Source organism: Geotalea daltonii FRC-32 (genome assembly GCF_000022265.1).
Taxonomy (GTDB): Bacteria; Desulfobacterota; Desulfuromonadia; order Geobacterales; family Geobacteraceae; genus Geotalea; species Geotalea daltonii.
In genome coordinates, this window is record NC_011979.1 from 519,043 (window position 1) to 745,831 (window position 226,789).

Sequence of the window (226,789 nt, forward strand, 5' to 3'; positions counted from 1 at the left end):
TGAAGCAGGATTGATCCCAGCGAACCCTCTTTGACAAGTTTATCCATACACTACCTCCCTGGTCACAATGCTTATCGACATTGGCAGCAGATTTATTAGGAATGAAATGCAGACCCTTTACTTTCTTCCTTCGCCTGTGTTAGCCTTTCCGGTCTGCAGGAAGAAAGCTTCTTGCCAAAAATCAGGCTCCGTGGCACGCGAGGCTGTTGCGACCATGGGACCACAGGAGATAGCATGCAAAAAAAAGCACTAGCCCTTCTTTCCGGCGGCCTTGATTCCACACTGGCCGTCAAGGTCATGCTCGATCAGGGCATAGCCGTGGAAGCCCTCAATTTCACCTCCCCTTTCTGCACCTGTACCAGTAAGAATGCCGGTTGCAAATCAGAGGCCGTTCGGGTTGCCGAGGAGTTCGGCATTCCCATCAAGGTAATGCACAAGGGGCTCGATTACCTGGAGATCGTCGGCAACCCCCGGCACGGCTACGGTAAGGGGATGAATCCCTGCATCGATTGTCGCATTTTCCTTCTCACCAAGGCCAGGGAATATATGCAGGCAAGCGGAGCCCATTTCGTCATCACCGGTGAGGTGCTGGGCCAGCGTCCCATGAGTCAGCGCCGCGACACTCTCCGTGTGATAGAAAGGGAGAGCGGTCTCGAAGGACTTCTGCTTCGCCCCCTGTCAGCAAAACACTTTGCTCCGACCATTCCGGAACAGGAAGGCTGGGTGGACAGGGACCGGCTTCTGGCGATCCAGGGCCGTTCGCGAAAGGAGCAGATGCAGCTGGCTGAGGATCTGGATGTGAAAAACTATCCCTGCCCGGCCGGTGGCTGTCTGCTCACGGAAGTTTCCTTTGTTCCCAAGGTTAAGGATGTCTTTGATCATTCCGATTCCCTCAACCTGAGAGATTTTCGATTGATCAAACTGGGGCGGCATTTCCGCATTGGCGACAGGACCAAAGTGATTGTCGGTCGTGACGAGGCGGAAAACAATCTGCTCGAATCGGCCGTGCAGGCGGGGGAAGCAACACTGCGTTGGGAAGAAGGGAGCAGCCCGTTAACCGTGGTCACGGGCAAGCAGGATGAAGCGCTGCTTGAAAAAGCGGCCAAGATCCTTCTGCGTTACACCAAGGCGGAACCGGACACGGAATGTATCATAAAAGCGATCGTTGACGGAAGTGAAAAGCAGCTGAAGGTAAAGAAGGACTACTCCGAAGCGATTGTCGAAGGGTTAAGGATCGGCTAGTTCTGTCCTCTTGCGCTTTTGTTCGAACATCATTTCTGTTCTGCCTGGGTGTCTGCTTCAGGCTGAGCTTGTTCTTCTGTAGCCGGCGGAACATTCTGCCGGCTATCTTCTTCCATGTCCGGCTGAGCTCCGTTGACGGCACCCTCCCCGTCAGTCGTGGGTTCGGCCTTACTCTCCTCTTCATTTTTAGCGCTGCTGATGTTGGGCAGCAGCACCTCTTCCTTCTTTATACTCTCATCGACCTTTTTCTGCAGTCGGCCGATATTGGGCGATTCTGCCAGAGCCTGCCGGTATTCAGCTTGTGATAGTACTCCTTTGTTCAGCAACAGACGCAGGATCATGTTGGAACGTTTCAGCACCTTACCCATGTTCCGGTAAGGGTTGTAAGCCACCCGTGGTCCCGGCAGCATTGCCGCGAATATGGCACATTCACGTGGTGTCAAGGCTGACGCGGGCTTGCCGAAGTAATAGTGTGCCCCATGACCAATGCCATAGACCATCGGTCCAAGTTCGACCAGGTTCAGATAAAGCTCAATGATTCTCCCCTTGGTCAACTCCTGCTCCATGCGCCTGGCGAGCACCACTTCCTTGACTTTTCTGGAAATGGTTTTCTCCCGGGAGAGGAACAGATTTTTAGCCACTTGCTGGGTTATGGTGGAGGCACCCCTGGCGAAAGTCTTTTTCTCCAGGTCATATTTGATGGCATTCTTGATTGCCTTGACGTCGATACCTTCATGCTTGTAAAAATTGGCATCTTCAGCCAAAATCACCGCCCACTTCATTTCCGGCGGGATGCTGGCACCGGAGGTCCAGTACCTGTTCTTCGGGCCCACGACAAAAGGATGATACTTGCCGTGCCAGTCTCTGACCTGGATGGTCATGCTCGCCCTGCGCTTCTGCAGATCGGAAACGGAAGGCAGAAGCATCAGGGATACGCCGATATAGGCGGCGTAAAGAATGGCCAGTCCTGCCAGGATCACAAATATTTTTTTCATGCTTTTCTCGTCTGCCTGACAACTGCCATTTCTGCAGCCATTTTTATTGCGGCAACCATACTCTCTTCCGAGGCAATCCCTTTACCGGCGAGGTTGTAGGCCGTGCCGTGATCGACCGAGGTCCGGATGATGGGGAGCCCAAGGGTCACATTGACACCGTCATCGAAGTGGAGCAGCTTCAGCGGAATCAGCCCCTGGTCGTGATACATGCAGATGACGGCGTCATAATCGCCTTTCACGGCCAGATGGAAGAGGGTATCTGCCGACAGGGGGCCTGTTGCGTCGATGCCTTCTGACCTGGCTGCCTCCACTGCAGGTCGTATGATGTCTTGGTCTTCATTGCCGAACATGCCACCTTCACCGCAATGGGGGTTGAGGGCCAGCACGGCCAGACGGGGCCGCGGGGTAAAGTAGCGTGCCAGGTCCCCATTTGTGGTGCGGATGGTGGCGAGGACCTTGTCGAAAGTTACCAAGCGCGGCACATCAGCCAAGGCTTCATGTATAGTCACCAAAGTTACCCTCAATCGGCTGCCTGCCAGCATCATGACGAAATTGTCGGTTCCGGTCAATTCCGCCAGCAGTTCCGTGTGGCCGGGGTAATGATGACCGGCGGCGTTCATGGCTTCTTTGTTGATGGGAGCGGTTGCCATGGCGTCCACCTCACCCTTGAGACAGAGCCTGGCGGCTTCGGTGATATAACGGAAAACAGCATCGCCACCGGCTGCTGTTGGCTTGCCGTACTCCATATCTTGTGGGGCAAGATCCGATAGTGGCTTCAGGTATAGCTCGCCCGATGCCGGATCGCGATCCGGCATCTCTTCGACGGTTGTAATTCTAAGATCCGCTGCCAGTAGATCAATGGCTCGTTGAAGCACAGACCGGTCGCCAATGATCACCGGCCTGCAGCTGGCGAGTATCTCCCGTCTGGCCATGGACTTGACGATGATCTCCGGTCCAATGCCGGCCGGATCTCCCATGGTAACGGCTATAGCAGGTCTGATATCAAACCCCATCATTATCTCCTGTTAAAGGTATTTTCTTGTACCAAGGAAAACATTCAGCTTTTAACTTCTGGTCGCATTGAGAAGCTGATAGCCAGCAGATGAGGTGAGGAGGCATGATGGGCTTAAACCATCGCAGGACAGGCCAGTATTAGCAAAAGTTGGCCAAAATCACTCCACTGCCTGTAAACCTGTCTCTCATATTGACATCAGGCCCAATTGTCAATGGGTTATTTTGGACCTATCGGAACCTGGAGGTGAATTGAGCGCTGTCTTGGCATTTTCTATAGCTTCCATTTCCTTGAGCTTCTCTCCCAGCCAGAAATGAATTTCTTTCGCTGTCTGATGGCTGAGCACCACCCCCGAAGAAATGAACCTGACGAAACTGCGCTGCAGATCAGCGGGTTCAACTGCCGATTCCCGGCCAATGCTGCCGTTGGCTGCGAGCTCATGGCTGATGGAGTTTGGCAGCGGCTGCCGCTCAAGATAGAAATTGACGACCAGTTCTCCTCTGGGGGTGACTCCGCCATGGGCCCCATTCACATATACTGGGTTGTAGGAGTCATCGAAGATATATTTGAATTTCAGTTCATTCTTCTTGTCGGACATCTGCGTATTCTCCTTGGGAAATATGATTATGCTCAGGTTTTAGCAGAATATGCCTGATTTTGAAAACAAAAACAGTGCCTGCATGTCCCGCTTGACCATGATTGGCCGGTGAGGTTATTATTTATGCCGGGAGAGGAGCGATAATGAAAAGTTTAGGCAACTACCGTGCCCTGCTGGCCAAAGTCGACGAAATGACCGCAGGCATAAGCACTGCACATGCTGCGCATATCACTTGTCACAGGGGGTGCGACAGCTGTTGTCGTCATCTGTCCCTTTCCTTGGTGGAGGGGGTAGCCTTGGCTGAAGCCCTGAGTTCACTGCCGGAGGATAAGGCATGCTTTCTGCGGGAAAAGGCAAAAGCCGCAACAGCAGATGGACCTTGCCCGCTTCTTGATAATGGTGAATGTGCACTCTACGTCCATCGTCCCATTATCTGCCGGACCCACGGGCTGCCGATCCTGGTGTCCGAGGGTGATGGGCAACGCATTGATTTTTGTCCCCTGAATTTCAGGAATGTGCAGACACTTCCCGGCGATGCGGTCGTTGCTCTCGAACGGCTCAATACCATTCTTGCTGCGGTCAACAAGTTCTTTGTCACCGAGTATCATGCTGCCGGTACTTCCGGCAAGGACCGCCTCTCCATTGCCGAGGCATTGCTACTGGAAGTTTGAAGGGATGGTGGCTTTGAATAACAGAAAAGGCATGTGAAGCACATGCCTTTTTGTCATCATGATGAAAAAGAGCGGCAAAGCCGCTCTTTTTGTGTATCTACCGTCTGCCGCTTTTGCCGGCAACCTGAACCCTGATCAGGGCACGTTCAAGGGCTGCCTCATAAACCCTGAAGCTTTTGTCTTCAGGATTGAGCTTTTTCAAGGCTTCTTCAGCGCGGCCCAGTGCTGATTTCGCCCGCTCCAGGTCAATTTCATCGGCCTTTTCGGCGGTTTCCACAAGCACGGTCACCTTGTCGTTTTCAACTTCAAAGTAGCCCCAGTTAAGGGCCAGATGAGAAATGACGCCGTCCTTTTTGTAGGAGAGCTCGCCGATCTTGAGGGAGGTGAGGAAAGGAGCGTGACCGGGCAGTACGCCAAATTCGCCAAGCGCGCCGGTGGCCGTAATTTCGTCTACCTCTTCGGTGAGTACCTTTTTGTAAGGTGTTACCAGTTCTACTTTCAATTTTTCAGCCATCTATCGTTATCCTTTTTTCAGGAGTCGTTACGGCAAAACAATTAAACTGCCAGCTTCTTTGCCTTCTCAATTGCTTCTTCAATAGTGCCGACCATATAGAAAGCTTGTTCGGGGATATCGTCGTGTTTGCCGTCTACGATCTCCTTGAAGCCTTTGATGGTATCTTTCAATTCGACATATTTGCCGGGGGAGCCGGTAAAGGCTTCTGCTACGTGGAACGGCTGGGAGAGAAAACGCTGGATCTTCCTGGCACGTGCAACGACCAGCTTGTCTTCTTCGGAAAGTTCATCCATACCGAGAATGGCGATAATATCCTGGAGATCCTTATATTTCTGCAGTACGTACTGGACCTGACGAGCAATGGCGTAATGCTCCTCGCCAATGACCTGCGGATCAAGAATCCTGGAGGTGGAGTCGAGGGGGTCAACAGCGGGGTAGATGCCAAGCTCTGCGATCTGGCGGGACAAGACGGTCGTAGCATCCAAGTGTGCAAAGGCAGTGGCCGGAGCAGGGTCGGTCAAGTCATCGGCAGGAACGTAGATAGCCTGAACGGAAGTGATGGATCCTTTGTTGGTTGAGGTAATGCGCTCCTGCAGCTCACCCATCTCGGTGGCCAAGGTCGGCTGGTAACCAACGGCTGAAGGAATACGGCCGAGAAGAGCGGAAACTTCGGAGCCTGCCTGGGTGAAACGGAAGATGTTGTCAATGAAGAGGAGCACGTTCTGACCTTCTTCGTCACGGAAGTACTCTGCGATGGAAAGGGCGGAGAGAGCAACACGGGCACGGGCTCCCGGCGGTTCGTTCATCTGGCCGTAAACCAGGGCCGCTTTGTCAAGAACGCCTGATTCCTTCATTTCCATCCACAGGTCATTTCCTTCACGGGTACGCTCGCCGACGCCGGCGAAGACCGAGAAGCCGCCGTGCTGCTTGGCGATGTTGTTGATGAGCTCCATGATGAGAACGGTCTTGCCGACCCCTGCGCCACCGAACAGACCAATCTTACCACCTCTTGCATATGGAGCGAGAAGGTCAACAACCTTGATGCCTGTGGTGAAGGCTTCTACCTTTGTTGACTGATCAACGAATTCAGGGGCCTCACGATGGATACCGTACTCCTTGTCGGCATTTACCGGACCCATTTCGTCAACAGGCTCACCGATAACATTGAGAATGCGACCGAGGGTCTTGCGACCAACAGGCACTGATATCTGCTTTCCTGTATCCAGAACAGCCTGACCGCGAACCAGACCATCGGTCGAGTCCATGGCGATGGTTCTGACCGAGTTCTCGCCCAGATGCTGGGCAACTTCCAGCACCAGATTGTTCTCATTGTCGTCGATCGCCGGATTGGTTACCCGGAGAGCATTGTAGATAGGAGGCAATTTGCCCGGCTCGAACTCAACGTCGATAACCGCGCCGATGACCTGCGATATTTTTCCGATGTTCTGACTCATGTAACCTCTTCCTCCTGCGGCCTGTGCAGGCCTCTATTTTGTATGCGTTAAGCTTTATCCTTTTATTGATTCAGCGCCGGAAATGATCTCCATCAGTTCGGTAGTAATAGCGGCCTGACGGGCACGGTTATACTGGAGTGTCAGTTTCCCGATCATTTCGTTGGCGTTTTTCGATGCACTGTCCATGGCTGTCATTCTGGCCCCATGCTCGGAGGCCACTGACTCAAGGAGAGACTTGAATATCTGGACTTCAATGTGTTTCGGCAGCAACTCACCGAGGAGTTCGGACTTGGAGGGCTCGTAAATATATTCGGGTGCGTACTCTTCGTCTGCTGCTTCAGGGGGTGTAACAGGCAGTAGCTGTTCCAGGGTTATATCCTGGGACATGACGCTACGGAAGGCATTATAAATGATAAAGACTTCGTCGAATTCCTCGTCCAGATAACCCTGGATTACTTCCTGGGCCAGCAGGGCAGCTGTCTGATAGTTGAGGTTGGAGAAAACTGTGCCGAAATTCTTACGAATCTTCTGCCGGTTTTTCAGGAATTCATAACCCTTGCGACCGATGGTCATGATGGAGAGATCGGTGAATTCAGCACCCCGTTCCTTGACGAAACGCTCTGCAGCTTTGCAGAGGTTTGCATTGAAGCCGCCGCACAGCCCACGATCGGATGTGACGACGATCAGCAATGCTTTTCCGGTGGTACGTTTAATCATCAGCGGACTGGAGTCCGCGTCCTGATTCCTGGACAGCCTGCCCAGCACTTCGCCAAGCTTCGCCGCGTAGGGACGGGCAGCTACGACATTTTCCTGGGCGCGGCGCAGCTTTGCAGCGGAGACCATTTTCATGGCCTTTGTTATTTGCCCCGTATTTTTGACCGAGACAATGCGCTTTTTTATACTTTTAAGACTCGCCATGCGAAGATACCGTCCTTATTACGCAGTAAATTCCTTCTTGAATTCTTCCAGTGCAGACACGATTTTAGCCTTGATATCATCGTCAATGGCTTTTTTGTCGCGCAGTTCAGCCAGGAGGTCGCTCTTTCTGGCATCGAAGAAGCTGTAGAGTTCGGATTCATAACGGCCTAGTGAGGCAACTGGATACTCGTCAATATAACCGTTGTTAGCAGCAAAGATGATCAGAACCTGCTTCTCATTCGGGATAGGACGGTATTGTGGCTGCTTGAGTACTTCAACGAGGCGCTCACCACGGGCCAGCTGCATCTGGGTCGCCTTGTCAAGGTCGGAACCGAATTGGGCAAAGGCTGCCATCTCACGATACTGGGCCAGGCTGAGACGGAGGGTACCGGCAACCTGTTTCATTGCTTTGACCTGGGCAGAACCACCGACTCGGGAAACGGAAAGACCGACGTTGATGGCGGGGCGAACGCCCGAGTAGAAGAGGTCGGATTCAAGGTAGATCTGACCATCGGTGATTGAGATAACGTTGGTCGGGATGTAAGCGGAAACGTCACCGGCCTGGGTTTCGATGATCGGCAGTGCAGTAAGCGAGCCGGCGCCGCATGCATCGGAAACCTTGCAGGCACGCTCCAGCAGACGGCTGTGGAGGTAAAATACGTCACCGGGATATGCTTCACGTCCGGGAGGACGACGAAGGAGCAAGGAAAGCTGTCGATATGCAACGGCCTGCTTGGAAAGGTCATCGTAGATGATCAGGGCATGTTTGCCATTGTCGCGGAAGTACTCACCCATGGTCACACCAGTGTATGGGGAGATGAACTGAAGCGGGGCGGGTTCGGAAGCGGTAGCTGCCACGATGATGGTATAATCCATGGCGCCGTGCTCCTGTAGCTTGCTTACAACCTGAGCAACCGTGGAGCGCTTCTGGCCGATAGCGACATAAATACAGACAACGTCGCCACCCTTCTGGTTAATGATGGTGTCTATGGCTACCGCGGTTTTGCCGGTCTGACGGTCGCCGATGATCAGCTCACGCTGACCGCGTCCGATGGGAACCATTGCGTCGATAGCTTTGAGACCGGTCTGCATTGGCTGATGAACCGATTTACGTTTAACAATACCGGGGGCCTTGACTTCAACCTTACCGAATTTATCGGTATTGATCGGGCCTTTACCGTCGATGGGCTGGCCGATAGCGTTGACGACGCGACCGATGAGGGCTTCACCGACCGGAACCTCCACGATGCGGTTGGTTCTCTTTACGGTGTCCCCTTCTTTAATCTCGCTGAATTCACCAAGAATGGCGGCGCCGACGTTGTCTTCCTCAAGGTTGAGGGCCATGCCTGAAATACCGCCTGGGAATTCGAGAAGCTCGCCTGCCATGGCCTTATCAAGACCATGGATACGCGCAATACCGTCACCGATGGAGATGATGGTACCGGTTTCTGCGACCTCAACTTCGGAACCGTATTCCTTGATCTGCTTTCTGATAATCTCGCTGATTTCTTCCGCTCTGATTTCCATAGAAACGTCTCACCCCTTCTGTAATATATCCTGAATTTTCGCTAACTGCGTTTTTATGCTTCCGTCAAATACCTTGTCACCGATCTTTGTCACAACTCCGCCAATCAAAGAAGGATCGACCTCTACTTTGAGCACAACCTTTTTCCCCGTGGCCTTGGTCAGGGAGTTCTTGATTTCGTCGATCTGGCTCTGCTCGAGCGGCAAGCCCGAAGTCAACGTGGGCCGGATAACGCCGGAAAGGTCATCGGCAAAGCTGTTGAAGCTCTCAACAATCTGCGGCAGGAAAGGAAGTCTGTTCCTGTCAAGCAGTAGTTGGAGAAAATTGGCGACATTATTGGAAAGCCCGAGCTTGGTCATGATCTCTTTGAGGATTTCCTTTTTTGCTTCGATGCCGTAAGCAGGGTTACTGAAAACAGCAGTCAGGCTTGTGCTCCCGGCCAACACTCCGGTGAACTGGCTCAACTCGCCACTGAACTTATCGACATTGCCTTCTTCGGCGCCAATTTGAACCAGTGCCTTGGCATAACGTTTTGCAATCGCATTAGTACTCAATGTAGCGTCACCACCTTGGAGATATAGTTACCAACCAGCTTGTCCTGGTCACCTTTGTTGATATTTTCCTTGAGTTTCTTCTCGGCAATCTCAACAGCCAGACGTGCAGCTTCTTCCCTGAGCTCGGCCTTGGCCTTCAGGACTTCCTGCTGTGCCGTCTGCTCGGCCTGCTCCTTGATCTTCTGGGCAGCGGCCTTGGCTTCGGCAATAATGCGTGCCTTTTCCAGCTCCCCCTCCTGCTTCATTGCTGCGGAAATATCTTCAATTTCCCTGTTAGCCTTTTCCAGTTTCTCACTGTACTCGGCAAACTTTTTTTCGGCCTGTTCTTTCGCCTCGACTGCCTCCTTCAGCATCTTTTCAATGCCGGTACGGCGGTCTGCCAGGGCTCCTTTTACGTTCGCCTTCTTCAGTGCCCAGGCCAACAGTGCAAAGAGGGCGGCAAAGTCGAGGCAGCGCCAGGCGAAGTCTTTCATCTGTTTGCCGGTGTCCACTTGGTGTGCACCTTCGCCTCCTTCCGAGGCGAAGCCTAAGGCAGCAAGGGCGACCAACAAGACACAAATCGCCAGGGTAACTTTTGCAGGTGTAGGTGTTATGTATTTGCGCATGCTTCTCATCTAAATACTCCTTCCAAGAACTTTTTCGCAGATTTCAGAAGAAAGGGACAGCGCTTGCTCTTTAAGGAGTTGTCTGGCATCGGCTGATTCTTTTGCTACCTTGCTTTTGATTGCGGAAAGGGTGTCGGCCGCATCCTTTCTTGCTTTATCGATAATAGCAGCCTCTTCAACCTGAGCTTCCTTGCGCAGGCCGGACCGCTCGTCCGTGGCGCGGGCCTTGATCTCACGCATGCGGTTCTCATAGAGGGCGTGTTTTTCCTGGACTTCTTTGTCAACGGACGCTGACTTCTCTTTTGCGCCGCTGATTTCGGCATTTCTTTGGGCAAGCACCTTCCTGATCGGCTTGAAGAGGAAGATGTTGAGAACAAGCATCAGGAGCAGAAAATTGACAAGCTGGAAAACGAAGGAAAAGTCTAGATTAATCACCCAACCACCTCTTGCTATGTTGTGAATTTAAGTTAAGTTATTTTTATTTACGATATGTTGGAGTACTCAGGAGGTAAAGCACGTGATAGCTATCATACCACCTGCGAGAAGTCAAGTTATTTGTCTGAAAAAACCTTGTAGTTTTTCTGAATCAGGATGGTACTAGAGGTTAAGCAGTTCGATGAGGCGGATCAGCTCCTTCTGGTCATGGTAACTGATCTCGATTTTCCCCCCCTTGCCGCTTGGACGGAGGTTGATTTTGGTTTTGAAGTGGCGCTGCATCCGCTCGGTGAGATCAACCAGGTGTGGATCTGCTTGCTTTTTAGGTTTGGCCTGCTTGTTGGCCTTCATATCCTTGACCAACGATTCGGTGGCTCGCACAGTTAATTTTTTTCTTACTACCGTCTCGCGAGCTTCTTTCATCTGTTCTGCAGTATCGAGTGTCAGCAGCGCCCGGGCATGGCCCATGGAAAGTCGATCTTCAATGACATCGAGCTTTATTTCGGCGGGTAATTTCAGAAGCCTGATTGCATTAGCTACGGTGGAGCGGTCTTTTCCAACCCTTTTCGCGAGTTCCTCCTGGGAAAGATTGAATCGTTCCAGCAGAGAGTGGTATGCCTCAGCTTCTTCGACGGCATTGAGGTCTTCACGCTGGATATTTTCTATCAGAGCCATTTCAAGGGCAGTATCCTCGGAGACATCCTGAATGACCACCGGAACCTCGTGAAGTCCGGCTTTCTGCGCGGCGCGCCAACGTCTTTCACCAGCAATCAGCTCGTAATGACTTCCTTTGGCTACAACGACCAGCGGCTGAATAATTCCCTTTTCGCGGATGGATGCAGCCAATTCCTCAAGCTTGTCATGGGCGAAAGATTTGCGAGGCTGGTCTTTGTTGGGGCGGATTTCTTCTATGGGGCAGCTGAAAAAGCGCCGTCCCTCTTCCTCGACTACGGGAAGAAGTGCGGCCATTCCTTTGCCCAGGCCGGTTTTTTTAACCATGCTGTACCTCCCGGCTGATTATTTCCTTGGCAAGATCCATATAGCTGGTTGCTCCACGGGATGTTATATCGTAAAGAATGATCGGCTTGCCATGGCTGGGAGCTTCGGAAAGCCTGACGTTGCGTGGGACAACGGTTGTGAATGTTTCTTTCTTGAAGTGATTCCTTATTTCCTCGCTTACCTGGTGAGAAAGATTGTTTCTGGCATCAAACATGGTAAGTAGAATTCCTTCAATTCTGAGAGAAGGGTTTAGCCCCTTCTGAACCAGGGTTATGGTTTTCAGTATGTGAGATAGCCCTTCCATAGCGTAAAACTCACACTGCAGAGGTATCAGCACCGATTCGGCCGCGGTCATCGAGTTGACGGTCAGTAATCCCAGCGAAGGGGGGCAGTCGATAAGTATGTAGTCATAGGCTTGGACAAGGGGGGCAAGGGCGTGTTTCAGCTTCAATTCCCTGCCAATGATAGAGACAAGTTCCAGTTCGGCTCCGGCAAGCTCGCCGTTTGCCGGGAGTATGTCCAGGAATGGGAAACTGGTTTTGAGGATGGCTTTGTCCGGCTCCACATCATCAATAAGCACATCGTAAACTGTTGCTTCCAGATTGCTTTTGTCGATGCCTACACCACTTCCGGCGTTTCCCTGGGGGTCCATGTCTACGAGCAGAGTCCGTTTTTCAGCCACCGCCAGTGAAGCGGCGAGATTGACAGACGTTGTCGTTTTGCCCACGCCACCTTTTTGATTGGCTATGCAGATTATCTTTCCCATATGGTATTGTTCCAATAATTGTTAGGTAGACTGGTCGACTCATTCAAGGAGGAGGATTCCGCTCGGAGCGGAAGAAAACTAACACATCAGCGCCTATATGGAAAGTTTTTTTTAAAGATCGGCGGGTTGCCTACCCCATAGCCGTGTTGCTTCCCTTAATGTGCACGGTATACTTGCTGGAAATATTGCGCGGGGGGACACCATGTCTCGCTTTGGTTCTCTGAGTATCAATACGAAATTCAATCTGATCATGTCCTGCCTGCTGATCGTGTTGTTCCTGTCAGCGTCCCTCCTCATCTATCAGCGGCAACGGTCACTGATTCTGAAAGTGGCCGTTGACAATGCACGCAGCATCGCCAAGCAGATCATCGAGACAAGGGATTACATCTCGTCCGTGGAGCATGGTGAACCTGAGCAAAATTATGCCTTGGTGCCCCAGGTAGTCGCTACGCAGATCGCCGCAAGGATGACCAGGGACACCAAGTTCTATGTCCGCCAGGTGTCATTGCGTTACCGCAACCCTGGAAATCGGCCGGATGACTATGAGACCGAACAGCTGCAGAAATTCTCAGGCAAGGTCGTCAGGGAGAATTATCGGGTTGTCAGGGCTGGCGGGGAGGAGTCGTTTCGCTACATGCAATCAATGATCGCCGAGAAATCCTGCCTGACCTGTCACGGTAGTTATGAAACCGCCCCTCAATTTATCCGGGAACGTTTTCCTCGCGGTCATTATTCGTACAACTATAAACTGGGGGAGGTTATAGGCGCAGTTTCAGTAACCATTCCCATGTCCGAACTTTACCGCGATATCGGCACCAACCTTAAGTTGGACCTCATATACCGGGCGATCGTTTTCTTTATCATCATTGTGATTATGGCTGCCCTGCTCAAACGCATCATCATTCGTCCCATCAGAATGCTCTCTGAAAGCATAACTACTGTTACCAGAACCGATACGTTTACGCCGCTGCCAAAGACCTCAAATGATGAAATCGGTGATTTGATTGGGGCCTTTAATGACATGATGGATGAATTGGGCCGTAAAACTGCCCAGAGCCGTGAGTCTGAACAGCGGTACAGAGAATTTATCGAAGTAGCCAGGTCTGCCGTCATAACATTCATGACCGATGGCAAGATTATAATTACCAATCAGAAGGCCGAGGAACTATTGGGTTCAAGCAGGTTGGAACTCCTCGGAGAGAACTTATTCAACTTCTTCCTGGAAGGTGAGCGGCTGAAACAGGAGGTTAATCTTTATCTGGAGGAGATCAGGAAAGGCAAGCGATCGGCCGCTACAATTTTTCATGTGGTGCGCAGTGTTGCAGGAGGCGAGCACAGGGTGGAGGTGGCTCTCTCTGCAACTCAGACGGATTCACAACCTATGATCACTGCAATTCTGCGGGATGGGGAGGGGCGGTAAGGGGTGTCGCAGGGCTCAAAGCAGATGAAGAAAACTGAGAAGTCTGGCCATTGATGAGTTTACTACCTGCGTCTCGGTAATGCCTGCTTTGGCCAATAGGAGGAGGGCATCATCGAAAATACCTACTCCCTGGGCGATATGGGCATCGCTACCGACGACGAGGGATGCACCATAGCGGGCGATAAGTTCCACAAGTCTTTCGCAGTTGGGCCGGCTTCCTTCACGGCTGATTCCCAGGGAGGCGTTGTTGATTTCCAGAGCTGTCCCCGTATCCAAGGCTGCCTTTACAATTTTTTCGTAATCGAGTGGAAACAACGGGTTTCCCGGATGGGAAATGGCATGTATCCGCGGGTTGGCCATGGCATTTATGACAGCCTCGGTATTGTGCTCGATCCCTTGGCCATCGAATCCGCAGCCTTCGTGCAGCCCCGCCATCACAAAATCAAGGCGCTCCTGGTAACGGTCAGGCAGGTCGATATCTCCGTGTTCATTGAGGATGTTGGCTTCAGTGCCGCAGAGAATGCGAACTCCTGCTATTTCCCGGGGAATGAAACGTATGGCGCCGAAATGGTAAAGATGGGGGCCACCGGGCATTGCCGGGCCGTGATCAGTCAGGGCGATAGCCTTCAAACCTTTGCGTGCTGCAGCCTCTGCCAGCTCGTTCACTGTAGAATATGCGTGACCTGAAGCTATGGTATGGGTATGCATGTCGGCTATCAGTTCCATGGTTGAGACTATTTCATACTCCCCTGGGAAAGTCAAGTAAGACTAATAATTTTGAGCTGTTACAGAATCCTTGAGCCCTAAGCTGAGAGCATAATGAATACATAAAAAAAGGGCGCACCTGTTGGTGCACCCTTTTTTTAATTCTGCTGAAACGAAATTATTTCGCGACAGTTTTTGCCAGTTCGAGAGCGATATCCTTGTAGGGGTTGGCGAAGAGGATGATCAGACAGACAACAAGGGCGTAGATGGCAAGAGATTCGATCATGGCCAGACCGATCATCATGGTGGTGAGGATCTTACCGGAAGCGCCGGGGTTTCTGGAAACGCCCTCAACAGCACTCTTGACTGCCAGACCCTGACCGATACCGGTTCCGAGGGTTCCAAGTGCCATACCGATACCTGCTGCGAGAACACACATTGTAAAAAAACTCATTTTTCCTTCTCCTTTGTTTTGAATATTTCCTAAATAGTATAGGAAAAAGCTTGATGGTTGGTAACAAGTATAATTAATGACCTTCTTCGAGGGATCCCTGGATATAGATCATTGCCAGCAGCATGAAGACGAAAGCCTGGATGAAAGACACCAGCACGCCCATCAGCATCATCGGCAAGGGGACCAGAAATGGAGCGAGGCCGAAGAAGATCATCAGTACGAGCTCGTGGCCATTCATATTGCCAAACAGACGAAGGGTGAGCGAGATTACTCGGCTGAAGTGTCCGATGACCTCGATGAAAAACATCATTGGCGCCAGCCAGAGAATCGGTCCGAGGAAGTGTTTGATGTACTTCACACCATGTTCCTTGATACCAACGATGTGTGTGGTGACGAAGACAATAACGGCGCATGCCGCAGTGGTGTTGATGTTTGCTGTCGGCGGAAAGAATCCCGGGATGAGGCCGATGAGGTTGGACACCAGAATAAACAGGGCGAGTGTTGCAATCAACGGGAAGAAGGGTTTACCATGCTCTCCCATTGTCTCAACAACCATGTTTTCGATTCCACCGATGATTACTTCCATGAAATTCTGCATCTTGCCAGGTACAGATTTCAGGCCTTTTGTCGCCAGTATGGAAACGATCAGCAGAAGGGCTATGATCAGCCAGGTGTAGGCAATAGCATCGGCGCCCCCTTCGGATATGCCCAGAGGAGTCAGAAGATGTCTGAAAAACTGCAAAAAAAGAAACGGATGAACCATTGATGCTAGCCTCCTTTGAGGGACAGATATATGGATAATGCAATTATATTGACGACAAGTACCGACAGGCCTATCAGAAGGCCGAAGATATCGACTTTTGCATATATAACCAGAAGCAATAATGCGACCGCCAGAAGAGCCAGTCTCACAACATAGCGCAATATGGCAAAACGGGGCGCATCCTCAACCTGCAGCAGCAGAGCCCTCTGCAGAATGTTGCGCAACCAGTAAAAATTGGCGACTGCCAGCAGGCCGCCTGCCAAGATGCCTGCGGAAAAACGTGGTGAGGTAAATGAAGATGCGATCAGCGCCAGCAGGATGGTCAAGGCGATGCTGGCGCGGGAAAGAAGGGTAAAGAAATTATTTTCGCTTATCTTCACCCTCGTCATCTTTTTTTATTTCTCTTCCGGCTATTATAAATATATTACGGAACCCTGCGACAATGCCGAAAAACAGAAAAATGAAGAAGAACCAGGGCCTCGTTTCAAGCCATTTGTCAAGTGTCCAGCCTATGTAGACGCCAAGAGCGATTGCAACCGCCATGGAAATTCCCATGGTGGATATCATTCCTAGGGTCTTGATCAGCCTTTTTTTTTCCTCATCCATATATGCAGACGCCATTTTTCAGGGCTACTTCAAAACAAGGCTTGATAGCACATTAAAGACGAGCTTGTCAACCATATTGCAACATGTTGTCATCAGTGGACGTGTTTTATTAGATTCTACAATGCCCTGAATGATTTTTCAGCGGCCGCAATGGTTCGATCCAGGTCTTCGGTGGCATGGGCTATGGAGACGAAGGCAGTTTCATACTGTGACGGAGCCAGGTATATACCCTCCCCAAGCATGAGACGGAAATATTTGGCAAAAGCTTCGGTGTCGCATTTGGCTGCAGTTGTCCAGTCATAGACAGGGTCTTTGGAGAAAAAAGCGCAGAACATGCTGCCTACTCTGGCTGAATAAATGGGAAAGCCGGCTTTCTCAGCTGCTCTGGCAATACCCGCGGCAACGTAGGAACTTTTTTCTTCAAGATTTCGGTAAAAGCCTTCTGCCTGCAGAAGCTTTAGCGTTTCAATTCCTGCTGTCATTGCCAAAGGATTTCCCGAGAGTGTTCCCGCTTGATAGACCCCTCCTGAGGGGGAAAGCAGTGTCATGATTTCCTTCTTGCCTCCGAAAGCGCCGACCGGCAACCCGCCACCAATGATTTTGCCCAGTGTCGTCATGTCCGGCGTAACACCGTAGACTTCTTGCGCTCCACCGTAAGCAACCCTGAACCCGGACATTACTTCATCAAAGATGAGGACGATTCCTTCCTGGGTACACAGGGTGCGCAGACCTTCAAGGAAACCTTCCCGGGGGGGTACTGTACCCATATTGCCTGCAACAGGCTCGACGATGATACATGCGACTTGGCCTTTGTTCTCTGCAATAAGAGTCCTCACCGATTCCAGGCTGTTATAGTCAGCGGTGAGGGTGTGCCGAGCAAAGTCCTGTGGAACGCCAGGAGAATCAGGCACCCCGAAAGTTGCGGCGCCGGAGCCTGCCTTGACCAGGAGTGAGTCGGAATGGCCATGGTAACATCCTGAGAATTTGAGGATCTTGTCCCGACCGGTGTATCCTCGGGCCAGTCGTATTGCGCTCATAGTGGCTTCGGTGCCGGAACTGACCATCCTCACCATTTCAATTGAAGGAACAGCATTAATCACCATTTCTGCGAGAGTGATCTCAAGTTCGGTAGGGGCGCCAAAGCTGCAGCCGCTATCTACTGCTGCTTTGACAGCGGAGGCTACTTGAGGATGACAGTGTCCGAGAATCATTGGCCCCCAGGAGCCTACAAAGTCGATGAACTGGTTGCCATCCACATCTTCTATTTTGCAGCCGGAAGCCTTTTTAATGAACAAGGGATCTCTGCCAACAGACTTGAAAGCTCGAACAGGGCTGTTTACCCCGCCGGGAATGGAGTTCTGCGCTTGTTTAAAAAGGTCGGCCGATCGGCTGAAATTCATGAATTGATCCCCTAACATATTAATTTTAATGCCTTATCGCTGTGGTTCGTATCATGAAAAACTGCGTGATGTCAAGGGAATTAATCATCTGTTTCAGCGGCCTTGTGGAGCAAAAAAGGATGTTTACAGTCCCATTTTTTTCCTTGACAAAGAATGTTAAATGACTTAAATTCCGCGTGCTGTATACAGTATACTATTTAAAGCCGTGTACAGCTAAGCATGAAGCCAGTCCGCAGTATATATGGCGCTGATAGGCTAATGAAAAAAACATCAGTTCAGGAGGATGAATAAAAATGCTTGGTGCCTATCTACCGATTATTCTATTGGTCGCTGTTGCAGTGGCTTTTGGTCTGGGTTCAATCATCTTTTCATCGCTTATCGGACCCAAAAAGCCATCTGAAGTCAAGTTGTCACCGTATGAATGTGGTGTGGAGCCGGTCGGCAGTGCCAGGGAGCGGTTCTCCATCAAATTCTACATTATTGCGATGCTGTTTATCCTTTTCGATATAGAGGCTGTTTTCCTTTATCCATGGGCAGTTCTCTTTAAAAGACTCGGAATGTTCGGCCTTATGGAAATGGGCGTATTCATAGTCATTCTTTTTGTCGGTTATATTTATGTCTGGAAAAAAGGAGCCTTGGAATGGGAGTAGAACAACCATTGGGAGATAATATTGTAACAGCTTCCTTGGACGGACTTGTCAACTGGGCAAGAAAAACCTCCATTTGGCCGATGACCTTTGGTCTTGCTTGTTGTGCAATCGAAATGATGGCTACAGGTGCGGCAAAGCATGACCTTGACCGCTTTGGTATTATATTTCGCGCATCACCGAGGCAGGCCGACTGCATTATTATAGCGGGTACGGTGACCAAGAAGATGTTGCCTGTCATCAAAACTGTATATGAGCAGATGCCCGAGCCGAAATGGGTCATTGCTATGGGTGCCTGCGCCTGTTCCGGTGGGGTATTCGATACATATAGCGTCGTGCAAGGTATTGATGAGGCTTTGCCGGTAGATGTCTATGTTCCTGGCTGTCCTCCACGCCCTGAAGCACTCCTTTACGGTATTATGAAGCTTCAGGACAAGATCGGCAAAGAGCGGAATTCTTTTGGCTCTGCGATCGGGCTTGGTGACAGGCTAGAGCCGGCCGCTTAGTGTAATTATCATAATACCAAAGGAAAAGGTATGGCTGATATGGCAGAAAATAATCGTGCAGTAATCAAGCTAAAAGAAAAATTTGCTTCCTCAATAATCGACATCAAGGAATTCAGGGGTGAAGTGACAGTCACGGTAAAGAAAGAAGATATCGTGTCCATCTGTTCTTTTCTTAAAGAGCAGCAGCGTTACAACCTGCTCACTGACATCACTGCAGTTGATTATCTTGGTAGTGATCCAAGGTTCATGGTTGTTTACAATCTTTATTCTATTCCCAATAAGGATAGAATCCGCATCAAGGCTCCCGTCTCCGATAGTGACTGTACAATAGACACCGTGTATGGCGTCTGGAAAACAGCTAATTGGCTTGAGAGGGAGGTATACGACCTGATGGGTATCCTCTTTAATAATCATCCTGATCTTCGCCGAATTCTGATGACTGACGACTGGGTCGGACATCCGCTACGCAAGGACTACCCTCTGCAGGGACCTGACCGGGAACCCTATAAAGGTCGGTTGTCCTAATTGGAATAAAATCAGTATCTATCTCAAAATAGAGGCGAACAATGGCTAGTAAAGAGATAATGACGGTAAATATGGGTCCGCAGCATCCAAGTACGCACGGGGTGTTGCAGCTGGTTATCGAGCTGGACGGGGAAATCGTAGAAAAGGTCACCCCTCATATAGGCTATCTCCATCGCGGTGTTGAAAAACTCTCTGAGCACCGCACATATCACCAGACGATTCCTCTAACTGACAGGCTGGATTATCTGGCACCGTTGAGCAATAACCTCGGCTATGTCCTTGCCGTTGAGAAATTGCTCGGCATAGAAGTTCCGGAGAGAGCGCAAACCATCAGGGTTATTCTGGCCGAACTGACCAGGCTCAAGTCTCACCTGGTCTGGATTGCAACACATGCTTTGGATATAGGCGCCATGACTGTGTTTATCTATGCCTTCCGCGAACGTGAAAAGGTCATGGATCTTTATGAGAAAATATCCGGTGCCCGGATGACAGCCAGCTACTTCCGCGTTGGTGGCCTGTCCAGAGAAGTATATGAAGGCTTCGAAAAAGACGTCCAGGAAATCGTTGATACCTTTCCCGGGCATTTCGACACCTATGAGGGGCTGCTTACAAAGAACACCATCTGGTTGCAGAGAACTGTGGGTAACGGAGTCATTTCGGCCGAAGATGCAATTGATTATGGAATCACTGGGCCTGCTTTAAGGGGTTCGGGTGTTGATTGGGATCTGCGTAGGGATAATCCGTACAGCGGCTATGAAAAATACAAGTTTGAGGTGCCTGTCGGTCAAAACTGTGACACCTTTGACCGGTACAAAGTTCGCCTGGTGGAAATGAGAGAGGCGGTTAAGATAGTCAAGCAGGCTCTGGACTCCCTTAAGCCCGGCCCTATCCTGGCTGACGCACCTCAGGTCTGCTACCCCCCCAAGGAAGACGTTTATAACACCATTGAGGGCCTCATTCATCACTTCAAAATCGCCAGCGAGGGGTTTCCGGTTCCTGAAGGTGAGGTATATCAATCGGTTGAAGCGCCAAAAGGTGAGCTTGGATACTACATTGTCAGTGACGGTGGGACAAAACCTTACCGAATGAGGATTCGTCCGCCTTCATTCGTCAACCTGCAGGCTATCGAGAAAATGGCAAAGGGCGCAATGATTGCTGACCTTGTCGCAGTCATCGGAACCCTTGATATAGTCCTTGGTGAAATTGACAGGTAACTCCAACTAATAAAGGAGATGGAGTACATGAGTAACGCTCCAGCCGAAGAACTACAAGCAGAAGAAATAGACCTGAGTGCAGCAAACCAGGTGATCGATAAATTCCTGACCCTGCCGGGCAATCTGATGCCGGTTTTGCAAGGCATTCAGGAAGAATATGGATATGTGCCGAAGCCGACTATAGATCTTGTGGCTGAAAGGCTGAATGTCTATCCGAGTCAGATCTATGGCGTTCTCACCTTCTACGCGCAGTTTCATCTGAAGCCGCGCGGCAAATTCATCATCAGGGTCTGTGTGGGAACTGCCTGCCATGTCCAGGGTGCTGAGCGAATAGTCGATACCTTCTTCGATAAACTCCATATCGGTCATGCAGAGACGACCCCTGATCTTCGCTTCACTTTTGAGAAGGTCGCCTGCTTGGGTGCATGCGGCATGGCGCCTTTGGCAATGGTCAATGACGATACTTTTGGCAAGATGACTGTTCAAAAAGTCGAAGAGATCATCGCGGACTACAGCCAGAGGCCGATGAAATAGTAGCTCTATAATTTCCAGTAGGGGATCATTTTTTATGAGCGAAAATGAAGCAATAAAGATTCTGATCTGTCAAGGTACTGGTGGTATTTCAGCCGGCGCAAAAAAGGTAGAGCAGGAATTTACAAAGCTGATAGAGGAAAAGGGGATCAATGCCGTCATTGGCAAGCGTTGCGATGTCATCAAGACAGGATGTCGTGGCCTCTGCGCCAATGATGTTCTCGTTGACATCATAACCCCCGAGCTGGGCCGGGTTACATATGACTTCGTCGTTCCCGAGGATGTCGCAGCCATTCTTGATGAGCATATTGTCAAGAGTACCCCGATCGAAAAGAAGAAAGCGAAGCCATATTACAATACATTCGTCGATCAGCAGATGCGAGTCGTCATGTCCGGGTGCGGCCAGATCGACCCAGACAGCCTGCAGGCGTATCTTGAAGAAGATGGTTTTAAAGCCATCGAGAAGTGCATCAAGACCATGAAGCCAGCTGAGGTGATTGACGAGGTAAAAAAATCCGGTCTCCGTGGCCGTGGGGGTGGTGGTTTTCCTACTGGCATGAAATGGTCTTTCTGCGCAGCGTCCCCAGGCGACAAGAAATATCTCATCTGCAACGCTGACGAAGGTGACCCAGGTGCCTTCATGGACCGCTCCGTGCTGGAAGGTGATCCATTCTGTATCATCGAAGGCATGATGGTTGCCGCCTATGCCATTGGCTGCTACTACGGCTATGTTTATGTTCGAGCAGAATATCCACTGGCTATACAGCGCCTTCAGCATGCCATCGATATTTGCTATGAGAAGGGCTGGCTCGGCAAGAACATTCAAGGTTGGGGCTTCGACTTCGACATGCGCATCAAAATGGGAGCAGGTGCTTTTGTTTGTGGTGAAGAAACTGCCCTGATGGCCTCCATTGAAGGCGAGCGCGGCATGCCCCGGCCACGTCCACCGTTCCCAGCCGTTAAAGGCCTCTGGGGCAAGCCGACCAACATCAACAACGTCGAGACGTTTGCCAACGTCCGTCATATCATCAATAAAGGCGCCGATTGGTATGCCTCCTTGGGCACCGATACCACTAAAGGCACCAAGATCTTTGCCGTAACCGGCAAAGTGAAACATACCGGCCTCGTGGAAGTTCCTGCAGGCATGTCGGTGCGCCAGGTTATTTATGACGTCTGCGGCGGCATAGCCAACAACAGGAAATTCAAAGCCGTCCAGGCCGGTGGTCCTTCCGGTGGCTGTATTCCTGCTGAAGTACTGGATACACCCGTCGACTACGATTCGCTTATCAAGGCAGGCGCCATGATGGGGTCCGGTGGTCTGGTCGTCATGGACGAAACCACCTGCATGGTGGACGTGGCCCGCTTCTTCCTCAGCTTCACCAGGATGGAGTCATGCGGTAAATGCGTTCCCTGCCGAATCGGTCTGAAGGCCATGCTTGACGTCCTGGAGCGTATCACTGAGGGTCGTGGCCAGGCGTCAGATATCGACACGCTTTTGGAGATGGGAGCCACCATCAAGAAGGCCTCGCTGTGTGGCCTGGGGCAGACTGCACCCAATCCGATTCTGTCCACGATCAAGTATTTCCGCCATGAGTACGAGGCCCATATCAATGACAAGCGGTGCCCCTCCAACTGCTGCAAGGAATTGCTCCTTTGGCAGGTTGTCGAGGAAAAATGCGTCAAGTGTGGTGCTTGTCTCAAAGCCTGTCCTTCCAATGCAATCATCTGGGAGAAAGGTCAAATTGCCTACCTGGATAAGGAAAAGTGCACCAAATGCAAGTCCTGCTATGACGCATGCCGTTTCATGGCCATTGAGTAGCTGATCATCAAGTATACATCCGAGGGAGAACAGAGGGTCGAGATGGTTAATCTTACAATCGATGATAAAAAGGTAACTGTACCTAAAGACGCTACCATTTATGATGCGGCCAAGGCAGCCGGTATAAGAATTCCCATTCTTTGTCACGATAAGAAACTGCATCCGTTTGGCGGCTGTCGGATGTGTCTTGTCGAAGTAGAGCAGATGAAAGGTCGTCTCATACCTGCTTGTACCACACCGGTTACCGAAGGTATGACTGTCAGGACGACGAATCCTGAGATCGTCAACGCCAGAAAACTTGTATTGGAGCTCCTCCTCCTCAAACATCCTGTTGACTGCCCGGTTTGCGATGCAGCCGGTGATTGCGATCTGCAGAACCTGACCTATGAATACCAAGTAAATACCAATCAATTCACTGACGAAAAATTCAATCACAAGATAGACTACGAGAATCCGCTCATCGAGCGGGATATGAACCGTTGCATACATTGCGGTAAATGTGCACGTATCTGTGACGAAATAGTTTCTTTCGGTGCCTATACATTTATAAACCGCGGAATAGAGGCCAAAATGGGCACCGAATTCGACGGCCCTCTTAACTGCGAGTTTTGCGGATCATGCGTGTCCGTTTGTCCGGTAGGGGCTCTCGTCTCTCGTCCCTTCAAATTCAAGGCTCGCTGGTGGTCCTTGAACAAGGTCAAATCTGTCTGCTCATACTGCGGCACCGGCTGTCAGCTCACATTGGGAGTGAAGGATGATAAGGTCCTAACAACTGTCTATGATGAAAACCAGGGGTTCCATAACGGCCAGCTCTGTACCAGAGGGCGCTTCGGTTATCAGTTTGTCAACAGTGAGAAGCGTCTTGCTACTCCGCTGATCAGAAGAAACGGCAAACTTGAGCCGGCAAGTTGGGGCGAGGCATTGACTGCCGTTGCCGAGGGGCTGAAATCAGCAGAGGCTTCAGGAAGCGATGCTGTGGCAGGTTTGATCACGCCGCGCCTTACCAACGAGGAACTTTATCTGGTAAGGAAGCTCTATAAAGATGTTCTTGGTTCAGATAATCTCGACCATTCTGCAGGCTATGCCCATAGCGCCCTGAGTGCCGGAGCATTCGAAAGTCTCGGCTTTGCTGCTTCTCCTTCAACGGTTACCGATATCCAGAAGAGCGACCTTATTCTGGTCGTCAAGACCGATGCTTATGAAACCCATCCTGTGCTCGGTTTTGAGATCAATCTCGGCGTCAAGCGGAACGGCGTTGATCTGCGCATCATCTCGGACAAGAAGGGTAAACTTTCCAGGCTCCCCAAGGCAAAGACCTATGTGTACAAGCCTGGCAACGAGGTATTTCTTGTAAACGCACTGGCTAAGGCGATAGTCGATAATAATCTGATTGACGCCGCAGCATCAGGCATTGCTGGTCTTGAAGATTTCAAAAAGTCATTGGAATCCTATACCCCCCTTCAGGCTGCCGAAGTGTGCGGCATACCCGCCGAGGAAATTGTCGCCCTTGCCACAGATTATGCCAAGGCTGACAAGGCGCTGATTATTCTTCCTCTTGGCCTTGGCTATCCGGGACATGACAAGACACTTGCACAGGCACTCATAAATCTCGCACTCGTTGCTGGAAAGATTGGCAAGGAAGGTTCGGGCGTCCTGATAATGGGTGAGAAAAACAACAGCCAGGGTGCTGTTGACATGGGTATCTATCCCGCAGGCAAGGGAAAAGGTGCATCCGCCATCATCGATGCCTGCTCTGCTGGTACTATCAAGGCACTTTATGTAATAGGTGAAAACCCTGTCGTCTCTTATCCGAACCGGAAGAAAATAACCGATGCACTCGACAAAGTCGGATTTCTCGTGGTGCAGGACCTTTTTCTAACTGAAACCGCCGAGAAAGCCAATGTTGTTCTGCCCGCCTGTTCCTTTGCCGAAAAGCAGGGAACCTTCACCAGCGTCGGCAGAATTGTTCAGCATGTTCAAAAAGCCATCAAGCCGGTAGGCCAGAGCCGCAGCGACTTTGATATCCTGAATGGCTTGAGCGGCCTGTTGGGAGGCGCTACTTTCAGTGACCCCGGGAAGGTCTTTGCTGAAATCGCCAGGGAAGTTAACGGCTACGCCGGTCTGTCATACGAAAAGCTTGGCCAGGAGGGTGCACTTATTCCTGTTACCACCAGGCCCAAATTTGTGCCGGCTCCAGCACGGCAGAGCATAGCGGAGGCTGGCAAGTATGCGCTGGTTACAGGAAGCGCTCTTTACCATTGCGGTACGATGTCCCGTTTTGGCGAGGGCCCAATGCATGTCTGCCCCGAGGGTTACGCAGAACTCAGTAGAGAGGACGCTGCTGCACTGAAAATTGAAGAGAACGACCTGGTAAAGGTCGCCTCTGCAGGGGCTGAAATCCAGCTGAAGGCAAAGATCAGCATGCGGATGCCGAAAGGGGTGGTCTTTGCTCCCTACCACTTCAATGAACAGTCCATCAATACCATAACCGATGGCAATCCAGTTACCTGGGTAGCTATCCGCAAATAATTCTGTAACTTAAAAAGCTAATTTTACTAAAGAGGGGAAGACAATCAGATGGATACGCTAATCTTAGGACTGCCAGTTGCGTACTACATAGCAATGATTGCCAAAGTGCTCGTAGCCTTTGTCTTTGTGTTATTGACGGTTGCATATGCCACTTACGCGGAAAGAAAAATCATCGGCCATATGCAGGTGCGTCTCGGTCCCATGAGGACAGGCTGGCACGGATTGCTCCAGCCTATTGCCGATGGGTTGAAGCTTTTCTTCAAGGAAGAGGTCATTCCGGCGCAATCGAGCAAGTTTGCCTTCCTTTTGGCTCCTCTTGTAGCTCTTATCCCGGCATTTATCGCATTTGCAGTTATTCCTTTCGGGGAGACGATCGAGGTTGCCGGTTATAAAGTTCCCCTGCAGATTGCTGCCGTCTATGACCCTGCTGGTGACAGGATTCTCGATGTCAATGTGGGTGTGCTCTATATCCTTGGTATGGCTTCCCTGGGTGTTTACGGGGTCGTTCTGGCAGGATGGTCGTCAAACAGCAAATACTCTCTGCTGGGAGGACTCAGGGCTTCAGCGCAAATGGTGTCTTATGAACTGGCTGCAGGACTGGCAATCGTTGCCGTCTTCATGCTCTCCGAGTCACTTTCTCTGCAGAAGATAGTTGCAGATCAAGCAGGTTTTGCCTGGTATGCTTTCAAGCAACCGCTTGCCTTCGTCATCTTTTTTATCTGCTCTCTTGCTGAAATCAACCGTACCCCATTCGACCTCCCCGAGGCTGAAACAGAGCTTGTCTCCGGATTTATCACCGAATATTCAAGCATGAAATACGCGATGTTCTTTATGGCTGAATATGCAAACATGGTAACTGTCTGTGCCGTTACGACCACCCTGTTTTTGGGCGGCTGGCACGGTCCTGCATTCCTTCCGGGCTGGGTCTGGTTCATTGCCAAGGTTTATTTCCTGATTTTCGTCTGCATGTGGATCAGGGCAACCTACCCCAGATATCGTTATGACCAGCTTATGAGACTCGGCTGGAAGGTGTTCCTGCCCTTGACTCTGCTCAATGTAGTGGTTACAGGAATTGTCGTTACGCTTTTAAAATAGAATCAAATTTACAGGCGAGGTATCACCCATGATAATGCCGTTGCTTAAAGGTTTAGGGATCACACTAAGTCATCTTTTCAAGAAGCCGGTTACTCTTCAATATCCGGACGAGAGGCCGGAGGTAGCTCCTACATTCAGAGGCCTTCATGCCCTTAATATTTCTCATGACAAGGCGAAATGTGTTGCCTGCTACCTTTGTCCCACTGTCTGCCCGGCTAAGTGCATCAAAGTCGAAGCGGGTGAAGATGAAAATCACAACAAGTACGCTGCTGAGTATGAGATTGACATGCTGCGTTGCATATTCTGTGGCTTCTGTGTTGAGGCATGTCCTGTGGATGCAGTGCGCATGACAGAGGCTTTTGAACTTGCCAACTATACACGGGCTGATTTTGTTTTTTCAAAAGAAAGACTTTTAGAAAAGAAATAAAGGAGCAGTCAATGCTAGAGTCGTTATTCTTCCTCATAGTGGCAGCGGTGGCTGTCATATCCAGCATTCTGGTGATTACCTGCAGAAACCCGATAAACAGTGCTCTATCACTGGTAATGACTTTTTTCTGTCTTGCCACCTTCTATGTGATGCTTGATGCTCCCTTTATGGCGGCCATACAGGTTATTGTCTACGCCGGTGCCATCATGGTTCTGATTGTCTTTGTCATAATGCTTCTCAATATCAGAACTGAAACTGGCAGGAAAACCACTCATGCAGTCTTGGCTGGCAGTATAGTAGGCCTGCTTATTCTGTTCCAGACCTGCTACTTCCTCACGAAAGGTTCCATGACCGGCTTAACAGGTGCGATGGATACAGCACTGATCGAGAAAGTAGGACATGTTGAATTAATCGGCAAGGCACTTTACACGGACTTCCTGCTGCCTTTTGAGATAACTTCTCTGCTTCTGCTTGTTGCTATTATCGGGGCAGTCATCCTATCTAAAAGAAAAATCTAAAATTATCGGGGTGAAGACAATGCTGGCCTTAAACAACTATCTCATCATAAGCGCAATTCTGTTCTCAATAGGCACCATAGGGGTACTTGTCAGGAGAAACGCCATCGTTATTTTCATGTGCGTGGAGATGATGCTGAATGCAGTGAATCTTACCTTTATTGCCTTCTCCAAATACCTTGGCAACATTGACGGCCAGATTTTCGTCTTTTTCGTCATGACTGTTGCCGCTGCCGAGGCGGCAGTCGGTCTTGCTCTGATGATAGCCTTCTTTAAAAACAGGGAATCCATCGACGTTGAAGATGTCAACATCATGAAATGGTAATAACTTCGACAAATTTCAGGAATTTATCAGATAAAGGAGTCAGGAATGTTTGAATACGTATGGTTGATCCCACTGTTCCCACTCATCGGGGTGGTAATCAACGGCCTATTCGGCAAATCAATAAAGAATGAGAAGATTATAGGCGGGATCGGATCGGCAATGGTCTTTGGTTCTTTCCTGGTTTCCTGCAGCATACTGTTCAAACTGCTGTCTCTACCCAGTGAAGAGCGCCTTTATGAGCTAAACGTCTTTACCTGGATGCAATCGGGTAATTTCAAAGCAGATATCGGCTTCCTGATCGACCCCCTGTCAGCTCTGATGATCATGGTCGTCACCGGCGTCGGCTTTCTCATCCATTTATATTCCATCGGCTACATGCATGGTGAGGAAGGCTTTTACCGTTACTTCACCTATCTCAATCTCTTCACCTTTTCAATGCTTCTTCTTGTCCTCGGCAACAACCTGCTGCTGATGTTCGTAGGTTGGGAAGGGGTTGGTCTTTGCTCTTACCTGCTCATTGGGTACTATTTCCACAAAAAATCCGCTGGGGATGCAGGGAAAAAAGCTTTTGTGATGAACAGGGTTGGGGACTTCGGCTTCCTGCTGGGGGTGTTCACATTGTTCTGGTTTTTAGGCCAGAACCATAATATCTGGACCATCAACTTCGTGGAGTTGGGTAAGGCATCCCACCTGCTGCCGGTTGGCGGCATTGTTACCATCATTACTCTCTGCTTTTTCCTTGGCGCCACAGGTAAATCGGCCCAAATACCTCTTTACACCTGGCTGCCTGATGCCATGGAAGGCCCTACGCCGGTATCGGCCCTCATTCATGCTGCTACAATGGTTACCGCCGGTGTTTATATGATCGGCCGCATGAACTTCATCTTCATCAAAGCTCCTGAAACAATGCTGGTAATTGCCTGTATCGGTGCAGCCACCGCGATTTTCGCTGCAACGATCGGCACTGCCCAGAACGACATCAAACGGGTTCTTGCATATTCTACAGTTTCTCAGCTGGGCTTCATGTTTCTGGCAATGGGGGTTGGTGCCTTCGCAGCCGGTGTATTCCACCTCATGACCCATGCATTCTTCAAGGCCTGTCTGTTCCTTGGTTCAGGCTCGGTTATTCACTCCATGCATCACGCTTTACATCATGCACATTCCCACGATGACGCCCAGGACATGCGCAATATGGGCGGGCTGAAATCAAAAATGCCGATTACTTTTATCACCTTTCTTGTTTCGACCATTGCCATAGCTGGTATCCCCGGCTTCTCAGGCTTTTTCTCGAAAGACGAGATTCTTTGGCAGGCATTCGCTAACCCGTTTCATGGCAGCCTCAACTATGTTCTTTGGGGAACGGGGGCAATAGCCGCAGGCTTCACTGCATTTTATATGTTCCGACTGGTTTTTATGACCTTCTTCGGTGAGTGTCGCATTACTGCCAAGGCAAAAGATCATCTCCACGAGTCGCCTTTTGTTATCACGCTTCCTCTGATGGTTTTGGGCACGCTTGCTGTGATTGGCGGCTATGTGGGTATCCCGAAACTGATCGGCGACGTTCTTGGAGGCATACCCAATTACTTCGAGCACTACCTTGAGCCGGTCTTCAAAATTTCGGAAGAGTTTGCCAAGGAGCATGTACACGCTGCAGCCCATCACAGCCACGCCCTGGAGTGGGGTCTAATGGGCACCTCGGTATTGATTGCCGTTATTGGTATCAGCATAGCTTACGCTCTCTATATAATCTCGCCGTCAATACCGGCCAAATTTACGGCTGCCTTTCCCGGTCTGCACAAGGCAGTTTATAACAAATGGTACATAGACGAGCTTTATGACTTCCTTTTTGTCAATCCCTGCAAGGCCCTCGGCCACTTTCTCTGGAAAGGATTCGATGTGCTGGTGGTAGACGGGATTGTCAATGGCGTGGCCAAGGTGACCATGGGGTTCAGCGGTGTTCTCAGACATGTTCAGTCAGGCTTTGTGCACAATTACGCTTTGACCATGGCACTGGGTATGGTTGTGATCGTCGGTTTCTACCTATTCCGTTAAGAATTAATTCAGATAATTTTTGCCAGATTTAAAGGAGCAGAGTAAATGAACCAGATGCCTGCGTTACTGAGCATAATAACTTTCCTGCCGCTGTTGGGGGTTTTACTCCTGCTGTTCGTCAACAAGAACAGCCATGCAGTCGCGAGAGGTATCGCCCTTGGCGTTTCTCTGATAGTTTTCCTAGTTTCTATTCCGTTGATTACCGGTTTTCAGAACACCGCCGAGTTCCAGTTTGTTGAAAAAGTGCCCTGGATATCAGCCGGACCGTTCCAGATGAGCTACCACATAGGCATCGACGGTATCAGCCTGTGGCTTGTCATTCTTACCACCTTCATTATGCCTATCGCCATTCTTTCGACATGGACCGCAGTCGAAGAAAAGGTGAAAGAGTATATGATCTGTCTGCTTCTTCTTGAAGTCGGCATGCTTGGTGCCTTCATCGCCATCGACCTCTTCCTCTTCTATATCTTCTGGGAAGTAATGCTGATCCCAATGTATTTCATCATCGGTATCTGGGGTGGCAAGAACAAGATATATGCCGCTGTGAAGTTCTTCATTTATACCATGGTTGGTTCACTGCTCATGCTGGTGGCATTGATAGCCCTTTACTTCAAGGCCGGTGGCGGAGATTTCAATCTTCTCAAGTTTTACCAGCTTTCATTGGATCCGGTAACCCAGACCTGGATGTTTCTGGCTTTTGCCCTGGCCTTTGCTATCAAGGTACCGATGTTTCCGCTCCATACCTGGCTGCCTGATGCCCATACCGAAGCCCCAACGGCTGGTTCGGTAATACTGGCGGCTGTGCTTTTGAAGATGGGTACCTACGGTTTCGTTCGTTTCGCTATTCCGCTCTTTCCTCTGGCAACCGATCAGTTTACACCGCTTATCGCGACCCTGTCGGTTATTGGTATAATTTATGCCGCTCTGGTGGCGATGGTACAAGAGGACGTCAAGAAGCTGGTCGCTTATTCATCTGTTGCCCATCTTGGCTTCGTCATGCTCGGTGTCTTTGCATTAAATGAGCAGGGCATTGCCGGTGGTATGCTGCAGATGCTCAATCATGGCGTTTCCACCGGCGCATTGTTCCTTATTGTTGGTTTCATTTATGAACGCCGGCATACCAGGCTTATTACAGATTTCGGCGGTCTCTCCAAACAGATGCCGGTATTCGCTACCATCTTCATGATTGTTACTCTCTCTTCCATCGGCCTCCCGGGGACCAACGGCTTTGTCGGCGAATTCCTGGTTCTGATCGGATCTTTCGAGAGCAGTATCAGATGGTACTCGGTGATTGCTACCAGCGGAGTCATACTCTCCGCCGTGTACATGCTGTGGATGTTCCAACGCGTAATGTTCGGAGAACTCAACAATCCGAAAAACCAGGTTCTCAAGGACCTGAATGCACGGGAAATTGCAATCATGCTCCCACTACTGGTACTTATCTTCTTCATGGGAGTTTACCCACGCCCGTTCCTCGACAAAATGAGCCCTTCCATTGTGAACCTGGTTCAGCATGTCAAGACGAAGCAGGCTGCTGCAAATCCACAACTAACTGTTTCCCAACCGGTGCAGGCAATTCCTGCCGTCCCGATTGCAGATCCACACGCAGCAACCCCAGCAGAAGTGAAATAGACACAGTTTAGAATAGTTACCGGAGGAAATTAGATGGAAACAATCCCTATGCCAGCCATAAACTTCGCTGCGGTGATGCCAGAGACAATACTTTCGGTATTTGCCATGGTGCTTCTGCTGGTCAATGTCTTTGTCCCTGGCAAACAGAAGGCTTATCTTGCTTACCTGAGTCTCATAGGTATTATCGTTGCCGGAGTCAGCGTATTCAATGCTTGGGATGCACCGCTCTCACTCCAGGAGGGCTTTAACGGTTCAGTATTACAGGATAACTTCTCTCTGTTTTTCAAAGCCATTTTCCTTGTGTCCGCAGCCTTGACGTTGCTTATCAGTGACCAGTATCTTGAGCGGGAAAACTGCAACCATGGGGAAATTTACCCCCTCATACTGCTGGCAACGGCAGGTATGATGCTGATGGCATCGGGAACTGATCTCATGACCATCTTCCTGGGCCTCGAAGTTTTATCTGTCGCCCTTTATGTTCTTGCTGGATTCAACAGGGAGAATTTAAAATCAAATGAAGCAGGTTTGAAGTACTTCCTGCTCGGCGCCTTTTCTACCGGTTTCCTTCTTTACGGAATGGCTCTTACTTATGGTGCCACCGGGTCAACCAAGATTGCAAATATTGCCTCATACGTGAGCCAGAATGGTGCGGTTACAGCTAACCCGCTGTTCCTCGTTGGCATGCTGCTGATTGCTGTCGGGTTTTCCTTCAAAATTGCTGCTGCGCCCTTCCATATGTGGACCCCGGACGTTTATGAAGGTGCTCCCACACCGATTACAGCATTTATGTCCGCAGGCCCCAAGGCTGCAGGTTTCGCAGCATTCATCCGTGTAATGGTGTTTGCTTTCCCGACTCTGAAAGCGGATTGGTCGGATCTGCTATGGATCCTTGCTGTGCTGACTATGACTATCGGTAACATCATTGCTCTTAAGCAGGACAATATAAAAAGGGTTCTTGCCTATTCCTCGATCGCCCATGCCGGATATGCCCTGGTCGGTTTTGCTGCCGGTAGCGCAGAGGGTGCTGCAGGTATTTTGTTCTACATGCTTTCATACGCATTTATGAATATCGGGGCATTTGCCATCATCATCCTCATAGGGAAAAAAGGCGAGGCAAACAGCAATGTTACAGATTTCGCAGGTCTTGGTTTCAGAAGACCAGTGCTTGCCGTTCTGATGGCCATTTTCCTCTTTTCCCTTGCCGGCATTCCCCCCATGGTTGGATTTGTCGGTAAATTCTACCTCTTCTCCGCTGCCATCAAGTCCGGTTATATCTGGCTTGCCATCATAGGCGTCCTTAACAGTGCCGCCTCCGTATACTATTATCTGCGGGTGATGGTCTACATGTACATGAAAGATCCCGTTGAGGAATTCGACTGGGTTAAGGTAACGCCTGCTATTGCCTTGTGTCTTGTTATCTCGGTGGCCGGGGTTATGATACCGGGTGTTGTTCCCGGTTATTTGCTGCAGCTGGCCCAGAAGGCAGTCCTCTTTTAAAAAGCTAGTTTCACCGTATTATGAAGCCCCGCCAGGAATCTGGAGGGGCTTTTTTATTATGGTCTCCCTTTACCCCATCACCAGTTTCGCAGCCGATTCATTCTAAGTCCGACAGACTCCTAGCCAGCTTGTCTGGTCACCTGGACAAAACAGTAAATTCAATCCACTTTTGCTATTGGAATTTCGAAGGCTATAATTAGCTTGACAATACTGTGACGGTAATATATATAAAAAATGCTATATATTGTTGTAACAATTTTACTGGGAGGCTCCCTTGCAAATAATATATTTTGCACTTTGCCTGCTACTGTCATTTCCCATGATGTGTTTTGCCGAACCCAAAATCTCTCCGCGACAAGCCATTTTAATAGCTTTGGAGAAGAACCATCAGCTGCAGGCAACTGCCCATGAAGTAACTGCAGCTGAAGAAGATGTCAATATCAACCGCAGCAGGTATTTACCAAGGGTTTCATTTGAGGAAAGTGCGGCGGTTTCAAATTCTCCTACTCGTGTTTTCATGATGAAGCTGGACCAGGGGAAATTTGCCTCCAGTGACTTTGATACAGCCAATCTCAACAAACCCGACTCCTATCATGATTTTAAGACGGCGCTGACCCTTGAACAGCCATTGTTCGATTTATCCCTGTTAAAATCCACGTCAATTGCTAAAACGGCAGTAGAAAGTCAAAAATTTGCCGCCGATCAGAAGCGACAGGATGTGGCGGTGCAGGTTTATTCGGCGTGGCTGGCGGTCCGACGTGCAAAGGCCTATGTCAGCATAGCTGAACAAGCCATGGCAGAAGCAAAGGAACACCTGCGGCTGGCGGGGGCAAGGGTTGGCGTAGGGACAGGTCTTAAGTCAGAGGGATTAAGGGCAAAAACATTTCTTTTTGATGTGGAACAGCAACTGGTCACGGCAAGCAACGATTTGAAGCTGGCAAAGATGCAGCTAGCAATGGTTATCGGGGGTACTCCAGGGGAAGAGGTGGATATTGTCGATGATCTATCGGTTGTCGAGATGACCTCGACCATGAAGGAACTGCAACTATTGGCTGTCGAGAATCGTAAAGACCTGCAGGCAGTGAATAAAGAAACCCAAAAAGCAGCAACTGCGATTGAACTGGCGCGCGCAGCCTACCTTCCCACTTTATACGCCAGCGCCTCTTATCAATTAAATGATTACAGCGTCCCGTTTGGTCGGGATAACGATTCATGGCAGGCGGGGGTGACTTTGCGCTGGGAATTTTTCTCAGGGCTGAAAACCCGTAATGAAGTCAATAAATTCAAGTCGCTTGAGCGAGCCGCCCAGGAATATCAAAAGGATTATGCCAATTCCATCGCCTATCAGGTAAGCGAAAATGTTCTTCGCCATGGGGAAGCCGGGAAAAGGCTTGAATTGGCGCGGCAGGCAGTGATTGATGCGGAGGAAAGTGTTCGCCTGATCAGCAAGCGATTTCAAAATTCCCTGTCTCCCATGGTCGAGTTGCTGGATGCGCAGACGTCTCTGAACAGGGCTCGCGCGGTACAGGTTGAAATGGAAAATGGGCAGGCACTTGCTTTGGCGCGGATCTGGCAATCAGCGGGAATTTTCCTCAAGGAGGTTCTTAAATGAGGTTATGGAAAACAGGTCGGCTTGCAGTATATGTCGTACTGGTGTTGCTGGTGAATTCAGCATGCAGCAAGTCGAAAGAAGGGACAAAAGAAGGTCCGGGTCCGATTGTCTCCGGAATAATTGTCGAAAAAATGGTTACAGAGATGGTTCCCGAGCAGGTTGAGGCTGTGGGCTCCATCCGCTCGATAAACTCTGCCCAGATCGCAGCACGCATAGCAGGGACTGTGACCTCAATGAAGGTGAGGGAAGGGGACAGTGTCGGCAAGGGTGCGCTACTTATGACTCTGGCATCTGCTGAAACTACCGCAGGGGCAGCCGGTGCCAGGGCTGCTGTTGAACAGGCGAGCCATGGGGTGGAAGAAGCCCGATCGAGAAAGCAATTTGCCGATGTGACGTTTGAGAGGTACCAGAAATTGTTGCAAGAAGAGGCGGTAACCCGCCAGGAGTATGACGGCAGGCTGTCGGAAAAGGAGGTGGCAGCGAGGTCTTTGGCAAAGGCTGAAGCTGCACTTGCCGCAGCCAGGGAAGGGGCACGGGGGGCATCCAGCTTGGCCGGATACGGGAAAATATATGCGCCGATCAGCGGTATTATTGTAACCAGACTGGTTGATGTGGGGATGACGGTGTTTCCAGGTACACAACTTTTTACCTTGGAAGAGCAAGGCGCCTATCGACTTGAGGTCGCTGCCCCGGAATCGCTGCTGGGTAAGGTAAAGGTCGGTGGCCGGGTCCCTGTAAGTCTGGATGGGGTGCCGGCTGCAAAAACAGGGGTAGTGGAAGAAGTTGTCCCAGCAGTGGATAGGGCAACGCGGACATTCATCGTCAAAATTGCTTTAACCGATAAAGGGCTGCGTTCCGGTTCATACGGGAGTGCCAATTTCCAGATGGGAACTCGCCAGGGACTTTTGCTGGTGAAAAAAGCCGTGGTAACCCAAGGCGCGCTGACGTCGGTCTGGGTTGTGGGACAGGATGGTATCGTTCGCATGAGGATAGTAAAGACAGGAAAAACAGTGGGAGACAAGGTGGAGATCTTGGCTGGACTGGCAATCGGTGAGGCGGTTGTCACGGCAGGGATGGAGAAAGTTGTGGAGGGGGCAAGGGTTGAAGAGAAATCCCGTCAGCAATAAATTGCAAACGTTCAATAGTGGAGCGGATTTCCAGGTTGTAAAGGGAGCTTATTAATGAGCGGACTTGGCTTTGCCGGCAGAATTGCCCGCGCCTTTATCGACTCGAAGCTGACGCCTTTGATTGTCGGTGCATCTTTGCTGCTGGGGCTTTATGCGGTTCTGGTTACCCCACGGGAGGAAGAGCCACAGATCGTCGTGCCGATGATTGACATTTACCTGCCCATGCCCGGTGCAACACCGCGGGAGGTGGAAGAGCGGGTCGTCAAGCCGATGGAAGCCAAGATGTGGGAAATCAAAGGGGTGGAATACATATACTCCGCCAGCAGGCCGGGCTTGGGTATTGTCACCGTCAGGTACAAAGTCGGCGAGGATATGGAAAACTCCCTGGTGAAGCTTTATAACAAGGTTATGAGCAGCAAAGCTGCACTACCGCCTGGCGCAGGAGAGCCGCAGGTGGCGCCGAAATCCATCGATGACGTGCCAATACTTACTCTGACTCTTTGGTCAGAACGCTACGACCATTACACCTTGCGCCGGGTCGCAAGAGAATTGTGCGATGAACTGAAAAAGTCGGAGAACGTGGCGGAAAGCGACATAAAAGGGGGACAGGCCCGGCAGATAAAGGTGCGGCTTGACCCGGGCAAGCTGGCCGGCCTCGGGTTGTCGCCGCTGCAGGTGATGGGGGCACTGCAGAAAGAGAACAGTGCCGTGCGCTCGGGCTCATTTTCAGGTATGAGCAAGGATTACCTGGTGGAGACAGGCACTTTCCTCGCTGGAGCAGATACGGTAAGGCGGATCGTTGTTGCCGCCAAAGCCGGCAGACCGGTCTATGTGGAAGATGTGGCAACGGTGGAGGATGGTCCGGAAGAGGCAAAGGATTATGTCTTCCATGGCCTGGGGCGATCAGCAGAGGGTGTAGAGAAGGCCAGCAGAGCTGCCAGTTATCCGGCGGTCACTCTTTCCTTTGCCAAGCGAAAGGGGGCCAATGCCACCTGGGTTGCCGAAGACCTTGTGAAGAAGACGGAGCTTCTCAAGGGTAAACTGATTCCTTCGGATGTGCATGTAACTGTAACGCGGAATTATGGCGAGACGGCCAGGGAAAAGAATAATGAGCTGCTGTTCCATATGTTCCTGGCAGCATTTTCGGTAACCATTCTCATTGCGGTCTTCATGGGCTGGCGTGCAGGCGCCGTGGCAGCGATAGCCATACCTGTGACGCTGGCGCTGACCATGCTCATCTTCAACCAAATCGGTTATACACTCAATCGCATCACCCTCTTTGCCTTGATATTTTCCATTGGTATTCTGGTGGATGACGCCATCGTTGTGGTGGAAAATATCCACCGCTACTTCACCACCACCAGGTTTGCCCCGTTGGAAGCATCCATCAAGGCGGTTGACGAGATCGGCAATCCGACCATACTGGCGACTTTTGCAGTCATTGCCTCCATTTTGCCCATGGGCTTTGTCGGGGGGCTCATGGGGCCGTACATGCGCCCGATACCTGTCGGGGCAAGCATGGCCATGTTGTTTTCGCTGCTCATCGCCTTCATCGTTACCCCATATTTTGCCTACCGATTCATGAAGGGAGAATCCCACTTCGGCAGGGAGGAAGTGGTAAAGGAATCGCGTCTTACCCTTTTCTATCGACGGTTCATGGGAAATCTTCTCCATAAGAAAAGGGTGCGCTACGTTTTTCTGACTGGCGTAGTAGTGCTGCTGCTTGCTTCCTGTTCGCTGATCTATTTCAAGCTGGTTACCGTCAAGATGCTGCCCTTCGACAACAAGAATGAGCTGCAGGTGATCGTTGATGCTCCCGACGGCACGGCACTTGAAGAAACCGCCCGCATGCTGGCAGAGATGGGGGATGCTTTACGCAATGTGCCGGAAGTGGTGGATTTTCAGACCTATGTCGGGGTCAGTTCCCCTTTCAACTTCAATGGCCTGGTTCGCCATTATTACCTGCGCAAAGGTTCCAATGTGGGGGATATTCAGGTCAACCTGGTGCATAAATCCAAGCGAAGCGAGCAGTCCCATGATATTGCCAAAAAGATCAGGCCGGTTCTGAAAACAATAGCCGACCGCTATTCGGCAAGGTTGAAGGTGGCCGAAATCCCGCCGGGGCCGCCGGTTCTCTCAACATTGGTGGCAGAGGTATACGGACCGGATCAGGAGACGCGGCTGACGATTGCAGCCCAGGTGAAGGAGATATTCCGGAAAACTGCTGGCGTGGTTGATACCGACTGGTACGTGGAGGATGACCAGGCGAAGATAAGTTTCCAGGTTGACAAGGAGAAAGCAGCATTATCGGGCATTGCCACCGAAGACGTGGCAAAGACCCTGCAGATTGCACTGGATGGCATGAATGCGGGCATCGCTCACCTGCCGAACGAAAAGGAGCCGGTGGGGATCAACCTGAGGCTGCCAGTGGAGCGGCGCAGTTCCATTGCCGACCTGTCGTTCATCCATATTGCAGGCACACATGGCAATGTGCCCCTGACTGAGCTGATCCGGGTGAAGAACGGGGCGGAGGACAAATCCCTCTACCGGAAGAACCTGAAGAATGTGGTCTATGTTACCGGTGACGTGGCAGGGGTGGTGGAGGCGCCGGTATATGCCATCTTGAAGATGCAGAAGGAAATAGATAAGATAGCTCTTCCGGGAGGGTACAAGATAGAGCAGCGGGCGGCAAGCCAGCCCTGGAGCGAGATCCGTCCAGGCCTCAAGTGGGACGGGGAGTGGCACATCACCTATGAAGTTTTCCGCGACCTTGGGTTGGCCTTTGCCGCGGTGATGGTCCTGATCTATGTGCTGGTCGTTGCCTGGTTCAAGGATTTTACCACCCCTCTGGTTATCATGGCCCCCATTCCGCTGACCCTGATCGGCATTTTGCCGGGTCATGCCATCATGGGTGCCTTCTTTACTGCTACCAGCATGATCGGCTTCATTGCCCTGGCAGGAATCATCGTCAGGAACTCGATCATTCTCATCGATTTCGCCGAACTGAGACGGCGCGAGGGCATGGCCCTCGATGAGGCAATTATAGATGCGGGAGCCGTCCGCTTCCGGCCGATGCTGCTCACCGCAGCAGCTGTTGTTATCGGCAGCTTCGTCATTGTTTTCGATCCGATTTTCCAAGGGCTGGCCCTGGCCATGATGTGCGGCGAAATTGCATCCACCGCCTTGTCCCGGGTGACCATACCTGTCCTGTATTTCCTGGTTCAGTCCTGGAAGGAGAAACGGCAGCAGAAAATTGCAGCCTGAAATAATCACAAAAAGATCTGGAGGAATTGATGTTCTGGTCAAAGCAAAAAAAAGATGAGATCGAGGTTGAAGGGGTGGTGGGCAATGTGGCTGCAGAAGCTGAAGGTCTGTTCCGTTCCGGGAAAATGCATTGCGCCGAAGCTGTACTGGCGGCAATCCGAAGCAACTTCGCTCCGCAAATTCCTGAGGCGGTGGTGCGGATGGCCTCAGGTTTTGGTGGTGGTTCCGGCTCCGGCTGCGTCTGCGGAGCCGTTGCCGGGGGAACCATTGCCCTTGCCCTTGTTCTTCAGGAGGATAAGAAGCAGATAGGCTCCCTGACAAAAGAGCTGCACAAGTGGTTCAAGGAACAGTACGGAGCGACCTGCTGCAAGGTTATAACACAAAAGGACAAAGGGGGCTGCCCTCTTCTTACCGGCAATGTGGCCGGCAAAGTGGCGGAAATGCTAAAGGTCACACAGGAAAAATAATATGCGGCAATTAAAAGAAGAAAAAGGAGTATAGAGATGCATATCGACAGAATGCTCAGGCTGATTGCCGGATTTTTCGTCATGCTGTCAGTGGCACTGGCTCATCTTCATAGTATAAACTGGCTCTGGTTCACTGCCTTTATCGGCCTCAATCTTTTTCAATCGGCCTTTACCAATTGGTGCCCGATGATGACTATTCTGGCGAAGGCCGGGGTGCCCAAGCTGCCACCCAACTGTGGCTGTAAATGAAAGGGCGAATCACCGTTCTCTGCGACAACGGCGTCGGTCCACTGGCAGGTACTCTCGGGGAACACGGCTTTGCTGCCCTGATCGAAACGGCTTCCGGCTCGTTGCTTTTCGATACCGGGCAGGGAGCGACACTGCTCCATAACGCCCAGCGCATGCAGCGGGATCTGAGGAGAGTGGATAAGGTTGCCATATCCCATGGCCATTATGATCATACGGGCGGTCTTTGGCCATTGCTCCAGTGGTGCGGACCGAAAAGGGTCTACGGTCATGAGGGTATCTTTGCCGGCCGCTATACGCTGCGGGACGGGGAAAAGGGACGCTCCATCGGCATGCCTTACAGCAGGGAGTTTCTGGAAGGACAGGGTGCCTCTTTTGACCTTGACGCTTCATTCAGGGAGATTGCGCCGGATATCTTTCTCAGCGGAGAAGTCCCGCGAAAGCAGGCCTTTGAGCAGGGTGACACGGGACTGTTCTGCGATGCCGCAGGTTGCATCCCTGATCAGGTCCCGGACGACCAGTCACTGGTGCTGAAAACGGGCAAGGGGCTGGTGCTGGTGTTGGGCTGCTGCCATTCCGGAATGATAAACACCCTGGAACTGGTCAGGGAACGAACAGGCGAGACCCGAATATATGCGGTGATCGGCGGCAATCACCTGGGGTTCTCTTCACAGGCCCAGCTCAATGGGACGGTGAAAATGCTCGGGACCTACGGGATCGAGAAGATATGCGGCAGCCATTGTGCCGGTTTTGCTGCATCAGCCCGGCTGATGAAGGAATTTCCCGGAAAATTCCATCCGGCACAGGTGGGATATACACTGGAAATGTAATGAAAAACGAGGAGCTATCGGCATGAGATTAACAGCAGTTGCATGTGCAACCGTCATCGTGTGGGCAACACTGGCCTTTGCCGCAGGAGAAAAGAACATCAGCTCGCGGGAGGCTAAAGGGCTGCTGAGTAAAGGGAAAAATGTTTTTCTCCTGGATGTGCGGACTCCGGACGAGTATCGCCAGGCCCATCTCAGGGGTGCGGTACTGATTCCGGTCAATGAGATAGAGCGGCGCCTTCGCGAGGTGCCGAAGAACAGGCCGGTGGTAGTTTATTGCGCTGTCGGTTCACGTTCGGGCATGGTTGCAGGATATCTGGCCGGCAAGGGGTACAGTGAGGTCTACAACATGAGCGACGGTATCGTCGGCTGGTATCGGAGCGGATTTTCCATCGAGCGTTGAAAATGGAGCTTCAAATCTTGAGGATGCGATGACCGTAGAAGAACAGGCACTGTTGATCAGAATACTTGGTCATCCGGTACGGCTCAGGATCGTGACTGAACTGGGGGACCGGTGCGTCTGCGTCAAGGAAATGTGGCAGCATCTCTGTTTGCCCCAGGCAGTCGTGTCCCAGCATCTGAAGGTTCTGAAGGAGAGCGGAATAGTCACTGCCCGAAGGGAAGGAACAAGGGTCTGCTACTCATTGCAGGCTGAACTGATGGCGGAGCTGGTTACTGTCCTTTCACCACGAAAGGTGCCAGCTCCCTGTGCATCCGATCCGTCAGGGCGGCAATGACTTTTATCTTTTTCATCATGTCCTCGGCCAGCATGCTGTTTGCTTCATTGAGCAGTCCGGCCTCTGTCACGTAATTCAACAGGACATCCCCCATCATGATCTGCTGTACAGCCGTTTCCTTGAGCTGCTTTACCCGGTCGTTATCTTCCATGACGCTTTTCAGATAAAGGCGGTTGCCCCGTGACTGTTCCTGAGTCGAGTTGGAGATAAGAGCGGAGAAGGAGCGCATCTTATCAAGGGCCTTGACGATCAGCCCGATTCCCCGTTTTTGCTCATGGATGGCACCGGTAAATTGTTTGACCCGGTCCAGATTTTTTTCAGCTTCTTCCGTAATCATTTTGCTGGCGGCAGCCTGCTCGACGGTGGACGTGGCAATTTTCTGCACCATCTGCGATGCTTCTGCTGTCCCCTGGGCAATCTTTTCCAAGGCAGTGTTGGCAATGGCAGAAATCTTCACCCCATCCCTGATCCTGTCTTTCTCTTGGGAAATGGTTCTCTGTACCTCAGCAGTTTCCTTCTGAATACTGGCTACCAATTCCTGGATTTCCTTTGCCGAAAGGGAGGTTCTCTTGGCCAAGGACCTTACCTCTTCGGCGACCACACTGAAAGATTTGCCCTGTTCCCCGGCCTGGGCAGCAATTATGGATGCATTGAGGGAGAGGAGATTAGTCTGATCAACCACTTCCTTGATGACGTTGAGAAATTCGCCGACCCTTGCTGAATGCACCGAAAGCCGGTTGATGGCGGCAAATGAGTCGGCGTTGGTCTTTTCTATCTCCCTCATGGCTTTGAGGGTGGCGGTCATGGATTGCATGCCTTCCGTGGCTTTTTTCCGCATGTCTTCAGCGCACTCACTGGTCCTTTGTGCATTGTCCCGAACATTGTTGTTAACGGCGCTTATCTCACTGATGGAACTGGAGGTCTGCTCGGTGGAAAGGGCCAGTGCCTCTACGTTGGTAGCCGTTTCATTTATGCTTGAGGCCATCTCCTCGATGGAGGCGGAAGTCTCCAGCACCGATGCCGTAAAGTCCTTGATATTGCCGGCGATCATATCGGTTGTTGCACTCATTTCGGCAGTGATGGAAGCCCGATCGTCCGTCCTCCGGGAAATATCCTCGATCTCCAGCAACAGGTCATTAAAGAAGCCGTTCATGTCACGGACGGCCTGCAGGGTCTCCTTTTCCTTGGCGACCTGCTTTTCACCGCTTTGAACAATCTCCTTCGACTGGTCGCCTATCCCAAGGTGATAGGAATTGATGTCCAGGGAAAGCGCGGCAACATTTTCCACCATCTTCAGTACCTTGCCGAGAAGGAGGTCATGGCACTCCAGGAGCAATTTCAGCTCGTCTCCCCCTTTACCGATTCTTTCCATTTCCTCTTGCCCGGCAATGGCACTAAGCGTGCGCCACTGGTTCTCCACATGGATCTTCATCACCTGCTTGATAATGTAATAGCAGAACGTCCCCACGGCAATACCGGCCAACATGCAGCCGATGACGTACATGGGGGTGAATGCCCCTTTGCCGAAGAAAAGCCAGGAATAAAACGGAAAAACGATCCCCATGAACAGGCCGAAGCAGAGCATGAAGATGCAGGTGCTTTTCATCGAGGAAAGGTATTTTTTAAAGAACATAAATGCCCACCATGTAAGGGTTTTTTTATATCAAAAGCAAGAATGATACCTATCATGGGGAGGAATAGCTGTCAAACGAAATAGCGTTCTTTGCCATTGGAGAATGACAGGTCTAGAACTGGCGGCAGTCCGCTATTAATTTATTCAAGCTCTCCTCTCAAATCCCGATAAGCATAATCATGAAAAAGACGGCAGCGCACCAAAAAACGGCACCGGATATGGCCTCGGTCGCAGAAAGCATCATCGCCAGCCAGAGCACCGGCATCATCTATCTGGACGGCGACGGCAGGATAGCCCTGATCAATGCCAGGGCAGAGTCAATGTTGCATACTTCTGCCGGTGATGTCACAGGCAAAAGGGTGGACATGTTGCCTCTACGGACACCTGTCTACAGGGTACTGAGCGAAAATTGCCGTGAGATGCCGGTGGAGGTGAGTGTCAACGGTGCCGTATTGACCGCCAGATCAGCGGAGGTGCGAATTCCCTCCGGAGAGTCGTCGGGAGAAATATACGAACTGCTTGATGTGACAGAAGAAAAGAAGGAAAAGAGGCATCGGGAAGAAATCGTTGCCATGATGACCCATGACCTGAAATCTCCTTTGACCGTACTGATGGGCTATGTACAGGCCTTGAGAAACGAAGATGGGACAAAGGTGCATGTCTCGCTTCTGCCGTGTCTGGATGAAATGGACCGAAGCGCACTGAAACTATTGGCCATGATCGAGGACGTGCTGGATGCATACCGTCTGGAAGTGGGGCTGCTGCAGACTACGTGTAGCTGGTGCGATCTTTCCGCCATACTGGAGGCGTGCTGCCATGATATGGCCCGTGAGGCTTCGTCACGGGGGGTACGATTAAACCACAATATCGAAAGTGGTATTCCTGCGATGAATGTGGATGGTAATCAGCTTTCCCGTGTCTTCGCAAATATCATCGGCAATGCGGTCAAATTTACCCCCCGCAAGGGTCAGGTGACGGTCAATGCATGGCTGGGGGATGAAAAGCTGCATGTAGCGGTAACGGACACAGGGATAGGCATTCCCCAGAAAGACCTGCCCCGCATCTTCAACAAGTACTTTCGTTCCAAAGGCGCCAATGGCTTCAGGGGGACAGGTCTTGGCCTGACCATCAGCAAGGCCATCGTCGAGGCCCATGGCGGGGCCATCGCCGTTGAGAGTGCCGTTGGCGAGGGGAGCTGCTTTACCATCGTCATTCCTTGCAGCGCTGCCTAAAGTTTTTCACTGTGGGCGCCGAATATAAGAATCATCGACTACTATTTTGGAGGAAAAATGTCTCTCATCACCTGGAATCAAAGCCTCAGTGTCAATGTAAAGCAGTTCGACGAGCAGCACAAAAAATTGATCGACCTCATCAACAAGCTTCATGACGCCATGAAAGCGGGCAAGGGAAAGGATGTGCTGGGGGAGATCCTGCAATCACTGGTGGATTACACAAAACAACATTTTGCTGCAGAGGAGGCATTGCTGCAGAAGCACGGCTACGGTGACTACGAAAAACACAAAAAAGAGCACAACCTGCTGGTAATGCAGGTGGCTGACATCCAGAAAAAGCTTAAGGAAGGAAGCCCGGTGTTGACCCAGACGGTGATGACATTCCTCAAGGACTGGCTTTCCAACCACATCCAGAGAGAGGACCAAAAATACGGTCCCTTCCTTAATGACAAAGGGCTTTCCTGACGGTAATCGGGGCAGACTTTAAATATTTCAAAAAATTGACAGGCACCCTGAGGGGTATCAGGCAGAGGAGGATGGGTTATGGCAAATGTATTGATTGTGGACGATTCTTCAACAATGAGAAAGATAATCTCCCGCTCGTTGCGGCAGGCAGGTCTGGTCGTCGATGACATTTTCGAGGCGGGCGACGGCATCGAAGGGCTCAGCGTGCTGGGAGAGAAAAAGGTCGATCTGATTCTCTCCGACATCAACATGCCCAACATGGATGGCCTCGAGTTCATCAAACAGGTGCGGGCAAGCGGCAAGCAAATACCGATTGTCATGATCACCACCGAGGGGGGAGAGGATGTGCTGAAAGATGCCATGTCCAGCGGCGCCAGCGACAGCATCAAGAAGCCGTTCACTCCGGAACAGCTCAACGAAAAGTTGGGAGGTCTGCTGTGATGACACTCAATAGCGCTGTTTCAAAGGCAGTCAACATGCAGGAAGAAGATCTGGCCGGATATGTCATCCATGCCACCAAGGAAGTGTTCAATACCATGGTCATGCTTGACCTGGAGGATTCTTACCCTCTGCGGGAGCCGGTTACCACCTTCCATTGCAGCGTAACCGGCATGGTCGGCCTGGCCGGCACCTATACCGGCATCCTTTCCATCCATTGCCCGAAGACCTTTGCCTTGCGCATCACCTCCAACATGCTGGGGATGGATGTGGCGGATGTGGGAGAGGATGTGAACGATGCCCTGGGAGAGATTGCCAATATGCTGGGGGGGTATGTGAAGCAGATCCTATCCAAGGGTGGGCTTGATATCAATCTTTCCATTCCGACCGTGATTTCAGGCGAAGAATATACCGTCAATTCCATGTCCGATGATAATTGTGTCATCATTCCCTTCACCAATGAAGGGGAGCGGTTTCTGGTGGCGTTGAAGCTGCGCAAGGAAGGTTAAGGCACAGGGATTTACTATGGCAGGATTCGAAAAATTGCAGGAGATGCTCGATGCCGCGCTGAAACAGGCGGGGGAAGAGAGCAGCATGCTCCTTGGGGTGACCCTCTCCTCTGGCGATTCCGACATCATAAACACCAACCGCAAAAGTTACTTCGCCGATATGGACGATGCGGTTTTTGTTGTTGCGGTCGAATCCAAGGAGGAATATCAGGGTTACTTTTACCTGCTCTTTTCCCTTGGCGATGCCATCGTCATGAGCAGCATCCTTTTAGGCATTCCGGCTCCACGCATTGCGGAAAAACGCAGGCTGCGCATCATGGAGGCAGACGACATCGATGCTTTCGGTGAAATTGCCAATCAGATCATCGGCTCGTTCAACTCTGTTTTTCAGCCGAAATTGCCCCAGAAGGTGCACCTGAAACTGCTGCCCCCGCCAAAAAAATATATTCCGGAGATAGATCAGCTCACGGATGCCGAGCCGCTGCCCGAAGGTGACTATCTTATGTATCGGGCGCCCCTTGAGATAGAAGGACAGGAGATGCACTATCTGGATATCATGGTGCCTCCAGAACTGGCCAATCTCTTTGATCCGCAACAGGAAGAAAAAGCGGCGGCAGCTTCGCCGGAGGCCGCCACCAAGGCAGAAGCCGGCGATGCCGATACCGAAAGTGCCCCCCGTACCCAGTCCATCCTTATTCTTTGTGAGGATGTCGACGAGCGGCAGACGGTCAGGGAGTACCTGGCCGCCACCGGCTTTGATCTGGTGGATGCCCCTCTGGGTGCCGATCTCCATGAGCTGCTCAAGGAAACCGAGGTCAGGGTGGCGGTAATCGAGGTGAATGAAACGGGAGAACGTGACCTGGCGGTATGCAACAGGGTGTGTGCCCAGAGCAGCAAGGCTTCCCTTCCCATCATCATGTGTGCCGGACAATGGACCAGGACAGCGGTGCTCAAGGCACTTACCTACGGGGCCAGCGACATCCTCATGAAGCCTTTCGATGCCGATGAACTGATGGCCAAGGTACAGAAGTACCTGCATGCCGCGTGAAACGCGTCAATAAATATTCAGCAATCATTGTTTTTTTTGACCCCTTGTCTCTGCCATTTACCTTAAGCCCCTCCAGGCCTGCTGCCAGCAAGCATTTCGCTGACGGCACGCCTTTTGCCATAGTTGGCTGTCGATCATTCTCCAATACCGGATAACCACTACCGATGAAATTTGCCGGTCCCTTCAAGCATACAGGGCTGCCCCTTGCCCTTTTTTTCTGCCGCTGCCTGGCCGGGGCGGGCCTGCTCATCCTTTGCCTCTTGGATGCAGCCGAGGCAACGGCCCAAGAACTTGCCCGCCTGCAACGGGTGGAGGTCGGTCAACAGGCTTCGTCGACCCGTCTTGACCTGAAGCTCGATCAAGCAACAACTTACACTGTGGCGGAGTCGGCGAACAGGATCCGCCTTACCCTCAAGGACACCGACGGACCTCTCTTCAGAAAATTAAATACCTATACCGATTCCCATATCTCCGGCATCCGCTTCTCCCAGAGGGGCAAAGACCTGCAGATAACCATCGGCACCAGGGACGCCGTCCCCTGCTTGCGCATCATGGATCTGGCTGAAGGAATTCTGACTGTCAATGTGGGCAAGGAGAATGGACAGCCGGCTGTACCGGCCATCGTTCCGGGGAGGGAACTGATACTGCAAGGGACGGCCAGGCTTGTGACCGACTTCGATCCACCGCTCAAGGCCGAGATACCCTTTGTTCCCACCGACCCGGATCAGCTGCAGAAGGTGGCTGTCGATGCGGAGGTAAAACTATTCCAGCGCGGGGAGAGTTTTCTCTATAAGGAGATGGGGGCTGAGGCCGCAGAGATCTTCGCCTGGTTTACCGGCAGGGACACTCCCCTGCGGCCGCTGGCCTGCTATCGCCTGGGGGAGTCCCTTTACCTGCTCGGCAAATATGACGCAGCCCTCAATGCTTTCAGGGAGGGAGAGCAGCGCTGGCCCGCCTATATGGCTTTCAATCCTGCCACGACCTTTTACTTTGCCGACAGCATCGCCAGGATGGGAAATCTTGCCGATGGGCGAAAGATGCTGGCCCGCCTCATCGCCCAACTGGCGGAAAAGACTTACGCGCCGCTTCTGCTTGATCGACTGGCGGACATTCTGGCCCGGAACGGCCGGGATAAAGAGGCTGTTGCCATATTCGGAACGATTGCCGAAGGTTTTCCGGAAACCGAGGCCGCTTATCACGCTCTGTTGAAACTTGCCGACAGACGCCTGTTTTCCGTAAGCGCCGATACCTACCAGCCGCTGGCAGAGCAATACCGGTCCATCCACAGAGCTGCCGGCGCTGTTTCCCTCAGGGATGACGCCAATTTCAAGGCGGCATTGATGGAATCCCTGTACGGCCAGGCAGATAAGGCTCTGGCAGCGGTCATTCAATATGAAAAGCAATATCCGCAGGGAACTTTTGTGACCATTGCCCATAGCATGCGCCAGGAACTGCTGCTGCAGGTATATCTGGAAATGTACAGGGCCAAGAACTATCCGGGATTGATCGACCTGGCCCAGCAGAATCGTGACTATCTTGCCCGCTGTTTCAGCGATGAAATGTTCATCCACCGCCTTGCCGAAGCCTTTTCCCATTTGCAGAGGCCGGCGGGAAAGGTGGAGCTGTTCAATCATCTTGCCGAGCGTGATTGGACGGAAAGGGCGGCCCCCTTTATTTACGGGCAGATTGTCGATACGTCCATGGCCATGGGCAATCTTGCCATGGCAGACCTGACGGCCGCCAATTTCCTGCGCAGGTTTCCAAACCACCCGGATTACCGGCACATGCTGGAGCATCGGGGAGAAATCGCCTTTCTGAAGAAAAACCTGCCGGGGGTGGTGGCGGAACTTTTCTGGCTGGCAAAGCCGAAAGAAAAGGCTGCCCAGCTGAACAGTTATTATTACCTGGGCAAGGCACTTACGGCGCAGAAGGATTACAAAAGGGGGGAGAAGGTGCTGGGACAATTTGTCGATGGCCTGTCCCAATCGAAAGCCTCTTCCACATTTGCCGGTGATGCCTATTTCACCCTCGGCACCGCCCGCAGAGGGAGGGGGGACCATCGGGGGGCGATGGCCGCCTATGTTGCCGGTCTTGAAGTAGCTGGCGGCGGAATGAAGGAACAGTTCCTGTTTGCCATGGGAGAGATGGAGCTGCAGATGAAAAACTACGGGGAGGCCAAGGGCCACTGGAACAGGATACTCAAGGAAGGAACGGACCCGGTCTGGCGCCGCATGGCCGAGCAGGGACTGGGCGACCTGCAATGGAAGGAAAAAATGGAGACATTAACCCGATAAGTCAAATTAATGACATTGGTCAAAATAGAAGTGCTGCTTTTGGGGGCCAGGGGTTACGGTGTGGACAAACTTATCGTAATTATTGGATAAAATGTCTGGTATGGGTTTTGCTCAGTCAGCTGTTGGGAAAGGAGTCTGTTATGCCTGTAGATGGAATATTTGGTTCCACCGTGGATATTTTGGGTAAATCCCTCGATTTGAGGGCGAAAAATCATAATCACATTTCGGCCAATGTTGCCAATGCCGAAACCCCCGGTTACATGCCGACCCGGCTCTCCTTCGAATCGGAACTGAAGGACGCGGTCAAGGGTAAGGGGATTGGCAAGGGTGCCGTCACCCACCCGCGTCACATACCCCTCAAAGGCAAGGGGGGATCTGTCGAGGAAGTGGCCGGGACGGTGGTCGAGACCCCGGCCAAATCGGTGGGGATGGACAATAACGCCGTCGAGCTGGAAAACGAGATGGGCAAAATGGCGGAGAACCAGATCATGTACAACGCCAGCGTACAACTCCTGGGTAAAAAGTTCGAAGGACTCAAGTACGCGATAAAAGGGGGTAACTGATGGATTTTTTCACCTCGATGGACATAAGTGCCTCGGCCCTTACCGCCGAAAGAACACGCATGAATCTCATCTCCAGCAACCTGGCCAATGCCGGGTCCACCAGGACTGCCGAGGGGGGACCCTACAAGCGCAAGGATGCCGTTTTTGCTGCTGAACCAGTTGTCGAACCGTTCAGCTCGATACTGAAGAAAGCGGGAGGGAGTATGGAGCCGAAGCAGGTGGGGGTGGTGCAGATCACCGAGGACCAGACGCCGCCACGCCTGCAGTACGACCCGACCCATCCCGATGCCGATGCCAAGGGTTATGTGGCCCTGCCCAATGTCAACGTGGTGGAAGAAATGGCAGATATGATTGCCGCCACCCGCACCTATGAAGCAAACGTCACCGCAGCCCAGGCAGCGAAGAGCATGGCGTTGAAAACCCTGGAGCTCGGCCGATGATTTACGCTGAAAATCATTCATCTGCGGCGTTGCCTTCATTACTTCGCTGCTCGCCCCTTGACGCCTTGCACCTGGATATTTTTGAGCATAAATAATTTTACGGAGGAAAAGATGGTCATTAAAGCGATCGAGAGTGGTACCGGGATTGAGCATGCCTTTCCCTCGCCGGTGGCAAAGGAAACAGCCGGCGCGGCGCCTGCCGAGAGCTTCAGCAAGTACCTGGGGGAAATGGTCGGCAAGGTAAACGACATGCAGCTGTCGGCCGATAAATCCATCCAAAGCTTGGCCACAGGCGAAGCCACAGGTCTGCACGAGGTCATGCTGGCCGTGGAAAAGGCGAGCATTTCTTTCCAGTTTCTCAATCAGGTGCGCAACAAGGCAGTAGAAGCCTATCAGGAAATCATGAGGATGCCGGTTTAACAGCCTGATATTCGTCGTAGATGCATTGTCAGTTGATACGGAGTTCCTATGCCGGAAGGTTTGAAAAAACTGCTTGATCCTTTCCTGTCTTTGCCCACGTCCAAACGCCTGATTGTAGCCGGGGTGGCGGCTTGTTCGCTCTTGGCCTTTGCTGCTCTTATTTTTGTCGCCAACAGGACTGATTACCGCCCGCTGTTTGCCAACCTTACAACCGAAGATGCCGGTGAGATCGTCAAGAAACTGAAGGATCAGAAGGTTGCCTATCAGATTTCGGCGGACGGCAAAGCCATTCTCGTCCCATCTGACAAGGTGTATGAACTGCGTCTTTCCCTGGCCGGCGAAGGGCTGCCCCAAGGGGGAGGAATAGGTTTCGAGATCTTCGACCGGAAGAATTTCGGCATGACCGAATTTGTCCAGAAGCTCAATTATCAGCGCGCCCTGCAGGGTGAACTCTCCCGGACCATTGCCCAGTTGGCCGGTGTGGAGCAGGCAAGGGTCCACCTGGTTATTCCGGAAAAATCCCTGTTCAAGGACAGCGAAAAGCCCCCCACTGCCTCTGTGGTTCTGAAGATGAAATCAAACCGCACCCTGCGTGAAAATGAAGTACAGGGGGTGGTGCACCTGGTTTCTTCCGCCATCGAGGGGATGGATACGGAGAATGTCACCGTCCTTGACAGCCGCGGCAAGGTCCTGAGCAGGACCGGCCCTTCCGATGCTACCGGCAAACTGACCAGCACCATGCAGGAGACCCAGCGCAATTACGAAAAAAACCTGGAAGAGCGTCTGCAATCGCTTCTGGACAAAGTGGTGGGGAGCGGCAGATCCGTGGCCCGGGTCTCGGCTACCTTCGATTTCAAGCAGGTGGAGAAATACGAAGAGAAGTACGATCCGGAAACGGCAGCGGTACGCAGCGAACAACGGAGCGAGGAAAAGGCGGGAGCCACCAACATTGCTGCCGGTGTTCCGGGGGTACAAACAAATATGGGCAGGACCGCTCCGGGGGCAGGCACCACTGGTGGCGGTTCCAAGAGTGACGAAACCCTCAATTACGAAGTCAGCCGTACCACCGCCCGCATCATCGAACCGGTCGGCAGCCTGACCAAGGTGTCGGTGGCCATTCTTGTGGACGGCAAGTACGAAGCCCCGGCAGCTGCTAAAGCGGGTGCTGCCAAGGCCAAGTACCAGCCGCGCACTCCCGATGAATTGCAGAAAATCGAGTCACTGGTTAAAAGCTCCGTCGGCTTCAATGCCGAACGGGGCGATCAGGTGACGGTTGCCAATATTCCGTTTCAGGAAACCGGCGATATGGGAAGTGCCGAGGATGCCTGGTGGAATGCGCCGATCGTCATGACCCTGCTGAAGAACCTGCTCATTGCCGGCGGTTTCTTCGCCATCATTTTCTTTGTCATCAAACCGTTGATGCGGATGTTGCCCCATAGACCCCCTTCCTTCCAGCCTGTACAGGAAGATTTGGAAATGATTCAGCTGAACGAGGCCCACAAGCAGGAACTGGCCCTGCAGACACTGAACCAGCTAGAGCTGATCGAAAAGGTGAAGCAGGACCCTTATCAGGTGGCCCAGATTCTCCAGAACTGGCTGGTACACAAAGAACAGTAGTTGAGGATGTTTCATGACCGGATCGGATAAAGCCGCCATCCTGCTCCTCTACCTTGGCCCGGACGCAACGAGCAAGGTATTCGAGCACATGGATGATGTGGACATAAAGAAGATAAGCCAGAGCATGGCCCGTCTCGGTCACGTGCCGCGCGACGTCATTCAGGGCGTGGTGACGGAATTCACGGATATCACCAATCCCGAAACCGGTTTTTTCTCCCAGGGGGAGGAATTCGTCAAAAAGATCCTGGAAAAGGCCCTCGGCGTACAAAAGGCCGAAAGCCTCCTTCAGGAGCTGCGCACCTCAAGCATCGGCGATATGGTGGACATTCTCGCCACCATGGATTCGAAGACCATCGCCAACTTTTTTTCCCAGGAGCACCCACAGACCATTGCCGTTATCCTGGCCAAGCTCAAGCCGAAACAAACCAGTGAAATTGTCGGGCTCCTGCCCCAGGAGCTTCAGGCCGAGGTGGTGATCCGCATCGCCGAGGTTGACCAGGTATCGCCGGAAATCCTTGCCGAAATCGATGAAGTTATCCGCAAGGAGCTGACGGCCCTTGGCGGCGTGCAACGGTTCAAGGTCGGCGGCGTGGAGAAGGTGGTGGACATGTTCTCCTATCTGGACCGGAGCAAGGAGAAAAAGATCCTCGACCGTCTGGATGCGCTCAATCCGCCCTTGGCCGAAGTTATCCGCAAGCATCTCTTCACCTTCGAGGACATCTTCAAGCTGGACGACCGGGCCATCCAGTCGATCATGCGGGAGGTGAGCAACGATACCCTGACCCTGGCCATGAAAACCTCCCCGGACGACGTCAAGGACAAGATCTTCCGCAACATCTCGTCCCGTGCCGCCGAGATGATCAAGGAGGACCTGGAGGTGATGGGGCCGGTTCGCCTTTCCGACGTGGAAAAGGCCCAGTCGGAGATCATCAAGGTGGTAAGGAAAATGGAGGAAGACGGCAAGGTGGTCATAGCCGGCCGTGGAGGCGACGATGTCCTCGTCTAGGATCATCAAATCCATCGACGATGCCGGCTTCATGGGTTTCCACTTCCGTGAGTTAAAGGGGAGTGCTGACGAGCTCCCTGCTGCAGACAGCCATAATGCTCCTTTCACTCCGGTAATACCGGGGGCGTGGACTGCTGCGGACAAAGAGGAAGTGGCAGGTAACGCTGAAGAGGATACGGCCGGCGCGGTAGAAGAAAAGATTGTTGTCGGCATTTCCGAGGAAGAGGCCGACCGACGCGAACAGGCGGCATACAATGAGGGGCTTCGTGAAGGCAAGCGCCAGGCGGAAGAGTCTCTGGCCAAGGTAAGCGAGGCGCTGGCCAAGGCACTGCTCAGTACCGGAGGCCTCAGGCAGAAGGTGATGCAGGAGAGCGAGGAAGACCTGCTTAAGCTGGCCATTGTCATTGCCCGCAAGATCATCCTTCAGGAAATATCAGTCGACCGCAGAATCCTGGTCAATATTGTGAAGGCTGCAGTCAGCAATGTCTCTGACGGTGATGAGGTAGTGGTAAGGCTCAGTCCGGCGGATTATGAAATAGTTGCCGACCATAGGGAATTTCTGCCGCCTGCCAACGAGAAAAGAAGGATCACCCTGAAAGCCGATGAAACCATACCCGGCGGAGGCTGTCTGGTGGAGACTTCCATGGGGGCCATAGATGCCAGGATAGAAGCCCAGCTGGATGAGATATTCCGTCGCTTCATGGAGGATCGCAGTGTGACGGCACTCGAAGCCGACACGATGGAAACGGAGGAAAAGACGGATGCTGGCGAAGAAGATTGACCTCAGCCGCTTTCTGCCGGCAGTGGAATCGGCGCGGCCCATCAAGCTGCACGGCAAAGTCACCCAGGTGGTGGGGCTGGTCATCGAAGGTTTCTGTCCTGAGACTGCCGTCGGTACTCTCTGCGAGATAAACTCACAGGGGAGTGAATCCATTCCGGCGGAGGTTGTCGGCTTCAGAGAGAACAAAACCCTGCTCATGCCCCTCGGGGAATTGCGAGGCGTGGGTCTAGGCAGTCTCATCTCTGTGCGCCGCGAAAAAGCCTCCCTGGGGGTCGGACCGGCTCTCTTGGGCAGGGTCATCGACGGGCTCGGGGCACCCATCGACGACCGCGGCCCGATTATCACCGGTGAAGAATATCCCATCTACGCCACTCCGGTAAACCCCATGAAGCGGCGTCCGATCCGCCAACCGCTCGATCTGGGTATCAGGGCCATCAACGGTCTGCTCACCTGCGGCGAAGGGCAGCGGGTGGGGATCATGGCCGGCTCCGGGGTGGGTAAATCCACCCTGCTCGGCATGATTGCCCGCTATACGGAAGCCGACGTCAACGTCATCGCCCTCATTGGCGAGCGGGGAAGAGAGCTGCGCGAATTCATCGAAAAAGACCTGCAGGCGGAAGGGTTGAAAAAGTCGGTGGTAGTTGTTGCCACTTCCGATCAGCCCCCCCTGGTGCGCATGCGCGGCGCCTACATCGCCACCACCATTGCCGAATATTTCCAGGCCCAGGGAAAAAAGGTTCTGCTGATGATGGACTCGGCCACCCGCTTTGCCATGGCCATGCGCGAGGTGGGGCTGGCCATCGGCGAGCCGCCGACGACCAAAGGCTACACGCCGTCGGTTTTCGCCGCCCTGCCCAAGCTTCTGGAGCGTACCGGAAACTTCCAGAACGGGAGTATCACCGGACTCTACACGGTGCTGGTAGAGGGGGACGACTTCAACGAACCTATCTCCGATGCCATGCGCAGTATCCTCGATGGCCATATCGTCCTTTCCCGGGAACTGGCCGCGAGAAACATCTATCCACCTATCGATGTCCTCAACAGTGCCAGCAGGGTGATGATGGATGTGACCGCCAAAAATCACCAGAAGCTGGCCGGCAATTTCAAAGGGGTCCTGGCCACTTACCGCCAGGCGGAGGATCTGATCAATATCGGTGCCTATAAACCGGGGAGCAATCCGGGTATAGACTATGCCCTGGCAAAGATAGAGCACATGAACGCCTACCTGAAGCAGGATATAAAAGATGGTGTCGGGGTCGAGAATGCAGTTATGGAGCTGGAAGCCATATTCGATGATACCATGGCTTTGTGAAAGGCCGGTCCTTTTTCTGTCGGGCCAAGTGAGGTAGATCATGACCAAAAAAGGGTTTCAGCTGGATCAGGTGCTCAATTTCCGTAAAGAAATGGAAAAGATGCGCAAAATCGACTTTGCTGCGGCCAAATATGAGCTGGATGGGGCAAATGAGCAATTGGCCAGGGCCGAAAGCGCCATGAGACGCCTTTCAGAAGAGCTGAGGGAAAAGCAGATAGACGGTATTTCCGCTAACGATCTGCAGCTCTACGCTAATTTCAGCCGCAAAAAGAGGGAGCAGATTATTGACCAGCGCCAGGAAGTTGTGGCCCTGGAGAGAAAAGTGGTTGAAAAGCGCGAGACGCTTTTGACTGCTGCCAAGGATAAAAAGGTACTGGAAGCGTTCAAGGAGCGGAAGGTCCAGGCCATGAAGAGGGATGCGGCTGAACGGGAGCTGCATTTCCTTGATGAGATTTCCATCCAGAAAAAGGGTCATGGCAAAAGATGAAAAAAATACTGCTGATCATCCCGCTGGTGGCCTTTGTCATGCTCTGGCATACGGAGATGGAGCCTTCCGCCCTGCAGCGGGTCGCCTTGGCACAGAGTCCCGTAGCCGCTACTGTTTCCCCGAAAACTGACCGGGATGAGGCTGCCGCCCTGGAAAAGCAGCGGCAGCAGCTGTTGGAAAAAGAGGCGGCCCTCAAAGCCAAGGAAGAGGAACTGAAAAAACTCTCCGCCAGCCTGGACAGCCGCATCAATGAATTGAATGCGGCGAGGAAGTCCATGGAGGGTTCACTGCAGACGCGGAAAAAAGAGGAAAACGAGCGGTACAGGAAGATGATCAAGATCTACAAGGCACTCAAGCCGGAAGAAGCGGGAAGACTGATGGACAAGCTGGAGGAACCTCTCGTTATCGAGATGCTCAACCAGATGGACCAAAAGACGGCGGTGAAGCTGATTCCCTATCTCAATCAGCCCAGGGTCATCAAGTGGACCAGGGACAACCTGGTCGGCAGATAAAAGTTTGCACCGGTTTGAACGGTGCCATTCCAGAATAAAGGAGGTGAGAAAATGGACAACATGCAAGTAGTACTACCGTCCCAAGGGGCAGCACTTATTCCCCTTGTGACACCTGTTTCAATTGGCAAAGCGGCCGCCGTCAACAGTGCTTTTCTGAATGCCGGCCCAACCTTTGCCGAACTGCTCGGTAACATAGCTATGGAACCTGCAGCGGATGTGCTCAAAGGGGAAGAACCAAGGGCCGCCGTGCCGGAATCGGCATCTGCCGGCAATGCAGAGCCGGTAAAAAAAGGAGATGAGGCAGAAGTCTCACCAGTGGCCCTTGAAGGGGACCAGCTCCTTCTGACGGTTCAACAGACGACCATTGCCGTTGGGGCAATTCCGATACAGCCCCAGGAGCAAAACCAGAACCGGGCTCAGACCGAAACACCTCAACTTCAGGTGCAGACTGGGAAACAATTACCATCGGAGGTGCAGGTTCCCGTAGCCAAACTCCCCGATCCGCAGGTGCAGGTACCGCCACAGCCGCTGATTCAGGCACAGAAAGAGCCGATCCCAGAGGTAAAAACGGAACCTTTCCATGGGGAGGCCATGATGAAGACTGCTGAAACGGCAGCAGTTATGCCACAGCAGAAACAGGGGGAGACGGAGCCGCCATCTGAGAACCGGCAGAAAGCCGAGACGGAAAGCATACCTCAAACCAGGATCAGCAAGACAACAGCAACTGCCGAAGTCGAGCCGGTGTTGGCGGAAGCTGCCCCTGAGGCTGGTGCGGCAAAGAAGGTGGAACTTCCTGAGCGGGTGGTTGTGCCCTCCGGCAATGGAATTCCGGCATCGGCAACCGTTTCCGTTGCTTCTCCGTTATTTGAATCGGGTATAGAACTGTCTGTCGAGGGGACAAAGGCGACGGAAGTTGTTGCCAAAGCAGATCCGGGGCTGGGAAAAAGTGCACCGGTAACAATCAGTGGCCAAACTGAAACTCAGGAAACGACACCGGCCATAACGGTTGAGACTACCCCGGCAGAAGCACCCGGTATTAAGGAGAAGACCGTCAGGCAGGTGCAGGACAGGATGACGGTGAGAGCAGGTGACGGCCACGTGGAAACTGCAGAAAGCAAACCGGCAACGGCAGGCAAGGATGCCGCAGCCAGCGGGCAGAAAGAAATGCCGGAAATAAAAACCACTGGCAAGCCCTTTTCACCGGATTTGGGCGACAGTGGCGGAAACTCGGCCACCGGTGAAAGAGGAATGAACAGCCAGCTGCAGTTTGCTGCAACCGGCGAAGTGGTGAAAACTTCAGCCATCTCCGAAACGCCGTACAAGGGGGAGGCACCAGCCACTGCCACGGCGGAAAGCATCGTTTCCCAGGTAAAGGAAAGCCTGACACTGCATAACCCTAAAGAAGGCAGGCAGATCACCTTGACGCTCAATCCGGCCGAACTGGGAGAGCTGAAAATCAACGTCAGCATGGAAGGGCAGCGGCTCAAGGTGGAGGTCGTGGCAGAAAATGCCATGGTCAGGGATGTCCTCATGGCAAACATCGACACCCTTAAGGAGTCATTGTCAAAACAGAACGTCACCATGGAACGCTTCAATGTCTCCACCGGCGGCAATTACGGCTTCAGCCAGCAGTCGGGTGGAGAGAAATGGGTGCCGCAGAACCGCTCTTACAATAGTTATGCGGCCATGGGGGGTACGTTTGCCGACGGAGAGGAAAAACGGGTCAGCTATCTGACAGGGACCGGCCAGGGGCTGGTTGACGTGAGATTCTGACAAGAGGAGGTTAAAGTATGGTCAGTACGGTCACATCGACAAGCGACACCACTGCAGCAGCGGCAGCCATGAAGAAGGCAACCGGGCTCAACAAGGACGATTTTCTCCGGCTGTTCGTGACACAGCTGCAGAACCAGGATCCGCTCAACCCCCAGGACAGCTCCCAGTTCATAACGCAGCTGGCCCAGATTACCGAGGTGGAGCAGTCCTACAACACCAACACCAACCTGCAGAGCATCCTGACCCAGAGCAACAATATGGCGTCACTTTCTGCGGTCTCCTTCATCGGCAAGTCCATATTGGCTCCCGGCAGCCAGATAAGCCACCAGTCGGGCAGCGCCAGCACCATAGACTACAATCTCTCTTCCACTGCCCAAACGGTGACGATCACCATTACCGACGAGAGCGGCGCCACCGTCAAGACCCTGACTCAGGGGCTCACTGCTGCCGGCTACGCATCACTTGCCTGGGACGGTACCAACAACCAGGGACAATCGGTGACAACAGGCATTTACAATGTGACCGTCAAGGGGACCGATGCCGATGGTGCGGCCTTTAGCGGTACTCCCCTTATCCGGGGCAAGGTTGACGGTGTGGAAATGGGGAGCTCCGGTCCGGTTCTTACCGTGGGGGCGCTGCAGGTACCCTTGTCCGGTGTCATCAGTGTCAAAGGGGGAGCATAGGTGATCGACGAGATATTTTTTCCACAACCTATCCAGCCGTCGTCACGGCAGCCCTCGATTAAGCAGGTACAGGAAAAATCCATCGGCGGAGAATCACCCTTTGCCAAAATCCTGGAAAACAAACTGCCCAGCCAGGGGGTAAAATTTTCCCAGCATGCCCAGGAGAGGCTGAAGGCGCGGGGAATCAACCTGACCGAGACCGACATGAAAAAGCTGGAAGGCGCAGTTGACAGCGTTGCCCAAAAGGGGGGCAAGGATTCCCTGGTGATGCTTGGTGATGCTGCCTTTGTCGTCAGTGTCAAAAACAGGACAGTGGTAACGGCCATGGATAAAACCCAGATGGCCGGCAACGTCTTTACTAACATCGACTCCGCCGTAATTTTTTAGAGAACCCAGAACATAGAACATAGAACTTTTACAAGGGCTGGCCCTCCAGGAGGAAGCCCCAAGGAGCACCGACCGACAGAGGTGTTCCGAACAACTAACGGGAGGCAACAATGAGTATAACCAGTGCAATGTTTACCGGTGTCAGCGGTCTTTTGAACAACGGCGAGGCAATGAACGTTATCGGCAACAACATCTCCAACGTGAACACAGTCGGCTTCAAGGGCGCCAGGATGCTCTTTTCGGACATGTTGTCACAGAATATCGGCAACAATTCCCAAATCGGCCGCGGCATGCAGATACAGAAGGTGGAAAACCTCTTCGGCCAGGGGAGCTTCGAAAGCACGGAAAATGTCACTGATCTGGGCATCCAGGGGAACAGCTTTTTTGCCCTCAAACCGCCGACGACTGTCGCACCGGTGGCCGCCCAGAATGCGGCTTTTCTGAGCCGGGCAGGGGCCTTTCACGTGGATAAGGATCTCTATCTTGTAAATCCGGATGGTTACCAGGTGCTTGACACAGCCGGTCAGCCGATCCGGTTTTACACCGGTGGTACAGCAGACCAGAATTTTTCGAAAGTCGTCAAGGTGGAGCCCAACGGCCTTATTACCTATCTTGCCCAAGACGGCATTACCAACCTCTATTACAGCACCACCGGCGTAGCCGGCCTGCCAACCACCACTGCCAACGCAGCGGCGGTGCAGAGACTGGCAGTTGTCTCGGCAACGGATCTTTCGGGCCTGGAGAAGGCAGGCGGCTCACTGTATAAGGCAACGGCAACCTCGGGAGTATCGGCGGCAGGTTTTACCCTCGCCGGCAATCAACCGAACGGCACCAGCGAAAAAGTCCTCTCCAACTCCCTGGAACAGAGCAACGTGGACCTGGCCAGCCAGTTCGTCAAGATGATCATCACCCAGCGGGCTTACTCGGCAAATTCCAAGACCATCACTACCGCAGATGAAATGACCCAGGAAGTACTTAACCTGAAACGATAATTCATGTCACAGGGCCGCAGTCTCCATGCTGCGGCCCTTTTTGTCAAAACATTGACCCCTCCTTCAAAATATTTCATCGAACTGCCGCCAAATATTTCCCCACCTCACTGTCGTTTTCGGTAAAAACCCTTTAGAACAGGCATGTTAGGCGGTTGTGCCCGGAGCAGCCGCTGCCAGCCTGAGACAGAATGATGACTGTTAGCTGCTGGCATTGCCGTTGCAGTAATGGAAGAGCTTTGTAAAACTAGCTGATATTCCAGAGAAAAAGGAGATGTTCCCATGGCCGAGCAAAAGGAAGAGGCTGTTCCTGCCAAGGATAACAAGAAGCTTTTTATCATCATCGGTGCTGCCGTGCTGGCTTTGATAGTCATAGCCGTCATTGTCGCAATGATGATGGGAGGGGGTAAGGGGGAAAAGCCGGCAAAGGCCCAGGAAGCAAAAGCGGAAAAAAAGGGGGAGGGGGGCGAAAAGGCTTCTGCTGCCACCGTTTACCCCCTAGAGCCGTTCATTGTCAATATATACGATGGTCAGGAACTACGTTACCTGAAGATCAAGGTTGAATTCGAGATGGCCGCGGCAGAGATCAAGACAGAAATAGATGCCCAGCAGTCCGCCCTGCGGGATGCCGTCCTCGTTCTGCTGACGACCAAGACCATGCGTGAGGTTCAGGACCTGCAGGGGAAGAACCAGCTGCGTGATGAAATATTGAGTACGACTGTCAAGATTCTCGGGCCGGGCAAGGTCATCAAGGTTTATTTCACCGATTTCGTCGTGCAATAGGGACAGCCGTCATGGAAAAGATACTGACAAAGGAAGAGATAGAGGCGTTGCTCAGTGCCGTTTTCGAGGGGAGCATCGAGCCGGCCAAGGAATTGGCCAGAACCCAGGGACAGGTCAGCACTTACGATCTCTTCAACTCCGATGCCCACCGGGGCTTTGTCCCCAATATGGATATCATCTATGACGGTTTCATCCGTTACAACCGGGTCAATATGTCCAACCGTCTGGGCAAGATGGTGGAGATCAAAAAGGTAGGTGCGAGACCTTACAAGTTTGACGACTTCCTCCAGTCCCTTCCTTCACCGGTCTGCATGGCCATCTATAAAATAGAGCCCCTCAAGGGGGCAGCCTTGATCGCCGTGGACAGCACCTTTGTTTACACCGTCGTCGACAGCATTCTCGGCGGCGTCGGGGTCCCCAACATCCCTGCCAACAACCGCCTGTTTACCCCTATCGAACTGCGGCTGGTGGAAAAGATCATCAGGGACGTCCTGGCCGACATGGAAAAGGCGTGGGCACCGCTCCTGGCCGTGAAGATGAACCTGTTGCGCATGGAGATGAATCCGCGGCTGGTCAATATCGTCCCCCCGGAATACCAGGTGGTTACCATGTCGCTCAAGATCCAGATCGAGGAAACGGTGGGCTCGATGATTCTCGCCGTTCCGTACATGACTGTGGATCCCATCCGCGACAAGCTGAAGAGCGGATTGCAGGTAGACATGATGGCCGTTGATCCCCAATGGTCCATCCGCCTGTCGGAAGAACTGAAGGAGGCACCCCTGGAGATCTCGGTGGAAATGGGCAATTCCTCCATCACCCTTGCCGAACTCCTGAACCTGTCCCCTGGGGATACGGTGATGTTGGAGGAGAGCGGTCGCAATGAGTTGCTGGTCAAGGTGGGAGGCGTGAAGAAGTTTATGGGGCTGCCGGGGGTCCGGGGGGGCAACAAGGCGGTGCAGATCAGTCGGATTTTCCAGGGAGGGACGCGCGGTGACTGAAACAGGCGAATTGGAAGAACAGAAGAACGCTGAAATGAAAAATCTTGATTTCATTCTGGATATTCCATTGCAGCTGACCGTGGAACTTGGGCGGACCAAATTGCTGGTCAAGGACATATTGCAGCTGAACCAGGGGGCGGTGGTCGAGTTGTCGAAACTGGCGGGAGAACCGCTGGACGTTTTCGTCAACTCAAAGCTGGTTGCCCGCGGTGAAGCGGTGGTCATCAACGACAAGTTCGGCATCAGGCTGGTGGATATCGTCAGCCCCAACGAGCGGGTGGAAAAGGCGCTATGAGAGCCCTGGTGTTGTCAGCCCTTTTTTTGTTTCCGGCCAGTGCAGTTGCCGCTGATAGCGGCAGCGGCGAATTCAGCCTGGTGGCGGGCTTTTTCCAGATGCTGGGATCGCTGGCCCTGGTGCTGGGCCTCATTTTTCTCTTTTATCACCTGTCCAGCAAATGGCTGAAGATCGCCCCGGCCGGAAAAGGGGTCGCACGCTATATCCGCGTGGTTGAGAGCCGCTTTCTGGCGCCGAAAAAATCCCTGATGCTGGTGGAGGTTGGGGGCGAGTATCTGCTGCTCAGCAACTGCGGTGACCGACTGCAACTGGTCAAACAGATCGACATGGTGGAAGAGATAGAGGTGGTGGAGGAGCGCCAGAATGTGGCCCAATTCTCCGCCCAGATGCGCGAGCGGCTGGCTGCCATCAAGGAAGGAGTCCCCGGCCTGATGCGCCTGGCTGCCCTGCCGAAAAAACGGAGTGAAGCACTGTGAATGGCGGCAAAATTCTTAAACCCTTATTGGTGATCGCCTTTCTTCTCACTGCGGCTTCGGCCTTTGCCGAGCCGGTCGCTCTGCCCACGGTAAGTGTCGGCATGGGCAAGGTGTCGAAACCTGGCGACGTGGCTGTCGTTCTGCAGATCTTCTTCCTCATGACAGTGTTGTCCCTGGCTCCCGGACTTTTGATGATGACAACCTCCTTTACCCGCATCGTCGTCGTCCTCTCATTTCTGCGTAACGCCCTGGGTACCCAGCAGGCTCCCTCTAATCAGATCATCATCGGCCTGTCGCTGTTTCTGACCTTCTTCATCATGGCGCCCGTGTGGCAACAGATCAACGTTCAGGCTCTTCAGCCCTACCGTGCGCAGACCATCACCCAGGACGAGGCCCTGAAGCGGGCGGTGGCGCCGGTGAGGAAGTTCATGCTCTCCCAGGTGAGGGAGAAGGATCTGGCGCTGTTCATCAACCTGTCCAAGCTGCCCCGGCCGAAAAATGCCGATGACATTCCGACCATGACCATCATTCCCGCTTACATGATCAGCGAGTTGAAAACCGCCTTTCAGATCGGCTTCCTGGTTTACATACCGTTCCTGGTGCTGGACATGGTCGTGGCCTCGGTGCTCATGTCCATGGGGATGATGATGCTGCCTCCGGTAATGATCTCCCTGCCGTTCAAGATCCTGCTCTTCGTCCTGGTTGACGGCTGGGGACTGATTATCGGATCACTGGTGAAAAGCTTTGGGTAAAAACGGTGATTGGTGATTGGTGATTAGTGATTAGTGATTAGTGATTAGTGATTGGTGACGGTGAAGCGGTGATTGGTGACGGTGAAGCGGTGATTAGTGACGGTGAAGCGGTGATTGGTGACGGGTGACTTCGAACCTCGAACCTCGAACCTCGAACTTTGAACTTCGAACTTTGAACTTCGAACCTCGAACTTTTAGTTTCAGGAGAATTTATGACTTCCGACCTGGTTGTCCAGCTGGCGCGCCGCAGTTTCGAGACGACGCTCCTTTTATCCGCTCCGCTTCTTACCTTCAGCCTGGTGGTGGGGCTTCTGATCAGCATTTTTCAGGCAATCACCTCCATCAACGAGGCGACCCTCGCCTTTGCACCGAAGATTGCTGCGGTAATGGTTGCTCTCATCATCTTTTTCCCCTGGATGATGAGCTACATGAGCGACTTTACCCGTGAGATATACAACATGATCCCCAACATGAGGCACTGACGTGTTCGCCATCCCCTTTGCCACCATCAGCGATTTCACCCTCTTCAGCCTGGTGGTGGGGAGGATGGCCGGTCTCTTTTCGGCAATTCCGCTCTTTGGTGGCAAGTCGGTGCCGATGCGGATCAAAATGGCCGTCATCATGTCAATGGCGCTTCTGCTCTTTCCCATCATCAAAATGCAGGTGCCGCCGCTGCCCGGAGACTCCATTTCCATCGGTCTGCTGGTGATTCGTGAAACCCTGATCGGTCTGACCCTGGGTATCATTTCCCAGGCGATCTTCGCCGCCGTAGAAATGTGCGGGCAGATAGTCGGCATGCAGATGGGCATATCCATTGCCGCTCTCTTCGACCCTAACACCCAGTCCAATGTGCCGACCATGTCCCTCTTCCAGGGGATACTGGCCATGCTCCTCTTCGTAGCCCTGGGGGTACATCACATTTTTATACGGGCCATTGTCGAGAGTTATCAGGTCATCCCGGTGGGGGCCTGGCACATGAGCGGCGAACTGATGCAATTCTTCATTACCAGCATCGGCGCTGTCTTCATTCTGGGGGTCAAACTGGCGGCGCCGGTCATGGTCGCCCTGCTGGCAACCAGTGTCGCCCTGGGGATCATGGCCAGGGCATTTCCCCAGATGAATATCTTCATGGTCAGCATGCCGCTCAATATCGGCATAGGTTTTCTCGCCTTGGGCCTCTCCCTGCTCGCCTTTCTCCGCACCCTGCAGAACTCCTTCGGCGGCATCGACAGGCAGATAAAAATTCTCTTCAAGCTCCTGGCCTAGCACCATGTCCGAAGAAGACAAACATTCCAAAACAGAACAGCCGACCAATAAAAAGGTCTCGGAAGCCAAGGAGAAAGGTAACATTCCCCGCAGCCGGGACCTTACCTCGACCCTTTCCCTGACCAGCGGTATCATTGCCCTCTATGTGACCGGCGGCTTCATGGCCTCCAAGCTGAAAAGCAGCAGCGCCGAAATTTTTGCCAGCCTCAGTACCAAGGAATTCACCGAGGCAGGCATTTATATGCTGATGCTCAAGCTTTTCCTGACCATGACCCTGGTGCTGGCGCCTTTCCTGCTGATCGTCATCGTTGCCAGCCTTGCGGCTGAAGTCAGCCAGGGGGGCATCTCCACCTCCTTCGAAAAAATCGGCTTCGATCTGGACAAGCTGAATCCTGTCCACGGCATCAAAAGGCTCTTCAACAAGGATGCCGTGGTGGAGATGCTGAAATCCTTCCTCAAGATCATCATTGTCGGTTACATGGCCTACAAGGTCATGCGGGACGAGGTGGACAGCGTCATTTACCTGGTGGACATGGATATACCGGCCATTGCCGAATTTGTCAGCCACATCTCCTTCAAACTGGTCATCCATACCTGTGGCGTTCTATTCATCCTGGCGGTGCTGGACCTGGCCTTCGTCAAGTGGCGCTTCATCGAGAACCTGAAGATGACCAAGCAGGAGGTTAAGGATGAGAACAAGGATGCGGAAGGTGACCCACATATCAAGGGAAAGATCAAGCAGAAGCAGTACGATCAGGCAAGAAGAAGAATGCGGCTCATCATTCCCACTGCCGACGTGGTTGTGACCAACCCGACCCATTTTGCCGTGGCCCTGAAATATGACCGGCAGAAAATGGCCGCGCCGGTGGTGCTGGCCAAGGGAGCCGATTTTCTTGCCCAGAAAATCAAGGAAATCGCCCGGGAGAGCAATATCACCCTGGTGGAGAACCGCCCCCTGGCAAGGGAGCTTTTTGCCCAGGTGAAAGAGGGAGAGGAGATCCCCGAGGCGCTCTATGCGGCGGTGGCGGAGATTCTTGCTTATGTCTACAAGCTGAAGGGGAAGGTGTGAACTCCGGCAGGCATTGCGTTGTAAAAGCCCTCTCGTCAGGGCACGGGAGGGCTTTTTTATGCGCGCGGGGATAAAAGCGTGAATGTTACTTGCTACCCCGGGTCTCGGACCAACCCCAGGGGGGCGACCGTCCGGCCATAGACTTCGTTGAGCACCTGGGCCAGCCCGGCATAGATGGCCGAGAATCCGCAGAATATCCCTTCGTAACCGGCGATGGTCTTTATGGCTTGATTCCCGGTAAAATCACCCCCTGCCAGGAGGAAAAAGAGCACCAACAATGAGCCGAACACCACCTGCAGCGCCTTGTTCATCTTGAATGTGCCGATGAAGAGCGCTCCGGTAAAGATGCCCCACATGACCAGATAGGCGGTCATGGCCGATTCACCGGGCGCCTGGATATAGCCGGTCTTGGGGAGCATGATGAGGGCCACCAGAGAGAGCCAGAAAAGGCCATAGGAGGTAAAGGCGGTGGCGCCGAAGGTATTGTTTTTCTTCCACTCCATGATGCCGACAATGATCTGGCCCAGACCGCCGTAGAAGATCCCCATGCTGAGGATCATGGCATCCAGGGGAAACATGCCGGCATTATGCAGGTTCAAAAGGACGGTGGTCATGCCGAAGCCCAACAGCCCCAGGGGGGCCGGATTAGCCGTGGTGTCGTTAATGGCGAAGGCGGTGGCGGCATTGTGCGTATGTGTCATATCCGTGTTCTCCTTGTCAGGTACTTGATGCCAACTTTCCGGCATTAGCCGGTTCAATTGCACAGATCTATCTTTATGTCCCAGTTCTTGATCTTCATGGTGCCATGCTGGGCAAGGTTCAGCTGCATCTTGAAGGCCCGATCCCACAGCTGGGGCTCGTGTCCTACTTTCCGAGCGATACAGTCCCTGGTGGCGATTTCCAGGTAGGCGGCGAGGATCGGTTTGTAGTCGGGGTGGGCGCATTTTTCGATAATGCGGCGCGCTCGCTCTTTGGGAGCCAGTCCTCGCAGGTCGGCCAGCCCCTGTTCGGTCACCACCACGTCCAGGTCGTGCTCAGTGTGGTCGATGTGGGAGCAGTGGGGCACGACGCAGGTGATACCGTTCGGGTCAATCTTGGAAGGACGGCTGGAAGGGGTGTGCATGATTTTCAGGTAGCCGTTGCGCAGGAAATCGCCCGAGCCGCCGATACCGTTGATCATCCGGGTGCCTCCCACCAGGGTTGAGTTGGCGTGGGCATAGATGTCGATCTCCACCGGCGTGTTCATGGCGATGACCCCCAGTCGCCGGATCGGTTCCGGGGCATTGGAAATGGAGAGCGGGCGGATGAGGATCTTGCCGGCATACTTGTCCATGTTGGCGAAGAACCGGGGGAAGCCCTCGTCCTTGGAGAGGGAGAGGGAGCAGGAAGAGGCGCAGTCCAGCTTACCCGAGTCTATCAGGTCGAGCATGGTATCCTGGAGCACCTCGGTGTAGACACTCAGGTCGCTGAACGGTCCTTTTGCCAGGCCGCCGATAACCGCATTGGCGATGGAACCGACCCCGGACTGGAGGGGCAGAAGATTTTTCGGCAGGCGCCCCGCCTTCACTTCATGGGAGAAGAAATCGATGATATGGCTGGCAATGGCCTCGGAGGTTTCATCCTGCTCGGAAAATGCCCGGCCATTGTCCCGGTGCCGCGATTCCACCACGGCAATGATCTTTGCCGGATCGCAGGGGACAGCGCCGGTGCCGATCCGTGAATCGGCCCTGGTGATGTTCAGCACCTGCCGATGGGGGGGATTGTCACAGATAATGGTGTCGTGCATCCCTTCGAAGGATGGTTGTCCCACATTGACCTCGACGATGACCCGGTCGCAGATCATGAGGATCTCCGGGATTACCCCGCCCGACGAAGTTGGCACCAGTCCGCCGTCTTCGGTGATGGCGGAAACCTCGATGATGGCCAGGTCAAGCTTGCCGCTCTCCGTGTCTTTGGTATAAAAGCCGTAACCCAGGTCCTGGGCGAAGAGGGAGAGGTGCTTGTCTCCCATGCGGATGCGCCCTTCATTGATACCGGCGGCGATGTTTTTGCCGGTCTGGTAGGGCCAACGCCGGTCGATCATGTCCAGTTCAGCCCACCGGTCTTCCGTTTCCGCGCCTACCGATGCGCCGGTGAAAATGTTGAAGCGCAGTTTTCCCTGCAGGTTGTTCCTTTCCACATGGTCCGCCAGGGCAATGGGCACTGCCTTGGGATACCCGGCCGGGGTGAAACCCGACCAGCCCAGGTTCATGCCGTTTTTAAAGAAGGGAATAGTTTCTTCCGGTCGCATTACTTTCTTCAACAATGCTTTGCAACGTACCCGCTCTTCCAGAGTGCCATATTCAGACATGGTGATCTCTCCTGTTCTATTTTAATGTTTACATAAAAATGCTGAAAAAAATCTTGTAGTTCCGGCAATCTTGGCGGTTACCGCCTACCCTTGGCGGCCCACTCTTCGAGCATGGCCGTGGTGACCGATTTCGGCCGTTCGATGGCGTAACCCAGCCCCCGGTCCCAGGTGATATTCGCCATGCACCCCAGTGCCCGGCCGACGCCGAACAGCACCGTGTAAAAGTCCCACTCCTTTACACCGTAATGCCACTGAATGACCCCCGATTGGGCGTCCACGTTGGGCCAGGGGTTCTTGGTCTTGCCGTGCTCGGTGAGCACCCCGGGCGCCACCTCGAAGATCATGGAGACCAGCTTGAAGAGAGGGTCGTTTGGCAGATGCTTTTGGCAGAACTCACGCTGGGAGGTATAGCGGGGGTCGGTCTTGCGCAGAACTGCATGCCCGTAGCCGGGAATCACCTGGCCGGAATTGAGGGTGTCCCACAACGCCTTGGTGATGAGCTCTTTGGTCGGTTCCTGGTCCTTGCAGTACTTCTCCTGGAATTTGATGGTCCAGTCTAGCACCTCCTGGTTGGCGCGGCCGTGGAGTGGTCCGGCAAGGCCGTTCAGCCCGGCCGCATAGGCGTAATACGGGTCGGAGAGGGCCGAATGGACCAGGTGGGTGGTGTGGGCTGAGACATTGCCCGACTCGTGGTCGGAGTGGAGGATGAAGTACATGCGGGCCACATCCTGATATGCCTTGCCCTGGCCGATCATGTGGGCGAAGTTGGCCCCCATGTCCAGGTTTGGGTCGATGGCGATCTGCCGGTCTTCCCGGTACTTCAGATTGTATATGAATGCCGCAATAACCGGGATCCGGGCGACAATGTCGCAGGCATCCTCGTAGACCGTTTCCCAGGCGGTCAGTTTGCTGAATTTACCCGCGTTGTAAAGGGATGCGAACTTGGAATCCCGCTGCATGGCGGTGATGCCGATGGAAAGCATCGCCATGGGATGGCTGTCCCTGGGCAGGGTGCGAATGGTGTCGAAAACGTATGATGGAACGTTCTGGCGGCGTTTCCACTCGGTCAAAACCTCTTCCATCTCCGCCTGCGTGGGGATGTCCCCCGTCAACAGGAAGTACCAGAACGCCTCCACGGTCGGATAGTCGGAACCGGCCGCTTTGGGGAGGCAGGCGAACGTTTCCGGAATGGTCTTGCCGCGAAAACGGATCCCCTCCTGGGGGTCCAGGTAGGAAATGTCGGTTACCAGCGAACGGATGTCACGGGCGCCGCCGATGCACTGTTCGATGGTGACCTCGTCGATCTTGACCTTGCCATATTCCTTGACCAGCTTTGTCGTGCGCGGGCGGAATGCCTCGATCTTCTGTCTGAGTGTTTCTTTTAAAGCCATGGTGTCACTCTCCTTTTAAGATGAATGCAATGGTGCGTGTGCAGCGGTGAGACAGTAATCGACTCCTCCTTTCCATGTATCTGTGGCGCTGGCAGGATCCAGCCTATCAGTCATTCCTTCCCACCTGCTCTGTGGCATTGCGATGCCGTTCTTCGACGCTGAGGCGTGCGGTCCGTATGTGGCGGCGCATGAGCAGGTCTGCAAGTTCCCCATCCCGTTCCTCCAGGGCATCTACGATACGATGATGCTCTTTTAAGGCCAGATAAGGGCGAGGGCTGGCAGCGCTGAACTGGTACCGGTACATGCGGATCAGCTGATAGAGCCCCCCATCCAGGATGGCTAGCAGCTTCTTGTTGCGGCTTCCCTGTAGTATCCGGTAATGGAAATCAAGCTCCCCCTCCTGCTGGTAATAGGAAAGCCCCTCATCCTCGGCAATGCTCTTTTCATGTTCCCGGAGCAGGTTCCTCAGCCCGGCAATCTCCTCGTCGGTCATGTTCTGGGCGGCCAGGGCGCAGCCTAGCCCCCCCAGTGCCTCACGGACCTGATAGGTTTCAATCAGTTCCTCGTAGGAAAGGGATATGACCCGCGCCCCATGGTTGGGCGCGCGGATGATCAGATGTCGTTCTTCCAGGCGGCTCAGGACCTCGCGCAACGTGCCGCGGCTGATGCCGTAATTCCTGGCCAGTTCGGGTTCTGAAATTTTGCTGCCGGCAGGAATATCACCCTTGATTATTGCATCCTGCAGCAGTTCAAAGATCCGGTCGGTCAAGGGGGCCGTCCCTTGGGTCGTATCGTTGGGGAGAGAAGACAAGTGTCGACACCTTTCGTAGCGAAGAAAGCTTTTAAAGAGATTATATCGTGAAAATTTTAATTTCAAGAAAAAAGTGTCGACATTTTTTATTTATAGTAAAAATTTGGGATGTAAATAAAAACGCACGAATCCAAAATCCCTCGAAATTCTTGCAGAAAATGTAGTCACACGGGACACAGGCGGTTTCCACCAAAAGAATGGCGGCTAAATACAAGAATTTATAATAATTTTAATTTAATATCGCCCGGTGGTAGGCAGTGAATGTTTATTTGGAGGTATGGCATGGCAGTGAACAAAGCGGAATTGCAGAAGGAATTTGCTGACGACTTCATAAGAAAAATCGACAGGCGGTTCGTACACAAGGCAAAGGACGAAAACGTGGTAATCAGCGATATCTGCCGGCGGGAAGACCTGGGGCCCGATATCTACCAGTGTTTTCTAACCTATGACGACCAGCTGCCCTTCTTTTTCGAACACTATCTGGACCATGTACCGGGGCTTCTCGTCATCGAGGCCGCACGGCAGATGGGTACGGCGACGGTGCATAAATTCTACGACGTGGATTTCGACACGATCTTCATTCTGGATGTGGTCAACTGCAGTTTTACCAATTTTCTCGAATGTCAGGAACCGGTGGTCATCCAGATAGCCATAATCGCACCAAACGGCCCGGACAGGGTGCGGAAAGCATTCAGCTCCGTCGTCACCATCTTCCAGCATAGCGAAAGCAAAGGGACCATCGAGTTCAATTGCACCTGCATTCCGAAAAAACTCTTCGCGCGGATGAGACGGACGGCGGCGGCATGCACAGGAGGGGGACAATGAGACTGAAAGCACTGATTGCTTGCTTCGGTATCCTCTGGTCGTGTTCCCTGTCCCATGCCTTCGACCATGGCAGCCTCTACGGCGATTTTGTTGCCGTCGATGCCCAGGATGGGAAAATAGATGGTTCGGCCGACCTGCTTACTACCGCCCTGTGCGGCAAGTGTCATAACGATAAGATCAGCGAGGTGATGGCCACGGTCCACTATACCTTCCGTTCGGAAAACAAGATGATCGACTTCCCCGGCGGGGGGATGCACGGCCATTACGACCGGAGCAGCGGACTGACCGGCGGCAATACGGTGGTCAATTACTATTTCGACAGCGAGCGGGGGTGCGGCAAGTGCCATGTGGGGAAATACCTTCCCGGTACCATGGGAGAAATCGATCTGCTCACCGGGTTGCCCACGGCTAACATGGAAAAGGTCCGGAACGGGATCGACTGTCTGATTTGCCACGCGGCCACCTACAGCGGGAGAGATAAGTTGGTGGAGGAGATCGATGCCGACGGCACGAAGGCTAAGTACTGGCACCAGGATCGGACATGGAGTGCTGTATCGAGCATCGGCAGGTCGACCACTGCGGCTTGCTTGCGCTGCCACAGCGAGGCTGCATCCCCCAATGAGCGGGGAACCCCCTTCGCCACATGGAACGACGTGCACATTGCCTCTGCTGCCTTTTCCGGCAACGCCTGCACCAGGTGTCACAATGTGGGCAAGCATAAAATGGTGCGGGGCAACCATATTGCCGAGATATTCGCCTCGGATTACCAGGTAGGGTCGGCAGAAAACGAGCTGAAATGCGAGAAATGCCATTCGGCGAAGCCCCATGATAAAGAAACCCTCAATGGGCATGTGAGCAGGGTAGCCTGTCAGACGTGTCACATCCCCTGGACCTCCGGGGCCACCTATTCCCGCTGGGAGCTGGATGGGACCCAGACGGAATTCGCCCGGGGGGGAATCTTCTCCGCCGAGGACAGTAAACCCTATACGACAGCGGGGATGAGCGAACGGGAGGTTTGGGAGACCTACAAAATGCGGCCACGGTACCTGTGGTTCAACGGAAAAGCAAGCTACCTTGCCCAGCCAATCGGCAGCAAAGGGGAGAATGGCAGCAAGATCTGGCCGTTCAAGCCCCTTTCTTCAGGGCTTCCCGTGGATACGAGCGGACTGCGCATGGCGGACCTCCTGGACGACGCTACTTTGCAAACGGCAATGGTAAGGACAGGTTCCATGGTGCCCGGTGACGCCCCTGGCGCTACGGCGTTGGCTGGTGTAGGCACCCTGGCCAACCGTACTGTCGATTCCAGCCTGAGCTTGGAGCTTCAACGGGAGATGCTGGAAGTGCCGCTGCTTCTGAACCTGGATCTGGAAGTGCTCAAGAGCGGCGGCTCCATGACCCCGGCCATCGACTCGGCAATGAGCAAGACCTACAACTCCCTCAACTTCCTTGGGAAACTCTTCGGTGCACCCGCCGATGCTGCGGTCCTCTCCATCTTCAACGGCAACTACAGGAGCGACAGCTATCTTGTGACAACCCTTCCCACCGGACAGAACATGCAGAAATACAATGCCAACTATCCCAGCGGCTCGTTCCTTACCCTGACCCATGGTGTCAGGCCCTCCTCCGAAGCGCTTAAATGCTATGACTGCCATAGCTCAAGGGGCGTCATGGCCGGAAACCGCCTGAGGGTTTATGATCGTCTCGACGGGAACATGAACCCCGTCTATCGCGAAGTCGACAATTTCGATGTTTTGGGAATAAAGCCGCAGGGGGGCATATGAAAATCTTTGTGACCGGTGCCACCGGTTTGGTCGGTAAGCGTCTTGTGGATAAACTGTCGGAGGGAAAAGACGAGATTGTCTGCCTGGTGAGGGATGCATCGAGAGTAACCTTCGACAGGAACAGGGTGAGGATCGTCAACGGCGACTTGCTGGACAAGGGGAGCTACAGGCGACATCTGGACGGCGTCGACCTGGTGTACAATTGCGCTGCGGTCACCGGCTTCTGGGGTATCAAGTGGGAGGAATACTACCGCAACAATGTGGAAGCCACCATGAGTCTTTTGCAGGGCTGTTCCGAAGCTGACGTGCCGAACTTCGTCCATGTGAGTACGACCCTGCTCCATGGAGCATGCGACGATCCCGCTCCGAGAAAGGAGTCAGACCCCCCGGGCACGTGCCTGTCGGGATATGAAAAATCCAAGTTGGCAGCGGAGTCGGCCGTGGTTGAGTGTGGGAAGCAGACCGGCATGAGTACCAAGATCGTCCGCCTGACTTCCGTGTACTGCGCCGGCGGGCGCCTGATCCCTTCCCTGGTGGAGGGGTTGCTGCAGAATAAATTGAAGCAGATCGGCTCGGGAAAGAACATGAAGCACATCACCCATGTGGATGATTGTGTGGACGGCATGATGCTGGCAGCAAGAAAAGGGCTCCCCGGCGCCGTGTATAATATCGGCGCCAGGGAGGTCCCCACCATGGGGCAGATCATGGAGCAGGTATCTTCGGCCCTCGGCAGGGAACGCCCCCGGATGATTCCTCAAGGCGTTGCCAGACTGGCTGCAACAGGAATGGAGGCCGTTGCCTGCATCACCGGTAAGCCGCCGCTGCTCACCCGCTATACGGTGGATTACCTTACCAAGAACCACATCTACGATACATCCCTTGCCGCAAAGGAGTTGGGATTTGTGGCGAAGATGGATTATCGCCAGGGCATAGCCAATTCGGTGCTGAAATATTTGCAGCTCAGGCAGGCATGACCGGTAAAGAACTCTCGATCACCTTCGTAGGTCACTCCACGGTTCTCTTGCAGAGCCGTGAGGTGGCCATTGTTACCGATCCCAATTATGAGACCAGTTTCGGCCCTTTCGTGCCGAGATTGGAGGCTCCGGGAATGGGGATCGAGGATCTTCCCAGGTTGACGCTGGTCCTGATCAGCCACGACCACTTCGACCACCTGTCCAGGTCAACCTTGCGGGCGCTGCCGGGAGGGTACCGACTCCTGATCCCCAAGGGGACGGGTCATCTTTTCCGGGGGCTTAACCACCGGACACAGCATGAACTGGACCATGGAAAGACCTACCAGGACTGGCAGGTGAAGGTGACCGCCCTGCCGGCGCTGCACGTTTCAAAGCGGCTGCTTCTGGGCAGGAGCAGGCCGGCGAACAACTACCTCATCGAACTGCACGGCAAAACGATTTTTTTTGCAGGGGATACGGGCTACGGCCCCCAGTTTCGTGAAATCGGCGCCGCTTGGGATATTGATGCGGCTCTGTTGCCGGTCGGGCTGGCAACGCCGGATTTCCTTTTCGGCAAGACCCACCTGAACCCGGAAAGGGCGCTTCGGGCATTCAGAGACCTGCAGGCCCGCATCATGATTCCCATCCATTACGGTACATTTCGAACCGTCCTGGAAAAGCCGGACTACCCGCTGCAGGAGTTGAGAAGGCAGATAGCCAGGTATGACATGGGCGAGAAGGTGAAAATATTGCGCCCCGGAGAGAGCATCCACCTATGACGAAAGAGAGCAAACACCAGATCGGCGCGTTCTTCGATGTGGACAAGACAATCGTAGACTACAATACCATGAGCGGCTATTACTGGTATTTCCACCGAAACCTCTACAAGGGGGCGCCCCCCCTGAAACGGACCGTTGCGGGATTGGCTCATATGGTTCGTGTAACCGGCACCTATCTCAATCTCCTCAGGTGCGCCATGAAAAAAGACGACCGGATGACCGTGAACAGGCACTATTACGCTGCCCTGAGCGGGATCGACGCCGGTCTTTACGGCAGCCTGATCGACGAATGGTATCGGGAGGCGGGCATTCTGGAGAAAATATACGGGCAGGTGGGCACGGTAATCCGTAACCATCAGCGGCAAGGACACCGTGTGGTCCTGGTGTCCGGGTCCCATCTTCCCCTGATCGAACCCTTGGGAAAGGCCCTGCAGGTTGATGAGATCCTGGCTACGGAGGTTGAGGTAAAGGGGACTGTCTTTACCGGGAAGATACGCAACGAACTCCCCATGGTCGGAGAGGGGAAGGCCCGGGCAATCCGCCGGTATGCGCAACGAAACGGAATTGACCTTTCGTCGAGCTATGCCTATTCCGATCACATATCGGACCTGAAGATGCTGGAAACGGTGGGCAATCCATGTGCGGTGATCGGCGACATGAAGCTGGATGAGTATGCAAGGAAGAGGTCATGGCAAATCATTACCACAGGTTGTTGAAAAACTGTTGCGGTGCCGATCTGCTGCGTTATCGCTCGCTCAAAACCTCAGCGTACAAAAAGTACGCTTCGGCTTTTCGCTTGCTTAAGCCTTGCATTCCGGCATCCTTTCGACGTTTTTCAACAACCTGTCAGAAAGGCGCGGCTCTAAAGGCAGGCGATTTCGGTCCCTTTGCGATATTGGGAAGGGTTGGTGCCGCTGTACCGCTTGAATTCCTTTGAAAAATGGGAGTAATCGGAAAAGCCGGTCAGATAGCCTATTTCCGTGAGGGAAAGCTGACTGTTGAGGAGATAACTCTCCGCCGTGCGTATGCGGGCATTATTGAGCAGCTTTCTGAAAGTCTGCCCCTCGTCCTGTAATTTCCTCTGCATGCTCCGCTCGGACATGTTCAGGGACTGGGCAACGCTTTTCAGCGTCCATTTGTGATTCAGGTCCTGCTTGACGATAGCTTCCACGCTGTCCGACAGGCATTCCCGCTGGACAATCTTCGATTTCTGCAGGAGAAAGTCGTCGAGCCCTGAGATTTTTTCCGGCGGCGAAAACGATTCCCACTGGAATTTCCATTGACTGGCCCTCGCCTGGACTGCCCCCTTGAGGGACGCGTCGTCAAGATACTGGAAAATCTCCGGGTTCCCAACTTTTTGCCAGCCGTAGGAAAGCTGCCGGCATCCTATCAACCCCAGCAGGGTTTTCAGTACGCCGCAGGCAAAGAAATCCTCCGCCGCAGAGATGGGCTGTGCCAGGGCCGTGACGTGGCTGACGGTCACGCTGCAAGGTTCCGCCGCATCCAGCCTGATCCTCTTCGCCGAATGGATATAGCGGTAATAGTTCTCCAGCTTGTTGATCAGTGTCTTGGGCGAATCCGAGTTCAACAGAAAATAAAATAAGGGAAAATCGCACGAAGAGTTGCAGTGCTCGCCGATATTGAGAATCGGCTCTGCACCGCATTCGGAGAGCAGGTCATCCAAGAGGGCGACCTTTTTTTCTGCCGGTATTACCTGTACATCCCCCCGCTTGATCTGCTCGATAAGGGCGGCGCGCTTGCCCATGGTCCTGGGGGCCAGGTGCGAGACGCCGTTGACGATCAGTTTGACGATACCCACATGGACGAATTGTTGCATTACCTGCCTCTGCTGTACTCCCTGATGATACCCCGCCGGGTATCACCGATAAAAAAAGCCAATTAGGCTGGGCACATTACCGTTAAATATCTGCAATGTCAAGGGGAGAGGCTTTGAGCGAGGTGGGAGGCTTTGCCCCGAAACCAGCTTGCGGTTGGCTCTCCTCCTGCCTTTCGCACTTTCTATCCCCTTTGATTTTTTGACCTTTTGCCCCATGCAAAAATTTTTACAGCCAACCTGCTGTAATTTCAGTTGAATTTCCCATTTTTCAGGAGTAGAAATGGCTAGTGCTCATTAATTGGAGTGGGTGAATCTGGAGGTGCGTTGGGCTCGCGGCGAAAGTTGTAGATGTGTCAACCTTCGGTGGTGGGGAAGCCGGCGAAGTTTATAGTATTAGAAACCTGTTGGGTTTATAGATGTAGAAACTTTGCAACTGCTCAAAAACGAGTTGGGCGAACGAAAGGAAAAGCATATGTCTCTTATAGTCACAGTTAATGTCGAAGAAGGTATAGTCATGGCAAGTGATAGCCGTTTGACTATGAACCTTCCACGCGATGTAAACGGCCAGACTGTACTCGAGTGTGGAGTGTCGCAAAGCGACACTATTTACAAAACGTTTCTAGCTAAAAATGGTATTGGGATATCCATGTATGGTGATGCAACTATAAATGCGATACCTATAAGTGGATATATTGAATCATTTATTAATGAAAAAATGGTTGAAGGTCAAACTTCTGTAGATGAAGTTCCAGAACTGTTGGTTGAGTATTTTCAAGCTATGTCGAATATTCCTAATACTGGATTTCATGTTGCTGGTTATAAGACTGAAGGTGAAAAACGTGTTAAAAAAGTTTATAAGGTCATTATATCCAATGGAAATATAAGTAATATTGTACCAAACCAGTTATTGCACGGATCAATTTGGGATGGCGAGTCAGACGTTTTGATAAGAGTGATTAATCCGCATCTGCACTTCTCTGAAGACATGGTTGCATATTCACCACTAACATCACACAGTATCCCTTTTGAAATGTTTACACTTCAAGATGCAATAGATTTTGCTGTTTATGCTATCAAAACTACAGCTGACACAATGAGATTCCAAATGCGTACAAAAACTGTCGGTGGTCCTATCGACGTATTAGTTATAAAACAGCATGAAGCCTTCTGGATCCAAAAGAAGTCTTTGCATATTTGAGTATGGCATCCCTGGAATTACCCTAATGTACATAAAATTTCCTTTTAGGAGAAATCAATGAGATTTTTAACAATAATTTTCTTGCTTGTAACTATTAGTGGCTGCGCCACCACAGAAATCATTAATCAAATTCCAATGCCTCAAATACAAGCTTCGCAGCAAGCACAGGTAAAAGTCTGCAGGAAATATATTTTTCTAGGTGACGCTGCTGCAACGATAATTTCGTTAGATAGAAGACCTATATTACGTTCTTCTGCTGGGAAATGCTTTTCAGCTAAGGTAACCCCTGGTTCCCACGTTCTCGGTGTCATGACTCAAGGATTTGCAGGGCTAGAAATGAGAGAACTTGAATTTCTACTTCAAGAAGGCCAAACAAAATTCCTCAAAGTAAATCTGGATAGATTATATGAAGCCTCTGAGGACGAATTTTCAGGCTTTCTTAATTACGAACAGATAATCGTACAATAAATCAGTCATAACGCCGGCACAGACACTGACACGGCAGAGTAAAGCCCTGCCTCGCAGGTCATGCCGAGCCGCCGTTGAGCGGAAAAAGAAGAAAATTGTGGAAACCAAGAGCTAAAAATGATCCCATCGTCTATTGAGTGGCTAAATAACAACCAAGGCGTGCTGAGCGTCATCCTCTTCATCATTACAATCGGATTAGGGTGGGCTAGCGGCATTTTTCGCACGCTCCGACAAAAACCGAAAATGAAGATAAGCCTACTCCCCGGGCCGACCTTCTGCTGCACGTATCTAATCGGGGAAAAACATGGCAAATATGATGTTCATCGGACAGGCATCGCGCTTTACCTCCATATTGCGAACATTGGGTCAGCTCCTTCCAGCATAGAACGCGTCTCCATCGGATACCATTGGAACATCACACCTTTCAGCATTCAATGGTTGAAATATAGGATCGGCTGGTTTTGGTTACATGATCAAACTGCGGCCTTGATGGACTTTCAGGCAAAAATAGGAGAAAATCTTAAAATATATCCATTCCTTACCCAAAAGAGCATCCTCTCTGGGGAAAGTGCTGAAACGTTTCTTGAGGTAGGTCGGTCCACAAATGGGGCCGTCTACTTTGAGCAGTCAGATAGCTGGGGTGCTTGTTTCCCCGTCGTGACAGACAATAAGGTTAAGCTTCAGGTTCGAGTAACCGACGTGTTCAGCAACAAACACCAAGCTACATTTGAAGTGCCAGCTGTTTCTTTTGAAGAAGCAAGGAAGTACAACCCATCGTTCGGGAAGACCCTGGCAGATTTGCATGGAAAACCTCTGCCTGTGGACATTTTGCCAGCTGCTGAAAGTTATTGCCATGAAGCCGCCAATCCAAGGATATGAATCTCTCAACCCGCGCTCAGACCATGACCGGGCGATAAAGAGGCCAGGCATGTGAATCGCTACCCCGTTATGCGTGAAATAAGGATTCAGAAGATGAACGGATTTGAGATGATAAACGTCTTTATCGATACTTCAATTTTTATCAAAATGAATTTTTTCTATGGGCATCCAACATTTGCGGCTCTAATAGAGTCAGTGAAACAAGGTAGAACGCGTATTCTACTGACTGAGGTGACTGTAGAAGAAGTCAAAGCGAATATCAGAGGAAATTTAACAGAAATTTAACAGTGTCAGGTCTACACCTTGACAGAAAAGGATTAAATTAGTGTCAAGGTGTAGACCTGACACATATTCTTCCTGCATATTCTTCCTGTTTAGACCTGACACATATTCTTCCTGTTAAACGAAGAGGCTAGAAACCATGCCCGGATCGCTTTGTTCCACGGCGGTCCAGAGGTACTGAGTCGATTTGCAGTTCAGATGTCAAATACTGCAAATCGAGAGAATCTTGTCGTGCAGATGAACGAAGTATTTACCTCAGTTGCACAAGAACGTGCCCAGTGGCTCGACCGTCGTATGGCAATGCAAAAAGCAGGAAACAACGGAGAAGTCATTCACATTGAATTTAGATAGTAATAAGTGCAAATGCCTAACCAGCACTACCATGACCGGGCGAAAAGCTGTCCGTAGGTCAAGCGTCAAACGATTGAATTTATTATTTTCTCCAACAATGGTGAAATAGCAAATAGTCGGAGACCTCCATTAATGTCGCACTTGCTTTCTCAAGCGGCTTTACTAGCCCTAGGAATAAACTCATTTGAACCGTATATCTATAGGTTGGAAAAGGACTATGCGGAGGGGAAATTTCTAGATTGGCCGACGATAGTGTTGTCGCATACCGTTCAAGCTACAGCGATCTCATTATTTAAACTATTGCCCTCTGGGTCACAGTTCGACGAGAACGCCAGAAAGTTCTCTACAAGTTCGATATTCCGAATCGTTCTGAGACTTCTCCCTTTTCGGCATGAAAGTAAAGAAATTCTTGACAAACGTTCCATAGCCACAATGATTCGTAACATCGTAGATACTCATGATGTTATCGACATGATGGTAAACTGTACCACTGAAGAATTCAATCTTCACAGAGATATTTTGAGTTATTACATTGCGAATAGGGTTAATGTTATCCAAGAGCACATTGATAAGCCAAAAGCAGAACAATTTTACAAAACCGCTCAAGCAACTTACTGGAATAGAATTAAAAAATCGCCTCTTTATACTCAATCATTGGATAGGATTAAAAAAGGAGAAACTGTATTATACAAGAGTAGAAAGGATAGAGTAACTAGCGTATGTGGAGATAGCTCAAATTTTGTAATGGGAATATTGGCTGACATTTCTACATTTGTTCACTCAATTCCGCCTTCAATATGGATGAAAGATATGGACAGTTTGTATAGTGATAGCGAAAACAACAGAAACATGGTATCGGTCTGGCTGAAAGTTGGAAACTTCTATTTTGCTAGAGTTATGTCGATAGTACTTGAACAGACTAACTACGAAACTTCGCCAGAGGCTAAGAGGTTTTTTGATTATAACAGGACAGTATTCGCGGCGTCTGAAGAGGCTGACAAATGAGTTGAGAAAATCAAGACTGCAAACGACAACAAAGCATGGCCGGTCTAAGCTTCGCTCCAGTTGGTCGATAAAAATGATCCCAACCGGAATTCCGGGGACACCTTACTACGGAATTCCGGGGACACCTTACTTAATTACCGCTCACCGGAATTCCGGGGACACCTTACTTAATTACCGCTTGACCGGAATTCCGGGGACACCTTACTTAATTACCGCTTGACTTATCAGAAGCATAAAATTAATTTCTGCACATGGCACGTATCGCTCGCGTAATAGGGGAAATTTAACAGGGAAATTTAACAGTGTCAGGTCTACACCTTGACAGAAAAGGATTAAATTAGTGTCAAGGTGTAGACCTGACACATATTCTTCCTGTGCATGATGGATATTCAGGCCGTCTTGAGCAGAAGCCTAGAAAGAGGGCCTAAGTTCCCATAGCGGGAATTCCCCGGGAGAGGGGTCAGAAGGACCATCTATGGGAGCTCCAGAGGTGTTCCGATTATGCCTAGCCAGGTACACTGGCCGCGAGTCTGGCCCCTAACTCGAATGCACGCTTACAATCTTGCGGGAAGACCTCCTCGCGCCGCTTCTTCTTGGCCTCCGGATCAAAGGAGGTTGACAGGTATTCCGAATAGTCGCTGAACTGGTAAGTGTCCGTACTTAGCAGGAGATCGCAATTCCCGAAAACCAGACTCAAGGCCCCTTGAGAGGCAGCGAAGATCTTGTCGTAATTGTAGGTGGTCAAATCTTTTTCAGGAGGAAATCGGTGTCAGGCTTGCAACTATGGAATTAGCAACTTGCACAATTGCAAGCCTGGCACCACCTTATGCATGGCACCACCTTATGCATTTAATTGATTTAGGTGAGACCAAGGGGGCAGCCTTTGACATTCTATAGGGAGGAAAGACAATGACAGACAATATAATCGAGGGCTCCAAATTGAAGCAAGATAGCATTGGAAATTTAACAGTGTCAGGTCTACACCTTGACAGAAAAGGATTAAATTAGTGTCAAGGTGTAGACCTGACACATATTCTTCCTGTAGACCTGACACATATTCTTCCTGCATATTCTTCCTGTGACACATATTCTTCCTGTGCATGATGGATATTCTGGCCGTCTTGAGCAGAAGCCTAGAAAGAGGGCCTAAGTTCCCATAGCGGGAATTCCCCGGGAGAGGGACCAGAAGGACCATCTATGGGAGCTCCAGAGGTGTTCCGATTATGCCTAGCCAGGTACACTGGCCGCGAGTCTGGCCCCTAACTCGAATGCACGCTTACAATCTTGCGGGAAGACCTCCTCGCGCCGCTTCTTCTTGGCCTCCGGATCAAAGGAGGTTGACAGGTATTCCGAATAGTCGCTGAACTGGTAAGTGTCCGTACTTAGCAGGAGATCGCAATTCCCGAAAACCAGACTCAAGGCCCCTTGAGAGGCAGCGAAGATCTTGTCGTAATTGTAGGTGGTCAAATCTTTTTCAGGGATATTCATCGTGTAAATCAGCCCGACTTGGAGTTTCCCCGGGAAAATAGGGGCATAGCCGGGGGTGTACGTGAGGAACGGAAACAGGAGGCGTTCTATAAAGGACCTCATTTCCCCTGTCTCTGCACTGAAGTACACGGGGGTTCCGAGGATGAGGACGTCCGCCTCCGCGGCTTTCTTCAGAATCGGCGTCAGACCGTCGTTGACTGCACACCGGCCATAACTCTTGCCACCTATTTTCTTGCAGGCAAAGCAACTGATACAGCCTTTGAAGTCATGGTCATAGAGATGCACCACCTCGGTTTCCGCACCGTCCTTGGCGGCGCCCGCTACAGCATGCTCAAGCAAGGTTGCGGTATTCCAGTTCTTCCTGGGGCTGCCATTAATCGCAATTACTCTCATGGTTTCTCCTTTTTTTCAATCCGGCGGGCTTTAAAAATCGGTCACACCGACGCTTCGATATTTGTCGAACCATTCGAAAATATTCGAACTGTATTGCTCGGTCAAGCATATTTTTGTATGATGGCCGGTACATGGAGGAAGCATGGTAGCGAAAAGTATCGAACAGGAGCAACCGTCGAGCAACGAGATCACCCTGCCCAAAATACTGCACGCGCTAAGTGACCCAGTGCGGCTTGAGATAGTGCTTAAACTCGCCAGTGCCGGTGAAATCGCATGCGGATGTTTCGGCCTGGCTATGCCGAAATCTTCTTTATCCCACCATTTCAAGGTCCTGAGGACATCCGGTGTACTCGCCACAAGGCGTGAAGGCAAGGAGTGGGTCAACAGCCTTCGAAAAGAAGACCTCGAGGCACTATTCCCGGGAGTTCTCGACTCCATCATCGCCGCGGCGCGTGCGGGGCAAGGGGACGGAGGGGGGGGCGCACGTAGATTGTGCTGCCGCGGATTAAAAAAGGGAACAGGCCACTTTATTGACTGGGGGCTTTAAAAACCAGCCTGTCCCCTTTTTCATGTCCGAACCGAAGATGAAGAAACTGCCAATGCAATCCGCAGAGCTACACGAACTGGTCGTCCCTTCGGCTCCGAAACTTTTATGGATATGCTGGAATTCCGGTTGAATCAGGCACTAAGACCCCGGAAACGAGGACGGCCACGCGTACTAACGAGGCAAGACCCGCCTAATAGAATCGGCGGGGCAAAGCCATACCCTTAAATTGCAACAAAACAAAAATTGACAAGTGCACCAAAATTGGTACAATGGGCCACAAATGACTGATATTGCGTTTGTCCTCAAAGTCGTATTTTACCACTCTGAAGCTGGCAATGAGCCGGTTCGGGAATGGCTTAAGGATTTGCATCGTGATGACAAGCGCCAAATTGGCGAAGACATCAAGACCGCACAACTTGGCTGGCCATTGGGAATGCCGCTCATCAGAAAGATAGACAAAGATTTATGGGAAGTACGAACGAGATTGGCAGACGGCATTGCACGGGTTTTTTTTACGGTTGATGATGAGTACATGATTTTACTGCATGGGTTTATAAAAAAATCACAGAAGACCCCGCAAAACGAACTCAAGACGGCATTGAGCCGCCTTGGTACCTACAAAAGAGGTTCAAAATGAAAAACGAACATTTGGGATCAAACTTCGATGATTTTCTTGAAGAGGAAGGTTTGCGTGCTGAAGCAGAAGCGGCAGCAATCAAAAGGGTTATTGCATTTCAGATAGAGCAGGAAATGAAACAAGCGAATCTTTCAAAAACCGCTATGGCTGAGAAGATGCACACCAGTCGCACTGCTTTGGACAGGCTCCTTGATCCTGCCAATGTTTCCGTTACCCTTCAGACCCTCGAAAGAGCGGCCCTTGCCCTCGGTAAAAGCCTCAAAATTGAGCTGGCATAACTGAGCGCACCACATGAAAATAACCTCTATCGAGACTTTGTGGACACGGTCTGGATAAATATATGCCGAGTCAGCACGGGCCATTGTGCAATGCACGGATAAACATCCTCGATCAAACCAGAAAGAATAAATCCATCATACGCTGACCGGAAATCCCCCTCCCCCTGATGCCCTCAATCGCCTCATTGCAGCCTACATAGAACGTCATCACCATTATCCCCACAAAAGCAAACTCGGCTCATAGATCGGTCCCAACACCGGGTGTTTGGGCATGACCCGCAGCATGAAGCCGTGCCGGCCGCAGAAGCGGCAGTCCAGCTGGCCGCTGAAATAGTGGGCGCCGGCCCCGTCCGGTGCCGAGGGTGTAAGCGGCACCAGTTCACCGCCTATGATGGCGCCGCGGGAATCGAGGACGCCGTAATAGGCATCCACCGCCAGCTGATCCAGGGGAATCTCGTCGACGAAAATCTTCGCCCGCAGCGGAATGCTGCTCCCGGCCAGGATATCCTGGCTCATCTCCGCCTCCACCTGCTCGATGCGCACATGGTGCCAGAGGCGGTGCATCTTTTCCTTCCACCTTGCCAGGTCCACGGCCAGCGTCGAGTTGTTTTCGTTCAGCATCTGCCACTGTTCAAAAGCGGTAAAGTAGAAGGTTTCACTGTACTGCTGCACCATCCTGTCGGTGCTGAAGGTGGGGCAGAGCGACTGCAGCGATGCCTTCATGCAAGCGATCCAGCCACGGGGAATGCCGTCGCTGCCCCGATCGTAGAAGAGGGGCACGATCTCCTTCTCCAGCAGATCGTAGATGGCTCTGCTTTCCACCTCGTTCTGATATTCAAGGTCGTCGTAGACTTCTCCCTTGCCGATGGCCCAGCCGTTGTTGCCCCGGTATCCTTCACACCACCAGCCATCGAGAACGCTCATGTTGAGGCCGCCGTTGAAGGCGACTTTCATGCCGCTGGTGCCGCTCGCCTCCAGGGGACGCAGCGGGGTGTTAAGCCAGACATCCACCCCCTGTACCAGGTGGCGGGCCACCGACATGTCATAATCCTCCAGAAAGACGATGCGGTGGCGGAAGCGCTCCTGATGGGAAAGCTGAACGATCTGCCGGATGAGTTCCTTACCCTGGTGATCGGCGGGATGCGCCTTGCCGGCAAAGACGATCTGCACCGGCCGGGTGGAATTGTTGACGATACGCGCCAGCCGTTCCACGTCGTGAAGCAGCAGCGTACCCCGCTTGTAGGTGGCGAAGCGGCGGGCAAAGCCGATGGTGAGAATATCGGGATCGAGGACTTCATCGGCAACGGCGATTTCCTTGGCGGTGGCACCCACCTGGCAGAGCTGTTCCTTGAGCCTTTTGCGGGCGTAATCCACCAGATGCTCCCGACCATGTTTATGGGTACGCCAGAGCTCGCCGTCGGGTATGCGCGAAACACGGCGCCAGACCGAGGCGTCGGTGGGGTCTTCCAGCCAGCGGGTGCCCAGATAACGGATCAGCAGCCGGGCCATCTCTCGGGAAAGCCAGGTTTTGTTATGGACGCCGTTGGTGATGGAGGTAAGCGGCAGATGTTCTTCGGGGAGATCCGGCCAGACGTTTTTCCACATTTTCCGCGAGACTTCGCCATGGAGTTGGCTGACGCCGTTGGCGTGACCGGTGAGTTTCAGGGCCAGAACTGCCATACAGAACATTTCGTGGGGATTGCGGGCGTTCTGCCGTCCGAGGGAGAGAAATTCTTCCCTGGACAGTCCCAGGCCACGGTAGTAGCGTCCCAGGTATTTATCGATCAGGTCAGCGGGAAAGTGGTCGATTCCGGCTTCCACCGGGGTGTGGGTGGTGAAGACAGTGCCGGCCTTTACCGCTTCGCAGGCCTCGCTGAATTTGAGGCGGCGTTCCTCCATGAGCAGGCGGGTCCGCTCCAGGGAGAGAAAGGCGGCGTGGCCTTCATTCATGTGGCAGACATGTGGTTCTATCCCCAGAAGGTGCAGTGCCCTGACGCCGCCGATGGAGAGCAGAATCTCCTGCCTGATGCGCATTTCCTGATCGCCGCCGTAGAGACGGGTGGTGATGTTCCGGTCATCCGGGGAATTTTCCTCCAGGTTGGTATCAAGGAGGTAAAGGGGGATGCGCCCAACCTGAGCCCTCCAGATCTGGATCTTTACCCGGTTGCCCGCCAGGTCCAGCTCAAGAAGGAGCGGTGTGCCATCGGCCTTGCGTTCAAGGTGCAGGGGCAGGTTGTAGAAATCGTTTTCCGGATAAAATTCCTGCTGCCATCCCTCGATGTTCAGGTACTGGCGGAAATAGCCCTGGCGGTAGAGGAGCCCGACCCCCACCAGGGGGAGCCCCAGGTCGCTGGCCGATTTGAGATGATCGCCGGCGAGAATGCCGAGCCCCCCAGAATATATGGGGAGTGATTCGTGCAGGCCGAACTCCATGGAGAAGTAGGCGACGCGGAGACCGTCGTCCTCCCGGTGCAGCTTGCTGTACCAGGTCTTTGCCGCCAGGTATTCCTTGAGCTTGTCTTCCACCATGGCCAGATGGGAGATGAAGCCCTCGTCGGCCTTGAGCATTTCCAGGGTTGTCTGCTGCAGGATGCCCAGCATCTCCACCGGATTGTGACGGGTTTCCCGCCACAGTTCCGGATCGAGTCGTGTGAAAAGCTCGATGGCATCAGGTTCCCAGCACCACCACAGGTTATAGGCGATACGCTGGAGGCCGGCCAGTTCCTTTGGTAACGAGGGAGTAACGGTAAAACGGTGAAGGATTTTGCTGAAATTCATGGTGGTTACTCCTTCAAAGCCCTTCTAAAGGCATCAGCGTTTTTTGGATTTTAGCAGGTTCAGGATCTTTCGATACCGAACTTCTCCAGGCGGTACTGGAGTGTCTTATAGCTCATTCCCAGAAGCGGCGCCGCCTTGCTGATGATGCCGTCGGCCCGTTCCATGGCTTTGATGATCAGATCCCGCTCCAGTTCCTCGATGGAAATCCCCTGTGGCGGAAATTCAAAAGGGAGTTTGGTGATATTGGCCATCTCTTCGTGGACTTCGGCAGGCAGGTCCTCCGGCAGGATCTGGTCCGATTCCGCCATGAGCACCCCCCTCTCGATAACCGATTCAAGCTGCCTGACGTTTCCCGGCCAGCTGTAATTCATGAGTATCTTCAAGGCCGGCTTCGATATGCCATTCAAGGCAATGCCGGAAGCGGCGCTGTACTTCTCGAGGAAGAAATCTGCCAGGGTGGCGATATCGTTACCCCGCTCCCGGAGCGGCGGCAGTGTCACCCGAATGACGTTCAGACGGTAGAACAGGTCCTCGCGAAAGTTCCCTTTCTTGATCTCCGCTTCCAGATCCCGGTTGGTGGCCGAAATGATACGGACATCGATGGGAATATTGACCTTTCCTCCCACCCGCCGGATCTCCTTTTCCTGGATGGCGCGCAGGAGCTTTGCCTGCATGGCCACATTCATCTCGCCGATTTCGTCGAGAAATATGGTGCCCCCTTGGGAAGCCTCCAACAGACCGATTTCCCGGCTGGCAGCGCCGGTAAAGGAGCCTTTTTCATGGCCGAAGAGTTCGCTTTCAATGAGGGTGTCGGGAATGGCGGCGCAGTTGATGGCAAAAAATGGTTTGTCACGGCGGGGGCTGCCATCGTGAATGGCCTTGGCCACCAGTTCCTTGCCCGTTCCTGATTCGCCATAGATAAGGACGGTGGAACTGGTGGGAGCGATTTTGCCGATGATGCGGGCCACTTCCTTTATTTTCGGATGTTCTCCGATCATGTTGGAGATGGCCATGGTTTCTTTCAGCTTTCTGTGAAGCACGGCGTTTTCATGGAGAAGACCTATATGTTCGAAGGCCCGCTTGACGGTCAGAAGCAGGTCCTCGCGTTCCAGCGGCTTTTCCAGGTAATCGAATGCTCCCTTCTTCATGGCTTCCACGGCAGAGTCGATGGTGCCGTGGGCAGTCATCATGACCACGCACTGGCGATTGTTATCTGTCAGCAGAGTTTCCATGAGTTCCATGCCCGACATCCCTTGCATCTTCAGGTCGGTAAGAATAAGGTCGAATTCCTTGTCCGCAAGCTCTGCCAGCGCTTCCCTTGCACCGGGCACCGCTGCAGTAGCATATCCCTGCTTCTGCAGAATGGCGGTAAGAATATCTCGCTGTCCCTTTTCATCGTCTACTATCAAAATGCTACCCGACATATGTTCTCCTGAAAAGAGCCTGACGCTTAAATTTGTTCATAGCCCGCATTCTGGGGTTTTTTCACCGGCAGGACCATGGTAAAGGTGGTACCGCTGCCCACGGTACTGTTCACCCTGAGTTCGCCGCCGTGTTCCCTGACGATTCTTTCCGTAATGGCGAGCCCCAGGCCTATTCCCGCTTCCTTGGTGGTGAAATAGGGCTGAAATATCTTGCCGATGTCACCTGCGGCGATGCCGGCTCCTTGGTCGGCAAAGGTGAGGATGAATCGCTTTTCCTCTGGGGCAAATGCTGCTCCAAGGGTGATGGTGCCCCCTTCGGGCATGGCTTGGGCCGCATTGGTGATGAAATTGAAAAGGCAGTTGCGCATCAGTTCGGCATCCACCTGCATGGCGGGCAGGTCTGCCGGGATATCCATCGCCACCCGGATACGCTGTTCGTCAAGCTTGTCCTGTAGCAGAGGCAGCGCCTTGCCGATCAAATCGGCATAACGTACCTCGCTGGTGCGCAGTTTCAGTGGCCGGCCGTAATTCATGAAATTCAGGACCATGTAATTGGCTTTGCGCACCTCTTCCTTGATGTTGTCGGTGATCGCCTCCAGCTCCTTGCTCCGCTCCGGGCAGGTGGGGAGCAGTTCGCTTTTCAGGTGGTCGATGGCAAGGCTGATGTAGTTGAGTGGATTTCTGATTTCGTGGGCGATGCCTGAGGCCAGCTGTCCTACCTTGGAGAGATGCTCCGCTTCGTAGAGACGTTTTTCCAGGTTTTCCCGTTCCCGCAATTTTTCCACCATCTCATTGAAACTTTTGGCAAGTTCGCCGATCTCATCCTTGCTTTCCACGGGAAAGGTCACCGACAGATCCCCCGCAGATACCTTTTTTACCCCGGCTGCCAGCCGGTTGATAGGGGTGGTATACCTTCTGGCCAGAAAAAAGGTGAGGAGGATGCCGAAGGAAAAAACCATGCAGGTGGCAACCAGACGGCGGATGAAGTTGGCGTGCTGGATGTCGCGGATATTGTCCAGGAGCAGGTTGATCTGTACATATCCCAGTTGCTCGTCGCCGACAATGACCGGGACTACCAGGTCATAGGGGCGAAGGGACGGTGAAACGCCGGTGATCTTCCCTTTGTGGGAGGCCTTAAGGCCTTTCTCCAGCTTTTTTATTTCACGCTTTTTGCCGACCTTTTCCGGGTCGGAGGAGTTGATAATCTCCCCTTCGTTGCTGATGATGTTTATTTCGTTGATGCCCTTGTTTCTGGCCTGTTGAAAGTAGTCCTCGAGGCGGGAGGATTCGCTCTCTTCCTCCGAAGTGAGATCCTCGACACTGATCTGGATGGCTTTGGATACTTCGGTGGAGCTTTCCTGCATCTCTTGCACCAGATCGTTCTGGCTGAACTGATTCATGATGAAGAGAATCAAGGTGGCGATGACGAGAAGGGTGAGCATCATTGCCACCAGCTTGGTATTGAGTTTCATCATAGTGCCTTCTGTTTATGCGGTCCGTGCAGCGGTTGGGTTAAACCGGTAAATTATACATCAGGGCATGGTGGTAAACAAGGAGTATGTCCCATGGGAAAAGTCCATAACAGGTTAAAAAGGTAAAGAATCTACGGCTTGAATCCGATATGGAGAATCAAGGGATTATTTGCTGCAGGGAGGTGTTTCATGGAATACAGCGTGGGGAAAATACCGGCAGCGTACAGCATTGATGCCGACAAGCACGGGCCGGGGCGGGAGCGCAAAAAGGGGCATCTTGTTCAAAAAGTCGAGGCACATGACAGCATTTCCATATCCGATGAAGCAAGACAGCGTAGTGCGGACGAGGAAGGTGCAGAGGAGGCTTCCGGCGAAAGTGATCAGGTTACGAAATAACTTTTGTCCTTTTCAAACGCTTCGGTAAAGAGGTTCAGCAGCATGTCGATGCGTGTCTCATCGAGATTGAGCATGGATGCCGGGGTGGATGCTGCCAGATCAAGGGATTCCTGAGGTTCCCGTTCACCTATTCCAAGCTTGAGACAAAACATGTCGGCGAGGGCGATAACCGCTGTCAGGTTTATCTGATAGATATCATTAGGATCATCGAACTGCAGCTTATGGTGCTGAAGAATGGCGTTGGTCATGGCCAGGGGGAAATTCCACTTCTTCACCACGTAGGCGCCGACTTCGTCGTGGCAGAAGGGGAAGATGCTGGCTTCAGCGTCTTCAAAAGTGAGCCCTTCATTATAGCAGCGTTGCATCACCTGCTGGAATTTGTCCTTGTCCAGGGAGTTCATGATGATCTTGCCGATATCGTGGAAAAGGCCGCCGAGAAAGGCCTCTTCCTCGTTGGCGGCCCTGGTGCTGCTGGCAATGATGCGTGCTGCCAGTCCGGCTGCAAAGGAATGCTCCCACAGCATCTTTTCTGTCAGTCCGAAAGGTTTGTAGACCTGCTTTACGGAAGCGGCGACCACCAGGCTCTTCAAGGTGTTGAAGCCGAGAATGACTATGGCCGTCGACAAGGTCTGTATCTGCCGTTGGCATCCATAAAAGGAGGAGTTGGAAATCTTGATCACCCTGGCGGCAACGGCGGGATCGGAGGCAACTACCCTTGCCAGTTCTTCAGCGGTAGTAGTCTCGCTTTCCATCAGCTGCATGACTTTGGTGGCTACAACCGGGATGGTCGGCAGGTCTCCTGCGGTCATGATGGCAGTTTCAAGCTCTTTATTCATGGCTCACTCCAGGATTAAACGTTAACTTTGCTGTCCTGGGTGTACTTTTCGGCACCAGTTGCCAATACTTTACCCCTTCAGCTTTTATTTTGACAAAGCCTCCCCTTTTACGTACCTTGTTAGCCGCAAAAAGTAGGAAAAACGCCCCCCTCGAAAAAGAACAGGTGGTTCAGTGCTGATCAAATATGTTGAATTCATCAAGAGTGCCACGAGGGCTGCCCATTATCCACCGGGGGACCTGCCGGAGATAGCCTTCGCCGGCCGCTCCAACGTGGGCAAATCTTCTCTGATAAATGTCCTGGTCAACAGGAAGAGTCTGGTCCGCACCAGCTCAACGCCGGGGCGAACCCAGCTTATCAACTTCTTCGACGTCAACGGCCAGTTTACCCTGGTGGACTTGCCCGGTTACGGCTTCGCCAAGGTGCCGCTGGCAGTGAAAAAACAGTGGGGACCGATGATGGAGAACTATCTGGCGAAAAGGGCCAATCTCCGTGGGGTCATCCTTATCCTGGATATTAGGAGGACCCCTGTTGCCGAGGACATCCAGATGCTTCACTGGCTGCAGGCATACTCCATCAAACCGATACTGGTCATTACCAAGTGCGACAAGGTTTCCAAAAACGAAAGGGGAAAACAGTCGCGGATAATTGCCCAGACCCTGGGGGTTGAAACCGAAGAGCTGAATTTCTTTTCGGCACTGAACAGGGAGGGGAAGGACCTGATCTGGCGGAGGATAGAAGAGGTGTTGCCCGCGGAGACGGCGGGCTCCGCCGGGGAAGCCCCCAAAGCGACATAATGTTTGACTTTGTGGCAGCGCTCTGCTAAAAAATAGCCTCAAAATTGAATAGTTAACTTGGTGCGCCGGTATCGGTAGATACGGCGTTAAAAGGGAAGGAGGTGCGATTCCTCCACTGTCCCGCAACTGTGAACGGTGATGAAAGCCGCTTGATGCCACTGAGATATTCGGGAAGGCGCGGCAAGTAAAGTGACCCGTAAGTCAGGAAACCTGCCAGGTTGACCGCTGAAAAAGGATCCTCCGCAGGAGAGGAGCCGAAGCCTTTTGTCATACCACGGTTTCGACCCCGCCTCCCAGGAGACGGGGTTTTTTCATGTCCAGAATCGTACTTGTCACCGGAGGTGCCAGAAGCGGCAAGAGTCGCCTGGCCGAAGGAATGGCCCTTGCCTACGGCGATCCACTCGGTTATGTGGCCACCGGTAGGGCCGGCGACGGCGAGATGGCGGAACGGATTGCACGTCATCGACAAAGACGGGGCTCCATGTGGCAGACGATGGAGGAGCCGCTGCTTCTCAAAGAGGTAATCGTCGGCCATGACGGCTACTTCAAGGCAATATTGGTCGACTGTGTCACCCTCTGGCTGAGCAACCTGCTCTTTGCCCACAACGATAGGGGACGGGTGCTGGACGAGGTCAGGGAACTGGCGGACGTCCTGCCCAATCTTGCAACCCCGCTTGTCCTTGTCACCAACGAGGTGGGGGCGGGGATCGTCCCGGAGAACGCCCTTGCCAGAACCTTTCGTGACTTGGCCGGAGAAGCCAACCAGATCCTGGCGTCTGCGGCAGACGAGGTCCACGTGGCCATGTGCGGTTTGCCACTCAAGCTGAAGGGCTGACAGCTCCGTTCAAACAATGAACAAATTAAATGCAAAATGTGGAGGAGATAATCATGAGTTTGATCGATGACACCCTGGAGCAGATCAAGGCGGTGGACCCAGCCCTGCTGGCGGAGGCCCAGGTGGTACTGGACAACAAGACCAAGCCTCCGGGGTCTCTGGGGCGGCTGGAAGAATTTGCCAGACGTTATGTGGCCATAATCGCCGATCCGGAGAATTCCGATTTGGAACTGCTGGGGACGAAGGTTGTTTATACTTTTGCCGCCGACCACGGTGTCGTTGAAGAGGGGATCTCGCTATATCCCAAAGAGGTGACCCAACAGATGGTGCTCAACTTTCTCAATGGCGGGGCAGGGGTCAATGTCCTTGCCCGCCATGTGGGGGCTGAGGTGCGGGTGGTTGATATCGGTGTCGATTACTATTTCGGCATGGTGCCTGGACTGGTGGTGCGCAAGGTGGCAAGGGGCACAGCCAACCTGGCTCAAGGTCCGGCCATGACAAGGGAACAAGCGGTGGCGGCCCTGGAAGTGGGGATTGGCCTGGCAGCGCAGGCCAAGAAAACCGGCGTGACCATGCTCGGCACCGGCGAGATGGGGATCGGCAACACTACGCCGTCGTCGGCTATTATTGCCGCCATCTCGGGGAAGACGGTAAAGGAGGTGACCCACCGGGGCACCGGTATCAACGATGCTGCCCTGGAGAACAAGATCCGCGTCATCGAGCAGGGGCTGGCGGTGAACAAGCCCGACCCGAAGGACCCTATCGATGTGCTGGCCAAGGTGGGGGGGCTGGAGATAGCCGGCATCGCCGGGCTCATTCTTGGCGCAGCCGCCAATCGCATTCCGGTCGTCGTCGATGGCTTCATCTCCACTGCCGGGGCGCTCATCGCCAGCGAACTCAATCCCCATGTGAAAGACTACATGTTCGCCGCCCATGAGTCGGTGGAGATCGGCCACAGTTTTATGCTGCAACACATCGGACTGAAGCCGATCCTTGACCTGCAGCTGAGGCTGGGTGAAGGGACCGGCGCCGCGCTGGCCATGGGGCTGATCGAAGCCGGGGTGAAGATATACAAGGAAATGGCCACCTTTGCCGAGGCCGGGGTAGCTTCAGAATAATGCTGCGGCTTTATTTCGTCGCACTGCAGTTTCTGGCCATCATCCCCATCCCCTTTTCCTTCCGCTGCAGGGAGGAAGACCTGGGGCGCTCCATGTCCTTTTTCCCTCTGGTGGGGCTTACCCTGGGGCTTTTGCTGGCCGGCTGCGACTATCTCCTTGCCTTGGCACTGCCACGACCGGTTGCCGATCTTCTTCTGGTGGCCATCCTGGCATTGGTGACCGGTGCCCTGCATCTGGACGGCCTGGCGGATGTCTGCGACGGTCTGGCGGCGAGAGGGGGACGGGAGCGGTTTCTGGCGGTGATGAAGGATTCACGGGTCGGCGCCGTTGGGGTAGTGGGCCTGGTGCTGGCGCTGCTTCTGAAATACCAGGCACTTTTTGCCGTTACCACCGACAAATGGGAGACACTGCTGTTTTTCCCCATGGTGGCGCGCTTCAGCCAGGTGCAGCTCACGGTCGGCTCGAAAAGAGCCAGGCAGGATGGACTCGGCTCACTATTCATCGGCGGGGCCGGTTCCATGCAGGTTGCGGTTGCGGCGTTTTTCACCGTTGTTACCGGCTGGCTGTTGCTGGGGCTGCCGGGCATCGGCTGTGCTGCAGTATGCTCTCTTTTTACCTGCCTGGCCAAAGCCTGGTTTCACCGAAAGCTTGGCGGCATTACTGGCGATGCCATTGGCTGTGTCAGCGAACTCAATGAAATCCTGTGTCTGATGACACTTGTTGCCATAGGAGGAAGATTTTGACAGGAAGGACACGTGTATACCTGATCCGGCACGGAGAGGTGGAAGGTGCCGACACCCGCCGTTACAACGGCCACGCCGATGTGGGGCTGTCGGAGTTCGGCATCGCCCAGTATCAGTCACTCAAAGGACGCTTCGACGATGTGCGGATCTCGGCCTGCTACTGCAGCGATCTGACCCGCTGCGTCATTGGGGCGGAGATGCTCGGTACACACCTGGGAGTGACGCCGGTAAAAAACAGCAATCTGCGGGAGCTGAATATCGGCATCTGGGAGCGGATGACCTGGACCGAGCTGATGGAGAAATATCCGGTGGAATGGCAGGCGCGCCTGGACGATATTGTCAATTATCGGGTGCCCCAGGGGGAGAGCCTCCAGGACATGAATGACCGGGTGATGCCGGTAATAAAAGATATCGTACAGCGCCATCAGGGGGAGGATGTACTGGTAGTGGCTCACGGCGGCGTCAACAGGGTGATCCTTCTCAATGCCATCGGGGCGCCTCTATCTTCACTTTTCAATATCGAGCAGAGCTACTGCGGTTTCAATATCATCGATTATTATGCCGACGGCAAGGCTGTCGTCAAGCTTGTCAATGGATAGCATGAAATCGATCATCATTGCTGCGCCGCAAAGCGGCTCGGGCAAAACCACAATTACCCTCGGCATCATGGCATGCCTTCGGCGAAGGGGTCTGCAGATTGCCCCCTTCAAGGTCGGCCCCGATTTCATCGATCCGGGCTATCACCGGCTGGTGGCCGGCCGGCCTTCCATCAACCTGGACGGCTGGATGTGCGGGGCTGATTTTGTCCGCGAAACTTTTACCAGCCATGGGTCAGGAGCTGATATGGCCGTAATCGAGGGGGTGATGGGGCTCTTCGACGGCATCGGTGAAAACGGCGACGAGGGAAGTACGGCTCAGGTCGCCCGGTTGACCGGCTCGCCGATTGTCCTGGTGGTGGACGCCGGTCGCATGGCCGGAAGCGCAGCCGCTCTGGTGAAGGGATTTGCCGAATTCGACCCCCAGGTGAATCTGGCGGCGGTCATCTTCAACAATGTGGCCGGCGACAACCATGGCCTCCTGCTGAGGAAGTCAATGGCCGCGGCCCTGCCGAGGGTCAAGGTCCTCGGTTGTATCGGCCGTGACGAAAGGCTGCATATCCCTTCCCGCCATTTGGGGCTCTTGACGGCAGAGGAAAACCCATTGTCCCCCGGCTTTCTCCAGCATTTGGTGGAGACCGTGGAGCGCTGCCTGGATGTGGATTTTCTTTGCCACCTTTCCTGCACCCATTCACATGATATTGGGAAGCCAGGCGATGTAATGGAAGATCAAGGCGCCGGGAACCTTGTCCCCATTGCCGTTGCCAGGGACGAAGCCTTCTGCTTTGTTTATGAAGACAACCTGCGGCTTCTGCGGGAGGCCGGCTGCGAAATCGTCGAGTTTTCCCCCCTGCGGGACCGTGCCCTTCCCGTCGGCATCGGCGGTATTTACCTGCCGGGAGGCTACCCGGAAATCTTTGCCGAGAGCCTCGCGGCAAATGCGCCCATGAAAGAGGCGATCCGCGCAGCGGTCGAAAAGGACATGCCGGTTTATGCCGAATGCGGCGGCTTTATCTATCTGACCAGAGGGGTCATGGATACCAACACCGAAGCCGGATCGATCCATGATTTTGTCGGCATCTATCCCGTGACCACCCGCATGCTGCCTCGCCGCAAAGCCCTTGGCTACCGCGAAATTATCACCCAGCAGGATTCCATACTGGGCAAGAGGGGACTTTCGACCAGGGGACACGAATTCCACTATTCAGAGATGGCTGAACTGCCTGAAAGCATAGATCGCCTCTATCGGGTGCGAAAGCTGGAAACAGAGCTGGGAGCGGAAGGCTACCGCTATAAAAACTGCCTCGCCTCATACATCCATCTGCATTTCGGTAGCTGTCCGGAACTGGCGGCGGCATTTGCGGATAATTGCAGAAAATTCAATGGGAGTTGTTCCTGACCCAACCAAGGAGATACCATGAGAACCCAGATCGAACTAGCCCGTGAGGGCATCATCAGCACCCAGATGGCCACCGTTGCAAAGGATGAAGGGTTTTTACCGGAATACGTGCGGCAGATGGTGGCGGAGGGGAAGATCGTCATCCCCTGGAACCACGGCCGGAAACCGAAAGCGGTGGGAATCGGCAAGGGACTGCGCACCAAGGTAAATGCCTCAATCGGCACTTCTTCCGATATTGTCGACTACGCGGCCGAGGTGCGTAAGGCAAAGGCAGCCCAGGAATCGGGGGCCGATACCCTGATGGAGCTGTCGGTCGGGGGAGACCTGGACCGGGTGCGCCGGGAGGTGATTGCTGCGGTGGATCTGCCAGTGGGAAATGTTCCCCTCTACCAGGCCTTTTGCGAAGCGGCCCGCAAGTATGGCGATCCCAACAAGCTGGACGAGGAGATGCTTTTCGACCTCATCGAGAAGCAATGCGCCGACGGCATGGCGTTCATGGCGGTTCACTGTGGCATCAACCTTTACACTATAGAGCGGCTGCGCAAACAAGGATACCGCTATGGCGGGCTGGTCTCCAAAGGGGGGGTCTCCATGGTCGCATGGATGCTGGCCAACAACCGGGAGAACCCCCTCTACGAGAAGTTCGATCGGGTGACTGCCATCCTGAAAAAGTACGACACGGTGCTTTCTCTGGGCAACGGTCTCCGGGCCGGAGCGATCCATGATTCGAGCGACCGCGCCCAAATCCAGGAGTTGCTCATCAACTGCGAGCTGGCAGAGATTGGCCGGGATATGGGCTGTCAGATGCTGGTCGAAGGTCCGGGCCATGTGCCCCTGGACGAGGTGGAGGGGAACATTCAGCTGCAGAAACGCATGAGCGGCGGCGCACCCTACTACATGCTCGGTCCCATCTCCACCGATGTGGCCCCGGGCTTCGACCATATCACCGCCGCCATCGGCGCCGCCCAATCGAGCCGTTTCGGCGCTGACCTCATCTGTTACATCACCCCTGCCGAACATTTGGCCCTCCCCAACGAGGAGGATGTACGCCAGGGTGTGAAGGCAGCCAAGATCGCCGCCTATATCGGCGACATGAACAAGTATCCGGAGAAGGGGCGACAGCGGGACATGGAGATGTCCAAGGCCCGTCGCGACCTGAACTGGGAGAAACAGTTCGAATTGGCTCTGTATCCGGAGGACGCCCGGGCGATCCGCGCCAGCCGTACGCCGGAAGATGAAGCCACCTGCACCATGTGCGGTGATTTCTGCGCCTCCCGCGGGGCGGGAAAGCTGTTTGCCGGAGATTTGCGCGGAGACAAGATCTGAGGTGAAAAAATTCAGCCACGAATAGCACGAAAGTTCACGAATAAGAGCAAAGCGTGAAAGAAAAATATGTGGTTGTGCTTCGGTTTGACTATTCGTGTTAATTCGTGACATTCGTGGCTAAAAGATTTGAGATTCATAATGAAAAAAATCCTGTTATTTACAATTTTAATGCAGCTTATTGCTGCCCCTGCCCATGCCATGCACATCAGTGAGGGGCTACTGCCACTGAACTGGGCGCTCTTCTGGTTCATGGCCGCGGCGCCTTTTGTCGCCCTTGGCGTGCGTCAGCTGAATAACCTGGCAAAAACCGATCTGGCGATGAAACCGCTGGTGGGGCTGATGGCTGCTGTTGTCTTCATCGTCTCCTGCATGCCCATCCCGGTCCCCACCGCCGGCACCTGTTCCCATCCCTGCGGAACCGGCATTGCCGCTATCCTTGTCGGGCCTTTGGTCAGCGTTGTCATCAGTGCCGTGGCCCTTCTGCTCCAGGCACTGTTTCTTGCCCATGGCGGCCTTTCCACCCTGGGGGCGGACATTATTTCCATGGGGGTGGCCGGCTCCTTTGCCGGCTGGCTAATCTTTCGGGGCCTGCGTAAAATCAGTGTCAACTTGGCCGTAGCTGCTTTTTTCGGTGGTCTCTTTACGGACTGGGCCACCTATCTGACCACCTCCATGGAGCTTGCTGCCGGCATCAGGGGGACGGCGCCTTTCTGGCCGCTCGCGGCAAAAATCGTCCTTGCCTTCATCCCTACCCAGTTGCCGCTGGGCATTCTGGAAGGAGCCATGACCGCCGGCATGGTTACTCTGCTACAGCGCAAGCGCCCGGACCTGCTGGTGAAGATGCGGGTACTGAAGGAAAGCGAGGTCGTCCATGCCTGGAAAAAAGCGCAGATATAGAATAATCCTGTTGCACATCATCCTGTTGCCCACACTGCTCTTTGCCTTCTATTTCCTTACCCTGGCGCCCCACCCCTATGTGGGGGTGGATGAGACGGTGGTCGAGAAAATTGCCGTGGAGCATGGCCGCAAGGTGCATGAACCCCTCATCGATCCGGGAGAGGGAGATTTGCTGCTCTTTCTTTTTCTTGGAGCCGGTGCTGCGGGAGGTTTTGTGGCCGGTTATTACTGGCGCCGGTTGGGCGAGAAATCTGACCGGCATGGGGAAGGTTGATGCGTCATACCCTGCAACAGATACAGGTCGCTGATCATCCCTTAAGTCGCTATGATGCACGGGTCAAGCTTCTGGCGGTACTGGCCCTGCTGACGATGGTGCTCAGCTACCGGGGGGCGGCTTTCCCCCTGCTGCTGAGCGCCCTTTCCATCGCCCTGTGTCTGAGCCTCAAGGTGAGGCCACGGTTGCTGATGCTTCGTTTTGCCCAGCCCCTTTTCTTTGCCGCGGTGATCGTCCTGCTCAAGCTGTTCACTACCGGTGCAGTTCCCCTTTTTACCCTGTCTGTCTGGGGAATTAATCTTATCGGCTACAGTGACGGATTGGGCGAAGGGTTGCTCATTGCCGGCCGGATCGTGGGGGCAGTTTCCCTGGTTGCCCTCCTCGGTTTTTCCACCTCCTTTACCGATCTGATTTCGGCCTTGGCCTGGTTTCGGGTGCCCCAGGGGGTGATCGAGGTGGCCCTGTTTGCCTGGCGTTACCTGTTCGTTCTCTTTGAAGATGCCATGGTGATATACAACGCCCAGAAGAACCGTCTGGGTTATGCGGGTTATCCCCAGGGGCTGCGTTCTTTCGGCACCCTTGCCGGCGCCATGGTCATAAAGGCCTTCGACAACAGCCAGACCATCACCACCGCCATGGTCCAGCGGGGCTACGACGGCACGCTGCCCCCCATTCGCCAGCAGCCGTTCAGGGGGCGGGAGGTGGCTGCAACATTATTGGTCGTAGCTGTTTTGGGAGTTATCTGGAATGTTTAGCACCGACGTTCGTATTTCCGTGAGCCTGGAGAGTTTCAAGTATCCCGATGGGACTGTGGCACTGTCTGATATTCATCTCGAGATCGGCCGCGGCGAGTTCTGCGGCATCCTCGGCGCCAACGGCTCGGGTAAGACCACACTGCTGAAGATCATGGATGGCCTGATCAAGGACTACCAGGGGCGGGTGCTTCTGGATGGGGAGGAGGTGCACCGGCTCCACCCCAGGGATATCTACCGCAAGATGGGGCTCGTCTTCCAGAACCCCGATGATCAGCTCTTTGCCCATACCGTCTCTGAAGATGTGGCCTTCGGCCCCCGCAATATGGGCTGCGGCGAAAACGAGGTGAGAGGACGGGTCGCGGATGCATTATTGGCGGTGGAAATGTCCGAATTCGGCGGCAAGGGTATTCACCATCTGAGCTATGGCCAGAAAAAAAGGGTCTGCATCGCCGGTCTGCTGGCCATGGGACATGAAATCCTCCTGCTGGACGAGCCGACGGCCGGGCTGGACCCCATGGGCGAGTACCGGATGATGGAGCTTTTGACCAGGCTGAACCGGGAAAATGGCGTGACCATAGTCATGGCTACCCACAGTGTTGACCTGGTGCCGATTTTTCTCCACCGGCTGCACATTCTCAGCAGGGGCAAGCTGGTGAGGGGTGGGGTGCCGGAGGAGGTCTTCACGGCACCCGAGGAGATGGCCAATGTAAAGCTGAGGCTGCCACACATCGCCGAGTTGATCCACCGGCTCAAGCACGAAGACCTGCTCCCATTCGGCCGGATACCGCTGACCATCGGCGAGGCGCGGCGGGAGATCGTGGAAACGCTCCGGGAGCGCTGATCAGTACTGCTGTTCAATCACCCTGGCCTTCAGCTTGCCAACGATACTGCCAACAAGGGCCATTTGTTCCGGGCTTTCTCCCTCAACCAGCTTGATGTGGCTTGCGTTCACCGGCAGTTGCCCGAAGGTGGGGTCCACGGCCAGCCATTCACCCAGATAGCTTTCCGCCCAGCAATGGTAGAGAAAACCTTTGCCCTTGATGTATGCCAGCCCGGAGACGAAGCGGCTGGGAATACCCATGGCCCGTGCCATCGTAACATAGAGGAGGGCGTGGGACTGGCTGTTTCCTTCCCCTATTTTCATTGTTTCAAGGGGAGGGCGGCTGTCCATTGCGAGTCCCTTCACCTCTGTCGCCATCCAGCGGGTAAGCTTCTCGACTATCTTCAGGCGGTCCTGCTCTCCAGCGGCGATTTCTTTCGCCTTTGCCGCTATTTCCCCATTATCAACAGGAATTCTTGCAGTGGCTTCCAGAAAGGTGCCGAGCGCTGACTGGTCCTGGGTTCCATTGGCATTTTTTACCGTTAACGCTTTGGTCGTCTTAAATGCAATGGTGCCGTCCTCTTCCCTGGTTGCTTGTTGTCTGGCATCCCGGTACAGGGGGAACTCAGGAGGAAACCCGGAAAATGTTGCCGCCATCCGTTGCAGCTTTTCGGGATCGCTCAGCGGAGGCTCAACCTTGATCAGGCTGAAGTCCAGAATCAGATCTTTTCTTGCCATGGCCGCGTCGGCTATGAAATTCTGTACCGTGAGCGCATCTTCGGCCCTGGTCAGGATCATCTCGTCCCTGACCGATTCCTTGAGGGTATTTCCGGAGAGGTCGAGCCAGATATCGTTGTCGACGAAGGGGTAAAGGTCATTCTGCACGTGCAGGGCTTTGACCCCTCCGGGGAGGGTTTCCTGACCGATTACCTTGATTTCGACACCCTTGACCTTTATCCCTTCCACATCCAGCATCTGCACGTTATACGTTTTCCCCGGCACCGCTCCTTGCATGGGTGGATAAAAGTTCAGGGCCGGCGGGGGCAAAATCTTTTTCTTCACCTTGAGCGACTTGTTCTTCATGTTACCGGCCGATTCAATGACCACCTTGATCGCCTTGCCTTCCACCACACCTTTTACTTTCATGGGACTGCCATCGATGGTCTGTTCCACCTGGAAGGACTTAAGGGCGAGGTCCTTGCCCACACGGTAATTTTCCCGGGACGATGACTCCCTTGATACCGCCATGACCTTGAGCTTCACGCTCCCCTCGCTGAACAGCTCAAAACCGTCGGCTGTTTCAAGAACATTGGTGTGGGCAAAACCGACCCGTTCTCCATTCATACTGATGCTGAACCAGCGCTCGCCAAGGGGTGGGCCTTGCAGTCTGGGGATGGGTGCTGAAAGGCAGACAGACGACGGCATCATGGAAAAGATCAGCAGTAAAACATGGATAATACGGCGAATGGTCATGGTGATCCCCCTCAGGATTATTTGCCATAGGGCATTTGTGGACAACGGTTCATCTGTTTCTTTATTATACCAAAGGGTTCTGGCCGCAATGGGACGGGGCAATAACAGGTCAGCGCCCAGTTTTTTTGCACTTGCATGTATCCATGTGGAGCGTTAAACTATAATCAAAGATAAGAGTTGCGAGGGTCGTGAGATCCTCATTATGCCCTAGCTGACTTGCCCTCCTAGTCACTAGGGTGTTTTTTTGCCTGTATTCCGGATCGTCTCAAGGTGTGCCAATTCTTGCACATTTTTCCTGATTAGTCTATGCTGTTCAGACCTAAATTCACCTACACGGAAAACCAAAATGGAACCTATCATAACCCTTACCGAGAAATGCAGAAAGTGCTACTCCTGCGTTCGCAGTTGCCCGGTAAAGGCGATCAAGGTGGAAAAGACCTTCACTGAAATCATCTTCGAGCGCTGCATTGGTTGCGGCAATTGCTTGAGTAATTGCCCCCAGCATGCAAAGGTTGTTACCGACAAGGTGGGGGTCGTGGAGAACCTGCTGGCCGGTGAGGAGCCTGTCATTGCGGTTCTGGGGTGTTCCTTTCCTGCCTTCTTTCATACCTTTTCGGCCGGCCAGCTGGCAGCAGGCCTGAAAAAATTGGGCTTTGCCGAAGTACATGAGGGGGCAGCCGGGGTCGAGCTCATAGCGGCCGGATACGCCGAGGCCATGGAAAAAAGCAGCGAGGTGCTGATTTCCTCACACTGTCCGGCCATTGTCGATCTCATCGAGCGTCATTACCCGACCCTGATAAAGAACCTGGTGCGGGTCATCTCGCCGATGGTGGCGATTGGCCGTTTTCTGAAAACTGCCTATGGTCCTGAAGTGAAGGTTGTCTACCTGAGTTCCTGCATTGCAGCAAAATTCGAGATTCAGGCGGAGGAAACCCAAGGCGCTATCGATATGGTTCTTACCTATCGGGAGATGGAAGAAATCTTCCTTAAGCGGGGAATTCTACCGGCTCTTCTGGCGGAAGATGCCTTCGACGGTCTGGAGCCCCATCTGGGAAGGTTGTTTCCCATTGCGGAAGGTACCTTCAAGGCCTTTTCCATTGCCACCGACCCCCTTGATACGGAAATCGTCACCGCTGCCGGAGAGGTTAATGCCATGGGAATCATCAAGGACCTGGCGGCAGGGCGTATCAATCCGCGTATTGTCGATATACGTTTCTGTTATGACGGCTGTATCGGTGGCCCCGGCAAGAAATCAGAGCTGACAGAGTTCTACAAACGAAACCTCATCATTGCCCATTTCAAAAACGATGCTCCCTATCGCACTGCTTCCCATTACCAGGGGGAGCAAAAGCAGATTTCCCTCACCCGTTCCTTTACCGGCAAATACGTCAGGCTGAAGGTGCCGAAGGGGAGCGACGTCAAAAAGATCCTTCATGCCACCAACAAATTCACCCAGAAGGACGAACTGAACTGCCGTGCCTGCGGGTACCGGACCTGCCGTGAGTATGCGGTTGCCGTTTATCAAGGGCTGGCGGATCTGGAGATGTGTCTGCCCCATACCCTGCAGCAGCTGGTAGAAGACCGCGGACGGCTGATCGAGAAATACGAGCTGGCCAGGAGGGAGCTGGACCGGGAATATGGCGATGAATTCATCGTCGGTGACGATGGAGGGACCATAGAGGTGCTGGATCTTATCAAGCAGGTGGGCCCCACGCCGACAACGGTGCTGATCCGGGGAGAATCCGGTACCGGCAAGGAGTTGACAGCTAGGGCCATACACCGCTACAGCAAGAGAAACGACAAGCCGCTGGTGACGGTCAACTGTACCACCATTACCGATTCGCTCCTGGAAAGCGAACTCTTCGGCCACAAAAAGGGCGCCTTTACCGGGGCTATCATCGACAAGAAGGGCCTGTTCGAGGCAGCGGACGGCGGGACCATCTTTCTCGACGAGATCGGCGACATAACGCCGAAACTGCAGGCCGAGCTTTTGCGGGTGCTCGACTCGGGGGAGGTGAGGCCGGTCGGCGGAACCACCTCAAGGAAGGTTGATGTCCGCCTCATCGCCGCTACCAATAAGGAGCTTGAAACGGGAGTCAGGGACGGCTGGTTCAGGGAGGATCTCTACTACCGGCTCAATGTCTTCGCCATCACCATGCCGCCTTTGCGCAGCCGGGTCGAATCCATTCCTCTCCTGGCCCACCATTTTCTGGAAAAGGCCCGCAACAAGTTGAACAAGAGCATCATCGGCCTGGAAGACCGGGCAGTCAAGGCGATGATGCAGTACTCGTGGCCCGGCAATATCAGGGAGATGCAGAACGTCATCGAGCGGGCTGCTGTTCTTACCCACGATGAGATCATCAAGCTGGGCAACCTGCCGCTGGTTTTTGCCGAAAACTATGCAGAAGAGGCCGATGATGTGCCTGACCTGAGATCGTTCAAGCTGGAGCGCGAACCGCACGTGATGAGAGTGGAGAAGAAGCTTATCCAGCGCTATCTGGCAGATGCCGGCGGCAATGTGTCAAAAGCGGCACAACTTGCCAATATCCCCCGGAGGAGCTTTTATCGACTGCTGGACAAGCATGGCCTGAAGGGGCGGGGAGCTGACTAACCTACACCAGTTGCGGTTTCACAAGTTTTAGTAATTTTATGATCCTGTTTGAGAACCTGCGCTTTGCTTTGGTTTTCCAGCTTGCAACGTGCAAAAATGTCCATGGTTGTAATTGATGTGCCAAGAGTGGCACAAAATGTATACAATATGTGAGATGAGAGTGACACTGCGTGGTTAAGAAAGCGCGCAATTTCCAATGGTTAGTGGAAGCATCCTGATGATTTTCTTCTTTGGCACGCATATGGCAAAGAAGAAAATATCTTCGGTAAAAATTAAAACACTGACTATAGGAGAACACAACATGGGCAGAATGAGAGAGAATCCACGTTATAACGTAATTTCCATGAGGATCAGCGATGAAGAGAGGGAAACCCTGGAGCAGATCGTCAGTACCACCAACAGAAGCGTTTCCGATATCATGAGAGAGGCAATGGACCTTGTCAAGGAGCGTTTAGGCTCTTTGGAAATGGCCCGCAAAGCCGCCTGAATAAAAGGGAATCCGTAGAACAAAAGAAGGCCGCATAAGCGGCCTTCTTTTATGGTGGTTCCTGGTTTACCTCGTGGCTCAGCTATTTTACACTCCAGGTTGTTCCCTGTTGTGAATCGAGAAGGACGATGTTTTTGGCCGCGAGCTGGTCACGAATTTCGTCGCTTCGTTTGAAATCCTTTGCCTTTCTTGCCGCCGTCCTTTCGGCAATCAGGCGTTCTATTTCATCGACTGCGATATCAAGATTGCCTGCTTTGCGGCTTTTGAGCCTTTCCAGAAATGATGCCGGCTTAGAGGAAAAAATACCGAGGACGCCGGCGATCTTTGCCACTTCGGCCTTTATCAGGGTGCAGAGGCTGCAGATATTGTCGGATGCTCCAGCTGTTTCGCTCAGCACGCGGTTGACGCAGCGCACCAGGTCGAAAACGTGGGCCATGGCCAGGGCGGTATTGAAATCATCGTCCATGGCCTCTCCGAAACGGGCAGAAATGGAAGTTGTTTTGTCGAAAAGTTCCCCTTCGGCTTCATTCAATGATGATGCATCGACTGGGGCTCCGGTGCAGCCATTGCCAGCTGCCAGAGTCTCCTCTACTGCGGCCAGCGCTTTGTAAATTCTTTCCAGCCCAGCCTCTGCCTCGGTCAGGTTCTGATCGGAAAAATCGATGGGCGAGCGGTAGTGGGCCGAAAGCAGGAAAAAGCGGAGCACCTCATTGTCATACCGGTCCAGCACCTCTTTGATGGTAAAGAAGTTGCCCAGTGACTTGCTCATCTTTTCCGAGTTTATGTTGACGAAGCCATTGTGCAGCCAATAGTTGACGAAGGGCTTGCCGGTGGCAGCTTCGGACTGGGCGATTTCGTTTTCATGGTGGGGAAAGATCAGGTCTTTGCCGCCGCCATGGATGTCGAAGGTTGTCCCCAGATATTTCATGCTCATGGCTGAGCATTCAATGTGCCACCCGGGGCGGCCTTTCCCCCAGGGGGACTCCCAGAAGGGTTCGCCCGGCTTCGCCTCTTTCCAGAGGGCGAAATCCATGGGGTGGCGCTTGCGCTCGTCCACCTCTATCCTGGCGCCGGCCTGCATGTCCTCCAGGGTGCGCCCGGAAAGTTTCAGGTATGAGTCGAATTTCTCCACGCAGAAGTTGACGTCGCCCCCCGCCTGATAGGCAAAGTCCTTGTCGATGAGCGTCTGCACCAGGGAGATGATTTCGTCGATATGCTCGGTAGCCTTCGGCTGGCAGGTGGGCAACTTCAGGCCCAGCCGTTCCATATCCCGGTCAAACTCCTTGATGAACCGCTCAGAGATGAGGTCATAGGTCACCCCTTCACGATTGGCCCGGTTGATGATCTTGTCGTCGATGTCGGTGTAGTTGCGCACATAGGTCACATCCAGCCCAAGATGGCAGAAGTAGCGGTAGATGACGTCGAAAACCACATTTGCCCTGGCATGGCCGATGTGGCAGTGATCATAGACTGTGACCCCGCAGACATACATCTTGACCTTCCCCGGCTCGACCGGGACAAACTCTTCTTTGTTTCCCGAAAGGGTATTATAGACGCGCAAGCCCATGAAAATCCTTTAGTTTAGCGATTTGAAGCACCGGTGAATCTAGCATAACCTGCTGTTGAAGTGAAGAAATTTTACCTCTGTCACGGGTCAGGGGAGAAAGTTCCTGACTGTGGTGACGATGCCGGCAGGGGAAAACGGCTTGCTGATGTAACCGTCGGCACCCGATTCGTCGGTGAGGCGGCGAAGTTCGTCTTCGCTCTTCGACGAGAGGAGCAGGATAGGGATCTGACTGATGAAATCCTTTTCCTTGAGGAGCTTCACCTTTTTGTTCCCTTCGAGCATGGGCAGCATCACATCCATGATGATGAGGTCAGGCCTGTCGGCAGAAAAAATATAGCCGTTGGCTTCAAGGCCATTGTGGGCGCAGAATACTTTATAGCCTGCTTCTTCCAGGGCATCACGGGCCATCATCAGCACCAGTTCGCTGTCGTCGACGATAAGTATTTTATTCTTTGCCATGGAGGTCAGCTCCTTGCATCAAACAAGCGTGAAATGGTCTGCGGAATATCACCCAGAGGTACGATCATGTCGACGGCATCCATGGCGATAGCCGCCTTGGGCATGCCGAATACAGCACAGCTCTTTTCATCCTGGGCAATAGTCATACCTCCCTGTTTCCGGATTTGAGTCAGCCCCTCTGCCCCGTCTTTGCCCATGCCGGACAAAAGAACACCAACGACTGCGCCCCCATGTTCGAGAGCAAGGGATTTAAAGAGCACATCGATTGAAGGGCGGCAGCTGTTGACCGGCTGGTCCTTTATCAGTTTTATTTTACCATCTGAAACGGTCATGTGGTAGTTGCTGGGGGCGACCAATGCCGTCCCCGGCAGGAACACATCTCCATCCTTGGCCAGGCGGACGGGAATGTTGCTTTCCCGGTTCAGCCATTGGGCAAAGCCATAGGCAAAGCCGCTGGCGATATGCTGGACAATGAAGATGCTGGCATCGAAGCCGGCCGGAAGGGACCGAACTATCTTCATGACTGCCTGGGGGCCGCCGGTTGATGCACCGATAGCCAGTATTCGATGGGTTTCCCCCGGTTTGGATTCCGAAGCGACCATTGCTCGACGTCTGGTCGGAGGCCTGCGGCGGATTACCTTGATCCGGGCCAGCATCCTGACTTTTTCGATGATATCCGAGGTGAAGCAGGGGGAAATGGTGTCGGTGGTGAAGCCTTCCGGCTTGGCCATGACATCCAGTGCTCCTCTTTTGATGGCGGCAAAGGCGTTGTTGACGTCCCGATCCCCGAGACTGGCAGAAAGGACCAGGATCGGCGTCGGCGAATGGGCCATGATCTCCTCTATGGCGGTCAAACCGTCCATGATCGGCATCATCAGATCCATCAGGACCAGGTCCGGCTTCAGCTTCTGTGTGAGTTCAACGGCGGCGGTGCCGTCTGCTGCTTCGCCGACGACGATGATATCGCTGGTCAGCCGGAATATATCCTTGATTACCTCCCTGGTCAGGGCGGAATCGTCTGTAATAAGAACTTTTATCATTTTCAATGGTAATCTTTCATGATCACTGTCAAAACGGCGTCAGCCAACGAAGGCCTCCACCGTTGCCAGCAGATTTCCCTGGTCGAAGCTTCCCTTGACGATGTATGCCTGGGCGCCGGCGTCCATGGCCTCACGTTTGTCTGCATCGGTGGCCAGAGAGGAAACAATGATGATCGGCACTTCTCGGTACTTCTCAATGGCACGCAGGCGCCTGGTCAGTTCAAAACCGGTAATGCCCGGCATCATAACGTCGGAAATGACCAGATCGTAAGTGGTGCCGGCCACCTTTTCCAGGGCATCTTCGCCGGAGATGGCTATGTCCACATCGTAACCGTGTGCCATCAGGATGCTGCGCTCCATAGTGCGTGTGGTTATGGAATCATCCACCACCAGGATGCGTGTCTTGACCGCCTTTTCCTCATCTCTGCCGAGCCTTGATGCGAAACCGGCAGTAATTCCAACTTCAGCTGCGGTGAAAAGATCGGGAACGTTCAGGATCAGGGCCGGATCGCCGCTACCAAGAATGGTTGCCCCAAAGACGAAATGTACGTTTTTCATTTGATTACTCAGAGATTTAACGACAATCCCGGAGCTTTCCAGGGTTGCATCAACAGCGCAGGCCAGATATTGACTCCCCTGTCCCAACACCACTACCGTAAGCTTTTCCTCGGGGAAAAACTTACTGGGCTCAGGCAGGCCAAGGAGAGAGGCCAATGATACCAAGGGTATGGAGCTGCCGCGCAGGGAGATGACTTCTTTGCCGGCCGCGGTGACAATGTCTTCGGCCCTTATTTTCAGCGTCTCCTGGACATAGGAAAGGGGAACTGCAAAACACTCGTCGCTGCAGAGGATCAGCAGCGCCTCCATCATGGAAAGGGTAAGCGGCAGTTGCAGTGACATTTCGGTGAAGCGTCCCACCTCGCTCCTTATGGTCAGGTTACCTTTGAGCCGCTCCAGGTTTTTTTTCACCACGCTCATGCCGATGCCGCGCCCCGAGGTGTCGGTGATGAAGTCCCTGGTGGAAAATCCCTCCTCCATGATCAGCTCGATGACAGCCTTGTCCTCCATGGCTGCAGCTTCTTCCTGGCCCAGCAGACCCTTGCTCACCGCGGTTTTTCTGACCAGAGCCGGATTGATGCCCCGCCCGTCATCACGGATGACGATGTTGACACCCCCTTCTTCAAGCCTGGCGGCAATTTCTATGGATCCCTTGGGTTTTTTCCCTTCCACAAGTCGCTCTTCGAGTGTTTCGATGCCATGGTCGATGCAATTCCTTAGAATGTGCAGGATCATCGGTTTGACCGCTTCCAGCAGCACCCGGTCCATTTCGATCTGGGCTCCTGTGACGGAAAACTCGATCATTTTGCCGTGCTCCCGGGACAGGTCCCGGATCATGCGTTCGAATCCGTCGGTGATGGTGTGCAAGGGAAGCATGCGCAGGGCCAGGGCGTCGTCGTGGAGTTCCTGAACCAGGTATGCCAGGTAGAGAACGTCCTCCTCCAGGTCGTTCCGGAATTGGCGCAGTCCCGGGAGGAGAGGGGACTTTGCGTTGGTGTTGCACAATTCATTCAGCCGGAGGAGACTGCTTTCAAAGCGTTTTTTATTGATGATCAGCTCGCCCAGGCGGTTGATGAGGCTGTCCAGGATCTTGACATTGGTCCTTACCGTCTCTTCACTGGCGATTTCATGCTGCAGCTTCTTTTCCACCACCTGGGGATGGATTTCCCCCTGGTCGAAAGCCAGCAGGAACTGGGGGACGTCGAAGGGAATCTCTTCATTGCTGCTGAAAGCCTTGATAAGACGGGATATGGCATCGGCTCCCTTGAGAAGAATATCTATGATCTGATCATCGACCCTTTTCTGTCCCTTTTCTATCTCTTCAAAGAGGTCTTCCATGCGGTGACCGATGGCGCTGATTTCCTCAAGACCAACCAGCTTTGCCGACCCCTTGAGAGTGTGGGCATTGCGCATCAGTTCCCTGAGCAGCACCTTGTCGTCCGGAGTCTTTTCCAGGGCAAGAAGCCCCTTCTGCAGCGAGTCCAGATGTTCGCGGCCCTCTTTGAAAAATATGGAGAGATATTTGTTCCGGTTGGGCATCTACGCCTCTTTTTCGCTCAGGTCCCGCAGTTTTTCCGTCTGCTCCATGATATCGGAAATGGCCCTTTCCGTTTCATTGGCGCTGGCCGCCACTTGCTGTGCCACATCCCGCACTTCTGTCATTGTTTCGGCCATTTGCTCGCAGGCGGAGGTCTGCTGCTGGGTGGAAAGTGTTATTTCCTTGGCGGCGCGGGCAGTTTCTTCAACCATGTTGATGATGTTGGTGAATGAGAGCTGGACCTTGTCGACCAGTGCCGATGCGTCATCGACCCCTTTGGTTCCCTCTTCCGTGACCATGATGGTGCTGTTGGTCGCTTTTTGAATTTCTTCGATGAGCCCCTTGATCTGCTTGGTCGCATCCACCGTGCGCTGTGCCAGTCGTTTCACCTCCTGGGCGACGATGGCAAAGCGTTTGCCCGCCTCTCCGGCGCCGGCAGCCTCGATGGCGGCATTCAGCGCCAGGAGGTTCGTCTGGTCGCTGATCTCATCGATTATTTCCACGATACCGCCGATCTTCTGACTGTTATCACCCAGTTGAAGCATACTTTCGGCAATGCTCTGCACCTGGGTTTTCAGCACCGCCATACCGTCGATGGCGTTTGTCACGTCGCCGGTGCCGACGGTACAGCTGCGGGTGGTCTCCTCAGCCATGGATTCCACCGATTTGGCATTATCGGTGATCTGTTTGGCGGTGATGGCTATTTCTTCCGAAGTGGTGGTTACTTCCTGGACGGCGCTCGCCTGCTGGGTCGCGCCGGAAGATTGCTGGGCGCTGATGGCCATCATTTCGTTGGCTGAGCTGGACAAAAGAATGATTGCTTCCTTGATGGAGGCGATGAGCCGCGCGCTTTTTTCAATCTCCCCCTTCAGGTTTTTGACGATGACATTGGTCATGGTGTTGAACGCCTCGGCGAGAGTGCCTATCTCGTCGCCGGTCTCAACCGGGATCTGTTCGTCCAGATTGCCGTCGGCAATGCGCCGTGCCGCCGCCGTCAGGTTGAGGAGAGGACGCATATAATAGCGGACGACGAAAAAGATGGTGACGCTGGAAACCAGCAGCATGAGGAACATGGAGCCGATGATCTGAGTCCTCAACTCGGCGATGCGCTTGTCGGTTTTCTCCATGGAGAAGCCGACCCTGAACGCTCCCCAGTGCTTGCCGTTGACATAGACCGGCGCCGAAATATCCCACATCCGCTCCCCGGTGTCGCGGAAATAAACCTGCTGGAGGAGTTCCTTCTGATTCTTTGCCGCAAGCATGCCCACTTCGTCATTGAAAATGCGCTTGGTCCGGTTGTTGATCAGGTCCTTTGCCCTGTCGCCGGTCAGCGGCTGGGAGTATTTTGTGTTATGGGTGGGCAAGTAACTGTTGCGATCAACTGCTGCCGCAAATACCACCTGGTCGTCTTTCAGGTACTCGTCTTCCAGCTCCTGGATGTTTTCGTCGAGGTATCTGTCGAACCTGGTGTGGAACTTCTGCGGGTAGGTATTGGGAATGGGGACATAATTCTCATCGAATATGTCCGTCTCGGACAAAGTGCCCTGTTTTATCGCCAGTTCCAGGACTTGCTCTGTCATCTTTGCTCCGGCAAGGGCTTCGATCCTCCCCTTGGAGAGTAGCTCGCCTTCCATGGAGGCGCTCCTCGATCTGACGAAGTAGATGGTAAAGAAGGTCATGATGACGACCATTACCAGAATGAGAATTCCGGCAATTTTCAATGACAGGTTGTTAAACATGGCAACTCCTTGCAGGCGTTCCGTTAAACGCCGATGATCCTTTTTTATTGGTTATTGTCGGCCACAATGTCAGGGGACTGTAAAAGCTTTGCCATGTCCAGCATCATGATCAGCATGCCGTCAATGTTCAACTGACCGCGGATATACTCCCGCTGTTTCTCATTGAGAGATTTGACCGCAGGCTCAAGGGCGTTCAGTGGCAGTGCCCGCACCCCCTCCACCGTTTCGGCGATGATGCCGGTGACAAACTTTTCCGATTTGACGACGACGATCCTGGAGAAAGGAGAAAGGGGGAGCTGGGGCAGGCCAAGCAGAGGCCTGATATCGATGGCTGCGGTAATCTCGCCACGGAGATTGAAAACGCCGGTGAGGAAGTCCTGAACACGCGGCAGCTTCACCAGCCTGGGGATGCGGATGACCTCGGAGGCGTAACCTGTTTCGAAGGCGAAGGTCTCACCACCGAGGGTCAGGGTGATAAATTCCTGCTCCTCTTCCCGTGCCTCTTCCACCTCTGACAGGGCGTGCCAGTACTCGTCCCTCATTTCATTCAGGATAGAGCGGATTTCGTCGGTTCCGTTCTTCACTACCATGTCGCTTCCCTTCTTAATCTGCCTTTGCCAATTCTTTATTCAACTGATCCATGAACAGCTCCCTTGTCAGGCCGCCGGAATAGGGAATGGCCGCTTTGGCTTTCAGCCCGGCCACAATCCGTAGTGAATTATTCAGCTCCCTGAGCCGTTCCTTTTTTCTGCCCAGCCGTGCATAGAGCTGTGCCAGCTGGTAATGGGCCATGACGAAGTCATGTTGCAGGAGGATCGCCTTGCGGTATTCCTCACCGGCCTCCGGCAAGCGGTCGGTCATCTCATATACAAGTCCCTTGAGGAAATATGCCTCCGGCAGCAGGTCGTCGGTCTTCAATGCAGCTTCGCACGCTGCAAGTGCCTCAGTGAAACGCCCGTCATTGGCCAGAGTAAAACCATAGAGAATGAGGGCTCCGGTATGATCAGGACGATGTTGCAGTATATCCTGCAAAAGTCTGGCTGTCTCGGAGAAATTTTCCTCCCTGAAGAGTTCTTGGGCATGTAGATGGAGCCTCTCCCAGTCAACAGCCTGCGGGGATGCCGGTGCAGGTGCAGTGGTATTTACCGGTGCCGGGGTTTGCTCTTGCCGGCTCTTTGCTTTTGCCGGTGCAGGTTGCCGGGGAGGAGCAGGTTCGGTTGGAATCCCGTTTTTTGCCGTTTTCTTCCGGTAGTAGAAGCTGCCGTCATGGCTTTGTCTTTCGAAGCGGCTCGATATCTGGGCCATGGTCTCGGCATGCCCCAAGAAGAGGTAACCGCCGGGCTTGAGACAATTGGATATTTTCTCGATTATTTGCCTGGTGATGTCAATGGTGAAATAAATGGTGACGTTGCGGCAGAAGACGGCATCGAATCGTTCCCGGTCCTGTTCCTCCTGGTCGGGAGTGGAAGACGTGAGATTATGGTGGGCGAATCTGACCAGGCTTTTAACCTCGTCCCTGATCCTGAACTTCTTGCCGCTTTTTTCGAAATAGCGATCCAGGTTGCGCTTTTCCATGACGCGCATGGCCCAGGGGCTGTATATGCCTTCCTGTGCCCGTTTCAGAGCCCGGTTGTCGATATCGGTGGCAAGAATGCTGATATCATGTTTCTTCCAGTCGGAGATGGCTTCCATGACGGTTATGGCCAGGGAATAGGGCTCTTCGCCTGTGGAGCAGCCAGCCGACCAAAGCCTGAGCTTCAGCCTTTCCCCCTGGGCAAGCCCGGACCGTTTTTCTGCCAGTATCTGGCCCAGTGCCTCGAAGTGGGCATGGTAACGGAAAAAATAAGTCTCGCCGATGGTGAGAAACGGCAGCAGTTTTTTCAGTTCCTGCCGGCTTTCCTGGTGCAACACCAGGTAATGGTAATATTCTTCGAAAGAGCTGATCTTCAGGGCAGCCATGCGGTTCAACAGACCCCGTTCCAGGAGCTTCTGGTTGCGCCGATCGAAATGGAGGCCGCTTTCTTGAAGGAGATATTGGGAGTAAAGACGGTAGGTATCGTCGCCAAGGGTTTCTGTTTGCCGGGGCAGGGACTGTTTTCTTCCCCTGGCGATGGCCTCCAGATCTTCGGCAAGTCTTACCGTATCCAGGGGTTGGGGGAGAAAGTCAAAAAGATTGAGGAGCTCGAATTCAAGCTCGGGAACATCAGAGATGACGATGATGGGCACATGACGGGTTTCAACCGCACGCTGCAGGCGGCTGATCATCTCGACGGCCCCCATGTCGGAGGTGGAAATTTCAAGGATAATAGCTGCCGGTCGATTTGCTGCGGCGGCCTGCAGGGCATCTGCATAAAGCTGGACGCAGGAGACTTCATGTCCGGCCGTTGCCAGCAGGTTGACGAGGTAGTCGCAGAACGCCTTATTTTCGTTTATTACCAGGATCTGCAGCGGCATTCCATCCTTTATCCAGGCTGTTGAAGTTCCACACGCGGGGCCGTCATTCTTTCTTGCCGCCGGCTCCCCACGAATCGCGCAGGGTGGCGGTGCGGTTAAATACAGGTCTTCCGTCGTCAGCCAGTGAGCCCACATGAAAGTATCCCTGGCGCTCGAACTGATAGCTGGAGCCCGGTGCGGCCTTTGCCAGATCCGGCTCAAGACAGGCGGTATCCAGCACCTGCAGGGAGTCTTTATTAATGAAAGTCTTGAAGTCCTGCCCCCCCTTGTCCGGATTGGGGACAGTAAAGAGGCGGTCATAGAGGCGGACTTCGGCTTTCACGGCATGGAGCGCCGAGACCCAGTGGATGGTGCCCTTGATCTTGCGGCCATCAGGAGCTGAACCCCCTCTGGAGGCCGGATCGTAACTGCAGTGGACTTCCACGATTTTGCCCGCTTCATCTTTGACGACGCTTTCGCATTTGACGATGTAGGCGTAGCGCAGGCGCACCTCTCGCCCAGGTGCCAGGCGGAAGAAACCCTTCGGCGGTTCTTCGAGAAAATCGTCCTGCTCGATATAAATCTCTTTGGCAAAGGGAACCATCCGTGAGCCCATGGCCGGATCGTTGGGATGATTGGCCGCCTCGAACTCTTCGGTCATTGCTGCGGGATAGTTGTCGATCACCAGCTTGAGAGGGCGCAGGACCGCCATCGCCCGGGGCGCCCTGAAATTGAGGTCGTTGCGGACACACTCTTCCAATATACTCATGTCGATCCAGCTGTCGCTCTTGCCGACGCCGATCTGGTCGCAGAAGCTGCGGATGGACTCGGGGGTATAACCGCGCATCCGTAAGCCGGACAAGGTCGGCATGCGCGGATCGTCCCAGCCGGAGACATCGCCATCCTGAACCAGTTGCAGAAGCTTCCGCTTGCTCATCACCGTGTAGGTGAGGTTGAGGCGGGCAAACTCGTACTGATGGGGCTGGTAGATGCCGAGCCGTTCCAGGAACCATTCATAGAGGGGGCGGTGGTCGGCGAATTCCAGTGTGCAGACGGAATGGGTGATTCCTTCGATGGAGTCGCTCTGGCCGTGGGCGAAGTCGTACATGGGATAGATGCACCATTTGTCGCCGGCGTGGGGATGGGGAGTGTGGAGAATGCGATACATGACCGGGTCGCGCAGGTTGAGGTTGGGGGAGGCCATGTCGATCTTTGCCCGCAGCACCTTGGCCCCATCGGCAAACTCGCCGGCACGCATCCGGCGGAAAAGCTGAAGGTTTTCTTCCGGGGTGCGGCTGCGGCAGGGGCTCTCCTTGCCCGGTTCGGTGAGGGTGCCGCGGTAGGCGCGGATCTCATCGGCGGTCAGGTCTTCCACGTAGGCATCACCCTGGCGGATCAGCTGTTCCGCCCACTGGTAGAGCTGCTCGAAATAGTCGGAGGCGTAGTAAAGGTGTTTCCCCCAGTCAAAGCCGAGCCAGCGGACGTTTTCCTTGATAGCTTCCGCGTATTCCACATCCTCCTTGGCCGGATTGGTGTCGTCGAAGCGAAGGTGGCAGCGGCCGCCGAAGTCCCGGGCCAGGCCGAAGTTGAGGCAGATGGATTTGGCGTGGCCGATGTGCAGGTAGCCATTGGGCTCGGGCGGAAAGCGGGTGACGATAGTTTTGTGTTTGCCGCATTTCAGGTCTTCTTCGACGATGTTGCGAATAAAGTTTGTTGTTGCCGTAGTTTCCGGTGCAGATATATTGCTGTTGACGGTAGATTCCATATTTTTACCTCGTTTCCAGGACCTCTCTCGTTTCGGGTGAAAGCTCGTGCCTGCGCTGCAGCAGAGCCACTGCATAGGCGGCTATTCCTTCGCCCCGGCCGCAAAAGCCAAGTTCTTCGGTGGTGGTCGCCTTGACATTGATCCTGCTTGCTTCCGTCTCCAGGGCTTTGGCGATATTCTCCCCCATCAGGGGAATGTGGGCTGCCAGTTTCGGCCTCTGGGCGACGATAGTCGCATCCACGTTGCCGATGGCATACCCGCGGTCGCGGGCCAGCCCCATGACATGCATCAGCAGCTTGATGCTGTCGGCCCCCTTGTAGGCAGGGTCGGTGTCGGGGAAATGTTTGCCGATATCACCTTCGCCGATGGCGCCTAATATGGCGTCGGAAATGGCGTGAAGGAGCACATCTGCATCCGAATGGCCGAGCAGCCCTCTTTCGTAGGGGATATCTACTCCGCCGAGGATCAGTTTCCTGCCGCTGACCAGTTTGTGCACATCATATCCATGACCTATTCTCATTGTAGCCTCTTTCAAGCACTTTATTTCTTCAAAAAAGTCTCCGCCAGCAGCATATCTTCCGGCGTCGTAATCTTTATGTTCCGGTAGTCCCCCATGACCACATGCACCTGTCTGCCCATGCGTTCCACCAGCGAGGCATCGTCGGTTCCCAGGAAGCCTTCGGCGGCAGCAATTTCATGGGCGGCGCTGATGATGCCGTGCCTGAAGGACTGGGGTGTTTGGGCAAGCCAGATGTTTTCCCTGGGTGGGGTGCCGGTCACCACGCCGGCTTCGACGGTCTTTATGGTATCCTTGGCCGGTACGGCCACCAGGGCGCCGTCCCATTGGCTTGCAACCTCAATGGAATGTTTCAATATCTTCGTTGGAATGAAGGGCCTGACTCCGTCATGGATGATGACCACATCGTCTTCCCTGTACCCGTTCAGCGCCCTGATTCCGTTGAGTACCGAATGCTGCCGTTCACTGCCGCCGGCGATGACATCGCGAACCTTGGCGAAGCCGTATTTTCCCACCACCTGCTCACGACAGAAGGCGATCTCCGCTTCGGGGATGACCACATAAATGTCGTCAACAAAGGATGCCTCCTGGAAGACTGCAAGGGTGTGGGCCAGAATGGGCCTGCCGTCCAGGAGCAGGTACTGCTTGTTCATGCCTGCTCCCATGCGTTTCCCCATGCCGGCAGCAGGGATTAGTGCAACGGCTCTCATTTTCCGGCCCCCCTTGGATATATTGGATGGAAGCGGCTGTTATTCCGCCAACAAAATCGTGCAATTATACATGGATGGGATAAAAAGGCCAAACAGAAATTGGTTGACGATGGGCGTCGGCACCCTCCAGCAGCAGGTTGTCAGGGGACAATGCCTTGCAGGGCAGCGGTCAGGGCCGATATATCTTCTTCGTTAATGGTGCGTGGGTCAAGGAGAAAGGCCCCTTTGAAAATTCTGCCGATGACCGGCACCGGAGAGAGCCTCATGACCTTTTCGATTTCCTGGGCCGACTTGTCGCCGACGCTGACCGATATCAGCGTGGTGGGAAGTTGAAGGAGGGGAAGGGCGCCTCCTCCGACCTGGGAGAAGCCTTCAACGAGGGCGAGGGTCACAACGGGGGGTACAACCTTCTGCAAGCGTGCCGCAAGCCGTTTTGCTGTCTCGGCAAGCTCTTCTTTGGAAAGGGCGAGCATGCGCAGGGTGGGAATTTCCTGCAGCGCCCGTCGCTCGTCGCGGTACAGCTGCAGGGTTCCTTCCAGAGCGGCCAGGGTAAGCTTGTCTATCCTTACAGCCCGCAGCAGCGGATGCTTTTTCATGGTTGCCAGCAGTTCCCTGCGACCGACGATGATGCCTGCCTGGGGGCCGCCCAGGAGTTTGTCGCCGCTGAAGGTGATGACATCCACCCCGGCGCTGACGAATTCCTGCACCGTCGGCTCATTGCAGCCAAGCCTCCTGGAGAGCTCCACCAGGTTGCCGCTTCCCACATCCGCCATTACCGGCAGGGAATGCTGCCTGCCCAGCTCTACCAACTGTTCGGCCGATACTTCGGCGGTAAAGCCGACCACGGCGAAATTGCTGCAGTGGACCTTGAGCAGCAGGCCTGTTTCCGTAGCTACAGCAGCACTGTAGTCTTGGAGGTGGGTACGGTTGGTGGCCCCGACCTCTCTCAATATGGCGCCACTCTGGCGCATGACGTCGGGAATGCGGAACGAGCCGCCGATCTCTACCAGTTCTCCACGCGAGACGATGACTTCTCTGCCGGCGGCGAGGGAACTGAGAGCGAGCAGTACCGCGGCGGCGTTGTTGTTGACCACCAGTGCAGCCTCTGCACCGGTAAGCTCGCAGAGGATTTCTTCCACGTGGGAATAGCGACTGCCTCGTTCTCCCGTTGCCAGGTCGAATTCCAGGTTTGAGTAGCCGAAGGCTATTTCATTCAGGGTCTGGCGCACGCTTTCTGGCAGGGGCGACCGTCCCAGGTTGGTATGGATGACAACGCCGGTGCCGTTGACCAGCCGCTTGAGGTTCAAAGAGTTGATCTCATCAAGCTCCCGGTTCACCCTCTTCATGATCGCCTCGTCGGTGAACAGGCCCGCGTCCCCTTCTTCACGGAGCACAATGGCACGGAGTACTTCAAGTACATTACGCACAGCCTTCATCACCACCGGGCGGGGATGGGTTTCCAATAGTGTCTGGACGCCCTCCCAGCTCAGTACTTTGTCCACCTTGGGAATCTGCTTCAAAAGGTTCAACAGCTTACTCTCCCGTGATCAAAGGGTTGAAATAAAAACATCCACAGCTTAGCACAGAGGAACGGATTTTCCATAGAGGAAATGCCGTGCAACCGGTAAGTAGTGGATGTGTCATAATGCCGCTGCGGGTGGGGTTAAAGGTCGAGATGCTTCGCTGCAGTCTGCTCTGCCTTCTTCATTGGTGTACCGTCAGGCCCGCTTTTTATCAGGACGATGCCCCCATATTCGGCGTTTTTCTGAACCAGCTTTTCCGCAAGATTGGCATTTTTGTTACGAAAGGCCTCGATGATTTTCTCATGCTCTTCCACGGAGACCTGCATCCGTCCCTTCTTGCTCAAGGAAGCTATCCTCAACCTTTGGAACTTTTTCACCAGACCGTTTACCATCTCATAGAGCTTATCGTTATTTGCTGCCTTGATAAACAGATCGTGAAAATCGTTGTGCACCTTGAAAAAATTTTTGATGTCGCCGGCTTCGGCCAATTGATGCAGTTTCTGGTTAATGGCAGCAAGCTTGTCCAGCTCCTTTGCCGTCAGGTTGTCGCAGGCCTTGCGTGCAGCATAGCCTTCGAGGATGCTCTTGATGGCGTAGAACTCTTCCACGTCCCGCGGGGAAAAGGCTGCAACCACTGCGCCCTTGCGGGGAATTACCGAAAGATACCCTTCCGATTCCAGCTGGCGGAAGGCTTCCCGGATGGGGGTCCTGCTGATGCCGAAGCGTTCGGCCAATTCAGGTTCGGCCACCTTTTCTCCCGGCTTCAGGGACCCGCTCATGATGGCATCACGGATCGTTTCAAGGATTCTTTCCCTGAGGGTCAGATGCTTTTCAATGTTTCTTTTCATGGCGGTCCTCCAGTTAGTGGCTAATTGTATACAGTATACAAGAATTGTCAAGAATTTACCCCTTTGCCGGGAGCAATCAACTACTTACGTGGTTTTTTATGTCATTAATGTCTTGAAATTTAGCAGTGGCGAGGGTATTTTAGGCGGGAAAAGGAGTTTGAATGGATCCTGTCCGCCACCTGAAAATATCGGTTCTGGTGCTGGCCCTGCTGGTCTCCATAGGTACTGCCGGCTACTCGACCATCGAGGGGTGGCGTCTGCTCGATGCCCTCTACATGACCGTGATCACACTGGGGACGGTCGGCTTCCGGGAAATACACGAGTTGAGCGACGCCGGCAAAATCTTTACCATGGTGTTGATCTTTTTCGGCGTCAGCGTCCTGGGTTACATCGTTGGCAGTCTTGCCCAAATCATGTTCGAGGGGCAGCTGCAGCGCATTATCGGGAGGAAAAAGGTGGAAAAGAAAATAGATGCCTTGAGCGGCCACTATATCATCTGCGGCTTCGGCAGGATCGGCGCCCTGATCTGCAAGGAATTTGCCGCAAAACCTCTCCCCTTTGTCGTGGTGGAAAACGACCCGCTGGTGGTGGATAAACTGGCCCAGGACAGCTACCTGTTTCTCAGGGGGAATGCCACCGATGACGAGACCTTGCTCAAGGCCGGCATCAAGAAGGCCAAGGGTCTGATTTCCGTGGTCACGTCGGACACGGAGAATGTCTACATTACCCTGACCGCCCGCGGCCTCAACCCTGACCTCTACATCCTTGCCCGTTCCGGAGAAGAAGGATCGGAAATAAAGCTGAAGCGGGCCGGCGCCAACAAGGTCGTCTCGCCTTACCTCATCGGCGGCAGCCGTATGGCCCAGGCTATCCTCCGTCCCAACGTCATGGACTTCATCGAGATAGCCACAGGCCGCGAGCATCTGGAACTGCAGATAGAAGAGATCGTCATCCCCGCCACCTCCGGCTTTATCGGGGAGAATCTTGCCAGTTCCGGCTTCCGCCGTGAGACAGGCGTCATCATTGTCGGCATCAAAAAAGCCTCGGGGAAGATGGTCTTCAACCCCGAATCCCATACCCACATGGAGGCCCATGACACCCTCATCGTTCTTGGCCAGCCGACGGCCATCTTCAAGCTGGAGGAACTGGTGAACTGCGGCAAGTGTGCCGACGACATAAAGAGGCATAGGAAAAACCATGAATAAAAAAGTATTCGCCCATGTACCATACCCGCACCTTGGCCGCAACCTGGACTACCTCATTGCCAACCGGATCAATCCGGAGATTTTCTTTTCCGCCGACAGCCTCGATGAAGTGATCCCGGAAAGAATGCAGGCCGAGGCCGCTGCCCTTGCCGGCAACGGATTGGTCTGCACCATCCACGCTCCCTTTATGGACCTGAACCCTGGTTCGGTGGTGCGGCAGATCCGTGAGGTGACCAGGTGCAGCTTTAATGATGTGCTTGATTCAGCAGAGATATTCAAGCCGCAGATCATGGTATTTCATCCCGGATATGACCGTTGGCGCTACGGAGAAAAGAAGGAGGAGTGGCTCAGGCACAGCATCGACACCTGGCAGGGAGTGCTGGAACGTGCCGAAGGGATCGGCTGTACCATCGCCGTGGAAAACATCTTCGAGGAGGAGCCTTCCACGCTTGTGGCGCTGCTGGAGGCAATAAACTCCCCGCGCTTGCGCCACTGCTTCGATGTGGGGCACTGGAATCTGTTCAAGACGGTTGGGATGGAAGAATGGTTCGCCGCCCTTGGCTCTTATATCGCCGAAACCCACATCCACGACAACCATGGATTCAGGGACGATCATGCGCCTCTGGGCGAAGGGGGAATCGATTTCAAGCTCTTTTTCAGCCTGATGGAACGGTACGCGCCGGAGGCCGCGCTGACCATCGAGGCCCATAGCCTGGAGAAGCTGGAGAGGGCACTGACGAACCTGCAACAGTTCCTGCCCTGAAAGGGAATTACCTGCCCCTGTTTTTCATTTTCCTGCTGACGATAATCTGAGCGATAATGTCGGCAACGATCACTGCCGTGACGATTAGGAGCAGCAGCGGCTTTTGCCTGAAGTAGGCCAGACAGGAGAAAAAGCTATACAGCGCCACCACCAGGGCCAGCATGGTTCGGATGGTCTTGGCTGCCGATTCCAAAGCTTCCTCGTCTGCCGCAGCTGTTCGCACAAGGATCGGCGCGGCATGGTAACCGATGGTGGCATCGATGATAGTGAGAAGTATATTGAAGGCGAAGATATGGGGGAGATAGGGATCAATGGCCATGCCGAGTATTAATAAAGGATGCCTTCGGCAACGTCAACGAAAAATCCCCTTTCGTCAGATAGCGCCCCTTTTATGGAGCAGTTTTGCCAGCCCTTCCGCCAGCTTGCGGTAACCGGCGGCGTTTGGGTGTATCGGATCCGATTTCAGCGATCTCTTGGTCAGGATGCGGGTCAGCGTCTTCTCGTCGCAGGGAATGCCCACTTCTTCGGCGATTTCGGCATAAAACGGGGGCGGGGCAAAGGAGAGGTCCAGCGCCGGAACGCTCACCAGCACCGCCGATGCCCCCTTTCCCTTTACTATTCGTACCATGGCCCGCAGGTTGGCGGCTATTTCTCCATGGGATGCGTGGCGAAGCATGTCGTTGCCCCCTTCACAGATGATCACCATTGCGGGCTTCACCTGCTCTAAAAGACCCGGCAGCCTCTGCACCCCCTCCGCCGTCACTTCCCCCGGCACACCCCCGTTGACCACCTTTCTCCCCGTCAATTGCTCCAGCATCGCCGGATAGCTCTCTCCGCTGGCCGCACCGGTGCCGTAGGTGATGCTGTCGCCGAAGGCAAGAATCACCCCATCGGCCGGCAGTTTGGGCAACGGCTCTGCCCCTGAACAACCGGCAATGAGGAAAATCATCAGTATGCACGGCAAAAAGCGCATCTAGTTTTTTCCCGCAATACCGGCGATGATCCCTGACCCATTGGGAAGATCCACAGGCAGGCGTCTGATGTCTCGGGCACCGGCAGCTTTCAGCATTGTCACGATCTCGTTTTCCCCATAAGCCTGCCCGTGGGGAGTACCCAAGAGCATGTTCATGGAGAACAGGGCAGGGAAGATAGGTCCGTCCTTGGCGTCGTTAAGGATGAACTCCTGGATGAGGATCATACCGCCCGGCTCCAGTGCCGATATGGCCTTTTCCAGAAGGATTGCGCAGCCTTCAGGCCCTTCCCCATGGAGAATGTGCGACAACCAGGCCACATCGAAGGTTCCCTTGATCCCTTCCTTGATGAAATCTCCAGATTCGAAGGCGATGCGGTCGGAAAGACCGAACTGTGAAATGGTCCGTTCAGCGAAGGGGCGGGTGGAGGGAAGGTCGTAGATCACGGCGGTAAGCTCGGGGTTGTGGAGGCAGAAATGGATGGCATAGGTTCCCGGACCACCCCCCATATCCAGGAGTCGCTTCCGCCCCGAAAGGTCGATGGCAGGAACAATCTTCGGCGCCAGTTGCATGGCCAGGTTGAACATCCCCATTTCGAAGCTTTCCCGCTCCTCTTCCCCCGCCTCGTGGGAAACCCGCTGCCTGACCGGTCCGCCACTCCTTACCGCCTGGTCCAGATGCGCCCAGCTTTCCATGAGGTGGTGATGGTGGAGGATAATGTGTCCCAGATATTGGGAAGAACTTTTGCTGAGGAACTCACGGGCAAAGGGTGTGGCGCGGTAGGAATCATGCTCCTTTTCCAGCAGCTCCAGGGCCACCAGAGAGTTGAGCAGCATGGCCAGTCCCCTTGCATCGCTGTTTATACGCCCAGCCAGCTCTTCGGCTGCCATTGACCCTTCCCCCAGTTGGGTGAAAACATCGAGCTTCACCGAGGCATGGAGGGCACAGGCGCTCCAGTAGCCACCGGAAAGTTGCAGCAGGTCGGCCGGATTCCAGATTTTGTTTTCCATGATTGCCTCCGTAAATAAAAGAATTAATTCTTTTCCCCTCCGGGAGAAGGTGGCCCAAGGCGGATGAGGGGAGGGGAGCAGCTAGTGCAGAATCTCCTTTCTCTCTGGCCCTCTCCCTCAGGGAGAGGGAACCGCCTGCAGAACTGGCGGCATAGATGCCATGTAACGCAGTACCGCCTCCCGCAGGGACGGGAAGGCTATTTTCTCCGGATCGACCTCATCCCGGTCGACCCAGAGCAGCTCGGCCAGGTCGTCGGCTGCCTGCATGGCTGGGAACTCATCCAGGCGCACCGTCAGGACAAGATCCAGCGTGCTGTAGGTGATCTGCCGGAACAGGTAGCTGTTCGGCAACGACATGAAGTAGCTTCCGCCGGGGATCCGGATGCCCGTTTCCTCCAGCACCTCCCGCACGGCGCACTCCTCGGCGGTCTCTTCAGGATCGACGAAGCCGCCGGGTAGGTCGAGCATCCCCTTGCCCGGATCGTTCCTGCGGACGCCGAAGAGGATCTTGCCCCGGCACTCGATAATCACACCTACCGCCGCTGCCACATTGAGAAAAAGGGTAAAGCCACAGGCGTTGCAGCGGAAGTTCTTGGTGCTGTGCCAGGAGAGGCTGGTGGCAGCACAGCGGGGACAGTGGCGGATATGTTCAGCTTCGGCGGGGCGATGGGGCATGGATCAAGCCCTTATGAGGAAAGCTGCCAGGACCAGGGAAAGCAGCCCAAATCCAGCGGCAAGGAGAATGGCAATCTTCAGCCGTGCCTGCAGGGTTTTGACAGCTTCTTCCAGAACGTCGATGGTCCGGGCCTGCTCCTTGATCAGCTCCTGCTGCTTAACCAGGGCAGCTTCCAGCTCCCCGATCCGTCCCTGCAGCTGCTCAATTATGGGGACCGTCTCTTCTTCGCCAGGTTGCTGCGGCTGCCGCCGCTCCTTTATTTTCTTCAGTATCTCCGGCCCATACTGCAGCGCCATATTGGCCACCTGTCCCCAGGCCACTCCGCGCACGGCCGTTGTCAGAATCGATGCGATACCCATAGGATACCTCCCTCCCTGTTGCTCATGGTGAAACTGACTTCTAAAAGACTGGCAAAAGCAAAAACACAGTTTTTATGTATCACGATCCTGCCGGTATTTCCAGCATTGGCCAATTAAAAAAGGCCGCCCCCTGCCGGGGCGACCTGATAATTTGAAATATTATGGAGCTATCCGACCATCCTTTACCCTGATGATATGCTGGGCTCTGGCGGCAATGTCGCTGTTGTGGGTGACGATGATGATGGTCTTCCCCTGTCGGTGAAGCTTGAACAGTATCTCCAGCACCTCGGCCTCAGCTGCCGAGTCCAGATTGCCGGTCGGCTCGTCCATCAAAAGGATCTCCGGATTATTAGCCAGAGCCCGGGCGATGGCCACCCTCTGCTGCTGGCCGCCGGAGAGCTGATTCGGCCTGGCATCGGCCTTGTCTGCAAGACCGACCTGCGACAACATGTCAAGTGCACGGGGGGCCTGTTCTTTTTCCGGGACCCCGGAGAGCATCATGGCCGTTTCCACGTTTTCCCGGGCCGTCAGTCCCGGCAGCAGGTTGAAAAACTGGAAAACGAAGCCGATCTTCTCACCCCTCAGCCTGGCCAGGCTGCTGTTGTCGAGCCTGCTCAGCTCTCTGCCGGCCACGGTGATAGTACCGCTGTTCGGGCGGTCCAGACCGCCGATCAGGTGCATGAGAGTACTTTTGCCGTGGCCGGAAGGGCCGATGATGCAGGTAAAGGAACCTTTCTCGATGCTGAGATCGACCCCGCGCAAGGCATGGGTGGTGACGCTGCCGGTAACGTAGCTTTTTGTCGCTTTTTCAGCGGTAATAATCGTCTCATTCATAGCTGATTGCCTCCACCGGTGTAAGCCTCGCTGCACGCCATGCCGGATACACTCCCGCGACAACGGCAACGGCCACGGAAAAGAGGATGGAAACTGCAATGACACCGGCGTCGATCATCGTGCCGGTACCAGACCCTTTGACCAGTGAGGTGAAAGCGTTCTGGCTGATGTAGGGGGTGGCGAGGATGGAAACCAGAAGGCCAACCCCCACCCCGACCACCCCACCCATCAGTCCATAGAACCCTGATTCAAGCATGAACATGGCAAAGATCTTTCCCCGTGTGGCCCCCAGCGCCTGCAGAATGCCTATCTCCCTCTTGCGTTCATAGGTTGCCGTGAGCATGGTATTGATGATGCCGAAGGCGGCGGCAAGAACGGAGACGGCGGCAATGAGCTGCAGGGTGATGTTGACCGTGCCGACGATAGAGAGCACCGATTTCAGCATTTGCTTGTCGGAAACCACCCCCAGACTGACAGACTCCTTGATCTTTTCCATATAGGCATCGGTTTTTGCCAGGTCATCGACCCTGACCGCCACGTAGGAAACGCGCTCGATGGACTTGTAGAGCCGTTGTGCGGTGGCCATGGGCAGGAACAGGGTGAAGTCGTCCCTGCCGCCGGTCTCCTTCAGTACCCCTTTGACTGCCAGCTGCTCGCCCCTGATCCTGACCAGGGAACCCGGCTGCAGCTGGAATTGTTTTGCCGCTTCGGCGCCGACAACCGCTGTTGGCTCGTCCAATGAGGAGAAGTAGCTGCCTCTCGCCAATTGCCACCCTTTGAAAATCAGGGTTATGGATGGTTCGATGCCGCTCACCGCCACTGGTTTATTGTTGATGGCCGTTTTCTGGGAGAGAAACGGTACAGCGGTCAGCCCCTTGATGGCGCTGATCTTTTTTACCTCGTCGCCGGTTATATTTGTCGGCATCTCATCACCGACCAGAACCGAAAGTTGCTCATAGCCGCAGGAGCCTTTGGGAATGACGATGAGGTTGGCGCCAAGGGCTGCCGTTTCCCGGTAAATCTCGCTCTTCAGGCTGCCTCCCATGGAGAGAAAAGTGACGAAGGAAGAAATGCCGATGGTGATGCCGAGGAGGGTGAAGACAAACCTCCCCCGGCGTCGGGTGATATTTTTCACGACCAGTTTGGAGAGAGTCATTTACCCTCCGATCTTGTGGTTGCGCACCACCTTGAGCTTTTCGGCGGCAAAGAGGTAACCCCCGGCCATGTTGACGAACTTGCCTGTTGCCCGGATCTCGTCTCCCATTACTGGTGGTTTTCCTTGGTACTTGATGGGGACAAAGACCTTGTTGCAATTTGCGGTTTTGCACTGCAATTCCTTGATGTCCATGATGCCGAAGATGGTCGGGTCCTGCGGCGAGGTTCCCCCCATGACACCGGTGACGGTGATGGTGCCGGCGTAGGCGCCCGGGTCGGAGCTGATCTCGTTGACGTTGAGCGCTTTTCCTCCGCCTGCAGCCAGCAGGACATAGGAAAGGGCTGCACCGAAGACAACTGCAGCTGCAATGATCATATATTTTTTCATTTCCGGATCTCCATTGATTGATGGGCAAGGGTGCGGGCACAGCTATTCCGGCTTTTCCAGACGCTGTATCCGGCTTTATGGCGTTTGATCAAATACTTGGCGAAAGGAATCAGTATTCGGGGGGATAATCTATGGAACGGCCGAATCCCGGCAGGTGCATCCGCTGGGCTGGCGTTAGATGGGAGAAGGGAAAAAGTGGCTGAGAAAGGTGTGACGGAGCGTGGTGGGGAAGAGCCGCAGCCATGCATGACGGACATGGGCAGTCAGGCACGGAGCAAGGAACTGTTTCCGCCGGATCAGTGCCCTTTTCATGGTCGCAGCAGGCATTGCCGGCTGTACTGCCGGCGAAGACCGCAGCAGTTGCGGCAATGCCACTGAAACTGATGATGGCAACGAGAAGGAGAATAGAGGAGACTATGCGGAGAAAAAAGGCATGCACGCGTTCACTGTAAAGGAGCTGCCCGGAAAATGTCAAGGCTAAGGTTGGACCAGTCGGTGCTGGTCAATCCTCTTGTTGGGGGACGCTGCTTGTTATTTTTCTATTGCGTCCACAATTTGCATATTCCGTAAGTAGTCTGCGCATGAAGGACGAGAGCGTCGTGGAGGTTGGCATTAATAATAGGTGGAAATGATTGGATAAAAGCGCCCATGCATCGACGTGGCTCTTCTATTCACCCTTTGCCGAAGGCCACCTTGTACACATCCTTGTATTCCCGGGCGAAGTGCACCTCCAGCCCTTCCTTCAGGTAGTCGGCCAGCTCGTTGAAATCCTTGCGGTTGACCTCGGGGAAGATGAGTGTTTTCAGTCCGGCGCGGCGGGCGGCGATGGTCTTTTCCCTGACGCCGCCGATGGGCAGCACCCGGCCGGTGAGGGTGAATTCGCCGGTCATACCCAGTTTTTTACGCACCGGCTTGCCGGTTATCATGGAGATGAGGGCCGTGGCCATGGTGATGCCTGCTGAAGGGCCGTCCTTGGGGGTGGCGCCGGCCGGCACGTGCAGATGGATGAAGTGGGTGTCGAAAAAGTCCTCTTGTACGCCGTAGTCCTTGAGATGGGCCATGACGTAGGAATAGGCGATTTCCGAGCTTTCCACCATGACGTTGCCCAACTGCCCGGTCTGGCGGAAACCCTTGCCCTTGCTGGGCATGGCGGTGGCCTCGATGGGGAGGGTAGCGCCCCCCATGCTGGTCCAGGCAAGGCCGGTGACCACGCCCGGCACTGCCTCGAAGAGCTCTTCGGTGGTGAAGATGGGCTGCCCCAGGAACTCGGTCAGCTCCTTCTTGCCGACGGTGATGGCTTCGCTGCGGCCGGAGGCGAACTCCATGGCCGCCTTGCGCATGATCTTCTTGATGCGATTTTCCAGGGTCCGCACCCCTGCCTCCCTGGCCCAGCCATCGATGAGTGCCGCCAGGGCATCTTTGCGGATCGTTACCTGGCCCGGCTTCAGGCCGTGGGCCTTGAGCGCCTTGGGGATCAGGTAGCGGCGGGCGATCTCCAGCTTTTCCTCCATGATATAGCCGGAAAGGCGGATCACCTCCATCCTGTCCAGGAGCGCCGCCGGAATGGTGTCCAGCTGGTTGGCGGTGGCTATGAAGAGGACGTTGGACAGGTCGAAGGGGACGTCCAGATAATGGTCGCGGAAGGAGGCGTTCTGCTCGGGATCGAGCACTTCCAGAAGGGCCGAGGCCGGGTCCCCCTGGAAGGAGGCACCCACCTTGTCGATCTCATCCAGCATCAGTAACGGATTGGAGGTGGCGGCGCTTTTCATGGCCTGGATGAACTTGCCGGGCATGGCGCCGATGTAAGTGCGGCGGTGCCCCTTGATCTCGGCCTCGTCGCGCATACCCCCCAGGGAGAAGCGGTAAAAGGTTCGCCCCAGGGCATCGGCGATGCTTTTCCCCACCGAGGTCTTGCCCACACCAGGGGGACCCACCAGGCAGATGATGGAGCCGGAGATATCTCCCTTCATTTTGCCCACGGCAATGAATTCGAGAATTCTTTCTTTCACGTCCTGCAGGCCGTAATGGTCCCGGTCGAGGATGCGTCGGGCCTTGTCCAGGTTGTAGGAGTCCTTGCTGAACCTCCCCCAGGGGAGAATGGTCAGCCAGTCCAGATAGTTGCGGGTCACATGGTACTCGGCTGAGGATGGCTCCAGGAGGCGCAGCTTTTCGATCTCTTCATTCACCGCCCGTTCCGCTTCCGGGTTCAGCTTCAGCTCCTTGAGCCTTGCCTCGAACTTCTCGATTTCGCTGGTTTTACCTTCCTTTTCCAGCCCCAGTTCCTTCTTGATTGCCTTCAACTGCTCGCGCAGGAAAAACTCCCGCTGCTGGCTGCTGATCTTTTCTTCGATCTGCTTGGAGATCTTGCTCTGCAGCCGTGAAACCTCCAGCTCTTTCTTCAAAAGGATCAAGATCTGGTCGATTCGTTTGCGGACATCGAAACTTTCCAGCACCTGCTGCAGTTCCTGTCCATCGGCGGAAGTGAGGTTGGCGGCAAAATCGGCCAGTCGCCCCGGATCGTCAAGGCTGGAGCGGCCGAGGAAGAGCTTGATCTCTTCCGAATAGAGCGGGTTGATCTGGATCAATTCCTTGAGGGTGGTGAGCACGGCCATGGAGTAGGCTTTTAACTCGGCATTGACTGACAGCTCGGTACCGTAGCTGTAACGGACCGTGGCAAAGAAAACGTCGGGAGGCTCCGAAAGCTCTTCGATGGTGAAGCGTTCAAGGGTATTGATGAGAAAGTGGGAGCTTTCTTCATCGCTGTGCATAATCTTGACGATCTTGCCTGCCACCCCGATCCGGTGAAGATTGGCGGCACTGTCGGGCTTGTCCAAATCCTTCACCATGACCAGGCCGATGGTGCGGGAGGGGCTGTCCATGGCCCTTTTTATCGCCGCCAGTTGGTGGGGTTCGTTGACGACCATGGGAATCAGCAAGCCGGGAAAGGCTGGGCGGGGGCGCAGAGGGACTATGGGCAGTCCGGCGGGAAGGACTTCACTGGCCAGGATCAGGCCGCTCGATCCCTCTTCCGCCGGAGTATTCATTTGGTCTGGTATCTCAGGTGATTGGGTCATCATCGGGCTCCTTTCGTCCAGACAAGCTAATCATCACTGTGGCCGAAGTCAACCTCCCTTCGGCAGTTTGAGTTCACTTTTCCAGCCCAGGACTCGTCTCATCCTCTCGGTCGTGGAGGGATGGGTGGCGAAAAGGTCGGCCGGCGTCCAGACTTGAGTCTTTTTATCTCTCCCCACCTTTTTGTCCTGCTCGGACTGGAGCCTGCCCAGCATGCCGGCGTACACCTTCGGCTCTATCCCTTTCCTGACCAGGTAGGAGACGGCGGCATCATCCGCCTCGTTTTCGAAGTCCCTTGAATAGCCGGCGTTGATCAATGTGGTGGGGAGGGTGGCGGAGAGGGTGGTAATGGAGGTGATGTCGCCGGTGACGGCGGCAATGAGGAGGCCGCTGCCGGTGCTCTGCAGAACGTGGCGCAGGGCGTGGCGGGCGTATTGGTGTCCAGCCTCATGGGCAAGGACACCTTCCAGCTCTTCATCGGTCTGTGCCAGTTCCACCATACCGTCAGTAACGACGATGAGGCCCCCGGGGAGGGCGAAGGCATTGGCGCCGATCCTGTCACTGGACCGGAATTCCAGACGGTAGGCCTGTGACCGGGGCAGATCCTTTTTCATCCCCTCAAAAATTGCCTTTACCTGCTGGCGCCTGTCTGCCGTGAGCTTGGACGGTTGCATGAGGTATTTGTCGAGAAACCCCAGGGATTCCTTTCCCAGTCTCACTTCGGAGGCGGGGGGGATAGCCTGGACCACCTGCCGTGTAATGAGGGGGACGCCGTATTTGATGAAGCCGATGATGGCGCCAATGGTCAGGACCAGTGCCAGCAGAACCAGAGGCATACTGCGTTCCCAGCGGCTGATGAACCGCTGCAGCGGATGGTCGCTGCCATCCAGCAATTCATGGAGATTGTCATCGCTGAGGAGCTCGCAGAGGGTTCCATCGGTAAAACGCAGGGAGCGACGCACATTGCCGAGGGGAGGTGATTTTTTGATGGAGGCAAGGGGATAACGCACATCCACCCCGTCCCCCTGCAGTCTCAGGTCGGCCTGGTCCCGTGTCAGGGTGACCGAGCGGCGACCCGAGTGCTTGCCGTCGTAATAATATCCCTGAATTACCGTCATAGGCCGATATCGATGCCGAACATGTCGCCGATCTCTTCTCCTGCCGCGCCCACATTGGCATTCCCCCAACCGAGGAACGATTCCATGTCATCCTTGAGATGGAGGGAAAGGTTTTCGAAGCGATAGCGGGTTATCCTGATGGATGCCCAGGGAATGAGGAGCCCCAGGGAGAGGAAAATGGCGGCGGCGCTGGAAAGGTAGAGCCAGGCCATATCACGGACCCTGAGGGTACTGGAAAAACGGCTGTTCCTGATGCGAGTCCCCTGCCAGGTCAGGTTGGCGAGGGCCGTCTGCACGTAAATGGTGAAGAAGAGATAAATCAGGTTGATGCCGATCATGACGGCAAAAAAGATGGCAATGAAGCCCTTCTGGGTGGTCTTTTTGCCAACGCTGCCATCGAGGAACAGGGGCGACAGGTCCCGGAACACGGTGGATAAGAGGAAGCTGCAGGCGACGAAAACGGAGATGATGAGGGTGGCCAGGCCGGCAGCCTTGATGAAGATCAGGTAAAAATCCTTGACGGTGGCGTCGAAACTGCAGCGGTTTCGACCGTAGCCGCTGTTTTCGACGAAGAATTTTTTCTGGCGATAGACCATGTACGGGATAATCGCCCCTAAGGTGAAGGGGATGAGAAACGGCAGTCCGGCAAAGATCAGGTAAGCCTCACGGTAGTTGGGCTGGAAAGTGAAGCGGATATTGCGATGGGAAGAATAGCGCATGTTGAAGATGCGGGAGCGGACGATCAGCCACGGCATTGCCAGAAAGAAAACCGTGCCGAGGGTGCCGGCAAGGAATGGATTTACGTTTGTTCCCACCGAATAAAGGACGAAGAAGACCGCTGCCAGAAGCCATCCCTTGAAAAGGGCCATGGGTTCGGCCAGATATTCGAAGACGGTGTCGTTAAGCAGGGTGTTGCCGTAGAAATAGCGGCGTTTACGCACCTTTGCCCAGGCCGTGTAGATGCCCAGGGTGACGATCTTGAGCAGCGTGTTGACGATCCAGATGCCGAAATAGTCGCGGGCATTGCCGGTGAAGGAAAAACGGAGCATCCTGGGGCGGGGCTGCCCAGGCTTGTCCTGATCGGCAGCTTGAGCCGACGGATTTATGGGTGGTGGCGAAGGCTGGACTTCAGGAGGCCGAGGGGCTGTGGATGTTTCCTTGTCGATTGAGTCATGCAGGGGGAAGGGTTGCCGGCACTTGGGGCAGGTGGCCCTTGTCACCCCTGCCGGTATGGCCGAGTCTTCCATCTCACGCCTGAATCCGCAATGGGGGCAGGTGATGCTGATGCGCGGCATGTTTTTCCTTTCCCCGTGGGGATTAATCGGGCTGTTCATGGGCTTTGCGCCCATGTACTTTCTCGAAGGCGCGGCAAAAGGGGCAGATTTTCTCCTCCACCCTGGTTACCAGCCAGAATGCCATCCCTTGCTGCTTGCGTTGGGCTGAGCGGCAGGCGGGACAGGTCTCGCACAGCCTGGCCATGGCACGGTCAAGGGCGGTAATTTTCACGTTGCCCATGAATCCTCCAGACAAAGAGTTCTGCCAATTTCTTCTACCAGAATCCCGACTCGATTGTCATTAAAAAACCATCCACATGGGGGCTTAAATTTGGATCATCCGGGGATTCCGGGGAATAAAAGGCAGTCGCCGTCCGTTCGCTCTGTCGCCACAGCTGCGGACCTTGCGGCGCCCCCCGTGTAATGGCGCACGATGCTTGAGGTGGCTGGTCATCTCCGGTCAGCAGACGGCGGGCGTCCGCTCGCCGCTGTAGCTCGTCGCTCACTCCCGATGCCACGACTGCCTTCCCCGAAAATGTCTGAAGAACCTTAAATTTTCCCGTACTGCCTCGACATTTACCGGAGATGGGGGCAAACTTTAATCATGGATTGCTCCAGTAATCCTTTGTCCATGTGAGGTGAGCAATGGTCGAAGACATGCGGGTCGATTATCAGAAAAAACTGGAAGAGCGCCTGCGAGAGTGGAAAGGAAAGATCGATTCCCTGAATATGAGTCAGCACCAGATGACGGCTGAAAACAGGGCTGTTCTGAACAGGGAAGTGAAGGACATGCTGAAGAAAAAAGAGGTGATGAAGGAAAAATGGAAGGCCCTGCAGAACTCGGATAACCATGGATGGGCGCTACGGAGGGAAGAGCTTGAAAAGGCCAGTGAAGATCTGAAGGAGGCGCTGGACCGGGTAGCCGCCCACTTCAAATAGTGAAAATGCCTCTTTTCCGCCCTGGCGGTGTCAATCCGCGGTCCTGCTTGTGCGACGTACCGGTGTACGTCTCCGCGCAGTACCTAGAGTTCCTTGCCAGGACGAAAAATAGTCATTTTCAAATAATTTGCTATAAAAAGCCCCGATCGACGAAGCTGAGAAAGGCTCCGTCACCGATGATGATATGATCGAGGACCTTGATGCCCAGGAGGTCGCCTGCTTCCTTCAGCCGGCGGGTGATCTCCATGTCTTCGCGACTGGGGGTCGGGTCGCCGGTGGGGTGATTGTGCACGAGGATAACCGCCGCTGCCGACTCCCGCACTGCCTGATTGAAGACCTCCCTTGGATGGACGATGCTTTTGTATTGTGAACCATTTGACCAAAGTTAGTTATTAGTTAAAAGGTATACTGTATTCTAATTCAGTGTACCTTTTAATCAAAAAAACGAAACGATACCGCGAAAACTGAATTCGACATTTAATGCAAAAATGCTGTAGTTTTATTGCTTATTGTGGCATACTGCTTCGCCAATTTAAAATGGTCATTCTTGCGAGCAAGGTCAACAATGCCACAGTTTTTCGAAATTCGCGACCCTATTCATGGCTTCGTAAAGATTACGGAGTGGGAACGGGACATCATTAATCAACCTGCCTTTCAACGGCTACGCAGGATTAAGCAACTTGCGTGGACCGACATGACATATCCTGGTGCTACACATTCTCGATTCGAACATTCACTGGGGGTTATGCATGTAGTGACAATGCTCTTTGATTCGATCTGCGAGAGACAGCACGATTTTCTTTCCAGTCGTGAATTGCGGTATACAGTAGGTTCGTTGGAAAGGCTTCGCTGTCTCGTTCGATTAGCGGCTCTCTTACATGACATCGGTCATCCACCTTATTCGCATGCTGCCGAAGAAACTTTTCCGATTGATCCTGAAACTAATGAGCCGTACCCCCATGAAGAGTATTCTGCTGCTATAGTTAAATTTGAACTTGCAGACGTTATTGAAAATCATCCTTCGAACCATTTTCGCTTTAAAGTAGGTGATGTCACCGCTTTTTTCACAAATGGAGCATGTAGAGAATGCTTGTTGTGGAAAGACCTTCTGTCTAGCCAAATGGATGGTGACAGAATGGACTACCTCTTGCGAGATTCGCATCACGCTGGAGTGAATTATGGCAAGTATGACCTAAACCGAATTGTAGCGACCATACGTCTTATAGAACGCCCCGACTCTGATGGCTACACCATGGGCATTGATGAGGATGGAATTCATGCAGCTGAGGGCTTAATTCTTGCACGGTACATGATGTTTACACAGTTATATTTCCACAAGACGAGGGTCATTTACGACTACCATCTTGTAGAGGCCTTGAAGGAAATATTGACCGAATGTGGAGGTCATTTCCCTTTGCCAACAAGTGCCGACGACATTAAAGAATACTTGAAATGGGACGATTGGAGAGTTGGTGGAGCAATATCAGAAGGTAAAGGCGGCACCCATGGGCAGATCTTAAAAAATCGCCATCACTTCAGATTGTTGCATCAGACATCTGAAATACCTTCTATCCCAGAACTTGAAGACATTGATCGGCTTGAAGGTGTGTTGGCACCATTAGGAGCCATTAGGAAAAACGCCGAAAAGTCCTGGTACAAATTCAAGCAGCTGAATGACGAAATCCTTGTTCTGTCGAACTCCGGAAGTGCCAGATCGTCTGTTCTGCCTCTTTCCGTAAGATCGCCAGTAGTACAAGGTTTGAAGTCCGTCAACCAAAGCAGAATATACGTGCCCATCGATAAACGAGATGAGGCAATTGAGATTCTAAAAAGACAACAAGGGGAGGGGACCTGAGATGAGCGGAACTCCATGGAAAGATTACGGTCTGATTTCCTATATTTCACAAAATGTAACTGATTTAGGGAAAACGAAATTACACAAGTTGGTCTATCTCATCAAAGAGGTAGGCAAGGTGCCGGTTGGCTTTAATTTTCGCTTTTACAATTATGGCCCCTACTCGGACAATCTTGCTGAGACACTGGATTTTGTAACTTCTTTGCAGGGCGTTAAGATGAATTATGATTCCACTGCAAATATGTATGAGATCTCTGCAGGCGAAAATGCAGCAAAGCTTGTTGAAAAAGCGACTGCTGAACTGGAACCGAATAAACCTACAATTGATGGAATTCTGACTGCTTATGGAAACAAAACAGCTAAAGAACTAGAACTGATAACGACCATACTGTATGCAAATAAGAATTATGAAGCTAAATCCGTTGAAGCCTTAACTCACACAACTAAAAATTTAAAGCCGAAGTTTAGCCTCACAGAAATTAGAGCATCCATTGGTCAATTACAAGCATCTGACTTGCTTTCTTTAACACAATAATTGAAATGCTCAATTCATCGGATACAACTTATCTGAGTCTGCTTGAAAAGGCAGACTCAGCAAGGGAAAATGCTTACTGCGCTTATTCCAATTTCAAAGTTGGCGCGGCTCTGTTAACCAAGTCTGGTAACATTATTTTTGGGTCTAACGTTGAAAATGCCTCATATGGACTAACAAACTGTGCAGAAAGATCTGCAATCTTTGCAGCGATATCACGAGGTATTAAGCCTCAGGAAATTGATGCCATAGCTATTAGTGCAACAGGTGAAAACTTTTCTCCTTGTGGTGCTTGTAGACAGGTTATTTTTGAAATGGGGTCTCAAATAGCTGTAATTTTCAGGTTTAACGGTAAAGTTGTAATTGAACGCATTAGCGACCTGCTCCCGTACAGTTTCACGATAACTATCAATGGCCAATAACCTCTTTATTTCATACGACCTTATGAATCCCGGTCAGAATTATGACACTGTCATTGATGCCATAAAACTATTAGGCGCTTGGGCTAAAATCCATCAATCATTTTGGTATGTTAGCTCAAATTTTTCGGCCAAGGATGCGGCTGAACAGGTATGGCGGACCATGGATAGCAATGATAAGTTGCTTGTTGTAAACTCTTCCACCAACGATGCTTATTGGTATAACCTTCCCGGTAACGTTTCCGAACACATCCAACAACACTGGCGTGGATAGCTTTCCTTCGCTCGACTTGCGCTGTCGGCTCGCTGTCCGCGGGTTGAAGAACTCCCTCAGATGAATGATGTTAGAACCCAATAGGAATGGTAATGCGTCCCATAATATGCGTCACCTGGCTGGTTGCTCTTTGTTTCATGCCAGTATATGCTGCACCAATTCCCGCAAATGGTACTGTTGAAGCATTTTTTAGCCCGACCGGTGGTTGCACAGAATCCATCATCCGCGAAATCAATGGTGCACAGTCGGAAGTCTTGATTCAGGCTTACTCGTTTACATCTGCTCCGATAGCCAAAGCTATAATTGCCGCAAAGAGGCGGGGGGTCAAAATCGAGGCTGTACTGGACAAAAGCCAGCGGTCGGCGAAGTATACTGCGGCAACATTTCTCACAAATGCCGGTATTCCACTGTTGATAGATGATCACCATGCCATAGCACACAACAAAATTATCATCATAGACCGGAATACGTTGATTACCGGCAGCTTCAACTTTACCAAGGCAGCGGAGGAAAAGAACGCTGAGAACCTTTTAGTCATTAAAAACAACCAACCCCTTATATTGCAATACCTTCAGAACTTCGAACGTCATAGAACCCACTCAGAGCCTTACAAGCGCTAGATTACCTTCATTCCGAAGATATCTATTGCTCAGATATGAGAAAAAGTAATAAAATTCGAATACCTATGCTACAAGGATATGAAAGATGCATATGATTGAAGCGGTTGAAACTATTCAGAATCAACCGGCAATAGACTATAATGTACCGGTAAACATTGTTACGGGAGACGTGCGTCAACGCCTGTCCGAGCTTCCCGAAAAAATGTTCCGTTGCTGTGTTACCAGTCCACCGTATTGGGGCCTTCGCGACTACGGAGCCGAAGATCAAATCGGCTCTGAGATGACAGTTGAAGAATACATAAGTGACCTGACAGCTGTATTCCGCGAAGTTCGAAGGGTTCTGGCCGATGATGGCACCTTTTGGCTCAATATTGGAGATTCATACACAAGTGGTAACCGGACTTGGCGTGATCCTGATAAAAAAAATCCTGCTAGGGGCATGACATATCGTGCACCAACCCCAGAGGGTTTGAAGCCGAAAGATTTAATCGGCATCCCCTGGAAACTCGCATTTGCGTTGCAATTAGATGGCTGGTATCTCCGGTCTGACATTATCTGGAATAAACCAAACTGCCAACCAGAGTCTGTCAAAGACCGCCCCACTCGGTCACATGAATATGTGTTTTTGTTGACGAAATCCGAAAAGTACTTTTACAATTGGGAAGCTGTTCGGGAGCCTGCAAAAACAACAAAGCATTATCGGAGCAAACGGACGGTATGGGATATCAATACTGAACCCTTCAGTGAGGCTCATTTTGCGGTATTTCCGCCTGGACTCGTTGAACCCTGCTTGATGGCTGGCTCAGAGCCTGGCGATTTTATTCTGGACCCATTTTTTGGGTCAGGGACTGTCGGGGTGGTGTGCTTGAGGTTAGGAAGGAAGTGCGTTGGTGTTGAACTGAAACCAGAATATGTCGAAATTGCAAAAAAACGACTTCAGCCTGAAGCTAATCTATTCCTACCACAAGAAGTAATAAGAGTAGCTTAACAAGCGAACTTCCATTCGCCATGGACTGTACACAAGCCTTTGCGTAAGTTTTTGATTTGCAATTTTCTCTCGCCGCCACCGTCGAAGTATAATTCAAAGACTAATTCTCCATCCTCGAAGACTCGACAGTAACCTGGTTTTGGAAATTGGGTGCTGTCGTTGCACATTTCAAAGCTGCCATTTGCGGCTTTTTGCAACAAAGACTTTGGTATTTCAACTAATTCGTAATGCCAATCTTTTGGTGTCCGAGACAAAGTGCGTAGAGTGAAAATCCGCTGGTAGGCAGCCATATGCCTAAAAAAGCTATCTCGTAATCCATGCAAATCCTCAACCTTATCTCCCCAAACACCTTTACCAAGTTCCATGAACTTCGATATATGGACTTTGTCCACCTTCAGGCTCCGGTCTGCTTGCGTCTTTAGGGACACCGGTATGCCCATTATAGTGATATCATGTCCTGGATTGCACTTATCTGCCAGCTTGGCAGAAACCCCACACCGACTTAAGGCTTGCTCCATGGCGTATTCAAATTTATCCTTGCTAAATGCATCCTTGGATAAGCAATGGTGAATGCGCAAGATGTCCCCAAACGCCTCAAGAAAATCTTCTGAAACGATATCAGAAACAGGATTCCTCCAATATGTGCCAGGTGTTGTCAACCTGCATGCAATACTTTGAATGCACTCAATTTGCTGCTGGGAAAGTCCAGGAAGAGCACTGGAGAGAGTGTTAAGGCAGATTGGCATATGCTTCTCCCATCAATACAAATGATGCGGAGTATACGCCGCCATAGAGTTCTTGTCAACCTACTGAATTGTGGGACATTTTTCCTGTCGAACAGTTTTTGCGCCGATAATATAAGCATTGACAAGAGGCAAAAAGCACATTAAACTAATCAGCTAATTAGCGTACTAGCAGTTTGGGGGTTAATGCGGATGCAGTCAAAAAATGTCAGCTTTGGAACTTATATAGCCGAAGTACGCAAGGCAAAGACGATGAGTCAGAAGGAAGTTGCTGCAAAGCTGGATATTTCCCCGCAATACCTGAACGATATTGAACATGATAAACGGTCCCCATCCTCTCCGCAGCTTATTGATCTTCTTGCTACTACACTTGAAATAAGTGCTGATTATTTGTCATATTTGGCTGGTAGAATCCCTGAAGAAGTCAAGGAGAGAAAACTTGACCCAGTCACCTTCGAAAAAGCCATGGTTGCATTTCGTAAAGCAACGGAGAAAAAGTAGCCATGCCGAAAATGGTTCGCGACATAACTGGTAAGTTCAATCAACGGCCACATTACGAACCGCGCGAACTTGATATGGAATGTGAGAAAATTATCTGTGATTTTCTCCGCACCCTTTACGGCCAAGTCTCATTTCCTGTCTCAACCGATGATCTAACCAAACTCGTTGAAAAATTTGCATCTTCCTTCGATCAGTACGCTGATCTTTCAGAATATGGTGCTAACGTTGATGGCCTCACCGAGTTTTACGCGAAGGGAAAGCCGAAAGTTTCGGTTGCGGCAAGGCTTTCCGAATCTTCTACATACGAGAATCGGTTCAGGACAACCATGACGCATGAACTGTTTCACGCAATTTTCCATGACTATCTCTATAAAATGGAACTGGTTTCTCCAGCGTCAAAGAATGGTGCCTTGCAAATTTGCAAGCGTGACGACATCATGTCCAAGTCAAAAGCCTCCGGTGCCACCGACTGGATGGAGTGGCAAGCGGGTTATGCTTGTGGAGCGTTCTTGATGCCTGCCTCTTTTCTTAAAAAGACCGTTGAGGCATACTGCACCGTGGCGAACGTGACAAACCCGATAAGTCAATCAAATCCTCGAAGCGATGAACTCATTGAAGCGGTTATGTCCGCTTTTCAGGTCTCAAAAGACGCTGCACGGGTCCGGTTGTTGGTTACAAACCACCTGCAATAACAACTGCTTAAAAAGCGAGAAAAAATATTCTTGCTTTTTTTGTTCTCCTCAGATACGCTGATTAGCGTATCAGCAGATACACAAATTTCCCGAAGGAGAACAAACCGATGGAGCGAGAAAAGGATCAGCAGCACGACGACCACGGCAAGGAGAATGTAACCATCACGATTGACGATAATCCGTGGACGGTACACCGAGGGCACCATACCGTTGCAGAGCTTAAGACGCTGGCGGGAGTCCCTCTAGCCTATGACCTCGACAGGGTAATCGACGGCAAGTTTGAGCCATTGCCCGACGATGGGGGTGTCACCATCAAAGGAGGCGAAATCTTCATCAGCCACGTAAAAGACGGCTCGTCGTCCTGAAGGAGGCTCCACATGGATTTTCCACAGGAACAAATCGATGAAATGAAGGCAACGTTTCCCGGTATCAGCCACTCAGAGGAAGGCGGATTCGATTTCTTCTTCATACCGGGACTGAAACTGCCGTCGTCCTGTTCGCCGGAATCAGTTGACGTTCTTTTCTGCCCGAACCAGCGAGGAGGGTATAACTCGCGTTTGTACTTTGCTTCAATGGTCCAGTCCGGAAAGGCCCTTAATTGGAACGGTCAGAACGAATTCATCCTGGGCCGTCGGTGGTTTGCCTTTTCATGGCAGTTGCCACCCGCAGAAAGACGTCTTTCGCAGATGGTTGCGCTACACCTGAGAGGATTAATATGCTGATTCACGTCAAGATGACCAGGCATGTTTACGAGAAAATGCGGGCGGACCTGAACCGCCCGCATGATTTCGCCTACGAACGAGTGGGATTCATCTTTGCCCGGAAAGACACCGCCGACAAAGACGCAATCCTGCTTCTTGCGACGGAATATTACCCCGTGCCGGATGTTCATTACATCGATGACCCGAAAGTCGGGGCAAAGATCAACTCTTCGGCAATCCGCAGCGTTATGGAAAGAGCTTACTCCTCAAAAGAGTGTATATTGCACGTCCATCAACATGACCATTCGGGCGCGCCGCGCTTTAGCCGGCTTGATCGGCTGGAATACAACAAGATGATACCGTCTTTCCACAATATCGGAGGGGGAGCAATTCACGGTGCTCTGGTGTTCAGTCTGGACAATGCCGTTGGCTTAGTCTGGACATCAAAACACGATTCGCCCGAACCGGTCAGAAAACTAACCATTGTCGGCTATCCCATAGAGACGCTAAAGCCGGGGGCAGGATTATATGTGTGACGACAGATACGACAGGCAGTCCTTTTTGGGAGAGAATTCACAGGCTAAGATTGCAGCATGTACCGTCGGGATCATTGGCCTTGGTGGTGGCGGGTCGCATGTAGCCCAACAGCTTGCGCATGTGGGATTTCAGAAATATGTTCTGTATGACCCGGACATGCCGGAAGACTCGAACCTCAATCGGCTAATTGGCGCAACGGTTAGGGACGTAAAAAATAAAGTTCCAAAGGTCCAAATCGCCAGAAGGGTCATACGCGGACTACAGCCGAGGGCTAAAATCCAAATGATAAGGGAGCGCTGGCAAGACAACCCACTCCCGCTCGGGAACTGTGACATCATTGTCGGTTGTGTGGATGGATATAAAGGGCGACATGAGTTGGAAACTTTTTCCCGCCGCCACCTCATGCCGTACATCGACATCGGAATTGATGTGGTTCAGGTTGATCCCCAACCGCCAGTCTTAAGCGGTCAGGTGATTGCATCTCTTCCCGGTGGTCCGTGTATGTGGTGCTTGGGTTTCTTAACGGAAAAGAAACTCGCCGCCGAAGCGAAAAAGTATGGCGACGCGGGGCACAATCCGCAGGTGGTTTGGGCGAATGGGGTGGTTGCCTCTGCCGCAGTTGGTATTGCGGTCGATTTAGTGACGGGGTGGACTGGATCGGCTCAAGATGTTGTTTACTTGTCGTATGAGGGCAATTCAGGATTGGTGCTACCGCACAAGCGATTGACTGTCGTGGATAGGTCATGTCAGCATTTCCCGCATGATCAGGTGGGAGAGGCAAGGTTTATTCCACTGTAGCCATCGAATACTCAACATTGCCTAACAGGTAGGCATAACTGATCTTACCTTTCTTTGAGTCTATCCTTTCTTGGACGATTGCTTTGTCGATGCCGATAATCATACCCTTTCTGATCTTTCCCCCCTGTAGGATGGCCCAATAATAGATATCTTCATATAATTTGGTTCTGGATATTTCCAAATCGCTCTTGGCAAGTGCCTCAAGCATCTTTTCAACAGCGTAATTCTTCTTTACATACCGTTTTAGGGCAACCAATCTTTTCAGAAAATCGTCCTCTCTCTTGATGCGCCTATTAACTGTCTCAAGCTGGCGATTTGTATACCTCGTCAGGTCAATGCCAGTACGCTTTTTAACCTGTGCATCTGAACCATAAGACAGTCTTTGGTAGAATATATTCCTGGCCTGCGATAATTCATCCTTCGCTAGGTAAAACTCTGGCGATAACTTGTTAATATAATTAAATAACTTCATTGAGTAATGCAGCATGCGGCATTCGTTTATGTCGTACTCATATGCCCGAGAACATAACAGTGCGAGTAGTGGCCTCCAGTACATGGGGTCAGAATTGGTCTTGATTATTTCGAACGTAATGTAAAACCATTGTCGCCTGAGGCTTGGTTCCGCAGCGCTCAACTCCTCTTTCGTCATATTGTCGTGGTTCATGACTATGGTCATGATGCTCTTCCAATGTCGTGGTCACGCAACTTGCGCGAATGGATAAAGTTGTAGACTGTCCCCCGTGAGACTTCAAAGATTTTTGAAATTGACGCCATCGAAACCTTTTTACGTAGCAACTCCCTGATCTGCTCCTCTACCCCATCCAGCTTGCTTGCGCTTGTCCGGCCTTTCGGCCTGCCAATTTTCACCCCTGCCGCTTTCTTTGCCTCCAGTGCTCTTTTTGTTCGCTCAGATATTAAATCCCTTTCCAGTTCAGCGAACAGCGAAAATAACGTGACCATGACCTTGCTTTGGACATTCCCGTTGCCACTCACCGTCATGTTCTGTTTGATAGCTATGAGCGCCACCCCCATTTCCGTCAACTGCTTAACAATGTTCAGTACCTCAACGGTGCTTCTGCCGATCCGTGAAAGCTCAGAGACTATGACGGAATCACCCGGATTCAAACGCTGTAGCAGGTGGTCAATCATCCTTTCGCCGCTACCCTTCCTGCTAGACATCTCGACCTCAATAAAATGATCGACCCGTAATCCATTTCGCTGTGAGTAATCCAGGATTTCGAACCGCTGATTCTTTACGTCCTGGTGGCTGGTACTTACTCTCAGATACGCGAAGGTCTGCCCCATTATCCACCCCCTAGTCATAGTATCCATGAAACTATTCTATATTAATTTTAATGAACATATAAGTCAATGGAATGACTATAGTTTTTTGGAAGGAGGTGCAATATAGAAATCCTTGGTTTTCGTGGAATGGATTTTTCTCGTGAGGGGGAACATTTTTTTGCATGCCTTTGGCGCATTTTTTACGTGGCTAAATTTTCAACATACCAAATTTACAGTATTTCCTGCCAGTTCACCAGGTGAATTTTGTTCATTTTTTAGCATCATAAGTACTGACAGATGTAAAACTAACCGTATTCAGGAGGAGCAGCAAAATGAAAAAGCGTAACGTATCCGTAAGTACCAGCATCCCGGCAGAATTCTTCAGCTTCAGCGATGAAATCGAAGCAGCGGTGGCAGGAGAGGAACCCAAACCAGAGGGGAATGCTAACACCCTCGACAGAGAACAAGAGCAGGAATCGACAACGCCTGCACTTGCTGAGAATGCAGGCTCGCAACTTCTGACCCTGAACCAGCTTCGAGAGCGTCGCGAGCATGAAGGGCTCCGGGCGCATTACTCCGCCAGCATTGACGGTCAGTACATCGTTGCTGACAACAATATCGTAAGCATTTGGGATCAGTCTGGGGGGGATGAGCAGTTACCAGACCTTACCCACAGCCAAACCTTATATTGGGCTGAAATTGACAGCCTACCAATAATTGATGTCTCGGCCTTTTCATATGACTACTATCCGAAGGTACTGGACTACCATTATCGGATTTCGGTCATCATCGCACTATACGATTTGTACATGGACTACTCATGGCAAGTTATGGGTTATTCCAGGAGCCATATGTACTATACCGACTTGCTAAATGGTAAAGAATTCGAAGAACTTAGCTTTTATTTGGCAAGTTACATTGTTGATGATTTCGCAGAGGCTTATGAACGATACGTTGATCGTCAATGTGAGGAATATGTAGCCAAAGAGAATGAGTTTGATGAATAAATTGGCTTCATCTGGGAACTCCCCGGCTCTGCCGGGGTACTTTCCCGTTTGGCAATTGAATAACAACTTAAATCTAGGAGATATCATCATGGAAACTATTGCTGAAATTGTGCAGGGAGCATCCACGGAACACGAAACGGACGAATTTGAACGCTGGCTAGAGAAACTTAGAGCAGACGGAATAAAACGCGAGGCGGAGCATGAAAACTTTCTGTCTGACATTACACTCAGGAAGCTTCAAAATTCGACCGAGGAAGAGCGTCGAGACCAAAGTTTCTTTACTGCAAAAGTCGACAACAAATTCTTTGTCGCTGACAAGAACATCATATCGATTTGGCAAATCATTGGCGAAGGGCAGGTCGAGTATGAAACCGTTAAGTACTGGTCTGAGATCGACGATCTTCCCTTTGCTGACACATCTGGAATCTTCGCAATTCGTTACGCACTACCAGACGAAGTTCATGACTTCCACCAGAAGATCGAAGCTATCTCCGTCTTGTACACACTTGCTAGCCGTACACTCTTCGAATTTGATAAGCGGATGTGGTCAAACCAGGTCAGGCTTAGAAATCGCGACTTCGAGAGGCTAGCACATGAGTTGATTGAGCAGCTGTTAGCCCCTATCCCTCCCGGCTACGAGAAGACGAGGGAATACCGGGAAAACGAAATTCAAGAAGCAACCCACGAGAAGGAGATGGATGACTTTATGGACGTATATGTCAATTGTCGCAGTCTGAGACGAACTGGCTTCAGGATATTCGACTGGGAGGTTCTTGCCGACTAGCAATGAATCGTGACAGGGTGAAGCTCCGTAGCGTCCCTGCGCAGCTTCACCCTCCGATCAGCATGCCTATGTCGCTCATCGCCTCAGGTTGACAGCGGAAATGCACCACGGCTTTACGATGTACGGAGCTATTCTCGGTTTTTGAATCAACTATTATAAATAACACCAGCAACGATGATCCCGTCAGCAATGCCTATGGGCGCTCGTGCTAGAACAGGTAATCCGATAGAACCCCTTGATGCCAGAATAATATCAACAGTACGAAGGACGCTAACCATATGATTTCATTAAACAATCATCCAGAGAAACGAGCATATACCGAGTTCATCCGGCGCAACGGCCCCTTTGCCTACTTCATTACGCTCACGTTCCCAAGATGGCAGACCGTCGATGCTTGTACCCAGCAAATAAATTACCTCATGCACTTTCTGAATAAGAAAATATACGGCAGAAACAGTGGCAGTGAATATCTTGAAGGCTTTTGCTTTTTTGAAAAACACAAGACCTCAGCCAACAATCCTTTACACAGTCACATTCTCATCAAACATGATTCCAGGCTGGATACTGAATCCAAGATTTCCTTTATCGACCACTTCTGGAACATGATAAATAAAGTCCGCGTAGTCAAGACTAACCGTGTAACCGACAAAGAAGCTTTCAATAAGAAATGTTGCGACATCCAGCGCATCTATGACGAAGACAAGCTCATCGACTACGTCACCAAAAGTTTTGAATCAAAATATTTTGATTTCAACAACTTCAGACCGATTGGCCAGCACGGAATCTGAGAGGCAAGAGACATGAAATCCATCTACATTAGCAAGAAGACCGGTCGCAAGAAGTACCGCGTCTGCCTGTACCTGCCGGAAGAAATCATCAAGAAGCTCGACCGCTGGACCGTTCAGAACCGAATCGCCGGAACCACCGGCAAGTCCATAACTCAGATGCTGAATCTGCTGCTGTGAATGTTCCCGATCCCCGAAAAGTTGAAATCAAACCACCCACAGCGTCACTTTTTGAACGCTTTCACTATCCTGTGAATGATTTTCAACTGATCTTCGGTGACACCGCTTAGCATCTCATCTATCTGCTCGATGCTGACTTCCCGCGCCTCGTGATGTGAAAAATCAAACATGTCCTTCATTTCCACGTCGAGCGCTTGCGCGATCTTCTCCATTGCTTCAAGTGACGGCGAACTTCTCCCCACCTCGATGAAACTAACATACTTCGGATCGACGCCAATCTGCTCCGCAAGCTTCTCCTGAGTCATCTTCCTCAGCTTGCGGAGTTCCTTTATCCGCGCTCCAAGCAACTCCTTTGTTGTTTTCATTAAGCCTCCAAAATGACTGTATTTTCAGCCATTTCGCAGCGCTTTATAACTAACGGAAACTTAGCAAATTATTGACATTGCTAACCAACTGTTATACTCAGCTAACTGTAAGTTAGTATTTTTAAAAAAAATCACTAATGGAAATACCGCTTCTGCCGATCCTAATAATAGCCAGCGCGTGAACGTTGGCGGCGGAACAACATCACTTTGAGGAGGGCGTATGGGTGAATTGAAATTGACAAAAATCGGGTGGCTGTTTCGCATGGTACTTCTCACGGTAATTTTGTCGTTACTGTGCTCATGCTCTAAGAAGCAAGATGCCTTCAAGAATTACAAGCTGAAGTACAAGTCGGGTCAGCCTGAAAAGGCCGTCGCGTCGGGCGGCTCAGTCGCTGACCTGCTCAGCAAGGGCGGTGCTACGTCATACAGCTTACTGGACCAAGACAAGCTGAGATATTACGGCATGGCCGTCTCTACCAATGATTCCAAAATGTACATGGCTAAGGCGGACGTTCAATTCGATGTGACCGGATCGGCAGACACCAAGAATTTACTGGAAAGCTGCAACAAGGAAGTAATCCTAGCGTGCGACAAGGGCGACAAGTCCTGTGACGTTCTAAAAGAAATCGACTCCTGCAAGTTCAATGACAGCGGCATGACGGCAATAAAAGGCCAACTTGAGAAGGTGCAGGGCGAACTGAACTACCAGCTACCGTCAGTTGCCGAGATTGCACAGAGCAACGCTGGTGCCGTGAAGATGGCTGTTGATATTGCGTATGTTCCTGATACTTCGGATGAATATGCTATGAGTCAGAAAGCGCCTGAACTTGCCAGCATTAAGCAGGCAATGCCCAAAGTGAAATTTATCAACCACGGCAAGGACGTGAGTCAGGATATTGCCAACGTCATAAAGTTTTACGATGAAAATAAAGCCAAATTTCAGGCGAACAACTGAGGAGGGTAAGATGCAAACCATCTGTAATTTTAGGATGTTACAAAAGGCAATAGTATCCCTCGTTGCACTTGCTGCAATGCTGATGCTCATTTCTTGTTCTGCTTCGCCACCGGACAGCATGATGCAGAATTACGTGACGATACAGTCGCAGGACGGAAAAGCACTTTACAAATCGGGCGGGTCGCTTAAGGACTTGATGGATTCCTACTGGAGCCCGGTTGCACAATCTAAAATCAAGTGCAGCAAGTCGAGTGGCCTGTACGAATTTTCTTTCAAATCGAAAAGTTATGACAAAGTGGTATTGTCGATAGCTGAGAATGGGGCGTTGAAGAAAGTCGTCTTAGGTGACATGGAAATCAAAGATGACAAGGCCGACGCCATGCACAACGTGGTAATGGGGCTGTTCCAGTTTGAGTCTGTTCAACAGTAGCATTGCAGCATTCTGCTGATAGCTGGCACCTACCCGCGTTGCCAGCTTATCAGCTCGCCATTTCATTTATATTAAAGACTTGTATAACTCCGGCGGCTTCCTCGTCGGAAAGCTCGCGGCATTTTGCATCGTACATCAACATACCTTCCTCCGCCACGTAGGAGAATTGACCCGAGGCCGAGTAATATCTTCCGGCCTGTATGTCTGCTAAAACCTGTTCTTTCTCCGCCGTCGTTTCCGGTGAATACAGCAATTGAACCTTGAATATATGTCCTACGCTGTCCATCGCTGTACCGGTTGCCACGACCTCGCAGTAATCGTCCGGCAGGTCAACCAGCTCTATTACTTCGATGTTCATGAGCTTGACGAAGCAGGTAAGGCTGCTTTCATTCGGAAACAGCTTGAATTCGCTTGCTTTCCCTGTCTCCAAATTGACGATGGAAATTGTTGTAGTGCCGTCACAATCCATAACTATGATCCCCCATGCTGAAGGCTTCTCGGGTCAAATAACATCCCGAGTATTTATCGGCATTGGTCAACCTTGCATGGCTTCTTCGGTTGGTAGTTGATCATCTTCGTCAACTATGAGCGGCTTCATCGGCTTGCCACCCATCAACCAGTCAATCCTAGTCCCTGTCCTGTCGAAAGTGACCTTGTAAGTTCCATCTTCTTTTGAATACTCGAAACGTCGCATGTTACCGTTTTTGAAACGAACTTCGAAATACCTGTCATCTTTGGTATTTTCCTGAGACTTCCGCATTTGAGCGAGAACTAAGTCTCTCTCGTGGCAGAGCATTTCAGCAGTGGCTTGGTCCGAATCCGTGATCTCATCATTGAGTTGCAGTGCTACCTTGATAATCTGCTCATCACTAGCGACCCGTCCGCGCGGATAAACCAATACCTGTTTCACAATCTGTCTAATTTCGTTTCTTAACCGAGTCCGAACCAAAACGCGGTCTTCGTCGCTTGGTGCCGCATCAAAATAGTCCATGAGTTCGGCAATATTTCCGGCTTTGTTATCGGCGTCGTGCATTGAGGCGTTAAGCTCGTTTATTTCTTTCTCACGAACGGCAATTGCGTCCTCTATTGCGGCTTTAGCCTGTAGCAGTTTGCTCAACCTTGTCCTGAAAAATCCCAATTCTAATGTATCGGTTATTTGCGGTAATTCATTTCCGAGCAGCTCAATTTGTCTGTTAATGTCCAGCAGCTCGCCATTTTTTGCCGCAACCTGCTGTGTAAGCTCCGTGAGTCTCTGTTGATCCCGAGTCCCCTCGATTTTCAAAACTGAAATAAAGTCGATTTCCTTACAGTACGATAGAAAGGCACTCTCCAACTCATTGCACTTAAAGGAGATGTAGCTGCATTTGACCCCGCGTCGCGCTTGGTCACATACTAGCAGCCTTGAAATTTCATTTCGGTTCTTGTGCGAGACTATATCCATCCGGGCTCCACAGTACCCGCATTTGGTTATGCCACCGAACAGATTTTGGATTTTAGCAGTCCGACCACTTATATGGGTTCCATTACACAATCTTGCCTGCACTGCAAAATAGACCTCATCTTCGACAATGCGCGGGAAGTAACCGGGAACGGGGCTTCCTTCAGGGACATGCTTTTTGGTGGCGCGATTGTAGATATGTGGCTGATATTCGCCAATGACCGAGCGGCTGGATAAAATTTTTCGAATCGAAGACTGGCACCAGCCTAAAGATGACCTGGGTGGTTGGATTTTCTCATGGTTCAATATCCTAGCGATGGTCTTGATTCCCATGCCTTCATAGGACATTGAGAATATTCGATTTACGATGGCGGCGCGATCATGAATCACTTCAAACCTGTTCTCAGACTTTATCAATCTTAACCATGTCGGACAATTCGCCGTGTACTTTACTTTATCCAGATTCTGGCGTTTGAACCTGTTGGCAGCTCTTATACGCTCTGATTTCCGACAACTCTCCTCGTAGGCACGCGCCATAATAGTCAGTGAAATGATGAGTTTTCCGAAATCGCTATTCAGGTTCTCTCTGGTATATTCCATCCCATCACATAGCGTGACAATTTTGATGTCTTCGCCTACGATGACCTGGAACTGCGCGAAAGCATCTAACACGTTCTCTCTGCTTAGGCGATCAAGGGATTCGACCAAAAGAACAGAACCAGTCGGTATACTGCCCTGTCGAACCAATTCTAAGAATTCACCGAAGTGACCACGCCTTACATGATCGCCCGAATATGCTGACCTACCGAGGTCACGATAAGAAAGCTTGTCGTCGAGGATTAGACCGTGTTCTTCGGCATACTTTTGGGATAGTTCCAGTTGCCGCTCAACGCTGCTGCCATCCGATTGAGAAACATTGGAAAATCTGATGTAAGAAATACAGAGGGGCTTTCCCATTGCCATTCGCCTTGTGCTTGAAATGACTCAGGAAAAATATAACAGGATGGGGTTAAAAGGTATACTCAATTTTGGTTGAGGGAGCCTTCGGAGATTTGGACCCTTTTCAGAATGCGATTTTTGCCGTCGAGAAGCAGGGCAAGAAAGTACTCCTTGCGCTGGTTGCGGAATTCCGGATGAAAATGCTCGAAGACCTGGGTGGGGGAGGTGAATCGCTCCAGGGTTTCGAACCGGCGGGCGCCGAAACGATTGCCTAATTCCAGTGCGGCCTTGACGCAAGCTGCCTTGGCAGGGCCGACCCCCTTTATGCTGCAGATTTCATTGGCTGTTGCATGGGCCAGATTACGCAGATCATCGAACTCGACAAGCATCTGTCTTCCCATGTCAAGGGCGCTCTGGCCGCTGGAGGAATCACCGGTGCCGATGATCAGCGCCAGCAGTTCTGCATCTGACAGAGCAGCAGCTCCCCGTTTCAAAAGTTTTTCCCTGGGCCGCTCATCCTCGGGCCACTGCTTGATTCCCCCTGCCATGATACCTCTCAGCCAAAATTGATGAAAACCAGCGCCAGGCAGCCAATAGCAATCCTGTACCAGACAAAGGGATAAAGAGAGCTGCGCTGCACCATTTTCAGGAGAAAAGCGACACTTATGTAACCGAAAACGGCAGAAGTGGCGATGCCGATGAGAAGTGGCGCCACGTCGGAGGGTGGGATGCCGGTCTTGAGCAGACCACTGAGCTCGAACAGGGCTGCACCAGCCACAATGGGCAGCGATAGCAGGAAAGAAAAACGGGCCGCGGCTTCCCTGTTGAAGCCGAGCAGGAGAGCAGCAGTAATGGTAATGCCTGACCTGGACACACCCGGGATAAGCGCCAGGCATTGGGCCAGGCCGATGATGATCGCCGATTTGAGAGTGATGGCCTCGATCTTCCATTTTTTACTGCCGCTGGTGTCGGCAAAGGCGAGTAACAAGGCAAAAACAATAAGAAACAAGGCGATCAACGACGGACTTTTCCTGAAAAGTTCCTCGATGGTGGTCTCGAACAATTTGCCGACAATGGCTGCCGGAAAGGTGCCGGCGATGATATAGAATGGAAGCCGTCTCGATGTGGGTTGATGCTTCCAGTCGGCCATTCCGGTGAAAAAATCGCTGGCGAGTTCAATTAGATCCCGCCAGAAATAGAGGCAGAGGGCGATGAATGTCCCCAGGTGGAGAGCTACGTCGAAGGTAATTCCAGATTCGGGCCATTTAAGAAAGGTGGGAATAAGGATCAGGTGGGCTGAACTGCTGATTGGCAGGACTTCCGTGAGTCCCTGGACGATACCGAGAATTGTAGCTTGAAACAAATCCATTTGTTGCGTTCTCCTCTTAATTTTTGAAACGATAAGTGATGCGGCGGCCAAAAGCAAGGGAGAAATGGCCCTGTAGGGAGAAGAAAAGCCGAAATTACGGTGGAACGGGAATGAAAAATTCGTATACAATTCCTGTAACAAATTTGTAACATTTAAGTGGGCACTGCTGGAAATTTATGTTATTTACTACGGGTTTTACAAATATCAGGTTCAGGATGTTCTGGGCCGCTCGGAGGTAACGGAATGTTTGGGCTGATTCCTAAAGACGAAAAATTTTTCATCATGTTCAAAGAAATGACCAGCAATATCATTGAGGGCGCTGAATTGTTGAAGGATATGCTGGACAGTTTCAGTGATCCTGCCACAAGCCAGCGGCGCATAAAGGACGTGGAGCATAAGGGTGACTCCCTGACCCACGACATTATCAGGAAATTGAACAAAAGCTTTGTCACCCCCTTCGACCGGGAAGACATCTATGCCCTTTCCTCAGCCCTTGACGATATCCTCGACCTTATCGACGCTTCGGCCCAGCGGGTGGTCATGTACAACGTGGAGAAACCTACCCCGGAAGCCAAGGAGCTTGCCTTTCTTATTCTCAAGTCCTGCCAGACTATCGATAAGACCGTGGCCCTGCTTGGTGGTAAGCTGGAACCGATCAGCGAGTATTGCGTCGAAGTGAATGCGCTTGAAAACGAGGCGGATCGGGTCTGTCGCGAAGCCATCAGCCGCCTCTTCGACGAGGAGAAAGATCCCATCCAGCTCATCAAGTGGAAAGAGATTTATGAAACCTTGGAGAGAGCTACCGATAAATGCGAAGATGCCGCCAATATTCTCGAAAGCGTGGTGGTAAAAAATGCCTGATGCAACGCTGGTAATGCTTTTTCTGGTCATAGCCGTGGCGCTGTTGTTCGATTACATCAACGGCTTTCACGATACCGCTAATGCCATCGCCACCTGTGTCTCCACCCGTGCCCTGTCAGTGCGCAGTGCCATCATCATGGCAGCCGGTCTGAATTTCGCCGGGGCCATGATCTCCACCAAGGTGGCAGCCACCATCGGCAAAGGCATTGTCGATGCCAACAATGTAACCCAGATGGTAGTCGTCGCCGGAGTCACAGGTGCCATCATCTGGGACCTGATCACCTGGTATTACGGCCTGCCTTCCTCCTCTTCCCATGCCATCATCGGCGGAATAATGGGCTCGGTAATCGCCCACGCGGGTGCTGCCGCACTTCACTGGGCCGGTCTTAAAAAAATCATCCTTGCCCTGCTCGTTTCACCGGTTCTCGGTACAATCATCGGTTTTCTTTTCATGGTCATAATGATGTGGGCTTTCAGGAACAAGGCCCCGTACGGGCTGAATCGTTCGTTTCGCAGGCTGCAGATCGTTTCGGCAGCCTTCATGGCCTTTTCTCACGGCACTGCCGATGCACAGAAATCCATGGGGGTCATTACCATGGCCCTGTTGAGCTATGGAACCATTGCCACCTTTGCTGTTCCCATGTGGGTGAAAGTTGCCTGTGCTGTGGCCATGGCCATGGGTACGGCGGCTGGCGGCTGGCGGATAATCAAGACGGTCGGGCGGGATTTCGTCAAGTTGCAGCCGGTGCACGGTTTCTGTGTTGAAACCGCTTCGGCCGGGGTTATTCTCGGTGCTTCGGCACTGGGCATGCCCACCAGCACCACCCATGTCATAACTTCATCGATCCTTGGCGTGGGGCTCTCGAAGAGGATGTCGGCAGTCAACTGGGGGATTGCTTCAAGAATACTGGTTGCCTGGGTTCTGACAATTCCCGCTTCGGCAGCGGTTGCATTTGTAACCTACATGGTGCTGTCGCCGTTTCTGGGGAAATGAGAAGGGTAGAAGGAGTTTGATAAAGCGGATCGAGGGCTGGGGAGAGTGACCCCGGTCCTTTTTTATTCCATGTCCTCGCCGGTTTCTTCCATCTCTTTGGTTAATTCTGCCAGAGTCTCATCTTTCTGCCTGAAGCGTACGACAAGATAATAGCAGATGAAATAGGCCGCCACGGCGGCAATGAATCCGAGGATCGAGGTGCCGAGCAGGAGAGAGGTACCATGTTTTTCCAGGTGCTGCCACTGCAGTCCTTCGATTTGAAACTTCTCAGGAGGAAGGCCGCGGAGCATCCTGCCAAGCTTATAGCTGATGCCCAGGATGGGGATGACGGTGATGGGGGTGTTGACCCAGGCGCCGGTGATGCAGGTGAGTTTGTTGAGGCGGAAAATGAAGGCAGCGGCAATAGCCATCGGCGTATGTAGGCCGAAAAAGGGGGTGAAGCTGATGAAGACACCGACGGCAAAGCCTGCCGAGATATGGCCCGGATGACTATCCAGTGAAAGGATGGCCTTGATTTTTTTCTTCCATTTTTCCTTGTTCAGCAAATGGTGCTCCTTGTCCGGCAGGCGACCAGTCTAAAATCCCACCGGCGGTTTGTCAACGTGAAACTGGCCGGATTCGCTCATGACTGTTTGCCATAGCCTGGTAAACATGCTATTAAAGATATCTTTAGGTTGCAAAGATTCTGGGTAATTCAATTGCGAAAAGAGATTCTGAAAAAGGTAAAGCGCGTTGTCATAAAGATCGGCAGTGGTGTCATCACTTCTGTGGACAATGGTCTTGACGGTGACCGCATCAAGGGACTGGCGGCCGAAATGGCCCATTTTCGGCAGCAGGGTGTCGAGGTCGTTCTTGTTTCATCGGGCGCTGTTGCGGCCGGAAGGCTGGAGCTTGGATTGTCTGACCGGCCGCGGACCATCCCCCAGAAACAGGCGGCGGCGGCAATCGGCCAGTCGAAACTGATGCGAGCCTACGAAGAGGAATTTGCCTGCCATGGGATCAAGGTGGCCCAACTGCTTCTGACCCGTGACGACTTGGCCAGCAGACCCCGATTTCTAAATGCCCGGGCTACCATCGATACCCTGCTCGAATGCGGCATCATTCCCATCATCAACGAGAACGATACGGTGGTGGTGGAGGAAATAAAATTCGGCGACAACGATAACCTGTCGGCCCTGGTGACCAACCTTGTCGAGGCCCAGCTTCTGGTGATCCTCACCGATATAGATGGTTTTTATACCGCAGACCCCCGCACCAATCCGGAGGCCAGGCTGATTCACCTGGTCCGGTCCATTACCAAGGAGACGGAGCGTGCTGCTGGCGGAAGCGGCTCATCCGTAGGCACCGGCGGCATGGCGACAAAAATAGCCGCTGCCAAGAAGGTGGGGAAATCGGGCATTCCCACCATTATGGTCAATGGTAAGAAAAGCGGTAATCTTGAACTGGTGCTGGCCGGTACAGAGGTGGGGACGCTGTTTCTGCCGGCAGGGGTTAGCCTTAATCGGCGCAAACATTGGATAGCCTATACCCAGAGGCCGGCGGGCCGGGTCGTTGTCGACAACGGCGCCTTCAGGGTCCTTTCCCAGCATGGCAGAAGCTTGCTGCCGTCGGGAGTGGTCCAGGTCGAGGGGAAATTCGACCGTGGCGCCTGCGTCAGGATCTGCACCCCGGACGGCACAGAATTCGCCCGTGGCATTACCGACTATTCCAGCCGCGAAATGGAGCTGATAGCCGGACATAAGAGCGGCGATATCGAGCAGATACTGGGATATAGGTATGGGGATGATGTGATACACCGCGACAACTTGGTTGTACTGTAAGGAAGCGCCGATATCTGCGTCAGGCTGCACGGTTCCTTGTGCGGCGTACCCTCCGGTACGCCTCCGCGCAACCGCTTGCCTTCCTTGATCTGACGAAAAATCGACGCTTCCGTAGAACCAGTATTTTTAAATTGGAGCCCTTATGACCGTTGCCGAAAAAATACGAAAAATAGCTGCTGATGCGCGGGCTGCCTCTTTGGCCATGGCCCGGCTGTCTTCCGCTGCCAAAAACGAGCTTCTGCTCAGGATGGCAGAGGCTTTAGAGAACAACGCACCGCTTATTACGGCGGAAAATGCCAGGGACCTGGAAGCGGGACAGCAAAAAGGTCTTTCGGCCGCCATGCTGGATCGGCTCATGTTGGATGAGTCACGCATCAAGGCCATGGCAGATGGTCTGCGAGAAGTCGCTGCTCTCCCCGACCCGGTGGGAGAGGTGACACACATGTGGAAGCGTCCCAACGAGATCACCGTCGGCAAGATGCGCATTCCTTTGGGGGTCATCGGCATTATCTACGAGTCGCGCCCCAATGTGACCTCCGATGCTGCCGCCCTCTGTCTTAAGGCGGGCAATGCCGTCGTTCTCCGCGGCGGATCTGAGGCGATCCATTCAAACCTGGCCATCGCCGGCCTGCTCCAGGACCAGATGCGGAAGCTGGGTATCCCGGTTGCGGCCCTGTCGCTGATTCCTTTCCCGGAGCGGGCAGGGGTGACGGAGATGCTCAAGCAGGAGGAGTTCATCGATGTCATCATTCCCCGGGGAGGGGAGAGCCTGATCAGGTTCGTCGTCGAGCACTCCAAGATCCCGGTCATCAAGCATTATAAGGGGGTCTGCCATATCTTCGTCGATGCCACGGCCGATTTCGGCATGGCGGAGAAGATCATCATCAACTCAAAAACCCAGCGACCGGGAGTGTGCAACGCCCTGGAGACCCTGCTCATCCACAAGGATGTTGCCGAGACCTTCGTGCCCCGCATCCATGAAGCACTCTCCACCTTGAAGGTGGAACTGCGCGGCGACGAAGCGTTTCGCCAGTTTGCCCCTGGAGTGAAAGCAGCCACCGAAGAGGACTGGTATGCCGAGTACCTGGAACTGATCCTGGCGGCCAGGGTAGTGGATGATCTGGATGAAGCAATCGCCCACATCAATAAGTACGGTTCGCTGCATACGGAAGCTATCATTACCAGCGATTATGCCAATTCCCAGCGGTTTCTGCGGGAGGTTAACTCAAGCGTGGTGCTGGTCAATGCCTCCACCCGGTTCTCCGACGGCAATCAGCTTGGTCTCGGCGCCGAGATCGGCATCTCCACCACCAAGCTCCATTCTTTCGGCCCCATGGGGTTGGAAGACCTTACGACGACCAAGTTCATCGTTTACGGCGAAGGACAGATAAGGCAGTGATTGGTGATTGGTGATTGGTGATTGAGGGTGAATGGTGAATGGTGAATGGTGAATGGTGAATGGTGAATGGTAACTGGTAACTGGTAACTGGTAACTGGTAACTGGTAACTGGCTGATAGGTGCTGGAGGGTTATGAGGATCGGTATTCTTGGGGGTACCTTTAACCCCATACATAATGCACATCTGCGCATTGCTGAAGAGGTGCGGGACAGGCTCGACCTGGAGCGGGTGATGTTTGTGCCGGCCGCCTCTCCACCCCACAAGCTCCTGGCGGGCGAGTTATCCTTTGAGGTACGCTATGAAATGGTGCGGCTGGCCATTGCCGACAACCCCTTCTTTACTATTTCGGATATCGAAGGGAAGAGGGGGGGAACTTCTTACTCCATTCACACTTTGCAGGAACTGCATCTGGCATACCCTGCCGACGAATTTTTCTTCATTATCGGCAGCGACTCCTTTCTCGATATTGGCTCCTGGAAGGAGTACGCGGCTATCTTCAACCTGTGCAACATCGTCGTCGTATCCCGTCCCGGTGCGGTTGCCGACCCGCTTGACAAGGCCCTGCCCGTTGCCATAGCTGATCGGTTCTGCTACCATGCGGCGGAAAAACGCCTGACGCACAGCTCCGGCCATTCGGTCTACTCCATTGCCGGAACTCTGCTGGATATTTCCTCCAGCGAGATCCGCACCCTGACACGGCAGGGGCGGTCAATCAGGTATCTGCTGCCCGCGACCGTGGAGCAATACATAAAGGAACAGAGGATTTATAACGATGGTCGATAAAAACGTGCTCAATTCAAGGGAACGCGCCATCCAGTGCGCTGCCCTGGCTTTGGACAAAAAAGCCCTGGATGTTAGAATTTATGAGATAAGCAGGCACTCCAGCATTGCCGATTACCTGGTCCTGGCAAACGGCCGCTCGGACAAACAGACCCAGGCCATTGCCGATTCGGTCCGGCAGGGGTTGAAGAAATTCGGCAAGGCGCTGGATATTGAAGGGATGCAGGAGGGGCGCTGGGTCATCATCGATTACGGCGATGTGATTGTGCACGTCTTCCAGGAAGAGGTTCGCCGCCATTACAACCTGGATGAGATGTGGAACAACTGTCCGCTGGTGGAGATACCGGAACAATACCTGTGGGAAGATAAGGAAAAATGAGGCTCAAGGTCCTCTGGGTCGGTAAAACCCAGGAGGAATGGGTGAGGCGCGGCATTGACGAATATGCCGGCCGCATTGGCAGATATATGTCCATTGATCTCGCCGAAGCCAGGGATGAGAAGGGGGCAGCTGTCGAGGCAATGCGAGAGCGGGAGGGGGAGCGGCTTTTGAAGCTGTTGCCGAAAAATGCCCGGCTGGTGCTCCTTGATGAACGGGGTGAGCAGATGAGCTCCCCGGAACTGGCCCGCTTCCTGGCCACCAACCGGGACGGCGGCACCCAGGAACTGGTCTTCGTCATCGGCGGCGCCTACGGCTTCAGTGACAGCCTGCGGGCAAAGGCATTCAAAACCATCTCTTTGTCCCGTATGACCTTTACCCACCAAATGGTGCGTATTTTTCTGCTGGAGCAACTCTATCGGGGCTTTACCATTATCAACGGCGAGCCCTATCACCATTAAAACCAAATCCGCAGATGACACCAATTATGGGGATTTATTGCATCTGCGTACGCTGTGTCATCGGTGGATGTCATTTTGTTTTTCAATTCTGTTTCCAAGGAGATGCCAATGCCGAAACAGCCGCTCATGCTGATGATTCTGGATGGATGGGGGATCAATCCACAGCGGGAGAATAACGCCATTGCCCAGGCGCGAACCCCCAACATGGATCGGCTCTGCGCCGAATATCCCTGTACCGAAATGGGAACATCGGGCATGTCGGTTGGCCTTCCCGAGGGGCAGATGGGCAATTCGGAGGTGGGGCATCTCAATATCGGCGCCGGGCGCATCGTTTATCAGGACCTGACCCGCATCTCCAAGTCCATAGAAGATGGAGATTTCTTCACCAATCCGGTGCTTCTGGACTGCATAGCCAAAACCAAGGCTGCCGGCGGCAGGTTGCATCTGGCCGGACTTCTTTCCGATGGTGGAGTCCATTCCCAGAACACCCATCTTTATGCCCTGCTCAGGCTGGCAAAGCAGCAGGGATTGGATGAGGTCTTCATCCATTGTCTGCTGGACGGCCGGGATACACCTCCCCAGAGCGGGGCAGACTACCTGGCTCAGCTGGAGGAGGAAATCGCAAGGATCGGTTGCGGCCGTATCGCCACGGTTATCGGCCGCTTTTATGCCATGGATCGGGATAACCGGTGGGAACGGGTGGAAAAGGCCTACCGGGCCATTGTCTGCGGCGATGGTGAGGAATTCTCCTCGGCTGCAGCAGCCATCGACAAGAGTTATGAAAACGGCGTCACCGACGAATTTGTCCTTCCTTCCGTTATTACTGCGGGGGGGGCTGCCATTGGCAAAATCAACGATGGCGACGGGTTTATCTTCTTCAATTACCGTTCGGACCGTGCCCGGGAGATTACCCGCAGCCTGACCGACATCGCTTTTGCCGGTTTCCAGCGCCCCTGCTGGGCAAATCTCGCCTCCTATGTCTGCATGACCACCTATGATGAGACCTTCGGCCTGCCGGTAGCCTTCGGCCCGGAGGAACTGAAAAATATCCTCGGCGAGGTGCTGGGCCGGGCGGGGCTCCGTCAGCTGCGCATTGCCGAGACGGAGAAATATGCCCACGTTACCTTTTTCTTTAACGGCGGCAGCGAGGTTCCCTTTCCCGGCGAAGACCGGGCGCTGATTCCCTCGCCGAAAGAGGTGGCTACTTATGACCAGAAGCCGGAAATGAGCGTCTATCACGTTACCGAAGAGCTCCTGCGGCGGCTTGATCAGGATATATACGATGTCATAATTCTCAACTTCGCCAATGCCGACATGGTGGGGCATACCGGCATCATGAGCGCCGCCATCAAAGCCATCGAAGCGGTTGACGAATGTGTTGGCACGCTGGTGGACAAAGTGCGAAGCCTTGGCGGCCGGGTCCTCATTACTGCCGATCACGGCAATGCCGAAATCATGACAGATGAGGCCGGCGGTCCCCATACGGCCCATACCTGCGATGTGGTCCCTTTTATTCTGGTTGACGATACGCGGAAATCGGTGAAGCTGCAACCGGCGATCCTGGCCGACATTGCACCGACCATGCTGGAGATCCTGGGGGTGGAGAAACCGAAGGAAATGACCGGCAAAAGCCTTATTACGAACGCGTAAAAAGTCAGCTGGTTAGCGCTGATCTCCTGCTGTAAATAGTTACCTCTCCCTGAGGGAGAGGGCAAGGGCGGGATGGGATGTTGTAGAATGGAACTCCGTTGCCCCCTCATCCGGCCTCCGGCCACCTTCTCCTTAAGGGAGAAGGGTTCAGCGGAAGACTAACACTGATCAGGAAAAATTATAAATAAGGGGTTTTAGGTTGAAAATAAAATCGGCGAAATCCGTGTAATCTGTGGATGCGTCTTAAGGAGGTAGTATGAATTTCATTGCCATTAACGGCAGCCCCCACGCTCAGCGCGGCAATACGGGTCTACTTCTGGATAAGGTGGTGGAAGGGGTACAGAGCGCCGGCGGCACCGTGGAGATGGTTTACCTTTCGAAAATAAAGGTAAATCCCTGCGTGGGTTGCGATGTCTGCCACAAGACGGGCAGCTGTCCCATCCCCGACGATTTCGAGGAGCTGAAGAAGAAGCTTCTGGCCTGCGATGGTTTCATCCTTGCCAGCCCCAACTACATAATGAGCGTTTCCGCCCAATTGAAGGCGTTGTTCGACCGCTGTTGCGGCATCATTCATTGCCAGGCCATGGACGGCAAGTATGGCGTGGTGGTGGAGACATCCGGCGGAGGAGGCGATGAGCAGGTGATCGACTACATGCAGCGGGTGGTTGGCATGCTCGGGGCATGGTCCGTCGGCAGCGTCGGTTCATCCATTGCCGGTGAGCGCCTTTTTCCCGATCAGGACCGGTTGTTTGCCAAGGCAACGGCACTGGGGGAGGAACTGTATCGCGCCACACTGGAAAAAAGGGAGTATCCCGATCAGGCAGGGGCCAAGCTTGCCCTCAGTGCCTACATGCGCGGGTTGGTGGATTTGATGAAGGATTTCTGGCGCTATGAATATGATTACTGGACCAAACTGGGAAAATAGTGAAAGTTGAAAGGTGGTCGCATATGAGTCAAAGCAAGGAATTGATGGACTGGACATTTGAGCAGAAGTGCAAAAAGGCCGTGGCCGCCCTGGAAAAGAATGGTTTCACGGCGATCTACTGCCAAAGCGGAAAGGATGTCCATGACTATATCGTGAAAGAAGCGGCCGATGCAGCAAATATAGGCTTCGGCGGCTCCATGTCCGTGGCGGAACTGGAGGTTGCCGATCAACTCAGGGCCCAGGGGAAGGAGATATTGAACCATGGCCAGCCCGGTCTGTCCCTGGAAGAAAAGATGGCCACCATGAGACGTCAGCTCACCTGCGATCTGTTCCTTACCGGGACCAATGCCCTGACCCTTTCCGGCATTCTCGTCAATATCGATGCCTCGGGCAATCGGGTCGGTTCCATGTTCTTCGGACCGAAAAAAGTGATCGTCGTTGCCGGGCGCAACAAGCTGGTTGATGGCGACATCGATGCCGCCGTCAAGAGGGTCAAGGACTGGGCCAGTCCCCCCAATGCCAGGCGCCTCAATTATAATACTCCCTGCTCGAAGACCGGCTTCTGCTCCGATTGCAATTCCCCGGACCGCATCTGCCGCATTACCACAGTCATCGACAGAAAGCCGCGCCTTACCGACATGAGGGTGCTGGTGGTCAACGAGGACCTGGGTCTTTAGGCATTGTTGTTCAGGTCTCTGCTGGACATCATCTTCCCACCCCTTTGCCACCTGTGCAGGGTATACATCCCGAATGCCGGGGATGTGCATCTCTGCACAAGTTGCCTCGAACAGCTACATCCCGTCGCCTCACCGCTTTGCCCCATATGCGGCGTTCCTTTTGCCACCGAAGACGGCATTGACCACCGTTGCGGCGCCTGTTCTGTCCGTCGTCCAGCCTATGTGGCGGCGCGCGCCGCCTTTGTTTTCGACGGACCCATCCAGGAGCTCATCCACCGCTTCAAATATGCACATAAGACACACCTTTCCCGGCCGCTGGCGTTAATGACGGCTCGCCACCTTGCCGACTTTGCAGGCCAAACGGCAGCAGATATTGTCATACCTGTTCCATTGCACAAAAAGAGGCTGCGCTGGCGCAGCTATAATCAGGCGATACTTCTGGCAGCCGTGCTGTCCAAGGAGTGGCGGATCCCGCTCTCGCGCAATGCCCTGCAACGGACACGCTGGACTGAGCCGCAGATCAATCTTGCCGCGGACGAGCGTCAGCAGAACGTCAAGGGTGCCTTTGCCGTTGCCGAACCTGAACGGGTTGCCGACCGACGGATCATATTGATTGATGATGTTTTCACTACCGGCAGTACTGTCGAAGAATGTGCGAAAACGCTAAAAAAGGCGGGTGCAGCGGAGATATTTATCATAACCGTTGCCAGGGCATTATCCAATTAACAAATGGGTACAAATTTATTGACATGAATTAATCGGAAGGGTATAAGAGCCTTGTTTGTCTATTTTAATTTCGTTGGAGGATCAAAGTATGAAGAAAGTATTAGCTGTTGTATTGATGGTTGCTTTTTCTGCATCGGCTGCTTTTGCAGCCGACACCGTTGTCATGAAAGCAAAAAATGGTAACGTAACCTTCGATCACAAAAAGCATAGCGCTTCCGGTGATTGCAAATCCTGCCATGGTGAGGGGACTCCAGCCAAGTTGACATTGGGCAAGGATGCTGCCCACAAGCTGTGCAAGGGTTGCCATGAGACCAAGAAAGCTGGTCCGACCAAGTGTGGTGAGTGCCACAAGAAGTAAATCGGGCAGTACCGTTAAGAAAGGGGCCTCCATTTTGGGGGCCTTTTTTGTTCGCTGGGGCTACAGAAGTTATGGGGAAACTACTTTTACTTGTAAAACACTATTTTATTTGTTATGGTTCTTGCGTGGGCTACAACTGAAAAGGCTTGATGACTGCGGAGATACTATGGCAAATGGATTTGATTACACACGATTGAAACGTCTGATCACCATCTATTATGTGGTGCAGGGATTTCTCCTGGTGCTTTTGGCTGGAATTGCTTTCTGGCTGCAGGCACATGTGCCGCAGCAGATATTCATCAACAGTCTTATCAGGGCCGTGGTGGCGCAGGTTGTTCTTTTCTACCCGGTCTACAAATTTGCTGCCTATGAGGCAACTCGCGAAGTTTCTTCCTGCAGTACGTCCCTTTCTTCCCAGGAGGTACTGGGGCTGCGGCGGAAAAGAGTGACCGGCGACATCGTCAAGGCAGGGATCTTCGTATTTTTCCTGGTATTCATCCTCAGGGCGCCGCAGCTTCCAGGCGCGCAGTTCTCCATCCTCTTCGTCTTCATCCTCATGACGCTCTGCTATTTCCAGTGCTACAACTATGTCGCCAAGCGGCAGATGAAGGCTAACCCCTGAAAAATTCCGACATTGCGGCAAAGACTTCTTCCCCTTTTCCCTTGACCATTCTTACATCGGGAAGGGAGCGAAGAAAGGACTTGCCGTAATTTTTGGACAGAACACGGCTGTCCAGGATTAGCACCGCGCCACGGTCTTCCTTGCTCCTGATCAGCCTGCCGAAGCCCTGCTTGAATTTGATCACTGCCTGGGGCACCGTGTACTCCATGAATGGGTCTCCACCCAGGGAGGCTATGTGCTCGGCCCGTGCTTCCAGAATCGGTTCTGTCGGCACCCTGAATGGCAGGCGGGTGATTATCACCTGTTCCAGCGCCTTCCCCTTGACATCCACCCCTTCCCAAAATGAGTCGGTGCCAAACAGCACAGGATTGTGCCCCTTTTTGAACTGGGAGAGGAGCAGATGCCGGTTGATCTCACCCTGGCGCATGGGGGTAAGTCCCGCCTTTTTCAGAGGCTCTGCCAGCCGGCTGTAAATACGGCTGAGCAGGCTGTAGGAGGTGAAAAGAACAAAGGCTCTCCCTTGGGAAATACCCAGTGCCTGCAGCAGGTACTTGTTCAGTACCGGCTCGAATCCAGATGCCACCGGCTCGGGAATATCGGTGGGTATGCCGACAAAAGTCTGCTTTTGATAATCGAAAGGGGATGCAAGGAGTAGCTCGCTTACCCTTGGGCCGGGTACCATGCTGAGGCCGGTTCGCTTTTTCAGGTAATCGAAGCGCTCCCCCACCGCCAGGGTGGCAGAGGTGACGATAACCGTCTTGAACTTATCGAAAACAACTTTTTTCAGGGATTCCGCCACCTCCAGAGGGGAAGAGCAGAGCTTGACCACCAGCCCCTTGGTCGTCTTTTTAGATTCGAACCAGCGGCAGAATCCTTCTTCCCGCGCCACAAAGAAACGCAGGTTTACCTGGGCCGTTTCCAGCCTCCCTCTTACTCCCTTCAGGTCAACCAGGCTGCCCGCCAGTTTTTCCAGCACCTTGTCGGGGAGTTTTTCACATGCCTTGAGAAAGTTCTTCAGGGCAATAACATACTCGCCAATCTCCCGGCACAGTTCGTTGACCCGATCTTCCACCTCGACCCACAGGGGCGTTGAGTAAATGGTAAGGGTAAGACGTAACTTGATCTCTTCCTTACTGCCGGCATCCTTGCGCAGGTGCGAGTTCAGGGCAATGCCGATGGCATCCATGGCGCGGTTCATGGTGTCGGTGAGGGTAAGCCGTCGGGGAATAAGCCTTCCTTCCAGGATGGCTGCAACTTCCATATATATATCATCCATGGCTTCCGGCACTTCACGGGAAAGCTGGGTGGAAAGGAGCGGCAGCAATCCCCTCTGCGTCTTGCGCGGGTGCTGTAGCTTACCCAGGATCCTTAAGAGGCCGTTGCGCGAGACTTGGGCGGAGAGAAAGCTGGTGGCCACGTCTTCCAGATGGTGCCCCTCATCGAAGATGATGCGTTCGAAGGGTGGAAGGATGGCGGTGGAGCCATAGCCGGTTTCCTGCCGCACGGCAACGTCTGCCATGAGCAGGGCATGGTTGACCACCAGCAGGTCGGCGCCGGCTGCCTCCCGCCGGGCCTTATAGAAAAAGCAGCGGGCATAATGGGGGCACTTGACCCTGCCGCACTGATCAGCCTCACATGAGATCTCGTCCCATGTCTCATCACGGGGAATGAATGAGAGATCGCTGCGGCAGCCTTCACCGGTCTTGCCGCTCCAGTCGATGATGGTCTGGAGCTCATTGGCTGCATCATCTTTGAATAGGGTCGGCTCGGCCTTGACACTCTCCAGCTTGCGCAGGCAGAGGTAATTGTTGCGCCCCTTGACCAGCACGGCCCGGAACTCAATCTCACCGTGCTTCTGGAGAAAAGGAATATCTTTCTTGATCAGCTGTTCCTGGAGGTTGATGGTGTTGGTGGAGATGACGACCCTCTCCTTGTTGCGCAGACCCCAGAGGGCGGCGGGGAGGAGGTAGGCGAGGGATTTGCCTATGCCGGTACCGGCCTCGATAACGGCGATGCGCTCCTCGTTGAAGGCTTCGGCTACGGCAAAGGCCATGCGCGTTTGTTCGGCGCGGTGTTCGTAGCCCTTCAGGTGTTCGGCAAGCACTCCACCCGGTGCATACCACCGTTCCAGTTCCGGATAGGAAAGGCGCTCCAGCACCGTGCGGGCAAAGGGGGAAACAGCCTGATAACAGCGCTCCACGGCATTGTCGACGATGTAGAAGCCGACTCCCTGATTACCCATGAGGGAGGCAATCTCGATATCTGCCTGGGAAGGGGTGAGAATGCCTGATGGGTGGTTGTGGATGACCACATCCCCGAAGGAGGTGACGATCATGATAGCGGCTACCGCATCGACATTGCCCCGTGCCAGCGGTTCGGCATCGATCACTACTTTGGCTTCGTCGGTGCGGCCGAGGAAAAAAACCTCGTTGCCGCCTGCGTCTGATATTGCTTCACGCATCTGCAGCAGCGCGTTTTCGGAGAAGTAACGTTTCATCTTCACAGAAGATACATGCTTTAATTGGGTGCTGCAACGAAAAAAGGGGCGGCAATACGCCGACCCCTCTTTTGGTGAAGCTATGTCTAACTAGCTGAAACTAATTACTTTTTGTGACACTCGCCACATTTGGTCGGACCGGCTTTTTTCTCTTCGTGGCAGCCCTTGCACAGTTTGTGTGCGGCATCCTTGTTGAAATTCTCAATCTTACCGGTCTTATCCCCATGGCAGACTTTGCATTCCTTAAGGGTTTCCTGGTGTTTCTTGTGATTGAAGGTGACATTGCCGTTCTTTGCCTCGAGGGTAATGGTGTCCGCTGCCATGGAGGCACCTGCTGCAAACATTACCAATGCTGCTGCTGCGATCAGTTTTTTCATTTTTTACTCTCCTCTTTTTGGTTGATGTTTCTGCACTATGGTGTTTAAAAAATACCATACGCGTGGTAGTGTAGGTATGGACATCTATAGTAATTCCACCCGATGTCGGGTGCCAAACGATCAAAATAAAGGGAAAAAGCCGGTTTCAACGAGGGGGAGTTGTTAAAATAAATTCATATGGAAAATTTATCAGATAAAAATGAAAAAGCAACTTCGGGCAGTGTCGCCATCGAAGGTGTAACCATAAAAACGGTCCGCGAGACGAAAAAGCTTACCCAGCTCTATGTGGCAAGCGTGGTAGGCGTCACCACCGATACCATCTCCCGTTGGGAAAACAACCGCTATCCGACCATCAAGAGGGAAAATGCCGAGAAACTGGCCATGGCGCTGGAAGTGAACCTTGATGAGATACTTCGTCATGAAACTGCCTGTCCGTCGGAAGAGGTCGTCGAAAACGAACTGCCTCAACCAAAGAAAAAAAACCGGCGCGGTCTTCTGCTGGCGATATTGATCATCGCCCTTATTATAATTGCCGCTTTTTTTATCCTTTCCAATATGTCTTCTCCTGTGGCCGCTGTGAGATGGATACCGAAATACTCTGCCCCTGGAGAGCTGATGCCGGTCCAGATAACGGTGAACAGGATGGACAATACCAGCCGGGGCCTGATCATCAAGGAGAAGCTTCCACCCGGTTGGCGTCTCGTCAATGCAATGCCTCCAGCTGCATCGGGCAAAGCTCCTTCGGAAGAGATAAAGTGGCTTATTCCCGGCGGTAGCGGTGCGGTGAGGATTTCCTACGTGGTGCAACTGCCCCAGGATGCGGCACTCGATACTCGCGCCGAGCTGCATGGAACCATTTTCGTCCATACCGGCAGTATCAATCGTGCTGAAGCCATAAAAGGCAACGACAGGGTCACCATTGCCCCTCTCCACTGGGCTGACAGCAATGGCGACAGCCGGATAGACGACAGCGAAATCATGCCCGCCTATTATATTACCGAGGAGATGAAAAGTCTGGCGCTGGACTGGAGCGGGATCGAAGCCATCTGGAGTGGAAGTGGATACAGCTGGGATCAGACCAGGAAGGAGTTCAAGGTTACCAAATGAGGCTTAGCCCCTGATGCTTAACGGAAAAAAACGCTACAATATCTTTTCCGAGGAACTGAAGAGGGTTTTCGGCTGCCGTGTCCATCGTATTTCCGTGGATGCCGGCTTCAGCTGCCCGAACCGTGACGGCACCGTTGGCAACACCGGTTGCATTTATTGCGGTGGTTCAGGCTCCGGTTCCTTCGGCATCATCCGCGGCGCATCCATTGCAGAGCAGCTGGAGCACGGCAAAGAAGTGATGACCAGGAAATACAAGGCAAAGAAGTTTCTCGCCTATTTTCAGCCCTATTCCAATACCTTTGCCACACCTGGTCGCCTGCAGGCCCTCTACGACCAAGCATTGGCAGTGGAAGATGTGGTCGGACTCATTGTCGGCACCCGTCCCGATTGCCTGCCTGCAGAAACACTTGATGTCCTGGCATCTTACGCACGAAAGACTTATTTCTGGCTTGAGCTGGGTCTACAGTCCCACCTGGACCGCACGCTGAGCCTGATTCGTCGGGGCCACGACTTCGCTTCGTTCGTCAGGGGGATAAAGGAGTGCAAGGCGAGGCAGATCAAGGTCTGCGCCCACATCATCCTCGGGCTGCCAGGAGAGACACGGGAAGAGATGCTGGCTGGCGCCCAGGTCCTCAACGATCTGGGCGTGGATGGGGTGAAGCTGCATCTTCTCCATGTGATGCGGGATACGGCCCTGGCCGATGAATATCAGCAGGGAAGGGTAAGGATTCTCGATCGGGACGAATACGTGGGACTGGTCTGCGATTTTCTCGAACTGCTGGATCCCGCCATCAGCGTTCAGCGCCTGACCGGCGACGGCAACAGAGACCATCTCCTCGCGCCGCTCTGGTCACTGCAGAAATTCGAGGTATTGAATACTATCGATAGTGAGCTGGTGCGAAGGGGCACTTGCCAAGGTTCAACGTTCGATGTTCGATGTTCGATGTTCAAAAGGGAGGATGTTTTGCAACCTCGAACCTCAAACTCCGAACGTCGAACTTAAAAAGGGTACCCCAGCCCGACGAAAACCGCCGGTCCTTCCTTGCCGATCCCCAAATCCACCCTGCCGACGATGTTGGGGCGGACCACCGCCCGGAAGCCGATGCCGGGGTTGAACTCGAAGCTCCTGGTGCTGGCCTTGTCCAGTCTTTCCATGACTGCTCCGAGATCTATGAACGGGGCAATCTCCCAATCCGCATTGACATCGAAAATTTCCCAACGGAACAGCCTGATCCGCTCCTCCAGATTGAGGAGAAAATAACTGCTGTCGATAAAACGGTTGCGGCCGTAACCTCTCAATGTCGTTTCCCCACCTAGAATACTTCTTTCCAAAAAAGGCACGTCATGCCCCAGAGTCTGATTGTAGGCCAGCCGGCCGACGCTGATGAACTTCGCATTCATCAGGGGGTAATAGGCTTTCATCTCCGCCTCGTAATGGCGGTAGTCGGCACTGCTGCCGAGCCTTTTCACGCTGGCTTCCACTGCGACCCTGGCATATCCTCCCCAAGTGGGCAGAGTGGGTGAATCCAGCGTGGAATAGACAATTCCCAATTTCTGGGCATGGGCAGTGAAGCCGTCCATACCCGGCACCTCGGCCGGATCGAACTTTTCACGGATAAAGGGTACCTTTGTGATGGCCCCATGCTTTATATCCACCTTCTTGAAGCGCTCGCCGACAACCAATTGGACATGCCTGAAAATTTGATAACCGGCGGAAAGATTGAAGCCGGTTTCTTGATCGGCATAATTTGTTTCATTTGCTTTCTGGCTGGTTTGCTGAAAGCCGAAAAAACGGGCCGAGCCGTCGGTCAGGGAGAAGAGAAAAGCATTCAGCTCCAGCTTCTTGTCGAGCAGGGTACTGTCACGCAGCTTGAATTCAAAATCTTCATTGACCTTGGTTGACTTGGAGAGGGCCACCTCCCAATAGCGGTCTTCCACTGGATAAAAGGTGGCAAAGAGAGTCGCCGTGGTGCCGAAGTTTTTGTTGTAGTTGACCTGGGGGGCGACGAGGGTGCTGACCTCTTCTTTTTTGTTGTGGAGCAGAAAAGCGGTCAGAGCTCCGAAGGTAATTCCTTCATTGGGACTGGAAGCAATGATCGGCAGAGGAATGGAAACAACCTTTACCGGATCGGCAAATTCCTGGTTGGTCAGGGGAAAGGGCAGATTCTCCTTTGGCGCCATGGTGGTGCAACCGGCGAGGAATAAGGCCGTTATCAGAAGTAAAAGGAGGTTTTTCAGGGACATTGGGGTTTCTTTCAGCGGAGAGAGTAAAAAAGAAGAAAATATATAGCCATCTCTGGTTATTTTCAACAAAAATATAGAGTTGTCTTGCCTTGGCGCCTGGAACCAGGGGCAATTATCGGGTTATCCCACAAGGTCAAAATCTTGACCTTGAGTTATTCAAAATGCCGTCTTTTGCGAATGTATTTCCCCAAAGATCTACTCAAAAACTGGCCGTTATTCTCACTTCTACCCTTCCCGTGGCCGCCAGCAGGGCATTTTCTCCGGATGGCACAACGGTTGCACAAATGACTGCGCAGTTGAAAAGCCCATGATTTTTCAGAGGAATTTCAAATATGGCGCCGGCAGCAGAAGCAATCGACATACAGCCTTACCGGAAAAACTCCGACATCTATATGGCGGTTGCGCTCATCGGCATCCTTTCCCTGATGATTATCCCTCTGCCTGCCTTCGTTCTTGATGTCTTTCTTGCGGCCAATATCACCATTGCCCTGGTAATCCTGCTGGTCAGCCTCTACACCATCCAGGCCCTGGACTTCTCCATCTTCCCATCCATCCTCCTGATAACCACATTATTCCGCCTGGCACTGAACATCGCTTCCACCCGTCTGATCCTGCTCCATGGAAGTGAAGGGGCCGAGGCTGCCGGTGCTGTCATCAAGGCTTTCGGCCTTTTTGTCGTCGGCGGCAACTATGTGGTCGGTGCCGTAATCTTCCTTATTCTTGTTGTCATCAATTTTGTCGTCATAACCAAAGGCGCCGGACGGGTGGCGGAGGTCGCCGCCCGCTTCACCCTCGATGCCATGCCGGGCAAGCAGATGGCTATCGATGCCGATCTGTCCAACGGCCTCATCACCGACAAGGAAGCCAAAGCCCGCCGGTCTAAAATTTCCCGTGAGGCGGACTTCTACGGCTCTATGGACGGTGCCAGCAAGTTCGTCAGGGGGGACGCCGTTGCCGGCATCCTCATCATGCTCATCAACATCATCGGTGGCTTCGTCATAGGCGTTTGGCAGCAGGGGATGGAACTGGCCGCCGCCCTGTCCAATTATACACTGCTGACGGTGGGGGAGGGACTGGTTGCTCAAATACCGGCACTGATCATATCCACCGCCGCCGGCATCATCGTTACCCGCTCCGCAGACGAAAAGAACTTCGGGCATGAGATTTCCGGCCAGCTTCTGAACTATCCCAAGGCTTTTTACATCGCCTCCGGCGTCATGTTTGTGTTTGCACTGATCCCCGGCCTGCCGCACTTCCCGTTCCTGCTCATTTCCGGGGCAGCCTTCATGGCCGGGCGGTTGGCGGTTGAGAAAAAAGAGGTGCAACAGGAGGAGATGACGGCAGCGGGTGCCCTGGAACCGGAGGACGCCGATCAGATCAGCTCCATTCGTCCGCTGGATATGCTGGAGCTTGAAGTGGGATACGGGCTGGTACCGATGGTGGATGCGGCCCAGAACGGGGAGCTCCTGGACAGGATTCGCTCCATCCGCAAACAGTACGCCCAGCGTATGGGTTTCATTGTCCCCCCCATCCATATCCACGACAACCTGCAGTTGAAGCCCTACGAATACAACATTATGATCAACGGCGCCAAGGTGAGCGGCGGCGAGCTGAACGGACAGTATCTGGCCATGGACGCCGGTAGCGCCTCGGGTAACCTTGAAGGCACACGCACCACTGAACCGGTTTTCGGCCTCCCCGCCATCTGGATCAAGGGCCGGGACCGGGAACAGGCCCAGGTTTATGGCTATACCGTGGTTGACAACACAACCATACTGGCTACCCACATCAGCGAGATCATCAAGAAACACGCCCACGAACTGGTGGGCCGCCAGGAGCTGCAGCAGCTTCTGGACAGCCTGTCTTCGACGCTGCCCAAGGTGGTCGAAGAGCTGGTTCCCTCGTTGCTGAGCCTGGGTACGGTTTTGCGGGTGGTCAAGAACCTGCTTCGGGAAAACGTCTCCATCCGCGACCTGCGCTCGATTCTGGAAACCCTTGCCGATTACGGCGGGGTAACCAAGGACCCGGAAACCCTGACCGAGTTTGTCCGCCAGAGCCTCGGCCGCTACATTGTCGAACAGTACAAGAGGGAGGATGATACCCTCTGGGTTCTCACTCTCGACCGTGAGGTGGAGGAATCAATCGCCGATGCGGTACAGATATCAGAGCAGGGGAGCTATCTGGCCATCGAACCGGCCACCGCCCAGAAAATTCTGGCCGCGATACGCAAGGCGGCTGAGAAATTCGACCAGACCGGGACGGCGCCGGTGGTGATTGCCTCCCCCAGCGTCAGAAGGCATATGAAGAAACTGACCGACCGTTACATGCCGAATCTTGCGGTGATCTCCCATAATGAAATCCCGCCCAGCATAAAAATCCAATCGATAGGGATGGTGAGTCTCGATGCTAGTTAAAACATTTCAGGCGGCAGATATGTCGGAGGCCTTGAAGATGGTCAAGGCCGAAATGGGGCTGGATGCAATGATCCTCTCTTCGAAACAGGAGCGGCGCAGGGGAATTCTCGGCTTTTTCTCCAAACCTTACTTCGAAGTAACGGCAGCTCTGGAACAGAAAAAAGTCCAACGCCCTGTTCATTACCAGGAAAAACCTGAGCGTGAACTGAGCACCAGGGAAGAGTTCCAGAATTCCATGCTGGCGCCTCTGGCTCGGGAACTGCGGGAGCTGAGGGAGCGGGTTGAAGTGCTGGCAAAGAAGGATGCCGAAAAAAAGGAGGCCCTTTCCTCGACGGCAGCGGAAAAGTCTGAAGACGAGATCAAGCCATTTCAACCGCAAAAGGAGGGGACTGCTCCCCGGATTTTTGCCAGGGAGGATATGGAAGAGATAAAGAAACTGCTGCTCAATGCGGTTGCAGCCAAGGAGGAGAAAGGGTCGAAGCCGGTATCGTTCCCGGTGGTCAGCACCGAGGATAAGGTGTGTGTCAAAAATTTGGCTGACGACTGCGAACTATCTGATGAAGCGCTGGAGCTTTTGGCCAATGAGCTGCGTTCGGAAGAGGTCGGCACCGACAGCATTCATGCCCTGCTTGAGCTGATCAGGCCTGCAGCCGAACTGGGTGAAGAGTTGGAGGCGCTGAGGGAGCGGCTTGTTGATGCCTTTGCCGGGATCATCAAATGTTCCGGCCCCTTGCGTCTCAGAAAGACCGGCCCGCGCATCATGGCCACAGTAGGCCCCACCGGGGTCGGCAAGACCACCACCATAGCCAAGCTGGCCGCCATGTACGCCCTGAACCGCGGGGCGCGTGTCGCCATGGTCACCACCGATAATTTCAGGGTCGGCGCCGTTGAGCAGCTGAAGACCTATTCCAAAATAATGGATGTGCCGCTGGAAGTGGCCGCCACTGCCAAGGAGCTTGAGGCTGTTTTGGCGAAACATGCGGACAAGGACCTGATCCTCATCGATACGGCCGGCAGAAGTCCCAAAGACCGGGAAAAGCTGGAGGAACTGAAGGTCTACCTGGAATCCTGTCCCGGCATCGAGACCTATCTCTGTATTTCCGCCACCACCAGAGACCGGGAGATGAATGAAATCGTCGCCCAATACAGCCTGCTTCCCATTACCCGACTGCTCTTCACCAAGCTTGATGAGAGCGAAAGTTACGGCTGTATTGTCAACGCCCAAGTGCGTAACAGGTTTCCGCTTTCCTATTTCACCACTGGACAGAAGGTACCTGAGGACATCGAAGTGGCGACGGCCCGAAAACTGGCCAACCTGGTGCTGAGGGAGACGGAGAAATGAGCAGCGATCAGGCTGACACCCTGCGGCAGCTGGCCGGCACCGTTAATGTTACCCGGCGCGATGTGGACCTTTATGCAGGAAGGATCAGCAGCCGCCAGGATATCCGCGTGATATCGGTAACCAGCGGTAAAGGGGGCGTCGGCAAGAGCAATGTGGTGGTTAATCTGGCGGTGTCTCTGGCAAACCAGGGGAAAAAAGTGCTGGTGATTGATGCCGATCTGGGGGTGGGAAACATCGATATCCTTCTCGGCCTGCGCCCTGTATTCACCATGAATCATGTCCTGTCCGGCGAAAAGAGCCTGAATGAGATCATCATCAGTGCAGCGGGGGGGATAAAAGTGGTACCTGCCGGACTGGGAGTGCAGGAATATACCAGTCTCGGTACGCCGGAGCGGCTCAAACTCCTTGATGAGCTGGACAGGCTGGAAGAAGATTTCGATGTCTTTATCATCGACACCGAGGCGGGGATTTCGGAAAACGTCACCTATTTCAACGTGGCGGCCCGGGAGATCCTGGTAGTTGTCACTCCTGAACCCACCTCCATAACCGACGTTTATGCACTGATCAAACTGTTGTCGACCCGTTACGGTGAACGGCATTTCAAGGTGCTGGTCAATATGGCCAGGGACCAGAAGGACGCGGTGGGGGTCTATGACAAGCTTTATAATGTAGCGGACCGTTTTCTCGATGTATCCATGGATTTTATGGGTTGCATATTGCGGGATGACCTGGTGGGTGAGGCGGTAAGAAGGCAAAAGCCGGTTTGCCAGCTGTACCCTAATGGCAAGGCCTCCCGTTGTTACACTGCACTGGCGAGAAGGATAATGGCAAGCGGCTGCGACAACCGGCTGAAGGGAAATATCCAGTTCTTGTCCCGGAAAAATTTCCCCAGCACCGCAGGATTGGAGTGTATATGAACTGTCTTCTCAAGGCTTACGAACAAGAGGCTCAACGTACTGCTATCCCCGACAGGGACGAACTGGTGGTTTCCCACCTGCCCCTGGTGAAATTCCTGGTGGACAGGATTGCTTCCGCTCTTCCCCCGCACCTGGACCGGGATGACTTGAGGAGTGCAGCCGTAATTGGACTTATTTCCGCTGCAGAACGTTTTGATCCGACCCGGGGTGTCATGTTCAAGACCTTTGCCGAGCAGCGCATCAGGGGCACCATCATGGATGAGCTTCGCTCCCAGGATTGGCTGACTCGCTCCCTGCGGGATAAGTTCAAACGCCTGGAGCGTGAGTTTTCTGCCCTGGAGCAGCGCTTGGGGAGAAACCCCTCCAGCGACGAGGTCGCTGCGGCCATGGGACTGGATCTTGAGGCCTACTTTCACCTTCTGGAAGAGATCCATTTCCTTTCCTTTGTCAGCCTCGATGATGCCTGGATGGATGAAGACGGCAGCCCGCTGGGGCTCCTGGACGTACTGGAGGATAAGGGGATCGAGAGTCCGCAGAATCAGCTTATTGCCCGGCAAACCGTGGAAAACCTGGCCGAAGCCATCGATAACCTCCCTGAAAAGGAGCGGATCGTCATTACCCTTTACTATTACGAGGAGATGAACCTGAAGGAGATCGGCGCCGTGCTCCATTTGACCGAGTCGCGGATTTCGCAGCTGCACAGCCAGGCATTGCTCCGTTTGCGGGGCAGGATGAAGCTTCATCGGCCATGACAGGTTTTGAAAAGGATTTGGCGGTCACAAGCCCTTCTACAAAAGGAGCATTAAATGAACAGCGGTCTTTATGCGGCACTCTCAGGCAACCTGGCGGCCATGCGCAGGCTGGATGTGATCAGCAACAATCTGGCTAACGCCAATACCGCCGGTTTCAAGGGCGATCGCCTGCAATTCGAGAGTGTTCTTGCTTCATCGAAGAGCCAGTCACAAGCGGCAGCCAGCCCCAATGACTCACCGGTATTCAGCAGTGAAATATTTTTTACTGACTATTCACCCGGACCGCTCAAGCAGACCGGCAACACCCTGGATGTGGCCCTTGACGGGGACGGTTTCTTTGTCGTCAATACGCCCCAGGGGAGGGCCTACACCAGGCAGGGCAACTTCCGGATGGACTCCGCAGGGCGACTGGTGACCAGCGAAGGTTACGAGGTGCAGGGTGGGGGGCCGATCACCGTCAACGGTGGCCGTGTGGACATCGATGCCAAGGGGGCAATTCTCGTGGACGGGACACCTGCCGGGACCCTGGACATCGTCGATTTCCAGAAGCCGTACGCTTTGCAGAAATTGGGCGAAGGTCTCTTCATCCCGGCCAATCCCCAGGAAACGCCGGTGAACGTAACGACGACCACCGTGCAGCAGGGGGCCCTGGAGGGATCCAATGTCAACGTGGTTGCCGAGATGGTCCGGATGATAGAAACGACCCGCTACTTCGAATCCTGCCAGAAAGTGGTGAGAAGCTACGATGACATTACGGGAAAGGCAGCCAATGACCTGGGAAGGGTTTAAAAACCGTTCGAAGTTCGGGTTCGAAGTTCGAGGTTGAAGGCACAAACCTAGAGCGAACATCGAACTTCGAACATCGAACATCGAACTTAGTTTTAACGGAGGTTATCAATGATCAGGGCATTATGGACGGCAGCATCAGGGATGCAGGCTCAGCAATTGAATATCGACGTGGTTGCCAACAACCTGGCCAACGTCAACACCACCGGCTTCAAGAAGAGCCGTGCCGATTTCCATGACCTCATGTACCAGAGCATGAAGACCAGTGGCGCCCCATCAACCAATGCCACCCAGATCCCCACCGGTATCCAGGTGGGCCTTGGCTCAAAGCCGGCAGCAGTCACCAAGATATTCACCACCGGTAACGTCACCCAGACCGGCAACGAGCTGGATGTGGCCATCGAGGGAGATGGTTTTTTCCAGATACAGATGCCAGATGGCTCCACTGAATATACCCGGGCCGGTGCCTTCAAAAAAGACAGCCAGGGGCGTGTCGTCACTTCCGAGGGATACCCGCTTCTGCCGGAGGTGGTCATTCCCAACAATACCACGAGCATTACCATCGGCAACGATGGTACTGTTTCGGTCATCCAGTCGGGACAGACCTCCCCGACCAGCGTAGGCACCATCCAGCTGGCCACCTTTTCCAACCCGGCCGGACTCTCCAGCCAGGGGCATAATCTCTTTAAGGAGACCGAATCATCGGGGGCGGCAACCACCGGCACTTCCGGGCAAAACGGCATCGGCACACTCAGCCAGGGCTATCTGGAAATGAGCAATGTCAGCGTCGCCGAGGAGATGGTCAACATGATCGTCGGCCAGAGGGCGTACGAGATCAATTCCAAAGCGGTGCAGGCGGCAGATGAGATGCTGCAGACGGCCAACAACCTGAAACGGTAAATAGGGGACGAGTCTTTTCCGCGATTTCTTCGTTCGTCTGCAGGATTGCTTGTGACTCGGCTCCGCCTCGCCCGTCGGGCAGCCTAAAGCTGTCAACTTTCGTTACACGAAAGTTTGCGACGGATTGAGACGAGGCCTCCGCACAATCCTTTGCCTGCCTTGAACTCACGAAAAAATCTCGTCCCAGAAAGTGTGACGATGAAGGTCTTATTATCAACGGTATTAATGCTTCTGGTTCTCAGTACATCATCGGCCCTGGCCACAAACCAGACGGTGAAGGAGGCGGAGGTTCGCCGGGTGGTTAACGATTACCTGCAGCAGAAGTGCGACAATCTGGGACTGGAGATCAACATCAAAAAAATCGCCTACAGCGGTGATTTGTCACTTTCTGCCGGCGACCTGAGTTATGAAGTGGTGGCGCCAGACCGCTGGGAAGGGTGGGGCAGCGCCAATCTTGCCCTAATCGTCCGGGTTGACGGGCGGGTCGAGCGAAATGTGCCGGTCAAGGTGGAGGTGGAGGCCATGGCCGAGATGGTGGTGGCGGTCCGTCCCCTTGAGCGCGGCGAAGTTATCGATGCGGCAGACGTGGCGGTGCAGAAGCGGGGACTTTCCCGGCTGCAGGGCCGCTTTGTCCGTGATGTGGACGAAGTTGTAGGAAAAAGGGTACGCACCGCCATTCGCGGCAACAATCCCATCAGACCGGATTTTCTGGAAAGAGTGCCGCTGATTAAAAGCGGCCAACTGGTTACCATCGTGGCGGAAAACGAATCGTTACGCATAACGGCTGCCGGCAAGGCCAGGAACTCGGGGGCGGAAGGAGATACGGTAATGGTGAGGAATCTTGCCTCCCAGAAAGAACTTCCGGCACGGGTTATCGATGCTGAAACGGTGAAGGTGGATTTTTGACCATGAATATTCAAAGCACGCCGGCAAAATACCTGATGCTTGCGGTACTGTTACTGCTGCCAGCCTGTTCCTTCCAGAGCTCGGAAATCAGGACTCCCACCTTTGACGAACAGATGCAGCAGGCAAAGCCTACCTATACCAGCGGATCGATCTGGCAGGATTCTTCCACCGGCATTACCGAGGATCTCAAGGCACGCAGGAGAGGGGATACTCTCACCGTGGTCATTACGGAACAGGCGAGCGCTAGTAAACAGGCCACTACCGGAACCAGCCGCGGCAGCACCATTTCCGCCGGCATTCCCAATCTGATGGGGCTGGAGACCAACATCACAGGCATAAGTAACTGGATGGACCTGAGCAATCTCCTGAACGCCAGCTATGACTCCAAATATGACGGCAGTGGCAAAACAACCCGCGAAGAAAACCTGCGCGCCACCATCACCGCCAAGGTCATCGATGTCATCGGCAATGGCAACCTGCTCATTGAGGGGAAGCGCAATGTGAAGGTGAACAACGAGGATCAGATAATCGTCCTCACCGGCACCGTCCGCACCCGCGACATCAGCTCGGACAACGTGGTTAACTCCATTTACATTGCCGATGCCCGCATCAACTACAGCGGCAAAGGGGTCATAAGCGACCGGCAGCGGCCGGGCTGGCTGATGGGGATACTGGACGTCATCTGGCCATTTTAGCTTCGAAAACTTTGGCCGAGGGCTGTGGTGTTGCTGCAGCAAAAGAGGGATAAAGACGAAAATGACCAGGAGAACCTGTACGATATTGCTGCTGCTGCTTTTGTTGCCACAACTGGCGCTGGCGGTACGGATCAAGGACATTGCCGCATTCGACGGGGTACGTGACAACCAGTTGCTGGGGTACGGCCTCGTGGTCGGACTGAACGGCAGTGGTGACAGCGACCAGACCAAGTTTCCCGTTCAATCCCTGGTCAATACCCTGGAGCGAATGGGGATCACCATCAACCGAGCCGACATTACGGTGAAGAATGTGGCGGCGGTTATGGTGACCGCTTCTCTGCCCCCCTTCGCCAAGCAGGGCAATACCCTCGATGTTCTCGTCTCATCGGTGGGAGATGCCAAGAGCCTGGCCGGGGGAACCCTGCTCATGACCCCCCTGAAAGGTGGCGACAGCCAGATCTACGCCGTCGCCCAGGGGGCGGTCCTTACCAACTCCTTTTCCTACGGCGGCCAGGCCGCTTCCGTGCAGAAAAATCACCCGACAGCCGGACGTGTACCGGCTGGCGCCCTGGTGGAAAGGGAACTGCCCAACGTACTGGCCGGGCGCAATGTGCTGCGCCTTAACTTGCATCAGCCTGACTTCACAACGGCCTCCAGAATTGCTGCGGCCGTCAATGGTAAATTCAAGGCACAGGTTGCTTCACTGACCGATCCGGGATCGGTGCAGCTGGCAATGCCCGATGGGTTTATCGGCAGACCGGTGGAATTCGTGGCTGAGCTGGAACGGCTTGAGGTGACCCCGGACGTTATGGCGAAAGTGGTGCTCAATGAGCGTACCGGCACCATCGTTATCGGCGAAAACGTGCGTATTTCCGCAGTGGCAGTTTCCCATGGCAACCTGACCCTCTATGTGAAGGAGACACCGAAAGTTTCTCAGCCCGCACCGCTAGGGACAGGCGAAACCAAGGTCGTACCTCGGACCTCGGTTAAGGTAAAGGAAGAACGCGGCAGCCTGGCGATTGTTCCGCAGGGGACAAACATCAGCGATGTGGTGCGAGCCCTCAACGCACTTGGGGTAACCCCCCGCGACCTGATCGGCATCATGCAGGCGATCAAGGCAGCCGGGGCACTGAATGCTGAATTGTCCGTCATTTAATGGGGTCGAATAACAGACTATCGACAAAAGGACAAACCATGGAGATCAAAGCAACCGTCTTGCCGGTAGCGCTTGTAGACAGCACCGGGACACAATCCCTAAAGCTCGGGCAGCAGTCTGCCGAAAAGAATAACATGGCCATCAGGAAGGCGGCCAGGGAGTTCGAGAGCCTTTTTGTCGGCATGATGCTTAAATCAATGCGCGAGACGGTCGGCAAGGACAAGCTGACCGGCGGCGGTCATGGTGAAGAGGCATATCAGTCTCTTCTCGACCAGGAATATGCAAAGGCTGCGGCCGAAAACGGGAGCTTGGGCCTTGCCCGCACAATTGAAAAGCAGTTGCTGGCGGAGGGGGCGGGAAAGAAAAAGCCCGACAAGGATTAAGGCCCACAAGTTTTCCTGACGAAAGGTGGTTTTTCAGTGAAAGTAGATCAACAGAGCCAGGTTCACACCATTGATTTCTACCACGGAAGAACCGCAGCGGCAGATGCAGTAACCGGCAGCGGCAGGCAGATTGATATCATCGAAATTTCTCCTGCCACCAGGGAAATAGATGCACTGAAGAAATCGGTCGCCACCCTGCCGGAGATGAGACTGGACCGGGTGGCATTGATGAAGCAGCAGCTGGGCTTCGGCGCATACAGGATCGATGCCGAGTTTGTTGCGGCAAAGATGATCGAGAACCATGCAACTGGAGGTTAAGGATGACCACTGGTATTGATGAACTGATAAGAGCCCTGCGGGAAAAGGGGGCGCTACTGGACGAGATGTATCAGCTCCTGGAAGAAGAGCAGAACTGTATAATCGCTCTCGATATGGCCCGGCTGGAGACCAACCAGTCAGAAGTTGACAGTGCCATGGGGAGGCTGGAGCGATTGAACGGGAACTGCAGGAACCTTCTGGCAAAGACCGGTGCAGCGTTGGGGCTTGAGGATAATGGAAGCCTTTCACCGCTCATAGCGCGGACCGCCGGGCAGGAACGCCTTGCCCTGCAAGGTCTGCAGACGGATCTTACCACCTCGACCACGGCCGTCGACAACCTCCTTGCCATGAACCGCAATCTTCTTCAGGATTCCCTGGGACTGGTGGATCGGTCACTCAACTTCTTCAACAGCCTGTTCAACAATCCCACCACCTACGGCCAAGCCGGGACAATGAGAACCAACAATGGCGGAGCCAGGCTGGTGTGCAAGGAGATATGAATGGGAATAAATGACATCTTCAGCATAGCCACCAGGGGGATAGCCGCCCAGCGTCAGGCAATCGAGGTGACCAGCGAGAACATCGCCAATGTCAATACCCCTGGCTACTCGCGGCAACGGGTCATTATGGAAAGCGGGCCGGCAAACATCGCGTCCGGCTTTCCAATCGGTGGAGGGGTAGAGGTAGTTGCCGTGCAACGCTCTTACGACAACCTGCTGCAGACGCAGCTAGTTAACGGCAACAGCACCTACCAGCAGAACCTGGCAAAACAGACTGCCCTGCAGCAGGTAGAGCCTCTGTTCAACGAAGTCTCCACCGACGGCTTGGGCAAGGCCATGGAGAGCTTTTTCGGCTCATGGCAGGATCTTTCCCTTAATCCCCAAGGGGCCCCTGAGCGTCAGGCTCTCATTGCCCGCTCGCAGATTCTGGTGGATACATTTCACCAGATGAACACCAATCTCAACGCCGTCATCACCAGTGCCGACCAGGATTTGGTCAGCATCACCGCCGACGTCAGCGATAAGCTCGGCAATATTGCCTTGCTCAATCAGCAGATCATGACCACCCAGGGCATGGGAGGCAACGTCAATGAGATGAAGGATCAGCGGGACCTCCTTGTCCAGGAACTTGCCGGCAAGGTGGGGATAACCACCAGCGAGCAGTCCAACGGCACCTTGACCGTCTCGCTTACTCTCGGTGGCCAGACCCTGGTGAGCGGCAACCAGTACAGCACCGTCTATACCAGTCCCGATGGGGGGACTCCCCAGCGGAACGATATCTATGTCACCCCCCTGGGCAATCCACCGCCTGCCAACACACCGGCCACCGACACCGATGTGACCGCCACCATCGGCGGCCTCAATAACGGCTATGGCGAAATCGGCGGAACACTGCAGGTAAGGGACCAGATAGTGCCGGGGTACCTGGCCAAACTGGATGAGTTGGCCAGCAAGATCATTACCTCGGTCAATACCCAGCACACCGCCGGAGCCGACCTTGCCGGCGGCGCCGGTGTCGCCTTTTTTACCGGCACTTCCAGCGCCGATATTGCCGTCAGCGGTACGATAACCTCCGATCCGACCAGGATTGCCGCGGCTGCCAATCCGTTTGTCGGCCCGGGTGACAACCGCAATGCACTGCTCATCGCCGACATCAAAAATTCTTCCCTTGCGTTCAGCACCGGCAACAGCACCGTAGCCGACTTCTTCAACGCCTTTGTCAGCAATGTGGGCATCGATGTGCAGAAGGCTAAAAATACGGCGGCGCAGGGGGAGGCTTTCCTGAAGCAGCTGAATACCTTGCGGGAATCAAACGCGGGTGTTTCCCTGGATGAGGAGTTGACCAATCTTCTCAAGTACCAGCGGGCATTTGAGGGAGCGGCACGGTTGGTGACGACGGGAAGCGAGATGATGGATACCATACTGGCGATGGTCAGGTAAATGGCGTCCGAAAGGGGAGGAGAGTTGACATGCGCGTAACTCCGGGAATGACGGCAGACAATGCTTTGTATAATCTGCAGCAGGGGCGGTCGAAGCTGGACCAGCTGCAGGAACAAATCGCCTCAGGTTCCGTTATCAATCGGCCGAGCGATGATCCCATATCCACCCGGCAGATCCTTGCCATGCAGAATGGGGTCACCGAGGGGGACCAGTACCTGAGCAACATCGAGAAGGGCAACATCTGGCTCAACATAACCAATACGGCGCTGACCGGAATGTCCTCCATAATGGCCCAGGTGAAAACCATTGCCAGCAACATGATCAGCACCAGTACCGATGCCAACATGATCGCCAATGCCACCACCAACCTCACCCAGCTGAAAAACCAGCTGATCGACCTGGGCAATACCCAGATCGGCAACCAGTATGTCTTCGGCGGCTTCGACAACAGCACGGCGCCTTTTGATGCAAGCGGCGTTTTTTCCGGTACCGATGATCCCATGAAGGTAGATATTGCCAGGAATTCCTCTGTTGCCATCAATATCACGGGGGGGGACCTCTTGCGTGGGGGAACACCGGCGGTGGGGGCCGGTTCCGGGGCCACCGCCGGCACCAGGCCGGCGGACATTATCGACAGTATCGACAAGCTGATTGCAGCAATTACCAGCAGCTCAGCCGCTGATATCGTCGACGGGGTGAAGAACATGAAGGCTTCGGCCGATCAGATTGCCGCTGCCCAGAGCACGGTGGCGGGAAACATGATGCGGCTGGACAATGCCAAGACTATGATCGTCAACAATCAGAACACCCTGAAAAACATCATCAGCAGTAAGCAGAATGTGGATTATGCCAAGGCGGCGACGGAACTTTCCCAGCAGCAGACGGCTTTTGAGGCAGCGCTGTCGGCAACGGCCAAGATCAGCCGGCTGTCATTGCTTGACTACATCTAGAAGTAGAAAATAAATATGCATATTAATGGTGGAGAGGCCATACGAGCGCTTTTACGGCACGAGATGGCCTTTTTTTCGCGCGGACTCAAGGCCACCAGTTATCTTTGATGGAAATCGGGCTAAAGATTTGGTTCCATATACCGAAACAAATAGAAAAGAGCAGTATGGGGGCAGATGAATGATCAGACTGACGCGAATGGACGGCAGTGAAATATATCTCAACCCGGATCTCATGGAAATTATCGAAGAGACCCCGGACACCCATATTGCCCTTACGAATGGCAACCGTTACCTGGTCCTGGAGCCGGTGGCCGTGATCCTCGACCGGATCGTCACCTTCAAGGCCAGTATCCAGCGCCGCTCTTCCGGGGGCATGAAAAAAAAGTACCTTCTCCGGCAACGGAAAGAAAACTACCGACCGATCTGTCCTCTCTGACAGCGGCTTCCACACGGGACTAGAAGAATGGATATAGCATCTATAATCGGTCTGATACTGGGTTTCGGCGCTGTTATCGGCGGCCAGATCCTTGAGGGGGGGCATGTCAGTGCAATCATTCAGCCGACTGCCGCCCTCATCGTCCTTGGCGGTACCATCGGCGCCACCTTTGTCAGCTTTCCTCTGGCCAATATTCTCAATGCTTTGAAAGATGCGCGAAAGGTCCTCTTTCCGCCCAAGGATGACCCGGAAGCGGTGATCAAGAACATCATCAATTATGCGGCCAAGGCTCGGCGCAACGGCTTGATCTCACTGGAGCAGGAAGCCCAGACGGTCAAGGATTCCTTCACCAAAAAGGGCATCTCCCTGGTGGTGGACGGCATCGATCCACAGAAGCTCAGGGAAACCATGGAGATAGAGCTTAACTCCTTTGAAGAGCATGCAAAGGCAAGCGCCGAAGTTTTCGAGGCAGCCGGGGGCTTTGCTCCCACCATCGGCATCATAGGCGCTGTCCTCGGTCTTATCCACGTCATGAACAACCTGTCCGATTCTTCCAAGCTGGGCGCCGGCATCGCGGTAGCTTTCGTCGCCACCATTTACGGCCTGATGACGGCCAATATCATCTGCATTCCAATCAGCACCAAGCTGAAACTGCGGCTTAAGGAGGCGATTCTGCAGAAGGAGATGGTCATAGAAGGGCTGATCGCCATTCAGAATGGGGAGAACCCCCATTTTATCGAGCAGAAGCTGCGTGCCTACCTGCCGGAAGGTGGAGCCGGCGCCAAGAAGGGCAAATAGATGGCCCGAAAAAAGAAACCTGAAAAAGAAGCGAATATGGAGCGGTGGATGGTTTCATATGCCGACTTCATAACACTGCTTTTTGCCGTCTTCGTCACCCTTTATGCCATGAGTCAGACCGACAAGAAAAAGGCGGAGGAAGTTGTTGAATCCTTGCGGGAGTCATTCGGCTACAGCAAGAGTTCTTCCTCTCCAAAGCCCCGGGTCATTGATTCAGGCAATATCAACATCATTCCCAATATGCGGCCCCAGTCCCTCCCGCAAAAAGCGGTCAAGAGCGGCAAAACCAAGTCCCATGCCGAAGAAAAGGATTTCAAGGCGGTCAAGGCTGCCATCGAGGCCTATTTGCTGAAAACGGGCGCCCAGGATAAGGTCAGCGTCGAGATCAACCGCCGGGGGTTGGTGGTCAGCCTCAAGGAGGCAGGGTTTTTTGACTCGGGGAGTGCCATTGTGCAGCAGAGCGCTTACAGTCTCCTTGCCCATGTGGCCGAGTCCCTGGTCAATTACACGAACCCGGTCAGGGTGGAAGGGCATACGGACAATGTGCCCATCAACTCCAGGACATTCCCCTCCAATTGGGAACTGTCCACGGCAAGAGCCACCAATCTGGTCCAGTACCTGATCAAGTATTACGAGTTTGAGCCGGAAAAAATTTCGGCAACGGGCTTCGGCGAGTACAGGCCGGTGGCTGACAACACCACTGTCGATGGGAGAAGCAAGAACAGGCGGGTCGATATAGTGCTGCTGTCGGTGGAGAGTGAAAGGGGAGAACCTTAAACTGGTGATTGGTGATTTGTGATTTGTGATTTGTGATTGGTGAGGGTCATTGCGGCTGTTTTTGCCGGGTAGTCTGGGCGGGAAAGAGCCGTTTTCTTCTTTAGCGGATGGGGACGATGCGGTCCTGGCTTAGCTGCAGCAGTCTTCTTTGCTCACTGAATATAAAGGAGATGATGGTCTCCCGCTCCCTTTCGTTGATGTGAATAAAACGCGTGGCGACCCTGTATTGGGTCCCCTTTTCCCAACGCAGGGTGATTTCGTTGCAGCGCACAACCTCTGCCACGGTGCGGATGATCCGCGAAGGGACCAGAGGAAGAAAAAGATCAATTCCCATCAGTGTCCCCGGAGCCACCGCTTCGGGCAGCTTCAAACGAATACCTCCACCGCTGAGATTCATTTCCATTGGCAGAAGGTCTTCGCCATCCCGCCATTCCACTACCTTAAAACCATCACCGAACGGCTCCAACTGCAGCTCCGGCAGTGACAAACAGCGCCCTCTTTCAGCATTCCATTCTTCTTCTACAATCGAAAGCGGCTGATTTTTCAATACCCGGTATTCCACCGGCATGACCAGATCCAGTCTGAAGTAATCCCGCCGTTGCTGCTCAATTATCGGCCCGACCAGCTTTGCCTGTAGTTTGTTGCCGGAATCGACTTTTTCAAGCCTGCCGTTACAACGGTAATGGGCCCATCCGGTCCAGTAGGTGACATAAAACTCCGTACCGATTTCCACTTCCGAGCTGTCCGGTAATCCATCCCCGATCAGCTCGATGGAGAGAAGATCCGAATTGATGGCTGTGACAATGGCATTACTTTCGAGGAGTTTCTTGTCCAGGAGGCGGACGGCAGCATTTATCTGCTGGTCCGGTTTGAAATGATCTTCGTATTTGACGGTTGTTGCAGTCATGGGCTGGCGTTCCCCTAGGGTGTTCTGTCCATAGGCTTGAAAATGTTAACACATCTTCCCAAACGCAGCAATTATTTACTACAAGGTATTTAATTATCTCAGGCGATTAACGCGGCGCAATCGCCCCCCAGTCCAGTCAAATTTATGACAGAATTCGCTGGCCTTGTAGATCCGTACAGTAGTGCCATTTGGCCCGGCTGGTATGGTAGTTGCTATTTACCTGGCGAAAAGTCATCATTGAGAGGTTCAGTCGATGAAAGTATCCATGCCTTCCGGTTCCGCCCATGGCTGGGGAATAGCCGGGGAATACCTGGCGAGGGAGATAATAAAACTGCCACCGGTCGATGGTGTTACGCTCCACTGTATCGGAGGGGTCGATCTCAAGCCTCTGGACCCCCAGGCCTGGGACAGGATCAACATCGGTTACACTTTTTTCGAGGACGATATCGAAGTGCTGCGCCATACCAGGCGGGCTGCCGCTGAGTGGGATCACATCGTTGCCGGTTCCAGCTGGTGCGAACAGCATCTGCGCATCGGCGGCATCAGAAATACCAGCACCATTCTTCAGGGGATCGACCCCGCCAATTTCTCCCCTTCTCCCCCACGGCCCGATGACGGACGTTTCATCGTCTTCTCCGGCGGCAAGTTCGAGAGTCGCAAATCACAGGATATTGTCATTGCTGCCATGAAGATACTAATGGCCCGCCATTCCGATCTGTGGCTCTCCTGCGCCTGGTACAACCACTGGCCCTTTTCCATGGCCACCATGCAGGGCTCACGCTACATCAGCTATCGCCATCTTGAAGAGGACTGCATGGGCCTTTTACGCAGGACCCTGCAGGAAAACGGCCTTCCCATGGACCGAATCATCCTGCATCCCCTGTTGGATAACGCCCGGATGAGAAATGTCTATGTGGACACTGATATGGGGCTGTTCCCCAACCGTTGCGAGGGGGGGAATAACATGGTCATGTCAGAATACATGGCCTGCGGCAGGACAGCAGTCGCATCAGACGCCAGTGGCCAGGGAGACATAATTACCACAGAAAATGCGTTCCCCCTGACCAGCTACGAGCCGCTCCTTATCAGCCGCAGCGGGGTCCCTTCCGCCATCTGGTTTGAACCCTCCCTGGAGGAGGTGGTGGAAAAGCTGGGGTTTGCTTTGCTCAACAGGGGCGAAATACGTGCCAGGAGCATCCGTGCCGGAGAAGATTTGCAGCGCTTGCGCTGGGATAGAGCTGCCGAGCAGTTTCATGGCCTTGCCTGCAAACTTGCAGGAAAGGGCCGAGAGTCATTGACGGTCAGAGTGCATCAGGCATCGCTGGGAGAGCCTTTGACCGCAGACGACTATCTGCGGGAGGGTCGGGCACTTCTCGACAGCGGCAATCCGGCACTGGCCGAGGCACGTTTGCTGAAGGCACGCGCTCTGAATCCATTCTCCGCAGAAGTTTACAATTGCCTGGCAGGCGCCATGGATGCACAGGAACGTCATCAGCAAGCGCTGGGCTACTACCAGAAGGCCCTTTCCCTGCTGCCTGACTCGGCAGTGATCAACTTCAACATGGGCAATACCATGAAAAAGCTGGAGAGGCCTATAGAGGCTACAGCATATTACCGGGAGGCCCTGAAAACGGACCCCGATTTTGCCGAAGCCCATTATAATCTGGGGCTGGTTCTGCAGGGGCAGCGGCTTTTCGACCAGGCTCTGGATGAATACGAGCGGGCGCTGGCCCTGAGGCCGGCTCATGCCGGCACCCTGCATAACATGGGAGATATCTTGCAGGACCGTGGCCAAGTGGAACAGGCGGTTGCCTGCTATGACAAAGTGCTGGCACTGGATCCGCAACTGGCCAATACCCACAACTCCCTGGGCAATGCCCTTCTCTGCCAGGAAAAATATCCGGAGGCGATTGCCGCCTATGAGCGTGCCATGGCCATCGATCCTGACAATCCGATGATCCACAACAACCTTGGAGCCGCTTTCAAAGACAAAGGCGACCTGGATCAGGCCATCGCCTGCCATCGCCGGGCCCTGGCGCTGGAGCCGGGGAATGCCGATGCCCACTGGAACCTGTCCCTGGCTTGCCTTATGAAAGGGGCGTTCATGGAAGGCTGGCAGGGTTATGAATGGCGCTGGGAAAAGAGCATACCGGTGCCGCGCCGAGAGCTGCCGCTTCCTCTCTGGGACGGGGAGCCCTTGGGGGGCAAGAAGATCATTCTTGTCTCCGAACAGGGGGCCGGGGATGTTTTTCAATTTGTACGTTATGCCGCCTTGGTCGCAGGCAGGGGAGGTACTGTTCTGATCGAATGTCAGAGTGCAGCCCTGAAGCCGGTCCTGGAACGGGTGCCGATGGTGAGGGAAGCCTTTGTCGCGGGAGAAACGCTGCCACAGGCTGATTGCTATTTCCCCCTCATGAGTCTGCCGCTGCTGTTCGGCACCACACTGGAAAGCATTCCGGCAGACGTTCCATACTTGATCCTGGATCCGGCCCGCCTGGAGAGCTTCCAGCGAAGGATGGGGGGCGATGGTGGTCTTAAGGTGGGGATCGTCTGGGCCGGTAGACAGAACCTGGTGCGCAACCGCAAGCGGACCTGCGGTTTGGAGGTTTTTGCCCCCCTGGCCGAAATTCCAGGGGTCTTCGTCTACAGCCTGCAGATAGGCCCCGATGCAGACCAGGCTACTCCATGGGTAGCCCAGGGCAAGCTGGTCGACTTGACGCCGCACATAAGGGATTTTGCCGACACCGCCGCCCTCATATCCAATCTGGATCTTGTCGTCACCATCGATACTTCGGTTGCCCATCTGGCAGGGGCACTGGCCCGGCCGGTGTGGACCCTGCTCCACTATGCTCCCGACTGGCGTTGGATGCTCGAGCGCAGCGACAGCCCCTGGTACCCGACCATGCGGCTCTTCCGACAAAAACAGCCGGGAGATTGGCAGGGGGTAATGGTGGAGGTGAAGAAGGCCCTGCAGGAGATGCTGCCTTGACCAGTGCCGAAGACTTTTACCGTTCGGGCAATGCCAACGCCACCCGAGGAGATTACGACGGGGCCATTGCCGCCTATCTGCAGGCGCTGCAGCTTGCTCCACGGCAGCCTGCAGTTCTCAATAACCTGGGTCTCGCCTATGTTGAGAGTGGACGCCTTGATGAGGCCAAGGTCATCTTCGAACGATTCATCGCCCTGGACCCGGAAAACGCCGAGCCGTGGAACAACCTGGCCGTTGTCGTGCAGATGGCTGGAGACCTGGAGACGGCGACGGAGCTTTTCCGCAAGGCCCTTGCCCTCAATCCACAGTATGCCGAGGCTTGGTACAACCTGGGCTTTGCCCTGGAAGAACAGCGGAACTGGTCGGATGCCATAACCTGCAACCGGAGGGCGATTCTTGTCCGTACCGATTATGCTGAGGCACACTTCAACCTGGCGCTGCTGCATCTCCTCACCGGGAAATTTCACGAGGGCTGGCAGGAATACGAGTGGCGCTGGGTGACCAAGGGCTTCAGTACCCCCAGGAGACATTTCGCCCAGCCCCAGTGGGATGGCAGCCCTTTTCCTGGCCGGACGCTGCTGGTCCATATGGAACAGGGCTTTGGCGACATAATTCAATTCATTCGTTACGTACCCATGGTTGCAGGTCGTGGAGGAGGGGTCATTGTGGCTGGCCCTCCCGAGTTGAGGGGATTGCTGGCAAGCGTGGACGGGGTGGACAGGGTGCTGGTCGACGGCGATACCTGGCCCGAATTTCACCTGCATATACCCTTGATGTCGCTGCCGCTGGTTCTGGGGACTGAACTGGAGACTATTCCGGGGCAAGTGCCCTACCTGCAGCCTGAACAGCAGAAGGTGAAGGATTGGGCGCTACGGCTTGAGAGTGATCGTGGATTCAAGGTGGGACTGGTCTGGTCGGGCCGGCTGAATACGGAGAAAAACCGCCGCCGTGCCTGTCCTCTGGAGTACTTTGCATCCCTGTTCGGCATCGCCGGGATCAGCTGGTATACGCTGCAGATGGGGGAAGGAAGAGAGCAGCTGGAAACGGTGCCTTTCGGCGGCCAGATCAGGGATCTGACTTCCCTGATTAAGGACTTTGGTGATACAGCCGCGTTCATTGCCAATCTGGACCTGATCATATCCATCGATACCTCGGTATGTCATTTGGCCGGAGCTTTGGGAAAGGAGGTGTGGACACTGCTTTGCCGGTCTGCTGACTGGCGCTGGCTCCTGGATCGCAACGACAGTCCCTGGTATCCGGCCATGCGCTTGTTCCGTCAGGAGCAGACGGGGGACTGGTCATCGGTCATGGCGCGGGTGGAGGACGCTCTTCAAGAGTGCGCCGCTCCCCGTCTGAAACTCTACTTCTACCGTTCGGGGATTGATTATTTGCTGCCCCCTTTGCTCCATGCAATGAAAATCCCCCTGCTCTATGACGATCCCCAGGGGCGGCAGGAGGTTGAGGGCACCCGTTACGATGTGCTGAGCATCTGGCAGGAAGATGAACTGGGCAAGCCTGTCTCACCATGCCGGGATAGCTATGATGAGGTCGATTCACCTGCAGATGCAGATTTCATCGTATTCCCCGAGCGGATCGACGAGCTGCTGGAGAATTTCGGCGGGGAGGGTACGGCTCGCTTTCTTCACCAGCTTCCCCATTTTGCCACCCACGAGGAGAAGCATGTCTTTCTGACCGTTCACGACAACAGTGATCCGTTGGGCATCAAATCGGTCATCTTCAGGACCAGTGCCTCTGCCTTCAATGCCGACCCTTGTACCTACGTTTTCCCTTACCGCACTGAGGACTTTAGCCGCTACCTCCACTACGACCTTGCCCGCATGGATTATCATACCGGTTTTATAGGTTTTACCGGCTCCAGTCCAATACGTAGCCTCCTCATGGACAGCATAATGAGGGAGAAACGCCTGGTCAGCTATCTGGACACAAGCGAGCGCTTCTACGGCCATTTCCCGGAGAACGAGTTACCCCGCCGAAGGGCACGGTTCCTGGAATATATGGCCCGGTCCCTTACGGTACTCTGCCCCCGCGGCACAGGAGAAAATACCTTCCGTTTTTTCGAAGCCATGTCCATGGGACGGATCCCGGTTCTTGTGGGTGATGGCTGTATCCTGCCATTTGCTTCCCATATTGACTATGACGCCTTCATCATGAGAATTCCTGAGCAGGATGTATACCGGGCCGGTCAGCTGCTTTACGAGTGGATATCGCGACAGAGCGAGACTGAGCTCCTTGGCCGCTGTCGCCGGGCCAGACAGGTCTGGGAAAAGTATTGCCGCTATTCCAGGATCAGCCCCATGCTGCTGGGCATGTTGCAGCGGCATAAACAACGTCTTGTCAAAGATGAAAGAAAAAAAATGTAAGCAGGTGATTTTTCTCCTCAAGTTACCCGACCCAACACCGAAGAGATTTCTAAATGCAGAATGTGAGACCGGTCACCGGGGCCACGAAGAATCGTGAGCCTCGACTGCATCAACGGCAAGCCGGGTAACCGGCGCAACAATCGGCAAGAATGCCGAAAAAACCTAGAAAAGGAGAATCACCATGGCTATCAACGACGTATCATTGACCGCAGGCATGAGAAGTAATCTTCTTACCATGCAGAAAACTTCCGATCTTCTCAACCGTACCCAGGACCGTCTCTCTTCAGGCAAAAAAGTTAACTCCGCACTCGACAATCCGACCAACTACTTTGCTGCCCAGAGCTATTCACAGCGCGCCGGCGACCTCGATGCCCGTAAAGACGGTATGAGCGAGGCAGTTCAGCAGGTAAAAGCCGCCAACGCAGGTATTACAGCTATCACAAGCCTGATTGAGTCCGCCAAAGGTCTTGCAACTTCGGCTCTTTCCACTTCCAACACGACAACCCGCGCCAGCTTGGCTGGCCAGTACGATACGTTACGTCAACAGATCGACAAACTGGCCTCCGACTCCTCCTATGGCGGAAAGAACTTGCTGCAAAACCAGAATATCACCGTCAACTTCAATGAAGACGCAACTTCAACGCTGTCAGTTTCCGGGTTCAGCGCCAACTCTACGGGCCTTGCCATGAGCGCAAACTCAAACAGCTGGTCCGCCGATACCGATATCAGCAGCGACTCCGGCAAGATGGATTCGGCTATCACGACCCTGCGGTCCAAAACCCAGACCCTGTCGGCTAACCTGAACATCATTACTACCCGCCAGGATTTCACCAGCAGCATGATCAACACCTTGAGCACCGGTGCGGATAACCTGACCCTGGCCGATATGAACCAGGAAGGCGCCAACATGCTGATGCTGCAGACCCGTCAGTCTTTGGGTACCACAGCCCTGAGCCTTTCTTCTCAGGCAGCACAGTCAATACTCCGGTTGTTCTAATAATAACGGCAGAATCGGGTGGAGGGGAGAATTTCCCTCCACCTCTTTTTTTTAGGGGGTGACTCCATGGCCATACAACCCATAAACAATGACCCTGTGCTGTCAAATTTGACCCGCACAACGGCTACAGGTCAAACAGTTGACGCACAAAACGGAATGCTGAAGAAAAACAATGCTGCGGGGGATTCCGTGGCATTTGTTGCTTCAGGAGAGGCAAAATCGGAGTTCGCCCGGATCAACTCCACCAAGGAAGCTATTGCTGTAGCGGCCAGGGCCATTCATGCCGCTGATGAGGTGATGGATGCCGTCGGCAAGAACCTGTCAAAAATGAAGGAGAGCCTGGAAACAATCGTCAAGAACTATCCCCCCTTTCCCCATGGCAGTGATGAGCGGATCAAACTCCTGATGAGCTATAACTCCCTGCGCAAGCAGATCGACGATCTGACAATGCCGCCACCGCCACCCGATGGCACGGAGTATGCTAAAATAGTGGGTGACCCGGCTATTGCCGGTACCAGTGGCATCAACGTCACCAACGAGAAGGGGGACCCGGTGAAGATCAATGCACAGGAAGTGCATACCGGTCCCACTGGTTTGGACCTCCCGATACTGCCGGACATTCCCGGAGACGATGCCACAGATGATCAGATCTATGAAGCCTTGGGCAAGCTGGACACGGCAGTTAAGACCCTTTACGAGAGACAGTCGGGACTTGCAGCGGATGCGCAGAAACTGCTGGCCTAGCCCCCGACACGGATACGGACTGCGATGGCACTGAAAATTTCCCTGAAACCCAATGAACGCATGATCATCGGCGGCGCCGTTATCAGGAATGGCGGCAAGGCCAGTGAGTTCCATGTGGAAAACAAGGTACCGATTCTTCGGGAGAAGGACATCCTGGGAGAGCAGGACGCCACCACCCCTTGCCGAAACCTGTACCTGGTCATCCAGCTCATGTATATCGATGAAGTAAACCTATCCACTTACAACAATACGTATTGGGAACTGGTGAAAGCTCTTGTCGATGCTGCTCCCAGCATGACCCCGACCCTGGACAGCATCAGCGAATGCATTGTCGGCGGGAACTATTATCAGGCACTGAAACTGACACGAGACCTAATTGACTACGAAGAGGAGCTTATCAGACATGCTGGCTAACCAGATCAAGGAATACGCGAACATTCAGAAGGAAGCATTGACCGGCCGTGAACTTGAAGCGTCAGTCCTTACCAGGGCAGCGCAGATGCTGAAGCATTGTCAGGACAACTGGAATGCGCCCGATCGGGAAAAAAAGCTGCAGGAAGCCCTCAAGTTCAACCAGAAGATCTGGAGCTTCTTTCAGGCAGAACTTTCGGTTCCGGATAACCCGCTGCCGAAAAAGCTGCGGGAAGATATCCTCAGTCTCAGTCTTTTCGTGGACAAACGGATTTTCGAGATAATTGCCTTTCCGGAATCGGAAAAATTGACCATAGTGATCGACATCAACATGAATATCGCCGCCGGCCTGAGAACAGGTCCCGGTGATGACATATGAACGGAAAAACCTGCTTGTAACAGCCCTGCATCCTGAAAGATAGCGGGGCTTTATTATTTGAGGTACTCTGCCCGATGAAAAAGAACCTGGTGATGGGTGCCGTTTCCGGATATGACTTCAGCCTGATCAGCCCTTTTGTAATATCACTTAGAAAAACGGGCTTTACCGGCGACATTTGTTTCTTTGCGTCGGGGATATCGGACCGGACTAAGCATTACCTCCGATTGCTCGATGTGCAGGTGGTGACGCTGCCCCAGGAAGAGCAGTTTGCCGGCATGGCTATCAGCATCACACGATTCATGCTCTACCAGGCGTTTCTTGCCCGGCAGGACATGGATTATGAGGGGGTAATGCTGACCGATGTGCGGGATGTGGTATTTCAGGTGGATCCATTTGCGTTCGATTTCTCAGGCAAGGTCTGCTGTTTTCTCGAAGCCGAAGAAAAGAGAATCATCGACTGCCCCATGAACTGCGAGTGGCTGCGGAGCAAGTTCGGAGACCCTGTCCTGGCGGAGATCGGGCATAATCCAATCTCCTGTGTCGGCACGATCATCGGTGGAAAGTCGCAGGTCCAGGGATACCTGAAGGTGATGCTCGAACATCTGACTCCCCCCTTCACCATCCCCGGTGATGACACCGCCGTGCATAACTATCTGATTCACACACGCCAGATTCCGGACATAGCTATCTTCGCAAACGAGGATGGACCGGTGATGACTGTCGGCTACAAGTCTTCGGACTCGATGTCTTTTGATGGGGCAGGTTTTCTTTCCAATACCGCAGGCAAGATCGTGAACACCATCCATCAGTACGACCGGCATCCACAGTTATTGGAAAAGCTCTCTTTCCTCTACGCTTGATTCCTGCACCACTTCAGCCACATCCGGCGATATGCATCCTCCAGCAGAGCGACGAACCTGGGTGCATCCATCAGGGGCGAACTCTGCAACTCGTGTCGAAGATTGCTTCGAACCTGCGCCAATCTTACCGGGTCGGCAGCCAGGTCAAGCACGATCTCCATATACTCTTCCTCTGACGTGGCAATCCATTCACGATGGCCGGCATTGGCAAGCAGACTTATTGCCTGCCGCTCGGCAAAGGTCACGCCGCTCATTGCCACCACAGGTACTCCCATCCACAATGCCTCACAGGTGGTCGTCCCGCCGGGAAAAGGGAACGTGTCCAGGGCTATGTCCACAAGACTATACTCGCGCAGGGTTTCCATATGGGAAGAGTGGCCCCGCAGCATAATTCTTCCCGGATCGATGCCTGCGTGGGTAAATCGGTCTTGAAAGGTTCTGGCGCATCCGGGATCGTCGAATAGGCGGTTTTTGAGGAGCAGCCTGCTGTCTCGCAGTGTGTGAAGGATTTTCGCCCAAAGTGTGATAACCCGCTGATTTATTTTGGCGACATTGTTGAAACAGCCCAAGGTGATGGAGCCGTTTTGTTGCATGGGGAGGATGCTGACCTCCGGCGTGGCGATCACGGGACTGAAACAATAGCGGGTTTCGGGCAGCCTTAACGGTTCCTCGGAGAATAGTTGCGGCAGCTTTTCCGGCGAGGTTATCTCATCTGTGATCAAATAATCGATCGTATCAAGCCCGCTCGTATTGGGATAGCCGATAAACTCCACCTGGATTGGAGCAGGCTTGCGGGCAAAGACCAGCAGGCGGTGGCCGGAGGTGTGCCCCGCCAGGTCCACGAGAATATCGATGCCGTCCTCGCGGATCAACTCTGCCACCATGGCGTCGGACATGCCGTAAATGTTTCGCCACTGATCGGCCAGGGACATGGTGTGGTCCGTGATCCGGTCCGGCGTCCCCACATTGGCATAGCAGTGAATTTCAAAATTTTCGCGCCCGTGAGCTGCGAGCACCGGTTCAATGAAGTAGGCAACGGCGTGGAGCCTGAAATCAGCTGAAACATACCCGATTTTCAATCGTCTGTTCGGGTCCGCCCGGTTGCCATGGAGTTTTATTTGATTTTTCAGTGGGGTAGCGAATTTTGTTGTGAATCTACGGTGTTCGTCATAAAGCTGGCTTGCATCGACAGTGGGGGAAAAGGCCATGGCAATGAGCAGATTGTCAAAGGCGCCCATGTTGTCAGGCTCACAGGAGAGGGCTTTTCTATAGGCCGTTACTGCTGCTTCAGCATCCCCCATGGACAGCAGGGTGTTGCCCAGGTTGAAATATGCGGCGGCACATTCGGGATGCGCCTCGATAATTTCTTCAAACAGAGCTGCAGCATCGCTAAAGCTGAGCAGAAGTCTGAGGACGATGCCCAGATTCACCTTTGCCGTCAGGTAGTCCGGATCCAGTGCCAATGCCTGTCTGAAATACCCTGCCGCTTCTTCAAGTCTTCCCTGGTTTCTGCACAGGGAACCCAGGTTGTTGAGTGCTTGAGAAAAACCTGGCTCCAGGGTAAGCGCCTGCCGGTAAAGCGTTTCGGCGTCGGCAGTTTTTCCCTGGTTGCAGAGTAAATTGGCCAGGTGGAAGAATCCCTGGGCATGGGGGGTATGGGCAACGATCTGGCGGAAGCATGTTTCAGCCCTGGTGGTATCACCCCTATGGGCGAGGATGACACCCAGGCTTAACAGGGCATCCAGGTGCTCCGGCGATTCGGCCAGGACCTGTTCCAGTAGCTCCTCTGCTTCAGCAATCATCCCCTTGTTTATGAGGATCCGGATATACTTGTAAGTCGTCTCTGCAGTAGTCATTTGCCCGACCTTTGAACCCAAAACTGATACATGCCGCCGAAAGTGTCCGGGTTCTCCTGTTCGAAAAGATGCCACAGGTGCAGTGAATTATGGGTGCTGTCATCGGGAAATCGGTTGCTGTAGCGTAACAGCGTCTGGGCGTCCAGTTGAAAACCAAGGAAAGCCAGGTCGAAATCCTTGATAATTGCAGCAATCTGCAGCAGATCAAAGGTATGTTCCTGGACATGGAAAATCAGATCACGGCAAGCGCTGGTGCTGTAAAAATCCCTGCTCGCCATTACCTTGCGGATCAGCTGGTCATCGGTAAACGACGCTATCTCCCTGCGGCAGCGGCGGATATCGTCTGGAGCAGGGTGATAATTCCGCCCGGCTATGAAATTCCGTGCTGCAGCAATATGTCTTCGGGCGATGGTGCTGTAAAGGGCCACACCCATCAATCCCCCCGGCTTCAATCGGCGCAACAGCTTTCGCCATCCTTCTTCAGGGGAGGCCATATGGTGGAGAACACCGCTGCATTCAATAATGTCAAAATCCTGCTCCGTGTGGTCAAGGTTCAGGATGTCCCCTTGGACGAAGGTGATGTTGGCACACCCGAATTCCTCCGCCTTGCGCATGGCATAGGCAAGACTGGCCTTGCTCAGATCCATGGCCGTTACCCTGGCCCCTTCAAATCGGGCAGCAGTCGTGATGGCGTGACGCCCAGTACCACAACCGGCGATAAGAATCGCCGGTTGTTGATTATTCAGGATTTGGGGAATTACCAGATGGGGGAAAAGTTTCGAGAATACCTTGTCCATGGGAAGGGGCACAGGCAGCGCCATACTGAACCAGCGTGGATAAGGATTTTCTTCATACTGGTCCTGTACCTGCTGCGAGAGAGCATCTATGGGCGAGATAGCAGGGATCATGCACTTCATTCGCTGCTCTGCCAGCGGCTCGACCACTTGGTGCAAGAACACTTTTTGCAGCATCTCATGATGATCTTCTGCGTCGACAAGGCTGGTAAGCAACTCGCATTCAGGCAGCCGGTGCAATGGCTGATAGCAGGCCAGGAGCACCAGCCGTAACAGGGGGATCTTGCTCCCGGAGCCAATGCAGTCACAAATAAAGACCTGTAACTGCCGCACAGCCGTCTGCTCCTCCCCGGTGACATAAAAGACGTATTCGTTGCTGAAACAGAGCTGTGCCAGGCTGCAAAGGAACGGGATGGACCCGGCTAAGTCTGCTGGATAACAAGTATCGGTTGGATGGGATAAAAGCAGGTTTTTTCGCAGCACGGTGAGGAGTTGTTCCAACTCCCAGTTGCAGAGAAGGGATGACTCCATCACCCGCAGGAAGAGGTCGTCGTCGAGCAGCGACCAGAGCTTTCCCTCAAACATTAGCGTCAAGAGCTGCTGGTTATCGGCTGCCGCCGATAGCAGCGTTGAAACCTCTGGTCTGGCAAGGATAAGATGGGTGGCAATGTCTGCCAGGGACTCATTGGGTGACTGCTCGTATGCTGTGAGCAGGTCTTTTTCCAGGGCGGCCAGCTGCTTGCCGGAAAGGGAACTCTGGCAGTGGGCCAAAAGGCTCTGCCAGAGTCGGACATTTCCCGGACCATAGTGCACTGCGGTGCAAAAGGCTCCAATGGCCTTCTGCTGCTCCCCCCTGGCCAGATATATTTCTCCCAGCGTCTGGTGCAAATCGACAAGATCGGGCGTCAGTTCCAAGGCTTGTATCACAGTGTTCTCAGCCCCCGCTAGATCTTTAACCGTCAGGAGATGCCTTGCCTGTTCCGCCAGGGCAGATACCAGATTGTTCCGAAATTCAGGACGACCGGGAGAGAGTTTTGCGGCGCATTCATAATGTGCTATGGCTTCTTCCCTGCGTCCAAGGCATTGCAGGATCAAGCCGAGCTTGTCATGTGCCGCTGCAAATCCGGGGGCAATATCCAACGCTGCTGCCAGGCTTTTCGCAGCTTCGTCAAGCAGGGCTTTCTCCATCAACATGGTGGCAAGACTGAACCGGACTAAGGCCGTAGCCGGCAGATTATCGGTTTCTTCAGAGGCAGTATTCAAGCCTGTTTCTTGCAAATGAATCCCCAGTATTCATCCGGTCCAAGACCGGTGGTAAAATTGAAATTCACCTGTTCCAGGGGCTGCAGCCCATTGCGGCCGAGCAGAGAAACCCACATGCCGCGGTTGAGGACGCTGTAGTGATTCTGGTTGTTCTCGTGGTGGCAGGCCGTTTCAGGCGCAGGCACCTCAAGGTAAAGAAGGCCGCCGGCTTTCAGCACCCGGGCAAATTCGGCCAGGGTGAAATGGGGGAAAATGCTGTGCTCGATCACATGCCGGGCCCAGATGAGGTCGAAAGTTTCCGGCAGATAGTCCAAAAACGACTGCTCCATTTTGGTTACCTGATGGCCCTTTTTCCTGCACGCCTCGATATCTTCATCATTAAGGGTGATGCCCAAGGGAGCGAAACCTTTTTCGCGGAAAATGTCCAGTGCCGGTCCCTGGCCGCACCCCACATCGAGGATGGCCGCCCCCTGCTGAAGCGGGTATTTCGCCAATAGATTGTTCAGCTGCTGGTTGGTTATTTCGGTATGGAGCTGCGTCGGCAGTTCCGGGTAGGTATCATTTTCCAGTTTTTTCAGAAAATCGTGCAGTCGGGCAAAGCCCGCGAATGACAATTCCATTTATGCCGCCCTCTGTGTGCATTCTGTTAATAAATGGGTGATTTCCGCTGTGACCGCGCCATTGTCGATGGCTGCCTCCAGCAGCCGGCGACTCCAGTCGAATCTCCCCTGGGTATAAAGCACCTTGGCGTGCTGAAAGAGGAAATCGCCGCAGTCGTAGTTCATCTCCCTGACCTGCTGCAATCGCTGCCTTCCTTTGTCCTGTTCTCCCAAACAGAAATGGATGGAGGCAAGGAGTGCGATAGCCGGAGGATAATCCGGGTGGTTGACCAGCAGGTTTTCCAGGAGAGTGGCGACGGAGACGATCTCGCCTGAATAGAGCTCGCAACAGCCGTAGTTGAACACCGCTTCTTTCGCGTGGGGATCGAGCGCTACCGCCCTTTTCGATGAGCAGAGCGCCTCGCCATACCTGCCTTGGCAAAGGTAGGCATGTCCCATGTTGAAGTGGGCATTGGCGGAGTCAGGTTCCTGTTCCACCACCTGTCCCCAGAGTTCCAGGGCTTCGTCATGTTTGCCAAGTTCTGCAGCCTGAATGGCAAGTTCCGTCAGCGCCTGCACATCTCTGGGATGCTCGGCAAGTTTCTTCTTGCCCAGTTGATAATAAAACTCCCATTTGCCCCGCAGTTTCTCCTTGTCCAGCTTGCCGTAATGATGAATTGACAGATCTGCTTCTTTAACAGGCAGGCCGGCCCTTTCCAATGACGGTTCCACCAGCTCATGGACGGCGTTTTCGAACCTGATGCGGCTGTCGTTCGGGAAGATGCGGACAATGAAATTGGGTTGGAAACCGATACCCGCTTCTTCTTCGGGATATCTTCCGTCGTGGGAAAGAAATCCTTTGCTACCGGCCAGACAAGTATAGTTCTTCTGGCACACCGTATATCCGGCCGGCGTGCCAGAGGCCAGGTGCCGCAGCAACCCATGGTCCCGGCAGGAAATGACCTCGTCGGCGTCCATAACCAGAACCCATGTGCCTGACGCCTTGGCAAGGGACTCGTTCCTGGCCAGGGCAAAGCTTCCCGGCCAGGGAAGATCGAAGACAGAGGCGCCGAAGGCCCGGGCAATGTCTTTGGTCCGGTCGGTGGAGCCGGTGTCGACAACGATCATTTCTGAAACGGCAGGTTTGACGCTGGCCAGTGCCCGGGCCAGGTGCGGCGCTTCGTCTTTGGCGATCATGCACAGGGAAATACTGCCCGGCGCGCCTGCCTGAGGCCGTTCCTTCTGCCCATCCAGCGTTTTCCTCACGTGCAGTGCTGCGTCGATAATGCCGTCGTCGGCGCCGAAGCCGACCATGGCCTGTTCGATCTCGGCCATGGCCTCTTCATATTTCTGCTGGTTCAAGAGCAGGTCGATCAATTTGAAGGTGATCAATCTGCTGTGGGGGAAGATTGCCCGTGCTTCACGGAAGACTGCTTCCCCGCGGCTGAACTGCTCGCTGGCGGAGATGGCGGAGTGGTAACGTTCCATGGCATCGCTTACCGTCGGGTTGAGCATGAAGCCCTTTTCCAGCAGCTCCAGTGCTTCGCCGTGTGCCTGGGCCGACCAGCGCAGCACACCAAGGTTGGTGCAGGCCTCGCCGAAACCGGGATCGGCTGCCATGGCACTTGTGAACAGCTCCTCAGCCCTTGACCGGTCTCCGGCACGGAAGGCAAGCACTCCCTTCAGGTTGAGGGCCTGGGCAAAGGAACTCTCCAAGGCCAGGGCATTATCGGCGCAGCCCTCGGCTTCAGCAAGTTGCTCCAGCCCTTCTCGACAGACTCCTTCCATGACCAGGCTTTCCGCATCCCCGCCATGGCCGGGCATCTCCCTGATGATAGCCAGGGCATCGGAGAACCGTTTTGCCTCAATGAGGAAAGAGGCCAGCAGCCGGTAGGGACGGCGGTCGGCAGGGGCGAATTTTATTCCTTCTTCGATGAGTACTTTTACCGCCTGGTCCAGGTCACCCTTGTGAAAGCTCTCCTCACCCTTGATCAGCGCGTTATGACTGGCGAGGCGGAAGGCTTCGCCCTTGTCCATTTTGGTCATGTCCCATTTGCGGTCGAATACCTTGCGGTTAACGGCCATGGCTGCATTGAAGTCGATCCTGTTCCCCTCGAAAGTCCGGCTGCCGTGGTGATGGATGAAGACGTCGCCGGCGATGACCGACTGCAGCCCGGCCAGGGAGGCGCGCAGGCAGAAATCGTCGTCCTCGAAGTTGCCCAGGGCAAAGGCTTCATCCAGCATCCCCACCTGGTCCGCCAGGCTGCGGCGGAAGAGCATGCAGAAACCGACCACCAGCTTGACCGGGATGCGCCGGTGACGATGGGCGGAGCGGAAACCGGCGGCGAAGGCTTGCATTTCGTCCATGTTTGCATAGGGGACCGACAGCAGTTGCTGGGGACCGGCTATGTTGTTGGTCATGGGAGCGACGATGCCGTCGGCGGAGGCTTCGAGACATTCCCGCATCCCGGTAAGCCATCCCTCCGTCACCACCACGTCGTTGTTGAGTAAAAGCAGGTATTCACCCTTGGCGGCAGCCATGCCCTGGTTGCACCCCTTGGCGAAGCCCAGGTTCTTCTTGTTCTCGATAAGCCTGTAGTTTTTGTGGCTTTTCATTTCCTGGCGAAGCCATTTGACCGTGCCATCCTTGGAACCATTGTCGACGAAGATTATCTCGTGTTTTTCCGGCGTATGTTTCTGGATGCTTGACAGGCACTCACGGGTGTATTCCAGCTGATTCAAGGTGAGGATGATGATGGAGGTTAAGTGATCCTCCTTGGCGGCCACCTTTGCCTGTGCCGTTTTTTTCTCTTTCGCCGGCGGGAAGGATACCGGTTTCGCCTGCCGGGCCTGTTGAGGCACGGCCCGCAGCAGGTACTGGAAATGCCTTCCTTCATCGGCCAGGGTGGAAACATCCAGCCCCGCCTCGGCAAGGGCTTTGGGGATCTGGGGGGGGACCTGCACATCGTTGAGCACCGTTGCGCTCATGGTGGTAGGCGTAAAGCCTGCATTGCCGAAGAGTTCCATCACCCCCTGACGGGTAAAGAAGCGGAGATGGGTGCGGTCGAGGATGCCTTCATCGGCATAGTCCCATTTCCCTTCCAGGAGCCCCCTCACCACCGACCAGTGGCGGACGTTGGGGATACTGGCGACGATCTCACCCCCTGCTGCCAGTTTGCCTTTGGCGGCGACGAGAACGGCGGTGGGATCAACGAGGTGTTCCAACACATCGGCGAAAATGATGGTATCGAAATACCCATCGGGAAGGGTGGGTAAAATCTCCTCCACCGGTCCCGCGCAGACCTTGTCCAGCTTCTGTTCCGCCAGTTTCGCCGCCGCCGGCAGCATTTCGATTCCCCATACCTCCGCTTTCAGCTTTGCTTTCAGTTCGCCAGCCGTAGCGCCTGCGGCGCAGCCCACGTCAAGGATTCTCTTCGCCGCCGGATTCACCATTTCCTGCACTTCCGGTCGCGCAAAGCCATAGTAGGCAGCCGGCTTCTCCCCCATCCTGGCCAGGATCTCCTCACTGTCGGTATACATGCTGTATAGGTCCGAGCCGAACTTGTCCTTGAAGAGGTGATATTTTTCCACCAGGTGATCGGGATGGTCCCGCTCCTCGTCATAGCCCAGGTGGTAGGCGATGAACTCCCGGGCATAGCCCACCTTGCCGCCGTTTCTGCGCACCTGCTCGCACGCCTCCCAGTCGGTGGTGTATTTCCCGTCAAAGTATTTCCTTTTGATGCACTGCATCCAGGTGCCCACGTTGGCCAGGGTGATCTTGTCATTGTAAACGGTCTTCTCGCCGAGGATGACATCGGGCAGACTGGCCGGTTTGTTGACCGGATCGAGGGTCAGGCCGATGAGCCCCATCTCCGGGTACTCCCGGTGCAGGTCGAGCATCCGTTCCAGCCAGCATTTGCCCTGCAGGTCGGGGACGAGGATGTCCGGGTCGCTGACCACATACGGATCGGAGTTGGCCAGCTCGATGCCCCGCTGGAAGGCGACGGTGAAATAGTTGTCGTCGTTGAAAACCAGGTGGTCGTAGAGGATGGCGGTCTTTTGCAGATAGCCCTGGAAGTCTTCCCGGCTGTGGTTGTCGACGACGATGATGCGGTAAGGATAGCGGGTGCGCTCGATGAGGGTCTTGATGGTCTGTTCGAAGTAGTCCCGGCGGTTGTAGGTGAGAAAGATGATGTCGATGGGCTGCTTTTCAGAGTTATTCAGCACCTGCTGCTTTTTCTCGTAAAGGGCGAGGATCTCCGCTGGAAGGTCGGAGGGTGCAGATGCTGTGCTACTCTCGATGGGCTCCGCTGCTGAAGCTGCAGGTGTCGCCTCCTGCCTGGCGAAATTTTGCAGCGCCTGCAGGCTCTGCCTGATCTCGGCGTTCCAGGGTTCCACCTCCAGCGCCCTCGTAAAGAAACAGGCGGCGTCATCGAGCCGGTCCAGTGACAGGCACAGATTGCCCAGTGCTGTCAGTACCTCCAGGTCTTTCGGTTTTACGGCCAGGAGCTTGACGTATATCTGCAGCGCTTCTTCGGTCCTGCCGAGCACGATATGATAGAAGTCGGCCAGGTTCTTCTGGAAGACGGCATTGGTGGGCTCAAGGCGTGTTGCCTCTTCCTGGTGTTCCAGTGCCTTTTCCATCGCCCCCTGGTTTGTATAGAGGACCCCCAGGTCATTATGGGCAGTGGCGAAATTGGGGTGACGGCAGAGCAGCTTCTCAAGGGCGGCAATTTTCTGTTCGACCTGGTCCTCAGGCAGCGCCTGGATTTCTGCGTAGGCCGATTCAGCCACACCCATGTCGGCCTGAGCTGTTTCCCGGTACTCCTTCACCGCTGCCAGCGATTCCCGGACCTCCCTGTTCCATGGTTCGATTTCCATGGCACGGGTGAAAAAGCATTCCCCATCATCGAGTTTTCCAATGGCAACACAGAGGTTTCCCAGTGCCATCAGTACTTCAAGATCCTTTGGCTGCACCGCCAGAAGCTTCACGTAAATCTGCAGCGCCTGTTCCGTCCTCCCCATCACCATGTGATAGAAATCGGCCAGATTTTTCAAGAAGGTACCATTGCCTGGTTCCAGGCGGGCAGCTTCTTCATGATGGGCAACCGCCTGGTCCTGCTGTCCCTGCTGCCCGTAGAGGACACCCAGATCGTTGTGGGCCAGGGCGAACTGGGGGAAATGTTGCAGCAGGTTCTCCAGGGCGGCTATGGCTTCGGCTGTCAGATTCCGGCCGGCCAGATCCACGGCTTTGCCGTACATTTCCTCGACAGTCGCTGCCGGCCCAATCTGTTCCGGTTGCCGTCGGAATTCTTCGAGGGCCTCCAGGCTCTTCCGGATTTCCAGGTTCCATGGCTCGATTTCCAAGGCGCGGGTGAAAAAGTGGCGGGCATCGTCATGCTTGCCTACGCTGACGCAAATTTTGCCCAGTCCGGCAAGAACTTCCAGATCTTTCGGGTGCATTGCCAGGAGTTTGACGTAAATCTGCAGAGCATCTTCAGTTCGACCGAGCACCACCTGGTAAAAATCGGCCAGGTTCTTCTGGAAGGTGGCATTGGTGGGTTCCAACTGCGTTGCCTGCTCAAAATGGGCAAGTGCTTTTTCAGTCTCGCCAAGGTTGCTGTAGAGCACTCCCAGGTCGTTGTGGGCAAGGACGAATTTGGGATGGTGCCGGAGCAGGTGCTCCAATCGGTTCTGTGCTTCTGCAACATTCCCTTCGTTGGCAAGAGAAACGGCTGCAGAGTATACCGCCTCCGGCGCTTCTACCGTATCCCCTTCTGCGGATGCCGATAGAGCGGGAGAAACAGCAGTGACGGAATCGCCGAAAAAGGCCCAGTACCAGCGGACTCCCTCTGTCACCTTCTGTTCTTCAATGGTTACCTTTTGGAGGCCGGCGGAGTGGATGAGGTCCTCAATTTCATCGATTGCCCAGCGCACGTTCGGTTCATACGTTGCCAAATGGGCATCTTCGGACCCCCCCTGGGCATCGCAGAACTGGCAGAGGAATCTCCCCCCCGGCGCCAGCTTTCCGGCCAGGCCGTTGACGTAGTTACGCACCAGGTCCTTGGTGAGATGCTGGAATACGACAATGGAGTAGACGAGATCGACACCGGGGGGAATGACCTTCTCCCACTCCTCGGCCAGGACGGCGGTGAAATTGGCGATCCCCTGCTCCGCCATGAACCGTTCGGTCTTATCCAGCAGGGTCCGGCTGACGTCGATGCCGTAAACCCGCTTCACGTGCCTGGCCAAAAGGGCTGATTCCCGGCCGTAGCCGCAGCCGATTACTACCACCGTCATTTCCGGGGTGAGGGGCAGGAAACGCCGCACGAAGTTGTCATCGTCGCCGAAAAGCTTGAGGCCATCGTGCTCCTTGCCGTAGAGGGGGTGGTTCTCGAAGTAGCCATCCTCCTGGAGTTTCTGCCAGAAGGGGACATTGCTGGCGACGGCGGTCTCTTTTCCCGTTGTCCTTGCCAGGTACTTGCGCAAGGCCGATGCCTCGGCGAACCTGTTTTCCCGGTCGAGACATTCGGCCTTCTTTTCCAGGTCGTCAACGGCATCGTGCTTCTGGTAAGGCACCGGCGCGGCAAGGGAGGCCGGCAGGGTGCGGAAGGCATTGCGGACCTCTTCGGGGTAAATTTCCTGCTGGAAACTCTGGATTATGTCGGGGAGATGGGCGGAAAGCTGTGTCTTGAGAAGGGCATCCGCCTGCCCGGTCAACCATTCGTGCATTCGCTCCAGAAGGGCAGGGCCGTAACCGCAGAGGTTGACCAGCGACCCTGGGTTGGCCAGGATGTGCAAAACGAACTGCACCGCCTTCAGGGCCTGGCGCGTGTCGGCCAGGTCGGTCCTGGGGAAGAGGGCGGGGAAGCCGTTGGCATTAAGGAAGTCAAGGCAGCTCCTGCCGGAGTCGTAGATGCCCGCTTCCACGGAAAGGCTGGTACCCTGGGCCGGGTGGATACGGGTGACGACGGTCCTCTCATCCAGATAGAGGGGCTGATAGCGGGAAACAATGCGCAGCCACATGTCAAAGTCCTGACCGTTGCGCAGCTTTTCATCAAAATGACCCAACTGGTCAAATACCTGTCGGTGAATGGCGATGCTGATGCCGTTCACCTGATTTGCCTCAAAAAAGTTCACCAGTTGCCGGTTCGGATCATTCAACTCCTCCCCGTTACGCTCCACCGACACCTTTTCCCCTGTCTGATCGTAGAGGAGGAAGTAGTTGGTGTGCATGAAGCGCACTTCCGGGTGCTTCACGGCCGTTGCCGCATGGAGGGAGAGTTTGTCAGGCTCGAAAAGGTCATCGGAGGAAAGCCAGCAGATCCACTCTCCGCGGGCATGCTTGAGGCCCTCGTTCAAGGCCGACGAAACGCCACCGTTTTCCTTGTGGAAGGTGCGGATGCGCGGGTCCTTCTCTGCATAGCGGGCCATGACGGCCGCCGTTTCGTCGGTGGAGCCGTCATTGACAACGAGCGCTTCCCAGTGGGGGTAGTCCTGGGCAAGGATGCTGTCCAGGGTGGCAGGGAGAAAACCGGCCTGATTATAGCTGGGGACGAGGATGGAAAAGAGCAAGCCGCTGTCTTGCGCGGGTTCCTTGGGATTACGATCCATGGCAGCCTCAAGTTCCTTCATTTTTTTATTTGTCAGATGAGCATCTGGTTGTCGACCTGTTATCTCCTGGAACTCTGCAACTAGCATTCCGTATTGACGGGAGAGACCATATTGTGCTGCGGTGGCAATGCCGCCGGCAATAATCCGCTGTCGCAGGTCGTGGTCTGTCAGCAGCCGCTCCAGGGCTTCGGCAATGGGAGCAGCATCCTGTTCGGCCACCAGCAAGCAGTTCCGGCCGTCCTCAATGATGCCCTCCAGGCCATGGTTCGCCACCTGCACCACCGGCGTCCCGCAGGCCATGGCCTCAAGGGAGGGAAGGCCGAAGCCTTCGTACCAGGAGGCATTGAGGTAAATATCGGCCTCATGGTACTGGCTGCTCATCTCTTCAGGTTGCAGCCCGGAGAGAACCTTCTCCCTGTAGCCGACCGGCTGGGTCTCAGGCTGCTTCACCTGCTGACCGCAGACGATGGAGAGAGTGAGGTCCCACTCGGGGCACTTTTTCGCCAGGATCGCGACCGCTTCTCGCGCCACGCCGATTCCTTTCAGGGGGTGTTGGGGATCTCCGCTGATGAGGATGGTGCGGCAATTTGCATTCGTTTCCTTCTCTGCCGGAGAAAAGATCCGCAGGTCGATGCCATTGAAGACGGGAAAGGTCTGTTGTTGATAATGGTCCTGGAAATAGTGGTGCAGATGGGGAGAGACGACGATCCGCCCCACCGGCAGCGAGTTGAGTAGATGGAAAATGGGGGCCGCCTTCGGCAATGGCCCCTGGGGCGGTTTCGTCACGTGGAACTCCTCCAGCCCCTGGCAGAGATGGAAGATGCGTTTACCCCTGGTGTGGCAGTAGCGGAGCACCTGGGGAAGCTCCAGCAGGGAGTAGACGATGACGATAGGCTCGGTGATCGCCCCGTAACGGCCGTTGTCGTGGATGATCTTGTAAAAAGACGCTTTCAGCTCGACCCAGTCGGGGGGATCGTCGTCGGAATAGACGGAGACTTTGTAACCAAGTTCTGCCAGCCAGTTGATGTAGCGGTAAACGGTGATCGGGCCGCCCCCCTTGATGGAGGAGTGGCGCATGGTGAAGGCAATGGCCGGCTTGGCGGAGGTGGCGGCCAGGTTGCCGAAGTATTCCCTGGAGCTTTCGGCGAAGTCGTAACCGTTGGCAAAAAAGGAATAGAGGCTTTCCCTCGAAATGGTCAGGTCGTTGCCGTGCTGGTCGGTGATGTTCAGGCCTGTCAGCTGCTGCTCATAGGCAAGAGTGACCATGGACTGATGAATTTCGTTCTCGCTGTTTCGATAGTCGAAGCAGAGGTGATAGGTGCCCTTGTAGGTAGGGGAGACAAAGCAGTTGATGATTTCTGCATGGTCATCAATTAAGACGGGAACGCTGGTGCTGGAACCCCCCGATCGCTTTGGCATGTAAATTTGGTAATTTTTATCCATGCACATGGTCCTTTACATCTCAATGCAGCCTGAGGTCGGTGTCCTTATCGGAGAGTAACCGATCGATGTTTCTTTCGCCGTCTGAAGTTAGGTCTTTCAGCAGAATCCCCAATTCCCGCACCAGCAGCTCGCAGGTTTCGTTTCCGCTTGCAATAATCCGCTGGTTCTTTTTTGCATAGGTAAAGGAATAGCCCCAGGGTTCCTTTTTCAGGAGGGGCACCAGGCTCTGTTCCAGGTGCGCATTAACAATTGAATAGGGGCGGTTGCCGAAAAAGGCCACCGTGGCCGGGCCGGAAGAAATTCCCATGAAAGCGGCACATTCCTTTATTAGCGCCAGATCCTGATCTACGGTCGTTCTGCTGTTTTTTGCGATCACCACGTTTTCATGTGCCCGAAGTTGCTCGTCCACTTCGCTTGCAGCGCAAATGACAAAGAATTTAACCGGCAGGTGGCTGTGGCAGTGGCTGAAGAATTCAGACCATGCCTCGATGTTGCTGTTCCTGCTGAGGTTGTAGCTTTTGGTCTTGCGCATTTGGACTGCAACTGGAATATATCCCCGTGCATTTTCTTCGATAAAGTTCCTGGCCCACCTGGCAAGCGACCCCCTTATCCTGAATTCCGGCAACATTTTTTGTTGCTCGTAAAACATGTTCAATAGCCGGAAGGTGGGCAGATTCAGATCGAGCATACTCTTCAGAAGGGGGACTGTGGGCCAGGCAACCGCGTCTGGGGCAGCCATGGATTGAAGAGCGGTATCTTCATCATGTTCCAGGGTCAGTGCCGGTGCTTCGTTACAGAGAAGAAAGACTGGTAGCAGTCTGATGATGTGATCGAGGTAATTTTCCCCGTTAACCCCAAGGGCGCGGAACGACGGCCGGGCAGGGTTTTCTCTGTCAGAAAGCAGGTACGTTCTGGCTTGGGTAATGCCATGGGCAAGGCAAATACAATTGGCTGCCTGTTGCAGCAGAATCAGGTCGCCAATGGAATAGGGCTGCGATCTGAAATCCCAGGTAACCACCAGTTTTGAGGTATCAGCGGAGCCCCTGACCGTTTGCTGCAACATATGGTCGATGAACAGCTCGACCAGCCGGTTGTAGGTAGACTCATCCTCGGTCTTCAGTTTTTCTCCGGTTCGTATAAATTCAGCAATCCCGCAGTATGTGCCGGCATCCACATCGTCAAAGGATAGCACCTTGAGGTAAGCGGCCGCAGCTTCCTTAATACTGCCGATTAAGTGGTAGGCATGTCCAAGGCGGGCATAGGCATCCATCTGATGGGGCGCCATGCCGATGATGCGAATGTAGAATTCTACTGCTTCCTCAACCAAGCCCTTGTTGAGCAGGAGGTCTGCCTGACGCAGCATGGGAAGCATGCTTGTAATTTCACTTTCTGCCATGGTGTCGATAATCCTTTTCCTCGGGCACCGCATACCAGACGGTATCCCAGAAGGTTGGGGAGTAGTGGCCGAGATAGTAGTGGTAGCCGTGGAGCATTGAATTCAGAAGAAGCGGAACCTGGAACAGGTGCTGCTTCTTGTGGTAGATGCACACCGCCAGTTGTGGACGGTGCCGCTTGAGCGTAGCAATGGCGCCCTGAAGGACTTCCGCTTCTGCCCCCTCCACATCGAGTTTGATCAGGTCCACCCTTTCCAGTGCCTGCTCTGTCGTAAATTCATCGATGGAGATAGCCGGCACCTGCTGCACTTCGTCCTGCTCTGCCATGTCGGTCACAATCCGCGCGCCTGGGGGATTGTCCCGGTTGGAAAAAAAAGGCAGGAATGTCCGACTGCTCCAGAGGGCCATGGGGTAAAGGCTGATCTGAGAAGAACTTAAGGGCGAAGGGGTGGCGAGATTCGGGTCGAACCCATGCACGGTGCCGCCGGGACACAAGCAACGGGCGAATTCCCGGGTATCGGCGCCGTCAAAAACTCCCCCTTCGATGATGGTTTGAAGATCGCCGCTGTTGATGAACTCCAGGTACTCCCGCCCCATGCTGGAACGGTGGGCGTGAAAATAATCATGCAACCTTTGTTGGTATTCCGGTTGTCTAGTCCGGCTGGTCACCACCAGGTTGTACAGGGCCTTCTGTTGAGCATCAGAGAGCAGTGCCGATGTCTGAGCAATCTGCCGGGCCCAGAGTTTCAACTCGCTGTCATCAAAAATAAGGTGCTCGAAGAGGAGGTCGGGTGCTGCCACCACGAATTCCGTACAGCCGGCTGTTTTGAGCTTTTGGCAGATATCGATCCAGTAGACCGAGGTGACGAGGATGAGGTCACAGGAGAGACGATCGATTTCTTCCAGGGTGACCAACGGTATGGTAAGGGTCAAATTTTTTCGGGCATCATCAATCAGGGCGATGACGACTACATCGGGACGAGTAGACTGCAGTTTTTGCAGGAGATGCAGGCATCCCTCCCCTACGCCATAGAGGCAGAGCCGCGCACCGGCGGGGATATCTTTCAGTGAGTTGAGAAACGAGGGCATTGTTTTCCCAGTCATCGGCCGCTCCCGCTGCGCCCCAACCAGGCAGTGATGTAACTGACGAACATTTCAGAGGCTTCCTTCATCTTCAGCCATTCGGGGGAATTGGTTTCGCCGCTGTGAAAACAGATTTTTCTGGTGAAGAAATGGCGATGATGCTGGTTGGCGTTGGTGGCCGCCCATTCAGTTATCTTGTCCAATTGGTAGGAACTGCTGGACGGAGAAGGACCATAGCTGTCGTCGCAGGGTTCCATAGCCATTACCAGATCCGAATCCGTAATTACTGCGATTTCACTGCTGTCAGGGCATGAAGCGAGAAGGTAGTCGCCATCGATGGTCACATCAAAGGCCACTGAGTTGACCCTCGGGCGCACCAGGATTGGGTGCAGATGGAAACAGTGCGCGATCAAGCCCTGTTCCGGAACCTTGAAATAGATTTGCGAAGGCCAGATGCTGGCTTGCCTGGTATCGTAAAAGAGGGCGTTGGCAGTAGGATGTAGGTGAGAAAGCATCATCTGCACCATATGGCGTGGTTGGATATTCAGTTCGACCGGAGTGTCCTTCGCTGCCAGGCACAAAGGAGTGACTGCATCCTTTACCACCCGTGGCACAGCGATCATGATGGCCATGGCTTCTTCAGCAACGGACAAAAGGTTGGCGAAGGCACCGGTGGCAAAAATGACGTCCGGCGGCAGGAAGAGCATGGTTGCACCGATTTCTTCCGCTTCCTTGATGGCGATTTTATGACACAGGGTCATCCGCTTGTATTTCTCGAAGGCGTCCAGAAAATCGATTGGAAAAATCTCGGTGGTCATCATGCTCGAAAGGGCCTGATAAGGCGCTGCCCCCCTGATGATTTCGGCGTCCTTACTGGTGGTGAAGATCCGGTACCTGGAGTTCTTCCCACGAAAAGCCTCCAGGTTTCCCTTGGCGAGGTGGGAGGGGAGAACGATTTCCAGAAAATACCCGGTGTATCCGGGTCCCCAGAGAATTGTGATCAGATCATATCTCATCGACGTAGTTCCCGAGCAGGTTGTTAACCTGGTACAGCAGTTCCTCAGCCTGGACAATGGGTGTTACCGGGCAGGCAAGACAGGCATTGTCGATAATGTTGCCGGTTAAAAGCCGCCAGCGGAACTCACGGTAGAGCTCCCCTTGCAGGACGGCGTCCAGATCGATATTTGCCGTGATTCGCCCCATGGACTTCCCTCTGACGCAGCAGGTGCAGACGGTGCCATCGGCAAGGATATAGGCGCTGGTCCAAGGGGCGAGGCAAAGCCTGGTGCGGCGCTGATTCTCATCAGGGGCGATGGTGGTTGCGGCCAGCGACAGGTGGCTGGAGGTTCCTTGGATGCCCTTGACCGGCAGGCGGCACATCTTACTGCTGTCGTCGCCGTGCATTTGGACATGCTGGCTCAATTCCTGGGCCTTTCTTGCCTTCACCACATCAAGGAAGGAGTTGAAGGCATAAGTGATCTCCACTCCGTTTTTCTTGGCCAGGAGATCCATTCCCTCGATGGCATCGGCAGCAGCTACAAAATCGCTGCCTTGCAGATCGAAAATGCTCAACAGTTCCCGTGATGACTCCTTGTAATACTCGATTTCATTGAAGCTGATCCTGTTGACTCCGTTGGAGACCGCCATGGCGATAAAGTTGCAAAGATGGGGAATGATGCGCTGGCTCAGTACGCTGCACCACATAATGGTCGGCGCAGGGTTGTCGTTGACGATGGCCTGGCTGCGGATGAGGTGCATGTTGTAGATGATGGTCCTGGCGTCTGCAGGAGGACGAAGGGCGCGGAGCAGGTCCTGGTCGGTAGTATCGATACTGAACTGCAGTAAGCTGAACCTGCTCAACACTCTTGCTTCTTCAGCGGTCAGCTTATGGTTCCAGTTGGAACAGAGGGACATGCTGACGCCTGCATCCAGCAATGCCCGGATATACCCTTCCCATCCTTTAAAGCACAGGGTTTCGCCATAAAAACCAACACCTGCGGCAGGGATCCGATTCCTGACGATATAGTCGACGATTGTCCGGAGCAGTTCTGGTGGCGTGTCCATCATGGGGCGGTTCTCTGAAAATTGCGGGCAATAGACGCATTTCAGATTGCATTTTTCTGTGAACATGAAATTTAGCGACAACAGTCGCTGTGCCGGCGCCAGCACATCCGCACTGTCAAGCATAAGGGCTCCAGTTCAAATACGGGGAAGGAAATGAGCTCATTGCATGGTGTAAACGAAGGGGTTGCGCTCTTCCCGGTCCGGGCACTGATCTTCCTTTGTCCCTATGAAGTAGGGCAGGCAAATCATAATGGTGACGGCGGATATGATCCGCTTGTCCCTGATTGCTCCCGTAAGCACCTGCAGCCAGTAGTGGAAAGAAAAATTAGAAACTCGATAGGGCATGGCAAAACCTCATGGCGGCAGTTTAGAGTAACCTGCTCAGATTTTCGGTAATGTAGGTGCAGTAGGTGCTAGCGATAAGCTCTTCTCCTTCGGGGGAGGTATGCATGATGTCGCCGAAAAGGGTGGCATCTTCACCAAGCTGGAAAAAGTGCTTGTCGAAATCGATGAAATGAGCAAGCTTGCCCGCTATTTCCTGTTGGTACTTGTCATAGATAAAGGGCATGTTGTTGAACTGTTCTGACATGCCGCAGTTTTCCGGCTTGACGTACAGGTCTATGAACTTCCGCTCGACAGGAGAGGGGGTTTTCCTGCTATAGACAGTAGGTTGCAGGCCGGAAATAAACGTCGCTCCAGATGATTTCGCCAGACCCTCGAATTGCAGCAGACGGGAAAGATATGACTTTATCACCGCCCGCGGCGTGTTCTTTGCCAGAATGGCTCCTGGTGTCAACATCTGGGGAAGATCAAGGTCCTTGGTGTTGTGCAGTATCTGTGACCATCGCTCCATGTTGAAATGGTAGGTGATGCACTGGGTGTTCAGCAGATACGGATCCGACATTTGGCCGTAGAAGAGGTCATTAAAGCCGTCATGGGCGATAACGATGTCCGGCCGTAATTTCTGGCAGTACAGCATATAGTTGAAAATTTCATCAAGAACCACATTGCTCAATTGGGAGAAGTTGACCACGCTGAAATGGGTGTCCAGGCCATGTGCTGTGCAGTAGGCGTTTAACTTGTTTTCAAGCTGAACAGCGAATGTTTCTTCGAAAAGATTGTAATATGACCAGGCGGCGGAGCCGCCAAAAACAGCAATGACTTTGTGCTTAGGGTTTCTCCCAAGGTAGCGGTCGGTATCAAGGGGTATCCTGAAGCCGAACTCGTTGGTGGGTCCCATGCCGGTGCAGCGGTAGAGGTAGGTATACGGAAAGAAGTAGTAGCGGTTATCCAACCGCTCTCCAAGTGCATTATAAACATGAGTGTAAAGGTGTTTGTCCACCTGCTGGTTGATCACGGAAAAGGGGGGGTGGAAGAGCTTTCCTGAGGAAAGGGCATAATAGTAGATGAGCTTCGGCTTTTTGTCGTAGATCTTGTCGAGCATGATAACCAGTTCGTTGGGCACCCCCTCGAAGTATGGGTATGTTTCGTTCAAGGGCCCCTTGTTGACCCGGGTGTAGGCCACATACTCGTTGGAGCAATCACAGTAGGCAATCAGCCCGAACTTATCCAGTTCAAGAGTCTCCAGCGGTTGGATATTTTCCGCCAGTTCCCGTTGCCACGCTTCATGGCAACGGTAGCTGGCGGCGATAATCAGCGTATCCTCAACCTTCAGCCTATATGCCAACGAAAGCCTGACCCGGTCGATTTGGGCTTTGTTTGTCACATCCTTTGGCAACAAGAGCAGCGCATCCATTTATTTGTCCTTTATGATCAGGTAACTTCCAAGCACAGCGCAGTCCATGTCGCTCCACTCATAGGTTTTCAGCGCGTCGAAGGCGTTGTTGACGATGGGTTCCCCCCGGCGGTTGTATGAGGTATTCATAATGACTGGCACTCCTGTCAGTTTGTTGAACTCACTGATCAGGTCATAGTAGAGGGGATTGGTATGGCGGTTTACCAACTGTACCCGTGCAGTGCCGTCCACGTGGGTGACCGAGGGGATCTGCGCCCGTTTTTCCTCCCGCACCTTGCAGACCGAGAGCATGAAGTATTCGGGATCGCAGGGGGAGTGGATGGCGCCAATGTCGAAAAATTCATCGGCCCGTTCCTCCAGCACGGCGGGTGCAAACGGCCGGAACGGTTCCCGGAACTTGATCTTCTCGTTGACGATGGCCTGCATCTGCGGATTGGTCGGATCGGCCAGGATGCTGCGGCAACCAAGCGCCCGTGGCCCCCATTCAAAACGGGACTGCATCCAGCCAATCACCTTGCCAGCGGCAAGTAACCGTGCCACTTCCTGAATCAACTGCCGCTGGTCCGAATAGTAGGAATAAGGGGTATAGGTGCTTTTCAAAGCAGCTTCTATCTCCTCGTTCCGGTGCGCTTTGCCCAGGTACATGGAGGTGAGCGGCAGGTGATTTCGGTTCTTCAGCACCGCAAAGTTGTAATAGAGAGCTGCGCCCAGTGCTCCTCCAGCGTCCCCGGCTGCAGGATGGATATAGAGCCTGCAGTTCAGTTCCCGTTTAAGCCTGCCGTTGGCCAACGAGTTGAGCGCCACCCCTCCAGCCATACAAACATTGCTACAGCCGGTGCGTCTGATGGCTGTCCCCACCACATGGAGCAGGACCTCTTCGGTACACTTCTGGATGCTGGCGGCAATGTCAGCATAGTACCGGCACTTCTCAACATGGGCAGCTTCTTCCGGGGAATCGTCTGCCGGTTTGATCCTGAAGGGGGTCTCCGGTTGCCTCGGCGGACCAAACAGCTGGACTAGCCGGTCTGTGTAAGGCACTGTCTCAGGACATTTGAAATTGAAGCATTCTTGATCCAGACGGAAGGTTCCATCGTTCTCCAGGCTGAACCAGGGCATTATCTGGTCAAAAAAGCGCGGGGCTCCGAATCCGGCCATGCCCATTACCTTGTACTCGTCTTCGTCGACCTTGAAGCCTAACCATGCGGTAAAGGCGCTATAAAAGAGCCCCAGGGAATGGGGCAGGTCAAGGGAGGTCAGCCGCTCGATCATTCCCCCGTCGGCGTATGAGATAGACAAGGTTTCGAATTCACCCACGCCGTCGACGGTAACAATGGCGGCTTTATCAAATGGAGAGCAAAGAAAGGCAGCGCCGGCATGGGATTCATGATGTTTGACAAAACGCACTCGTTTGGGTGAGAAGCCCAACTCTGCCGCAATCCTGCTCTCCGGGGTGAACTTTCCTTTTTTGATCCAGGATCTTATGGTGTTGGAGAAGTATGCCCTGCTTCCGGGCAAGCTGGGCATTGCCGATTTGACGATACGCTCGAATTTTAAAAAAGGTTTCTCATAGAAGATTACGTGATCCACCTGATCAGCCGTGATGCCGGCCGTTTCCAGGCAGAATTTAACCGCCTGCACAGGCAGGCCTGGCTCATTCTTCAGCCGGGTGAAACGCTCTTCCTGGGCTGCGGCGATTACTTTGCCGTCCTTGAGCAGGGCGGCTGCCGAGTCGTGATAATCGAATGAGAGTCCGAGAATGTACATGCCCTACCTCTACAGTGGGTGGTTTCGTTTCGTCTTTACCAGACCAGATTGTCCCTGGTGTTTTTTCGCACTGTCTTCAGTTCATCTTCAGTTGCACCGGTAATTTCCAACAACCGTTCAATCTTGTGAGGGGCGAAGTTGATGCGGTCCCATTCGTAGGCCCGCAGGATACTCACGTCTTTAGTTGTCCACTCCTTGGAGGTTATCTGGCCGTAACGCCAGTCCACCTTGGGAATGGCTTCATTGCAGACTAAAAGTCCTTGTTCCTTGGCCAAGTAGTACAGCTTCGTTTTATAGAGGGGGACGGCGGCATAGATCTTCACATAATCGGCGCCGCACCGTTCGGCGAAGGCCACGGTCTCCCGGATTTCATCCCAGGTCTCGCCGGGAAAGCCGATGATGAAGTTGGCAATGCAGTAAATACCTTTTGCCTGGACCTTGGCGATGATTTCTGGAATGGCCGCCAGGTTTTTGATCGGCTTATTGACGATCTCTTTCAGTACCCGCTCATTGCCCGATTCGATGGCCACGTTGATGCCGACGCAGCCAGACTCCTTCATCAGTTCCAGCAACTCATCTGTGATGAGGAAGAGGGCGAAGGCCGAGGCAATCCACTTCAGTTCCAGCTTGCGGTCGATCATCTCCTGGAACAGGCGCCGGGCATAGTCGTTTTCTCCCAGCAGGATGTTATCTTCATCGAAAACGATGGAGCCGATGCCGTAGCGCTCCTTGAGAAAAAAAAGCTGATCGACCACATCCACCGGATCTCTGGTTCTCACCCGGCGCCCGGCGATGGTTTCCACCTGACAAAACGTACAACCGAAGGGACAGCCGCGGGTGGTGACCATGCGCACGTATGGATAGGCAGGGGGCATGTTTGAGGTAAAACTGCGCTGGGGCTTCTCGATGTAGGCTGCGTAGTCCACCAGTTCATAATCGGGCCAGGGAAGCACTGACAGGTCGTCAACCATGGCCTGCTGCTGTACCACCAGTTTGTCATGTCCAAAGGCAAGGCCTTTTTCCGGCAGGGGACCCCGTCCTTGCAGGTGCAGCAGCAGCTCCCGCAGCACATGCTCTCCCTCTCCGACCACGCAGTAATCGATGCTGGGGCAACATTCCAGTACATGCTCGGGCATGGTCGTGACATGGACCCCTCCAGCAATGACGGTAATGGCGTGATCCACCTCCTTGACCAGCCTGGCGGCTCGGTAGAGGGCTTGTTCGTATTCGCTGGTGAGGAGGGATAGGCCCACATAATCGGGGGCGAAAGCGGCGATTTCTGCCTTAAAAGCTTCCTGATCCATGTTGTGGAACTGGGCGTCGAGGACTTTTACCTCCACCAGATCCTTAACGACGGCTGCCAACAGGCAGAGGGTGGTCGGATCAAGGTTCCAGAGGGTGACGCTGTCATCCTTGTGCCAGCGCATGTTGGGGTAAGCGAGCAGCAGTCGCTTGCGCCTGGTGTCACTACTATGTTGAGTCTCAATGATCATAATCAAGTTGTTCCTGAGCTATCAGTTCACGTGCCGCTTGAAGTGCCCGCCGGTCATGTTCGGCCATGAGCAGGTCTTCCGTTTCCCCCGGTCCGAACCATCCCCAATTTTGCCCTTCACAGAGTTGCAGGGCATTTTTGTCCCCCCGGTAGTGTTCCATGAACAGATACAGCCGGCATTGGAGTCCTTGTACGGAAAAGGGTTGTTCCAAAACGAATCGAGGGGCGGTTAGACGGTAGCAGAGTTCTTCCTCCGTTTCGCGGATTACCGTTGCAATTGGTGATTCATGCTCCTCACAACCGCCGCCGAAAAAAGCCCAGTATCCGGGAAAGAAGGGGGCGTCATCCGTTCGGTGCTGCAGCAGGACTTTCTGTTGCCGGTCGTAGAGGAGAATGACAGCTACCCGGTGCATGGGCTAGCGCACCCCGACGCAAAGACAGATCAGGTAATGAGCCATTTTGCTGAAGCCGGTATGCACTACCTCATCATTCATGCTGAAGAGGAAGACATTCTTGAAGTACTTTTCCAGGGTCGCTTTCAGATCGTTGCCGCTTTTGCAGTTAACGTGGGTGGCTCGGCTCGGCTTGGAGGCGTATTCCTGACTTTCCAGGCTGGGGATGCCGACGATGCAGACGCCATCAGCCGTGATCGAGGCGGCGACGTTTTTCAGGAATGCATCCTCGTCCTCCTTTTCCAGGTGTTCCAGTACGTCCAGCAGATAGACCGCATCCCGCGCCGGCGAAACCGGCCCCTTGCGCAAGTCGTGGAGGGCGAAGGTTATACGCTCATTGGTTCGCATCTCCTCGCATTCTTTGATCAGTACCGGGTCCATGTCGACACAATGGATGGAGCCCACTTCCCGGGCTACGATGTTGGTGCCCCAGCCATCACCGCAACCCACCTCCAGCAGGTCTTTCTTACCGGCAAGCATTTTGGCGATGAACTTGTAACGGGCCATGGAGAAAAGCAGCACCTTGGGGTCCATGCGCCAGCGATGACTGGACATCATGCCCAGGCGTATCCGCTCCTCGTCCTTATATTCAATGTGTTCGCTGATATATTTGTCTTCCATGCTCCGCTCCTAAATGAAGTTGATGTGCTGCGGCGGGTTTTTCAGTGTATAGAGAAATTCGTTGATAGCGTTGGTCTTGCAGCTGGCGTAGCATTCCTCATGGACCTTGATCTCCGTCTCGATCCGCTTCATGGTCTGCCAGTAGGCGTCACTCTCGATGATGGCCTTGAATGACTGTCTGGTCAGGTCACCGAGGCAGAATTCCGGTTCCCGGTAGGAGAAGAACATGCCGCAAGGGTAGAGCTTGCCGTCGCCGCTGGAGTAGAGGAGAAAAGGGGCGCCGAGGCAGCGGTTATAGCTGCGCTTTCCTTTCCGGTTGATGTTGCCCCACTTTATCACCACTTTGAAGGTGTCGGTGGAATGTTCCTCTGCCTGCAGGAGGATGTCCCGGAACTGATCGTACTGGTCCAGTTTGTTGAAGATGCCCAAGTCATTTTGCACAGTGTCGCCGCAGTGTTTGATTTCCAGGTAATCTACCCCCAGTTCCTTTGCCAGTGAGGTAAGCGGCATAACCTCGTCAATGTCCTGCGGAGTGAGCACCATTTGAAAACCGATGGTAACGGCGGAGTTGAGCGCTTTTTTCCTTGCAATGCAGAAACGTATCTTTTCCACCAACAGGTCAAAGTCCGGGCTGTTGTGCAGACGCTGGTATGAGCCGGCTGATGCTGCGCTGATATTGAAGCGCAGCCAGGTCAGGTGTTCCAGCGCCTCCTCTCCTTGGCGGCTCGTATCGAATAAGACGCCGTTGGTTCCCAGGGCCATGTCGACCCCCGCCCGCTTTCCCGCAACGATTGCCTCATAAACATGGGGGTTGAGCAACGGCTCCGCCTCCCCGATCATGGCCATGGATCTGACACCCATTTCACCTGCCTCGCTAACGTAGCGGAGTAGTGGCTCCCTGGGGAAAAAGACTTCCTTCCCTTGCTCATAACGGTTGCCCTGAACGACGCCGAAGCAATAGTGGCACTTGATGTTGCATCCCTTGCTCAACCCAACGTCGATGTGCAGCGGTGGAATCCTCTTGCCGCTCATCCAGTCGTTCACTCTGTCCAGATGCCAATAAAGCTTGTGTCCATCCATGCGATAGGTGGTATCAGCCATGTATCCTTCCTTTTTCCGGCTGTAATTCGGTGCAATAGGCGCGCAGTGCCTCCCGCCAGGGACGGAGCGGCGGTACCTTCTCCGACCGCAGTGGGGTATGGCGGTTTTTCAGCCCCAGAGAGGGAAAAACCTCATGGGAAACCGGCTTCACCGCCGCTTTCAGCCCCATGATCCTATCCAGTTCCTGGATCAGCTCCCAGAGCGATGCCTCCCCCTCGTTGACCAGATGATAAAGGCCGAAAGGACGCTTTTCCTCAACCAGCCCCCTGATTGCCGTCGCCACGTCTTGGCTGTAGCTGGGTGAGGCGACAATGTCATTGGAGATGCGGAGCGGCTCCGTGCTCCGCTGCATCCGCTCCAGCATCTTTTCTACGAACTGGGGGCTGCCTGTGGTGATGCCGAATTGCACCGAGATGCGCGCGATGTAATAACGGTGGGCAATGGCGGTGATGAAGCAGTCAGCCCCGTACTTGGTGAAACCATATAGGTTAATGGGGCTGGCGGCGCTGGATTCGGCATAGGTTTCCCGGCCGGTGCCGCTGAAAACCGCATCACTGCTGATGTGAACCAGCAGAAAACCCTGACTTGCCGAAAGCTCGGCCAGCAGCCGGGGAAAGAGGGTGTTAACAAGCAAGGCTTGGTGCGGATCCTTTTCGCAGGCATCAACGCCGTTGAAGGCGGCGGCATTTATTACCAGCTCCGGTTTGATTTGCTGCAGCCGGCGTCTTACCTGGTCGTGATCACGTACGTCACAAGTGGCCCGTGTAATGGGAACCAAAGTGTATCGCCCCTTTGCGAATGCGGTTGACAGGGCCGACCCCACCTTTCCGGAACTGCCGAAGATGGCTATGGTACGAATCTCGGTCATTAGACGAAATCCTGGTGGTTTTTGTCCACGTCCAGGTATTCCAGGACCATGCGGTTATTGCTGTCGACCACACAGTGGTGGTTGCAGTCACGGCTCGGGTCGATGCGGAAGAAGCGTGACTTGTCGCTGGACCAGAAGTCTCTAAAGCAGGTTTTGGCTATGGAACCGAGCAATCCCTGCTGAAGATTATAGGCCTTGTCGTGGCACGAATAGACGTTGAGGTCGGCGCCGATGACCGGCACGATCTGTAGATATGGGCACCAGTGGTATTCCTTGTTGAAGGTGCCCAGCTGGTAGTGGTAGGCGTCGTAAAGCTCGAAGTCGTCCTTGACCAGTTCCTGGCGGGCCCGCTGGGTCTGCTCCTTGACCGCATGGAACAGGGGCTGATGATATTTATGGTTGTCGTCGCAGTTGTTGCTGACGATGCAGGGTGAAACTTTGACGCTGTTTACCCCTGTTTCGCGGAGCAGCTTGATCAGGTCGTAAATATGGTGATAATTCCTGTTGTCGACGACGATGCAGACTCCCAGATAGCAGGGTCCGCCTATTTTTTTGAAGGCCTCGATGTTGGCGATGATCCTGGTGAACTCCCCGTCGGCGCAGCCCCGGTATTCCCGGTAGCTGGCATCATCCCAGCCATCCATGGAGACACGCAGCCAGGTGGCATGACGGGCAAAAACCTCTGCGACTTCCCCGGTGAGTCGCGAACCATTGGTCAGGGCGGCAAACTTGATCGGGCTTTCTGCCAGTTTGCGGGCAGCCTCCAGAAGGTGCGAATAGCAGAACGGATCGCCGCCGCCGCTGAAGGTGACCGCTTTAACCCCCATTGCTATCAGGTCGTCGATTATTTCCAGCATTTTCTCCCTGGGGATGGAATCCTGTAGGTTCATATCCTGGCCCAACTGGAGGTTTTCAGCGCGGTAGGCGCAGTACCAGCAGTTGTGGTTGCAGGCATTGGTCGGCTTGATGCGCACGTTCACAGGGGGGAGGATATTTTCCGAGGAGGCGGGCAACGAGGCGAGCTTCTCCGGGAAGTGAAAGATTTTCATTCTGGTATAAAGTAAGCCCATTTACGCACCTTATTCGAAAAATACGAACTCGTAATCGCCGCTGTAGCCGAATTCGTTAAAGAGCCAGACCCATTCCCCCGGGGTGAAGAAGGCGGCGCAGGTCAAGGCCCAGCACTGCAGGTTGAAGAGCTCTTCTTCCGTGCGGTATCCCTCCACCACCATGTATTTGCTTTTGGCGACCCGTTCCATTTCGCCCAGTGCCTTCTTCAGGTCGGGCAGGTGCAGGTTGTGCAGCGTGGTAAGGGAGATGGCCAGGTCGAACTCCTTGTCGTCGAAGGGTAGGGGGTCCTGGGCGCGGTGGAGGAACAGGCTGGTACGGATTTCTTCCTTGGCATTGGCGATGGCATATGCGGAAATGTCGAGACCGGCGATACGTGCCTTCGGCAGCAGCTGTCGCAGTTCATAGAGCAGGAAACCTTTGCCGCAGCCGATGTCCAGAATGGAGGCGTCGGCGGCCAGGTGGTAATCGCGGACAAGTTTTTCCGCCACAGGCTTCCAGCGGCCGTCGTATTTGAACCCGCCATAGCCGTAACGCCGCTCTCCATCCCAGAAATCGGCGCCGAATTTTCGTGCCACCTTCATGCACGCCACCTTGTCGTCGCACATGCGGGACAGGTAGTCCCTTTTGGTGCTGGTGTGGAGCGGCGTGAAATAATCTCTCAAGATTCCCATATCTCTCCTCAGAGCAATTGCTTCACTTTTGCGGCGATGGAGACGGCGTCAATGCCGAAAAGCCTGCGCATGCCGGCAGTGTCGTGGATCTCGTGGATAAAGCGGGAAGGCACGCCCAGGGTGGTCAGGGAGCAGGTCAGGCCGCTCTCCCTGAGAAATTCACCCATGGCGGCCCCGAAACCGCAGGAGCGGTAATGTTCTTCGACGGTGAGCACCGCCCCGATTCCCTGCAGTGCCTCGGCGAGGGCCTGACGGTTCAAGGGCTGCACCATGGGCACGGAGAGGACACGGGGGCGGATGCCGGCGTCGTGGAGGATCTGCACGGCCCTCATGGCCTCTTCGCCGATGGAGCCGTGGCAGAGGAGGGCGACGGCCTCTCCTTCGGCCAGCACCTGAGGCTTGGTGATGTCCAGATCCTGCTGCCGGTGAATATCAGGCTCACCACGCTTGGCAAGGCGCACATAGACGGGTGCCCGGGCCGACAGGGCATATTTCGCGGCAAGCCGGGCCTCCACCGGGTCGATGGGGGAAAAAACCTCCAGGTTGGGCATGGTGCGGGCCAGGGCCAGATCCTCGATGGAATAGTGGGTCATGCCCTGGGGGGCGTAGGTGACCCCGCTGCCGATGCCTGCCAGAATCACCGGCAGGTCCTGGTAACAGATGTCGTTGCGCACCTGCTCGTAGCAGCGGTAGAGGACGAAGGGGATGATGTTGTAGAGCACCACTTTATAGCCGGTTATGGCGAGCCCGGCGGCGAAGCCGATCATGTTCTGCTCTGCTGCCCCCAGGTTTAGGAAGCGGTCGGGGTGCCGGTCCTTGAATGTATCGAAAACACCCAGCCCGGCGTCGCCGCTGATGATGAAGATGTCGTCTCGTCCGGCACAAGCGTCCAGGATGGTGTTGATGAAGGCGTTTCTCATGCCAGTTCCTTTAATGCTGCGGCTTTGTGCTCGTCGGTAACCACGTAGTAGTGCCAGATGAGCTGGTCCTCCATGAAGGAAACCCCCTTGCCCTTCGTCGTCCGGGCGATGACCACCTTCGGCTTGCCGTGGGCGTCCTCATCGAGGGCCGACGTGAGTTCCCGGTGGTCGTGGCCGTCCACTTCCAGCGCATGCCAGCCGAACGCCTCCCATTTTTCCTTCATTGGCTCGAAGGCGCAGATTTCCGTGGGGCGGCCATACCCCTGAAGGTTGTTATGGTCGATGATGGCGGTAAAGTTGCCGAGGCCAAGCTTCGGCGCGAAGAGCGCCCCTTCCCAGATGGAGCCTTCCTGGGTTTCGCCGTCGCCGATCAGGGCATAGACCTTGCGCCCGTTGCCCTGCTTATTGAAGCCGTAGGCAATTCCCATCCCCATGTTGAACCCGTGCCCCAGGGAACCTGCCGAGACTTCGATCCCCTTCTCGGGGGAGCGGTCCAGGTGGGCCGGCAGGGTGCCGTTATCTCGGTAGTAACCTTCAATATCCTGATCGCTGAGGATGCCGAAGGTATGGAGAGCAGAATAAAGGGCCATGGCAGCGTGTCCCTTGCTGAGGATGAAGATGTCCCGCTCGGGCCACGGGTCGAGACGCAAGGTCCGGCAATAGAGGGTGGCCAGGATGTCCGCACAGGAGAGACAGGAACCCACATGGGGGCTCTTGGATCGGTTGGCCATTTCGATGATGGTCCGTCTAATTTGCGATGCGGTAGCAGGTGTTTTCATGGGCTAAGGGGGCTCCTAATATTTCGGCGGCAGCTGCCGCTATATTTCTGGTCTGGAAATGGGCCATGCACTCTTTGCCGCTTCGGCATCGAACGTCGAAGCAGGGCATGGCGGAACACCGACAGGATGAGCGGAGCAGCTTACCTCCCGTGTAGAAATAGACCTCGCTGGGATCGGTGGGGCCGAAAAGGCCGATGACCTTCTTGTGGAAGCCGAAGGCCAGGTGCATCCCCAGGCTGTCGTTGGAGATGATCAGCCGGCAGGAATTGATCCAGTTCATGTATTCGAAGAGGTTCTTGCGTCCCTCCTGCCAGGAGACGGTGTATCCATGGCGGACCAGGAGCTTTTCCAGTTGCTGCCATTTTGCCATGGGCATGCCCTTGACAGGCCACTTTGCCCCCACCTCGAAGTTGAGGCCCACATCGAAGGTTTCCTCCGTGTTCGGAACATAACCGATGACGTACTCCTGTCCTTTCCATTGGACGCCAAGCATTTCGATCAGCACTTGCTGCCAGAATCTCTTGTCATTTCCCGAATGCTTGCCCTCGATGTAGCTGATGAAGTCGAGCCCCTTTTCATAGGCATGGTAGCTGCCGCTGATGGTCTCGAAACGGAAGCCGTACTTGACCCAGGCGTCGATCATGTCGGTAAGGGCGCAGACGCCGGGTATTTTTTCCAGGTTGATCAGCACGTCGAACTTTTCCTTCATCAACTGGAAGGGAACGAAATTGTCCCAGATGAGGAGCCGGTCGATGTAGGGATTGCGGTAGAGAAGCGGTTCGGCGTGTTCCGAGACGAGCCAGGTAATCTGGGAATCCGGGTATCTCTCTTTCAGTGCCGAGAGGATCGGTGTGGTCCGCAGGACGTCCCCCAGGCTTGGGACCTTGCCGATCTCCGGGTCCAGGGTTTCCGAATAGCCGAGCTTGATGACGAGTATCTTAGTGCACATGGCGCCTCTGTCAGATGAAGTTCACATGCTCTACGGACGGGTACCTGATGTCGTAGAGGAAGTCGTTGATTGCATTGGGACGGCAGTTGGGGGGGCAGGTAGCCACATCCAGCCGCTGCTCCAGGTGCTCCTTTATCCGTTGCCGTTTTTTCCCCTGCCAGATCTCCCGGAATGGCCGCTCGTAGATGGAGCCGAAGACGTATTCCTTACGGTCCCAGTAGGGGAGGCAGGAAGCGATTTCGCCGGCCGAATTGACGACTGAGATGAATGAGGTGCCGAAACAACGGCGATAGCGGCGCTGACCATATCCGGAGAAACTATCTCTCCTGGCGATGACACGGAAATTATCCGTTGACAGGGCTTCCGCCGCTGTCAGACTGTCTTCCAAAAGAGCAGCCTCAATCTGCTGCTGCATCTGGTATCCCTGTCGGCTGCTCTGCTGGACAAAGGGCTTGATGGCCAGGTAATCGGCTCCGGCATCCTTGATGATCGCGGCTGCTTCCTTGAGAGAGGCCAGGTTTTCCGGGAGGAGGACGAATTGGGCGCCGATAGTGGTGGCGAGAGAATTCGATTTTTTGATTGCCGCCGCATGCTTTAAAGCCTCGACCACGGTGGCAAAAACCTCGGGTTTTACCTGGTGGATGCGGGCATAGGTCTCAGGGGTCCCGCCGTTGAAGCTGAACCTGACAAAGGTGAGATGGGGAAGGATTTCCTCCGCCAGTTGCGGTGTCAGCAGTTGTCCATTGGTGAAGAGTCCCACGTCTATGCCGTTGCTCCTGGCGCGCCGGATCATGGCGCCACAGTCGGGATGGAGGAGCGGCTCACCTTCCCCGGCGAAGAGCAGACTTTTGAGACCTGCTTCGGCAAGTTCGTCGATGAAGGTCAAGGTCCGACCGGTTTCAAGCCTGCGGTTGGGGTAGCCGATGAAGTCATAGGCGCAGAAGATGCAGCGGTGGTTGCAACTGCCCACCGGGCTGATCTCCATATAGATGGGAAAACAGTCTCCGGTGGTCAGGTACTGGTTGACCCGGTCCAGGTGATAGGCCAGTTTATGTCCCTCGAAGTTATAGTTCCTCATGGAGTCGGGTGCCTTTCCGTTGGGACCGAAAAATTGTCTTGGATATTGCGGATGTTAACGCTGGTGTGGCCGAAGACCTGAAAGCGATTGGTTTTGACCTTAACGTCGCAGGGGTTGCAGTCGCCGTAATAGCGGCAAGGCCGGTACTCTTCGATGGTTTCCTGGGAAAAACCGGCATCGAGTATGTGGGCGATGGGTGACCTGTCTTTGTACAGGTCGGAATGGCATTTGTAGACGTGGCCTGCGGGATCGACCAGTATTTCGCTGGTTCTGCACTCGCAATGCTTTGTTTTTTCGCCATCCACGCAGTCCGGGAATTTGAAGGTGCCGTAAAGTTTCCCCTTATAGTTGCCGAGAAATTCCTTTGTCCGGAAATCCAGTTCCAGCTTGCGGCACTTCTCCTGTATCTCAAGGATGTGCTTCCTGATCTCCGGGTCGGGGTGCTCGATCCCATAGAGCCCGACCCGGAAGCCGGCATCCTGCATCTTCAGGGTCTTGCGGATCAAGTCATCGATGTCGTTCTGGCCCGGATGGTAACTGACCCGAATGGCGGCATAGGGGGCATTTCTTGTAAAACGTTCGACCGGTACTTTTTTTATGAACGCATCCACGTCGAACATCATGTTGGTCATGAGGTCCATTTTGATTTCTTCATTGGCCTCGTTGACTAACCGATAAAACCCCTGGTGAAGGGTGGGCTCGCCCCCTTGCAGGGTGAGTGGCAGATCGTTTCGCAGCACCA

General features: G+C 53.6%; 230 protein-coding genes, 2 pseudogenes and 1 riboswitch (2 of these 233 running past the window's edge). Of the genes and pseudogenes, 139 read left to right on the top strand and 93 right to left on the bottom strand.

Annotated elements, in window-relative coordinates:
* Window positions 1–47, bottom strand: the beginning of a protein-coding gene (locus GEOB_RS02180) for a GspE/PulE family protein (RefSeq protein ID WP_012645538.1). It extends 1,609 nt beyond the left edge of the window; 47 of the gene's 1,656 nt are visible here — the first part of the coding sequence; it begins with the start codon at window positions 45–47; the stop codon falls past the left edge of the window.
* A 187-nt stretch (window positions 48–234) separates the two neighbouring features.
* Here GEOB_RS02180 and GEOB_RS02185 point away from each other — a divergent pair, with 187 nt between their 5' ends.
* Complete coding sequence (locus GEOB_RS02185) at window positions 235–1,242, top strand: hypothetical protein (protein WP_012645539.1); 1,008 nt, start codon at window positions 235–237, stop codon at window positions 1,240–1,242.
* A gap of 29 nt (window positions 1,243–1,271) precedes the next feature.
* On the opposite strand, the gene GEOB_RS02190 is transcribed toward GEOB_RS02185, so the two are convergent.
* From GEOB_RS02190 to GEOB_RS02200, 3 genes are all read right to left on the bottom strand, one after another.
* Window positions 1,272–2,237, bottom strand: a complete 966-nt coding sequence (locus tag GEOB_RS02190) for a transglycosylase domain-containing protein (protein WP_012645540.1) — start codon at window positions 2,235–2,237, stop codon at window positions 1,272–1,274.
* Window positions 2,234–3,250, bottom strand: coding sequence for a 4-hydroxythreonine-4-phosphate dehydrogenase PdxA (pdxA, locus tag GEOB_RS02195; protein ID WP_012645541.1), 1,017 nt, complete (start codon window positions 3,248–3,250; stop codon window positions 2,234–2,236). The genes GEOB_RS02190 and pdxA overlap by 4 nt, the downstream gene beginning before the upstream one ends.
* Window positions 3,251–3,460: 210 nt before the next feature.
* Window positions 3,461–3,847 carry a hypothetical protein gene (locus tag GEOB_RS02200; RefSeq protein ID WP_012645542.1) on the bottom strand — a complete coding sequence of 129 codons (387 nt, stop codon included), beginning with the start codon at window positions 3,845–3,847 and terminating at the stop codon, window positions 3,461–3,463.
* 143 nt (window positions 3,848–3,990) lie between these two features.
* Between GEOB_RS02200 and GEOB_RS02205 the strand changes: the two genes are divergently transcribed.
* Entirely contained in the window at window positions 3,991–4,518 is a 528-nt protein-coding gene (locus GEOB_RS02205) for a YkgJ family cysteine cluster protein (RefSeq protein WP_012645543.1), read from the top strand.
* Between the two features lie 97 nt (window positions 4,519–4,615).
* Here the strand turns inward: GEOB_RS02205 and GEOB_RS02210 are convergent, their stop codons facing one another.
* The 9 genes from GEOB_RS02210 to GEOB_RS02250 form a co-directional block, all read right to left on the bottom strand.
* Complete coding sequence (locus GEOB_RS02210; RefSeq protein WP_012645544.1) at window positions 4,616–5,032, bottom strand: F0F1 ATP synthase subunit epsilon; 417 nt, start codon at window positions 5,030–5,032, stop codon at window positions 4,616–4,618.
* A 41-nt stretch (window positions 5,033–5,073) separates the two neighbouring features.
* The gene (gene atpD / locus GEOB_RS02215; RefSeq protein ID WP_012645545.1) at window positions 5,074–6,486 is read right to left on the bottom strand and encodes a F0F1 ATP synthase subunit beta; all 1,413 of its coding nucleotides are present in this window, start codon (window positions 6,484–6,486) and stop codon (window positions 5,074–5,076) included.
* 54 nt (window positions 6,487–6,540) lie between these two features.
* Window positions 6,541–7,404, bottom strand: a complete 864-nt coding sequence (atpG, locus tag GEOB_RS02220; protein WP_012645546.1) for an ATP synthase F1 subunit gamma — start codon at window positions 7,402–7,404, stop codon at window positions 6,541–6,543.
* An 18-nt stretch (window positions 7,405–7,422) separates the two neighbouring features.
* On the bottom strand, window positions 7,423–8,931 hold the full coding sequence (atpA, locus tag GEOB_RS02225) for a F0F1 ATP synthase subunit alpha (RefSeq protein WP_012645547.1): 1,509 nt from the start codon (window positions 8,929–8,931) through the stop codon (window positions 7,423–7,425).
* Between the two features lie 9 nt (window positions 8,932–8,940).
* Window positions 8,941–9,483, bottom strand: a complete 543-nt coding sequence (gene atpH / locus GEOB_RS02230; RefSeq protein ID WP_012645548.1) for an ATP synthase F1 subunit delta — start codon at window positions 9,481–9,483, stop codon at window positions 8,941–8,943.
* Complete coding sequence (locus tag GEOB_RS02235; protein ID WP_012645549.1) at window positions 9,480–10,097, bottom strand: F0F1 ATP synthase subunit B family protein; 618 nt, start codon at window positions 10,095–10,097, stop codon at window positions 9,480–9,482. The genes atpH and GEOB_RS02235 overlap by 4 nt, the downstream gene beginning before the upstream one ends.
* The gene (locus GEOB_RS02240) at window positions 10,098–10,523 is read right to left on the bottom strand and encodes an ATP synthase F0 subunit B (RefSeq protein WP_012645550.1); all 426 of its coding nucleotides are present in this window, start codon (window positions 10,521–10,523) and stop codon (window positions 10,098–10,100) included.
* Between the two features lie 162 nt (window positions 10,524–10,685).
* Entirely contained in the window at window positions 10,686–11,522 is an 837-nt protein-coding gene (locus GEOB_RS02245; RefSeq protein ID WP_012645551.1) for a ParB/RepB/Spo0J family partition protein, read from the bottom strand.
* Window positions 11,515–12,288 (bottom strand): ParA family protein, encoded by a 774-nt coding sequence (locus GEOB_RS02250; protein WP_012645552.1) that lies wholly within the window; start codon window positions 12,286–12,288, stop codon window positions 11,515–11,517. Before GEOB_RS02250 ends, GEOB_RS02245 begins: the two co-directional genes overlap by 8 nt.
* A 202-nt stretch (window positions 12,289–12,490) precedes the next feature.
* Between GEOB_RS02250 and GEOB_RS02255 the strand changes: the two genes are divergently transcribed.
* Window positions 12,491–13,708, top strand: a complete 1,218-nt coding sequence (locus GEOB_RS02255; RefSeq protein ID WP_012645553.1) for a c-type heme family protein — start codon at window positions 12,491–12,493, stop codon at window positions 13,706–13,708.
* 15 nt (window positions 13,709–13,723) lie between these two features.
* Here GEOB_RS02255 and GEOB_RS02260 read toward each other — a convergent pair whose 3' ends face one another.
* From GEOB_RS02260 to hemL, 6 genes are all read right to left on the bottom strand, one after another.
* A complete protein-coding gene (locus tag GEOB_RS02260; RefSeq protein ID WP_012645554.1) occupies window positions 13,724–14,434 on the bottom strand; it encodes a phosphatase in 711 nt (236 codons plus the stop codon).
* 157 nt (window positions 14,435–14,591) lie between these two features.
* Complete coding sequence (gene atpE / locus GEOB_RS02265) at window positions 14,592–14,867, bottom strand: ATP synthase F0 subunit C (protein WP_012645555.1); 276 nt, start codon at window positions 14,865–14,867, stop codon at window positions 14,592–14,594.
* A gap of 73 nt (window positions 14,868–14,940) precedes the next feature.
* Entirely contained in the window at window positions 14,941–15,630 is a 690-nt protein-coding gene (atpB, locus tag GEOB_RS02270) for a F0F1 ATP synthase subunit A (RefSeq protein ID WP_012645556.1), read from the bottom strand.
* Between the two features lie 5 nt (window positions 15,631–15,635).
* Complete coding sequence (locus tag GEOB_RS02275; RefSeq protein WP_012645557.1) at window positions 15,636–16,019, bottom strand: ATP synthase subunit I; 384 nt, start codon at window positions 16,017–16,019, stop codon at window positions 15,636–15,638.
* The gene (locus GEOB_RS02280; protein ID WP_041267041.1) at window positions 15,991–16,236 is read right to left on the bottom strand and encodes an AtpZ/AtpI family protein; all 246 of its coding nucleotides are present in this window, start codon (window positions 16,234–16,236) and stop codon (window positions 15,991–15,993) included. Before GEOB_RS02280 ends, GEOB_RS02275 begins: the two co-directional genes overlap by 29 nt.
* Window positions 16,237–16,352: 116 nt before the next feature.
* Window positions 16,353–17,636: a glutamate-1-semialdehyde 2,1-aminomutase gene (gene hemL, locus GEOB_RS02285; protein ID WP_012645559.1), complete on the bottom strand. Its 1,284-nt coding sequence runs from the start codon at window positions 17,634–17,636 to the stop codon at window positions 16,353–16,355.
* 293 nt (window positions 17,637–17,929) lie between these two features.
* Here hemL and GEOB_RS02290 point away from each other — a divergent pair, with 293 nt between their 5' ends.
* From GEOB_RS02290 to GEOB_RS19625, 22 genes are all read left to right on the top strand, one after another.
* Entirely contained in the window at window positions 17,930–18,286 is a 357-nt protein-coding gene (locus GEOB_RS02290; RefSeq protein ID WP_012645560.1) for an NADH-quinone oxidoreductase subunit A, read from the top strand.
* Window positions 18,277–18,789 (top strand): NADH-quinone oxidoreductase subunit B, encoded by a 513-nt coding sequence (locus GEOB_RS02295; protein WP_012645561.1) that lies wholly within the window; start codon window positions 18,277–18,279, stop codon window positions 18,787–18,789. The genes GEOB_RS02290 and GEOB_RS02295 overlap by 10 nt, the downstream gene beginning before the upstream one ends.
* A gap of 39 nt (window positions 18,790–18,828) precedes the next feature.
* Complete coding sequence (locus GEOB_RS02300) at window positions 18,829–19,314, top strand: NADH-quinone oxidoreductase subunit C (protein WP_041267285.1); 486 nt, start codon at window positions 18,829–18,831, stop codon at window positions 19,312–19,314.
* A gap of 41 nt (window positions 19,315–19,355) precedes the next feature.
* Window positions 19,356–20,528, top strand: coding sequence for an NADH dehydrogenase (quinone) subunit D (gene nuoD, locus GEOB_RS02305; protein ID WP_012645563.1), 1,173 nt, complete (start codon window positions 19,356–19,358; stop codon window positions 20,526–20,528).
* A gap of 27 nt (window positions 20,529–20,555) precedes the next feature.
* On the top strand, window positions 20,556–21,062 hold the full coding sequence (locus GEOB_RS02310) for an NADH-quinone oxidoreductase subunit NuoE family protein (RefSeq protein WP_012645564.1): 507 nt from the start codon (window positions 20,556–20,558) through the stop codon (window positions 21,060–21,062).
* Between the two features lie 34 nt (window positions 21,063–21,096).
* A complete protein-coding gene (gene nuoF / locus GEOB_RS02315) occupies window positions 21,097–22,878 on the top strand; it encodes an NADH-quinone oxidoreductase subunit NuoF (protein WP_012645565.1) in 1,782 nt (593 codons plus the stop codon).
* A gap of 42 nt (window positions 22,879–22,920) precedes the next feature.
* Window positions 22,921–25,407, top strand: a complete 2,487-nt coding sequence (locus tag GEOB_RS02320) for a molybdopterin-dependent oxidoreductase (protein ID WP_012645566.1) — start codon at window positions 22,921–22,923, stop codon at window positions 25,405–25,407.
* Window positions 25,408–25,455: 48 nt separating this feature from the next.
* Window positions 25,456–26,502 (top strand): NADH-quinone oxidoreductase subunit NuoH, encoded by a 1,047-nt coding sequence (gene nuoH, locus GEOB_RS02325; RefSeq protein ID WP_012645567.1) that lies wholly within the window; start codon window positions 25,456–25,458, stop codon window positions 26,500–26,502.
* 28 nt (window positions 26,503–26,530) lie between these two features.
* Window positions 26,531–26,929, top strand: coding sequence for an NADH-quinone oxidoreductase subunit NuoI (gene nuoI / locus GEOB_RS02330; RefSeq protein WP_012645568.1), 399 nt, complete (start codon window positions 26,531–26,533; stop codon window positions 26,927–26,929).
* A gap of 11 nt (window positions 26,930–26,940) precedes the next feature.
* The gene (locus GEOB_RS02335; protein WP_012645569.1) at window positions 26,941–27,447 is read left to right on the top strand and encodes an NADH-quinone oxidoreductase subunit J; all 507 of its coding nucleotides are present in this window, start codon (window positions 26,941–26,943) and stop codon (window positions 27,445–27,447) included.
* Window positions 27,448–27,466: 19 nt separating this feature from the next.
* Window positions 27,467–27,769, top strand: coding sequence for an NADH-quinone oxidoreductase subunit NuoK (gene nuoK / locus GEOB_RS02340; RefSeq protein WP_012645570.1), 303 nt, complete (start codon window positions 27,467–27,469; stop codon window positions 27,767–27,769).
* A gap of 45 nt (window positions 27,770–27,814) precedes the next feature.
* Window positions 27,815–29,821, top strand: a complete 2,007-nt coding sequence (nuoL, locus tag GEOB_RS02345) for an NADH-quinone oxidoreductase subunit L (protein ID WP_012645571.1) — start codon at window positions 27,815–27,817, stop codon at window positions 29,819–29,821.
* Between the two features lie 45 nt (window positions 29,822–29,866).
* Complete coding sequence (locus GEOB_RS02350) at window positions 29,867–31,453, top strand: NADH-quinone oxidoreductase subunit M (RefSeq protein ID WP_012645572.1); 1,587 nt, start codon at window positions 29,867–29,869, stop codon at window positions 31,451–31,453.
* 33 nt (window positions 31,454–31,486) lie between these two features.
* A complete protein-coding gene (locus GEOB_RS02355) occupies window positions 31,487–32,950 on the top strand; it encodes an NADH-quinone oxidoreductase subunit N (protein ID WP_012645573.1) in 1,464 nt (487 codons plus the stop codon).
* Window positions 32,951–33,224: 274 nt separating this feature from the next.
* A complete protein-coding gene (locus GEOB_RS02360) occupies window positions 33,225–34,562 on the top strand; it encodes a TolC family protein (RefSeq protein WP_012645574.1) in 1,338 nt (445 codons plus the stop codon).
* A complete protein-coding gene (locus GEOB_RS02365; RefSeq protein ID WP_012645575.1) occupies window positions 34,559–35,689 on the top strand; it encodes an efflux RND transporter periplasmic adaptor subunit in 1,131 nt (376 codons plus the stop codon). Before GEOB_RS02360 ends, GEOB_RS02365 begins: the two co-directional genes overlap by 4 nt.
* 54 nt (window positions 35,690–35,743) lie before the next feature.
* A complete protein-coding gene (locus tag GEOB_RS02370; RefSeq protein ID WP_012645576.1) occupies window positions 35,744–38,953 on the top strand; it encodes an efflux RND transporter permease subunit in 3,210 nt (1,069 codons plus the stop codon).
* A gap of 29 nt (window positions 38,954–38,982) precedes the next feature.
* A complete protein-coding gene (locus GEOB_RS02375; protein WP_012645577.1) occupies window positions 38,983–39,420 on the top strand; it encodes a C-GCAxxG-C-C family protein in 438 nt (145 codons plus the stop codon).
* A gap of 36 nt (window positions 39,421–39,456) precedes the next feature.
* The gene (locus GEOB_RS02380; protein ID WP_012645578.1) at window positions 39,457–39,669 is read left to right on the top strand and encodes a YgaP family membrane protein; all 213 of its coding nucleotides are present in this window, start codon (window positions 39,457–39,459) and stop codon (window positions 39,667–39,669) included.
* A complete protein-coding gene (locus tag GEOB_RS02385; RefSeq protein WP_012645579.1) occupies window positions 39,666–40,496 on the top strand; it encodes an MBL fold metallo-hydrolase in 831 nt (276 codons plus the stop codon). Before GEOB_RS02380 ends, GEOB_RS02385 begins: the two co-directional genes overlap by 4 nt.
* A 22-nt stretch (window positions 40,497–40,518) precedes the next feature.
* Window positions 40,519–40,896: a rhodanese-like domain-containing protein gene (locus GEOB_RS02390; protein WP_012645580.1), complete on the top strand. Its 378-nt coding sequence runs from the start codon at window positions 40,519–40,521 to the stop codon at window positions 40,894–40,896.
* 28 nt (window positions 40,897–40,924) lie between these two features.
* On the top strand, window positions 40,925–41,230 hold the full coding sequence (locus GEOB_RS19625; protein ID WP_012645581.1) for an ArsR/SmtB family transcription factor: 306 nt from the start codon (window positions 40,925–40,927) through the stop codon (window positions 41,228–41,230).
* Here the strand turns inward: GEOB_RS19625 and GEOB_RS02395 are convergent.
* The gene (locus tag GEOB_RS02395) at window positions 41,166–42,863 is read right to left on the bottom strand and encodes a methyl-accepting chemotaxis protein (RefSeq protein WP_012645582.1); all 1,698 of its coding nucleotides are present in this window, start codon (window positions 42,861–42,863) and stop codon (window positions 41,166–41,168) included. The two genes, GEOB_RS19625 and GEOB_RS02395, sit on opposite strands and share 65 nt — an antisense overlap.
* Before the next feature lie 179 nt (window positions 42,864–43,042).
* On the opposite strand from GEOB_RS02395, the gene GEOB_RS02400 reads away from it, so the two are divergent.
* The 27 genes from GEOB_RS02400 to flhB all read left to right on the top strand — a co-directional run bounded on the left by GEOB_RS02400 (window position 43,043) and on the right by flhB (window position 65,458).
* Window positions 43,043–44,095 (top strand): sensor histidine kinase, encoded by a 1,053-nt coding sequence (locus tag GEOB_RS02400; RefSeq protein WP_012645583.1) that lies wholly within the window; start codon window positions 43,043–43,045, stop codon window positions 44,093–44,095.
* Window positions 44,096–44,152: 57 nt separating this feature from the next.
* The gene (locus GEOB_RS02405) at window positions 44,153–44,560 is read left to right on the top strand and encodes a bacteriohemerythrin (RefSeq protein ID WP_012645584.1); all 408 of its coding nucleotides are present in this window, start codon (window positions 44,153–44,155) and stop codon (window positions 44,558–44,560) included.
* A gap of 78 nt (window positions 44,561–44,638) precedes the next feature.
* Window positions 44,639–45,001, top strand: a complete 363-nt coding sequence (locus GEOB_RS02410) for a response regulator (RefSeq protein WP_012645585.1) — start codon at window positions 44,639–44,641, stop codon at window positions 44,999–45,001.
* A complete protein-coding gene (locus tag GEOB_RS02415) occupies window positions 45,001–45,507 on the top strand; it encodes a chemotaxis protein CheX (protein WP_012645586.1) in 507 nt (168 codons plus the stop codon). The genes GEOB_RS02410 and GEOB_RS02415 overlap by 1 nt, the downstream gene beginning before the upstream one ends.
* 16 nt (window positions 45,508–45,523) lie before the next feature.
* A complete protein-coding gene (locus tag GEOB_RS02420) occupies window positions 45,524–46,555 on the top strand; it encodes a response regulator (protein ID WP_012645587.1) in 1,032 nt (343 codons plus the stop codon).
* Window positions 46,556–46,719: 164 nt separating this feature from the next.
* The gene (locus tag GEOB_RS02425; RefSeq protein ID WP_012645588.1) at window positions 46,720–48,849 is read left to right on the top strand and encodes a tetratricopeptide repeat protein; all 2,130 of its coding nucleotides are present in this window, start codon (window positions 46,720–46,722) and stop codon (window positions 48,847–48,849) included.
* Between the two features lie 140 nt (window positions 48,850–48,989).
* Window positions 48,990–49,412, top strand: a complete 423-nt coding sequence (flgB, locus tag GEOB_RS02430; RefSeq protein ID WP_012645589.1) for a flagellar basal body rod protein FlgB — start codon at window positions 48,990–48,992, stop codon at window positions 49,410–49,412.
* Window positions 49,412–49,852 (top strand): flagellar basal body rod protein FlgC, encoded by a 441-nt coding sequence (flgC, locus tag GEOB_RS02435; RefSeq protein WP_012645590.1) that lies wholly within the window; start codon window positions 49,412–49,414, stop codon window positions 49,850–49,852. The genes flgB and flgC overlap by 1 nt, the downstream gene beginning before the upstream one ends.
* Window positions 49,853–49,963: 111 nt before the next feature.
* Window positions 49,964–50,272 (top strand): flagellar hook-basal body complex protein FliE, encoded by a 309-nt coding sequence (gene fliE / locus GEOB_RS02440; protein WP_012645591.1) that lies wholly within the window; start codon window positions 49,964–49,966, stop codon window positions 50,270–50,272.
* Window positions 50,273–50,320: 48 nt separating this feature from the next.
* Window positions 50,321–51,889 carry a flagellar basal-body MS-ring/collar protein FliF gene (fliF, locus tag GEOB_RS02445; RefSeq protein WP_012645592.1) on the top strand — a complete coding sequence of 523 codons (1,569 nt, stop codon included), beginning with the start codon at window positions 50,321–50,323 and terminating at the stop codon, window positions 51,887–51,889.
* A gap of 13 nt (window positions 51,890–51,902) precedes the next feature.
* Complete coding sequence (gene fliG, locus GEOB_RS02450) at window positions 51,903–52,895, top strand: flagellar motor switch protein FliG (protein ID WP_012645593.1); 993 nt, start codon at window positions 51,903–51,905, stop codon at window positions 52,893–52,895.
* Entirely contained in the window at window positions 52,882–53,676 is a 795-nt protein-coding gene (locus tag GEOB_RS02455; protein ID WP_012645594.1) for a FliH/SctL family protein, read from the top strand. The genes fliG and GEOB_RS02455 overlap by 14 nt, the downstream gene beginning before the upstream one ends.
* The gene (fliI, locus tag GEOB_RS02460) at window positions 53,657–54,988 is read left to right on the top strand and encodes a flagellar protein export ATPase FliI (RefSeq protein WP_012645595.1); all 1,332 of its coding nucleotides are present in this window, start codon (window positions 53,657–53,659) and stop codon (window positions 54,986–54,988) included. Before GEOB_RS02455 ends, fliI begins: the two co-directional genes overlap by 20 nt.
* 40 nt (window positions 54,989–55,028) lie before the next feature.
* Window positions 55,029–55,475: a flagellar export protein FliJ gene (gene fliJ / locus GEOB_RS02465; protein ID WP_012645596.1), complete on the top strand. Its 447-nt coding sequence runs from the start codon at window positions 55,029–55,031 to the stop codon at window positions 55,473–55,475.
* On the top strand, window positions 55,472–55,987 hold the full coding sequence (locus tag GEOB_RS02470) for a MotE family protein (protein ID WP_012645597.1): 516 nt from the start codon (window positions 55,472–55,474) through the stop codon (window positions 55,985–55,987). Before fliJ ends, GEOB_RS02470 begins: the two co-directional genes overlap by 4 nt.
* A gap of 51 nt (window positions 55,988–56,038) precedes the next feature.
* Window positions 56,039–57,760, top strand: coding sequence for a flagellar hook-length control protein FliK (locus GEOB_RS19190; protein ID WP_012645598.1), 1,722 nt, complete (start codon window positions 56,039–56,041; stop codon window positions 57,758–57,760).
* Between the two features lie 17 nt (window positions 57,761–57,777).
* A complete protein-coding gene (locus GEOB_RS02480; RefSeq protein WP_012645599.1) occupies window positions 57,778–58,443 on the top strand; it encodes a flagellar hook assembly protein FlgD in 666 nt (221 codons plus the stop codon).
* Window positions 58,444–58,830, top strand: coding sequence for a TIGR02530 family flagellar biosynthesis protein (locus GEOB_RS02485; RefSeq protein WP_012645600.1), 387 nt, complete (start codon window positions 58,444–58,446; stop codon window positions 58,828–58,830).
* Between the two features lie 110 nt (window positions 58,831–58,940).
* Window positions 58,941–59,822 (top strand): flagellar hook-basal body protein, encoded by an 882-nt coding sequence (locus tag GEOB_RS02490; RefSeq protein WP_012645601.1) that lies wholly within the window; start codon window positions 58,941–58,943, stop codon window positions 59,820–59,822.
* 279 nt (window positions 59,823–60,101) lie between these two features.
* Window positions 60,102–60,602, top strand: a complete 501-nt coding sequence (locus GEOB_RS02495; RefSeq protein WP_012645602.1) for a flagellar basal body-associated FliL family protein — start codon at window positions 60,102–60,104, stop codon at window positions 60,600–60,602.
* 11 nt (window positions 60,603–60,613) lie between these two features.
* The gene (gene fliM, locus GEOB_RS02500; RefSeq protein WP_012645603.1) at window positions 60,614–61,600 is read left to right on the top strand and encodes a flagellar motor switch protein FliM; all 987 of its coding nucleotides are present in this window, start codon (window positions 60,614–60,616) and stop codon (window positions 61,598–61,600) included.
* Between the two features lie 34 nt (window positions 61,601–61,634).
* Window positions 61,635–61,895, top strand: coding sequence for a flagellar motor switch protein FliN (gene fliN, locus GEOB_RS02505; protein ID WP_083767190.1), 261 nt, complete (start codon window positions 61,635–61,637; stop codon window positions 61,893–61,895).
* On the top strand, window positions 61,892–62,371 hold the full coding sequence (locus GEOB_RS02510; RefSeq protein WP_012645605.1) for a FliO/MopB family protein: 480 nt from the start codon (window positions 61,892–61,894) through the stop codon (window positions 62,369–62,371). Before fliN ends, GEOB_RS02510 begins: the two co-directional genes overlap by 4 nt.
* Complete coding sequence (fliP, locus tag GEOB_RS02515) at window positions 62,368–63,123, top strand: flagellar type III secretion system pore protein FliP (RefSeq protein ID WP_012645606.1); 756 nt, start codon at window positions 62,368–62,370, stop codon at window positions 63,121–63,123. The genes GEOB_RS02510 and fliP overlap by 4 nt, the downstream gene beginning before the upstream one ends.
* A 212-nt stretch (window positions 63,124–63,335) precedes the next feature.
* Window positions 63,336–63,605: a flagellar biosynthesis protein FliQ gene (fliQ, locus tag GEOB_RS02520; protein ID WP_012645607.1), complete on the top strand. Its 270-nt coding sequence runs from the start codon at window positions 63,336–63,338 to the stop codon at window positions 63,603–63,605.
* A 1-nt stretch (window position 63,606) separates the two neighbouring features.
* Window positions 63,607–64,389, top strand: coding sequence for a flagellar biosynthetic protein FliR (fliR, locus tag GEOB_RS02525; RefSeq protein WP_012645608.1), 783 nt, complete (start codon window positions 63,607–63,609; stop codon window positions 64,387–64,389).
* Window positions 64,390–64,393: 4 nt separating this feature from the next.
* Window positions 64,394–65,458, top strand: a complete 1,065-nt coding sequence (gene flhB, locus GEOB_RS02530; protein ID WP_012645609.1) for a flagellar biosynthesis protein FlhB — start codon at window positions 64,394–64,396, stop codon at window positions 65,456–65,458.
* Window positions 65,459–65,550: 92 nt separating this feature from the next.
* Here the strand turns inward: flhB and GEOB_RS02535 are convergent, their stop codons facing one another.
* The 4 genes from GEOB_RS02535 to GEOB_RS02550 form a co-directional block, all read right to left on the bottom strand.
* Window positions 65,551–66,159, bottom strand: coding sequence for an acetate uptake transporter (locus tag GEOB_RS02535; RefSeq protein WP_012645610.1), 609 nt, complete (start codon window positions 66,157–66,159; stop codon window positions 65,551–65,553).
* A 53-nt stretch (window positions 66,160–66,212) separates the two neighbouring features.
* On the bottom strand, window positions 66,213–67,808 hold the full coding sequence (locus GEOB_RS02540) for an acetyl-CoA hydrolase/transferase C-terminal domain-containing protein (protein WP_012645611.1): 1,596 nt from the start codon (window positions 67,806–67,808) through the stop codon (window positions 66,213–66,215).
* 77 nt (window positions 67,809–67,885) lie between these two features.
* Entirely contained in the window at window positions 67,886–69,199 is a 1,314-nt protein-coding gene (locus tag GEOB_RS02545; protein WP_012645612.1) for a citrate (Si)-synthase, read from the bottom strand.
* A gap of 106 nt (window positions 69,200–69,305) precedes the next feature.
* Complete coding sequence (locus tag GEOB_RS02550) at window positions 69,306–70,010, bottom strand: GntR family transcriptional regulator (RefSeq protein WP_012645613.1); 705 nt, start codon at window positions 70,008–70,010, stop codon at window positions 69,306–69,308.
* A gap of 282 nt (window positions 70,011–70,292) precedes the next feature.
* Between GEOB_RS02550 and GEOB_RS02555 the strand changes: the two genes are divergently transcribed.
* From GEOB_RS02555 to GEOB_RS19195, 5 genes are read left to right on the top strand one after another with little or no spacing between them, the layout of a single operon-like run.
* Window positions 70,293–70,835, top strand: coding sequence for an AfsA-related hotdog domain-containing protein (locus GEOB_RS02555; protein ID WP_012645614.1), 543 nt, complete (start codon window positions 70,293–70,295; stop codon window positions 70,833–70,835).
* Entirely contained in the window at window positions 70,832–72,616 is a 1,785-nt protein-coding gene (locus GEOB_RS02560) for a hypothetical protein (RefSeq protein ID WP_012645615.1), read from the top strand. The genes GEOB_RS02555 and GEOB_RS02560 overlap by 4 nt, the downstream gene beginning before the upstream one ends.
* The gene (locus GEOB_RS02565) at window positions 72,613–73,590 is read left to right on the top strand and encodes an NAD-dependent epimerase/dehydratase family protein (protein ID WP_012645616.1); all 978 of its coding nucleotides are present in this window, start codon (window positions 72,613–72,615) and stop codon (window positions 73,588–73,590) included. Before GEOB_RS02560 ends, GEOB_RS02565 begins: the two co-directional genes overlap by 4 nt.
* Entirely contained in the window at window positions 73,587–74,348 is a 762-nt protein-coding gene (locus tag GEOB_RS02570; protein WP_012645617.1) for an MBL fold metallo-hydrolase, read from the top strand. The genes GEOB_RS02565 and GEOB_RS02570 overlap by 4 nt, the downstream gene beginning before the upstream one ends.
* A complete protein-coding gene (locus GEOB_RS19195) occupies window positions 74,345–75,064 on the top strand; it encodes an HAD family hydrolase (RefSeq protein WP_012645618.1) in 720 nt (239 codons plus the stop codon). Before GEOB_RS02570 ends, GEOB_RS19195 begins: the two co-directional genes overlap by 4 nt.
* 146 nt (window positions 75,065–75,210) lie before the next feature.
* On the opposite strand, the gene GEOB_RS02580 is transcribed toward GEOB_RS19195, so the two are convergent.
* Window positions 75,211–76,185 (bottom strand): helix-turn-helix transcriptional regulator, encoded by a 975-nt coding sequence (locus tag GEOB_RS02580; RefSeq protein WP_012645619.1) that lies wholly within the window; start codon window positions 76,183–76,185, stop codon window positions 75,211–75,213.
* Between the two features lie 472 nt (window positions 76,186–76,657).
* Here GEOB_RS02580 and GEOB_RS02585 point away from each other — a divergent pair, with 472 nt between their 5' ends.
* The 5 genes from GEOB_RS02585 (at window position 76,658) to GEOB_RS02605 (ending at window position 80,368) form a co-directional block, all read left to right on the top strand.
* Window positions 76,658–77,383 carry a hypothetical protein gene (locus GEOB_RS02585; protein ID WP_012645620.1) on the top strand — a complete coding sequence of 242 codons (726 nt, stop codon included), beginning with the start codon at window positions 76,658–76,660 and terminating at the stop codon, window positions 77,381–77,383.
* A gap of 57 nt (window positions 77,384–77,440) precedes the next feature.
* A complete protein-coding gene (locus GEOB_RS02590; protein WP_041267042.1) occupies window positions 77,441–77,851 on the top strand; it encodes a hypothetical protein in 411 nt (136 codons plus the stop codon).
* Window positions 77,852–77,968: 117 nt separating this feature from the next.
* Window positions 77,969–78,730, top strand: a complete 762-nt coding sequence (locus tag GEOB_RS02595; protein ID WP_012645621.1) for a hypothetical protein — start codon at window positions 77,969–77,971, stop codon at window positions 78,728–78,730.
* A 93-nt stretch (window positions 78,731–78,823) separates the two neighbouring features.
* Window positions 78,824–79,015, top strand: a complete 192-nt coding sequence (locus GEOB_RS02600; protein WP_041267043.1) for a PIN domain-containing protein — start codon at window positions 78,824–78,826, stop codon at window positions 79,013–79,015.
* A 480-nt stretch (window positions 79,016–79,495) separates the two neighbouring features.
* Window positions 79,496–80,368, top strand: coding sequence for a hypothetical protein (locus GEOB_RS02605; RefSeq protein WP_012645623.1), 873 nt, complete (start codon window positions 79,496–79,498; stop codon window positions 80,366–80,368).
* Window positions 80,369–81,595: 1,227 nt separating this feature from the next.
* Here GEOB_RS02605 and GEOB_RS02615 read toward each other — a convergent pair.
* Window positions 81,596–82,249, bottom strand: a complete 654-nt coding sequence (locus GEOB_RS02615; protein WP_012645624.1) for a flavodoxin family protein — start codon at window positions 82,247–82,249, stop codon at window positions 81,596–81,598.
* 142 nt (window positions 82,250–82,391) lie between these two features.
* Here GEOB_RS02615 and GEOB_RS02620 point away from each other — a divergent pair, with 142 nt between their 5' ends.
* From GEOB_RS02620 to GEOB_RS02630, 3 genes are all read left to right on the top strand, one after another.
* Window positions 82,392–82,796: an ArsR/SmtB family transcription factor gene (locus tag GEOB_RS02620; RefSeq protein ID WP_012645625.1), complete on the top strand. Its 405-nt coding sequence runs from the start codon at window positions 82,392–82,394 to the stop codon at window positions 82,794–82,796.
* A gap of 280 nt (window positions 82,797–83,076) precedes the next feature.
* Window positions 83,077–83,433, top strand: coding sequence for a type II toxin-antitoxin system RelE/ParE family toxin (locus GEOB_RS02625; protein ID WP_012645626.1), 357 nt, complete (start codon window positions 83,077–83,079; stop codon window positions 83,431–83,433).
* Window positions 83,430–83,711, top strand: coding sequence for an XRE family transcriptional regulator (locus GEOB_RS02630; protein ID WP_012645627.1), 282 nt, complete (start codon window positions 83,430–83,432; stop codon window positions 83,709–83,711). Before GEOB_RS02625 ends, GEOB_RS02630 begins: the two co-directional genes overlap by 4 nt.
* A gap of 213 nt (window positions 83,712–83,924) precedes the next feature.
* On the opposite strand, the gene GEOB_RS02635 is transcribed toward GEOB_RS02630, so the two are convergent.
* From GEOB_RS02635 to GEOB_RS02645, 3 genes are read right to left on the bottom strand one after another with little or no spacing between them, the layout of a single operon-like run.
* On the bottom strand, window positions 83,925–86,489 hold the full coding sequence (locus GEOB_RS02635; RefSeq protein WP_012645628.1) for a glycosyltransferase family 1 protein: 2,565 nt from the start codon (window positions 86,487–86,489) through the stop codon (window positions 83,925–83,927).
* A 59-nt stretch (window positions 86,490–86,548) separates the two neighbouring features.
* Window positions 86,549–87,913 (bottom strand): sigma-54-dependent transcriptional regulator, encoded by a 1,365-nt coding sequence (locus GEOB_RS02640; RefSeq protein ID WP_012645629.1) that lies wholly within the window; start codon window positions 87,911–87,913, stop codon window positions 86,549–86,551.
* Window positions 87,914–87,939: 26 nt separating this feature from the next.
* Window positions 87,940–89,385 (bottom strand): sensor histidine kinase, encoded by a 1,446-nt coding sequence (locus GEOB_RS02645; protein ID WP_041267044.1) that lies wholly within the window; start codon window positions 89,383–89,385, stop codon window positions 87,940–87,942.
* Between the two features lie 189 nt (window positions 89,386–89,574).
* On the opposite strand from GEOB_RS02645, the gene GEOB_RS02650 reads away from it, so the two are divergent.
* Window positions 89,575–89,781 carry a hypothetical protein gene (locus GEOB_RS02650; protein ID WP_012645631.1) on the top strand — a complete coding sequence of 69 codons (207 nt, stop codon included), beginning with the start codon at window positions 89,575–89,577 and terminating at the stop codon, window positions 89,779–89,781.
* Here the strand turns inward: GEOB_RS02650 and GEOB_RS02655 are convergent.
* The gene (locus GEOB_RS02655) at window positions 89,766–90,617 is read right to left on the bottom strand and encodes an HDOD domain-containing protein (RefSeq protein ID WP_012645632.1); all 852 of its coding nucleotides are present in this window, start codon (window positions 90,615–90,617) and stop codon (window positions 89,766–89,768) included. The two genes, GEOB_RS02650 and GEOB_RS02655, sit on opposite strands and share 16 nt — an antisense overlap.
* 172 nt (window positions 90,618–90,789) lie before the next feature.
* Between GEOB_RS02655 and yihA the strand changes: the two genes are divergently transcribed.
* From yihA to GEOB_RS02710, 11 genes are all read left to right on the top strand, one after another.
* On the top strand, window positions 90,790–91,413 hold the full coding sequence (gene yihA, locus GEOB_RS02660) for a ribosome biogenesis GTP-binding protein YihA/YsxC (protein ID WP_012645633.1): 624 nt from the start codon (window positions 90,790–90,792) through the stop codon (window positions 91,411–91,413).
* A 41-nt stretch (window positions 91,414–91,454) separates the two neighbouring features.
* Window positions 91,455–91,645: riboswitch (cobalamin riboswitch) on the top strand.
* 81 nt (window positions 91,646–91,726) lie between these two features.
* Window positions 91,727–92,248, top strand: coding sequence for a bifunctional adenosylcobinamide kinase/adenosylcobinamide-phosphate guanylyltransferase (gene cobU / locus GEOB_RS02665; RefSeq protein ID WP_012645634.1), 522 nt, complete (start codon window positions 91,727–91,729; stop codon window positions 92,246–92,248).
* Between the two features lie 53 nt (window positions 92,249–92,301).
* Complete coding sequence (cobT, locus tag GEOB_RS02670) at window positions 92,302–93,366, top strand: nicotinate-nucleotide--dimethylbenzimidazole phosphoribosyltransferase (protein ID WP_012645635.1); 1,065 nt, start codon at window positions 92,302–92,304, stop codon at window positions 93,364–93,366.
* On the top strand, window positions 93,366–94,109 hold the full coding sequence (cobS, locus tag GEOB_RS02675) for an adenosylcobinamide-GDP ribazoletransferase (protein WP_012645636.1): 744 nt from the start codon (window positions 93,366–93,368) through the stop codon (window positions 94,107–94,109). The genes cobT and cobS overlap by 1 nt, the downstream gene beginning before the upstream one ends.
* Window positions 94,106–94,708: an alpha-ribazole phosphatase gene (gene cobC, locus GEOB_RS02680; RefSeq protein WP_012645637.1), complete on the top strand. Its 603-nt coding sequence runs from the start codon at window positions 94,106–94,108 to the stop codon at window positions 94,706–94,708. Before cobS ends, cobC begins: the two co-directional genes overlap by 4 nt.
* Window position 94,709: 1 nt before the next feature.
* The gene (locus GEOB_RS02685; RefSeq protein WP_012645638.1) at window positions 94,710–96,104 is read left to right on the top strand and encodes a cobyrinate a,c-diamide synthase; all 1,395 of its coding nucleotides are present in this window, start codon (window positions 94,710–94,712) and stop codon (window positions 96,102–96,104) included.
* A gap of 18 nt (window positions 96,105–96,122) precedes the next feature.
* Entirely contained in the window at window positions 96,123–97,430 is a 1,308-nt protein-coding gene (gene thiC / locus GEOB_RS02690) for a phosphomethylpyrimidine synthase ThiC (RefSeq protein WP_012645639.1), read from the top strand.
* A 138-nt stretch (window positions 97,431–97,568) separates the two neighbouring features.
* Window positions 97,569–98,327, top strand: a complete 759-nt coding sequence (locus GEOB_RS02695) for an energy-coupling factor ABC transporter permease (RefSeq protein ID WP_012645640.1) — start codon at window positions 97,569–97,571, stop codon at window positions 98,325–98,327.
* Entirely contained in the window at window positions 98,302–98,601 is a 300-nt protein-coding gene (locus tag GEOB_RS20640) for a hypothetical protein (RefSeq protein WP_012645641.1), read from the top strand. The genes GEOB_RS02695 and GEOB_RS20640 overlap by 26 nt, the downstream gene beginning before the upstream one ends.
* A complete protein-coding gene (gene cbiQ, locus GEOB_RS02705; RefSeq protein ID WP_012645642.1) occupies window positions 98,601–99,356 on the top strand; it encodes a cobalt ECF transporter T component CbiQ in 756 nt (251 codons plus the stop codon). The genes GEOB_RS20640 and cbiQ overlap by 1 nt, the downstream gene beginning before the upstream one ends.
* Complete coding sequence (locus tag GEOB_RS02710) at window positions 99,349–100,197, top strand: energy-coupling factor ABC transporter ATP-binding protein (RefSeq protein WP_012645643.1); 849 nt, start codon at window positions 99,349–99,351, stop codon at window positions 100,195–100,197. The genes cbiQ and GEOB_RS02710 overlap by 8 nt, the downstream gene beginning before the upstream one ends.
* Here the strand turns inward: GEOB_RS02710 and GEOB_RS02715 are convergent, their stop codons facing one another.
* Window positions 100,198–101,649, bottom strand: a complete 1,452-nt coding sequence (locus tag GEOB_RS02715) for a transglutaminase-like domain-containing protein (RefSeq protein WP_012645644.1) — start codon at window positions 101,647–101,649, stop codon at window positions 100,198–100,200. It abuts the gene before it with no gap.
* 346 nt (window positions 101,650–101,995) lie between these two features.
* Here GEOB_RS02715 and GEOB_RS02720 point away from each other — a divergent pair, with 346 nt between their 5' ends.
* Both GEOB_RS02720 and GEOB_RS02725 read left to right on the top strand, forming a co-directional pair.
* A complete protein-coding gene (locus GEOB_RS02720) occupies window positions 101,996–104,260 on the top strand; it encodes a sigma 54-interacting transcriptional regulator (RefSeq protein WP_012645645.1) in 2,265 nt (754 codons plus the stop codon).
* A gap of 301 nt (window positions 104,261–104,561) precedes the next feature.
* Window positions 104,562–104,747 (top strand): hydrogenase expression protein HypE, encoded by a 186-nt coding sequence (locus tag GEOB_RS02725; protein ID WP_041267297.1) that lies wholly within the window; start codon window positions 104,562–104,564, stop codon window positions 104,745–104,747.
* Between the two features lie 82 nt (window positions 104,748–104,829).
* Here the strand turns inward: GEOB_RS02725 and cysS are convergent, their stop codons facing one another.
* The 12 genes from cysS to GEOB_RS02785 form a co-directional block, all read right to left on the bottom strand.
* Window positions 104,830–106,314 carry a cysteine--tRNA ligase gene (gene cysS, locus GEOB_RS02730; RefSeq protein ID WP_012645647.1) on the bottom strand — a complete coding sequence of 495 codons (1,485 nt, stop codon included), beginning with the start codon at window positions 106,312–106,314 and terminating at the stop codon, window positions 104,830–104,832.
* An 87-nt stretch (window positions 106,315–106,401) separates the two neighbouring features.
* Window positions 106,402–106,773 carry a response regulator transcription factor gene (locus tag GEOB_RS02735; RefSeq protein ID WP_012645648.1) on the bottom strand — a complete coding sequence of 124 codons (372 nt, stop codon included), beginning with the start codon at window positions 106,771–106,773 and terminating at the stop codon, window positions 106,402–106,404.
* Window positions 106,774–106,778: 5 nt separating this feature from the next.
* The gene (gene cheB / locus GEOB_RS02740; RefSeq protein ID WP_012645649.1) at window positions 106,779–107,813 is read right to left on the bottom strand and encodes a chemotaxis-specific protein-glutamate methyltransferase CheB; all 1,035 of its coding nucleotides are present in this window, start codon (window positions 107,811–107,813) and stop codon (window positions 106,779–106,781) included.
* Window positions 107,814–107,852: 39 nt separating this feature from the next.
* Window positions 107,853–109,910, bottom strand: coding sequence for a chemotaxis protein CheW (locus GEOB_RS02745; protein ID WP_012645650.1), 2,058 nt, complete (start codon window positions 109,908–109,910; stop codon window positions 107,853–107,855).
* Window positions 109,911–111,647 (bottom strand): methyl-accepting chemotaxis protein, encoded by a 1,737-nt coding sequence (locus GEOB_RS02750; protein ID WP_012645651.1) that lies wholly within the window; start codon window positions 111,645–111,647, stop codon window positions 109,911–109,913. It lies immediately after the preceding gene.
* Window positions 111,648–111,691: 44 nt separating this feature from the next.
* Complete coding sequence (locus tag GEOB_RS02755; protein WP_012645652.1) at window positions 111,692–112,237, bottom strand: chemotaxis protein CheW; 546 nt, start codon at window positions 112,235–112,237, stop codon at window positions 111,692–111,694.
* A 13-nt stretch (window positions 112,238–112,250) separates the two neighbouring features.
* Window positions 112,251–114,101, bottom strand: a complete 1,851-nt coding sequence (locus GEOB_RS02760; protein WP_012645653.1) for a CheR family methyltransferase — start codon at window positions 114,099–114,101, stop codon at window positions 112,251–112,253.
* A 43-nt stretch (window positions 114,102–114,144) separates the two neighbouring features.
* The gene (locus GEOB_RS02765; protein ID WP_012645654.1) at window positions 114,145–115,845 is read right to left on the bottom strand and encodes a glutamine--tRNA ligase/YqeY domain fusion protein; all 1,701 of its coding nucleotides are present in this window, start codon (window positions 115,843–115,845) and stop codon (window positions 114,145–114,147) included.
* 4 nt (window positions 115,846–115,849) lie between these two features.
* Window positions 115,850–116,365 carry a 2-C-methyl-D-erythritol 2,4-cyclodiphosphate synthase gene (gene ispF / locus GEOB_RS02770; RefSeq protein WP_012645655.1) on the bottom strand — a complete coding sequence of 172 codons (516 nt, stop codon included), beginning with the start codon at window positions 116,363–116,365 and terminating at the stop codon, window positions 115,850–115,852.
* Window positions 116,366–116,385: 20 nt separating this feature from the next.
* Window positions 116,386–117,072 carry a 2-C-methyl-D-erythritol 4-phosphate cytidylyltransferase gene (gene ispD, locus GEOB_RS02775; RefSeq protein WP_012645656.1) on the bottom strand — a complete coding sequence of 229 codons (687 nt, stop codon included), beginning with the start codon at window positions 117,070–117,072 and terminating at the stop codon, window positions 116,386–116,388.
* A 140-nt stretch (window positions 117,073–117,212) separates the two neighbouring features.
* The gene (selA, locus tag GEOB_RS02780) at window positions 117,213–118,601 is read right to left on the bottom strand and encodes an L-seryl-tRNA(Sec) selenium transferase (RefSeq protein ID WP_012645657.1); all 1,389 of its coding nucleotides are present in this window, start codon (window positions 118,599–118,601) and stop codon (window positions 117,213–117,215) included.
* A gap of 134 nt (window positions 118,602–118,735) precedes the next feature.
* Window positions 118,736–119,443 (bottom strand): GntR family transcriptional regulator, encoded by a 708-nt coding sequence (locus GEOB_RS02785; protein WP_012645658.1) that lies wholly within the window; start codon window positions 119,441–119,443, stop codon window positions 118,736–118,738.
* Between the two features lie 161 nt (window positions 119,444–119,604).
* Between GEOB_RS02785 and GEOB_RS02790 the strand changes: the two genes are divergently transcribed.
* Together GEOB_RS02790 and GEOB_RS02795 are read left to right on the top strand one after the other, a co-directional pair.
* A complete protein-coding gene (locus GEOB_RS02790; protein ID WP_012645659.1) occupies window positions 119,605–120,648 on the top strand; it encodes a potassium channel family protein in 1,044 nt (347 codons plus the stop codon).
* On the top strand, window positions 120,641–121,411 hold the full coding sequence (locus GEOB_RS02795; RefSeq protein ID WP_012645660.1) for a sugar phosphate isomerase/epimerase family protein: 771 nt from the start codon (window positions 120,641–120,643) through the stop codon (window positions 121,409–121,411). Before GEOB_RS02790 ends, GEOB_RS02795 begins: the two co-directional genes overlap by 8 nt.
* A gap of 7 nt (window positions 121,412–121,418) precedes the next feature.
* On the opposite strand, the gene GEOB_RS02800 is transcribed toward GEOB_RS02795, so the two are convergent.
* The 13 genes from GEOB_RS02800 to GEOB_RS02855 form a co-directional block, all read right to left on the bottom strand.
* Complete coding sequence (locus GEOB_RS02800) at window positions 121,419–121,730, bottom strand: hypothetical protein (RefSeq protein WP_012645661.1); 312 nt, start codon at window positions 121,728–121,730, stop codon at window positions 121,419–121,421.
* 54 nt (window positions 121,731–121,784) lie between these two features.
* Window positions 121,785–122,384, bottom strand: coding sequence for an arylesterase (locus GEOB_RS02805; RefSeq protein WP_012645662.1), 600 nt, complete (start codon window positions 122,382–122,384; stop codon window positions 121,785–121,787).
* A complete protein-coding gene (locus GEOB_RS02810; protein WP_012645663.1) occupies window positions 122,385–123,392 on the bottom strand; it encodes a methyltransferase in 1,008 nt (335 codons plus the stop codon). It abuts the gene before it with no gap.
* 117 nt (window positions 123,393–123,509) lie between these two features.
* On the bottom strand, window positions 123,510–124,067 hold the full coding sequence (locus GEOB_RS02815; RefSeq protein WP_012645664.1) for an NUDIX hydrolase: 558 nt from the start codon (window positions 124,065–124,067) through the stop codon (window positions 123,510–123,512).
* 3 nt (window positions 124,068–124,070) lie between these two features.
* Window positions 124,071–124,427, bottom strand: coding sequence for a hypothetical protein (locus tag GEOB_RS02820; RefSeq protein WP_012645665.1), 357 nt, complete (start codon window positions 124,425–124,427; stop codon window positions 124,071–124,073).
* 159 nt (window positions 124,428–124,586) lie between these two features.
* The gene (locus tag GEOB_RS02825; protein ID WP_012645666.1) at window positions 124,587–125,261 is read right to left on the bottom strand and encodes an ABC transporter ATP-binding protein; all 675 of its coding nucleotides are present in this window, start codon (window positions 125,259–125,261) and stop codon (window positions 124,587–124,589) included.
* On the bottom strand, window positions 125,254–126,417 hold the full coding sequence (locus GEOB_RS02830; RefSeq protein ID WP_012645667.1) for an ABC transporter permease: 1,164 nt from the start codon (window positions 126,415–126,417) through the stop codon (window positions 125,254–125,256). Before GEOB_RS02830 ends, GEOB_RS02825 begins: the two co-directional genes overlap by 8 nt.
* Complete coding sequence (locus GEOB_RS02835) at window positions 126,418–126,804, bottom strand: hypothetical protein (RefSeq protein ID WP_012645668.1); 387 nt, start codon at window positions 126,802–126,804, stop codon at window positions 126,418–126,420.
* 109 nt (window positions 126,805–126,913) lie between these two features.
* Window positions 126,914–127,243: a hypothetical protein gene (locus GEOB_RS20065; protein ID WP_154650445.1), complete on the bottom strand. Its 330-nt coding sequence runs from the start codon at window positions 127,241–127,243 to the stop codon at window positions 126,914–126,916.
* A 232-nt stretch (window positions 127,244–127,475) separates the two neighbouring features.
* On the bottom strand, window positions 127,476–129,878 hold the full coding sequence (gene lon, locus GEOB_RS02840) for an endopeptidase La (RefSeq protein ID WP_012645669.1): 2,403 nt from the start codon (window positions 129,876–129,878) through the stop codon (window positions 127,476–127,478).
* Between the two features lie 48 nt (window positions 129,879–129,926).
* Window positions 129,927–130,994: a M48 family metallopeptidase gene (locus GEOB_RS02845; protein ID WP_012645670.1), complete on the bottom strand. Its 1,068-nt coding sequence runs from the start codon at window positions 130,992–130,994 to the stop codon at window positions 129,927–129,929.
* Complete coding sequence (locus GEOB_RS02850) at window positions 130,991–132,328, bottom strand: DUF898 family protein (protein WP_230199010.1); 1,338 nt, start codon at window positions 132,326–132,328, stop codon at window positions 130,991–130,993. The genes GEOB_RS02845 and GEOB_RS02850 overlap by 4 nt, the downstream gene beginning before the upstream one ends.
* Complete coding sequence (locus tag GEOB_RS02855; protein WP_012645672.1) at window positions 132,312–132,509, bottom strand: hypothetical protein; 198 nt, start codon at window positions 132,507–132,509, stop codon at window positions 132,312–132,314. Before GEOB_RS02855 ends, GEOB_RS02850 begins: the two co-directional genes overlap by 17 nt.
* A 404-nt stretch (window positions 132,510–132,913) precedes the next feature.
* Between GEOB_RS02855 and GEOB_RS02860 the strand changes: the two genes are divergently transcribed.
* The gene (locus GEOB_RS02860) at window positions 132,914–133,207 is read left to right on the top strand and encodes a sll1863 family stress response protein (protein ID WP_012645673.1); all 294 of its coding nucleotides are present in this window, start codon (window positions 132,914–132,916) and stop codon (window positions 133,205–133,207) included.
* A gap of 130 nt (window positions 133,208–133,337) precedes the next feature.
* Here the strand turns inward: GEOB_RS02860 and GEOB_RS02865 are convergent.
* Window positions 133,338–133,586 (bottom strand): annotated as a pseudogene (locus tag GEOB_RS02865) (JAB domain-containing protein); the annotation flags it as partial.
* A gap of 186 nt (window positions 133,587–133,772) precedes the next feature.
* On the opposite strand from GEOB_RS02865, the gene GEOB_RS02870 reads away from it, so the two are divergent.
* From GEOB_RS02870 to GEOB_RS02890, 6 genes are all read left to right on the top strand, one after another.
* The gene (locus GEOB_RS02870) at window positions 133,773–135,062 is read left to right on the top strand and encodes an HD domain-containing protein (protein ID WP_012645674.1); all 1,290 of its coding nucleotides are present in this window, start codon (window positions 133,773–133,775) and stop codon (window positions 135,060–135,062) included.
* Window position 135,063: 1 nt separating this feature from the next.
* Complete coding sequence (locus tag GEOB_RS02875) at window positions 135,064–135,597, top strand: hypothetical protein (RefSeq protein ID WP_012645675.1); 534 nt, start codon at window positions 135,064–135,066, stop codon at window positions 135,595–135,597.
* A gap of 5 nt (window positions 135,598–135,602) precedes the next feature.
* Complete coding sequence (cdd, locus tag GEOB_RS19630) at window positions 135,603–136,016, top strand: cytidine deaminase (protein ID WP_012645676.1); 414 nt, start codon at window positions 135,603–135,605, stop codon at window positions 136,014–136,016.
* On the top strand, window positions 136,006–136,287 hold the full coding sequence (locus GEOB_RS02880; RefSeq protein WP_041267045.1) for a hypothetical protein: 282 nt from the start codon (window positions 136,006–136,008) through the stop codon (window positions 136,285–136,287). Before cdd ends, GEOB_RS02880 begins: the two co-directional genes overlap by 11 nt.
* Window positions 136,288–136,379: 92 nt before the next feature.
* Window positions 136,380–136,907 carry a phospholipase D family nuclease gene (locus tag GEOB_RS02885; RefSeq protein ID WP_012645677.1) on the top strand — a complete coding sequence of 176 codons (528 nt, stop codon included), beginning with the start codon at window positions 136,380–136,382 and terminating at the stop codon, window positions 136,905–136,907.
* 85 nt (window positions 136,908–136,992) lie between these two features.
* Window positions 136,993–137,895, top strand: coding sequence for a DNA-methyltransferase (locus GEOB_RS02890; RefSeq protein ID WP_012645678.1), 903 nt, complete (start codon window positions 136,993–136,995; stop codon window positions 137,893–137,895).
* Here GEOB_RS02890 and GEOB_RS02895 read toward each other — a convergent pair.
* A complete protein-coding gene (locus GEOB_RS02895) occupies window positions 137,892–138,641 on the bottom strand; it encodes a hypothetical protein (protein ID WP_012645679.1) in 750 nt (249 codons plus the stop codon). The genes GEOB_RS02890 and GEOB_RS02895 overlap by 4 nt on opposite strands.
* A gap of 189 nt (window positions 138,642–138,830) precedes the next feature.
* Between GEOB_RS02895 and GEOB_RS02900 the strand changes: the two genes are divergently transcribed.
* From GEOB_RS02900 to GEOB_RS02925, 6 genes are all read left to right on the top strand, one after another.
* Window positions 138,831–139,139 carry a helix-turn-helix domain-containing protein gene (locus tag GEOB_RS02900; protein ID WP_012645680.1) on the top strand — a complete coding sequence of 103 codons (309 nt, stop codon included), beginning with the start codon at window positions 138,831–138,833 and terminating at the stop codon, window positions 139,137–139,139.
* A gap of 2 nt (window positions 139,140–139,141) precedes the next feature.
* Window positions 139,142–139,831 (top strand): ImmA/IrrE family metallo-endopeptidase, encoded by a 690-nt coding sequence (locus GEOB_RS02905; protein ID WP_012645681.1) that lies wholly within the window; start codon window positions 139,142–139,144, stop codon window positions 139,829–139,831.
* Window positions 139,832–139,938: 107 nt separating this feature from the next.
* Window positions 139,939–140,196 (top strand): multiubiquitin domain-containing protein, encoded by a 258-nt coding sequence (locus GEOB_RS02910; RefSeq protein ID WP_012645682.1) that lies wholly within the window; start codon window positions 139,939–139,941, stop codon window positions 140,194–140,196.
* 12 nt (window positions 140,197–140,208) lie between these two features.
* Window positions 140,209–140,553: a hypothetical protein gene (locus tag GEOB_RS02915; protein WP_012645683.1), complete on the top strand. Its 345-nt coding sequence runs from the start codon at window positions 140,209–140,211 to the stop codon at window positions 140,551–140,553.
* Window positions 140,547–141,068 (top strand): hypothetical protein, encoded by a 522-nt coding sequence (locus tag GEOB_RS02920; protein ID WP_012645684.1) that lies wholly within the window; start codon window positions 140,547–140,549, stop codon window positions 141,066–141,068. The genes GEOB_RS02915 and GEOB_RS02920 overlap by 7 nt, the downstream gene beginning before the upstream one ends.
* Window positions 141,061–141,867 carry a HesA/MoeB/ThiF family protein gene (locus GEOB_RS02925; protein ID WP_012645685.1) on the top strand — a complete coding sequence of 269 codons (807 nt, stop codon included), beginning with the start codon at window positions 141,061–141,063 and terminating at the stop codon, window positions 141,865–141,867. The genes GEOB_RS02920 and GEOB_RS02925 overlap by 8 nt, the downstream gene beginning before the upstream one ends.
* On the opposite strand, the gene GEOB_RS02930 is transcribed toward GEOB_RS02925, so the two are convergent.
* Both GEOB_RS02930 and GEOB_RS02935 read right to left on the bottom strand, forming a co-directional pair.
* Window positions 141,854–142,543: a hypothetical protein gene (locus GEOB_RS02930; RefSeq protein WP_012645686.1), complete on the bottom strand. Its 690-nt coding sequence runs from the start codon at window positions 142,541–142,543 to the stop codon at window positions 141,854–141,856. The genes GEOB_RS02925 and GEOB_RS02930 overlap by 14 nt on opposite strands.
* On the bottom strand, window positions 142,540–143,172 hold the full coding sequence (locus GEOB_RS02935) for a recombinase family protein (protein ID WP_012645687.1): 633 nt from the start codon (window positions 143,170–143,172) through the stop codon (window positions 142,540–142,542). The genes GEOB_RS02930 and GEOB_RS02935 overlap by 4 nt, the downstream gene beginning before the upstream one ends.
* A 311-nt stretch (window positions 143,173–143,483) precedes the next feature.
* On the opposite strand from GEOB_RS02935, the gene GEOB_RS02940 reads away from it, so the two are divergent.
* The 4 genes from GEOB_RS02940 to GEOB_RS20070 all read left to right on the top strand — a co-directional run bounded on the left by GEOB_RS02940 (window position 143,484) and on the right by GEOB_RS20070 (window position 145,907).
* A complete protein-coding gene (locus GEOB_RS02940) occupies window positions 143,484–144,158 on the top strand; it encodes a hypothetical protein (RefSeq protein ID WP_012645688.1) in 675 nt (224 codons plus the stop codon).
* An 88-nt stretch (window positions 144,159–144,246) separates the two neighbouring features.
* The gene (locus tag GEOB_RS02945; protein WP_012645689.1) at window positions 144,247–144,942 is read left to right on the top strand and encodes a hypothetical protein; all 696 of its coding nucleotides are present in this window, start codon (window positions 144,247–144,249) and stop codon (window positions 144,940–144,942) included.
* A gap of 278 nt (window positions 144,943–145,220) precedes the next feature.
* Window positions 145,221–145,730: a hypothetical protein gene (locus GEOB_RS02950; protein ID WP_012645690.1), complete on the top strand. Its 510-nt coding sequence runs from the start codon at window positions 145,221–145,223 to the stop codon at window positions 145,728–145,730.
* Window positions 145,731–145,742: 12 nt separating this feature from the next.
* Window positions 145,743–145,907: a hypothetical protein gene (locus GEOB_RS20070; RefSeq protein WP_012645691.1), complete on the top strand. Its 165-nt coding sequence runs from the start codon at window positions 145,743–145,745 to the stop codon at window positions 145,905–145,907.
* Window positions 145,908–145,951: 44 nt separating this feature from the next.
* Here GEOB_RS20070 and GEOB_RS02955 read toward each other — a convergent pair whose 3' ends face one another.
* A complete protein-coding gene (locus GEOB_RS02955; RefSeq protein WP_012645692.1) occupies window positions 145,952–146,272 on the bottom strand; it encodes a helix-turn-helix domain-containing protein in 321 nt (106 codons plus the stop codon).
* A gap of 220 nt (window positions 146,273–146,492) precedes the next feature.
* On the opposite strand from GEOB_RS02955, the gene GEOB_RS02960 reads away from it, so the two are divergent.
* Together GEOB_RS02960 and GEOB_RS02965 are read left to right on the top strand one after the other, a co-directional pair.
* Window positions 146,493–147,227 (top strand): hypothetical protein, encoded by a 735-nt coding sequence (locus tag GEOB_RS02960; RefSeq protein ID WP_012645693.1) that lies wholly within the window; start codon window positions 146,493–146,495, stop codon window positions 147,225–147,227.
* A gap of 10 nt (window positions 147,228–147,237) precedes the next feature.
* Window positions 147,238–147,657, top strand: coding sequence for a hypothetical protein (locus tag GEOB_RS02965; RefSeq protein WP_012645694.1), 420 nt, complete (start codon window positions 147,238–147,240; stop codon window positions 147,655–147,657).
* A 49-nt stretch (window positions 147,658–147,706) separates the two neighbouring features.
* On the opposite strand, the gene GEOB_RS02970 is transcribed toward GEOB_RS02965, so the two are convergent.
* From GEOB_RS02970 to GEOB_RS02985, 4 genes and pseudogenes are all read right to left on the bottom strand, one after another.
* On the bottom strand, window positions 147,707–148,126 hold the full coding sequence (locus GEOB_RS02970) for a hypothetical protein (protein WP_012645695.1): 420 nt from the start codon (window positions 148,124–148,126) through the stop codon (window positions 147,707–147,709).
* Window positions 148,127–148,192: 66 nt separating this feature from the next.
* The gene (locus tag GEOB_RS02975) at window positions 148,193–150,052 is read right to left on the bottom strand and encodes a recombinase family protein (RefSeq protein WP_012645696.1); all 1,860 of its coding nucleotides are present in this window, start codon (window positions 150,050–150,052) and stop codon (window positions 148,193–148,195) included.
* Window positions 150,053–150,120: 68 nt separating this feature from the next.
* Window positions 150,121–150,582: pseudogene (locus tag GEOB_RS02980) on the bottom strand (UPF0758 domain-containing protein); the annotation flags it as partial.
* Window positions 150,583–150,590: 8 nt separating this feature from the next.
* A complete protein-coding gene (locus GEOB_RS02985; RefSeq protein ID WP_012645697.1) occupies window positions 150,591–151,403 on the bottom strand; it encodes an undecaprenyl-diphosphate phosphatase in 813 nt (270 codons plus the stop codon).
* Between the two features lie 243 nt (window positions 151,404–151,646).
* Here GEOB_RS02985 and GEOB_RS02990 point away from each other — a divergent pair, with 243 nt between their 5' ends.
* Both GEOB_RS02990 and GEOB_RS02995 read left to right on the top strand, forming a co-directional pair.
* On the top strand, window positions 151,647–152,264 hold the full coding sequence (locus tag GEOB_RS02990) for a DUF47 domain-containing protein (protein ID WP_012645698.1): 618 nt from the start codon (window positions 151,647–151,649) through the stop codon (window positions 152,262–152,264).
* The gene (locus tag GEOB_RS02995; RefSeq protein WP_012645699.1) at window positions 152,257–153,258 is read left to right on the top strand and encodes an inorganic phosphate transporter; all 1,002 of its coding nucleotides are present in this window, start codon (window positions 152,257–152,259) and stop codon (window positions 153,256–153,258) included. The genes GEOB_RS02990 and GEOB_RS02995 overlap by 8 nt, the downstream gene beginning before the upstream one ends.
* A gap of 62 nt (window positions 153,259–153,320) precedes the next feature.
* On the opposite strand, the gene GEOB_RS03000 is transcribed toward GEOB_RS02995, so the two are convergent.
* Window positions 153,321–153,803 (bottom strand): DUF2062 domain-containing protein, encoded by a 483-nt coding sequence (locus GEOB_RS03000; RefSeq protein ID WP_012645700.1) that lies wholly within the window; start codon window positions 153,801–153,803, stop codon window positions 153,321–153,323.
* A gap of 153 nt (window positions 153,804–153,956) precedes the next feature.
* Between GEOB_RS03000 and proB the strand changes: the two genes are divergently transcribed.
* The 11 genes from proB to GEOB_RS03055 all read left to right on the top strand — a co-directional run bounded on the left by proB (window position 153,957) and on the right by GEOB_RS03055 (window position 163,052).
* Window positions 153,957–155,078, top strand: a complete 1,122-nt coding sequence (proB, locus tag GEOB_RS03005; protein ID WP_012645701.1) for a glutamate 5-kinase — start codon at window positions 153,957–153,959, stop codon at window positions 155,076–155,078.
* A gap of 142 nt (window positions 155,079–155,220) precedes the next feature.
* A complete protein-coding gene (locus GEOB_RS03010) occupies window positions 155,221–156,477 on the top strand; it encodes a glutamate-5-semialdehyde dehydrogenase (RefSeq protein WP_012645702.1) in 1,257 nt (418 codons plus the stop codon).
* Window positions 156,478–156,609: 132 nt separating this feature from the next.
* Entirely contained in the window at window positions 156,610–157,260 is a 651-nt protein-coding gene (nadD, locus tag GEOB_RS03015; RefSeq protein ID WP_012645703.1) for a nicotinate-nucleotide adenylyltransferase, read from the top strand.
* Entirely contained in the window at window positions 157,250–157,636 is a 387-nt protein-coding gene (gene rsfS / locus GEOB_RS03020) for a ribosome silencing factor (protein WP_012645704.1), read from the top strand. Before nadD ends, rsfS begins: the two co-directional genes overlap by 11 nt.
* The gene (locus GEOB_RS03025; RefSeq protein WP_012645705.1) at window positions 157,633–158,094 is read left to right on the top strand and encodes a 23S rRNA (pseudouridine(1915)-N(3))-methyltransferase RlmH; all 462 of its coding nucleotides are present in this window, start codon (window positions 157,633–157,635) and stop codon (window positions 158,092–158,094) included. Before rsfS ends, GEOB_RS03025 begins: the two co-directional genes overlap by 4 nt.
* A 108-nt stretch (window positions 158,095–158,202) precedes the next feature.
* Complete coding sequence (gpmI, locus tag GEOB_RS03030; protein ID WP_012645706.1) at window positions 158,203–159,744, top strand: 2,3-bisphosphoglycerate-independent phosphoglycerate mutase; 1,542 nt, start codon at window positions 158,203–158,205, stop codon at window positions 159,742–159,744.
* A 256-nt stretch (window positions 159,745–160,000) separates the two neighbouring features.
* Window positions 160,001–160,669, top strand: a complete 669-nt coding sequence (locus tag GEOB_RS03035) for a flavodoxin family protein (protein ID WP_012645707.1) — start codon at window positions 160,001–160,003, stop codon at window positions 160,667–160,669.
* A 23-nt stretch (window positions 160,670–160,692) separates the two neighbouring features.
* Complete coding sequence (locus GEOB_RS03040) at window positions 160,693–161,346, top strand: lactate utilization protein (protein ID WP_012645708.1); 654 nt, start codon at window positions 160,693–160,695, stop codon at window positions 161,344–161,346.
* Window positions 161,347–161,349: 3 nt separating this feature from the next.
* On the top strand, window positions 161,350–162,072 hold the full coding sequence (locus GEOB_RS03045; protein WP_041267047.1) for a ComF family protein: 723 nt from the start codon (window positions 161,350–161,352) through the stop codon (window positions 162,070–162,072).
* 88 nt (window positions 162,073–162,160) lie between these two features.
* Window positions 162,161–162,430 (top strand): cytochrome c3 family protein, encoded by a 270-nt coding sequence (locus GEOB_RS03050; protein ID WP_012645710.1) that lies wholly within the window; start codon window positions 162,161–162,163, stop codon window positions 162,428–162,430.
* A 166-nt stretch (window positions 162,431–162,596) separates the two neighbouring features.
* The gene (locus GEOB_RS03055; protein ID WP_012645711.1) at window positions 162,597–163,052 is read left to right on the top strand and encodes a hypothetical protein; all 456 of its coding nucleotides are present in this window, start codon (window positions 162,597–162,599) and stop codon (window positions 163,050–163,052) included.
* Here the strand turns inward: GEOB_RS03055 and GEOB_RS03060 are convergent.
* Both GEOB_RS03060 and GEOB_RS03065 read right to left on the bottom strand, forming a co-directional pair.
* On the bottom strand, window positions 163,042–165,549 hold the full coding sequence (locus tag GEOB_RS03060) for a helicase C-terminal domain-containing protein (protein WP_012645712.1): 2,508 nt from the start codon (window positions 165,547–165,549) through the stop codon (window positions 163,042–163,044). The two genes, GEOB_RS03055 and GEOB_RS03060, sit on opposite strands and share 11 nt — an antisense overlap.
* 104 nt (window positions 165,550–165,653) lie before the next feature.
* On the bottom strand, window positions 165,654–165,926 hold the full coding sequence (locus GEOB_RS03065; RefSeq protein ID WP_012645713.1) for a cytochrome c7: 273 nt from the start codon (window positions 165,924–165,926) through the stop codon (window positions 165,654–165,656).
* Between the two features lie 177 nt (window positions 165,927–166,103).
* Between GEOB_RS03065 and GEOB_RS03070 the strand changes: the two genes are divergently transcribed.
* Both GEOB_RS03070 and GEOB_RS03075 read left to right on the top strand, forming a co-directional pair.
* Window positions 166,104–167,033, top strand: coding sequence for a helix-turn-helix transcriptional regulator (locus tag GEOB_RS03070; protein ID WP_012645714.1), 930 nt, complete (start codon window positions 166,104–166,106; stop codon window positions 167,031–167,033).
* 13 nt (window positions 167,034–167,046) lie between these two features.
* A complete protein-coding gene (locus GEOB_RS03075) occupies window positions 167,047–168,036 on the top strand; it encodes a TIGR01212 family radical SAM protein (protein WP_012645715.1) in 990 nt (329 codons plus the stop codon).
* Here the strand turns inward: GEOB_RS03075 and GEOB_RS03080 are convergent.
* Window positions 168,033–169,277 (bottom strand): BamA/TamA family outer membrane protein, encoded by a 1,245-nt coding sequence (locus GEOB_RS03080; RefSeq protein ID WP_012645716.1) that lies wholly within the window; start codon window positions 169,275–169,277, stop codon window positions 168,033–168,035. The genes GEOB_RS03075 and GEOB_RS03080 overlap by 4 nt on opposite strands.
* 332 nt (window positions 169,278–169,609) lie before the next feature.
* Between GEOB_RS03080 and flhA the strand changes: the two genes are divergently transcribed.
* From flhA to GEOB_RS03165, 17 genes are all read left to right on the top strand, one after another.
* Complete coding sequence (gene flhA, locus GEOB_RS03085) at window positions 169,610–171,691, top strand: flagellar biosynthesis protein FlhA (protein ID WP_012645717.1); 2,082 nt, start codon at window positions 169,610–169,612, stop codon at window positions 171,689–171,691.
* Window positions 171,681–173,033, top strand: a complete 1,353-nt coding sequence (gene flhF, locus GEOB_RS03090) for a flagellar biosynthesis protein FlhF (protein ID WP_012645718.1) — start codon at window positions 171,681–171,683, stop codon at window positions 173,031–173,033. Before flhA ends, flhF begins: the two co-directional genes overlap by 11 nt.
* A complete protein-coding gene (locus GEOB_RS03095) occupies window positions 173,030–173,950 on the top strand; it encodes a MinD/ParA family protein (protein ID WP_012645719.1) in 921 nt (306 codons plus the stop codon). Before flhF ends, GEOB_RS03095 begins: the two co-directional genes overlap by 4 nt.
* Window positions 173,947–174,702, top strand: coding sequence for a FliA/WhiG family RNA polymerase sigma factor (locus tag GEOB_RS03100; RefSeq protein ID WP_012645720.1), 756 nt, complete (start codon window positions 173,947–173,949; stop codon window positions 174,700–174,702). Before GEOB_RS03095 ends, GEOB_RS03100 begins: the two co-directional genes overlap by 4 nt.
* A gap of 54 nt (window positions 174,703–174,756) precedes the next feature.
* Window positions 174,757–175,491, top strand: coding sequence for a flagellar basal-body rod protein FlgF (gene flgF, locus GEOB_RS03105; protein WP_012645721.1), 735 nt, complete (start codon window positions 174,757–174,759; stop codon window positions 175,489–175,491).
* A gap of 108 nt (window positions 175,492–175,599) precedes the next feature.
* Window positions 175,600–176,388 carry a flagellar basal-body rod protein FlgG gene (flgG, locus tag GEOB_RS03110; protein WP_012645722.1) on the top strand — a complete coding sequence of 263 codons (789 nt, stop codon included), beginning with the start codon at window positions 175,600–175,602 and terminating at the stop codon, window positions 176,386–176,388.
* 198 nt (window positions 176,389–176,586) lie between these two features.
* Window positions 176,587–177,294 (top strand): flagellar basal body P-ring formation chaperone FlgA, encoded by a 708-nt coding sequence (flgA, locus tag GEOB_RS03115; RefSeq protein ID WP_041267048.1) that lies wholly within the window; start codon window positions 176,587–176,589, stop codon window positions 177,292–177,294.
* A gap of 35 nt (window positions 177,295–177,329) precedes the next feature.
* Window positions 177,330–177,989, top strand: coding sequence for a flagellar basal body L-ring protein FlgH (locus GEOB_RS03120; RefSeq protein ID WP_407638384.1), 660 nt, complete (start codon window positions 177,330–177,332; stop codon window positions 177,987–177,989).
* A gap of 61 nt (window positions 177,990–178,050) precedes the next feature.
* Window positions 178,051–179,145 (top strand): flagellar basal body P-ring protein FlgI, encoded by a 1,095-nt coding sequence (locus GEOB_RS03125; RefSeq protein WP_012645725.1) that lies wholly within the window; start codon window positions 178,051–178,053, stop codon window positions 179,143–179,145.
* A gap of 38 nt (window positions 179,146–179,183) precedes the next feature.
* Window positions 179,184–179,528: a rod-binding protein gene (locus tag GEOB_RS03130; protein WP_012645726.1), complete on the top strand. Its 345-nt coding sequence runs from the start codon at window positions 179,184–179,186 to the stop codon at window positions 179,526–179,528.
* A gap of 36 nt (window positions 179,529–179,564) precedes the next feature.
* Window positions 179,565–179,846 carry a flagellar biosynthesis anti-sigma factor FlgM gene (gene flgM / locus GEOB_RS03135; protein ID WP_012645727.1) on the top strand — a complete coding sequence of 94 codons (282 nt, stop codon included), beginning with the start codon at window positions 179,565–179,567 and terminating at the stop codon, window positions 179,844–179,846.
* A 2-nt stretch (window positions 179,847–179,848) separates the two neighbouring features.
* Window positions 179,849–180,346: a flagellar protein FlgN gene (locus GEOB_RS03140; protein ID WP_012645728.1), complete on the top strand. Its 498-nt coding sequence runs from the start codon at window positions 179,849–179,851 to the stop codon at window positions 180,344–180,346.
* Window positions 180,347–181,786: a flagellar hook-associated protein FlgK gene (gene flgK, locus GEOB_RS03145; RefSeq protein ID WP_012645729.1), complete on the top strand. Its 1,440-nt coding sequence runs from the start codon at window positions 180,347–180,349 to the stop codon at window positions 181,784–181,786.
* Between the two features lie 29 nt (window positions 181,787–181,815).
* Entirely contained in the window at window positions 181,816–182,736 is a 921-nt protein-coding gene (flgL, locus tag GEOB_RS03150; protein ID WP_012645730.1) for a flagellar hook-associated protein FlgL, read from the top strand.
* Between the two features lie 178 nt (window positions 182,737–182,914).
* Window positions 182,915–183,172: a flagellar FlbD family protein gene (locus GEOB_RS03155; protein ID WP_012645731.1), complete on the top strand. Its 258-nt coding sequence runs from the start codon at window positions 182,915–182,917 to the stop codon at window positions 183,170–183,172.
* A gap of 27 nt (window positions 183,173–183,199) precedes the next feature.
* A complete protein-coding gene (locus GEOB_RS03160) occupies window positions 183,200–183,970 on the top strand; it encodes a flagellar motor protein (RefSeq protein ID WP_012645732.1) in 771 nt (256 codons plus the stop codon).
* Window positions 183,971–184,747, top strand: a complete 777-nt coding sequence (locus GEOB_RS03165; RefSeq protein WP_012645733.1) for a flagellar motor protein MotB — start codon at window positions 183,971–183,973, stop codon at window positions 184,745–184,747.
* A gap of 100 nt (window positions 184,748–184,847) precedes the next feature.
* On the opposite strand, the gene GEOB_RS03170 is transcribed toward GEOB_RS03165, so the two are convergent.
* A complete protein-coding gene (locus tag GEOB_RS03170) occupies window positions 184,848–185,654 on the bottom strand; it encodes a PilZ-like domain-containing protein (protein WP_012645734.1) in 807 nt (268 codons plus the stop codon).
* 253 nt (window positions 185,655–185,907) lie between these two features.
* Between GEOB_RS03170 and GEOB_RS19635 the strand changes: the two genes are divergently transcribed.
* The 7 genes from GEOB_RS19635 to GEOB_RS03210 all read left to right on the top strand — a co-directional run bounded on the left by GEOB_RS19635 (window position 185,908) and on the right by GEOB_RS03210 (window position 194,415).
* On the top strand, window positions 185,908–188,643 hold the full coding sequence (locus GEOB_RS19635) for a tetratricopeptide repeat protein (protein ID WP_012645735.1): 2,736 nt from the start codon (window positions 185,908–185,910) through the stop codon (window positions 188,641–188,643).
* Window positions 188,640–191,024 (top strand): tetratricopeptide repeat protein, encoded by a 2,385-nt coding sequence (locus tag GEOB_RS19200; protein WP_012645736.1) that lies wholly within the window; start codon window positions 188,640–188,642, stop codon window positions 191,022–191,024. The genes GEOB_RS19635 and GEOB_RS19200 overlap by 4 nt, the downstream gene beginning before the upstream one ends.
* A 181-nt stretch (window positions 191,025–191,205) precedes the next feature.
* The gene (locus tag GEOB_RS03190; protein ID WP_012645737.1) at window positions 191,206–192,021 is read left to right on the top strand and encodes a flagellin N-terminal helical domain-containing protein; all 816 of its coding nucleotides are present in this window, start codon (window positions 191,206–191,208) and stop codon (window positions 192,019–192,021) included.
* Window positions 192,022–192,087: 66 nt separating this feature from the next.
* Window positions 192,088–192,765: a hypothetical protein gene (locus GEOB_RS03195; protein ID WP_012645738.1), complete on the top strand. Its 678-nt coding sequence runs from the start codon at window positions 192,088–192,090 to the stop codon at window positions 192,763–192,765.
* A 24-nt stretch (window positions 192,766–192,789) separates the two neighbouring features.
* A complete protein-coding gene (locus tag GEOB_RS03200) occupies window positions 192,790–193,179 on the top strand; it encodes a flagellar biosynthesis repressor FlbT (RefSeq protein WP_012645739.1) in 390 nt (129 codons plus the stop codon).
* Window positions 193,169–193,555 (top strand): flagellar biosynthesis regulator FlaF, encoded by a 387-nt coding sequence (gene flaF, locus GEOB_RS03205; protein WP_012645740.1) that lies wholly within the window; start codon window positions 193,169–193,171, stop codon window positions 193,553–193,555. Before GEOB_RS03200 ends, flaF begins: the two co-directional genes overlap by 11 nt.
* A 74-nt stretch (window positions 193,556–193,629) precedes the next feature.
* Entirely contained in the window at window positions 193,630–194,415 is a 786-nt protein-coding gene (locus tag GEOB_RS03210) for a hypothetical protein (protein ID WP_012645741.1), read from the top strand.
* Here GEOB_RS03210 and GEOB_RS03215 read toward each other — a convergent pair.
* The 23 genes in view from GEOB_RS03215 to GEOB_RS03330 are tightly spaced (at most 36 nt apart) and all read right to left on the bottom strand, a layout consistent with a single transcriptional unit that may run on beyond the window.
* A complete protein-coding gene (locus GEOB_RS03215; protein ID WP_012645742.1) occupies window positions 194,406–196,271 on the bottom strand; it encodes an O-linked N-acetylglucosamine transferase, SPINDLY family protein in 1,866 nt (621 codons plus the stop codon). The genes GEOB_RS03210 and GEOB_RS03215 overlap by 10 nt on opposite strands.
* Entirely contained in the window at window positions 196,268–198,328 is a 2,061-nt protein-coding gene (locus GEOB_RS03220) for a class I SAM-dependent methyltransferase (protein WP_012645743.1), read from the bottom strand. The genes GEOB_RS03215 and GEOB_RS03220 overlap by 4 nt, the downstream gene beginning before the upstream one ends.
* Window positions 198,325–198,948, bottom strand: a complete 624-nt coding sequence (locus GEOB_RS03225; protein ID WP_012645744.1) for a class I SAM-dependent methyltransferase — start codon at window positions 198,946–198,948, stop codon at window positions 198,325–198,327. Before GEOB_RS03225 ends, GEOB_RS03220 begins: the two co-directional genes overlap by 4 nt.
* Window positions 198,949–207,984: a glycosyltransferase gene (locus GEOB_RS19205; protein ID WP_012645745.1), complete on the bottom strand. Its 9,036-nt coding sequence runs from the start codon at window positions 207,982–207,984 to the stop codon at window positions 198,949–198,951. It abuts the gene before it with no gap.
* Between the two features lie 19 nt (window positions 207,985–208,003).
* Entirely contained in the window at window positions 208,004–209,380 is a 1,377-nt protein-coding gene (locus GEOB_RS03240) for a tetratricopeptide repeat protein (RefSeq protein ID WP_012645746.1), read from the bottom strand.
* Window positions 209,367–210,482, bottom strand: a complete 1,116-nt coding sequence (locus GEOB_RS03245) for an FkbM family methyltransferase (RefSeq protein ID WP_012645747.1) — start codon at window positions 210,480–210,482, stop codon at window positions 209,367–209,369. Before GEOB_RS03245 ends, GEOB_RS03240 begins: the two co-directional genes overlap by 14 nt.
* The gene (locus GEOB_RS03250) at window positions 210,479–211,477 is read right to left on the bottom strand and encodes a hypothetical protein (protein ID WP_012645748.1); all 999 of its coding nucleotides are present in this window, start codon (window positions 211,475–211,477) and stop codon (window positions 210,479–210,481) included. The genes GEOB_RS03245 and GEOB_RS03250 overlap by 4 nt, the downstream gene beginning before the upstream one ends.
* Window positions 211,467–212,648, bottom strand: coding sequence for a radical SAM/SPASM domain-containing protein (locus GEOB_RS03255; RefSeq protein WP_012645749.1), 1,182 nt, complete (start codon window positions 212,646–212,648; stop codon window positions 211,467–211,469). The genes GEOB_RS03250 and GEOB_RS03255 overlap by 11 nt, the downstream gene beginning before the upstream one ends.
* 36 nt (window positions 212,649–212,684) lie before the next feature.
* The gene (locus GEOB_RS03260; RefSeq protein WP_012645750.1) at window positions 212,685–212,870 is read right to left on the bottom strand and encodes a hypothetical protein; all 186 of its coding nucleotides are present in this window, start codon (window positions 212,868–212,870) and stop codon (window positions 212,685–212,687) included.
* A gap of 22 nt (window positions 212,871–212,892) precedes the next feature.
* Window positions 212,893–214,281 carry a hypothetical protein gene (locus tag GEOB_RS03265; RefSeq protein ID WP_012645751.1) on the bottom strand — a complete coding sequence of 463 codons (1,389 nt, stop codon included), beginning with the start codon at window positions 214,279–214,281 and terminating at the stop codon, window positions 212,893–212,895.
* On the bottom strand, window positions 214,282–216,045 hold the full coding sequence (locus tag GEOB_RS03270; RefSeq protein ID WP_012645752.1) for a carbamoyltransferase family protein: 1,764 nt from the start codon (window positions 216,043–216,045) through the stop codon (window positions 214,282–214,284). It lies immediately after the preceding gene.
* Window positions 216,046–216,080: 35 nt separating this feature from the next.
* Window positions 216,081–217,538, bottom strand: a complete 1,458-nt coding sequence (locus GEOB_RS03275; RefSeq protein WP_012645753.1) for a B12-binding domain-containing radical SAM protein — start codon at window positions 217,536–217,538, stop codon at window positions 216,081–216,083.
* A complete protein-coding gene (locus GEOB_RS03280; RefSeq protein WP_012645754.1) occupies window positions 217,528–217,950 on the bottom strand; it encodes an NUDIX hydrolase in 423 nt (140 codons plus the stop codon). Before GEOB_RS03280 ends, GEOB_RS03275 begins: the two co-directional genes overlap by 11 nt.
* Before the next feature lie 3 nt (window positions 217,951–217,953).
* Window positions 217,954–218,610: a class I SAM-dependent methyltransferase gene (locus GEOB_RS03285; RefSeq protein WP_012645755.1), complete on the bottom strand. Its 657-nt coding sequence runs from the start codon at window positions 218,608–218,610 to the stop codon at window positions 217,954–217,956.
* Window positions 218,611–218,619: 9 nt separating this feature from the next.
* Window positions 218,620–219,711 carry a radical SAM protein gene (locus GEOB_RS03290; protein ID WP_012645756.1) on the bottom strand — a complete coding sequence of 364 codons (1,092 nt, stop codon included), beginning with the start codon at window positions 219,709–219,711 and terminating at the stop codon, window positions 218,620–218,622.
* A complete protein-coding gene (locus GEOB_RS03295) occupies window positions 219,704–220,579 on the bottom strand; it encodes an SDR family oxidoreductase (RefSeq protein ID WP_012645757.1) in 876 nt (291 codons plus the stop codon). The genes GEOB_RS03290 and GEOB_RS03295 overlap by 8 nt, the downstream gene beginning before the upstream one ends.
* A complete protein-coding gene (locus GEOB_RS03300) occupies window positions 220,579–221,649 on the bottom strand; it encodes a radical SAM protein (RefSeq protein ID WP_012645758.1) in 1,071 nt (356 codons plus the stop codon). The genes GEOB_RS03295 and GEOB_RS03300 overlap by 1 nt, the downstream gene beginning before the upstream one ends.
* 9 nt (window positions 221,650–221,658) lie before the next feature.
* Window positions 221,659–222,321, bottom strand: coding sequence for a class I SAM-dependent methyltransferase (locus GEOB_RS03305; protein ID WP_012645759.1), 663 nt, complete (start codon window positions 222,319–222,321; stop codon window positions 221,659–221,661).
* Window positions 222,322–222,329: 8 nt separating this feature from the next.
* Window positions 222,330–223,241 (bottom strand): transketolase family protein, encoded by a 912-nt coding sequence (locus GEOB_RS03310; protein WP_012645760.1) that lies wholly within the window; start codon window positions 223,239–223,241, stop codon window positions 222,330–222,332.
* A complete protein-coding gene (locus GEOB_RS03315) occupies window positions 223,238–224,020 on the bottom strand; it encodes a transketolase (RefSeq protein WP_012645761.1) in 783 nt (260 codons plus the stop codon). The genes GEOB_RS03310 and GEOB_RS03315 overlap by 4 nt, the downstream gene beginning before the upstream one ends.
* The gene (locus GEOB_RS03320) at window positions 223,989–224,969 is read right to left on the bottom strand and encodes a glycosyltransferase family 9 protein (RefSeq protein WP_012645762.1); all 981 of its coding nucleotides are present in this window, start codon (window positions 224,967–224,969) and stop codon (window positions 223,989–223,991) included. Before GEOB_RS03320 ends, GEOB_RS03315 begins: the two co-directional genes overlap by 32 nt.
* A 10-nt stretch (window positions 224,970–224,979) precedes the next feature.
* A complete protein-coding gene (locus GEOB_RS03325; protein ID WP_012645763.1) occupies window positions 224,980–226,047 on the bottom strand; it encodes a radical SAM protein in 1,068 nt (355 codons plus the stop codon).
* Window positions 226,044–226,789: the 3' portion of a radical SAM protein gene (locus tag GEOB_RS03330; protein ID WP_012645764.1), read on the bottom strand. 205 nt of this gene lie beyond the right edge of the window; 746 of the gene's 951 nt are visible here — the last part of the coding sequence; the start codon falls outside the window, past its right edge — the gene reads right to left on this strand; its stop codon occupies window positions 226,044–226,046. The genes GEOB_RS03325 and GEOB_RS03330 overlap by 4 nt, the downstream gene beginning before the upstream one ends.

Excerpts from the sequence above, each read along its gene's own strand:
- GEOB_RS03095 (WP_012645719.1), top strand. The coding sequence starts at position 173,030 with ATGAGCAGCGATCAGGCTGACACCCTGCGGCAGCTGGCCGGCACCGTT.
- GEOB_RS02295 (WP_012645561.1), top strand. The coding sequence starts at position 18,277 with ATGGGAGTAGAACAACCATTGGGAGATAATATTGTAACAGCTTCCTTG.
- GEOB_RS02400 (WP_012645583.1), top strand. The coding sequence starts at position 43,043 with ATGAAAAAGACGGCAGCGCACCAAAAAACGGCACCGGATATGGCCTCG.
- pdxA (WP_012645541.1), bottom strand. The coding sequence starts at position 3,250 with ATGGGGTTTGATATCAGACCTGCTATAGCCGTTACCATGGGAGATCCG.
- flhA (WP_012645717.1), top strand. The coding sequence starts at position 169,610 with ATGGCGCCGGCAGCAGAAGCAATCGACATACAGCCTTACCGGAAAAAC.
- GEOB_RS03295 (WP_012645757.1), bottom strand. The coding sequence starts at position 220,579 with ATGACCGAGATTCGTACCATAGCCATCTTCGGCAGTTCCGGAAAGGTG.
- nuoL (WP_012645571.1), top strand. The coding sequence starts at position 27,815 with ATGTTTGAATACGTATGGTTGATCCCACTGTTCCCACTCATCGGGGTG.
- GEOB_RS02380 (WP_012645578.1), top strand. The coding sequence starts at position 39,457 with ATGCATATCGACAGAATGCTCAGGCTGATTGCCGGATTTTTCGTCATG.
- GEOB_RS02570 (WP_012645617.1), top strand. The coding sequence starts at position 73,587 with ATGACCGGTAAAGAACTCTCGATCACCTTCGTAGGTCACTCCACGGTT.
- GEOB_RS02850 (WP_230199010.1), bottom strand. The coding sequence starts at position 132,328 with ATGAACAGCCCGATTAATCCCCACGGGGAAAGGAAAAACATGCCGCGC.
- GEOB_RS02810 (WP_012645663.1), bottom strand. The coding sequence starts at position 123,392 with ATGGAAAACAAAATCTGGAATCCGGCCGACCTGCTGCAACTTTCCGGT.
- gpmI (WP_012645706.1), top strand. The coding sequence starts at position 158,203 with ATGCCGAAACAGCCGCTCATGCTGATGATTCTGGATGGATGGGGGATC.
- GEOB_RS02625 (WP_012645626.1), top strand. The coding sequence starts at position 83,077 with ATGACTGATATTGCGTTTGTCCTCAAAGTCGTATTTTACCACTCTGAA.
- GEOB_RS02955 (WP_012645692.1), bottom strand. The coding sequence starts at position 146,272 with ATGAAAACAACAAAGGAGTTGCTTGGAGCGCGGATAAAGGAACTCCGC.
- GEOB_RS02950 (WP_012645690.1), top strand. The coding sequence starts at position 145,221 with ATGATTTCATTAAACAATCATCCAGAGAAACGAGCATATACCGAGTTC.
- GEOB_RS02750 (WP_012645651.1), bottom strand. The coding sequence starts at position 111,647 with ATGTTTAACAACCTGTCATTGAAAATTGCCGGAATTCTCATTCTGGTA.
- GEOB_RS02510 (WP_012645605.1), top strand. The coding sequence starts at position 61,892 with ATGAGAGCCCTGGTGTTGTCAGCCCTTTTTTTGTTTCCGGCCAGTGCA.
- fliJ (WP_012645596.1), top strand. The coding sequence starts at position 55,029 with ATGACCAAAAAAGGGTTTCAGCTGGATCAGGTGCTCAATTTCCGTAAA.
- GEOB_RS02855 (WP_012645672.1), bottom strand. The coding sequence starts at position 132,509 with ATGGGCAACGTGAAAATTACCGCCCTTGACCGTGCCATGGCCAGGCTG.
- GEOB_RS02715 (WP_012645644.1), bottom strand. The coding sequence starts at position 101,649 with ATGACCATTCGCCGTATTATCCATGTTTTACTGCTGATCTTTTCCATG.
- atpG (WP_012645546.1), bottom strand. The coding sequence starts at position 7,404 with ATGGCGAGTCTTAAAAGTATAAAAAAGCGCATTGTCTCGGTCAAAAAT.
- atpA (WP_012645547.1), bottom strand. The coding sequence starts at position 8,931 with ATGGAAATCAGAGCGGAAGAAATCAGCGAGATTATCAGAAAGCAGATC.
- GEOB_RS02200 (WP_012645542.1), bottom strand. The coding sequence starts at position 3,847 with ATGTCCGACAAGAAGAATGAACTGAAATTCAAATATATCTTCGATGAC.
- hemL (WP_012645559.1), bottom strand. The coding sequence starts at position 17,636 with ATGAATTTCAGCCGATCGGCCGACCTTTTTAAACAAGCGCAGAACTCC.
- GEOB_RS02370 (WP_012645576.1), top strand. The coding sequence starts at position 35,744 with ATGAGCGGACTTGGCTTTGCCGGCAGAATTGCCCGCGCCTTTATCGAC.
- GEOB_RS02590 (WP_041267042.1), top strand. The coding sequence starts at position 77,441 with ATGAGATTTTTAACAATAATTTTCTTGCTTGTAACTATTAGTGGCTGC.
- GEOB_RS02910 (WP_012645682.1), top strand. The coding sequence starts at position 139,939 with ATGGAGCGAGAAAAGGATCAGCAGCACGACGACCACGGCAAGGAGAAT.
- GEOB_RS02930 (WP_012645686.1), bottom strand. The coding sequence starts at position 142,543 with ATGACCATAGTCATGAACCACGACAATATGACGAAAGAGGAGTTGAGC.
- GEOB_RS02185 (WP_012645539.1), top strand. The coding sequence starts at position 235 with ATGCAAAAAAAAGCACTAGCCCTTCTTTCCGGCGGCCTTGATTCCACA.
- GEOB_RS02870 (WP_012645674.1), top strand. The coding sequence starts at position 133,773 with ATGCCACAGTTTTTCGAAATTCGCGACCCTATTCATGGCTTCGTAAAG.
- GEOB_RS03065 (WP_012645713.1), bottom strand. The coding sequence starts at position 165,926 with ATGAAAAAACTGATCGCAGCAGCAGCATTGGTAATGTTTGCAGCAGGT.
- ispF (WP_012645655.1), bottom strand. The coding sequence starts at position 116,365 with ATGAGAATAGGTCATGGATATGATGTGCACAAACTGGTCAGCGGCAGG.
- GEOB_RS03070 (WP_012645714.1), top strand. The coding sequence starts at position 166,104 with ATGGAAAATTTATCAGATAAAAATGAAAAAGCAACTTCGGGCAGTGTC.
- GEOB_RS02605 (WP_012645623.1), top strand. The coding sequence starts at position 79,496 with ATGTCGCACTTGCTTTCTCAAGCGGCTTTACTAGCCCTAGGAATAAAC.
- GEOB_RS03190 (WP_012645737.1), top strand. The coding sequence starts at position 191,206 with ATGGCTATCAACGACGTATCATTGACCGCAGGCATGAGAAGTAATCTT.
- fliG (WP_012645593.1), top strand. The coding sequence starts at position 51,903 with ATGACCGGATCGGATAAAGCCGCCATCCTGCTCCTCTACCTTGGCCCG.
- GEOB_RS02835 (WP_012645668.1), bottom strand. The coding sequence starts at position 126,804 with ATGAAAAAATATATGATCATTGCAGCTGCAGTTGTCTTCGGTGCAGCC.
- atpB (WP_012645556.1), bottom strand. The coding sequence starts at position 15,630 with ATGGTTCATCCGTTTCTTTTTTTGCAGTTTTTCAGACATCTTCTGACT.
- GEOB_RS02375 (WP_012645577.1), top strand. The coding sequence starts at position 38,983 with ATGTTCTGGTCAAAGCAAAAAAAAGATGAGATCGAGGTTGAAGGGGTG.
- GEOB_RS02235 (WP_012645549.1), bottom strand. The coding sequence starts at position 10,097 with ATGAGAAGCATGCGCAAATACATAACACCTACACCTGCAAAAGTTACC.
- GEOB_RS02565 (WP_012645616.1), top strand. The coding sequence starts at position 72,613 with ATGAAAATCTTTGTGACCGGTGCCACCGGTTTGGTCGGTAAGCGTCTT.
- flgK (WP_012645729.1), top strand. The coding sequence starts at position 180,347 with ATGGGAATAAATGACATCTTCAGCATAGCCACCAGGGGGATAGCCGCC.
- GEOB_RS03140 (WP_012645728.1), top strand. The coding sequence starts at position 179,849 with ATGACCACTGGTATTGATGAACTGATAAGAGCCCTGCGGGAAAAGGGG.
- GEOB_RS02745 (WP_012645650.1), bottom strand. The coding sequence starts at position 109,910 with ATGCCCAACCGGAACAAATATCTCTCCATATTTTTCAAAGAGGGCCGC.
- GEOB_RS02310 (WP_012645564.1), top strand. The coding sequence starts at position 20,556 with ATGAGTAACGCTCCAGCCGAAGAACTACAAGCAGAAGAAATAGACCTG.
- cheB (WP_012645649.1), bottom strand. The coding sequence starts at position 107,813 with ATGATAAAAGTTCTTATTACAGACGATTCCGCCCTGACCAGGGAGGTA.
- GEOB_RS03255 (WP_012645749.1), bottom strand. The coding sequence starts at position 212,648 with ATGCTTGACAGTGCGGATGTGCTGGCGCCGGCACAGCGACTGTTGTCG.
- GEOB_RS03250 (WP_012645748.1), bottom strand. The coding sequence starts at position 211,477 with ATGAGATATGATCTGATCACAATTCTCTGGGGACCCGGATACACCGGG.
- GEOB_RS02245 (WP_012645551.1), bottom strand. The coding sequence starts at position 11,522 with ATGGTTAAAAAAACCGGCCTGGGCAAAGGAATGGCCGCACTTCTTCCC.
- ispD (WP_012645656.1), bottom strand. The coding sequence starts at position 117,072 with ATGAGAGCCGTTGCACTAATCCCTGCTGCCGGCATGGGGAAACGCATG.
- fliM (WP_012645603.1), top strand. The coding sequence starts at position 60,614 with ATGGAAAAGATACTGACAAAGGAAGAGATAGAGGCGTTGCTCAGTGCC.
- GEOB_RS03025 (WP_012645705.1), top strand. The coding sequence starts at position 157,633 with ATGAGGCTCAAGGTCCTCTGGGTCGGTAAAACCCAGGAGGAATGGGTG.
- GEOB_RS02205 (WP_012645543.1), top strand. The coding sequence starts at position 3,991 with ATGAAAAGTTTAGGCAACTACCGTGCCCTGCTGGCCAAAGTCGACGAA.
- GEOB_RS02795 (WP_012645660.1), top strand. The coding sequence starts at position 120,641 with ATGAATAAAAAAGTATTCGCCCATGTACCATACCCGCACCTTGGCCGC.
- GEOB_RS03075 (WP_012645715.1), top strand. The coding sequence starts at position 167,047 with ATGCTTAACGGAAAAAAACGCTACAATATCTTTTCCGAGGAACTGAAG.
- flgF (WP_012645721.1), top strand. The coding sequence starts at position 174,757 with ATGAACAGCGGTCTTTATGCGGCACTCTCAGGCAACCTGGCGGCCATG.
- cobT (WP_012645635.1), top strand. The coding sequence starts at position 92,302 with ATGAGTTTGATCGATGACACCCTGGAGCAGATCAAGGCGGTGGACCCA.
- GEOB_RS02425 (WP_012645588.1), top strand. The coding sequence starts at position 46,720 with ATGAAATTTGCCGGTCCCTTCAAGCATACAGGGCTGCCCCTTGCCCTT.
- GEOB_RS02250 (WP_012645552.1), bottom strand. The coding sequence starts at position 12,288 with ATGGGAAAGATAATCTGCATAGCCAATCAAAAAGGTGGCGTGGGCAAA.
- GEOB_RS02820 (WP_012645665.1), bottom strand. The coding sequence starts at position 124,427 with ATGGGTATCGCATCGATTCTGACAACGGCCGTGCGCGGAGTGGCCTGG.
- GEOB_RS02350 (WP_012645572.1), top strand. The coding sequence starts at position 29,867 with ATGAACCAGATGCCTGCGTTACTGAGCATAATAACTTTCCTGCCGCTG.
- GEOB_RS02790 (WP_012645659.1), top strand. The coding sequence starts at position 119,605 with ATGGATCCTGTCCGCCACCTGAAAATATCGGTTCTGGTGCTGGCCCTG.
- GEOB_RS02785 (WP_012645658.1), bottom strand. The coding sequence starts at position 119,443 with ATGAAAAGAAACATTGAAAAGCATCTGACCCTCAGGGAAAGAATCCTT.
- GEOB_RS02410 (WP_012645585.1), top strand. The coding sequence starts at position 44,639 with ATGGCAAATGTATTGATTGTGGACGATTCTTCAACAATGAGAAAGATA.
- GEOB_RS02555 (WP_012645614.1), top strand. The coding sequence starts at position 70,293 with ATGGCAGTGAACAAAGCGGAATTGCAGAAGGAATTTGCTGACGACTTC.
- GEOB_RS02210 (WP_012645544.1), bottom strand. The coding sequence starts at position 5,032 with ATGGCTGAAAAATTGAAAGTAGAACTGGTAACACCTTACAAAAAGGTA.
- GEOB_RS02655 (WP_012645632.1), bottom strand. The coding sequence starts at position 90,617 with ATGAATAAAGAGCTTGAAACTGCCATCATGACCGCAGGAGACCTGCCG.
- GEOB_RS03240 (WP_012645746.1), bottom strand. The coding sequence starts at position 209,380 with ATGGCAGAAAGTGAAATTACAAGCATGCTTCCCATGCTGCGTCAGGCA.
- GEOB_RS02420 (WP_012645587.1), top strand. The coding sequence starts at position 45,524 with ATGGCAGGATTCGAAAAATTGCAGGAGATGCTCGATGCCGCGCTGAAA.
- GEOB_RS03265 (WP_012645751.1), bottom strand. The coding sequence starts at position 214,281 with ATGGATGCGCTGCTCTTGTTGCCAAAGGATGTGACAAACAAAGCCCAA.
- GEOB_RS03100 (WP_012645720.1), top strand. The coding sequence starts at position 173,947 with ATGAACTGTCTTCTCAAGGCTTACGAACAAGAGGCTCAACGTACTGCT.
- GEOB_RS02880 (WP_041267045.1), top strand. The coding sequence starts at position 136,006 with ATGGCCAATAACCTCTTTATTTCATACGACCTTATGAATCCCGGTCAG.
- GEOB_RS03155 (WP_012645731.1), top strand. The coding sequence starts at position 182,915 with ATGATCAGACTGACGCGAATGGACGGCAGTGAAATATATCTCAACCCG.
- GEOB_RS02545 (WP_012645612.1), bottom strand. The coding sequence starts at position 69,199 with ATGGCTTTAAAAGAAACACTCAGACAGAAGATCGAGGCATTCCGCCCG.
- GEOB_RS03040 (WP_012645708.1), top strand. The coding sequence starts at position 160,693 with ATGAGTCAAAGCAAGGAATTGATGGACTGGACATTTGAGCAGAAGTGC.
- fliQ (WP_012645607.1), top strand. The coding sequence starts at position 63,336 with ATGACTTCCGACCTGGTTGTCCAGCTGGCGCGCCGCAGTTTCGAGACG.
- GEOB_RS02885 (WP_012645677.1), top strand. The coding sequence starts at position 136,380 with ATGCGTCCCATAATATGCGTCACCTGGCTGGTTGCTCTTTGTTTCATG.
- fliI (WP_012645595.1), top strand. The coding sequence starts at position 53,657 with ATGCTGGCGAAGAAGATTGACCTCAGCCGCTTTCTGCCGGCAGTGGAA.
- GEOB_RS02455 (WP_012645594.1), top strand. The coding sequence starts at position 52,882 with ATGTCCTCGTCTAGGATCATCAAATCCATCGACGATGCCGGCTTCATG.
- GEOB_RS03290 (WP_012645756.1), bottom strand. The coding sequence starts at position 219,711 with ATGGCTGATACCACCTATCGCATGGATGGACACAAGCTTTATTGGCAT.
- GEOB_RS19625 (WP_012645581.1), top strand. The coding sequence starts at position 40,925 with ATGACCGTAGAAGAACAGGCACTGTTGATCAGAATACTTGGTCATCCG.
- GEOB_RS02860 (WP_012645673.1), top strand. The coding sequence starts at position 132,914 with ATGGTCGAAGACATGCGGGTCGATTATCAGAAAAAACTGGAAGAGCGC.
- GEOB_RS02760 (WP_012645653.1), bottom strand. The coding sequence starts at position 114,101 with ATGCCGCTGCAGATCCTGGTAATAAACGAAAATAAGGCGTTCTGCGAC.
- GEOB_RS02695 (WP_012645640.1), top strand. The coding sequence starts at position 97,569 with ATGAAAAAAATCCTGTTATTTACAATTTTAATGCAGCTTATTGCTGCC.
- GEOB_RS02290 (WP_012645560.1), top strand. The coding sequence starts at position 17,930 with ATGCTTGGTGCCTATCTACCGATTATTCTATTGGTCGCTGTTGCAGTG.
- GEOB_RS02540 (WP_012645611.1), bottom strand. The coding sequence starts at position 67,808 with ATGTCTGAATATGGCACTCTGGAAGAGCGGGTACGTTGCAAAGCATTG.
- GEOB_RS03285 (WP_012645755.1), bottom strand. The coding sequence starts at position 218,610 with ATGGAAGACAAATATATCAGCGAACACATTGAATATAAGGACGAGGAG.
- GEOB_RS03310 (WP_012645760.1), bottom strand. The coding sequence starts at position 223,241 with ATGAGAAACGCCTTCATCAACACCATCCTGGACGCTTGTGCCGGACGA.
- GEOB_RS02395 (WP_012645582.1), bottom strand. The coding sequence starts at position 42,863 with ATGTTCTTTAAAAAATACCTTTCCTCGATGAAAAGCACCTGCATCTTC.
- GEOB_RS02825 (WP_012645666.1), bottom strand. The coding sequence starts at position 125,261 with ATGAATGAGACGATTATTACCGCTGAAAAAGCGACAAAAAGCTACGTT.
- GEOB_RS19205 (WP_012645745.1), bottom strand. The coding sequence starts at position 207,984 with ATGGATAAAAATTACCAAATTTACATGCCAAAGCGATCGGGGGGTTCC.
- GEOB_RS20070 (WP_012645691.1), top strand. The coding sequence starts at position 145,743 with ATGAAATCCATCTACATTAGCAAGAAGACCGGTCGCAAGAAGTACCGC.
- GEOB_RS02630 (WP_012645627.1), top strand. The coding sequence starts at position 83,430 with ATGAAAAACGAACATTTGGGATCAAACTTCGATGATTTTCTTGAAGAG.
- GEOB_RS02975 (WP_012645696.1), bottom strand. The coding sequence starts at position 150,052 with ATGGGAAAGCCCCTCTGTATTTCTTACATCAGATTTTCCAATGTTTCT.
- GEOB_RS02415 (WP_012645586.1), top strand. The coding sequence starts at position 45,001 with ATGACACTCAATAGCGCTGTTTCAAAGGCAGTCAACATGCAGGAAGAA.
- GEOB_RS02280 (WP_041267041.1), bottom strand. The coding sequence starts at position 16,236 with ATGGATGAGGAAAAAAAAAGGCTGATCAAGACCCTAGGAATGATATCC.
- GEOB_RS03210 (WP_012645741.1), top strand. The coding sequence starts at position 193,630 with ATGAAAAAGAACCTGGTGATGGGTGCCGTTTCCGGATATGACTTCAGC.
- GEOB_RS02765 (WP_012645654.1), bottom strand. The coding sequence starts at position 115,845 with ATGGAATCTACCGTCAACAGCAATATATCTGCACCGGAAACTACGGCA.
- GEOB_RS02960 (WP_012645693.1), top strand. The coding sequence starts at position 146,493 with ATGGGTGAATTGAAATTGACAAAAATCGGGTGGCTGTTTCGCATGGTA.
- GEOB_RS02595 (WP_012645621.1), top strand. The coding sequence starts at position 77,969 with ATGATCCCATCGTCTATTGAGTGGCTAAATAACAACCAAGGCGTGCTG.
- GEOB_RS03010 (WP_012645702.1), top strand. The coding sequence starts at position 155,221 with ATGACCGTTGCCGAAAAAATACGAAAAATAGCTGCTGATGCGCGGGCT.
- GEOB_RS20640 (WP_012645641.1), top strand. The coding sequence starts at position 98,302 with ATGCCTGGAAAAAAGCGCAGATATAGAATAATCCTGTTGCACATCATC.
- GEOB_RS02875 (WP_012645675.1), top strand. The coding sequence starts at position 135,064 with ATGAGCGGAACTCCATGGAAAGATTACGGTCTGATTTCCTATATTTCA.
- GEOB_RS02385 (WP_012645579.1), top strand. The coding sequence starts at position 39,666 with ATGAAAGGGCGAATCACCGTTCTCTGCGACAACGGCGTCGGTCCACTG.
- atpD (WP_012645545.1), bottom strand. The coding sequence starts at position 6,486 with ATGAGTCAGAACATCGGAAAAATATCGCAGGTCATCGGCGCGGTTATC.
- nuoF (WP_012645565.1), top strand. The coding sequence starts at position 21,097 with ATGAGCGAAAATGAAGCAATAAAGATTCTGATCTGTCAAGGTACTGGT.
- GEOB_RS03080 (WP_012645716.1), bottom strand. The coding sequence starts at position 169,277 with ATGTCCCTGAAAAACCTCCTTTTACTTCTGATAACGGCCTTATTCCTC.
- GEOB_RS02995 (WP_012645699.1), top strand. The coding sequence starts at position 152,257 with ATGCCTGATGCAACGCTGGTAATGCTTTTTCTGGTCATAGCCGTGGCG.
- lon (WP_012645669.1), bottom strand. The coding sequence starts at position 129,878 with ATGACCCAATCACCTGAGATACCAGACCAAATGAATACTCCGGCGGAA.
- GEOB_RS03200 (WP_012645739.1), top strand. The coding sequence starts at position 192,790 with ATGGCACTGAAAATTTCCCTGAAACCCAATGAACGCATGATCATCGGC.
- GEOB_RS02925 (WP_012645685.1), top strand. The coding sequence starts at position 141,061 with ATGTGTGACGACAGATACGACAGGCAGTCCTTTTTGGGAGAGAATTCA.
- GEOB_RS03060 (WP_012645712.1), bottom strand. The coding sequence starts at position 165,549 with ATGAAACGTTACTTCTCCGAAAACGCGCTGCTGCAGATGCGTGAAGCA.
- GEOB_RS02830 (WP_012645667.1), bottom strand. The coding sequence starts at position 126,417 with ATGACTCTCTCCAAACTGGTCGTGAAAAATATCACCCGACGCCGGGGG.
- GEOB_RS03300 (WP_012645758.1), bottom strand. The coding sequence starts at position 221,649 with ATGGGCTTACTTTATACCAGAATGAAAATCTTTCACTTCCCGGAGAAG.
- GEOB_RS02615 (WP_012645624.1), bottom strand. The coding sequence starts at position 82,249 with ATGAGAGTAATTGCGATTAATGGCAGCCCCAGGAAGAACTGGAATACC.
- GEOB_RS03305 (WP_012645759.1), bottom strand. The coding sequence starts at position 222,321 with ATGGGAATCTTGAGAGATTATTTCACGCCGCTCCACACCAGCACCAAA.
- cdd (WP_012645676.1), top strand. The coding sequence starts at position 135,603 with ATGCTCAATTCATCGGATACAACTTATCTGAGTCTGCTTGAAAAGGCA.
- GEOB_RS02260 (WP_012645554.1), bottom strand. The coding sequence starts at position 14,434 with ATGGAACTGATAGCCGACATGCATACCCATACCATAGCTTCAGGTCAC.
- GEOB_RS02720 (WP_012645645.1), top strand. The coding sequence starts at position 101,996 with ATGGAACCTATCATAACCCTTACCGAGAAATGCAGAAAGTGCTACTCC.
- GEOB_RS02490 (WP_012645601.1), top strand. The coding sequence starts at position 58,941 with ATGAGTATAACCAGTGCAATGTTTACCGGTGTCAGCGGTCTTTTGAAC.
- GEOB_RS02945 (WP_012645689.1), top strand. The coding sequence starts at position 144,247 with ATGGAAACTATTGCTGAAATTGTGCAGGGAGCATCCACGGAACACGAA.
- flgC (WP_012645590.1), top strand. The coding sequence starts at position 49,412 with ATGGATTTTTTCACCTCGATGGACATAAGTGCCTCGGCCCTTACCGCC.
- GEOB_RS02255 (WP_012645553.1), top strand. The coding sequence starts at position 12,491 with ATGTCTCGCTTTGGTTCTCTGAGTATCAATACGAAATTCAATCTGATC.
- GEOB_RS02335 (WP_012645569.1), top strand. The coding sequence starts at position 26,941 with ATGCTAGAGTCGTTATTCTTCCTCATAGTGGCAGCGGTGGCTGTCATA.
- GEOB_RS02470 (WP_012645597.1), top strand. The coding sequence starts at position 55,472 with ATGAAAAAAATACTGCTGATCATCCCGCTGGTGGCCTTTGTCATGCTC.
- GEOB_RS02935 (WP_012645687.1), bottom strand. The coding sequence starts at position 143,172 with ATGGGGCAGACCTTCGCGTATCTGAGAGTAAGTACCAGCCACCAGGAC.
- GEOB_RS02710 (WP_012645643.1), top strand. The coding sequence starts at position 99,349 with ATGTTTAGCACCGACGTTCGTATTTCCGTGAGCCTGGAGAGTTTCAAG.
- GEOB_RS02480 (WP_012645599.1), top strand. The coding sequence starts at position 57,778 with ATGGTCAGTACGGTCACATCGACAAGCGACACCACTGCAGCAGCGGCA.
- fliN (WP_083767190.1), top strand. The coding sequence starts at position 61,635 with ATGAAAAATCTTGATTTCATTCTGGATATTCCATTGCAGCTGACCGTG.
- GEOB_RS02800 (WP_012645661.1), bottom strand. The coding sequence starts at position 121,730 with ATGGCCATTGATCCCTATCTCCCCCATATCTTCGCCTTCAATATACTT.
- GEOB_RS03130 (WP_012645726.1), top strand. The coding sequence starts at position 179,184 with ATGGAGATCAAAGCAACCGTCTTGCCGGTAGCGCTTGTAGACAGCACC.
- GEOB_RS02390 (WP_012645580.1), top strand. The coding sequence starts at position 40,519 with ATGAGATTAACAGCAGTTGCATGTGCAACCGTCATCGTGTGGGCAACA.
- GEOB_RS02900 (WP_012645680.1), top strand. The coding sequence starts at position 138,831 with ATGCAGTCAAAAAATGTCAGCTTTGGAACTTATATAGCCGAAGTACGC.
- GEOB_RS02940 (WP_012645688.1), top strand. The coding sequence starts at position 143,484 with ATGAAAAAGCGTAACGTATCCGTAAGTACCAGCATCCCGGCAGAATTC.
- GEOB_RS03165 (WP_012645733.1), top strand. The coding sequence starts at position 183,971 with ATGGCCCGAAAAAAGAAACCTGAAAAAGAAGCGAATATGGAGCGGTGG.
- flhB (WP_012645609.1), top strand. The coding sequence starts at position 64,394 with ATGTCCGAAGAAGACAAACATTCCAAAACAGAACAGCCGACCAATAAA.
- GEOB_RS02965 (WP_012645694.1), top strand. The coding sequence starts at position 147,238 with ATGCAAACCATCTGTAATTTTAGGATGTTACAAAAGGCAATAGTATCC.
- GEOB_RS02405 (WP_012645584.1), top strand. The coding sequence starts at position 44,153 with ATGTCTCTCATCACCTGGAATCAAAGCCTCAGTGTCAATGTAAAGCAG.
- GEOB_RS02985 (WP_012645697.1), bottom strand. The coding sequence starts at position 151,403 with ATGGATTTGTTTCAAGCTACAATTCTCGGTATCGTCCAGGGACTCACG.
- GEOB_RS03055 (WP_012645711.1), top strand. The coding sequence starts at position 162,597 with ATGGCAAATGGATTTGATTACACACGATTGAAACGTCTGATCACCATC.
- GEOB_RS19195 (WP_012645618.1), top strand. The coding sequence starts at position 74,345 with ATGACGAAAGAGAGCAAACACCAGATCGGCGCGTTCTTCGATGTGGAC.
- GEOB_RS03035 (WP_012645707.1), top strand. The coding sequence starts at position 160,001 with ATGAATTTCATTGCCATTAACGGCAGCCCCCACGCTCAGCGCGGCAAT.
- GEOB_RS03280 (WP_012645754.1), bottom strand. The coding sequence starts at position 217,950 with ATGCACCGGGTAGCTGTCATTCTCCTCTACGACCGGCAACAGAAAGTC.
- GEOB_RS03245 (WP_012645747.1), bottom strand. The coding sequence starts at position 210,482 with ATGACTGGGAAAACAATGCCCTCGTTTCTCAACTCACTGAAAGATATC.
- flhF (WP_012645718.1), top strand. The coding sequence starts at position 171,681 with ATGCTAGTTAAAACATTTCAGGCGGCAGATATGTCGGAGGCCTTGAAG.
- GEOB_RS02895 (WP_012645679.1), bottom strand. The coding sequence starts at position 138,641 with ATGCCAATCTGCCTTAACACTCTCTCCAGTGCTCTTCCTGGACTTTCC.
- nuoK (WP_012645570.1), top strand. The coding sequence starts at position 27,467 with ATGCTGGCCTTAAACAACTATCTCATCATAAGCGCAATTCTGTTCTCA.
- flaF (WP_012645740.1), top strand. The coding sequence starts at position 193,169 with ATGCTGGCTAACCAGATCAAGGAATACGCGAACATTCAGAAGGAAGCA.
- nuoD (WP_012645563.1), top strand. The coding sequence starts at position 19,356 with ATGGCTAGTAAAGAGATAATGACGGTAAATATGGGTCCGCAGCATCCA.
- GEOB_RS02600 (WP_041267043.1), top strand. The coding sequence starts at position 78,824 with ATGAACGGATTTGAGATGATAAACGTCTTTATCGATACTTCAATTTTT.
- flgA (WP_041267048.1), top strand. The coding sequence starts at position 176,587 with ATGAAGGTCTTATTATCAACGGTATTAATGCTTCTGGTTCTCAGTACA.
- GEOB_RS02805 (WP_012645662.1), bottom strand. The coding sequence starts at position 122,384 with ATGCGCTTTTTGCCGTGCATACTGATGATTTTCCTCATTGCCGGTTGT.
- GEOB_RS03215 (WP_012645742.1), bottom strand. The coding sequence starts at position 196,271 with ATGACTACTGCAGAGACGACTTACAAGTATATCCGGATCCTCATAAAC.
- GEOB_RS02890 (WP_012645678.1), top strand. The coding sequence starts at position 136,993 with ATGCATATGATTGAAGCGGTTGAAACTATTCAGAATCAACCGGCAATA.
- GEOB_RS03315 (WP_012645761.1), bottom strand. The coding sequence starts at position 224,020 with ATGAAAACACCTGCTACCGCATCGCAAATTAGACGGACCATCATCGAA.
- fliE (WP_012645591.1), top strand. The coding sequence starts at position 49,964 with ATGGTCATTAAAGCGATCGAGAGTGGTACCGGGATTGAGCATGCCTTT.
- GEOB_RS02685 (WP_012645638.1), top strand. The coding sequence starts at position 94,710 with ATGAAATCGATCATCATTGCTGCGCCGCAAAGCGGCTCGGGCAAAACC.
- GEOB_RS02755 (WP_012645652.1), bottom strand. The coding sequence starts at position 112,237 with ATGGTAGTGAAGAACGGAACCGACGAAATCCGCTCTATCCTGAATGAA.
- atpE (WP_012645555.1), bottom strand. The coding sequence starts at position 14,867 with ATGAGTTTTTTTACAATGTGTGTTCTCGCAGCAGGTATCGGTATGGCA.
- GEOB_RS03225 (WP_012645744.1), bottom strand. The coding sequence starts at position 198,948 with ATGGAATTGTCATTCGCGGGCTTTGCCCGACTGCACGATTTTCTGAAA.
- GEOB_RS03120 (WP_407638384.1), top strand. The coding sequence starts at position 177,330 with ATGCTTGCGGTACTGTTACTGCTGCCAGCCTGTTCCTTCCAGAGCTCG.
- GEOB_RS02275 (WP_012645557.1), bottom strand. The coding sequence starts at position 16,019 with ATGACGAGGGTGAAGATAAGCGAAAATAATTTCTTTACCCTTCTTTCC.
- GEOB_RS03160 (WP_012645732.1), top strand. The coding sequence starts at position 183,200 with ATGGATATAGCATCTATAATCGGTCTGATACTGGGTTTCGGCGCTGTT.
- flgG (WP_012645722.1), top strand. The coding sequence starts at position 175,600 with ATGATCAGGGCATTATGGACGGCAGCATCAGGGATGCAGGCTCAGCAA.
- GEOB_RS02905 (WP_012645681.1), top strand. The coding sequence starts at position 139,142 with ATGCCGAAAATGGTTCGCGACATAACTGGTAAGTTCAATCAACGGCCA.
- GEOB_RS02725 (WP_041267297.1), top strand. The coding sequence starts at position 104,562 with ATGGGCAGAATGAGAGAGAATCCACGTTATAACGTAATTTCCATGAGG.
- GEOB_RS02300 (WP_041267285.1), top strand. The coding sequence starts at position 18,829 with ATGGCAGAAAATAATCGTGCAGTAATCAAGCTAAAAGAAAAATTTGCT.
- GEOB_RS02635 (WP_012645628.1), bottom strand. The coding sequence starts at position 86,489 with ATGAATTTCAGCAAAATCCTTCACCGTTTTACCGTTACTCCCTCGTTA.
- GEOB_RS03275 (WP_012645753.1), bottom strand. The coding sequence starts at position 217,538 with ATGATCATTGAGACTCAACATAGTAGTGACACCAGGCGCAAGCGACTG.
- GEOB_RS02580 (WP_012645619.1), bottom strand. The coding sequence starts at position 76,185 with ATGCAACAATTCGTCCATGTGGGTATCGTCAAACTGATCGTCAACGGC.
- cobU (WP_012645634.1), top strand. The coding sequence starts at position 91,727 with ATGTCCAGAATCGTACTTGTCACCGGAGGTGCCAGAAGCGGCAAGAGT.
- cobS (WP_012645636.1), top strand. The coding sequence starts at position 93,366 with ATGCTGCGGCTTTATTTCGTCGCACTGCAGTTTCTGGCCATCATCCCC.
- cysS (WP_012645647.1), bottom strand. The coding sequence starts at position 106,314 with ATGGGCTTGCGCGTCTATAATACCCTTTCGGGAAACAAAGAAGAGTTT.
- GEOB_RS02920 (WP_012645684.1), top strand. The coding sequence starts at position 140,547 with ATGCTGATTCACGTCAAGATGACCAGGCATGTTTACGAGAAAATGCGG.
- GEOB_RS02650 (WP_012645631.1), top strand. The coding sequence starts at position 89,575 with ATGGAATACAGCGTGGGGAAAATACCGGCAGCGTACAGCATTGATGCC.
- GEOB_RS02845 (WP_012645670.1), bottom strand. The coding sequence starts at position 130,994 with ATGACGGTAATTCAGGGATATTATTACGACGGCAAGCACTCGGGTCGC.
- GEOB_RS02735 (WP_012645648.1), bottom strand. The coding sequence starts at position 106,773 with ATGGCAAAGAATAAAATACTTATCGTCGACGACAGCGAACTGGTGCTG.
- GEOB_RS03050 (WP_012645710.1), top strand. The coding sequence starts at position 162,161 with ATGAAGAAAGTATTAGCTGTTGTATTGATGGTTGCTTTTTCTGCATCG.
- GEOB_RS02355 (WP_012645573.1), top strand. The coding sequence starts at position 31,487 with ATGGAAACAATCCCTATGCCAGCCATAAACTTCGCTGCGGTGATGCCA.
- nuoH (WP_012645567.1), top strand. The coding sequence starts at position 25,456 with ATGGATACGCTAATCTTAGGACTGCCAGTTGCGTACTACATAGCAATG.
- nadD (WP_012645703.1), top strand. The coding sequence starts at position 156,610 with ATGAGGATCGGTATTCTTGGGGGTACCTTTAACCCCATACATAATGCA.
- GEOB_RS03270 (WP_012645752.1), bottom strand. The coding sequence starts at position 216,045 with ATGTACATTCTCGGACTCTCATTCGATTATCACGACTCGGCAGCCGCC.
- GEOB_RS02560 (WP_012645615.1), top strand. The coding sequence starts at position 70,832 with ATGAGACTGAAAGCACTGATTGCTTGCTTCGGTATCCTCTGGTCGTGT.
- GEOB_RS02495 (WP_012645602.1), top strand. The coding sequence starts at position 60,102 with ATGGCCGAGCAAAAGGAAGAGGCTGTTCCTGCCAAGGATAACAAGAAG.
- GEOB_RS03195 (WP_012645738.1), top strand. The coding sequence starts at position 192,088 with ATGGCCATACAACCCATAAACAATGACCCTGTGCTGTCAAATTTGACC.
- GEOB_RS02640 (WP_012645629.1), bottom strand. The coding sequence starts at position 87,913 with ATGTCGGGTAGCATTTTGATAGTAGACGATGAAAAGGGACAGCGAGAT.
- fliF (WP_012645592.1), top strand. The coding sequence starts at position 50,321 with ATGCCGGAAGGTTTGAAAAAACTGCTTGATCCTTTCCTGTCTTTGCCC.
- thiC (WP_012645639.1), top strand. The coding sequence starts at position 96,123 with ATGAGAACCCAGATCGAACTAGCCCGTGAGGGCATCATCAGCACCCAG.
- GEOB_RS02990 (WP_012645698.1), top strand. The coding sequence starts at position 151,647 with ATGTTTGGGCTGATTCCTAAAGACGAAAAATTTTTCATCATGTTCAAA.
- GEOB_RS03325 (WP_012645763.1), bottom strand. The coding sequence starts at position 226,047 with ATGAGGAACTATAACTTCGAGGGACATAAACTGGCCTATCACCTGGAC.
- GEOB_RS03170 (WP_012645734.1), bottom strand. The coding sequence starts at position 185,654 with ATGACTGCAACAACCGTCAAATACGAAGATCATTTCAAACCGGACCAG.
- rsfS (WP_012645704.1), top strand. The coding sequence starts at position 157,250 with ATGGTCGATAAAAACGTGCTCAATTCAAGGGAACGCGCCATCCAGTGC.
- GEOB_RS02915 (WP_012645683.1), top strand. The coding sequence starts at position 140,209 with ATGGATTTTCCACAGGAACAAATCGATGAAATGAAGGCAACGTTTCCC.
- GEOB_RS02620 (WP_012645625.1), top strand. The coding sequence starts at position 82,392 with ATGGTAGCGAAAAGTATCGAACAGGAGCAACCGTCGAGCAACGAGATC.
- GEOB_RS02365 (WP_012645575.1), top strand. The coding sequence starts at position 34,559 with ATGAGGTTATGGAAAACAGGTCGGCTTGCAGTATATGTCGTACTGGTG.
- cbiQ (WP_012645642.1), top strand. The coding sequence starts at position 98,601 with ATGCGTCATACCCTGCAACAGATACAGGTCGCTGATCATCCCTTAAGT.
- GEOB_RS03260 (WP_012645750.1), bottom strand. The coding sequence starts at position 212,870 with ATGCCCTATCGAGTTTCTAATTTTTCTTTCCACTACTGGCTGCAGGTG.
- GEOB_RS02585 (WP_012645620.1), top strand. The coding sequence starts at position 76,658 with ATGTCTCTTATAGTCACAGTTAATGTCGAAGAAGGTATAGTCATGGCA.
- nuoI (WP_012645568.1), top strand. The coding sequence starts at position 26,531 with ATGATAATGCCGTTGCTTAAAGGTTTAGGGATCACACTAAGTCATCTT.
- GEOB_RS03320 (WP_012645762.1), bottom strand. The coding sequence starts at position 224,969 with ATGTGCACTAAGATACTCGTCATCAAGCTCGGCTATTCGGAAACCCTG.
- GEOB_RS19190 (WP_012645598.1), top strand. The coding sequence starts at position 56,039 with ATGGACAACATGCAAGTAGTACTACCGTCCCAAGGGGCAGCACTTATT.
- GEOB_RS02320 (WP_012645566.1), top strand. The coding sequence starts at position 22,921 with ATGGTTAATCTTACAATCGATGATAAAAAGGTAACTGTACCTAAAGAC.
- GEOB_RS02970 (WP_012645695.1), bottom strand. The coding sequence starts at position 148,126 with ATGGATTGTGACGGCACTACAACAATTTCCATCGTCAATTTGGAGACA.
- GEOB_RS03125 (WP_012645725.1), top strand. The coding sequence starts at position 178,051 with ATGACCAGGAGAACCTGTACGATATTGCTGCTGCTGCTTTTGTTGCCA.
- flgB (WP_012645589.1), top strand. The coding sequence starts at position 48,990 with ATGCCTGTAGATGGAATATTTGGTTCCACCGTGGATATTTTGGGTAAA.
- GEOB_RS02815 (WP_012645664.1), bottom strand. The coding sequence starts at position 124,067 with ATGCCCCATCGCCCCGCCGAAGCTGAACATATCCGCCACTGTCCCCGC.
- flgL (WP_012645730.1), top strand. The coding sequence starts at position 181,816 with ATGCGCGTAACTCCGGGAATGACGGCAGACAATGCTTTGTATAATCTG.
- GEOB_RS19635 (WP_012645735.1), top strand. The coding sequence starts at position 185,908 with ATGAAAGTATCCATGCCTTCCGGTTCCGCCCATGGCTGGGGAATAGCC.
- GEOB_RS02535 (WP_012645610.1), bottom strand. The coding sequence starts at position 66,159 with ATGACACATACGCACAATGCCGCCACCGCCTTCGCCATTAACGACACC.
- GEOB_RS02645 (WP_041267044.1), bottom strand. The coding sequence starts at position 89,385 with ATGAAACTCAATACCAAGCTGGTGGCAATGATGCTCACCCTTCTCGTC.
- GEOB_RS02190 (WP_012645540.1), bottom strand. The coding sequence starts at position 2,237 with ATGAAAAAAATATTTGTGATCCTGGCAGGACTGGCCATTCTTTACGCC.